At 67.2% G+C, this 198,657-nt stretch carries 187 protein-coding genes, 3 tRNA genes and 1 other RNA gene; 110 read left to right on the top strand and 81 right to left on the bottom strand.

All coding sequences use genetic code 11. The features are described 5' to 3' along the window. The coding region (locus E3O50_RS05280; RefSeq protein WP_174774584.1) for a transposase at nt 1-235 on the top strand (235 nt) is incomplete at its 5' end. Here the strand turns inward: E3O50_RS05280 and E3O50_RS05275 are convergent. From E3O50_RS05275 to E3O50_RS05245, 7 genes are all read right to left on the bottom strand, one after another. After that, nucleotides 232-765 (bottom strand): hypothetical protein, encoded by a 534-nt coding sequence (locus E3O50_RS05275; protein ID WP_134558478.1) that lies wholly within the window; start codon nt 763-765, stop codon nt 232-234. The two genes, E3O50_RS05280 and E3O50_RS05275, sit on opposite strands and share 4 nt — an antisense overlap. Before the next feature lie 974 nt (nt 766-1,739). Then, nucleotides 1,740-3,458 carry a relaxase/mobilization nuclease domain-containing protein gene (locus E3O50_RS05270; protein ID WP_347233258.1) on the bottom strand — a complete coding sequence of 573 codons (1,719 nt, stop codon included), beginning with the start codon at nt 3,456-3,458 and terminating at the stop codon, nt 1,740-1,742. Nucleotides 3,459-3,595: 137 nt separating this feature from the next. Continuing rightward, complete coding sequence (locus tag E3O50_RS05265) at nt 3,596-4,162, bottom strand: plasmid mobilization relaxosome protein MobC (protein ID WP_134558476.1); 567 nt, start codon at nt 4,160-4,162, stop codon at nt 3,596-3,598. A 357-nt stretch (nt 4,163-4,519) separates the two neighbouring features. Further along, the gene (locus tag E3O50_RS05260; protein ID WP_134558475.1) at nt 4,520-4,795 is read right to left on the bottom strand and encodes a hypothetical protein; all 276 of its coding nucleotides are present in this window, start codon (nt 4,793-4,795) and stop codon (nt 4,520-4,522) included. Nucleotides 4,796-4,916: 121 nt separating this feature from the next. After that, on the bottom strand, nt 4,917-6,554 hold the full coding sequence (locus tag E3O50_RS05255; RefSeq protein WP_166790612.1) for a phage/plasmid primase, P4 family: 1,638 nt from the start codon (nt 6,552-6,554) through the stop codon (nt 4,917-4,919). Between the two features lie 175 nt (nt 6,555-6,729). Continuing rightward, nucleotides 6,730-7,029, bottom strand: a complete 300-nt coding sequence (locus E3O50_RS05250) for a helix-turn-helix domain-containing protein (protein WP_134558473.1) — start codon at nt 7,027-7,029, stop codon at nt 6,730-6,732. 836 nt (nt 7,030-7,865) lie between these two features. After that, nucleotides 7,866-9,398 carry a recombinase family protein gene (locus E3O50_RS05245; protein ID WP_166790611.1) on the bottom strand — a complete coding sequence of 511 codons (1,533 nt, stop codon included), beginning with the start codon at nt 9,396-9,398 and terminating at the stop codon, nt 7,866-7,868. On the opposite strand from E3O50_RS05245, the gene E3O50_RS05240 reads away from it, so the two are divergent. The 6 genes from E3O50_RS05240 to E3O50_RS05215 all read left to right on the top strand — a co-directional run bounded on the left by E3O50_RS05240 (nt 9,380) and on the right by E3O50_RS05215 (nt 15,609). After that, a complete protein-coding gene (locus E3O50_RS05240; RefSeq protein ID WP_277870830.1) occupies nt 9,380-11,122 on the top strand; it encodes a ComEC/Rec2 family competence protein in 1,743 nt (580 codons plus the stop codon). The genes E3O50_RS05245 and E3O50_RS05240 overlap by 19 nt on opposite strands. A gap of 93 nt (nt 11,123-11,215) precedes the next feature. Beyond that, nucleotides 11,216-12,253, top strand: coding sequence for a DNA polymerase III subunit delta (holA, locus tag E3O50_RS05235; protein ID WP_134446067.1), 1,038 nt, complete (start codon nt 11,216-11,218; stop codon nt 12,251-12,253). Between the two features lie 82 nt (nt 12,254-12,335). Beyond that, nucleotides 12,336-12,824 carry a toxin-antitoxin system HicB family antitoxin gene (locus E3O50_RS05230; RefSeq protein ID WP_134446066.1) on the top strand — a complete coding sequence of 163 codons (489 nt, stop codon included), beginning with the start codon at nt 12,336-12,338 and terminating at the stop codon, nt 12,822-12,824. A gap of 91 nt (nt 12,825-12,915) precedes the next feature. Then, nucleotides 12,916-13,761, top strand: a complete 846-nt coding sequence (locus E3O50_RS05225) for a DUF4097 family beta strand repeat-containing protein (RefSeq protein ID WP_134446065.1) — start codon at nt 12,916-12,918, stop codon at nt 13,759-13,761. Between the two features lie 52 nt (nt 13,762-13,813). After that, the gene (locus E3O50_RS05220; protein WP_134446064.1) at nt 13,814-14,776 is read left to right on the top strand and encodes an ATP-binding cassette domain-containing protein; all 963 of its coding nucleotides are present in this window, start codon (nt 13,814-13,816) and stop codon (nt 14,774-14,776) included. Next, nucleotides 14,773-15,609 carry an ABC transporter permease gene (locus E3O50_RS05215; protein WP_134446063.1) on the top strand — a complete coding sequence of 279 codons (837 nt, stop codon included), beginning with the start codon at nt 14,773-14,775 and terminating at the stop codon, nt 15,607-15,609. The genes E3O50_RS05220 and E3O50_RS05215 overlap by 4 nt, the downstream gene beginning before the upstream one ends. A gap of 86 nt (nt 15,610-15,695) precedes the next feature. Here E3O50_RS05215 and rpsT read toward each other — a convergent pair whose 3' ends face one another. Next, nucleotides 15,696-15,959, bottom strand: a complete 264-nt coding sequence (gene rpsT, locus E3O50_RS05210) for a 30S ribosomal protein S20 (protein ID WP_134446062.1) — start codon at nt 15,957-15,959, stop codon at nt 15,696-15,698. Nucleotides 15,960-16,200: 241 nt separating this feature from the next. Here rpsT and lepA point away from each other — a divergent pair, with 241 nt between their 5' ends. From lepA to hemW, 3 genes are read left to right on the top strand one after another with little or no spacing between them, the layout of a single operon-like run. Continuing rightward, nucleotides 16,201-18,054, top strand: coding sequence for a translation elongation factor 4 (lepA, locus tag E3O50_RS05205; RefSeq protein WP_134558470.1), 1,854 nt, complete (start codon nt 16,201-16,203; stop codon nt 18,052-18,054). Between the two features lie 4 nt (nt 18,055-18,058). Continuing rightward, on the top strand, nt 18,059-18,706 hold the full coding sequence (locus E3O50_RS05200) for a DUF1990 domain-containing protein (RefSeq protein WP_134446060.1): 648 nt from the start codon (nt 18,059-18,061) through the stop codon (nt 18,704-18,706). Between the two features lie 2 nt (nt 18,707-18,708). Then, nucleotides 18,709-19,935: a radical SAM family heme chaperone HemW gene (gene hemW, locus E3O50_RS05195; protein ID WP_134446059.1), complete on the top strand. Its 1,227-nt coding sequence runs from the start codon at nt 18,709-18,711 to the stop codon at nt 19,933-19,935. Between the two features lie 11 nt (nt 19,936-19,946). Here hemW and E3O50_RS05190 read toward each other — a convergent pair whose 3' ends face one another. After that, nucleotides 19,947-20,315, bottom strand: coding sequence for a DUF4870 domain-containing protein (locus E3O50_RS05190; RefSeq protein ID WP_241975265.1), 369 nt, complete (start codon nt 20,313-20,315; stop codon nt 19,947-19,949). An 81-nt stretch (nt 20,316-20,396) separates the two neighbouring features. Beyond that, on the bottom strand, nt 20,397-20,819 hold the full coding sequence (locus tag E3O50_RS05185) for a DUF4870 domain-containing protein (protein ID WP_134446058.1): 423 nt from the start codon (nt 20,817-20,819) through the stop codon (nt 20,397-20,399). Nucleotides 20,820-20,986: 167 nt separating this feature from the next. On the opposite strand from E3O50_RS05185, the gene hrcA reads away from it, so the two are divergent. The 16 genes from hrcA (at nt 20,987) to E3O50_RS05105 (ending at nt 39,046) form a co-directional block, all read left to right on the top strand. Next, a complete protein-coding gene (hrcA, locus tag E3O50_RS05180) occupies nt 20,987-22,000 on the top strand; it encodes a heat-inducible transcriptional repressor HrcA (RefSeq protein WP_134558469.1) in 1,014 nt (337 codons plus the stop codon). Between the two features lie 62 nt (nt 22,001-22,062). Then, nucleotides 22,063-23,175 carry a molecular chaperone DnaJ gene (dnaJ, locus tag E3O50_RS05175; RefSeq protein ID WP_134558468.1) on the top strand — a complete coding sequence of 371 codons (1,113 nt, stop codon included), beginning with the start codon at nt 22,063-22,065 and terminating at the stop codon, nt 23,173-23,175. A gap of 4 nt (nt 23,176-23,179) precedes the next feature. Further along, nucleotides 23,180-23,953 (top strand): 16S rRNA (uracil(1498)-N(3))-methyltransferase, encoded by a 774-nt coding sequence (locus tag E3O50_RS05170; RefSeq protein ID WP_134558467.1) that lies wholly within the window; start codon nt 23,180-23,182, stop codon nt 23,951-23,953. A 36-nt stretch (nt 23,954-23,989) separates the two neighbouring features. Further along, nucleotides 23,990-24,379: an HIT domain-containing protein gene (locus E3O50_RS05165; protein ID WP_134558466.1), complete on the top strand. Its 390-nt coding sequence runs from the start codon at nt 23,990-23,992 to the stop codon at nt 24,377-24,379. Between the two features lie 100 nt (nt 24,380-24,479). Further along, nucleotides 24,480-25,496 (top strand): PhoH family protein, encoded by a 1,017-nt coding sequence (locus E3O50_RS05160; protein WP_134446126.1) that lies wholly within the window; start codon nt 24,480-24,482, stop codon nt 25,494-25,496. Next, nucleotides 25,493-25,960, top strand: a complete 468-nt coding sequence (ybeY, locus tag E3O50_RS05155) for an rRNA maturation RNase YbeY (RefSeq protein ID WP_134446053.1) — start codon at nt 25,493-25,495, stop codon at nt 25,958-25,960. The genes E3O50_RS05160 and ybeY overlap by 4 nt, the downstream gene beginning before the upstream one ends. Continuing rightward, complete coding sequence (locus tag E3O50_RS05150; RefSeq protein WP_134446052.1) at nt 25,957-27,285, top strand: hemolysin family protein; 1,329 nt, start codon at nt 25,957-25,959, stop codon at nt 27,283-27,285. Before ybeY ends, E3O50_RS05150 begins: the two co-directional genes overlap by 4 nt. After that, nucleotides 27,269-28,171, top strand: a complete 903-nt coding sequence (gene era / locus E3O50_RS05145; protein ID WP_134446051.1) for a GTPase Era — start codon at nt 27,269-27,271, stop codon at nt 28,169-28,171. Before E3O50_RS05150 ends, era begins: the two co-directional genes overlap by 17 nt. Before the next feature lie 134 nt (nt 28,172-28,305). After that, entirely contained in the window at nt 28,306-29,568 is a 1,263-nt protein-coding gene (locus E3O50_RS05140) for an alpha/beta hydrolase-fold protein (RefSeq protein WP_134446050.1), read from the top strand. 5 nt (nt 29,569-29,573) lie between these two features. Beyond that, entirely contained in the window at nt 29,574-32,147 is a 2,574-nt protein-coding gene (locus E3O50_RS05135) for a DUF2156 domain-containing protein (protein WP_134446049.1), read from the top strand. A 105-nt stretch (nt 32,148-32,252) separates the two neighbouring features. Next, on the top strand, nt 32,253-33,548 hold the full coding sequence (locus E3O50_RS05130) for a histidine kinase (RefSeq protein ID WP_134446048.1): 1,296 nt from the start codon (nt 32,253-32,255) through the stop codon (nt 33,546-33,548). Further along, a complete protein-coding gene (locus E3O50_RS05125) occupies nt 33,545-34,237 on the top strand; it encodes a response regulator transcription factor (protein WP_134446047.1) in 693 nt (230 codons plus the stop codon). The genes E3O50_RS05130 and E3O50_RS05125 overlap by 4 nt, the downstream gene beginning before the upstream one ends. Before the next feature lie 100 nt (nt 34,238-34,337). Further along, nucleotides 34,338-35,099 (top strand): ABC transporter ATP-binding protein, encoded by a 762-nt coding sequence (locus E3O50_RS05120; RefSeq protein ID WP_134446046.1) that lies wholly within the window; start codon nt 34,338-34,340, stop codon nt 35,097-35,099. Next, nucleotides 35,096-36,505 carry an ABC transporter permease gene (locus E3O50_RS05115; protein WP_134446045.1) on the top strand — a complete coding sequence of 470 codons (1,410 nt, stop codon included), beginning with the start codon at nt 35,096-35,098 and terminating at the stop codon, nt 36,503-36,505. The genes E3O50_RS05120 and E3O50_RS05115 overlap by 4 nt, the downstream gene beginning before the upstream one ends. A gap of 224 nt (nt 36,506-36,729) precedes the next feature. Further along, a complete protein-coding gene (gene leuA, locus E3O50_RS05110; protein WP_134446044.1) occupies nt 36,730-38,502 on the top strand; it encodes a 2-isopropylmalate synthase in 1,773 nt (590 codons plus the stop codon). A 100-nt stretch (nt 38,503-38,602) separates the two neighbouring features. Then, complete coding sequence (locus tag E3O50_RS05105; protein WP_166790610.1) at nt 38,603-39,046, top strand: DUF2127 domain-containing protein; 444 nt, start codon at nt 38,603-38,605, stop codon at nt 39,044-39,046. A 165-nt stretch (nt 39,047-39,211) separates the two neighbouring features. Here the strand turns inward: E3O50_RS05105 and E3O50_RS05100 are convergent, their stop codons facing one another. After that, the gene (locus E3O50_RS05100; RefSeq protein ID WP_198413475.1) at nt 39,212-39,946 is read right to left on the bottom strand and encodes a hypothetical protein; all 735 of its coding nucleotides are present in this window, start codon (nt 39,944-39,946) and stop codon (nt 39,212-39,214) included. Nucleotides 39,947-40,127: 181 nt separating this feature from the next. Continuing rightward, the gene (locus E3O50_RS05095; RefSeq protein ID WP_134446042.1) at nt 40,128-40,826 is read right to left on the bottom strand and encodes a TRIC cation channel family protein; all 699 of its coding nucleotides are present in this window, start codon (nt 40,824-40,826) and stop codon (nt 40,128-40,130) included. 126 nt (nt 40,827-40,952) lie between these two features. Between E3O50_RS05095 and recO the strand changes: the two genes are divergently transcribed. The 16 genes from recO to E3O50_RS05015 all read left to right on the top strand — a co-directional run bounded on the left by recO (nt 40,953) and on the right by E3O50_RS05015 (nt 57,811). Then, the gene (recO, locus tag E3O50_RS05090; protein ID WP_134446041.1) at nt 40,953-41,675 is read left to right on the top strand and encodes a DNA repair protein RecO; all 723 of its coding nucleotides are present in this window, start codon (nt 40,953-40,955) and stop codon (nt 41,673-41,675) included. Beyond that, nucleotides 41,672-42,505, top strand: a complete 834-nt coding sequence (locus tag E3O50_RS05085; RefSeq protein ID WP_134446040.1) for an isoprenyl transferase — start codon at nt 41,672-41,674, stop codon at nt 42,503-42,505. The genes recO and E3O50_RS05085 overlap by 4 nt, the downstream gene beginning before the upstream one ends. 53 nt (nt 42,506-42,558) lie before the next feature. Next, on the top strand, nt 42,559-43,242 hold the full coding sequence (locus tag E3O50_RS05080; protein WP_134446039.1) for a DsbA family oxidoreductase: 684 nt from the start codon (nt 42,559-42,561) through the stop codon (nt 43,240-43,242). Nucleotides 43,243-43,427: 185 nt separating this feature from the next. Further along, on the top strand, nt 43,428-44,615 hold the full coding sequence (gene dusB / locus E3O50_RS19585; protein WP_134558464.1) for a tRNA dihydrouridine synthase DusB: 1,188 nt from the start codon (nt 43,428-43,430) through the stop codon (nt 44,613-44,615). Further along, a complete protein-coding gene (locus E3O50_RS05070; RefSeq protein WP_241975263.1) occupies nt 44,608-45,855 on the top strand; it encodes a deoxyguanosinetriphosphate triphosphohydrolase in 1,248 nt (415 codons plus the stop codon). Before dusB ends, E3O50_RS05070 begins: the two co-directional genes overlap by 8 nt. Nucleotides 45,856-45,913: 58 nt before the next feature. Continuing rightward, nucleotides 45,914-47,782: a DNA primase gene (gene dnaG / locus E3O50_RS05065; RefSeq protein ID WP_134446036.1), complete on the top strand. Its 1,869-nt coding sequence runs from the start codon at nt 45,914-45,916 to the stop codon at nt 47,780-47,782. Between the two features lie 156 nt (nt 47,783-47,938). Next, nucleotides 47,939-49,567, top strand: coding sequence for an ABC transporter substrate-binding protein (locus tag E3O50_RS05060; protein WP_134558462.1), 1,629 nt, complete (start codon nt 47,939-47,941; stop codon nt 49,565-49,567). Nucleotides 49,568-49,652: 85 nt separating this feature from the next. After that, the gene (locus E3O50_RS05055) at nt 49,653-50,738 is read left to right on the top strand and encodes an ABC transporter permease (RefSeq protein WP_134446034.1); all 1,086 of its coding nucleotides are present in this window, start codon (nt 49,653-49,655) and stop codon (nt 50,736-50,738) included. Nucleotides 50,739-50,740: 2 nt separating this feature from the next. Beyond that, on the top strand, nt 50,741-51,856 hold the full coding sequence (locus tag E3O50_RS05050) for an ABC transporter permease (RefSeq protein WP_134558461.1): 1,116 nt from the start codon (nt 50,741-50,743) through the stop codon (nt 51,854-51,856). Beyond that, nucleotides 51,853-53,601 (top strand): ABC transporter ATP-binding protein, encoded by a 1,749-nt coding sequence (locus E3O50_RS05045; protein ID WP_134558460.1) that lies wholly within the window; start codon nt 51,853-51,855, stop codon nt 53,599-53,601. The genes E3O50_RS05050 and E3O50_RS05045 overlap by 4 nt, the downstream gene beginning before the upstream one ends. A gap of 5 nt (nt 53,602-53,606) precedes the next feature. Continuing rightward, nucleotides 53,607-54,446: a dipeptide/oligopeptide/nickel ABC transporter ATP-binding protein gene (locus E3O50_RS05040; protein WP_134558459.1), complete on the top strand. Its 840-nt coding sequence runs from the start codon at nt 53,607-53,609 to the stop codon at nt 54,444-54,446. Continuing rightward, entirely contained in the window at nt 54,430-55,437 is a 1,008-nt protein-coding gene (locus E3O50_RS05035) for a D-isomer specific 2-hydroxyacid dehydrogenase family protein (protein ID WP_134558458.1), read from the top strand. The genes E3O50_RS05040 and E3O50_RS05035 overlap by 17 nt, the downstream gene beginning before the upstream one ends. A gap of 120 nt (nt 55,438-55,557) precedes the next feature. Beyond that, nucleotides 55,558-55,630: transfer RNA gene (locus E3O50_RS05030), tRNA-Asn, on the top strand. A gap of 96 nt (nt 55,631-55,726) precedes the next feature. After that, entirely contained in the window at nt 55,727-56,602 is an 876-nt protein-coding gene (locus tag E3O50_RS05025; RefSeq protein WP_134558457.1) for an ATP-binding protein, read from the top strand. 4 nt (nt 56,603-56,606) lie between these two features. Further along, nucleotides 56,607-57,509 (top strand): AzlC family ABC transporter permease, encoded by a 903-nt coding sequence (locus E3O50_RS05020; RefSeq protein ID WP_194088557.1) that lies wholly within the window; start codon nt 56,607-56,609, stop codon nt 57,507-57,509. Next, nucleotides 57,506-57,811 carry an AzlD domain-containing protein gene (locus E3O50_RS05015; RefSeq protein WP_134558455.1) on the top strand — a complete coding sequence of 102 codons (306 nt, stop codon included), beginning with the start codon at nt 57,506-57,508 and terminating at the stop codon, nt 57,809-57,811. The genes E3O50_RS05020 and E3O50_RS05015 overlap by 4 nt, the downstream gene beginning before the upstream one ends. Nucleotides 57,812-57,813: 2 nt before the next feature. Here the strand turns inward: E3O50_RS05015 and def are convergent, their stop codons facing one another. Continuing rightward, entirely contained in the window at nt 57,814-58,380 is a 567-nt protein-coding gene (gene def, locus E3O50_RS05010; RefSeq protein ID WP_134446026.1) for a peptide deformylase, read from the bottom strand. A gap of 40 nt (nt 58,381-58,420) precedes the next feature. On the opposite strand from def, the gene E3O50_RS05005 reads away from it, so the two are divergent. From E3O50_RS05005 to E3O50_RS19580, 10 genes are all read left to right on the top strand, one after another. Then, nucleotides 58,421-59,347, top strand: a complete 927-nt coding sequence (locus E3O50_RS05005) for a DMT family transporter (RefSeq protein WP_134446025.1) — start codon at nt 58,421-58,423, stop codon at nt 59,345-59,347. A gap of 181 nt (nt 59,348-59,528) precedes the next feature. Next, on the top strand, nt 59,529-60,746 hold the full coding sequence (locus tag E3O50_RS05000) for a glycosyltransferase (protein WP_241975262.1): 1,218 nt from the start codon (nt 59,529-59,531) through the stop codon (nt 60,744-60,746). Nucleotides 60,747-60,755: 9 nt separating this feature from the next. Beyond that, nucleotides 60,756-60,829, top strand: a tRNA-Ile gene (locus tag E3O50_RS04995). 112 nt (nt 60,830-60,941) lie between these two features. After that, the gene (locus tag E3O50_RS04990; RefSeq protein ID WP_134558453.1) at nt 60,942-61,220 is read left to right on the top strand and encodes a hypothetical protein; all 279 of its coding nucleotides are present in this window, start codon (nt 60,942-60,944) and stop codon (nt 61,218-61,220) included. Nucleotides 61,221-61,301: 81 nt separating this feature from the next. Further along, the gene (locus tag E3O50_RS04985) at nt 61,302-61,505 is read left to right on the top strand and encodes a ribbon-helix-helix protein, CopG family (RefSeq protein WP_174774583.1); all 204 of its coding nucleotides are present in this window, start codon (nt 61,302-61,304) and stop codon (nt 61,503-61,505) included. Further along, nucleotides 61,502-61,879 (top strand): type II toxin-antitoxin system death-on-curing family toxin, encoded by a 378-nt coding sequence (locus E3O50_RS04980; protein ID WP_134558452.1) that lies wholly within the window; start codon nt 61,502-61,504, stop codon nt 61,877-61,879. Before E3O50_RS04985 ends, E3O50_RS04980 begins: the two co-directional genes overlap by 4 nt. A gap of 133 nt (nt 61,880-62,012) precedes the next feature. After that, a complete protein-coding gene (locus E3O50_RS04975; protein ID WP_134558451.1) occupies nt 62,013-62,765 on the top strand; it encodes an HD domain-containing phosphohydrolase in 753 nt (250 codons plus the stop codon). A 119-nt stretch (nt 62,766-62,884) separates the two neighbouring features. Next, nucleotides 62,885-63,319 carry a nuclear transport factor 2 family protein gene (locus E3O50_RS04970; protein WP_134558450.1) on the top strand — a complete coding sequence of 145 codons (435 nt, stop codon included), beginning with the start codon at nt 62,885-62,887 and terminating at the stop codon, nt 63,317-63,319. 209 nt (nt 63,320-63,528) lie between these two features. Continuing rightward, on the top strand, nt 63,529-63,747 hold the full coding sequence (locus E3O50_RS04965; RefSeq protein ID WP_198413600.1) for a hypothetical protein: 219 nt from the start codon (nt 63,529-63,531) through the stop codon (nt 63,745-63,747). A gap of 3 nt (nt 63,748-63,750) precedes the next feature. Next, nucleotides 63,751-64,308: a putative immunity protein gene (locus E3O50_RS19580; RefSeq protein ID WP_134446442.1), complete on the top strand. Its 558-nt coding sequence runs from the start codon at nt 63,751-63,753 to the stop codon at nt 64,306-64,308. 173 nt (nt 64,309-64,481) lie between these two features. Here the strand turns inward: E3O50_RS19580 and E3O50_RS19575 are convergent, their stop codons facing one another. Beyond that, complete coding sequence (locus E3O50_RS19575) at nt 64,482-65,258, bottom strand: GNAT family N-acetyltransferase (RefSeq protein ID WP_241975261.1); 777 nt, start codon at nt 65,256-65,258, stop codon at nt 64,482-64,484. Nucleotides 65,259-65,562: 304 nt separating this feature from the next. Between E3O50_RS19575 and E3O50_RS04950 the strand changes: the two genes are divergently transcribed. Continuing rightward, nucleotides 65,563-65,925, top strand: a complete 363-nt coding sequence (locus E3O50_RS04950; protein ID WP_198413599.1) for a DUF2200 domain-containing protein — start codon at nt 65,563-65,565, stop codon at nt 65,923-65,925. An 8-nt stretch (nt 65,926-65,933) separates the two neighbouring features. Here the strand turns inward: E3O50_RS04950 and E3O50_RS04945 are convergent, their stop codons facing one another. The 3 genes from E3O50_RS04945 to E3O50_RS04935 form a co-directional block, all read right to left on the bottom strand. Next, nucleotides 65,934-66,719 carry an isocitrate lyase/phosphoenolpyruvate mutase family protein gene (locus E3O50_RS04945; protein ID WP_134446444.1) on the bottom strand — a complete coding sequence of 262 codons (786 nt, stop codon included), beginning with the start codon at nt 66,717-66,719 and terminating at the stop codon, nt 65,934-65,936. A gap of 84 nt (nt 66,720-66,803) precedes the next feature. Next, complete coding sequence (locus E3O50_RS04940) at nt 66,804-67,352, bottom strand: NADPH-dependent FMN reductase (protein WP_198413351.1); 549 nt, start codon at nt 67,350-67,352, stop codon at nt 66,804-66,806. An 85-nt stretch (nt 67,353-67,437) separates the two neighbouring features. Further along, on the bottom strand, nt 67,438-68,040 hold the full coding sequence (locus tag E3O50_RS04935; RefSeq protein ID WP_198413598.1) for a CGNR zinc finger domain-containing protein: 603 nt from the start codon (nt 68,038-68,040) through the stop codon (nt 67,438-67,440). A gap of 123 nt (nt 68,041-68,163) precedes the next feature. On the opposite strand from E3O50_RS04935, the gene E3O50_RS04930 reads away from it, so the two are divergent. The 3 genes from E3O50_RS04930 (at nt 68,164) to E3O50_RS04920 (ending at nt 70,241) form a co-directional block, all read left to right on the top strand. Then, a complete protein-coding gene (locus E3O50_RS04930; protein ID WP_134558448.1) occupies nt 68,164-68,712 on the top strand; it encodes a carboxymuconolactone decarboxylase family protein in 549 nt (182 codons plus the stop codon). 23 nt (nt 68,713-68,735) lie between these two features. Beyond that, on the top strand, nt 68,736-69,677 hold the full coding sequence (locus E3O50_RS04925) for a pyridoxamine 5'-phosphate oxidase family protein (RefSeq protein WP_241975260.1): 942 nt from the start codon (nt 68,736-68,738) through the stop codon (nt 69,675-69,677). A 159-nt stretch (nt 69,678-69,836) separates the two neighbouring features. Beyond that, nucleotides 69,837-70,241 carry a hypothetical protein gene (locus E3O50_RS04920; RefSeq protein WP_134558447.1) on the top strand — a complete coding sequence of 135 codons (405 nt, stop codon included), beginning with the start codon at nt 69,837-69,839 and terminating at the stop codon, nt 70,239-70,241. Nucleotides 70,242-70,343: 102 nt separating this feature from the next. On the opposite strand, the gene E3O50_RS04915 is transcribed toward E3O50_RS04920, so the two are convergent. The 3 genes from E3O50_RS04915 to E3O50_RS04905 form a co-directional block, all read right to left on the bottom strand. Next, complete coding sequence (locus E3O50_RS04915; RefSeq protein ID WP_134558446.1) at nt 70,344-71,597, bottom strand: hypothetical protein; 1,254 nt, start codon at nt 71,595-71,597, stop codon at nt 70,344-70,346. A gap of 55 nt (nt 71,598-71,652) precedes the next feature. Continuing rightward, nucleotides 71,653-71,919, bottom strand: a complete 267-nt coding sequence (locus E3O50_RS04910; protein ID WP_134446450.1) for a hypothetical protein — start codon at nt 71,917-71,919, stop codon at nt 71,653-71,655. An 84-nt stretch (nt 71,920-72,003) separates the two neighbouring features. Further along, on the bottom strand, nt 72,004-72,615 hold the full coding sequence (locus tag E3O50_RS04905) for a LysE/ArgO family amino acid transporter (RefSeq protein WP_134558445.1): 612 nt from the start codon (nt 72,613-72,615) through the stop codon (nt 72,004-72,006). A gap of 72 nt (nt 72,616-72,687) precedes the next feature. Between E3O50_RS04905 and E3O50_RS04900 the strand changes: the two genes are divergently transcribed. After that, nucleotides 72,688-73,560, top strand: a complete 873-nt coding sequence (locus E3O50_RS04900; RefSeq protein ID WP_174774582.1) for a LysR family transcriptional regulator ArgP — start codon at nt 72,688-72,690, stop codon at nt 73,558-73,560. 40 nt (nt 73,561-73,600) lie between these two features. Here E3O50_RS04900 and E3O50_RS04895 read toward each other — a convergent pair whose 3' ends face one another. After that, nucleotides 73,601-74,206, bottom strand: a complete 606-nt coding sequence (locus tag E3O50_RS04895; protein WP_134558443.1) for a PadR family transcriptional regulator — start codon at nt 74,204-74,206, stop codon at nt 73,601-73,603. Between the two features lie 154 nt (nt 74,207-74,360). Between E3O50_RS04895 and E3O50_RS04890 the strand changes: the two genes are divergently transcribed. Both E3O50_RS04890 and E3O50_RS04885 read left to right on the top strand, forming a co-directional pair. Then, the gene (locus E3O50_RS04890; protein ID WP_134558484.1) at nt 74,361-75,749 is read left to right on the top strand and encodes a glutamate decarboxylase; all 1,389 of its coding nucleotides are present in this window, start codon (nt 74,361-74,363) and stop codon (nt 75,747-75,749) included. A gap of 95 nt (nt 75,750-75,844) precedes the next feature. After that, nucleotides 75,845-76,141 (top strand): antibiotic biosynthesis monooxygenase, encoded by a 297-nt coding sequence (locus E3O50_RS04885; protein WP_134446454.1) that lies wholly within the window; start codon nt 75,845-75,847, stop codon nt 76,139-76,141. Between the two features lie 15 nt (nt 76,142-76,156). Here the strand turns inward: E3O50_RS04885 and E3O50_RS04880 are convergent, their stop codons facing one another. From E3O50_RS04880 to E3O50_RS04840, 9 genes are read right to left on the bottom strand one after another with little or no spacing between them, the layout of a single operon-like run. Continuing rightward, on the bottom strand, nt 76,157-78,154 hold the full coding sequence (locus tag E3O50_RS04880; RefSeq protein WP_134558442.1) for an APC family permease: 1,998 nt from the start codon (nt 78,152-78,154) through the stop codon (nt 76,157-76,159). A 2-nt stretch (nt 78,155-78,156) separates the two neighbouring features. Further along, nucleotides 78,157-79,332 (bottom strand): XdhC/CoxI family protein, encoded by a 1,176-nt coding sequence (locus E3O50_RS04875; protein ID WP_134558441.1) that lies wholly within the window; start codon nt 79,330-79,332, stop codon nt 78,157-78,159. Between the two features lie 9 nt (nt 79,333-79,341). After that, entirely contained in the window at nt 79,342-80,127 is a 786-nt protein-coding gene (locus tag E3O50_RS04870; RefSeq protein ID WP_134558440.1) for an SRPBCC family protein, read from the bottom strand. After that, nucleotides 80,117-81,439, bottom strand: a complete 1,323-nt coding sequence (locus E3O50_RS04865) for a VWA domain-containing protein (protein WP_241975259.1) — start codon at nt 81,437-81,439, stop codon at nt 80,117-80,119. The genes E3O50_RS04870 and E3O50_RS04865 overlap by 11 nt, the downstream gene beginning before the upstream one ends. 1 nt (nt 81,440) lies before the next feature. Continuing rightward, nucleotides 81,441-82,379, bottom strand: a complete 939-nt coding sequence (locus E3O50_RS04860; RefSeq protein WP_134558439.1) for a MoxR family ATPase — start codon at nt 82,377-82,379, stop codon at nt 81,441-81,443. Nucleotides 82,380-82,381: 2 nt separating this feature from the next. Beyond that, nucleotides 82,382-83,383 carry an XdhC family protein gene (locus E3O50_RS04855; protein WP_134446458.1) on the bottom strand — a complete coding sequence of 334 codons (1,002 nt, stop codon included), beginning with the start codon at nt 83,381-83,383 and terminating at the stop codon, nt 82,382-82,384. Between the two features lie 11 nt (nt 83,384-83,394). After that, the gene (locus E3O50_RS04850; RefSeq protein ID WP_134446459.1) at nt 83,395-85,788 is read right to left on the bottom strand and encodes an aerobic carbon-monoxide dehydrogenase large subunit; all 2,394 of its coding nucleotides are present in this window, start codon (nt 85,786-85,788) and stop codon (nt 83,395-83,397) included. After that, entirely contained in the window at nt 85,785-86,390 is a 606-nt protein-coding gene (locus E3O50_RS04845) for a (2Fe-2S)-binding protein (RefSeq protein WP_134446460.1), read from the bottom strand. The genes E3O50_RS04850 and E3O50_RS04845 overlap by 4 nt, the downstream gene beginning before the upstream one ends. 4 nt (nt 86,391-86,394) lie before the next feature. After that, entirely contained in the window at nt 86,395-87,303 is a 909-nt protein-coding gene (locus E3O50_RS04840) for a xanthine dehydrogenase family protein subunit M (RefSeq protein ID WP_134558438.1), read from the bottom strand. Between the two features lie 340 nt (nt 87,304-87,643). Between E3O50_RS04840 and E3O50_RS04835 the strand changes: the two genes are divergently transcribed. After that, nucleotides 87,644-88,909: a ScyD/ScyE family protein gene (locus tag E3O50_RS04835; RefSeq protein ID WP_166790609.1), complete on the top strand. Its 1,266-nt coding sequence runs from the start codon at nt 87,644-87,646 to the stop codon at nt 88,907-88,909. Nucleotides 88,910-89,008: 99 nt separating this feature from the next. Here E3O50_RS04835 and E3O50_RS04830 read toward each other — a convergent pair whose 3' ends face one another. The 6 genes from E3O50_RS04830 to E3O50_RS04805 form a co-directional block, all read right to left on the bottom strand. After that, the gene (locus E3O50_RS04830; RefSeq protein ID WP_134446463.1) at nt 89,009-89,722 is read right to left on the bottom strand and encodes a response regulator transcription factor; all 714 of its coding nucleotides are present in this window, start codon (nt 89,720-89,722) and stop codon (nt 89,009-89,011) included. Further along, nucleotides 89,723-92,287, bottom strand: a complete 2,565-nt coding sequence (locus E3O50_RS04825; protein WP_134558436.1) for a DUF4118 domain-containing protein — start codon at nt 92,285-92,287, stop codon at nt 89,723-89,725. Nucleotides 92,288-92,297: 10 nt separating this feature from the next. Next, nucleotides 92,298-92,912: a potassium-transporting ATPase subunit KdpC gene (gene kdpC / locus E3O50_RS04820; protein ID WP_134446465.1), complete on the bottom strand. Its 615-nt coding sequence runs from the start codon at nt 92,910-92,912 to the stop codon at nt 92,298-92,300. Between the two features lie 51 nt (nt 92,913-92,963). Then, complete coding sequence (kdpB, locus tag E3O50_RS04815; protein ID WP_134558435.1) at nt 92,964-95,174, bottom strand: potassium-transporting ATPase subunit KdpB; 2,211 nt, start codon at nt 95,172-95,174, stop codon at nt 92,964-92,966. 91 nt (nt 95,175-95,265) lie between these two features. Further along, nucleotides 95,266-96,939: a potassium-transporting ATPase subunit KdpA gene (gene kdpA / locus E3O50_RS04810; protein ID WP_134558434.1), complete on the bottom strand. Its 1,674-nt coding sequence runs from the start codon at nt 96,937-96,939 to the stop codon at nt 95,266-95,268. After that, complete coding sequence (locus E3O50_RS04805; protein ID WP_134446468.1) at nt 96,939-97,028, bottom strand: potassium-transporting ATPase subunit F; 90 nt, start codon at nt 97,026-97,028, stop codon at nt 96,939-96,941. Before E3O50_RS04805 ends, kdpA begins: the two co-directional genes overlap by 1 nt. A gap of 330 nt (nt 97,029-97,358) precedes the next feature. Between E3O50_RS04805 and E3O50_RS04800 the strand changes: the two genes are divergently transcribed. Both E3O50_RS04800 and E3O50_RS04795 read left to right on the top strand, forming a co-directional pair. After that, a complete protein-coding gene (locus E3O50_RS04800; RefSeq protein WP_241975258.1) occupies nt 97,359-99,164 on the top strand; it encodes a bifunctional 3'-5' exonuclease/DNA polymerase in 1,806 nt (601 codons plus the stop codon). A 73-nt stretch (nt 99,165-99,237) separates the two neighbouring features. Beyond that, nucleotides 99,238-100,152, top strand: a complete 915-nt coding sequence (locus E3O50_RS04795) for a DUF1684 domain-containing protein (protein WP_134558433.1) — start codon at nt 99,238-99,240, stop codon at nt 100,150-100,152. A 94-nt stretch (nt 100,153-100,246) separates the two neighbouring features. Here E3O50_RS04795 and E3O50_RS04790 read toward each other — a convergent pair whose 3' ends face one another. Continuing rightward, nucleotides 100,247-100,858: a PadR family transcriptional regulator gene (locus tag E3O50_RS04790; RefSeq protein ID WP_166790608.1), complete on the bottom strand. Its 612-nt coding sequence runs from the start codon at nt 100,856-100,858 to the stop codon at nt 100,247-100,249. Between the two features lie 251 nt (nt 100,859-101,109). On the opposite strand from E3O50_RS04790, the gene E3O50_RS04785 reads away from it, so the two are divergent. Then, nucleotides 101,110-101,631 (top strand): DUF3145 domain-containing protein, encoded by a 522-nt coding sequence (locus E3O50_RS04785; RefSeq protein WP_134446471.1) that lies wholly within the window; start codon nt 101,110-101,112, stop codon nt 101,629-101,631. A 128-nt stretch (nt 101,632-101,759) separates the two neighbouring features. On the opposite strand, the gene E3O50_RS04780 is transcribed toward E3O50_RS04785, so the two are convergent. From E3O50_RS04780 to aceE, 6 genes are all read right to left on the bottom strand, one after another. Next, nucleotides 101,760-102,995, bottom strand: a complete 1,236-nt coding sequence (locus E3O50_RS04780; RefSeq protein WP_134558431.1) for a beta-ketoacyl-[acyl-carrier-protein] synthase family protein — start codon at nt 102,993-102,995, stop codon at nt 101,760-101,762. Between the two features lie 88 nt (nt 102,996-103,083). Continuing rightward, complete coding sequence (locus E3O50_RS04775) at nt 103,084-103,332, bottom strand: acyl carrier protein (RefSeq protein ID WP_134446473.1); 249 nt, start codon at nt 103,330-103,332, stop codon at nt 103,084-103,086. Between the two features lie 60 nt (nt 103,333-103,392). Further along, complete coding sequence (locus E3O50_RS04770; RefSeq protein WP_134446474.1) at nt 103,393-104,397, bottom strand: beta-ketoacyl-ACP synthase III; 1,005 nt, start codon at nt 104,395-104,397, stop codon at nt 103,393-103,395. A gap of 18 nt (nt 104,398-104,415) precedes the next feature. Further along, on the bottom strand, nt 104,416-105,333 hold the full coding sequence (locus E3O50_RS04765; RefSeq protein ID WP_134558430.1) for an ACP S-malonyltransferase: 918 nt from the start codon (nt 105,331-105,333) through the stop codon (nt 104,416-104,418). 103 nt (nt 105,334-105,436) lie between these two features. Beyond that, nucleotides 105,437-106,642 carry a helix-turn-helix domain-containing protein gene (locus E3O50_RS04760; RefSeq protein WP_134446476.1) on the bottom strand — a complete coding sequence of 402 codons (1,206 nt, stop codon included), beginning with the start codon at nt 106,640-106,642 and terminating at the stop codon, nt 105,437-105,439. A gap of 7 nt (nt 106,643-106,649) precedes the next feature. Then, a complete protein-coding gene (gene aceE / locus E3O50_RS04755) occupies nt 106,650-109,376 on the bottom strand; it encodes a pyruvate dehydrogenase (acetyl-transferring), homodimeric type (RefSeq protein WP_134558429.1) in 2,727 nt (908 codons plus the stop codon). 244 nt (nt 109,377-109,620) lie between these two features. Between aceE and E3O50_RS04750 the strand changes: the two genes are divergently transcribed. The 5 genes from E3O50_RS04750 to E3O50_RS04730 all read left to right on the top strand — a co-directional run bounded on the left by E3O50_RS04750 (nt 109,621) and on the right by E3O50_RS04730 (nt 112,356). Continuing rightward, nucleotides 109,621-110,088: a peroxiredoxin gene (locus E3O50_RS04750; RefSeq protein WP_134446478.1), complete on the top strand. Its 468-nt coding sequence runs from the start codon at nt 109,621-109,623 to the stop codon at nt 110,086-110,088. A gap of 63 nt (nt 110,089-110,151) precedes the next feature. Next, nucleotides 110,152-110,227: transfer RNA gene (locus tag E3O50_RS04745), tRNA-Val, on the top strand. A 232-nt stretch (nt 110,228-110,459) separates the two neighbouring features. Then, the gene (locus E3O50_RS04740; protein ID WP_241975257.1) at nt 110,460-111,215 is read left to right on the top strand and encodes a GAF and ANTAR domain-containing protein; all 756 of its coding nucleotides are present in this window, start codon (nt 110,460-110,462) and stop codon (nt 111,213-111,215) included. Nucleotides 111,216-111,224: 9 nt separating this feature from the next. Then, nucleotides 111,225-111,938: a GAF and ANTAR domain-containing protein gene (locus E3O50_RS04735; protein WP_134446480.1), complete on the top strand. Its 714-nt coding sequence runs from the start codon at nt 111,225-111,227 to the stop codon at nt 111,936-111,938. 79 nt (nt 111,939-112,017) lie between these two features. Beyond that, a complete protein-coding gene (locus E3O50_RS04730) occupies nt 112,018-112,356 on the top strand; it encodes a hypothetical protein (protein WP_134446481.1) in 339 nt (112 codons plus the stop codon). Here E3O50_RS04730 and E3O50_RS04725 read toward each other — a convergent pair. Further along, nucleotides 112,350-113,255 (bottom strand): universal stress protein, encoded by a 906-nt coding sequence (locus E3O50_RS04725; RefSeq protein WP_166790607.1) that lies wholly within the window; start codon nt 113,253-113,255, stop codon nt 112,350-112,352. The two genes, E3O50_RS04730 and E3O50_RS04725, sit on opposite strands and share 7 nt — an antisense overlap. A gap of 65 nt (nt 113,256-113,320) precedes the next feature. Between E3O50_RS04725 and E3O50_RS04720 the strand changes: the two genes are divergently transcribed. From E3O50_RS04720 to rnpB, 5 genes are all read left to right on the top strand, one after another. Then, a complete protein-coding gene (locus tag E3O50_RS04720) occupies nt 113,321-113,824 on the top strand; it encodes a DUF427 domain-containing protein (RefSeq protein WP_134446483.1) in 504 nt (167 codons plus the stop codon). Nucleotides 113,825-113,862: 38 nt separating this feature from the next. Beyond that, nucleotides 113,863-115,593, top strand: a complete 1,731-nt coding sequence (locus E3O50_RS04715) for a cytosine permease (RefSeq protein ID WP_134558426.1) — start codon at nt 113,863-113,865, stop codon at nt 115,591-115,593. A gap of 92 nt (nt 115,594-115,685) precedes the next feature. Further along, nucleotides 115,686-116,507 (top strand): Nif3-like dinuclear metal center hexameric protein, encoded by an 822-nt coding sequence (locus tag E3O50_RS04710; protein WP_134558425.1) that lies wholly within the window; start codon nt 115,686-115,688, stop codon nt 116,505-116,507. A 73-nt stretch (nt 116,508-116,580) separates the two neighbouring features. Beyond that, complete coding sequence (locus E3O50_RS04705; protein WP_134446486.1) at nt 116,581-117,318, top strand: C4-type zinc ribbon domain-containing protein; 738 nt, start codon at nt 116,581-116,583, stop codon at nt 117,316-117,318. A 22-nt stretch (nt 117,319-117,340) separates the two neighbouring features. Next, an RNA gene (rnpB, locus tag E3O50_RS04700) (RNase P RNA component class A) lies at nt 117,341-117,711 on the top strand. 71 nt (nt 117,712-117,782) lie between these two features. Here rnpB and ppgK read toward each other — a convergent pair. Both ppgK and map read right to left on the bottom strand, forming a co-directional pair. Then, a complete protein-coding gene (gene ppgK / locus E3O50_RS04695) occupies nt 117,783-118,547 on the bottom strand; it encodes a polyphosphate--glucose phosphotransferase (protein ID WP_134446487.1) in 765 nt (254 codons plus the stop codon). A gap of 17 nt (nt 118,548-118,564) precedes the next feature. Next, complete coding sequence (gene map, locus E3O50_RS04690) at nt 118,565-119,431, bottom strand: type I methionyl aminopeptidase (RefSeq protein WP_134558424.1); 867 nt, start codon at nt 119,429-119,431, stop codon at nt 118,565-118,567. Between the two features lie 12 nt (nt 119,432-119,443). Between map and E3O50_RS04685 the strand changes: the two genes are divergently transcribed. Continuing rightward, nucleotides 119,444-119,632 carry an SPOR domain-containing protein gene (locus E3O50_RS04685; RefSeq protein WP_134558423.1) on the top strand — a complete coding sequence of 63 codons (189 nt, stop codon included), beginning with the start codon at nt 119,444-119,446 and terminating at the stop codon, nt 119,630-119,632. Between the two features lie 3 nt (nt 119,633-119,635). On the opposite strand, the gene panB is transcribed toward E3O50_RS04685, so the two are convergent. Next, the gene (gene panB, locus E3O50_RS04680; protein WP_134446490.1) at nt 119,636-120,508 is read right to left on the bottom strand and encodes a 3-methyl-2-oxobutanoate hydroxymethyltransferase; all 873 of its coding nucleotides are present in this window, start codon (nt 120,506-120,508) and stop codon (nt 119,636-119,638) included. 100 nt (nt 120,509-120,608) lie between these two features. On the opposite strand from panB, the gene glnA (E3O50_RS04675) reads away from it, so the two are divergent. Continuing rightward, nucleotides 120,609-121,946 (top strand): type I glutamate--ammonia ligase, encoded by a 1,338-nt coding sequence (gene glnA, locus E3O50_RS04675; RefSeq protein ID WP_134446491.1) that lies wholly within the window; start codon nt 120,609-120,611, stop codon nt 121,944-121,946. Between the two features lie 6 nt (nt 121,947-121,952). Next, on the top strand, nt 121,953-124,985 hold the full coding sequence (locus E3O50_RS04670) for a bifunctional [glutamine synthetase] adenylyltransferase/[glutamine synthetase]-adenylyl-L-tyrosine phosphorylase (protein ID WP_134558422.1): 3,033 nt from the start codon (nt 121,953-121,955) through the stop codon (nt 124,983-124,985). Nucleotides 124,986-125,050: 65 nt separating this feature from the next. Here E3O50_RS04670 and glnA (E3O50_RS04665) read toward each other — a convergent pair whose 3' ends face one another. Next, nucleotides 125,051-126,475, bottom strand: coding sequence for a type I glutamate--ammonia ligase (gene glnA, locus E3O50_RS04665; RefSeq protein ID WP_134558421.1), 1,425 nt, complete (start codon nt 126,473-126,475; stop codon nt 125,051-125,053). Between the two features lie 144 nt (nt 126,476-126,619). Between glnA (E3O50_RS04665) and E3O50_RS04660 the strand changes: the two genes are divergently transcribed. After that, the gene (locus E3O50_RS04660; protein ID WP_134446505.1) at nt 126,620-127,063 is read left to right on the top strand and encodes an RDD family protein; all 444 of its coding nucleotides are present in this window, start codon (nt 126,620-126,622) and stop codon (nt 127,061-127,063) included. A gap of 84 nt (nt 127,064-127,147) precedes the next feature. Here E3O50_RS04660 and E3O50_RS04655 read toward each other — a convergent pair whose 3' ends face one another. Genes E3O50_RS04655 through lipB form a run of 3 tightly spaced genes read right to left on the bottom strand, consistent with a single transcriptional unit; the run spans nt 127,148 to nt 129,553 of the window. Continuing rightward, nucleotides 127,148-127,858: a DUF4191 domain-containing protein gene (locus E3O50_RS04655; RefSeq protein WP_134446506.1), complete on the bottom strand. Its 711-nt coding sequence runs from the start codon at nt 127,856-127,858 to the stop codon at nt 127,148-127,150. A 10-nt stretch (nt 127,859-127,868) separates the two neighbouring features. Beyond that, nucleotides 127,869-128,921 (bottom strand): lipoyl synthase, encoded by a 1,053-nt coding sequence (gene lipA / locus E3O50_RS04650; RefSeq protein ID WP_174774581.1) that lies wholly within the window; start codon nt 128,919-128,921, stop codon nt 127,869-127,871. After that, nucleotides 128,918-129,553: a lipoyl(octanoyl) transferase LipB gene (gene lipB / locus E3O50_RS04645; RefSeq protein WP_134446507.1), complete on the bottom strand. Its 636-nt coding sequence runs from the start codon at nt 129,551-129,553 to the stop codon at nt 128,918-128,920. The genes lipA and lipB overlap by 4 nt, the downstream gene beginning before the upstream one ends. A 169-nt stretch (nt 129,554-129,722) precedes the next feature. Between lipB and E3O50_RS04640 the strand changes: the two genes are divergently transcribed. Next, nucleotides 129,723-131,333: a hypothetical protein gene (locus E3O50_RS04640; protein WP_134558420.1), complete on the top strand. Its 1,611-nt coding sequence runs from the start codon at nt 129,723-129,725 to the stop codon at nt 131,331-131,333. Between the two features lie 56 nt (nt 131,334-131,389). Here the strand turns inward: E3O50_RS04640 and E3O50_RS04635 are convergent, their stop codons facing one another. The 3 genes from E3O50_RS04635 to E3O50_RS04625 all read right to left on the bottom strand — a co-directional run bounded on the left by E3O50_RS04635 (nt 131,390) and on the right by E3O50_RS04625 (nt 135,874). Then, nucleotides 131,390-132,802: a 2-oxo acid dehydrogenase subunit E2 gene (locus E3O50_RS04635; RefSeq protein WP_134558419.1), complete on the bottom strand. Its 1,413-nt coding sequence runs from the start codon at nt 132,800-132,802 to the stop codon at nt 131,390-131,392. Nucleotides 132,803-132,872: 70 nt separating this feature from the next. After that, on the bottom strand, nt 132,873-134,246 hold the full coding sequence (gene lpdA / locus E3O50_RS04630) for a dihydrolipoyl dehydrogenase (protein WP_134446510.1): 1,374 nt from the start codon (nt 134,244-134,246) through the stop codon (nt 132,873-132,875). A 140-nt stretch (nt 134,247-134,386) separates the two neighbouring features. Beyond that, a complete protein-coding gene (locus E3O50_RS04625; RefSeq protein WP_134558418.1) occupies nt 134,387-135,874 on the bottom strand; it encodes a leucyl aminopeptidase in 1,488 nt (495 codons plus the stop codon). Nucleotides 135,875-136,007: 133 nt separating this feature from the next. Between E3O50_RS04625 and E3O50_RS04620 the strand changes: the two genes are divergently transcribed. From E3O50_RS04620 to E3O50_RS04600, 5 genes are all read left to right on the top strand, one after another. Next, the gene (locus tag E3O50_RS04620; RefSeq protein ID WP_134558417.1) at nt 136,008-136,931 is read left to right on the top strand and encodes a PAC2 family protein; all 924 of its coding nucleotides are present in this window, start codon (nt 136,008-136,010) and stop codon (nt 136,929-136,931) included. A gap of 36 nt (nt 136,932-136,967) precedes the next feature. After that, the gene (locus E3O50_RS04615) at nt 136,968-138,299 is read left to right on the top strand and encodes an MFS transporter (protein WP_134446513.1); all 1,332 of its coding nucleotides are present in this window, start codon (nt 136,968-136,970) and stop codon (nt 138,297-138,299) included. 246 nt (nt 138,300-138,545) lie between these two features. Then, nucleotides 138,546-139,913 carry an RNA polymerase sigma factor gene (locus E3O50_RS04610; RefSeq protein ID WP_134446514.1) on the top strand — a complete coding sequence of 456 codons (1,368 nt, stop codon included), beginning with the start codon at nt 138,546-138,548 and terminating at the stop codon, nt 139,911-139,913. Nucleotides 139,914-139,919: 6 nt separating this feature from the next. Continuing rightward, on the top strand, nt 139,920-141,182 hold the full coding sequence (locus E3O50_RS04605) for a MurT ligase domain-containing protein (protein WP_134446515.1): 1,263 nt from the start codon (nt 139,920-139,922) through the stop codon (nt 141,180-141,182). Nucleotides 141,183-141,185: 3 nt separating this feature from the next. Continuing rightward, the gene (locus tag E3O50_RS04600) at nt 141,186-141,914 is read left to right on the top strand and encodes a cobyric acid synthase (protein WP_134558416.1); all 729 of its coding nucleotides are present in this window, start codon (nt 141,186-141,188) and stop codon (nt 141,912-141,914) included. A 78-nt stretch (nt 141,915-141,992) separates the two neighbouring features. Here the strand turns inward: E3O50_RS04600 and E3O50_RS04595 are convergent, their stop codons facing one another. The 6 genes from E3O50_RS04595 to E3O50_RS04570 form a co-directional block, all read right to left on the bottom strand. Beyond that, entirely contained in the window at nt 141,993-142,226 is a 234-nt protein-coding gene (locus E3O50_RS04595) for a hypothetical protein (RefSeq protein ID WP_134446517.1), read from the bottom strand. 120 nt (nt 142,227-142,346) lie between these two features. Further along, complete coding sequence (gene cls, locus E3O50_RS04590) at nt 142,347-143,801, bottom strand: cardiolipin synthase (protein WP_134446518.1); 1,455 nt, start codon at nt 143,799-143,801, stop codon at nt 142,347-142,349. Between the two features lie 9 nt (nt 143,802-143,810). Continuing rightward, complete coding sequence (locus E3O50_RS04585) at nt 143,811-145,400, bottom strand: leucyl aminopeptidase (protein ID WP_134558415.1); 1,590 nt, start codon at nt 145,398-145,400, stop codon at nt 143,811-143,813. Between the two features lie 7 nt (nt 145,401-145,407). Beyond that, nucleotides 145,408-145,710, bottom strand: coding sequence for an SHOCT domain-containing protein (locus E3O50_RS04580; protein ID WP_134558414.1), 303 nt, complete (start codon nt 145,708-145,710; stop codon nt 145,408-145,410). A gap of 59 nt (nt 145,711-145,769) precedes the next feature. After that, nucleotides 145,770-147,332 (bottom strand): SLC13 family permease, encoded by a 1,563-nt coding sequence (locus E3O50_RS04575; RefSeq protein ID WP_134558413.1) that lies wholly within the window; start codon nt 147,330-147,332, stop codon nt 145,770-145,772. A gap of 46 nt (nt 147,333-147,378) precedes the next feature. Continuing rightward, nucleotides 147,379-149,067, bottom strand: coding sequence for an MFS transporter (locus tag E3O50_RS04570; protein WP_134558412.1), 1,689 nt, complete (start codon nt 149,065-149,067; stop codon nt 147,379-147,381). Between the two features lie 291 nt (nt 149,068-149,358). Here E3O50_RS04570 and E3O50_RS04565 point away from each other — a divergent pair, with 291 nt between their 5' ends. From E3O50_RS04565 to E3O50_RS04555, 3 genes are all read left to right on the top strand, one after another. Continuing rightward, nucleotides 149,359-150,336, top strand: coding sequence for a helix-turn-helix domain-containing protein (locus tag E3O50_RS04565; RefSeq protein WP_166787267.1), 978 nt, complete (start codon nt 149,359-149,361; stop codon nt 150,334-150,336). 31 nt (nt 150,337-150,367) lie between these two features. Beyond that, nucleotides 150,368-152,449, top strand: a complete 2,082-nt coding sequence (locus E3O50_RS04560) for a DNA topoisomerase IV subunit B (protein WP_134446524.1) — start codon at nt 150,368-150,370, stop codon at nt 152,447-152,449. 72 nt (nt 152,450-152,521) lie between these two features. Continuing rightward, nucleotides 152,522-153,298, top strand: a complete 777-nt coding sequence (locus E3O50_RS04555) for an SDR family oxidoreductase (RefSeq protein WP_134446525.1) — start codon at nt 152,522-152,524, stop codon at nt 153,296-153,298. 20 nt (nt 153,299-153,318) lie between these two features. Here the strand turns inward: E3O50_RS04555 and E3O50_RS04550 are convergent, their stop codons facing one another. Together E3O50_RS04550 and E3O50_RS04545 are read right to left on the bottom strand one after the other, a co-directional pair. Then, on the bottom strand, nt 153,319-154,023 hold the full coding sequence (locus E3O50_RS04550; protein ID WP_134446526.1) for an SDR family NAD(P)-dependent oxidoreductase: 705 nt from the start codon (nt 154,021-154,023) through the stop codon (nt 153,319-153,321). Between the two features lie 61 nt (nt 154,024-154,084). Beyond that, nucleotides 154,085-156,634 carry a DNA topoisomerase IV subunit A gene (locus tag E3O50_RS04545; protein WP_134446527.1) on the bottom strand — a complete coding sequence of 850 codons (2,550 nt, stop codon included), beginning with the start codon at nt 156,632-156,634 and terminating at the stop codon, nt 154,085-154,087. 107 nt (nt 156,635-156,741) lie between these two features. Between E3O50_RS04545 and E3O50_RS04540 the strand changes: the two genes are divergently transcribed. Beyond that, nucleotides 156,742-157,905 carry an alkaline phosphatase family protein gene (locus E3O50_RS04540; protein ID WP_134558411.1) on the top strand — a complete coding sequence of 388 codons (1,164 nt, stop codon included), beginning with the start codon at nt 156,742-156,744 and terminating at the stop codon, nt 157,903-157,905. A 72-nt stretch (nt 157,906-157,977) separates the two neighbouring features. Here the strand turns inward: E3O50_RS04540 and E3O50_RS04535 are convergent, their stop codons facing one another. Continuing rightward, nucleotides 157,978-158,586: a DUF3043 domain-containing protein gene (locus tag E3O50_RS04535; protein ID WP_134558410.1), complete on the bottom strand. Its 609-nt coding sequence runs from the start codon at nt 158,584-158,586 to the stop codon at nt 157,978-157,980. Nucleotides 158,587-158,623: 37 nt separating this feature from the next. On the opposite strand from E3O50_RS04535, the gene E3O50_RS04530 reads away from it, so the two are divergent. From E3O50_RS04530 to E3O50_RS04510, 5 genes are all read left to right on the top strand, one after another. Further along, nucleotides 158,624-160,060, top strand: coding sequence for a dipeptidase (locus tag E3O50_RS04530; protein ID WP_134558409.1), 1,437 nt, complete (start codon nt 158,624-158,626; stop codon nt 160,058-160,060). Nucleotides 160,061-160,172: 112 nt separating this feature from the next. Next, the gene (gene erpA, locus E3O50_RS04525; RefSeq protein WP_134446531.1) at nt 160,173-160,529 is read left to right on the top strand and encodes an iron-sulfur cluster insertion protein ErpA; all 357 of its coding nucleotides are present in this window, start codon (nt 160,173-160,175) and stop codon (nt 160,527-160,529) included. A 163-nt stretch (nt 160,530-160,692) separates the two neighbouring features. Then, nucleotides 160,693-161,580: a cytochrome c oxidase subunit II gene (coxB, locus tag E3O50_RS04520; protein WP_166787268.1), complete on the top strand. Its 888-nt coding sequence runs from the start codon at nt 160,693-160,695 to the stop codon at nt 161,578-161,580. A gap of 3 nt (nt 161,581-161,583) precedes the next feature. Then, nucleotides 161,584-163,326 carry a cytochrome c oxidase subunit I gene (ctaD, locus tag E3O50_RS04515; RefSeq protein ID WP_134558408.1) on the top strand — a complete coding sequence of 581 codons (1,743 nt, stop codon included), beginning with the start codon at nt 161,584-161,586 and terminating at the stop codon, nt 163,324-163,326. After that, on the top strand, nt 163,327-163,749 hold the full coding sequence (locus tag E3O50_RS04510) for a cytochrome c oxidase subunit 4 (protein ID WP_134446534.1): 423 nt from the start codon (nt 163,327-163,329) through the stop codon (nt 163,747-163,749). A 66-nt stretch (nt 163,750-163,815) separates the two neighbouring features. Here E3O50_RS04510 and E3O50_RS04505 read toward each other — a convergent pair whose 3' ends face one another. From E3O50_RS04505 to E3O50_RS04485, 5 genes are all read right to left on the bottom strand, one after another. Then, nucleotides 163,816-164,724: a methyltransferase gene (locus tag E3O50_RS04505; RefSeq protein WP_134558407.1), complete on the bottom strand. Its 909-nt coding sequence runs from the start codon at nt 164,722-164,724 to the stop codon at nt 163,816-163,818. Nucleotides 164,725-164,776: 52 nt separating this feature from the next. After that, nucleotides 164,777-166,393, bottom strand: a complete 1,617-nt coding sequence (locus E3O50_RS04500; protein WP_174774585.1) for a ubiquinol-cytochrome c reductase cytochrome b subunit — start codon at nt 166,391-166,393, stop codon at nt 164,777-164,779. A 2-nt stretch (nt 166,394-166,395) separates the two neighbouring features. Then, on the bottom strand, nt 166,396-167,466 hold the full coding sequence (locus tag E3O50_RS04495; RefSeq protein WP_134446536.1) for a Rieske 2Fe-2S domain-containing protein: 1,071 nt from the start codon (nt 167,464-167,466) through the stop codon (nt 166,396-166,398). 93 nt (nt 167,467-167,559) lie between these two features. After that, nucleotides 167,560-168,372, bottom strand: a complete 813-nt coding sequence (locus E3O50_RS04490; protein WP_134446537.1) for a cytochrome c — start codon at nt 168,370-168,372, stop codon at nt 167,560-167,562. A gap of 23 nt (nt 168,373-168,395) precedes the next feature. Further along, nucleotides 168,396-169,085: a heme-copper oxidase subunit III gene (locus E3O50_RS04485; protein ID WP_134446538.1), complete on the bottom strand. Its 690-nt coding sequence runs from the start codon at nt 169,083-169,085 to the stop codon at nt 168,396-168,398. An 85-nt stretch (nt 169,086-169,170) separates the two neighbouring features. Here E3O50_RS04485 and trpD point away from each other — a divergent pair, with 85 nt between their 5' ends. Next, entirely contained in the window at nt 169,171-170,223 is a 1,053-nt protein-coding gene (gene trpD / locus E3O50_RS04480) for an anthranilate phosphoribosyltransferase (RefSeq protein WP_134558406.1), read from the top strand. A gap of 123 nt (nt 170,224-170,346) precedes the next feature. Here the strand turns inward: trpD and glpK are convergent, their stop codons facing one another. Further along, nucleotides 170,347-171,861, bottom strand: a complete 1,515-nt coding sequence (gene glpK / locus E3O50_RS04475) for a glycerol kinase GlpK (RefSeq protein ID WP_134446540.1) — start codon at nt 171,859-171,861, stop codon at nt 170,347-170,349. Between the two features lie 115 nt (nt 171,862-171,976). Beyond that, the gene (locus E3O50_RS04470) at nt 171,977-172,741 is read right to left on the bottom strand and encodes an MIP/aquaporin family protein (RefSeq protein ID WP_134446541.1); all 765 of its coding nucleotides are present in this window, start codon (nt 172,739-172,741) and stop codon (nt 171,977-171,979) included. A gap of 219 nt (nt 172,742-172,960) precedes the next feature. On the opposite strand from E3O50_RS04470, the gene dhaK reads away from it, so the two are divergent. The 8 genes from dhaK to E3O50_RS04435 all read left to right on the top strand — a co-directional run bounded on the left by dhaK (nt 172,961) and on the right by E3O50_RS04435 (nt 180,453). After that, nucleotides 172,961-173,962 carry a dihydroxyacetone kinase subunit DhaK gene (dhaK, locus tag E3O50_RS04465; protein ID WP_134446542.1) on the top strand — a complete coding sequence of 334 codons (1,002 nt, stop codon included), beginning with the start codon at nt 172,961-172,963 and terminating at the stop codon, nt 173,960-173,962. An 11-nt stretch (nt 173,963-173,973) separates the two neighbouring features. Continuing rightward, nucleotides 173,974-174,621, top strand: a complete 648-nt coding sequence (dhaL, locus tag E3O50_RS04460) for a dihydroxyacetone kinase subunit DhaL (protein WP_134558405.1) — start codon at nt 173,974-173,976, stop codon at nt 174,619-174,621. Continuing rightward, nucleotides 174,614-175,354, top strand: coding sequence for a dihydroxyacetone kinase phosphoryl donor subunit DhaM (gene dhaM, locus E3O50_RS04455; RefSeq protein ID WP_166790606.1), 741 nt, complete (start codon nt 174,614-174,616; stop codon nt 175,352-175,354). Before dhaL ends, dhaM begins: the two co-directional genes overlap by 8 nt. An 86-nt stretch (nt 175,355-175,440) precedes the next feature. Beyond that, nucleotides 175,441-175,644 (top strand): hypothetical protein, encoded by a 204-nt coding sequence (locus E3O50_RS19060; protein ID WP_134446545.1) that lies wholly within the window; start codon nt 175,441-175,443, stop codon nt 175,642-175,644. 132 nt (nt 175,645-175,776) lie between these two features. After that, entirely contained in the window at nt 175,777-176,937 is a 1,161-nt protein-coding gene (locus E3O50_RS04450; RefSeq protein WP_134558404.1) for a hypothetical protein, read from the top strand. A gap of 45 nt (nt 176,938-176,982) precedes the next feature. Further along, on the top strand, nt 176,983-178,224 hold the full coding sequence (locus tag E3O50_RS04445) for a toxic anion resistance protein (RefSeq protein ID WP_134558403.1): 1,242 nt from the start codon (nt 176,983-176,985) through the stop codon (nt 178,222-178,224). A gap of 2 nt (nt 178,225-178,226) precedes the next feature. Continuing rightward, nucleotides 178,227-179,828 (top strand): VWA domain-containing protein, encoded by a 1,602-nt coding sequence (locus tag E3O50_RS04440; RefSeq protein WP_134558402.1) that lies wholly within the window; start codon nt 178,227-178,229, stop codon nt 179,826-179,828. After that, nucleotides 179,815-180,453, top strand: coding sequence for a hypothetical protein (locus E3O50_RS04435; protein WP_134558401.1), 639 nt, complete (start codon nt 179,815-179,817; stop codon nt 180,451-180,453). The genes E3O50_RS04440 and E3O50_RS04435 overlap by 14 nt, the downstream gene beginning before the upstream one ends. 1 nt (nt 180,454) lies before the next feature. Here the strand turns inward: E3O50_RS04435 and E3O50_RS04430 are convergent, their stop codons facing one another. Continuing rightward, nucleotides 180,455-181,084: a dihydrofolate reductase family protein gene (locus tag E3O50_RS04430; protein ID WP_134446550.1), complete on the bottom strand. Its 630-nt coding sequence runs from the start codon at nt 181,082-181,084 to the stop codon at nt 180,455-180,457. A gap of 134 nt (nt 181,085-181,218) precedes the next feature. On the opposite strand from E3O50_RS04430, the gene E3O50_RS04425 reads away from it, so the two are divergent. From E3O50_RS04425 to E3O50_RS04410, 4 genes are all read left to right on the top strand, one after another. After that, entirely contained in the window at nt 181,219-181,839 is a 621-nt protein-coding gene (locus tag E3O50_RS04425; RefSeq protein ID WP_134446551.1) for a helix-turn-helix domain-containing protein, read from the top strand. Between the two features lies 1 nt (nt 181,840). Further along, nucleotides 181,841-182,527 (top strand): SRPBCC domain-containing protein, encoded by a 687-nt coding sequence (locus tag E3O50_RS04420; RefSeq protein WP_134446552.1) that lies wholly within the window; start codon nt 181,841-181,843, stop codon nt 182,525-182,527. Between the two features lie 73 nt (nt 182,528-182,600). Next, nucleotides 182,601-182,951 carry a hypothetical protein gene (locus tag E3O50_RS04415; RefSeq protein WP_198413353.1) on the top strand — a complete coding sequence of 117 codons (351 nt, stop codon included), beginning with the start codon at nt 182,601-182,603 and terminating at the stop codon, nt 182,949-182,951. A gap of 11 nt (nt 182,952-182,962) precedes the next feature. Further along, complete coding sequence (locus tag E3O50_RS04410; protein ID WP_134558400.1) at nt 182,963-183,316, top strand: VOC family protein; 354 nt, start codon at nt 182,963-182,965, stop codon at nt 183,314-183,316. Nucleotides 183,317-183,494: 178 nt separating this feature from the next. Here the strand turns inward: E3O50_RS04410 and E3O50_RS04405 are convergent, their stop codons facing one another. After that, on the bottom strand, nt 183,495-185,861 hold the full coding sequence (locus E3O50_RS04405; RefSeq protein WP_134446554.1) for an excinuclease ABC subunit UvrA: 2,367 nt from the start codon (nt 185,859-185,861) through the stop codon (nt 183,495-183,497). Nucleotides 185,862-186,012: 151 nt separating this feature from the next. Here E3O50_RS04405 and E3O50_RS04400 point away from each other — a divergent pair, with 151 nt between their 5' ends. Continuing rightward, nucleotides 186,013-186,606, top strand: a complete 594-nt coding sequence (locus E3O50_RS04400; protein ID WP_166787271.1) for a DUF308 domain-containing protein — start codon at nt 186,013-186,015, stop codon at nt 186,604-186,606. Nucleotides 186,607-186,611: 5 nt separating this feature from the next. Here the strand turns inward: E3O50_RS04400 and E3O50_RS04395 are convergent, their stop codons facing one another. Further along, nucleotides 186,612-187,376 (bottom strand): SDR family oxidoreductase, encoded by a 765-nt coding sequence (locus E3O50_RS04395; RefSeq protein WP_134446556.1) that lies wholly within the window; start codon nt 187,374-187,376, stop codon nt 186,612-186,614. A gap of 116 nt (nt 187,377-187,492) precedes the next feature. Here E3O50_RS04395 and E3O50_RS04390 point away from each other — a divergent pair, with 116 nt between their 5' ends. From E3O50_RS04390 to E3O50_RS04375, 4 genes are all read left to right on the top strand, one after another. Beyond that, nucleotides 187,493-187,963, top strand: a complete 471-nt coding sequence (locus tag E3O50_RS04390; protein WP_134558398.1) for an NfeD family protein — start codon at nt 187,493-187,495, stop codon at nt 187,961-187,963. Next, complete coding sequence (locus E3O50_RS04385) at nt 187,960-188,970, top strand: SPFH domain-containing protein (protein WP_134446558.1); 1,011 nt, start codon at nt 187,960-187,962, stop codon at nt 188,968-188,970. The genes E3O50_RS04390 and E3O50_RS04385 overlap by 4 nt, the downstream gene beginning before the upstream one ends. A gap of 4 nt (nt 188,971-188,974) precedes the next feature. Beyond that, nucleotides 188,975-189,787 carry a glycerophosphodiester phosphodiesterase family protein gene (locus E3O50_RS04380; RefSeq protein ID WP_134558397.1) on the top strand — a complete coding sequence of 271 codons (813 nt, stop codon included), beginning with the start codon at nt 188,975-188,977 and terminating at the stop codon, nt 189,785-189,787. A 109-nt stretch (nt 189,788-189,896) separates the two neighbouring features. Further along, the gene (locus tag E3O50_RS04375) at nt 189,897-190,262 is read left to right on the top strand and encodes an RNA polymerase-binding protein RbpA (protein WP_134446560.1); all 366 of its coding nucleotides are present in this window, start codon (nt 189,897-189,899) and stop codon (nt 190,260-190,262) included. Nucleotides 190,263-190,275: 13 nt separating this feature from the next. Here the strand turns inward: E3O50_RS04375 and lnt are convergent, their stop codons facing one another. From lnt to E3O50_RS04335, 8 genes are all read right to left on the bottom strand, one after another. After that, nucleotides 190,276-191,973 carry an apolipoprotein N-acyltransferase gene (gene lnt / locus E3O50_RS04370; RefSeq protein WP_134446561.1) on the bottom strand — a complete coding sequence of 566 codons (1,698 nt, stop codon included), beginning with the start codon at nt 191,971-191,973 and terminating at the stop codon, nt 190,276-190,278. A gap of 9 nt (nt 191,974-191,982) precedes the next feature. After that, on the bottom strand, nt 191,983-194,442 hold the full coding sequence (locus E3O50_RS04365) for a DEAD/DEAH box helicase (RefSeq protein WP_134446562.1): 2,460 nt from the start codon (nt 194,440-194,442) through the stop codon (nt 191,983-191,985). Between the two features lie 9 nt (nt 194,443-194,451). Next, entirely contained in the window at nt 194,452-195,204 is a 753-nt protein-coding gene (gene tatC, locus E3O50_RS04360; protein WP_134446563.1) for a twin-arginine translocase subunit TatC, read from the bottom strand. A 47-nt stretch (nt 195,205-195,251) separates the two neighbouring features. Continuing rightward, nucleotides 195,252-195,473 (bottom strand): twin-arginine translocase TatA/TatE family subunit, encoded by a 222-nt coding sequence (gene tatA / locus E3O50_RS04355; RefSeq protein WP_134446564.1) that lies wholly within the window; start codon nt 195,471-195,473, stop codon nt 195,252-195,254. After that, the gene (locus E3O50_RS04350) at nt 195,466-195,828 is read right to left on the bottom strand and encodes a hypothetical protein (protein WP_134446565.1); all 363 of its coding nucleotides are present in this window, start codon (nt 195,826-195,828) and stop codon (nt 195,466-195,468) included. The genes tatA and E3O50_RS04350 overlap by 8 nt, the downstream gene beginning before the upstream one ends. A gap of 3 nt (nt 195,829-195,831) precedes the next feature. Beyond that, nucleotides 195,832-196,842 carry a WYL domain-containing protein gene (locus E3O50_RS04345; RefSeq protein WP_134558396.1) on the bottom strand — a complete coding sequence of 337 codons (1,011 nt, stop codon included), beginning with the start codon at nt 196,840-196,842 and terminating at the stop codon, nt 195,832-195,834. Further along, nucleotides 196,839-197,867 carry a WYL domain-containing protein gene (locus E3O50_RS04340; RefSeq protein WP_241975256.1) on the bottom strand — a complete coding sequence of 343 codons (1,029 nt, stop codon included), beginning with the start codon at nt 197,865-197,867 and terminating at the stop codon, nt 196,839-196,841. Before E3O50_RS04340 ends, E3O50_RS04345 begins: the two co-directional genes overlap by 4 nt. A gap of 81 nt (nt 197,868-197,948) precedes the next feature. Further along, the coding region (locus tag E3O50_RS04335; RefSeq protein WP_134558395.1) for an HNH endonuclease signature motif containing protein at nt 197,949-198,657 on the bottom strand (709 nt) is incomplete at its 5' end.

Below are 198,657 nucleotides of genomic sequence, written 5' to 3'. Positions count from 1 at the left end.
GCTGGAGCGGGTGAATAAGGAGATCAAACGCCGCACCGACGTCGTCGGTATCTTCCCCAACGCCGCGGCCCTGCTGCGCTTGGCCGGGTCGGTTCTGATCGAGCAGCATGACGAGTGGGAGGCCGGCGAACGGCGCTACTTCTCCGAAGCATCCATGCGCGAGCTGGCCACCATGAACGACCCCATCGAGGTCATGGACGAGGCGGTGATTCTCCCAGAACTCGCCGCCGCCTAAGCTAGAACAACTGACCCGCACGGTGTTGAGAAACTCCACCACTCAGCGGGACGTGACCCATTGCCGCCCCGTAAGAGCCAATCCACCGGAGTCACGGGCACTCCACGGATACGCGCGCTGCTCTGGGGCGTCGACATGAAGCCCCGAATGCTCGCCGGATGCATGTCTTTCGGGAACGCACTCACTAGAAGATTGAGGCTGGGAAGTACCGGCCGTCTCGGTTCGCCTGTGAACTGCCAATTTGGAAAGCGGTGCTCGCCTTCTGCCGTGAACGCAAACAGGATTCCCTCGGCCTGACGCAGGTGCACCTCGGCAATATCGACGCCAAGCTTTGCAGCTACCTCTTCGGTGCTGAGCGATGCGTTGACCGCCTCTAGCCGGGTCTTCCGCTCGGCTGCTGCCAGGTCGCCGCGCGCAATGCGGGCTTGCGTTTCAGCGAGTTCTTTTGGAGTGAAATCACCCGACTCGATGAGAAAGGCAACTTGTTCCTTAGACAGGGAACTGCTCCAGGACTGCGATTCGTTCGTCATGCCACTCCTACTCATACTTGTGGGCGGTTCCGGGAGCACTTGCCTCGTTCGCCGCGATATGGCTGGGGCGATCCGTCGAATAACCGCAGCCGGTGATCGGACCGACTAGGCCGGAGGGCTGCCACATCACCCTGGGGACTTTGTCGTCGTCGTGCTCGTAATGGAGCAGGAATCTGGTACGTTGCCCGTCATCTCAACACGATAGAGGCAGCGCTCGGACCTTGCAGAAGCGTCGGGAGACCGCCTTCCGGCCGTCCTGGCTTCGCTTCTTTCTCGTATATGAGCGGATGCGGACACTGGAGTAGCCAGAAGCCCTTGACGATATGTCCACATATTCCAAGAAGATAATCAGGTTCAGTTCGTGCTGTTTGGCGGCAAATCACGGCTGAGCCTGAGCAGCGTGCGGCCGAACAGCGTCGGCGCGGAGACGAGCGCACGCTCTTTCAAGTGGCCCTTTTGTGGCCGAATAATGGCCACATAGTGACCACTAAGTGGTCACTAAAAGTGGCGATTTTGCGGTTGAAGGAAGCTATCCGGGAAGTGGCCTTAATCTGACCGATTTTGGGCCATTTCCTGCCCACAGAATCGGGGTCCAGAAGCGGTGGGCGGGTCTGGTCCATAAAGTGGCCCTTTTCTGGCCATATTATGGTCATCTTTCGCCCAAACAATATGCCGCTAGATCAGGGATTAGTCGTGGTCCGTGAATTGGCCGCTATCTGACCAATTTCTGGCCAGATTTTGCCCGCGGAAGTTAGTCTTTCAACGCTAAAATGGGCAACTCCCGCAAGTGGCCCTTTTTTGACCAATTGATGGTCACTTTCTGGCCGCAAAACCAATTGATGGTGCTCTCGTCTTGAGCGTTCATGGAAGTGGCTCTTTCTGAATCGGATTTTGACGGATTCAGGTCCGCAGAAACCGGCGCTCGGGCGCCAGTCCCGAGTTATAACCCAGTTCGTCTGGGTCGCACGTGAGCGCTAATCTCCCAACGCTGCGCTCTCGGTGCTCTTGAAAGCCTCGTCATCTTCGTCGGTGAGCTCCGCACGGATGCGCTGGATCCTCGTTTTCCGCTCCGCAGCCAGGTCAGGACCGACCGTCAGTGCTGACGTTGGGGAGGCCTCGTCAGCCTTTGGGGCAAGGTTGATCATTTCGACTACGGATGTGGCCTCGCGGGGCTCCGCGGTCTCCTGTGCGCGAGCAGTAGCTTCCCCGGCCTCACGGAGCTGCTTCCGGAGGTTCGAAAGTGAAACCCCGAACGGCGGCTTCGTATGCGCACCTTGCGCGGGCACGGCTGGGGAATCCGATTCTGCCTGCACCGTTTGAACGTCGCGATCAGCGACTTTAGCTGCGTCCTTTTCCTGCAGGTATTCCGCGATGATTCGGGTACTTTCAGCCAGTCCTTGTGCGTTCGCCTCGTCAAGCGAGGCCTGGACACGCTCTTTCCAGCCGACGGACGGGATCGTCAAAGGTTCAGGCTGTCTCGGCTGTGCGGTGGTGATCGGCTGCGCGTTTGGATCGCCCGCGGGAGAGGACCTCGCGATCGTTTGCGATTGATAAGTCAGGCGTCGTGCCTCCTTGTCTCGAGTGGTGTCCGCCAGACGCGCGAGCTCGGCCTGGTCGCCGGTGCGCTCGGCCTCGATCGCAGAGTCGAAATCTTCGATCAACGCGGAGAAGAAGTCGCCCGCTGCCCGGTCGTCGGCTTGCGCTAGGCGCTCCTCACGAGCGAGACGCTCGACGACAGCCTGAGCATCATCGAGTTCCTCAGCTGTCGGCGCCTGTAAGGGCTTCGCAGCGCCTGCATGAGGCTGCTCGCGGCGACGATCTCGAGGCAGCCCCCTGGCGTTGGATTCGAGCTGCTTTAGCGCGCTTTCGTAGGCGTAATGGTCGCCCAGAGTCGTGCCGCGGACGGGCGTCTTCATATCATCCAGACGGTAAGAAAGGGCGTGCGTCTCGCCTGGTTTCCCCGCTCGAGCGACGCGGTGATTCACAGTCACGTCGCGCTCCGCGAGCACCTCGATGAAACGCTCAACGTCAACTGAGCGAGCATCGTTCATCGAGTCCTCGAACGCGTCACGGATGATGTCGTGGTTCGAAATCTGACCCTTCGCGGCCATGCGCCGATCCCGAGTGCTGCGCTTCTCCGCCCGTTGCTCTGTCACCTTCGGCAGCTTCTGTTCCACGCCGTATTCGGCGCCGTGCTGGGCAACGAACTCGTCAGCGCGCTCGCGCAGCCGGCTGATGTCGGTGAGCGCGCCAGACATCTTCCGCCCGGCTTCCCAGACGTGGCCGTCGACCTCCATACGCTCTGCGACGACTGCATTTGCTACACAGTGGACATGGAACGCTTTGCCCGCGCCGTCTGCCTGACCGACCAGCTTCATTTGGACGCCGGGATACAACTCTGACATCATTTTTACGACGAACTCAAATGCCTTTCGCACCTGCTCGGGATCGCTCGAGTTCACCTCGTCGAGGCCGAAGCTGACGATCACGTGCACGGCCTGGAGCTCGTCGACATCCCCCTCGCCCTCGCGGCGGACGTGTGTTGCTGGCTCGCCATTTCCTGCAACGGCCCAGTACCTGCGTCCGTTCGGGCGCGATCGTCGAATGTACGAAGCGAGTTCGCCGGGCTCGGGGAGCTCGTACTTCGCAGGCGCCTTCCGCTTAGCGCCCTGTTTGCCGTGCAGGCGGCGCACGGCAGCGAACTCCCGTTCGGCTGTCGGGACCCGGCAGCGGATGCCTTCGGAGTACAAGACTCGGGGCTCAGTGCCTCCCAGTTTCTCCTTCTCGGTGTATCGCAGAAGACGCGCTGCTACTGCTGTCTTGCCGATTATTACGACAGGCACGCCAGCACCGCCAAGGCCTTCGCGTCGCGTTCAGCATCCGCGGTCATCTGCCTACGGATGCCTTCCAAGGCGCGTTCGACGCCGAGGATCGCGTCGGTATCCACGGCGCCCGTGGCGTTGGCTACCTTCGCGATCTGGTTCCAGTTGTGACCTATGAACTGGAGTTCGCGCGTGCGCTTGTTGTAGCTCGTCGTCACCTCTCGGACTGCGTCGCGGACCTCCGTGAGCAGAGCCTCGTCAATATCGACGACGGGACGTTGGGCCTTAGCAGACCGATAGTCCTCGCCTCGCAGCAGGGCCGCGACTAGCTTGATTCCCTCGCGGAGTGCGTCGGGCCCAGAGGTTGCGCCAAACTCCGCCTGAACGAATGCAAGGGCATCTGCGTCCTCAGTCGTCATCCTTACCGTGACGACCACGTCCTTGACCGGGCGTGCCGAGCTGCGCTCGCCAGCCCTCTCGCTGCGGGCTGCGCCGCCGCTCACGGCAGAGGACTCGGCGACCACGTGTTGGGTGTCTGCCTCGGCCATCGTCGGGCGCTCCTTCGCTTCGCTCATCCCCAGCGCCCTTCGTGTGGTCTGACAACAAGCCTGTTTCGCATCCGGTTCTTCGCTTCTTCGAAGCTTGGAACCGTGCTCAACAGCCTAGTTGACAGACCACTGGCAAGCAATCCGACCGAAATCATTCTCGCTGCGCTCGATGATTCGGTCGGACCGGACGATCCCATCTCGCTTCGCTCGACGGTTCCGTCCTTTGCCTGCGGGGGCTCCGCCCCTCAACCCCGATCAAGGCGGGCGCTGCCCCTCGATACTCCACCCGCTCAGAAGGGCGATGCCCTCCCGAGACTCTCCCAGGCACGACAAAGCCCCGCACCGAGACGGTGGTGCGGGGCTTCGTCGTGGCAGACCGATCCGTTACAGTGCGAGCTTGTCGCGCAGCGCTGAGATCCTCTTGCTCTCGCTCATATCGTCTGCGACGGCCTCGATGCTGTACTTCAAGTACAAGTCACTGACGAGCTGCATGCGCTGCCGATCGCGATTCGCGATCACCTTCTTGCGAAGAAGGCCCGTCCGCTTTTCTGCTTCGGCGAGGAGCTGCTCGTCGGTCTTCGGAGCTTTGCGAGAAAGTATCGCGCTTGCGCGTTCCGCGACTGAATTGGAGATCGCCTCGGCATCGTGAATATCGTTCATCGGATCCTCTCGTTGTGTTCGCGTCTGCCGTGAGCGCGTGTCAGGTGGACAGCCCAGGAAGTTTGCGCGGTTTGCAATCCGTAAATGATTGACGTAATGAATTCCTCGGCCGCTGCACCGGTCAGGCGGTGCCGTCCTCGTCGAGGAGAGCAGGCGCAGCGAGGGCGATCGACCGCCGGCGCACCAGGCCCTTGTAGTTCACCTTCAGCGGGCTGACGACCGACCTCTTCAACGGGTCCGAGCCGGTGTAGGAGCTGTTCATCCAGTCCACAAGGCCGTACTCCGAGATCAACGGCTCAGGCGCGCTCATCATTCGCTTCGGTCGTACGGCTACAGAGCCTTTGTGCTCCCACTCAGGCGACCCGGCGAGATGCTCGCGCAGGAACGAGATCAGCGCGTTCACGCTCTCCGGCTGGCCACTCGGGTTTGTCTTACGGCTCCACTCGCTGTAGAGAGCGTGCAAGAACCCGAAGGGAACCAAGTCCCAGGTGAGCTGGGGTTCGAACTCGCGCCAGAAGCTCATCAGCATGTTGTTGCTGCCCCTGTAGTCGTCCAGCGCGTCTTGGCACGCTTTTGGGTTCGACAACTTCGTGTGCTGCATCTCCAGCGCGCGCTTCAGCACGTAGCGGAGCACCTCGGGCCGCTTGAGGTAGTCGAGCTTGATGTACTTGCGCTCGTCGCCGCCGAACCACTTTTTGAACTGCACGATGAGCAGGCGACGGTAGAAGGACTCGCTTCGGTCCTTCGTCCGCGGGGTGTTCGAGTTGAAGCATTGGATGTCGATCCCAAGGAACCGCACGGCCACTGGCGTCTTGTACTTTCGGTTCAGAGTGAATACGTCTCCGGTGATTGCCGCCTTCCAATCAGCGATCCGGGCGAAGAAGTCACCCACGTCGTTCTCATCGACGAGGTTCACCCGGGCGTGGACGAGAGACTCCATCTTGAACTCATGGCCGAAATCAGCGAACTTCACAGCCGAGCACGCCTTCGTCCCCAACACGTTCCTCAGCATCTCCACGAGCGTGCCCTTGCCGTTGTTGCCTCGCTCAGCAGCGAACCAAATGGCCTTGTCCCACGGCGCGTAGGACCGAACGGCGGCGCTGATCACCTCCCACAACAGTTCGGGCACGCCCTCGTCGTCGCTGAGGCTGCTGATCCACGATTCGACGTCCCACTCCACGTCGTCGGGCATGACGATGACTGGGCTCTCGGCATCCGGGTCGAAGCTGGTCGGGAGCTTCGAAAGGAATACCCAGTCAGGGGAGAAAGGACGCAGCACCTGCCGGGCGTGGTCGAACACGCCGTTCGCCACGGGGATAAGGTGCGGTTCGGTCGTGCGTCGGACCACGGGGGCGTGGACCCTCAAGCGCGCGTACACGGAGTCGATCGACGTCGCGGTCATCGACGGCTTCAGGTCGCTCGCTAAGGCTTTGATCTGAGCCTCTGAGGTCGTGTAGACGCCCTCGGCCTCGCCGAACTCTACGTACATCGCCAACAGGGTCATGTCGTCGGCCTGGCCCTCTGACAGGTCGACGGCAACAATGCGGTGTCGGGCCAGCAGCACCCGGACCACTGTCAATTCGTCAAGTACTTGGATCTTGTTGATTGGCCTGAACGTCGAGTGGGAGTCTTTGCGGCCCGTGTTCTCGAGAGTGAACTCTCCGTTAATGCGCCGAAGCAGCGCGTCGCGGATCTCACCGAGAGTGACAGGCGCGTCATCGACGATGTCTGTCAGGTATTTGCTGACTGCGCGCTCCACGAGGGTCTCCTGGGACGTCGTGGTGAAGTGCGGGGCAGGGGATGATGAGGCAGTAGAGTGCACGCCGTTCGCATGCGCCGGGGTTCCTTGGGGATTAGCATTACGAGAAGAGCCGCCAGACTCCTGGGGGACCGTCTCACCTTTGGTGAGGCGGTTTTCTGTTGCGGTCATGGTCTTATGCACCTGCCAAGGCAGAGGTAAATGCGGACACGATGACGTCCCTTTGCTCAGGCCGGAATGCCGGAGCTTTGGCGGCCATGCGCTCAGCCCAGTCCTTAAGCGTGGCGTCAGCGGTGATCATAGGCTCAGGGGCGACGAAGGCGTCGAGGTCCTCAGGCGTGACATAGACCCGGCCTTTGATCTTCACGGCGGGGATGTGCCCGGCCTTGATGTGGCGACGGAGAGTCGAGAAACCGTACCCGCTTTGCTCGACGGCGGCGGGAAGGTCGATGTAGTTGGCTAGTGAGAAAGCCATTGGTGCTCCTATGTGAAGAGGAGCACAACTCAGATCTTTTCCTATGTGGGGCTCCACTTCGCTGGATCGCCCGACAGCCAAACGCTGCGACCCGCACCCCCGAGGGGGTCTTTCTGTCTGTCTTCTATCTGTGGGGCTCTAATTCTTTGGGTCACGCGTCAGCCAAACGCTGCGACCCGCACCCCCGAGGGGGCCTGCACTTGTTCTTCATCACGACGTCTGCCGACGATCGCGATCTAGATGTTCAGTTGTGCACTCGGAGGTATCCAAGTGATGTGAACACTATTAGCAGGGAGTGACAAAATCGGGCCATGCCTGAGTCTTTCGCGCCAGTCAGTCCTGCAGGTGGGGCGTCCTTGCTCCCGAGCAGCACGCGGAAAATTGGCGTCATTCAGTGAGGGCGTAGCGCTAATGGCGAGAATGTAGCGCTGCAACTGGGGCATCCGCTACGCGGGTTCCCTGAAGAATCAGTGCTGTCTGGCGGGCGTAGCGCAGTAGCGATGTAGCGGGATGAAAATCCATGAGAGGAACATGGGAAAAGAAGAAAGTCCCCCTACTTTTTCACGCATAGTTCTGCCTGCTACATCGCTACAGCGCTACGTTTGACAAACTTTCTAGATAAATCGGGGCTCTTAAAAGTAAATGAGTAGCGCAAGGCTGTTTAGCAGCGCTACGTTTGCGCTACGTTCTGTGAGCCGAACCCAAAAGTTTGCCTGACGTGCTCCCCGCCGGAAAGTGCCGCCGCTGAGCGATGACCCACTCGCTCGTGTCTTTCCTTTCGTGAGATTATTCGCGGGTCTCCAAGCCGCAGGCTGTGCGGCAGACCCTTTCCCGCCTCACCGCCACCCGGGTTCGACTCGCTCATAGTTGATACCCTTCTGGCCCTTCCATCCCTTGCCGATGCGGTTGATCCTTGGCGCCATGACCGCACGGATCACACGTCGTTTCTGGGCCAATTCCAGATCGTTCCACCCCAAGCGAATTGCCCCGGCGGACAACATCGTCAACACAAACGGATCGATCTCCGAGAGCTTCTCCAGCTTCGTCTGTGCGGCCTTGATCAGCGGCTCGATCCTGGCTTCTTGATCTAAGAGCAGGTTGAATCGAAGCTTCACGGCTGCATCCGCGCGCACCTCATCGAGGTACGCCTGGTACCCAGCAATTTCGTCGAGCAATGCCTGCCGCTCGACATCGTTGCCTGCGCGCCGCCCGCCGACCGTGGCCAAGAAGTCCGGCCGTTCCATCCGCACGAGAACGAGCTCTGTTACGACCTCGTCGAGGTGTTCCTCGCGCATTGCGACGTGAAAGCCCTTCGTACCTTCGGGTCCAGGCCGCCCCGGCACGCCTGAACACACGTAAGTGCGGTACGTCTTTCTCGGTAGAGGGTTGCCGTCAGAGTCAAGCTTCTTGGTCCCCGCGTTCTGCTTGCCAACATGAGTAGGGGCACCACAGACACCGCAGAGAACGATGCCAGCGAGCAGGTGCTTCGCCGGCCAGTCATTCGTCCGTTTACGCTCTGGAGGCGACATGATGGCTTGCAGCTTTTGCCAAGTCACGAAGTCGATCAAAGCTGGCCAGACGGCGTCGCCGACGATCTCACCTTGATGCTGTCGCTTCCCGGCGTACGCCGGCATGGTCAGCATCTGTTTTACTGCTGGGGGAGTCCAGCCATAGTTCTTGCGGTGATCCTTGCGCGTTGGCCGCCGCGATGGAATCCCTCGCTCATTAAAGTCCCTTGCGACGGCGTAGAACGAGTCGCCTTCCAGAATCCGTTGAGCGGCTTCTTTCACAATCGGCGCCTGCAGCGGGTGTTCCTCGACGCGAAGCAGTTCTCGCGTCTTCACGTCGTACACACGCTGGTAGCCGTATATGTTCTTGCCGTGGGGCCGGCCCTTTTCGGCGGCGGCTCGCACATCCCGGCGAATACGCTCGGAGGTCTTATCGCTCTCGTACTCTGCGTCTACGGCATCTTCGAGAAGGCTGCGTCGATCGCGGGCGTTCGCGGGGTCGTACAGGCGTCCATGTGTCGTCACCCAGATACGCACGCTGCGCTGCTTGCAAAGGTCCACCAGGTCGACCCACTCGCCGACCCGGCGCGACCCCCGGCTGCTCTCCCAAATCGCGAGCACATCGGCATCGAAAGTGTCGCTCTCCAGATCGTCAATCAGGCGTTTGAAGTCCTCGCGGGCCTTGGTGGCGAAGCGACTCGCGCTGCGGTCAGTGTCGCGATATGGCGGATCAGGATGCATCGTCCAGCCTTGATGCACGATAGATTTGACGTTCTCATCATGCTGTTGATCTGGGCTTTTCCCAGTCATCTGGCGGTCCCTTGAGACCCTTAGATACTCGCGTGCGATCAGACCCGACATACGCACCTCCATATACGACTATATCTGGGGCGAATTGCGCGGTCGTGATCGCGATCATCATGCTGATCGGCGCCAGGCTCAGGCTCGGCCGGCTCCGGCTCGGGCGCGGTGCGCGCATCACCCTGTCGCTCGGCGTCCTGCTCGGCTTCGTCGTGCTCGTCACCCCCGAGCCGAGCGTGCTCCGCGCCGCCGTGATGGCGGCGGTGCTCCTCATCGGACTGGGCATCGGCAGGCCCGGTCGCGGTCTGCCCCTGCTCGCGCTGTCCGTCATCGTGCTGCTGGCGACGGACCCCTGGCTGTCCCGCAGCTACGGGTTCGCACTTTCCGTGCTCGCCACCGGCGGCCTTCTCGTGCTTGCCGGGCCGCTGACCCGATCCCTGGCCCGCTGGCTGCCGACCGGGCTCGCCGCCCTGATCGCGATCCCGCTCGCAGCGCAGCTGGCCTGCCAGCCCGTGCTCGTGCTGCTGAGCCCCACCTTTCCGCTCTATGGCGTTCCGGCCAACCTGCTCGCCGAGCCGGCGGCCCCGCTCGCCACGGTCCTCGGCCTTGCGGCGTGCCTGGTGCTGCCCTGGCTCCCCGGCGTGGCAGGCGTCGTTCTCTGGGCGGCGTGGGTCCCGTCCGCGTGGATCGCCGCAGTCGCGCGGACCGCGGCGGAGCTGCCGGGCAGCAGCCTGCCCTGGCTCGGCGGGCCATTGGGGGTGCTCGTGACCCTGGTCCTCACCGCGGCCGTGCTCGTGTTGCTTCTGCGGCAGGGCACACGGACCGGGTCACGAGCCGGAATCGGGGAGCGAATGGGAGGCCGCGACGGCGACGCCGGTTCACGCGGTGCCCGCCGGACCCGCTCGACGCTCGACGGCTGGTCGGCCGTCGCGCTCGTGGTGCTTGTGCTGGTCGTCGGTGGATACGCGGGCACCCTGATCGGAAAGGGCATCGGCCGCGCCCTGACCTTCCCCGCCGACTGGCAGATCGCAGCGTGCGATATCGGCCAGGGTGATGCCGTCGTCGTCGTCAGGGACCACGGGACCGACCGGGACCGCTTCGCCCTCGTCGACGTCGGGCCGGACCCGAAACCGCTCAAGCAGTGCCTGCGCTCGCTCGGGATCGACCGGATCGACCTGCTGGTGCTGACCCATTACGACATGGACCACATCGGCGGAATCGGGGCCGTGATCGGCCGGGTCGGCACCGCACTCGTCGGCATCCCCGAGAACGCGCAGGACGAACGGCTGCACGCCCGGCTCACCGAGGGCGGCGCCGAGGTGCGGCAAGCGGCGAAGGGCGACGCGGGCACGCTCGGCGGCCTGCGCTGGGACATCCTCTGGCCCGTGCCCGGCGGGTCGGAGATGCAGACCGGCAACCCGGGGAGCGTCACGATCGAATTCGACGGGCGCGGCATCCGCTCGGTGTTTCTGGGCGACCTCGGCGAGGACGCCCAGGTCGCGCTCGACCGGGTGTCCGCGCCGGGCAGGGTCGACGTCGTCAAGGTCGCCCACCACGGCAGCCGGGACCAGAGCCCACAGTTCTACGCCGAGTTGCACGCAACCGTAGGACTCATCTCCGTCGGTGCCGACAACGGCTACGGGCACCCGACGGCCTCCCTGCTCGACATGCTCCGCTCGGTCGGCACCCTCGCCGTGCGCACCGACCGGCAGGGGCTCTCGGTCGTTGCACCGGCCGCCGCCGGGGGAGGAGCCCTCACGGTCTGGACGGAGAAGGGCGGCTGAAACCGGTGTCGTGTCGAGGCTCAGTGTCCCCGGTGCCGGTTAGGCTGGAAACCCTGAGCCCGCCCGTGAGCAGGCCCAGGGGAGAGGACTCGCGTGGCCGTCCGCAGCGCAGCACCCGCCAAGACCGCCCGCACCGGCAAGGCCGTCGCGATCCCGCAACTCGCCTGGCACGAGGTCCGTCCCGCCCCGATCGTGCTCGTCTCCGGCACAGAGACCTTCCTCGCCGAACGGGCCATCCGGCAGCTGCGGGACTTCCTCAAGCTCGAGGACCCGAGCCTCGAGATCAGCGACGTGCTCGCCGACAGCTACGCGCCAGGTGAGCTGCTCACGATGGCGAGCCCGTCGCTCTTCGGCGAACCACGCCTGATCCGGGTCACGAACGTCGAGAAGTGCAGCGACACCTTCCTCGCCGAAGCCCTCGACTACCTGGAGAACCCCGCGGACGACACCTATGTCGTGCTCCGCCACGCCGGTGGCGTGCGCGGAAAAAAACTCCTCGACACCATCCGGTCCGGTCTCGGCGGCGGCATCGAGATCGTCTGCGCGGAACTCAAGAAGGACACCGACCGGCACGACTTCGCCGCGGCCGAATTCCGCACGGCAGGCAAACGGGTGAGCGGCAGTGCCCTGCGCGCCCTCGTGGCTGCGTTCTCCGGAGACCTCGCCGAACTCTCCGCGGCGTGCCAGCAGCTCATCGCCGACTCCACGGCCGAGATCACCGAAACCACGGTCGACCGGTACTACGGCGGCCGTGTCGAGGCGAATGCGTTCAAGGTCGCCGACGCCGCGATCGCGGGCAAGTACGGCGACGCCCTTGTCATCCTGCGTCACGCGCTCACCTCCGGTGCAGACCCGGTCCCCGTCGTCGCGGCGTTCGCCATGAAGATCCGCACGATGGCCAAGGTCTACGGCGCCCGTGGCGGATCGGGCCAGCTCGCCGGCCAGCTCGGCCTGGCGCCCTGGCAGGTCGAACGCGCCCAGCGCGACCTGCGCGGCTGGACCGACGAGGGACTCGGACGCTGCATCGTCGCCCTCGCTGAAGCGGATGCCGCGGTCAAGGGCGCCGAACGGGATCCCGTTTTCGCCCTCGAACGCCTCATCGGCGTCATCGCCCGCCGGGGCGAGGACTGACTTCCCGCCCCGTCACGACCCAGCTGACCGCGTGACACCATAATCGCTTGACATGACACCACGATGGTGTCACCATGGTGACATGGAACTCGGACAGTACGTCACCGACCTGCAACTCCAGCTGGCGGAGACCGCGGCGAACGGCGCGGAGGACACCCGAGCCGTCGCCGAACGGCTCGCCGCCGGGCTGGATGCCGCGGCCAGGCTTGTGCTCCTCGACGTCCTGTCGGCGGCGGTCGGGGAGATCACCCGTGAGCTCGCGCCCGGTTCGGTCGACCTGCGACTCCGTGGCCGCGAGATCGAGTTCGTGGTGACCCAGCCGAACCCGGAGTCGGACGCCGACGAGCGGCCGGCCACACCCGTCGACCTCGACGATGCGAGCACCTCGCGCACGACGCTGCGCCTGCCCGATGCCCTCAAAGCGCGGGTGGATGAGGCGGCCGCGGCCGACGGGCTGTCCGTCAACACCTGGCTCGTCCGGGCGATCGCTGCGGAAGTCCAGCCCAGGCAACGACGCTCCGCCCAGCGCACGCTCCGCACCGGCGACAACTTCGCAGGCTGGGCGCGCTGACCGGCCCCGCCCCGGCATCCACCGGCCCGCATGTCGGGGCCGGACACCCGTTCCAAGAACTGCTCCAGCCCACAGAAAGGGAGGCGCCAGCATGCCCAGCTACCCAACACCCACCCCGATCGACCTCGCCATCAACCTGCCGGTCGGCATGATCGACGTCTTCGCCGGCGACCGCACGGAGACCGTCGTAACGGTGTCGGCGACCAACCCGGCAAAGGCCGTCGACCGCCGCGGCGCGGAGGAGACGACGGTCGACTTCGACGGCCGGCGACTGACCGTGACCGGTCCGAAGCCCCGCTTCAGCGTCATCGGCCCGACGGAGTCCGTCGACGTGACGGTCGAGCTCCCCGCGGGGTCGCGGCTGACCGCAGAGATCAGTGTCGGCGGCGTGCGGACCGTCGGGCGCCTGGGCAACACCCGCATCAAGTCCTCAACCGGACCCGTCGACCTCGACGCCACCGGCGACCTGTGGCTGCGCGCGGCGCACGGCAACGCGACCGTTGCGACCGTCGGGGGTGGAATCGAGGTCACGGCCGACCACGGCCAGATCCGGGTCGGCACCATTGCCGGTGACGCGATCCTCAAGGCGTCCCACGGCAGCATCATGGTCGGGGAGGCCTGTGGCGATCTCGACGCGAAACTCTCCTACGGCGACCTCGACGTGACACAGGCGCTCGCCTCCGTCACGGCGAAGACCGCATATGGCAGCATCCACGTGCACGAGGTCTCGAGCGGTTCCATCCAGGTCGAGAGCGGCTACGGCCAGGTCACCATCGGCGTCCGGTCCGGCGTGCCCGCCTGGCTCGACCTCTCCTCGAAAGACGGGAGGGTGCGCAACGAACTGGCGGGCGACCGCGCTCCCGACGCTTCGGAGCCGACCGTCTCGGTCCGTGCCCGCACCCAGCACAGCGACATCAGCATCCGGCGCGCCCGATGACCGTGCCGTCCGAGATCCCCACCACCAGAAGACATCACGAGAAGGGAAGACCATGACCAGCTCAGCGATCGACGTCCACGGACTGTGCAAGTCCTACGGCGGACGGGTCGTACTCGACGACGTCGACCTCTCCGTTGCCGCGGGCACCGTCACAGCGTTGCTCGGCCCGAACGGCGCAGGGAAGACGACAACCGTGCACATCCTGTCCACGCTCGTGCGACCGGACGGCGGCACGGCTTTCGTGAACGGATGCGACGTCCTGCGCGACCACGACGGCGTGCGCGCCGCGATCGGCGTCACCGGCCAGTTCTCGGCGGTCGACGGCCTGCTCACCGGCGAGGAGAACCTCCAGCTGATGGCCAGGCTGCGTCACCTCGGCGCGAAACGATCGAAGGCCAGGGTGACCGAACTGCTCGAGCAGTTCGACCTCGTCGAGGCGGCCCGCAAGCCGCTCGCGACCTATTCCGGCGGGATGCGCCGCCGTCTCGACCTCGCGATGACGCTCGTCCAGGCCCCGAGCGTGATCTTCCTCGACGAGCCCACCTCCGGGCTGGACCCGAGGAGTCGCCACACCGTCTGGGACATCGTGCGCGACCTCGTCGCGCAGGGGACGACGGTGCTGCTCACCACCCAGCAACTGGCGGAAGCGGACGAACTCGCGGACCGCATTGCGGTGCTCGACGGCGGCCGGATCGTCGCGGAGGGAACGCCGGACGAGCTCAAGCGCCTCGTGCCAGGCGGGCACATCCGGCTGCGTCTCCCGGATAGCGCGGCGCTCGACGCTGCCTCGCGCCTGTTCGGTGAGTCCGCTCGCGATGAGGCGGGACTCGCGCTCACGGTGCCGGGCGACGGTACGGTCGGCGCGCTGCGCGGCATCCTGGATCGCCTCGATGCCGCCGGCGTCGAGGTCGACGACCTCAGCATCCACACCCCGGATCTCGACGACGTGTTCTTCGCCCTCACCGGCACGAAGGATCGGCCGGGCCGGGTCGACACGAAGGGAACCGAATCATGACCACCCTCACGGCCCGGCGTCAGGCAACACCACGCGGCCGCCGGCCATCGCATACCGTCGCCGACGCGATCACCATGCTGCGTCGCAACCTGCTGCACATGGTTCGGTATCCCGGCCTGTCGATGTTCACCATCCTCGGGCCCGTGGTGATTCTGCTGCTCCTCGTCTTCGTGTTCGGCGGCACGCTCGGGGCAGGACTGCCCGGCGTCGATCCCGCGAGCGGCCGCGACGCCTACCTCGCATACGTCATGCCGGGCATCCTCGTGATCACCATTGCAGGGACCGCGAGCGGCGCCTCGATCACCGTCGCGATGGACATGACCGAGGGCATCACGGCACGGTTCCGCACAATGTCGATCTCGCGCGCTGCAGTCCTCGCCGGGCACGTCGTCGGCAACACGATCCAGGCGATCATCGCCGTCGCCCTCGTGCTCGGAGTCGGCCTCCTCGTCGGATTCCGGCCGACGGCGGGAGTCGCAGAGTGGTTCGCCGTCGCCGGACTCACCGTGCTCGTCTCGTTCGCGGTCAGCTGGCTCGGAGTCGCCATGGGCATGCAGTCGAAAACCGTCGAGACCGCCAGTAACCTGCCGATGATCCTGACGATCCTTCCGCTCCTGGGCAGCGGCTTCGTGCCGACGGGCTCGATGCCGGAATGGATGCAGTCGTTTGCGCAGTACCAGCCGTTCACGTCGTTCATCGAGACCGTCCGCGGTCTCCTGCTCGGCACCCCGCTCGGCTGGAACCCGATGCTCGCGATCGGATGGTGCGCCCTGCTCTCGGTCGCCGGCTACGTCTGGTCGATGGCCCTCTACGAGCGCACCTCGGTGCGCTGACAGACCCGGGTCCCGTCCCGCGAAGGGGTCGGGACGACAAAAAAGCCCCCCGCCTGAGGCGGAGGGCTTTTTGGGTGGTGCAGAGACTAGACGAGCGCGCCGACGGACTTGGCGAGCGCCGACTTCTTGTTTGCGGCCTGGTTGCGGTGGATGACACCCTTGCTGACGGCCTTGTCGAGCTTCTTCGACGCAATCGCGAGGCTGGCGACAGCCTTGTCCTTGTCGCCGGAGGTGACAGCGAGGCGCGCAGCGCGAACAGCGGTCTTGAACTCGCTCTTGACCGCCTTGTTGCGCTCCTGGGCCTTCTTGTTGGTGCCAATTCGCTTGATCTGCGACTTGATATTTGCCACGTTTATACGCTTTCGTTAGGTTCTTGTTCGGATGGGCCGCGTGGCGGTAGAGGGCGCCGTACGGCAAAATCGTGGTGGGGTGGGACCCAACACGCAAGCCAACAGGCAACGATACCAGTTAATCGGTCCGGCCGATAATCGGGTCGGCTACTCGGTCTCCCCGGCCGAACCGCGTTCGATCTGCCGCAGCGGAGACGGCGAAATCGGCGGCGGGCCTGAGCTATGGGAGAATTACCGGATCATGTCACCCAGACCCCTCACGGCGTTCCTGCCGGCCGCAACACCGCCGGCATTCATCCGTAACTTCTGCATCATCGCGCACATCGACCACGGCAAGTCCACCCTCGCCGACCGGATGCTGCAGATCACCGGCGTCGTCGACGACCGCCTGATGCGGGCCCAGTACCTCGACCGCATGGACATCGAACGCGAACGCGGCATCACGATCAAGAGCCAGGCCGTGCGGATGCCCTGGGAACTCGACGGCCAGGCCTACGCGCTCAACATGATCGACACCCCCGGTCACGTCGACTTCACCTACGAGGTCTCCCGGAGCCTCGCGGCCTGCGAGGGCGCCATCCTGCTCGTCGACGCGGCCCAGGGCATCGAAGCCCAGACCCTCGCGAACCTCTACCTGGCCCTCGAGAACGACCTCACGATCATCCCGGTGCTCAACAAGATCGACCTGCCCGCCGCAGATCCAGACAAGTACGCGAAGGAACTCGCGAGCCTCATCGGCGGCAAGCCGGAGGACGTGCTGCGCGTTTCCGGCAAGACCGGAATCGGCGTCGCCGAACTGCTCGACCGCGCCACCCGGCTCATTCCCGCCCCCGTCGGCGACCCGGACGCCCCCGCCCGCGCGATGATCTTCGACTCGGTCTACGACAGCTACCGCGGCGTCGTCACCTACGTCCGTATGATCGACGGCAAGCTCAGCCCGCGCGAGAAGATCCAGATGATGTCCACCCGGGCGACGCACGAGATCCTCGAGATCGGCGTGACAAGCCCCGAACCGACCCCGAGCAAGGGTCTCGGCGTCGGCGAGGTCGGCTACCTGATCACCGGTGTGAAGGACGTCCGCCAGTCCAAGGTCGGCGACACCGTCACGACCGCGCTGCGCCCGGCAACCGTCGCCCTCCCCGGCTACACGGAGCCCAAGCCGATGGTGTTCTCCGGCCTCTACCCGATCGACGGCAGCGACTACCCCGCTCTCCGTGAAGCACTCGACAAGCTCAAGCTCTCCGACGCGTCCCTCGTCTACGAGCCGGAGACATCCGTCGCCCTCGGCTTCGGGTTCCGCTGCGGGTTCCTCGGGCTGCTGCACCTCGAGATCATCACCGAGCGCCTCGACCGCGAGTTCAACCTCGACCTGATCACGACGGCCCCGAGCGTGATCTACGAGGTCTCGACCGACGACAAGAAGTCCGTCACCGTGACGAACCCGAGCGAGTTCCCTGACGGCAAGATCGCCAAGGTCGAGGAACCGATCGTCAAGGCCGCGATCCTCGCGCCCAAGGATTACGTCGGCGTCATCATGGAACTCTGCCAGGGCCGCCGCGGCACCCTGCTCGGCATGGAATACCTCGGTGAGGACCGGGTCGAGATCCGCTACACGATGCCGCTCGGCGAGATCGTCTTCGACTTCTTCGACCAGCTGAAGAGCAAGACCGCCGGGTACGCCTCGCTCGACTACGAACCGATCGGCTCGCAGGAGGCAGACCTGGTCAAGGTCGACATCCTGCTGCAGGGCGAGCAGGTGGACGCGTTCAGCGCCATCGTGCACCGCGACAAGGCATACGACTACGGCGTGCTGATGACCGGGCGGCTGCGGAAACTCATCCCACGGCAGCAGTTCGACGTTCCGATCCAAGCCGCGATCGGAGCCCGCATCATTGCCCGCGAATCGATCAGCGCCATCCGCAAGGACGTCCTCGCCAAGTGCTACGGCGGCGACATCTCCCGCAAGCGCAAGCTGCTCGAGAAGCAGAAAGAGGGCAAGAAGCGCATGAAGATGGTCGGCCGCGTCGAGGTGCCGCAGGAGGCCTTCATCGCCGCGCTCTCGGGGGACGAGCCGGCCAAGAAAGAGAAGAAGTAGGCGGATGCGGCGTTCCACCTTCACCGACGCGGCCGTGACCTATGCGGCGATCGGCGGCACCCTCGCCCCCGATCTGCTCCGGTACCCGCCGCGCGGTTACCGGCCGCTCGAACGCACCGTTCGCCTCGGCAGCGGTGAAGAGCGGTTCCGGACCGCTGCCGCGCTCCTGATGACCTGGGGCGTGCAGCTCGGCAGTGGCATGACCGTCACCGACCTCCAGCAGAGCACCGGCGTCCAGTACTCCGGGATCGTGTTCAACGCCGACGGCACCCCCTCGGTGAACCAGGAGCACCCGGTCGACGAGGCGACGTTCGCCGACGACGGCACCCCGTACATCGTCAACGGCATGTCCGCGCGCCTCTCGGTGGCAGTGGGCCCGTTCACCGTCGACTCGCCCGTACGTGTCGTCTACGTCATCGACGAGACGGACCGCATCGGTTTCGGCTACGGCACCCTTGACGGCCACCCCGCGAGCGGCGAGGAGGCGTTCATCGTCGACCGACAGGCCGATGACTCCGTCTGGCTGACGATCCGGGCCTTCTCACGTCCGAGCACCTGGTACTACCGGCTCGCCTGGCCGATCGTCCGCATGCAGCAGGCCAAGTACACCGCCCGCTACCTGCGCGCCCTGCACCCGGTCGGCGCGGTCTGACGATGGGCAGCGCCCTTCCCCTCGGCGATCCGGCACCGCGCGACGGCCTGCTCCCGGCATCCGCCGCCGTCGGGGCATCCGAGCGCGACTTCGGCGTGTACCTGCATGTGCCGTTCTGCCGGGTGCGCTGCGGCTACTGCGACTTCAACACCTACACCGCGACCGAGCTGCGCGGAGCGTCCCAGCACGACTACGCGGGCCAGGCCGTCGCCGAGGTCGAGTCCGCAGGGCGCATCCTCCGCGACTCCGGGGTTCCGGACCGGGAAGCCGCGACGGTGTTCTTCGGCGGCGGCACCCCCACACTCCTGCCCGCTGTGGACCTGGTCCGGATGCTCGACTCCGTCCGCGACACCTGGGGCCTCGCGGACGGCGCCGAGGTGACCACGGAAGCCAACCCGGACTCCGTCGACGCCGCCTACCTCGACACTCTCGCCGCCGCAGGCTTCACCAGGGTCTCCTTCGGCATGCAGTCCGCCGTGCCCCGGGTGCTCGCGACCCTCGAGCGCACCCACGACCCGGAGCGCATCCCGCTCGTCACCGGGTGGGCCCGCGATGCCGGGCTCGACGTCAGTCTCGACCTCATCTACGGCACGCCGGGGGAGACCCGTGCCGACTGGCGCGCGAGCCTCGAGCAGGCCATCGGCCTGTCCCCGAACCACATCAGCGCGTATTCGCTCATCGTCGAGGACGGCACGAAGCTCGCAAGGCAGATCCGCCGAGGCGAACTCGCCCCCGTCGACGAGGACACCCAGGCCGAGTTCTACGAACTCGCCGACGAACTCCTCGACGCGGCCGGCTACGGCTGGTACGAGGTCAGCAACTGGGCGACGGATGCCGCGCACCGGTCCAGGCACAACCTCGCATACTGGCGCAGCCAGGACTGGTGGGGGGTCGGACCCGGTGCGCACAGCCACGTCGGCGGCGTGCGGTGGTGGAACGTCAAGCACCCCTCCGCATACGCCGACCGGATCCTCGCCGGGGACTCACCTGCCGCAGGGCGCGAGACCCTCGACGACACGACCCGCGAGGTGGAGCGGGTCCTCCTGCTCACCCGCATCCGGGAGGGCATCCGGATCGACTCGCTCTCGCCGCTCGGTCGCCGCGAGGTCGCCGGTCTCATCGCCGATGAACTCGTCAACGCGAAAGCCGCCCTCTCCGGGACGGTCGAACTGACCAGGAGAGGACGGCTTCTCGCGGACGCCGTCGTACGGCGGCTTCTCGCGGATTAAGGTGCTGCGGTCTAGCTGACGAACTTGATGGTGAGCGGGTAGGTGTAGTACTCGCCCTTGTTGGCCGCGAGGGCCGCGATGATGCTGAAGACGACGCTCAAGACCCAGACGGCGGGCAGCAGCAGGAACCCGACCAGCGCCAGCGTCAGCACTCCGCTGACCACATAGGCGATGGCCAGGGTGATCTGGAAGTTGAGCGCCGTCGCCGCGTGCGCGCGGATGAACGGGCCGCGGTCCTTGAGCACGAGGTAACCGATGAGCGCGGGCACGAACTCGAAGAGGATTCCGCCCACGTGGATCAGGGTGGCCCACAAGCGTTCGTCCGACGGGTTCATCGGCGTAACGGGCTGGTAGGAATTGGCGGGGGGTGGTGTGGACATTCGGGCTCCTTGTACGCGTTATCTGGTTGTGCTGGTCCCGCGAGATACTCCGGGTGGTGTGAGGTTCCGCCGGTCGCCGCGCTACTTGATGAGACGCAGGGCGAAGGGGTAGCGGTAGGCCTGGCCGTCCTTCGCCTTCAGGAACCCGAGGATCGAGAAGATGATCGCCACGACCCAGGCGGCGAAGATGATCAGGGCACCGACGAACGGGAGGATCGAGCCGATCACGTAGAGGATGGCGATCGTGATCTGGAAGTTCAGGGCTTCCTTGCCTTCCTGGGCGGTGAAGCGACCGCGATCCTTGAACACGAGCCAGATGATCAGGGAGGGGAGCGGGCCGATGATGCCGCCGAGGTGCGCGAAGGACGCCCACTGGCGGTCCTCGGTCTCGGTGAGGGGAGCAGCGGCAACGGGTGTGGGTGCTGCCGGCTGGTATGGCTGCTGCGGGGGGCGCTGGCCCAGGTTCGGATCTTCGCCGTTGTTACCGGTTGAATTGCTCATCATCGTGCCTTTCCGTGCGGATGGAGGACCGTTACAAGACTCAAGGTACTGCGCCCAATCATCCGCTAGCAATGGGGGTGTCCCCGTGTGTCGCGATATGATTGGCAGTCAAACGCCGTGAGTGCCAAAGTCGCCGGCACCCAGTCACCCGGAAAGGAGGCGATTCAGTCATGGTTTCGGATCGCAGCCTCGAAGTTCTGCGGGTCATTGTTCAAGACTACGTCGCCTCGCGCGAGCCCGTCGGGTCAAAAACCATCGTTGACCGGCATTCCTTCGGAGTGTCGGCGGCGACCATTCGCAATGACATGGCTCTCCTCGAGGAGGAGGAGCTCATCATCGCCCCGCACACCTCCTCAGGGCGGATCCCGACCGACAAGGGGTACCGGCTCTTCGTCGATCACCTCGCCGATCTGCGCCCGCTCTCCGCGGCGCAGCGCCAGGCCATCGAGACGTTCCTCGGGCAGTCCGCAGACCTCGACGAGGTCCTCGCCCGCAGCGTCCGGTTGCTCTCCCAGCTCACCCATCAGGTCGCGCTCGTGCAGTACCCCTCGCTGTCCCGTGCGAGGGTGCGCCACATCGAGCTCGTGGCGCTTTCGGAGACCCGGCTCCTGTCCGTGCTGATCACGGATGCCGGCCGGGTCGAGCAACGCGTGATCGAGCTGCCCCGGCCGCTTGAGGAGCAGCTGCTGGTCCGCCTCCGCGCCCGTCTCAACGCCGCCGTGGTCGGCCTCAGCATGAGCGCAGCAGCGATCGCGCTCACGGATGCCGCCGACCTGGCCGGCGAGCAACCGGACGTTGTCTCCCTGGTCACCCTCACCCTTCGCGACCAGGTCGGTGCGAACCGGCAGGAGCGGCTGGTGATGGCCGGCGCCGCGAACCTCGTGCGCACGGAGGAAGACTTCACCGGGAGCATCTACCCGGTGCTCGAGGCCATCGAGGAGCAGGTCGTCCTGCTGCGCCTCTTCGGCGAGATGGCGACAGACCAGCATGGGGTGTCGGTGAGTATCGGCAGGGAGAACGCGCCATTCGAACTCTCCGAGACCAGCGTGCTGACCAGCGGCTACAGCTCGCAGGGTGGAGACCTTGCCCGCCTCGGCGTCCTGGGCCCCACCCGGATGGACTACTCGAACAACATGGCGGCCGTCCGTGCCGTCGCCCGCTACCTGTCCCGCCTGCTCGAATAGGCGAGTCCCTCGACCAGCCCCCACGCCGCACACCTACGAAAACAGACCTAGGAGAGCCAGCTTTGGCTGACCATTACGAAGTACTCGGCGTCGCACGCGATGCCTCCACCGACGAAATCAAGAAGGCGTACCGTCGCCTTGCCCGCCAGCTCCACCCCGACGTGAACCCCGGCGCGGATGCGTCTGAGCGGTTCAAGCACGTCACCCACGCCTACGACGTGCTGAGCGACCCGAAGCAGCGCGACAACTACGACCACGGCGGCAACGGCCGTACGGGCGGAAACGCCGGGTTCGAGGGCAACTTCGGCAACTTCGGCGACATCTTCGAGACCTTCTTCGGAGGGGGCGGCGGCAGCCGTGGACCGAGGTCTCGCCGCGAACGCGGCCAGGATGCCCTGATCAGGGTCGAACTCGACCTCGATGAGATCATTTTCGGAACCCACCGCGACCTCGAGGTCGACACGGCCATCGTCTGCGCGACCTGCAGCGGAACCTGCTGCCAGCCGGGAACCGCCCCCGTCACGTGCGACATCTGCCACGGCACCGGCAACATCCAGCGCGCCGTGCGCTCCCTGCTGGGCAATGTGATGACCTCGAGCCCCTGCGGCTCCTGCCGCGGTTTCGGCACGATCATCGCAACCCCGTGCGTGACCTGCCAGGGCCAGGGCCGTGTCCGTGCCCGCCGCACGGTTCCGGTCGACATCCCCGCCGGCGTCGACACGGGCCTGCGCCTGCAGATGCCCGGGAGCGGAGAGGCCGGACCTGCCGGCGGCCCCAACGGCGACCTGTATCTCGAAATGAAGGTCCGCCACCACGACGTGTTCAGCCGCGACGGTGACGACCTGCTCTGCACCCTCGACGTGCCCATGACGGATGCGATCCTCGGCACGACCACAACGGTCAAGGCCCTCGACGGCGACATCACCGTCGAGATCCGTGCCGGAGTGCAGGGCTCCGAAGTCATCACGGTCAAGGACCGCGGAGTCTCGCGCCTCCGCGGCAATGGCCGCGGCGACCTCAAGGTCGGGATCCACGTCGTGACGCCGACCAAGCTCGACCACAAGGAGAGGGAACTGATCGAACAGTTCGCCGCGAAGCACAAGTCCCCGGCTCCCGCGCTCAGTGCGGTGCAGCAGGGACTCTTCGCGAAGCTCCGCGACCGGTTCCGCGTCTAACCGGATGGCGCACTTCTTCATCGACGAGTCCCTCCGCGCGGAGGACTGCCCTGTCGGAGCCGTCGCGACCATCACCGGTGCCGAGGCCAGACACGCGGTCACCGTGAGCCGGGTCCGGCCGGGGGAGCACCTGCTCGCCGGGAACGGGTCCGGCCTGCTCCTGGAGACGACCGTCGAGGAAGCGGAGCCCGGACGGCTGGCCCTGCGGGTCGACAGCGCGCGGAACATCGCGAGGCCGAGCCCGCGCATCCGCCTTGTGCAGGCACTCGCCAAGGGCGACCGTGACGAGATGGCGGTGCAGGCCGCGACCGAACTCGGCGTCGACGGCGTCGTTCCGTGGGCGGCCGCCCGCTCGGTGACACGCTGGGAGGGCCAGAAGGTCGCCAAGGGACGGGAGCGTTGGCGCGCCATCGTACGCGAGGCGTCCAAGCAATCGATCCGGCCCTGGCTTCCCGAGGTCGCAGACCTCACGAGCACCAAACAACTTGCCGTGCTGGCGCGGGGCACGCGGATGCTGCTCCTCGAGCCCACCGCCGACATCCGGCTGACCCGGTTGCCGTCGATTGACGACGCGGCCGACGCGGCCGATTCCCAGGCAACCGCGGCGCGGGACATCGTGCTCGTCGTCGGTCCGGAGGGTGGCATCGCCGCCTCGGAACTCGAGATGCTCGAAGCCGCCGGGGCCGTGCGGGTGCGCCTCGGCGACACCGTGCTGCGCACGTCGACGGCCGGGCCCGCCGCCCTCGCCGTGCTCAACGCCGCCCTCGACCGGTGGTGACCCCCGGCAGGGCGACCTGCCGCTTAAGATAGGACCATGTCAGAAACCGGCGCAGAACCCTCCGTCTTCAGCCGCATCGTCGCGCGCGACATCCCCGCGACCATCGTCGCCGAGACCGAACGCATCATCGCATTCGTCGACATCAACCCGCAGGCCCCCGTGCACATCGTCGTCACGACCAAGACGGAGGCGTACCGCAACGTCGTCGAACTCGCTGCCGGCGACCCCGGACTCCTTGCCGAGCTCGTCGCCGTCGCCGGGCGGGTCGCCACCGAGCTTTCCGACGGCCAGTTCCGCCTCGTCTTCAATACCGGCGCCGCCGCCGGACAAACCGTGTTCCACGTCCACGCCCACGTGCTCGCCCTGAAACCGTCGGAGGACGGGGCGACCGGCTCGCTCGGGGAGGGAACACTTGGTTCCGTCTGAGCCGTCTGAGCCGTCAGAGAAGTCCGTGCCGTCCCTGCCCTCCGGTGCGCTCCCGTCCGAAACGACGGTCGAGACCCGGATCCTCATCGACGGGGTCGCCATGGTGCGCCTCCTCGGCGCGCAGGACCGGCTGCTCGGCGCGATCGAGAAGGAACACCCCGCGGTCAGCGTGCACGTCCGCGGCAACGAGATGACGCTCTCCGGTGAGCCGAGCCAGGTCGCCGCCGCCCGCCGTCTGATCGAAGAATTGCTGGTGATGATCCGCGAGGGCCGTGACCTCGCGCCGGCCGAGGTCGAGTCGAGCGCCCGCATGCTCGGCGAGGACAGCACCTCGAGCCCCTCCGTTCGCCTCGGGCCGCCGATCCTCACCTCACGGGGCAAGAGCATCCGCGCGAAGACGATCGGCCAGAAGGAATACGTCGATGCCATCGACACCGACACGATCGTTTTCGGGATCGGCCCCGCCGGAACCGGCAAGACCTACCTCGCGATGGCGAAGGCTGTCCAGGCCCTGCAGCGCAAGGAGGTCGACCGGATCATCCTCACCCGTCCGGCCGTCGAAGCGGGGGAACGCCTCGGCTTCCTGCCCGGCACCCTGACCGACAAGATCGACCCCTACCTGCGTCCGCTCTACGACGCGCTCGGCGAGATGATGGAGCCGGAACTCCTGCCGAAACTGCTCGCGGCCGGCACGATCGAGGTCGCCCCGCTCGCCTACATGCGCGGCCGCACCCTGAACAACTCCTTCGTCGTCCTCGACGAGGCGCAGAACACCACGCCGGAACAGATGAAGATGTTCCTCACCCGGCTCGGCTTCGGGTCGAAGATGGTCGTCACCGGCGACGTCACCCAGATCGACCTGCCCGCAGGCACGAGCGGGCTGCGCCTGGTGACCCGGGTGCTCGATACGGTCGACGACATCCGCTTCGTGCGCCTGACGAGCGCGGATGTCGTACGCCATTCCCTCGTCGGCAGGATCGTCGACGCGTGGACCGAATACGACGCACTCAGGCAGGCGCAGCGCATCGAAAGCGAACAGGCCCACGAGTTCGTCAAGCGCGGCCCAGAACGACCCGGCGGCATCCGCGACCGCTTTCCGAAACGGAGACCCTCATGAGCATTGAAATCAACAACGAATCCGACATCCCGGTCGACGAGGTCGCGCTCCAGCGCCTCGCGGCCTTCGCCCTCGACACCATGCACGTGCACGCCGACGCCGATCTCGCGATCCTCCTCGTCGACGAGGGCGCGATGGAGCAGCTGCACGTGCAGTGGATGGATGAACCGGGGCCCACCGATGTCCTGAGTTTCCCGATGGACGAACTCAGGCCTGGCACAGAAGACGCCGAAACACCGGCCGGCCTCCTCGGTGACATCGTGCTCTGCCCGCAGGTCGCCCAGGGCCAGGCCGAGACGGCCGGGCACTCGACCCTTGACGAGCTCCTCTTGCTGACCGCGCACGGGATCCTGCACCTTCTCGGCTTCGACCACGCGGAGCCCGACGAGGAGAAGGAAATGTTCGGGATCCAGCGCGACATCCTGATCGGCTTCGCCATGCAGGAACGCCGCCGCGCGCGATGAGCATCGGGTGGTTTCTCGTGGCGGCCATCGTCCTGGTCGCCTTCGGCGGCCTGATGGCCGCCGTCGATTCCGCCATCCTCGCCCTCTCCCGCGTCGACATCGCCGAGCTCGCCGAGACCCACCGGGCGAAACGGTCCCTCCGCGCGATCTCCGCAGACACCGGCGCCCACCTCAATGCGATCAGCTTCATGCGGATCATCGCAGAGACGACCTCCGCGGTGCTCGTGACCCTCGTCTTCGCCACCACGATCGAGCAGCTCTGGCTCGCCCTCGTGCTGTCCGCGGCCCTGATGACGGCCGTGTCGTTCGTTCTCGTGGGCGCGAGTCCGCGCAGCGTCGGCAGGGCGCACCCGGACGGGTTGCTGGCCGGGACCGCGCCGCTCGTGCACTTCCTGCGCGTACTGCTCGGGCCGATCGCGAACGCCCTCGTCGCCCTCGGCAACCGGGTCACCCCGGGGCGCACCCGGCTCGCGACCTTCACCTCGGAAGACCAGCTGCTCAGCATGGTCGACGAGGCCACCGAGCTCGACGTCCTCGAGGAGGACGACCGGGAACTCATCCACTCGATCTTCGAGTTCAACGACACCGTCGTCCGCGAGGTCATGATCCCGCGCACCGACATGGTGACGATGGAGGTCGATGCCTCCCTCGGCGAGGCGATGGGCCTCTTCCTGAGCAAGGGCTTCTCCCGAGTGCCCGTCATCGACGGCGAAGTCGACGATGTCACGGGCATCGTGTACCTCCGCGACGTCGCCCGGCTCGTCTACGAGCGACCGCCGAACATCGAGAGCCTCACCGTCGGCGACCTCGCCCGGCCCGCCGTGTTCGTCCCCGAGTCGAAGAAGGCCGACGAGCTCCTCCGGCAGATGCAGCTCGAGTCGAACCACCTCGCCATGGTCGTCGACGAGTATGGTGGCATAGCGGGCCTGGTCACGCTTGAAGACCTGATCGAAGAACTCGTCGGCGACATTTCCGACGAGTACGACCGCGATGTCGTCGAGGTCGAAGACCTCGGCCACGGCCGGTTCCGGGTCAGCGCCCGGCTCCCGGTCGATGAACTCGGCGAACTGTTCGACCTCGAACTCGACGACGACGAGGTCGATTCGGTCGGCGGACTGCTGGCCAAGGCCCTCGGACGACTGCCCGTTGCCGGGTCGGTCGCACGAACGAGCGGGCTGGTCCTCACCGCGGAACGCACCGAGGGCCGCCGCAAACGGATCAGCACAGTGCTGGTCCAACGAGACGAAGCGCTGATCGAAGCGCAGACCGCATTCCTCGGAGTGACGGACGATGAGGGAGTAAACGGCCATGACCACAGAAAATGAATTCCGGGCGGGGTTCGTGTCGTTCGTCGGCCGACCCAACGTCGGCAAGTCGACCCTCACCAATGCCCTGGTCGGTGAGAAGGTCGCCATCACCTCGTCGAAGCCGCAGACGACCCGGCGGGCCATCCGCGGGATCGTGCACCAGAAGGACGGCCAGCTGATCCTCGTCGACACGCCGGGCATCCACAAGCCGCGGACCCTGCTCGGCGAGCGACTCAACAGCCTCGTCCAGTCCACCCTCGCCGGTGTCGACGTGGTGGGCCTGTGCATCCCCGCCAACGAGCCGATCGGCCCGGGGGACCGCTTCATCAACGAGCAGCTCGACAACTTCCCGCGCGCCCGCAAGGTCGCGATCGTGACCAAGATCGACCTCTCCTCGAAGACGAGCGTCGCGAACCAGCTGCTCGCGGTGTCCGCACTCCGGGACTGGGAAGCGATCGTCCCGATCTCGTCGACGAGCCGCATCCAGCTCGACATCCTCGCCGCCGAGCTCCTGCGCCTCCTGCCGCTCTCCGACGCCCCGCTCTACCCCGCGGATGCCGTCACGGACGAAAGCCTCGAATCGCGCATCTCCGAGTACATCCGTGAGGCGGCGCTCGAGGGCGTCACCGACGAACTGCCGCACTCCATCGCCGTGACGATCGACGACATCATCGAACGCGACGACCAGGAACTCGTCGAGGTCTACGCCAACCTCTTCGTCGAGCGGGACAGCCAGAAAGGCATCATCATCGGCAAGTCAGGCAGCCGGCTCAAGGACGTCGGGGTGCGGGCGCGCAAGCAGATCGAACCCCTCGTCGGCAAGCGGGTCTTCCTGTCCCTCCGGGTCAAGGTCGCCAAGGAATGGCAGCGCGACCCGAAGCAGCTCGGTCGCCTCGGGTTCTAGGGGTTCGCCGCCCTGAACCTTTGCTGGGGACGGGCAGGCCTGCCAGCATCCTTCCCTGAGCTATTGCTCAGAACCCGCGATTTGGCGGGAAGGCCGTCCCTCGGAGTGTGAGGGTAGGGAGGGAGGAAACCGAAATGGCCGCATTGCTTGACACCAGCATCGTTGCTGGGCCCGTCGTCGTGGTCCTCTACGTTCTTGCCGGACTCGCCGTCCTCCTCGTGCTCGTCCGCCGGTACAGCGGAATCGTCTTCTTCCGTGTCGCCGCGAGTCTCTCAGCAGGGGCGCTCTTCGGCTGGGTCCTCGCCTGGCTGACGAGCGATGTCTGGGACCTGTTCGGTGTGTCGCTGTCGATGGTGACCCGCGGCTGGGTCGTGGCCGTCTTCGCCGGGATCGGTCTCGCGATCAACAGCCTGACCGGCCGTGGCTGGCGGCGGGGCGTCGCGATCGCCCTGATTCCGCTCTGCCTCCTCGCCGCCGCGGCCGGCATCAACGCCGACTTCGGGCAGTACACCACGGTGCGCGCGGCACTCGGAGTTCCGCTCTACGGAGCACTCGACGTGGGCGCGACCGCCGCAACGGCGAGCAGCGTGGGGGAGACCGCGGGCAGCATCGGCACCGTCACGATTCCGGCAACCGTATCCGGCTTCGACGCCCGCCCGGCCATCGTGTACCTGCCGGCCGCCGCCCGCACGGCACATCCTCCCGTGCTCCCCGTCGTCGTGATGCTCTCCGGCCAGCCGGGAACACCGGCAGACGTCTTCACCGCAGGGAAACTCGACGCGATCCTCGACACGTACGCCGCCGCCCACGCCGGCCAGACGCCCATCGTCGTCGTCCCTGACCAGTTGGGGGCAGCGGACCGCAACCCCATGTGCGTCGACTCCGTGCTCGGCAACAGTGCCAGTTACCTCACTGTCGACGTGCCCGCCTGGATCCGGTCCACCTTCTCGGTCGCCGCAAGCCCCGCCGGGTGGACCATTGCGGGGTTCTCCCAGGGCGGCACCTGTTCCATCCAGCTCGGCGCCGCGCACCCGGAGCTCTTCGGCACCATTCTCGACATCTCAGGCGAGCTCGTGCCCAGGAACGGGGATGCCGCCCACACGATCCAGACCGCGTTCGCCGGCAGTGCCACCGCTTACGCGGCCGCCGCGCCGGCCGCGATCCTCGCTGCGCACGCCCCCTATTCCAACCTGCACATCATCTTCGCCGTCGGGGCAGGTGACACGCGTTTCCTGGCCTGGGCGAACACCCTCGACGCCGCGGCGACCGCGGCCGGCGCAGGCACGGACCTGATCGTCTCGCCAGGGACCGCGCACGACTGGCACACCGTGCAGTTCGCCTGGACGACCGCTTTGCCGCTGATCGCGGCCCGCACCGGACTCGCGGTGACCCCGTGAACGCCATGTCGACGTCCACCGAAGGCTCCCACGGTGCCGGCGGAACAGCCGAAACCGGGTGGCTCTCCCGGGCCGGAGCCGGTCTCGCCGTGACCATCCGGGTCGTCTGGCGACGGCTCAGGACACAGCCGGTGTCCCTCGGCTACGCGCTCATCCTGCTCGTCCTCGCACTCTCGACGGGCATCGTCCAGGGGCCGTCGCGGTGGATCCGGCTCTGGTTCGGGACCGGATACGAGTCGGTCATCGACGGCGGGCACTGGTGGTCGCCGATCACGAGCGTGTTCCTCGTGGACAATCTCGCGGAACTCCTGCTCGCGATCCTCGCGACCCTCGTGGTCCTCGGCTATGCCGAGCATCTCCTCGGCAGTGGCCGAACGGTCATCGCCTTCCTGTCGACGGCCATCCTCGGCACCGGGATCGGTCTCCTGCTCCAGGACGCGGGTGTCGCGAGCGGAGAGATGTGGTCACGGGGCGTCAGCGAACTCTGGGCGCTCGACCCGTTCACGCCGATCTTCGGCACGATCATGGCGGCGAGCAGCTTCGCAGGGCCGCTCTGGCGGCGACGCATCCGCGTATTCACCCTGATGGTTGCCCTCGTGCTCGTGCTCTACTCCGGCCAGCCCTCAGACGTGTACCGCCTTCTCGGGGCCCTCGCCGGTCTCGCGCTCGGGGCCGTCTTCCGGCCCCGGCGGATCGACCTGACCTGGCGCCGCAGTTCGCACCGCGAGACGCGGACACTCCTCGCGTCCGTGCTCGGCATCCTCGCCGTCGGCCCGGTCATCACGATCTTCTCCGGAACGCGCTTCGGCCTCCTCGCTCCGCTCGGACTCCTGCTCACCCAGGGCGTGCCCTCCGTCACCGATGTCGTGGACCGGTGCCTCCTGGGCGATATCACCCGGCAGTGCGTGCACGAACTAACCCTCGAGAGGGTCGCCGGCGTGGGGCCGGTGCTCGTCTCGCTGCTGCCGCTCCTCACCCTTCTTGTCGCCGCCTTCGGAGTCCTGCGGGGCAGACGATTCGCGGCCTGGCTCGCGATCGTCGTGAACACCGGCATGGCCGTTCTCGGCGCCTGGTACTACGGCCTCCTGCCGATCTCCGGCCAGCCGTACGTCTGGCACTGGCGCTCCTTCCAGTACTGGGAGGTCGCCGTCGTGCTCGTCGTGTCGGTGCTGGTTCCGCTTGCAACTGCCGTGCTGATCATCGTGAACCTGCGTCGCTTCCCCGTGCGCAGCAGGCCGGGCAGGCTCCGCCGCTTCTTCGTGACGACCGTGGTCTCCTTCTTCGGCCTCGCGGCCGTGTACGTCATCGGGGGACTCGCGCTCAGCGACCGGTTCACCCCCGCCGTGAACCTCGTGGACCTCGTCAGCGACGTGCCGGAGCGGTTCATTCCCGTCGGATTCCTCCGACTCGAACGACTCTCCTTCCTGCCGACCGACTGGGCGTCGACCTTGCTCTACCAGTGGGTCGGACCGGTGTTCTGGGCGATCGTCATCATCGGGGCGATCCAGTGCATGCGCAGCACCGTCGCCGGCGGCCGGAGCGACGACGCGGCCCGGCTGCGGGCCATCCTCAGCAGGGGCGGTGGAGGCTCCCTCGCATACATGACCACGTGGGAGGGGAACTCACTGTGGTTCAACGCTTCCGGATCGACCGCGATCGCGTATCGCGTGGAGGCCGGCGTCGCCATCACCACGACGGAGCCGGTCGGACCCGTCGAAGACGCCGCGCGGGCGATCGCCGACTTCGCCATCATGTGCGACGACCACGGCTGGGTCCCGGTCTTCTACAGCCTGCACGGCAGCTGGCAGGCGACCTTCGCCCGGATGGGCTGGCAGACCATGGGGATCGGCGAAGAGACGATCCTGAGGCCCCGGACCTGGGACACAACCGGGAAGAAGTGGCAGGACATCCGCTCGTCGATCAACCGGGCGGAACGTGCCGGAGTGCGCGCGGAATGGACGACGTACCGCGCGCTTCCCGTGCTCGAGAACGTGCAGATCTCCGAGATTTCCGAGCTCTGGGTGCAGGAGAAGGAACTCCCCGAACTGGGCTTCACCCTCGGCGGACTCGACGAGCTCCGTGACCCCGCGGTCCGGCTCATGCTGGCGATCGACGAAGGCCAGGTCGTGCACGCGGTGACGAGCTGGCTCCCGAGCTACCGGGACGGGAAGGTGATCGGCTGGACGCTCGACTTCATGCGGCGGCGCCCGGACAGCATGAACGGCGTGATGGAATTCCTGATCGCGCAGACCGCCCGGCAGATGAGCGAACAGCCGGAAATCGAATTCCTGAGCCTCTCGGCGGCCCCGCTCGCCCAGACCGGCGCGGGCGACGGAGACAACCGGGCGTCGAGCCTCGCCTCCCGGTTCATCGACTTCCTCGGGCGCAGCCTGGAGCCCGTCTACGGGTTCCGTTCGCTCCTCGCCTTCAAACGGAAGTTCCAGCCCGAATTCCACCCGCTCTTCATGGCCTACCCCGACCCGGTCGCCCTTCCTGCGATCGGGCTCGCACTTGCACGCGCGTATCTGCCGGCTCTCTCCGTGCGGGAAGCCCTTGCTTTCGCCAGGAGCCTGACCTGACCTGACCTGCCGGGACTACATCGCTCGGAGGATTTCCGGTTCACTCAGGGATGACGTTCCTGCGGCGCCCCCTGGCGGTCCGGCACGGGGTCGTAGGCTGGGAGGATGGTCGAGCCGGGAGTGTCCACGCGTGTCGCACGGTACCGCTGGATCCGTGTGATTCCCCGTCGTTCGCTCGCCCTCGACATCGTCATCGCCGGCCTCTTCTTCCTGCTCCTTCTCCTGGTCGACTCGGGCAGCCCCGCGACCGTCCTCGTCCTGGTCGGGTTCGCTGCGGCGCTCGCGGTGCGCCGGTTCTCGCCAGCCCTGGCCCTCACCCTCGCCTGGCTGGCCGCGACCGGACAGATGCTCGCGGGCGAGCCGGTGCTCGGCGGTGACGTGGCCGTCCTGGCCGTGCTCTACGTCACGGCGGCCTATGCCGGACCGGCCACGCGCAGGGCCGGCCTGATCTCGGTCGCTGTCGGCGCGCTGGTGGCCGGGGTCTACCTCGCGGTCGCACAACGCGGCGTGGGACACCTCGGCACAGCGCTCGCGCAGGGGGACATCGGCGCCCTGGTCTGGTCGACGGCGATGCTGACCTTTGTCAGCCTGGCCGTTCTCGGCCTCTCCTGGACCCTGGGTCTGCTGAAGCGCTCCCGGCAGGCCGCAAGGGACAGCAGATTCACCCAGTACCGCGCCGAGCAGGAGCAGCGCCAGGCCCAGCGTGCCGTGGTCGTCGAACAGGAGCGCAACCGCATCGCCAGGGACATGCACGACGTCGTCGCACACTCGCTTGCCGTGGTGATCGCCCAGGCCGACGGCGCCCGTTACTCGAGGGCGCAGAACCCGGACGCCGTCGACGAGGCGCTCATCACCATTTCCACAACCGCACGGGAGGCCCTCGGAGATGTCCGGATCCTGCTCGCCCGGCTGCGGCAGGACGTGGTCAGCGGACCGCAACCCGTGCTCGCCGACCTCGACCGCCTCGTCGAGCAGATGCGCGGCACGGGACTCGACATCCACTGGACGACGACCGGCACGCCGGCCACGCTCGGCTCCGGCGCCCAGCTCGCCGTCTACCGGATCGTGCAGGAGGCGCTCACCAACGCACTCCGGCACGGTGACACCAGCCGGACCGTGGCTCTCCGACTCGACTGGACGACCGACTGGGTCGCGGTGACGATCGACAATGCCCTCCGGATCGCGCCGTCCACCGTGGCCCCAGGGGTGGCCGGCGTCGGGGAGACGCACGCGGTGGAGATCGGCCACGGCCTGCCCGGCATGCGGGAACGGGCGCTCCTCGCCGGCGGTTCGCTGACCGCAGAGCCCGACGAAGGGTACTTCCGCGTCGCGGCACACCTGCCGGCCATCATGGCGGGGCCCGTCGTGCGTCCGGTCCAGGCCACGGACGTGCGTGCATGAGCGAGGTCGCGGCGGCGGACGCCCCGCGCATCCGTGTCGCCCTGGTCGACGACCAGGCGCTCTTCCGTGCCGGGATCCGGATGCTGGTATCTTCGCAGGCCGACCTCGAGTTCGTCGGCGAGGCGGGCAGCGGCGCCGCTGGCGTCACCATGGCGGCCGCAGTCAGTCCGGACGTGATCCTGATGGACATCCGGATGCCCGTGATGGACGGGATCGACGCGACCGTCGCCATTCTGGCCGCGGCCGAGGCTGCCGGCGTGATGCCGCCGCGCATCGTCGTCCTCACGACCTTCGAACTCGACGAAAGCGCGAGCAGGGCTATCCGGGGCGGGGCGAGCGGCTTCCTGCTCAAGGATGCGGATCCCGAGTTCCTGCTGGCCGCAATCCGTACCGTGCACGCGGGCAACGCCGTCATCGCAGCATCGGCGACCCGCGAACTCTTCGCCCACTTCGACGCGCCGGCCCCCGCGCAGCCGGTGGAACCCGAGGCCTTCGGCACACTGACCAGCCGCGAACGCGACATCTTCGCCCTTGCTGCCCTGGGCCTCAGCAACGCGGAGATCGCGGCGCGTGAATTCCTCAGCGAGGCCACCGTCAAGACGCACATCAGCCGTATCCTCTCCAAGCTCATCCTCCGCGACCGGGTTCAGCTCGTCGTGTATGCCTTCCAGCACGGCCTCACGGAGTAACGAGCGGATGACCCGGTCCGGCCGGTAGTCATCCCCTCGGCATCCGGGATACCTCTGCTGCCCGATGCGGTGAGGGGGGAGCGATTCCTAGCGTTGAAGCATGGAAATCACATCTGCAGAACTCGGCCTCGCGGCCAGAGTCACCAACCTCTGTAAAACCTATGGATCAGCCACCACCTCGGTAACGGCGCTCGACGACGTGTCCATCGGCATCCGTCGTGGCCAGTTCACGGCGATCATGGGACCGAGCGGCTCGGGCAAGTCCACCCTGATGCACATCATGGCGGGACTGGACGAGGCAGGCTCCGGTCGGGTTTGGCTCGGTGATACCGAGATCACCGGCCTGGGCGACTCGGAACTGACGGTCCTGCGCCGCCGCCGGATCGGCTTCATCTTCCAGTCGTTCAACCTCGTCCCGACGCTGGACGTGCGGGGGAACATCACCCTGCCGTTCGCGCTCGACGGGCGGCGGCCGGATGCGGCGGAGAAGGACTGGATCGATCAGCTCACCGACTCCCTCGGCCTCGGCGACCGGCTCAGGCACCGTCCGCACGAGCTGTCCGGTGGCCAGCAACAGCGAGTGGCCATCGCGCGGGCCCTGGCCACCAGGCCCGAGCTGGTCTTCGCCGACGAGCCGACCGGGAACCTCGACTCCCGGAGCGGGCGCGAAGTGCTCACCCTGCTCAAGGCGGCGAGCACCGGCTACGGCCAGAGCATCGCCATGGTCACCCACGACCCCATCGCGGCCAGCTTCGCCGATCGCATCCTCTTCCTCGCGGACGGCAGGGTCGTCGAAGACCGGGAACGGTCCACCGCCGAAGAGATCTCCGGCATCATGCTCGGCATGGAGCAGTGCGCATGAGCGGCAGCGAAACCGCCAGCGCCACCGGGCACGCCGGCCGTGGTGCGAGCCTGCTCGTGGCGGCGCTCGCATCGGCCTTCGGGGTGCTGCTCCTGGAAACGACGAGCGTGCTCGCCACCGTCGTGAGTGGCAATGACGTGTCCCGCATTGCAGCGGTCCGTGCAGCCCTCTCGATCGTCGCATTCCTGTTCATCACGATTGCGGTGTACGTGAGTGCGATCGTGACCACCAACACGGTGGCCACCGTCATCGCCGGTCGGACCCGCACGATCGCGCTCATGCGCCTGATCGGGTCGAGCGCGGGTGACCAGCGCCGCGCCGTGGCCCTCGACGGGCTGAAGGTGGGGCTCGCCGGAGCCGTGCTGGGCGCCGCCGCCGGCATCCTGCTGAGTTTCGCCGGTGTCCGGCTTGCCTTCGGCGCCGGGCTGATCCCGGATCTCGGCTACCGTCTCCTCGAGCCCTTGCTCGCCTTGCCCGTCGTCATCGTCGTGTTGTCCACCTGGTGCGCAGCGTGGGTCGGGTCTCGCCGGGTCCTCACCGTGAGCCCGATGCAGGCTGTCGGCGCAGCACAGGAGCGCACGCTCGAAGAGTCGGCTCGGCGCCCGGGCCGCAATGCCTTCGCGATCGTGCTGATGGCCACGGGCGTACTGTTTCTCGCCGGGGGAGTCTGGGCCGGGCAGGTCACGGAGTACGGCGTGCTGCTGGGACTTGCCGGCGGCCTGCTCTCGTTCACCGGCCTTGTGCTCGGGTCGCATCTGATCATGCCGCCCATGTTGAGCCTGGTCGGCCGGTTCCTGGGCGGCAGCGCGCCGGCCCGGCTTGCTGTCGCGAACGCCAGTCAACACCCGGAGCGCAGTGCCCGCACCACTATCGGACTGGTCATCGGGGTGACGCTCATCACCATGTTCGCCGTCGCGGGATCGACCTTCGAAACCATGATGCAGCCGCTGATGGACGACCCGGTGACGCGTGCGGCCGTCTCCGAGACGGTGTCGACCAGCCTCGCCGTGATCTCAGTGCTCGTGGGCTTCAGCGCCCTGATCGCCGCAGTCGGCATGATCAACAACCTGGCACTGAGCGTGCTGCAGCGTTCTCGCGAGATCGGCCTGCTCAGGGCCCTCGGTTTCACCGGCAGGCAGGTTCGCGCGATGATCCTCGCCGAAAGCGTGCAGATGACCGTGGCGGCCGTCACCCTCGGCCTGGTGCTCGGGGTCGCATACGGGTGGGCGGCGGCACAATCACTGTTCGGATCCGTCACCCATGCCGGTCTGGTGGCGCCGTCGATTCCGTGGCTCCTCGTCACCCTCTGCGTGGTCGGTACCGCCGTGCTCACCGTCGGGGCGACGATCCTGCCCGCTCGTCGGGCGGTGTCACTGGCGCCGATTGCGGCCCTCGCCGCCGGGTGAGACCGGTGGTCCTGCGACGGATGCCGCGCCCGCGACGGGAGCGCGGCATCCGTCGACCGCCGCTTCAGACTCTTCTCAGGATGCCGGCCGGAAATCGGTGTTAGCATTCCCTTGTGTTGTTCGGTCAGCTCCTCCTTCGCTGCCGCGACGAGTCCTAATCTGAGGCCTCCCTCGTCGCGGCGTTTGTTGTTGGCTATCCCAACCCCAGCGAGGAGATCACGATCATGAGAAACAACCAGTCCGCATCGACGATGCCGATCCACAAGTACCGTCCGTACCACGAGCAGTTCGCGGTCGACCTGCCCGATCGCACCTGGCCCTCGAAGCACATCGAAGTCGCACCGCGCTGGTGCGCCGTCGACCTGCGTGACGGCAACCAGGCGCTGATCGACCCGATGAGCCCTGAGCGCAAGCGCATCATGTTCGACATGCTCGTGCGCATGGGTTACAAGGAGATCGAGGTCGGCTTCCCGTCGGCCAGCCAGACCGACTTCGATTTCGTGCGCAGCCTCATCGACGAGGATGCCATCCCGGACGACGTCACGATCCAGGTGCTCACCCAGGCGAGGGAACACCTGATCCGGCGCACCTACGAATCGATCGCCGGCGCCAAGCAGGCCATCGTGCACCTCTACAACTCCACGAGCGTGCTGCAGCGCGAGGTCGTCTTCCGCGAGGACAAGCAGGGCATCATCGACATCGCCCTCTTCGGCGCACGCACCTGCCGCGCTCTCGAAGCGACCGTCCCCGGCACGACGATCTACTACGAGTACTCCCCGGAGAGCTACACCGGCACCGAACTCGAATTCGCGGTCGATGTCTGCAACCAGGTCATCGCCGTCCTCGAGCCGACCCCGGAGCGGAAGGTCATCATCAACCTGCCTGCGACCGTCGAAATGGCCAGTCCCAACGTCTACGCCGACTCGATCGAGTGGATGTCCCGGCACCTCGACCAGCGTGAGAACGTCCTGATCTCCCTGCACCCGCACAACGACCGCGGCACCGCGATCGCGGCGGCGGAGCTCGGCTACCTCGCCGGCGCAGACCGGATCGAAGGCTGCCTCTTCGGCAACGGCGAACGGACCGGCAACGTCGACCTCGTCGCCCTCGGCATCAACCTGTTCACCCAGGGCATCGACCCGCAGATCGACTTCGGCAACATCGACGAGGTCAAGCGCACCGCCGAATACTGCAACCAGCTGCCCGTTCCCGAACGCAGTCCCTGGGCAGGAGACCTCGTCTTCACCGCCTTCAGCGGGTCGCACCAGGACGCCATCAAGAAGGGCTTTGAAGCCATGGCGGCGGATGCCGCGGCGCAGGGCCGATCCGTCGACGAACTCCAGTGGGCGGTTCCCTACCTGCCGGTGGACCCGAAGGACCTCGGTCGCAGCTACGAAGCCGTGATCCGGGTCAACTCGCAGTCCGGCAAGGGCGGCGTCGCTTACCTGCTCAAGACCGACCACTCCCTCGACCTGCCCCGCAAGCTCCAGATCGAGTTTTCCGGGGTCGTCCAGTCCAAGACGGATGCCGAGGGCGGCGAGGTCACGAGCGAGCAGATCTGGGAGATCTTCAACGACGAGTACCTGCCGAGTTCCAGTGGGCAGCCCGACGACAAGTGGGGCCGGTTCGAACTGTTCTCCACGCGGACCTCGAGCGATCTGGGCGGCCGTGTCGACCTCACGGTCGACCTCCGGGACGACGACGGAGTCGAGCGCGTCGAGGGGGCCGGCAATGGTCCGATCGCCGCGTTCCTGGGAATCATGGCCGAGCGCGGCATCGCGATCACGCTCTACGACTACGTCGAACACGCCATGTCCGCCGGCGGAGACGCCCTGGCTGCGTCCTACGTCGAACTCGACGTCAACGGCCGGCGCTACTGGGGTGTCGGCATCGACGCCGATATCTCGACCGCCTCGCTGAAGGCCGTCGTCTCCGCGGTCAACCGCGGCATCCGTGCGGTGGCAGGCGACCTCGCCCTGGCGGGTGTTCCGGCCTAGGAACCGGCTCGATCAGTGGGAAGGCAGGTATCCGGTGGCCTCGACTCCCACTGAGTCCCGACGTTCTCGGACGGTCACGGATCGCCTCTATTCCGTCGGAGTGGGCATCAAGGGCATCGACGGCGTGATCGAACTCGCCGCCGGACTCGTGGTGTGGGTGTCACCCGCCTTCGTCCACGCCCTGCTCGCGGGAGTAGCGGGCGAGGCGGGGGAGGGCGACTCCTCCGCCATGCGCTTCCTGGCGCAGTACGTAGCCCGGCTGGATTCCGAGCTTGCCGCAACGGGAGCCGGCTTCCTGATCGCCTTCCTCATCACCCACGGAGCCGTGAAGGTGGCTCTCGTCTACTGCCTCCTGCGCAAATGGCACCGGGCCTATCCGTACGCGCTGGGGATCCTGATCGCCTTCCTCGGCTACCAGCTCTACGCCTTCGTCCTCCGCCCCACAGTGGGCATGGCCGTCATCACCGCGCTCGATGCCGCAATCGTCGTTCTCGTCTACCGCGAATACCGTGAACTCAATCCGCGAACCGCCCGGCAGGTCTGATTCTCAGCGCCCCTGGACGATAGCGCCCCTTGACGATACGGATCCATGGGATGTGAGTCGGGGCATGCGAATCGGGGCGATCCGCCCAACGGCGGATCGCCCCGATCGCTGTGGTTTCTTAACTGCGTTCAACTGCACATCCGAAGGGCTGGTTTCCTTCCGGATTCAGCTGTGAACACGCACCCCTGCGGGACGTGTCTCGGCCGGTCGCTCGACTACCGACGTCGCCATCTGCGCCGGCTGCGTCGAAACAAGCACACGCGTCGCATCGTCGATCACCCCGGACAGCAACTCGAACAGGCGGTCGTCGGGATTCGGGGTGCATGCCTCAGCAATACCCTGAACCGAGACCCGGATGATCGTCTCCGCCGTGCGATCGGTGAACTTGGTACGCGACCATGCCCCCATGGAGGAGATGAACTCGCGCGCCCACCGCTCGGTCTCCGGCGCCGCGTCGAACGCGGTGCGGATACGGGCCTCGAGTCCTTCGGGCAACTCGCCATCGAGCCCCTCCAGCTGGCGCTCGCAATTCAGGATCCCGACGGCAAGCGCACGCTGGTGATCCGAGCTGCTCACGGGAAGCGCCGCGGTCGCGGCCCTGACCGCGATCAGTAGCCGCACCCGGGGGTTGTCGCCCTTGAGGCCGATGACCGACGGGATCAGGGGCACCAGGCGGGCCCGGGAACTGTCCGAGGTGCAGTCGTTGACCATGCGGGCGAGGGAGGCGACCAGGGGGTGCGTGCACGCCGGATGGTCACTCCACGCTTCGCCTGCGAGGTAGGACGCGAACTCCATGAAGCAGGCACCGGAGCGCGGCGTGCGGTGTTTGCCGCGGGACAGGACCGGCATCAGGCTGGGCACCGGCATCGGATCGGGCGAGTTGCCCTTCAGCATATTCATGGATCCTCCAGACAAGTGAGTACTCCTCACTAGTGTCTCCCCGCGGGCCCACAAATGCGAGAGGGAATCCCGCCGATTTCTCCGTCCCTCCCACGCCGTCTGGGTGGGCCCAACTCCCGCACATTCCCGCCCTGCAGCTGCGGTGCCGCGGAATTCCGAGCTCCGGACCTGGTCGGGGGATTCAGTCGTGGGTGCGACGGCGGCGGAGCGTTGCGGGGCGCACGCGACGCCGCCAACGCGGCCAGCTGCCGATCGCACGCTGTTCTGGCAGGCTCCAGCCGTACCGGGCCGCGAGGATCCGCATCACCGTGGTCACGATCACGCAGGCGATCGCGGCGATGGTGATGTCCACGTGCAGTTCGAAAAGCACGACGAGGAGCGCGCTACCGAATCCGGCGGCCATGGCGTAGAACGAACCGACGTGCATGACGGCGATCGGAACGTTGAGCATCATGTCCCGGAGCGCCGAGCCGCCGACGGCCGTGATCACGCCCACGAACAGCGACGGAATCTCCGGGAGGCCGTGCGCGAGCGCCTTGCTCGTCCCGAGAGCGGCGAACAGGCCGATCGTCACAGCGTCGAGCGCGATGATGAACGGGCCGAGGCGGTTGAAGAGGCTCTGCAACAGCATGCCCAGGAGAGCGGATCCGCCTGCGATCGGCAGGTACCAGTTGCTCTGCAGGGCAGCGGGCACCCCGCCGAGCAGGATATCGCGCAGGAGTCCGCCGCCGAGGCCGACAGTGACACCGATGATCGCAATGCCGAGCAGGTCGAAGCGGCGATCGGTGAATCGCCCGGCGAACATGGCCCCCTGGATCGCGCCGATGGCGACCGCCGTCAGGTCGATCCAGAGCGGGATCGTGAACAGGATGGGAGGCACCCTCCAATGAAACCATCCGCCGCGGGGTTTCCTGACCGTCGACAGGCGCGTGGAGGCAGGAACCGCTCGACCGGCGCGTCGGCCGGGACCGGACCCACAAAGCCCGCTCGGGTGGGAGAATAGGACGTGCCTGTTTACCGTGATGAAGCCGTCGTGCTGCGCACCCACAAACTGGGTGAAGCCGACCGGATCGTCACCATGCTCACCCGCCAGCACGGCAAGGTCCGTGCCGTCGCCAAAGGCGTCCGCCGCACGGCCTCCAAATTCGGGGCCAGGCTCGAACCGTTCATGGTGGCGGATGTGCAGCTCTACGAGGGCCGCAGTCTCGACATCGTCACCCAGGCCGAGTCGATCGGCTCATACGGCGCCCTGATCTCCGGCGACTACGCCAGTTACACCGCGGCGAGCGCCATGGTCGAGACCGCAGACAAGCTCACGGAGGCCGAGGGGTCCCTGCAGCAGTACCTGCTCCTGGTCGGGGCCCTGCGCTCCCTCTCCCGGATGGAACACGGCGCGAGCCTCACCCTCGACTCCTACCTGCTGCGTGCCCTGTCGATGGCCGGCTGGGCGCCGAGCTTCCAGGGCTGCGCGCGCTGCGGCGCACTCGGCGATCACTCCGCGCTCGTCGTGCAAGTCGGCGGAATCGTCTGCGACGACTGCGCGGCCCCCGGGTCGCCCCGGCTGGACAAGGCGACCATCCTGCTCCTCGGCTCCCTGCTCGCCGGGGACTGGGACCAGGCCGAATCCATGCCAGAGCAGACCAGGAACCAGGCCAACGGAGTCGTCGCCGCATACACGCAGTGGCACCTCGGCCGGGGCCTCCGATCCTTGGAGCACGTCAGTCGATGACCCCGAAGCCCAGCTCGCTGAATCCCTTCGCCCCGAAGCCGTTCACGCACAAGGACGCCATGCCGTTCCGACCGCTCGACTGGACCGGCCAGTACCCGCCGGCGCTGCCGGCGAAGGTCGTTCCCGAGCACGTCGCGATCGTCATGGACGGCAACGGCCGCTGGGCGAACGCGCGCGGACTCCCGCGGGTCGAAGGCCACAAGGCCGGCGAGGCCGCGCTCCTCGACGTCGTCGCCGGCGCCATCCAGATCGGCGTCAAGCACCTGAGTGTCTACGCCTTCTCGACGGAGAACTGGAAACGTTCCCCTGACGAGGTCCGCTTCCTGATGGGCTTCAACAGGGACGTGCTGCACCGGCGCCGGGACCAGCTCAACGACTGGGGCGTGCGCGTGCGCTGGGCTGGCCGCAAGCCGCGCCTGTGGGCATCCGTCATCAACGAACTGCAGTACGCCGAGCGCCTCACGGCGGGCAACACCGGACTCACCCTGACGATGTGCGTCAACTACGGCGGGCGCACCGAGATCACGGATGCCGTCCGCGCGCTGGCCGAGGAGGTCGCCGCCGGCCGGTTGAAGCCTTCCGGAATCACCGAGAAGGCGATCCAGCGCCAGCTCTACACGGCAGACCTCCCGGACGTCGACCTTTTCGTGCGGAGCTCGGGGGAGCAGCGCACGAGCAACTTCCTGCTCTGGCAGAGCGCATACGCCGAGATGGTCTTCCTCGACACCCTCTGGCCTGACTTCGGCAGGGCGGAGCTGTGGCATGCCATCGAGCTCTTCGCCGCCCGCAACCGCCGCTACGGCGGGGCGGTCGACACCCCAAGCGTTTGATCCACTCACGCGGCAGGGGGAATAGATCGGGGGACCGGCGGCTTGGACCGGGTGTGAGCGAAACTATCAAGGTCGACATCTGGTCCGACGTGCAGTGCCCCTGGTGCTACATCGGAAAGCGCAAGTTCGAGGCAGGGGCCGCCCTCTTCGACGGCTCGGTCGAGGTCGAATACCACAGCTTCGAGCTGGCCCCCGATACCCCGGTCGACTTCGCCGGCAGTCCCATCGATTACCTGAGCGAGCGCAAGGGTATCCCCGTCGCCCAGGTCACCGAGATGCTCGCCCGCGTGACTGGAATCGCTGAGAGCGTCGGCCTGCACTACGACTACGACTCGGTGCACCAGACCAACACCGTCATCTCCCACGAGCTGCTGCACTACGCCAAGGCCCACGGTCGCCAGCTCGACATGAAGGAACGCCTGCTCAAGGCCTACTTCGTCGACGGAAGGCACGTCGGTCGCATCGAAGACCTCGCGGACCTCGCCGCCGAAATCGGACTCGACCGAGCGGATGTCGTCCGCGCGTTGACCGCCCACGACTATCTCGCCGACGTGAAGGCGGACGTAGCCCAGGCAAATGCCTACGGAATCCAGGGCGTCCCGTTCTTCGTGATCGACGGGAAGTACGGCATCTCCGGGGCCCAGGACCCCGAGGCCTTCGCCGGCGCACTCCGCCAGGCCCAGGCCGACCAGAACGAGGCCGCAGGAACGACCGCAGCAGCAGGGGAGGACCGTTGATGACCGATGCCAGCGCCGTCCCCGTCGCCGCGGCCCCGGCACCGCGCGTCACCCCGTTCATCCAGCTCCTCGGCCAGTCCGGCGCCGGGAGCTGCGAGGGCGATTCCTGCGGAATCTAGGCCTCGATCGGTGCGGGTCGCTCCTACGGGTCAGCAGGGCCGCCCGCATCTGGGAGAATTGAACCAATGACTCCTGAACTCACCGCTTCGCGCACGGACCCGTCGCCGGTCCCCGCGCTGCGGATCGGCCCGCTCACGCTCGACGTGCCCGTCGTCCTCGCACCGATGGCCGGCATCACCAACACCGCGTTCCGCCGGCTCTGCCGGGAATTCGGCGCCGGGCTCTATGTGAGTGAAATGATCACCTCGCGCGCGCTCGTCGAGCGCACCCCGGGCTCGATGCGCCTCATCGACCACCACGAGAGTGAGACCACCCGCTCCATCCAGCTTTACGGGGTCGACCCGAAGACCATCGGCGAAGCTGTCACGATGCTCGTCTCCGAGGACCGCGCAGACCACATCGACCTCAACTTCGGCTGCCCGGTCCCCAAGGTGACGCGCAAGGGCGGCGGAGCCGCCCTGCCCTGGAAGCTCGGCCTCTTTCGGAGCATCGTCGAGGCCGCGGTGAACGCGGCAGGCGCCGTTCCGGTCACGATCAAGATGCGCAAGGGCATCGACTCCGACCACCTCACCTACCTCGAGGCAGCGAGGGCAGCAGAAGGCGCCGGCGTTTCCGCCATAGCACTGCACGCGCGCACGGCGTCCGACTACTATTCCGGGCAGGCGGACTGGACGGCGATCGCGACCCTCAAGCAGGCCATCACGAGTGTCCCCGTGCTCGGCAACGGCGACATCTGGTCGGCCCAGGACGCGGTTCGCATGGTCGCGGAAACCGGCTGCGACGGCGTCGTCGTCGGCCGAGGCTGCCTCGGCCGGCCCTGGCTGTTCGGCGATCTCGCGGCGGCCTTCGGTCCGGCAGAGGGTGCCGGGGCCGCACTCATCCAGCCGAACCTCGGCGTCGTGGCAGACACCTTCCGTCGGCATGCCGAACTGCTCACCGAATTCTTCGACAGCGAGGAACGTGCCTGCCGCGACGTGCGCAAGCACGTGGCCTGGTACTTCAAGGGCTACTCGGTCGGCGGCGAACTGCGGGCCAGCCTTGCCTCCGTGGTCTCCCTCGCCCAGCTCGACGACCTTCTCGGCACCCTCGACCCGACCCAGGAGTACCCGGGCATCGGCGCGGAGGGTCCCCGCGGCCGGGCAGGCAGCCCCAAGAAGACCAGCCTGCCCGAGCACTGGCTCGACTCGCAGGAACTCGTCGGCTCCGAACGCGCCCGGCTCACCGAGGGCGAAGGGGACACCAGCGGTGGCTAACCGATCGGGGTACACGAGCTTCGACGAGGAACGCTACTTCCCGGAGGAACACAGCTCACGCCGCAGCGACTTCGCGCGCGACCGCGCCCGGCTGCTGCACTCGAGCGCCCTCCGCCGCCTCGCCGCAAAGACCCAGGTGCTGAGCCCGACCGCCGGACTCGATTTCGCCAGGAACCGGCTCACCCACTCCCTCGAGGTCGCGCAGATCGGACGCGAGCTCGCCCAACGCCTCGGCCTCGACCCCGACGTCGTCGACACTGCCTGCCTCGCGCACGACATCGGGCATCCTCCGTTCGGCCACAACGGCGAGAAGGCGCTCAACGCCTGGTCCCTCGACATCGGCGGGTTCGAGGGCAACGCCCAGACGCTGCGCCTGCTCACCCGGCTCGAACCGAAGGTCTTCGGCCCCGACGGCCGCAGCTACGGGCTCAACCTCACCCGCGCGAGCCTCGACGCGAGCTGCAAGTACCCGTGGCCCGCCGGCGAATCCGTGTCCGACCCGAGCGGCCGCGCCAAATTCGGGTACTACCCCGACGACCTGCCCGCTTTCGCGTGGATGCGCACCGACGCCCCCGACCGGATGCTGTGCATCGAAGCCGAGGTCATGGACCTCTCCGACGACATCGCGTACTCCGTGCACGACTTCGAGGATGCCGTCGTCAACGGCTACCTCGACCTCGCCGCCCTGAACGGCCGCGCGAGCACCGAGCTCGTCTCCTCGATGCACGCCTGGATCGGCGGCGCCGTCTCCCACGCCGACCTCGCGGCGGCATACGACCGCCTCGGCGCCCTCGACTCCTGGCTGCGCGGCTGGACGGCAGGGCGGCGTGACCAGGGTCGGCTCAAGAACCTGACGAGCCAGCTCATCGGTCGTTTCTCCGGAGCAGCCGTCTATGCCACCCGCCAGGCCTACCCGGCCGAGCGCATCGCGCGCTTCGGCGCCCACGTCGTGGTGCCGCCGAATATCGCAGCCGAGATCGCCGTGCTCAAGGGCGTCGTCGCTGCATTCGTGATGTCGAAGAACACCCGGCAGCCGATCTACCAGCAGCAGCGCCAGGTCCTGACGCTGCTCGCCGACCGGTTGCTCGCCACCGGCGACGAACACCTCGACGCCGGCTCGAAGGAAGACTTCCACGCCGCCGCGGACGATGCCGCCCGCAAGCGCGTCGTCGTCGACCAGGTCGCGAGCCTCACCGACCAGTCCGCGCTCGCGTGGTACGAACGCCTGATCCAGAACTGAGCCTGTGCAGAACCCGGCCCGTGCCGAAGTCGGGCGTGCGGCGGGATAACATTCAGCTATGGCAGGCCTGATTCGACAAAGCGACATTGAAGAGGTCAAGGCCCGAACCAATATCGCCGACATCGTCGGCGACTACGTCAGCCTCAAGTCGGCCGGCGTCGGCTCCCTGAAGGGGTTGTGCCCCTTCCACGACGAACGCAGCCCGAGCTTCCACGTCCGCCCGCAGGTCGGTTTCTACCACTGCTTCGGTTGCGGCGAGAGCGGCGACGTCTACTCCTTCCTGCAGAAGATGGACCACGTCACCTTCAGCGAGGCCGTGGAACGACTCGCTGGCCGGGTCGGCCTCGAACTGCACTACGAGGGCGGCGGGGCGGATGCGCCGGACCACACCAACCGCGCGCGGCTCTACGCGGCCAACCAGGCCGCCGCCGACTTCTTCGTCGAGCAGCTCGGCAGCGCAGGGGCCGCCGTCGGCCGAACATTCCTCGGCGAACGCGGCTTCGACGCCCACGCGGCGACCCGGTTCGGGATCGGCTTCGCCCCGAAGAGCTGGGACGAACTGACCAAACACCTCCGTGGTCGCGGCTACTCCGATGAGGAGCTGACCCTCGCCGGACTGGTGTCGAGCCGGGAGGGATCGAGCGGCGTCTACGACCGCTTCCGCGGCCGGCTGGTCTGGCCCATCCGCGACATCACCGGCCAGACGATCGGCTTCGGGGCGCGCAAGCTCCTCGACGACGACAAGGGCCCGAAATACCTGAACACCCCGGAGACCCCGATCTACCACAAGGCGCAGGTGCTCTACGGGCTCGACCTCGCGAAGCGGGACATCTCCCGCAGCCACCAGGTCGTCGTCGTCGAGGGGTACACCGACGTGATGGCGTGCCACCTGGCCGGGGTGACGACCGCCGTCGCGACCTGCGGAACCTCCTTCGGAGTCGACCACATCAAGGTCCTCCGCCGGGTCCTCGGCGACGACAGCGGTGTCGGCGAGGTCGTTTTCACCTTCGACCCGGATGCCGCAGGCCAGAAGGCCGCCGTCCGCGCGTTCAGCGAGGAGCAGCGTTTCTCCGCGCAGACCTTCGTCGCCGTCGCCCCGGAGGGCCTCGACCCGTGCGACCTGCGGCTGCACAAGGGCGATGGGGCCGTGCAACGGCTGATCGAGTCCAAGAAGCCGATGTTCGAGTTCATGATCCGGCAGTTGCTCGCCCAGTACAACCTCGAGACTGTCGAAGGGCGGGTCTCCGCACTCCGGGCGGCGGCCCCGCTCGTGAGCGATATTCGCGACCCCGCCCTCCGGCCGGGCTATACGCACGAGCTCGCCCGGATGCTCGGCATGGAGCTCGGCGAGGTCGGCCGGGCCGTCTCGGCCGCGCTCAGCCGCTCACGCACCGCGCCGGGGACATCCGCCGCCGCCCGAGGCGGTGAGACCGGCGAGCCCGCGCGCGAACGCCCGTTCTCGATGGTCGAACTGCCGACGGACCCGGTCACCCGACTGGAACGCGACGGGCTGATGGCCATGCTCCAGCGTCCTGCCCTCGTCGGTGTCGAACTGCTGCAGCGGGCGGTGCAGACGGGATTCTCCCACCAGTCCCTCGCTGTCGTGCGTGACGCGATCGCGGCGAACCTGGATACCCTCTCGGCGCCGGACTGGATCGAGCGCGTTGTCGCGGACGTACCGGTTTCCCTGCAGAACCTGGTCACCGACCTGGCGATGGCGCCGCTTCCCGAACGCACCGAACGCGAAGTCGAACGCTACGTGCGCGACGTGACCGTCGCGCTCATCGACCGGGACTTCCTCCGCCAGAAAGCCGAGCTGCTCGGCCGGCTGCAGCGTGCTGACCCCACCGACCGTGTGCCGTACACGGCGCTGCAGCGTGAACTCATGCGGGTCGAACTCGAGCGGCGCAACCTGAGGGATGAGTAACTGAGCACACCTCGCGTGTTGCAGCTAGGTAAATATTCTGGCGAGAATTCGGGCAAACTGCGTTTTTCGTGATATTCCTTTCGGTACAGCAATGCAGAGGTGCGGCTCCCTCGCATGCCGCCTCTGCCGCATTTCGAGAGAAAGAGGCTCACGCACATGGCATTTTCACCCACCAGGCGCACCAGGCTGATCGGGGGACTGGCGCTCGTCGCCGCTTCCGCGCTCGTCCTCGCCGGCTGCTCGGCAGGCGGCACCACCGCAAGCGCCGGAGGCACCCTCCTGATCGGCACGACCGACAAGGTCACGACGCTCGACCCGGCCGGCTCGTACGACAACGGCTCGTTCGCCGTGATGAACCAGGTCTTCCCGTTCCTGATGAACAGCGCATACGGCACCGCCGATGTGACGCCGGACATCGCGACCAAGGCCGAGTTCACGACCCCCACCGAGTACACGGTCACGCTCAAGCCCGACCTCGTCTTCGCGAACGGTCACAAGCTCACGTCTTCAGACGTGAAGTTCAGCTTCGACCGCCAGCTGTCGATCGCGGACGCCAACGGCCCGTCGACCCTGCTGTACAACCTCGCGAGCGTCGCGGCTCCGGACGACACCACCGTCGTCTTCACCCTGAAGGCCGCGAACGACCAGGTCTTCCCGCAGATCCTGTCGAGCCCTGCCGGCGTGATCGTCGACGAGGAGACCTTCTCGGCGACCGCGATCACGCCCGATGCCGACATCGTGAAGGCGAACGCCTTCGCAGGCCAGTACGTCATCACGAGCTACGACTTCAACAACCTCATCGGGTACAAGGCCAACAAGGATTACAAGGGCAACCTCGGCGCGGCGAAGTCGGATGTCGTCAACGTGAAGTACTACGCCGACGCGTCGAACCTCAAGCTCGATGTGCAGGAAGGCAATATCGACGTCGCCTTCCGCAGCCTGTCGTCGACGGACATCGATGACCTGCGCGGCAACGACAAGGTCAAGGTCGTCGACGGACCCGGCGGAGAGATCCGCTACATCGTCTTCAACTTCGACACCCAGCCGTTCGGCGCCAAGACGCCCGAGGCCGACCCGGCCAAGTCGCTCGCCGTGCGCCAGGCCGTCGCCGACCTCGTCGACCGTGCCGAAATCGCCAAGCAGGTCTACAAGGGCACGTACACGCCGCTCTACTCCTACGTTCCGGCCGGCATGACCGGTGCCACCGAGTCCCTCAAGGGCCTCTACGGCGACGGCAACGGAGGACCCGACAAGGCGAAGGCCAAGGCAACGCTCGAAGCCGCCGGCATCACGAGCCCTGTCGCCCTCAACCTGCAGTACAACACCGACCACTACGGCCCCGGCTCGAGCGATGAATACGCGCTCGTCAAGGACCAGCTCGACGCCTCCGGCCTCTTCACGGTCAACCTGGCTTCGACCGAGTACGTCACGTACTCCAAGGAGCGCGTGAAGGACGCATACCCCGCTTACCAGCTCGGCTGGTTCCCGGACTACTCGGACGCGGACAACTACCTGACGCCGTTCTTCGCCGATGGTAACTTCGTCGGAAACCACTACAGCGACTCTGTCGTCAACGACCTGATCAAGCAGCAGGCCGTCACGACCGACAAGGACGCCCGTACCAAGCTCATCGAGGAGATCCAGGACAAGGTCGCAGCCCAGCTGTCGACCCTGCCCCTCCTCCAGGGTGCCCAGGTCGCCGTCACCGGGACCACGGTCACCGGAACCACCGACACGCTCGACGCATCCTTCAAGTTCCGCTACGCGGCGCTGAAGAAGGGCTAAGTCCGGCCTGTTTCACCAGTTGTAACCGGGGGCATTCAGCCAGAGCGCTGGGTGCCCCCTTTCAATTCTCGATCGATAGGCAGTGATGACAACAGTGGCAGCGCGCCCGACCGCCCCCCAGGGAATCCGGCGCAAACGAACCTCCCCCGGCGGGGGCATCGGTCGTTACATCGCGGTCCGCTTCCTGCTCATCTTCCCGACGATCTTCATCCTCGTCTCCATGGTCTTCTGGCTGATGCGCGCGACCGGCGACCCGATCACGGCTGCCCTCGGTGGCCGCCTCACCGCCGACCAGCTCGCCGAACGCATCCACGCCGCCGGCTACGACCGGCCGATCCTGGTCCAGTACTTCGAGTACCTCGGCCAGATCTTCACCGGCAACTTCGGCACGACGATCAGCACGAACAAGCCCGTCGTCGACGTCCTCCTCACCTATGGCGTCGCCACGGCTGAGCTCGCGTTCTACGCGCTCCTCGTCGCATTCATCGTCGGCATCCCGCTCGGCATGGTGGCCGCGTACTTCCGCGACAAGGGCCAGGACGCCTCCCTCCGGATCTTCGCGATCCTCTGCTACGCCACCCCGGTCTTCTTCTCCGGCCTGCTTCTCAAGCTGATCTTCTCGGTCTGGCTCAAGGTCCTGCCCGTCGCGGGACGGGCGACGACCGGCTCGGAGCTGCAGATGCAGTTCCTGCCCAGCAAGACCGGGATCTACACGATCGACGCGATCATGACCGGCAACCCCGCGGTGCTCATGGATGTGCTCGCGCACGCCGTGCTCCCGGCGATCGCCCTGGGCCTCCTCACCGCCGGTGTCTTCCTCCGTCTCGTACGCACCAACGTCATCGGCACCCTCGGCACCGATTACGTGGATGCCGCCCGGTCGCGGGGGGTGAGCGAGTTCCGGCTGGTCTCCAAGCACGCGTACCGGCCGGCCCTGATCCCGATCATCACCGTGATCGGCCTGCAGATCGCCCTGCTCCTCGGCGGTGCCGTGCTGACCGAGACGACCTTCGAATGGAAGGGCCTCGGCTTCATGCTCTCCGAATTCCTCAAGGCACGTGACTTCGTCGCCGTGCAGGGCATCGTCGCCCTGCTCGCCGTGATCGTGGCGCTGTCCAACTTCATCGTGGACATCATCGCCGCGATCATCGACCCGAGGGTGAGGTACTGACCATGAGCCACACGCCAGACACCACCAGTGCCCCCGTCCGCCGCGGCGGCCTCGCCGCACTCTGGAACCGGCTCCCCGTCGTGCACCAGGTGAAGCAGAGCATGGGCCTGCAGCGGGGAATGCTCGTCACCGGCCTCGTCATCACCGGCCTGTTCGTGCTCACCGCCATCTTCGCCCCCGTGATTTCGCCGTACGGCTACAGCCAGTTGCGTGACGCGAACGGCCCCTTCGGCGCCCAGGTGGCCCCGGGCGGCGCTCACATCCTCGGGACCACCGTCGGCGGCTACGACGTGCTGTCCCGCGTCCTCTGGGGTGCCCAGACCGCCCTGTTCGTGATCGTCGTCGCGGTACTGCTCTCCATCTTCGCCGGCGTGTTCCTCGGCCTCGTCTCCGGCTACTTCGGCGGTTGGCTCGACCGCATCCTCGTCGTCGTCTGCGACGCGGTCTACGCGTTCCCATCCCTGCTGCTCGCGATCGTGATGTCGATCGTGATCTCCGGCGGCAAGTCCGACCTTGTCGGCGGAGTGGTCGCGGCGGCCATCTCCATCACCGTCGTGTTCATCCCGCAGTACTTCCGGGTGATCCGCGCGGAGACCGTCCGGATCAAGGCGGAGGCCTACGTGGAGTCCGCCAGGGTCCTCGGCGCGAGCAACGGCCGGATCATGTTCCGGCACGTGCTGCGCAACGCCACTCGCACCCTGCCGCTCATCTTCACGCTCAACTCCTCCGAGGCGATCCTCACCCTCGCCGGGCTCGGCTTCCTCGGCTTCGGCATCGAGCCGAGCGCCGCAGCAGAGTGGGGCTACGACCTGAACAAGGCCCTCTCCGACGTCACGAGCGGCATCTGGTGGACCTCGCTGTTCCCCGGTCTCGCGATCGTGCTCGTCGTGCTCGGCATCACCCTCGTCGGCGAGAGCCTCAACGACCTCGCCGACCCGCGCCTCCGCGGTCGCCGCTCGGTCGGCAAGGTTGTTTCCGTCGTCGCGGCGACGTCCGTCGTCCCCGGCGGTACGCTCACGGGCGGCCCTGGCGGCCTCGACGGCCTCGAGGGCGGCGCCGACGGCATCGACGCCGACATAGACAGCTTCACCGACGAAGGATTCGAGGACCGGTCATGACCGCGGCATCCGCCACCACCCCCGAGTCCGCCGGAGCCGTGTCCAGCACCGCGCGAAGCTCCGACGTGCTCAGCATCACCGACCTCACTGTGACCTTCGCGACCGACGCCGGCGCCGTGCACGCCGTCGCCGGCGTCAGCCTCCGGGTCGCGCCCGGCGAGGTGCTCGCGATCGTCGGCGAAAGCGGAAGCGGCAAGACCGTGACGGCCAAGACGATCCTCGGCCTGCTTCCGGAGACCGCGACGTCATCGGGAGCCGTGTTCCTCAGCAGCAAGGACGGCTCGAGCACGAACAACGTGATCTCCGTCGGCAAGCAGAAACTCCGCCAGCTCCGCGGCACCGACGTCTCGATGGTGTTCCAGGAACCGTCCACCGCGCTCAACCCCGTCTACACCGTCGGCTGGCAGATCATGGAGGGCATCCGCGCCCACGGCCAGTTCAGCCGCGCCGAGGCGAAGAAGAAGGCCGTCGAGATCCTCGGCAGGGTCGGCATCCCCGACCCTGAGATCCGGGTCAACTACTTCCCGCACCAGTTCTCCGGCGGACAGAAGCAGCGCGTCGTCATCGCGATGGCCCTCGTGCTCGACCCCGGACTCATCGTCGCGGACGAGCCGACCACGGCGCTCGACGTCACCGTGCAGGCCGAGATCCTCGACCTGCTGCGTCGTTGCCGCGACGACTTCGGCACAGCGATCGTCCTCATCACCCACAACATGGGCGTCGTCGCCGACCTCGCGGACCGGGTCGCGGTGATGTACCAGGGCAAGGTGGTCGAAGAAGCGGATGCGCGCACCCTGTTCGCCTCCCCGCAGAACGACTACACGAAGAAGCTGCTCGCCGCCGTTCCGCACCTCGGCCAGGGCGTCGTGCACGCCGCCGACCGCGCGGCGGCACGGGCGCCCGGCTGGACCGCCGAGACGCCCGTCGTCGTCGCGAAGGACCTGCGCATCGAGTATCCGGGAAGGATGGGCCGCGGCGGCTTCACCGCCGTCGACGGCGTGAGCTTCAGCATCCGCCCTGGCGAGGTCCTCGGCCTCGTCGGCGAGAGCGGAAGCGGCAAGACCACCATCGGCCGCGCCATCGCCGGCCTCACCCGGGTGACGGACGGTTCCCTGACCGTGCACGGCCACCAGATGAACGGGTTCAAGGAACGCGCCTTCAAGAAGTTCCGCAGCGACATCGGCTTCGTCTTCCAGGACCCGGCATCGAGCTTCAACCCGCTGCTGACCATCGCCGACTGCGTCGCGGAGCCGCTCATCGTGCACGGCAGGGCGAAGAACCCTGCTGAGGCACGGGCCAGGGTCGACGAACTGCTCGAGGCCGTCCAGCTCCCGCGCAGTTACGGTGACCGGTACCCGCACGAGCTGAGCGGCGGCCAGCGCCAGCGCGCGAGCCTCGCGAGGGCGCTCGCGCTCGAGCCCAGCCTGCTGATCGCCGACGAGCCCACCTCGGCGCTCGACGTCTCGGTGCAGGCCCGGGTCCTCGAGCTCTTCGCAGAGCTCCAGCGGGAATTCGGTTTCGCGGCACTCTTCATCAGCCATGACCTCGCCGTCGTGGATATCCTCGCCGACCGCATTGCGGTGCTCTACCACGGCAAGCTCGTCGAGGAGGGCACAAGCGCAGAGGTGCTCGGCGCCCCGAAAGATCCGTACACGCAGCGCCTGCTCGCCTCGCTGCCCGTTCCGGACCCGGTGGAACAGGCCGGACGCCGTGAGAAGCTGCGGGAGCTGCGTACGGCAGGATAGGAACCATGACTCGCGGCGCGGCATGGACCTTTCCCATCGCGATGGACGACCTCTCCGTCTCGTATCCGGCCCACGGTGCGAGCGACTCCTTCGCCGCCCTGCGCGGGATCACCCTCCGGGTCAATCCCGGTGAGGTGCTCGGTGTGCTCGGCGAAAGCGGCTCAGGCAAGAGCACCCTCGCCAGGGTGCTCTCCGGGAGCGGGGGATCGGCCGGCACGGACGTACGACCGCTGATCACCGGCGGCGAGGCGACCGTGCTCGGCCTGCGGTTGCGGGGCATCAGCCGCCGCAAGCTCGCCCGGTTGACCCTCGAGGTCGGGATGCTCGCCCAGGACGCCGGCCAGACGCTTCCGGCAACACTCACCGTCAGCGAGCTCGTTGCGGAGCCCGTGCTCGAGCGCGACGCCCGGTACCAGGCCGGTGCCCTCAGGGCGCTCGTGGCGACCATGGTGGATGCCGTGCGCCTGCCGCTCACCGTGCTCACGAAATACCCGTACGAGCTCAGCAGCGGCCAGCGGCAACGCGTCGCGCTTGCCCGCTCGCTCGTGCTCGGCCCCACCCTCCTGATCGCGGACGAACCGCTCGCGGGCGTCGACGTCACCGTCCGTGACGCCGTCGTCGACCTGATCGGCGAACTGCAGCGCGAACGCGCGTTCACGGCCGTCGTGATCAGCTCAGACCTCGCCGTTCTCCGGCGCGTGACCGACCGGATCGCCGTGCTGCACCAGGGCGTGCTTGTGGGCCTCGGCACGATCGACGAGGTCTTCGCCGACCCGTGGCATCCCTACGTCGCCGAGCTTGCTTCGGCACTCACCCAGGACGGACAGCATGACAGCGATACCTGAGCACGCCCAGCATGAGGCCGTCCTGGCCGGCACGGTCACGGCCGTTCCACTCGGGCAGCGGCCGCCGAGCGGGCCGATCGCGATCCTCCCGCACCCCGCAGACACCGCCACGTGGGCGGTGCAGGCGGCCGGGGGAGTCCTCGGACCGCTCTCGGATGCCACCCGAGGATTGATCTGGCTCTCCTACGGGCGTGCGGACGAGCTCCGCGCCGCTCTCGACGACAACCCGGGCATCGGCTGGGTCCAGCTGCCCTGGGCGGGAGTCGACGCGTTCAGCGACCTCCTGGCCGAGCAGGACCGGCCCGGACTGCTCTGGACGAGCGCCAAGGGCGCATACGCCCAGCCCGTCGCCGAGCACGCCTTCACGCTCACCCTCGCGCTCCTGCGCGTGCTGCCCAAGCGTGCCAGGGCCCTGAGCTGGAGCACCCTGCCGGAGGGGCGCTCCCTCTACGGTCGCCATGTCGTGATCATCGGCGCAGGCGGCATCGCCCTCGAACTCATCCGGCTGCTCGAACCGTTCGGGACGACGGTGACCGTTGTGCGCCGGTCCGCACAGCCCGTGGCCGGCGCGGCGCGCACGATGCAGACGAGCGCCCTGCACGAGGTCCTCCGTGACGCCGACGTCGTCGTCGTCGCGGCAGCGCTCACCAAGGACACCCGGCATCTGATCGGCGCCCCCGAGCTCGCGCTGATGAACCGCAACGCCAACCTCGTCAACGTGGGCCGCGGTCCGCTCATCGACACCGATGCCCTCGTCGCGGCCCTCGCCGCAGGGAGCATCGCCGGCGCAGCACTCGACGTCACGGAACCGGAACCGTTACCCGACGGGCATCCGCTCTGGACGGAGCCGCGCTGCCTGATCACGCCGCACTCGGCGGACACGCCCGAGATGACCGCTCCGCTGCTCGCCGAACGGATCCGGCTCAACGTGCTGGCCTTCCTCGGCGATGGCCGTTTCGTCGGCGTCGTCGACCCGCAGCGCGGGTACTGAGCCCGTGCCGGGCCGGTGCCGAAGCGCTGGGAGGAGACCGCTTCCCGGCCCCGATTTGGCGAACGGCCGATTCTTGGTAAAGTAATAACGCTGTTCAAGCGGAAACGCTGTTCCAGCTTTTCCTCGATAGCTCAATTGGCAGAGCATCGCACTGTTAATGCGACGGTTCTTGGTTCGAGTCCAAGTCGGGGAGCGAAAGGCCACTCAGGGCTCCACCCCGGGTGGCCTTTTCTATTTCTATTTCATTCTGTTTTCTCTTTTCGTCCGGAAGTTCTGGAAAGGCGACACCGTGGAGTTCTGGCCTCTCGCCGCCGGCGTGCTCGCCGCAGTCGCCGTCGTCCTGCTGCTGTTGTGGCTCCTCACGGCTCTGCGCCTTCGCCGCATCATCTTCGACCGCACGGCGGCCGAACGGATGCGTATCGACCTCGAACTGTCCCTCGCCGAACAGAACGGCCGCCTCGGCATCATCCGGGAGCTTCAGGACGGTGCGGTGCTGAACGTCGCCCGGCTGATCACGCAGGCAGAGGGTGCGCGGTACACGGCGGAGAACGACCCGGCGAGCGCGGTCCGGGTCGCGACGGCCCTCGTCGAGGACGGCAGGGTCGCCCTCGCGGACATGCGCAGGGTGCTCACCATCGTGCGCGAGGGCGAAACCGTCGACACGCCCCAGCCGGGCCTGCAGTCCGCGCGGAACCTGTTCCGCGTGATGCGCGACGCCGGCCTCGAGGTGAGCTTCGCCGAGTCCGGCGACCGTTTCCCGCTCAAGCCGGGCGCCGAACTCGCGATCTTCCGGATCCTGCAGGGCGCACTCGCCAACGCCCTCACGCACGGCGGCCGCGGCACGGCGGCGAACGTCTCTTTCACCTGGACCAGGGACGGCCTGCAGCTCCTCGTCGACGACGACGGCATCCGCGCGGCCGCCCGCAGGGTGAGCTCCGACCCCGACGAGGTCGCCGCGCGCACCCGGTACACGATCGACGACGACCTGCACGCGCTCAGCGAGAGCGTGTCCGGTGCGGGCATCACCCAGATGCGTGAGCGCGCAGAGCTTTTCGGCGGCACCTTCACGGCGGGCACCGTCCCGGGTGTCGGCTTCTCCGTGTCCGTAGTCTTCCCGTTCCTGCGCTACCACAACGGTGTGCACGGCGTGAACCTCTCCCGGTAGCGGGATGCCCGCGCAGCTCCCTCCCGACGACGACGCTGTCGACGACGACGCTGTCGACGACGACGCTGTCGACGACGACGCTGTCGACGACGACGCTGTCGACGACGACGCTGTCGACGACGACGCTGCCGTGGACGACACCTCGAAGGACGACACTGCCGAGGACGCCGCCTCCCAGGAGATCGCCGCCCGGGCTCTCGACCGGGTCGCGACGCGCGAGGGCATAGCCGTCGGCGTCGCGACGGCCGCATACGGGGTCTCCTTCGGGGCGCTCTCCGTCGCGTCCGGCCTCACGCTCTGGCAGACGGCGTTCCTCAGCCTGGTGATGTTCTCCGGGGGATCCCAGTTCGCCCTGATCGGAGTACTCGCGGCCGGCGGGGTCGCGGCGGGGCCATCGGCGATCGCCGGTGCCGCGCTGCTCGGCACCCGGAACGGCCTCTACGGCATTCGCACCGCGCCCATCGTCGGCCGCGGCTGGCTGCGCCGGTTCGCGGCGGCGTGGATCACGATCGACGAGTCGACGGCCGTCGCGCTCGCCCAGCCGACCCCGCGGTCGAGCCGGCGCGGGTTCTGGGTGACCGGCCTCATCGTGTTCGCCGGCTGGAACCTGACGACCTTCGTGGGCGCCCTGATCGGCAACACCCTCGGCGACACCCGCTCGTACGGCCTCGACGCCGCGGCCGCTGCCGCTTTCGTCGGCCTGCTCTGGCCGCGGCTGAAGCGGCGGCAGGCCCTCGTCGTCGCGGTGGCCGCCTTCGTCGTGGCCACAGCCCTGACGCCCGTTCTCGCGCCCGGGCTGCCCGTGCTTGCGGCTGCGCTCGTCGCCATCGTCGTCGGCTGGTCCAACTGGGCCGGCGCGCGCTCCGGCACCCCCTCTGGTACTCCAACGCGGGGGAGCGGCAGGTGACCCTCTGGCAGATCGTGATCGCGGCATCCATCGCCTGTGTCGTGCTGAAGCTCGCCGGCTATCTGGTGCCGGCCTCCGTGCTGAAGAAGCCGACCCTGGCGACAATCAGCGAACTCGTGACCGTTGCCCTGCTCGCGGCCCTCATTGCGGTGCAGACGCTCGGCGCGGGGACGGGCGTTGCCCTGGACGCCCGGGTGCCCGCGGTCCTCGTCGCGGTCGTCCTGTTCGCCCTGCGGGTGCCCTTCATCGTCGTCGTGATCGTGGCCGCGCTTGTGGCGGCAGGCCTTCGAGCCCTCTTCTGAGCCTATTCGTCGAGGTTGTCTACGCCCGGCAGCCAGGCGAGGCCGGGACCGCCCCAGCCGCGCTTGCGCGTGACCTTCGTTGCGATCTTCGCGTAGAAGTGCTCGAGGCGATCCACATACACCGTGCCGTCGAGGTGGTCGAATTCGTGCTGGAAGATCCGGGCGAGCCAGCCGTCCGCGTGGATTTCGAACGGCTTCTGGTCGAGGTCCACAGCGCGGAGGATCGCCCGGGGGGAGCGGAGCAGCGGGAATCGCTCGCCTGGGTACGACAGGCACCCCTCGACGTCCTCGTCTTCGTCGGCCTCTCCGGCGGGGACCGGAGTGATCCAGAGCTCGGGGTTGATCGCGACGCCGCGCCACTGTCGGTTGTCGTCGTCGAGGTAGGCGTAGGTGAACAGACGCAGCGGGATGCCGACCTGCGGGCCGGCGAGACCGACTCCAGGAGCGGCGTCCATCGTCTCGAACATGTCCTGGACGAGATCGCGGAGCTCCTGGTCGAAGGTCTCGACGGGCTTGGCGGGGGTGTGGAGGACGGGGTCCCCGAAAATAACAATTGAGCGAACGGCCATTCAGCAAGGATATCGGGCCGTTCCGTCGTAGGGTCGTTGAGTGCACCTCGACCTGATTGACTTCACCGTCGACCTCCCCGTCGACCCTCGCCAGGCGATCGGCATACCGCTCGCCCTGATCGGCGGCGTGTTCCTGTCGCTCGGAGCCCAGTTCCAGCACCGGGGCGTCAACAAGGTCGAAGCCAACACCGTTGCGGTCACGGGAGGCCTCGACCCGCACCAGCTGCTGCTCCTGCTGCGCCGGCCCTCCTGGGTGATCGGCACCCTCATGCTCGGCCTCGCCATCGTCTTCCAGCTCTCGAGCCTCGCCTTCGCCCCGATCATCGTCGTGCAGCCCCTCGGCGCCGTCGCCCTCGTGATCACGTCGATCGTCAACGCCCGGGTGACCAGGACCCCGGTCAACCGGGCCTCCAAGATCGCCATCGCGCTCTGCGTCGGCGGCATCGGGCTCTTCGTCACCGTCGCGGCCTTCTTCGCCGTGGACAAGCCGGTGACCGACAAGAACCTCATCACCATCCTGATCGTGCTCGCCGCGGTGCTCGTCTCCTTCGTCGTCGCGTTCGCGCTGCTGCACACCCAGTTCAAGGCGATCTTCTACATCACCGGCGCCGGTGTGCTCTACGGCTTCGTCGCGACCCTGGCGAAGGTGATCATCAACCGCACTCAGAACGGCAATTTCGAGTGGCTGACGCTCACCTGCGTCGCCGGCCTGCTCCTCGCGGCAGCTCTCGGCGCTTACTTCGTCCAGAACGCGTATTCGTCGGGACCGCCCGATCTCGTGATCGCCGGCCTGACCGTGATCGATCCGCTGGTGGCGGTCGGAATCGGCATCGTCGTCCTCGGCGAGATCGCACAGGCTCCAGCGTGGGCGGGAGTAGCGTTCGCATTCGCAGGCGCCATCGCGATCTGGGGTGTCATCCTGCTGTCGCGGCACCACCCGCAGGCATCCGTTACCGTATCGGAATAGGGCGCGCCGTCGCCGAGGATGGGCGAGAACACGCGGATTTAGAATAGGGTGCTAAGAGATGTCGGCCGCGTTCGCGCCGTCCAAGACCTGAAATACCGCCGGATGACGACCTCCGGCCCACACACGTTGGGACACCCTCACTTTGTCAGACTCGACCGCTTCGCCACTAGGTTCGACCCCTGTGGCTCCGGGTTCGAAAAAGCCGATCAAGGTCCTCATTGCCTGCGACACGTTCGCCCCTGACGTCAACGGCGCGGCGAAGTTCGCCGAGCGTCTCGCCGCCGGCCTGACCTCCCGCGGCCACGAGGTGCAGGTCTTCGCGCCGGCTGCCTCGGCCAAGCACGGCACCTGGACCGAAGAGCACGAGGGACAGACGTTCCTCGTGCACCGGATCAAGAGCTGGCGCTGGTACCCGCACGACTGGCTCCGCTACGCGCTGCCGTGGCTGATCCATGCGGAGAGCCGCCGAATTCTCGACACCTTCAAACCGGATGTCGTGCACTTCCAGTCCCACATCAACATCGGGCGCGGCGTCACGATCGAGGCCGCGAAGCGCGGCATCCGCATCATCGGGACGAACCACTTCATGCCCGAGAACATGCTCGAATTCACGCTCATTCCGAAGAGCATGCACGAGCGTCTGATCAAGATGGCCTGGAAGGCGGCTCGCCGCACCTTCGGCCGGGCGGAAGCCGTCACGACCCCGACCGTGCGCGCCGCCGAGTTCCTGGAGAAGTACACCGGACTCGAGGGCGTGCTCGCCATCTCGTGCGGCATCGACGCCCATAACTATTCACCGTCCTTCGAGCCGCGCACGGAGAACCGGATCCTCTTCGTCGGCCGAGTGACGAGCGAGAAGCAGATCGATGTGCTCCTGCACGCCGTGACGCTGCTCGCGCCTGAACTGGACACCCAGGTCGAGATCGTGGGCGGTGGCGACCAGAAGCGCAACCTCGAGCACCTCGCCCAGAGCCTGGGCATCAGCAACCGCGTCGTCTTCCGCGGCTACGTGACGGATGAGGAACTGCGCGCGGCATACACCCGCGCCACCTTGTTTGCGATGCCGTCGATCGCTGAGCTGCAGAGTATCGCGACCATGGAGGCAATGGCCTCGGGCCTGCCGATCGTCGCCGCGAACGCCATGGCGCTGCCGCACCTCGTCCACGACGGACAGAACGGCTTCCTCTTCGAGCCAGGAAGCGCCCAGGACCTTGCGGACAAGCTGACCCGTGTACTCACTGCGGGCCCCGAAGTGCTCGACGCCCTCAAGCACGAGTCGCTCCGGCTGATCGGTGCCCACGACATCAATCGCACCCTCGACACTTTTGAGAGCCTGTATCGTGGGGAACCGGTGGTCGACACGATCACCTCAGATGCCGCCGCCCGCTCCACGGAGTGACTGCGGTTGGGGGCGGTAGCTCAGCTGGTTAGAGCAGCGGACTCATAATCCGTCGGTCCCGGGTTCAAGTCCCGGCCGCCCTACTCCAAAGTATGGTTTGATCAGGTTTTCTTGTCCTCACAGAAGGGGCAAGACTTGATGCATGCAGTCTCTATCCATTGTTTATTCCGAAGTGCCCGCCTACTGACGGCGCTCATGGAGAAGGTGCGCGACCGAGTTCGCTCGGTCTGGAGTGACCTCGAACACCTACGGGTGGACATCATCGAGGTGATGCTCGGCACAGCGACACGCGCGCCGCTCAGCAACACGACGTTCTCTCCACGAGGCCTACAGTTCTCGCCACGGAGTCAGATCGGGATCGCGCTGTTCATTGTCGGGCTGGCAGTGCTCGCATTCGGTGCCGGCTGGATGCTCGGGCAACGTCAAGCGGCGAGCCAGCGACGATTGTCCGATCCGTGCAGGTCAGGCAACTGAAAGGTTCCGCTGCGTGGCCCGCGAGCCCAACCCCTATCGGGACGCTATCGAGAACGGTGTCACGGGTGATACCGTGTGTCCATGCCAATGACCCTTCGCTTGACCGATGACGAGGCGGACGCTCTGCGTCGCCGTGCCGAGTACGAGAGGCGGTCCATGCAGGACATCGCCAAGCAGGCGGTGCGTGAATACGTCGAGAACCACAGCCGACAGGACCTTCTGGGTAGTGTCCTTGACGAGGAGCTCCCGCGCTACGCCGAAGCGCTTGAACGCCTGGGAAAGTGATCTATCTCACCTACGCTGATCTCCTCTTCGTCGGGCAGCGGGCCCTCGGAGGAGACATGCCGGTCCGTGACCAGGGGCTGCTTGAGTCGGCGCTGGCCCGTCCGCGCGCGAGCGCATTCGGAAGGGATGCCTACGGAAGCCTCAACGAGAAGGCCGCGGCGCTGACGCACTCCTTGGCCCGCAACCACGGCTTGATTGACGGCAATAAACGCCTGAGTCTCGCTGCTCTGCTCGCTTTCCTCGGTATTAATGGAAGACGGCTGACCTGGTCGAATGATGAGGCCTATGAATTCATCATGGACGTTTCTTCCGGGCGGCTTGACGACGTTTCCGAGATTGCGGAACGCATTGATCTGGGAAGCGAGGAGCGCTGAGACACAGGCGCCGTGGTCGACTCGAGAGTCGTGAAGGCTTCATTCCTCTCGCCGAGGTGTGGGTGACTGTCACTGGAAGTTGAGCCTCTGTCCCAGGGGACCTGCAAAGGCGTATCTGGTCGACTGGTCAGGCATGCCCTACATGCGATTCCTGCTAGGCAACATCGCAAAGGGAGAATCCCTCCCGCAACGGCTCAAGGTGATGGGCACTCTGCTCCGGGATACCCGTGGCCAACTCGCGAGCCTGATCCACTCGCACTGCACCTCGGCAGCTGCCCTGGGCCGGCAGATTGGGCTTTCCGCGGATGTCGAGAACACGCTCGCGTACACCTTCGAGCGATTCGACGGCGAGGGCCTGCCGGCGGCAGTTTCCTGCGACAAGATCCCGATCGAAATGAGAGTCGCCCAGTTCGCGGATGTCGCCGAAGTTCACTACCGGATATACGGGCTCGACGCCGTGATCGCGATGGCCAGAAGCAGGCGGGGCGGACACCTCGATCCCGACGTCGTCGATGCTGCGCTTGTCTCGCCCGACGAGATCTTTGCGCCCGTGCCCGCCGGTGACTCCTGGAGTGATGCTCTTGGCTATGCACCCGATCGGGAGGTCCGACTCACCGACGAGAGTCTCGACCGGTTGGTGTGCGCGATAGGCGACTTCGTTGACCTCAAGTGCCCCTTCGCCTTCGGCCACTCCCGGCGCGTGGCCACGCTGTCGGCGAAGGCAGGTGAATTGTTGGGACTCGACGCCGGTAACCTCCGAACGCTTCGGCGAGTGGGATACGTGCACGACCTCGGCTGTCTGGGCGTCTCCAACCAGGTGAGGTTCAAACCGGGCGAGCTGACTCCGTCAGAGTGGGAGCGCGTTCGCAGCCGGGGCCACCAATGAACGTCTTGGGATGCGCCTGCCGGAGCACACCGACGCCGTTAGGCACGACGAGCGTGCCGCTTCCTCGGCAGAGGAGCAGAATGCTCGTAGTCGAGTTTCAACGTTGACCGGGAGGAGGAATGAGCGACCTCGATGTGCGCGAATCTTTTCTGCGGGCAATCACAGACAACGATCCGGAGGCCATGCGCGAGGGCCTCGAGCGTTTGTTCGGCCTCACCAAGGAGGGGCTCTCACCTGACGCTGAGTTTCGGCTTCGTGATGAGACCTACGTGATGGAGATGCCGCAGTCGGGGGAGCGCATCCGCGGACGTGAGGCCATGCGGGCAATGCAGGAGGCTTTTCCTGTTCCCCCCTCGATCACCCTGCGCCGAGTCGTGGGGTCGGGGCAAATCTGGGTCGTCGAGGGGACGAATGACTATGCCGGGGATGTGTGGCACGTGGTGGTCATCCTGGAGTTCGGAGCGGACGGGTCGATCATCCGGGATACCCGCTATTACACGCGAAAGTCGGAGGCACCCGGATGGCGGTCTGAATGGGTGGAGCCCCTCGACTAGATGACTCTGCTCAGGGGTTGTGTCAGTTGTAAGTTCTCACAGAACAGGACACTCCTGGAGCTGCATGAGACCACCTGTTCACTGGAACCCGTGAACCCTAACTGCGGAGTTTCTGTCATTCGCTCCGAGACCTGATCTCGATGGATTCCCCGTTTCCTGGGGAACCTCAACCGGGCGACGTGCGTGTCAGCCGGGGTACGTTGGGAGACGTGACTAGCCGTAGCGGACGCATCGTCCTCATCGCCGTCGGCGTGATCGCTCTGATCCTTGGTGGCGTCTGGACCGGGCAGGGCATGAATCTGATCCCGGGAAGTTTCATGACAGGTAGCCGGATGTGGCTTTCCATCGGGCTCATCCTCGCAATCGTTGGCATCATCCTGATTTGGCTCGGCCTGCGACGGCCGGGGCACGGCCGCACGAGCAGGTGAGACGTGCCTTCCCCGCAGTCACTCAGCGAAGCTGACCGACGCCTCGTCGCAACCTGGGCTGCTGACTGTGCTGAGAGAGTCTTGGTCCATTTCGAAACGGAGGCGCCAACGGACGGCCGGCCACGTGATGCCATCGCTCGTACTCGGGCATTTGCTCAGGGTGATCTTGATACCGCCGGTGAAATTCGCAGGCGCTTCGTTGCTGGTCGGGCCGCGCAGGCAGTGAACTCTCCCTCGGCAGTGGCAGCTGCTCGGGCTGCCGGACAAGCTTCCGGCGTCGCGCACATGGGCGCGCACGCACTCGGCGCAGCCGCATACGCAGCGAAAGCCGCCGGGCTAGCCGCCGCTGATCAGGCGACGGCAGTCTCCGATGAGGTCTCCTGGCAGCTCGAGCACATGAATGCCCAAGTCAGGGCGGCGCTTCGGCAGTTGCCGCCCCTTGGTGAGGATTCCGCGGGCCCACTCGGTTCAGGTCTTCTCGCGTCGGGCATCCTCGGGTCGATCATTCGGAGGATTCAGGCCGCCTTGGGCAGTAGCTCGACAGAGCAGGGTCTCCGGTAGCCGGACGGCCACGGTGACATTTCAGCGCGGAAGTGCGATCGACCAGGACCGATGGATTGGCTGGAAGTTGACGATCGATTCTCTGCCCTGAGTGACATGCACCAAGCGTGAATTGCGGAGGCTCGAGGTTGCCCACATGTGGTGCCGTGGGAGCTGTTGCGACGGGCGAGCGGCTAGAGTCCGATCACGGAGTAGCGGCGTTCGATTCCCGCGGTGGCGTGACCCCACTCGCTGCTGGCGACACGTTCCTGGTGGGCTTCAAAGGCGGATGCGTGCTCAAAGCGCTCTTCGACCTGCCACACCAGGGGATTGCTCGTCCGGGTGACGTTGAACGACAGGCATCCCGGTTCGGCGCGGGTGAGGGCAAGGTGCAGTTGCAGGTATTCCCGGACAGTTTCCGCTTGGTCCTGGGTGCGACAAACAAGCTGCCCGCTGAGGGACACCTCGCCGCCGACTAGCTTCTTCTTCATCTTGAAATTGGTCAGCTGCACGCCGGCCGTCACCGGATGTTGTTCTGCCTCGACGGTGAATCCGGAGCGCTCAAAGAAGGGGCGGGCTGTAATGCTGACGTCAGCTGTCAGCTCTGTCAGCTGCTTCTGGCGCGCGCGGGCCTCCACGTGGCCGATCAGTTGCTGTGCCACCCCGCGTCCCAGGTAGCGAGGGGCGACGAACATCATGTCGATATGTCCCTCAGAGTCCACGTCGGAGAAACCCGCCGGCGCACCATCCACGGTTGCCACACAACTGTTCCGCGCCTGCATCGCCGTATGCCAAGCGGACAGCTCGCGCGCTTCTGGCCGCGACCACGCCTGAATCTGCTCCCGCGAGTAGTCGGCGGCAGCGGTCTCTGTCACTGCGGCAAGGAAGATCGCTAACGTGTCTGCGGCATCCGCTTGACAATATGGCCGGATGATAACGGCCGGCGTGTCGGCACCTGTGTTCAGATCCACAGGATCAGCATCCCACGTGGACTGTGCATGACCGTGCGGCACTCACTGTGAATCCACGGGGGGCAGTCCGCCGTCGTCGATCTGGTCGGTCGGCCGCAGGGTTGAACGATCCGACAAGGCGACCGAGCAGACCTGCTTACCGTCGTCGATCCGCCCGGTCCTGCGGTCGGCGATCGTGCTCCCAAGAATGCCGGCCTGGATCTTTCGTCACCTGATCGGCGGGCACGGATTGCGCGCAGAGCTCGGCGTCGTTCTGGTTTCGGAGACGATTGACCCTGAGACACCCCTCGCCTACGCTGGCATCGTGTCCAGGATCTTCGGTACCCAGTTCTCCGCGGTGTATCCGCTCTACGTGGCGAAGGTGGAGCGCAAGGGCAGGACGAAGATGGAGCTCGATCAGGTGATCATGTGGCTGACCGGATTCGACGACACGGCGCTTCGCCGTCACGCCCAGGGTGGAACAACGTTCGAGGAGTTCTTCGCAGAGGCGCCGATGAATCCCAGCGCGTCGCTGATCACCGGTGTGGTGTGCGGCATCCGCGTGGAGACCATCGAGGACCCGCTCATGCAGAAGATTCGCTATCTCGACAAGCTCGTCGACGAGATTGCGAAGGGTAAATCGTTGGAAAAGGTGCTCCGTGCACCCGCCACGACCAGGACGGCCTGAATTTCTGATCAGTTCCCGCTGGCTCGACTGAAAGCCACGAGGCGAGCCTGCATTTCCCAGTAGGACGTCGCGGTCGGTGCCTGACGGTTATCGCGCAGGGCCGTGACAGTGTCCACGGCCCTGTCTATGGCTGCACGGTACGGCAGCGACCCCGAGCTCACACGCTTCACCCCCAGATCGCCGAGCTCGGCCACAGTCAGGGAGGGGTGCGCGAGCACGTTGACCGGCAGCGCCACAACCGCGGTGATCCTCCGGATGTCCTCAGGATTCACGAGGCCGGGCACAAAGATTCCGTCGGCCCCGGCGTCGGCATAGGTGCGTGCTCGAAGCAGGACGGCCTCGACAGTCGCGTGCTCGCCGAACCAGAGATTGTCCACCCGCGCATTGACGAAGATGTCGGGGCTGAGGTCTTTGACGGCGCTGATTTTGGCGGCAGCCGTCGATGCATCCACGAGATGCCCATCCCGGCTGTCCTCAAGATTGACGCCGGCCACGCCCAGGACCTCTAGCTCGGCCACAAACTCCGCAACCTCCGCTGGGTCGTCGGAGTAGCCGTCTTCGACGTCCGCTGTGATGTGGACCGACATGCGGCCCAGTCGCGCCGCAAGTGCGACGGTTGCCGCCTTGCTGGACCCGCCACCATCCGGCAGGCCGGCGCTGGCCGCGATGCCAAAGCTCGTCGTGCCGACGGCCGGAAATCCGGCGTCCGCGAATGCCAGGGCCGAGCCGACGTCCCAGGCATTGGGTAGCACGAGTGGTGAGTCACGGTAGTGGAGTTGCCGAAAAGTTGACATCGTTGTTCCCGTCCTGCGCCAGCCGAATCGATGAATTCTCGTCAGCGTACTAGTGGGTGGCGAGCGCGCAAGCCGGTCCGAACGCTAACGCTTCTCGTCGAGTTCTTCCGCGGGCCAATGCTCCTGCATTGTCGCCCACCAGCGGGCCAGTGCTTCGCGTTCCGGCTGCGCCGTGACAGCACCGGCCGCAACCAGGTCCCGCCCGATCGGGAGGTCGATGCACGCTCCATCGAGTACCTGTGCGTCGACATAGCCGAGTACCGATCTCAATGTGGCGAGTGCTCCGTGGCCGCGTCCCGGTGAGGCCACGTTGATCCACGCGACCGGCTTCCTGGTCAGAACGCTGCTGCCGACAGTCCAATCCAGAAGATTCTTGAAGCTGCCCGGGAGTGTCCCGGCATACTCTGGCGTGCTGAACACCACCACGTCGGCGTTGTTGATCTGTTGTCGCAACTCCGCGACCGGACCTGGAACCGGGTCGTGGTCATCGTCCGGGTTGAAGGCGGGTAGTGCAGACAAGCCTTGGTACACCAGTGCGATCGAGCCTGCTGGCGCCAGGTCGCGCACCGTGGTCAGCGCCGCGTTGTTGGTTGAAGACTGCCGAGTGCTGCCCGAAACAAGGAGGAGTCTCATATTCGTACTTCCCATACAGGCCACAGGCGGAGGAAAGCAGCCGGAAGGATCATCTCGTCGGCGCATCGTCTCCGGCCCGGGCGCATCAGCGAGCCGTGAGTTCGTGTGCCGTACGCGCGGAGCGTACCGATTGGTAATGCCGCGCAGCGCGAGCGCGGTTGCCGCAAGCGACCGAGCACCATTCCCGTCTGGGGTGTGTCTTCACGAAGTAGAGCACGCATCCGGGCGCGTGGCATGCCCGCAGATTCGAACCGTTTTCGCCCAGCAGGTGCTGGGCGTGGTAGGCGACGTTTGCGAGGCCGGCAACCACCGGAGAAACCGCGGATTCGGGGGAGAGCGCGAGAGCCGCTCCGCTCAGCCGCAGCTGCGGGATCGGACGCTGGTTGGCGGCGGCGTTGATAGTGAGCAGCGCGTCCTCCACGCTCGCCATGGGCGATTCGGCAGTCCGACGATCATCGTCCGTCACGTGGGCTGCCAATCGGCGCACCGCGTCTCGCAGATTCCGTGCCGTCAGGAACTCGTCCCGAGTCGTTGCCGCGCCTGCCCGATCGATGCGGACGGCATCCAGCCAGGCGTCTACGCCTGTCGGTGTCGCGAAGTCGTCGTGAAGGCCCTCCGTGTCTGCCCAGATAGTCGCCATCAGGCGGACCGGCATCGGCTCGTCGGCGAGCGCCCAGCTGCGGTCCAAGCTCCTGTTTCCCATGCGGACAAACTATCACGGAAGAAATCACTTGCATACGTTAGAAAGATCGTGATAGTAATTGTCACGGATGAACATGAGTTCATGCATTAGAAAACGAGGAGAAGAACCATGACTGCCACCATCACTGCTATCGTCCCGATCCAGCCCGAAACCGCGACGGGCGTCACCAGGGACCTGCTTGACCAGGTCCAGAAGGGACTGGGTCTCGTGCCGAACATGGCCAAGGTCATGGCCAACAGCCCCACCCTGCTGAAGGGATACCTCGCTCTCTCCACCGCAGTCGGATCCGGCAGCCTTTCTGCTGCGGTGCGCGAGCGCCTCGCTATCTCGACCGCTCAGCTGAACGGTTGCGAGTACTGCTTCTCCGCCCATACCTTCATCGGAGGCAACATCGCCAAGGTCGATGCTGCCGAGCTCGACTCCGCGCGCCGAGCGCAGTCACGTGACCCGCATGTGGCCGCACTGCTGACCCTCTCCAACACGATCGCGGAGAATGCCGGTGACGTCGGCGATGACGCGCTTGGTGCAGCCCGTGCCGCTGGTGTGACCGACGCGGAGATCGGCGAGGTCGTCGCGAACCTCGCGCTGAACATTCTGACCAACTACTTCAACGTGCTCGCTCACGTGGAAAACGACTGGCCTGTCGTCGGGCTGTAATCCTCGACTCGATTCTCCAGGAGATGATGACGATGATCGGGACGCCCCAACTCGCCGACGTCGGCTTTCACGCCGGCGAACTGGCCGTGCAGCGCCAGGCCGGTGTCACAATCGACGCGGCCCGCCTGTCAGGGATGCTCGGGCCTGTCACTCTGACCGCCGGGATGACCGGGTTTCTCAGCGATCGAACGTTTCTCGTCATCTCCGGGAGGGATCGCTCCGGACGCCTCTGGACGTCCCCGCTGGTCGGCCGTCCCGGTTTCTTGGAGGTGCTGTCCGACACCTCCGTTGCCGTTCATGCCGTGATCCCGCCGGGCGACCCACTCCGCGGGCTGCAGGCCGGTCAGAAGATCGGGATGGTCACGGTTGAATTCGCCACCCGGCGCCGGGTGCGTATCAACGGCGCACTCATGGTGAGCGGCGGCGATCTCCTTGTCGTGGACGTCGAACAGGCCTTCGGCAATTGCCCGCAATATATCCAGCAACGTGTTCTCGTGCCCGATGAGATCGATGGGGCGGGCAGCGAGCACGTCAGACACGGCAGCACGCTCTCGATGGAAGACCGTGAGCTGATCAGTGCCGCCGACACGTTCTTCCTCGGCACAGTGAATCCCGAGCGGGGGTCCGACGCGTCCCATCGTGGCGGTCCGTCCGGGTTCGTCCGCATAGACGGGCACGGGCTGTGGTGGCCCGACTACCAGGGCAACAACCTCTTCAACAGTTTCGGCAACATCACCGTCAACCCCGAAGCCGCCCTGTTGGTCATTGATTTCGCGACCGGCAAGTCGTTGCAGCTATCCGGCACGACCCAGATCGAATGGGGTGAACCCGGTCGGCCCGGAGATGACGGACATACAGGCCGCATTGCTCGCTTCACCCTGCAACGCCTCGTGGCCGGCCAGGTTCTTCCGGTCCGGGAGATCACTCACACCCCTTATCCGCGCAACCTCGCGTTGACCGATTGACAAGGACCGTTCCGTTGACACTGGCGGCCACTCCGCACGTAGGCTGCAGCGCTGCTCTGGCGTTCCCTCAACGCCCCGGACGAGTTTTAATCGGACAACCGGAATGTGGCGCGGTAAGAGGCGCCGACTGAACTGAACCACGGAAGGAACGTGATCTGCATGAATGCGAATCAGGAGTCCAATGGCGAGACCCGCCTGGCCTACATTCTCGGCGTACCCCTGGCCGAGAATGTTGTGCGCCAATGGCCGCAAATGGGTGAAATCGTGCGCACCAGCACACTCATCGGCAGCGTCGAGGGCAACTTCGCGGAACTGACACTGGAAGTCGGCAGACGCCTGCGCCTCGGGGATGTCCTGGTGGTCGAGTGGACCTGCAACTACGGCGACGGACGCCTCTACCGCAACGTGACCATCGGCGAACTCGAGAACGGGGAAGCCGTGCGCGTCACGGACTACTGGGGCGAACCCACCGACACGCCTCTCTGGCGAGTGCCGCTGACCGACCGCCTCGACATGACCGGCGACGGCATCTGGAAGGACAACGACCACCTGAGCCACCACTGACGCGAAAGCGACCTGACAACCGGTCCGCGGATTCCGAGCACAGGACGGTCGGGGTGCCGCCGTGCTTGCGGCGCCGCTCTCGGCACCGATGGCTGCACTGCCTCAGCGGCGGCCCAGCCGACCGATGGCGAACCCGACGACGCCGATGAGCCCGCCGAGGGCGACCCAGCCCGCGGCGCGGCCCCCTCTTGCCGCGTCCGGTACCGGATGCGGCGACGCGACCTCCGTCGCCCCCGCCCCGACAATGGCCACGGAAGCCGCCTGTGCCAGCGGCACCGCGGCATCCGCTGCCGGGGCGACGACGGACGCGTTGCGCACGAACAGCACGAACCACGCGAACACGATCAGCACGGCGACGAGTTCGAGGGCGGTGAGGTTGTAGTACCCGATCGGGTACCAGAGCAGCACCGCACCGCCGATCGCGAGTACGAAGACCGTCGTCGTGACGACGAAGCTCCGGGGGAGGTCCTTCAGGACGAGCGGGACCAGCACGATGAGCGCGACGAAGCCGACGACGGCAGAGGTCGCGAAGGTGTTGTGCACGACGAAACTGACGTCGACGGGCACGAGGCCGACTCCGATGAGCGCAACGCCGACGATGATGATGATGATCCGCACGAGCGGGACGCCGCGGAGGTCGCTGCCTGCGGCGCTCCGCCGCGAACGCAGGTCGAGGGTCAGGTAGTCCGCGAGGGTCGTCATCACGAGTCCGGCGAGGAGGATCGTCAGGTTGAACGCGTATGCGGAGGTTGCGTCCCCCATTCCGAGTGCGCTGAAGTTCGCCTGCCACCAGCGCGGGTCGGCCGCCGTGAGCATGCTCGAGAATACCCCGGCGGCGAGGAAGAGGCCCAGGAGTGAGGCGAGGCGGGTCGTCGTGATCTCCGCGGCGAGGAGGAACAGCGCGAAGGTGCTCGCTGCGACCGTCAGCGTGACGAACAGGGTCGCCGCGAACGGGTCGAGCAGCAGTTCGCGGAAGGCCAGCTGGAATACCGCGTAGACCGAGCTGATCAGGAGGCCGGCCATTGCGGCACCGGTCACCGACAGCCCGATGGTGTCGAGGATGCGTCGGATGCGGGCACGACTGCGCCATCGCGGAGAGTGCCGGGTGAAACGGACATAGGACCATCCGAAGACCAGTAGTCCGATCAGTCCGGCGATCTGGGCCGAGAGCCCGCCGACGGAATTTTCGCCGGCGAGGCCGACGGCACGGCCACCGAACACGATCACGGCAGCGAGGAGCCCCGCGAGCGCGCCGACCGCAGCGGCGATCAGGGCACCGGATTCCACCTCGGATCGGCCGTTACCGGTGCGTTCGTCCTCCACCGGCGGTTCCGGGTCCGCGCGGGAAGGAGTCATCTCCCTATCCTGTCGCGCTTTCGAGGCTGCTGTGGCCGCTGAGCGAGGTGTCGGCCTATGCGGGCGGGGCCTCACTCACGAAGCAGGAGATTGCACTCGCGAGGTCCGGCCGGACCATCCGGGCGACCGGGGTGCCGAATTCGATGACCTCGTAGCCGTCGCGGTTCCTGGCGATGAAGCCGATCACGCTCAGCGCGTTGTCCTTCGCGATCCGGGAGTCGCTGACCCGCCACTCCCGTCTCGAGAGCGCGCGCACCTGGACGTCGCTGGGCGAACGGGACTGAAGTGCGGCGGCGATCATGGTGGGTCCTTTCCTCGACATGAACCGACCGTAGGTTCGGTTCCTATCGGTTGCCTTGGGGCCCGATGTGAAGCCGATGAGGCCCGGTACACTCCGATCCGGGACTCAGGTTCCGATCCCGAGCAGCAGGCTCACCGCGATCACGGTCATGATCACCGCGATTCCGATGTCGAGAATCCGCCACGACACCGGCCGGCCGAAGACCGGGCGCAGCAGCCGGGCGCCGAAACCGAGCGCTGTGAACCAGATGACACTGCCGAGCACCGCCCCGAGACCGAAGTACCAGCGTTCGTCGCCGTGGGCGGCGGCGACGGAGCCAAGGAAGACAACGGTGTCGAGGTAGACGTGCGGGTTGAGCCAGGTGAGCGCCGCGGTCGTCGCGAGGACCTGGGTGAGGCTCGCGGCAGTGCCGACGACCGAGGTGTCGAGCGGCCGAGGGAGAACGGCCCGACGTGCGGCGAGCGCCGCGTAGCCGAGCAGGAATGCGGCACCGACGATGCGGACCACGACGAGCAACCACGGCACCGTGCGGATCAGCGCCCCGAATCCGGCGACACCGACCAGGATCAGGACCGCGTCGGAGGCTGCGCAGACGATCACCACGGCGAGCACATGTTCCCGGCGCAGTCCCTGCCGCAGCACGTAGGCGTTCTGGGCGCCGATCGCAACGATGAGGGACAGGCCGAAGCCGAGGCCGGCGAGGGTGGTGAGGATCATTCTCCGACCGTACCTCGGCGGCGAAGGATGAGTACAACGAAACTTTCTTAGCAGGCATTAGTCTGGCTAATCATGACGATTGACAATGCGCAGCTCAGGGCCCTCGCGGCGACGATCGATTGTGGCTCCTTCGACCTCGCCGCCGCGACCCTGCACATCACGCCGTCCGCGGTCAGCCAGCGGATCAAGGCCCTCGAGACCTCCGCGGGCCGGGTGCTGGTGCGGCGGACGAAACCGACAGAGATCACGGATGCCGGCCTGCCGTACCTGAGGCTGGCCCGGCAGATCGACGCTCTCGTCCAGGACGTCGTCTCCGGGTCGGAGTCGGAAGCGCGCGCGGGCGTTCCGCTCGCCGTCAACAGCGACTCGCTCGCGACCTGGGTGCTTCCGGCACTCGCCGGCCTGCCCGACTCGATCACCTTCGACGTACGCCGTGAGGACGAGGATCACTCGGCCGAACTGCTGCGCGCGGGAACGGTGATGGCCGCGATCACGACCGACGCGCGTCCGGTGCACGGTTGCTCCGTCACCCGGCTCGGCAGCATGCGTTACCGGCCGATGGCGCACCCGCGCTTCGCCGCTCGATGGTTCGCCGCGGGGCCCACAGCGGATGCGCTGTCCCGCGCGCCCATGGTCGTGTTCGACGCCAAGGACGACCTGCAGGACCGCTTCCTCCGGGGGCGGAGCCGTCGGCCGCTCACGCCTCCCCGGCACTCGATCCCGGGGTCCGCGGACTTCGCGGAGGCCGTCCGCCTCGGGCTGGGCTGGGGCATGGTGCCCAACCAGCAGATCCTCAGCGGCGAGGCCGACGGTGTGCTCGTCGATCTCGCGCCGGGCCGGCACATCGATGTGGTGCTCTACTGGCAGCAGTGGACGCTGCACACGCCCGTCCTCGCGACGATTTACGAGGCGATCCGGGCCGCGGCCGCGGAGCACCTCGACTGAACCCTGTCGCCACCAACCACTGCCGGCAGGGACCTTGCCGTCAGTCGGCGAGGATTCCGTAGAGGGAACGTCGGAGGTCGTCGATCTGGGTGACGGCCTTCGCGCGCTGCTCCGGGGTCGCGGCGAAGCGGAGTTGGTGGATGACGCCCATGAGCTTGGCGACGCTCTCGTGGAGATTCGCTTCGGCTTCGACGCGTGCCGTCGAACTGTCCCAGACGCGGGCAAGGGCGTCCGCGTTCTCGGTGACGTAGGCGCGGCCGGGCTCGCTGAGCTGGAATTCGGTGCCGGTGCCGTCACCGGTCGGGGCGATGAGGCCCTCGTCGACGAGCTGCTGCAGCGTCGGGTACACCGATCCGGGGCTCGGGCGCCATGTGCCTCCCGAGCGCTCGGTGATCTCCTTGATCAGTCCGTAGCCGTTGAAGGGCGCTTCGGAGAGCAGCGAGAGGATGGCGAGGCGGACATCCCCCTTGAGCTTGCGCTGGGCACCCGGCGGCATGAAGCCGCGCGGGCCGAAGCCGCCGAAGCCCGGGCCGAAACCCGGGCCGAAACCGGCTCCGAAACCGGGCCCGGCGCCCCGGCCGAAGCCGCGGCGCTCGTGCCGGTCGCCGGAGTCGTGGGTATGGGGTTCGCGAAAATCGTTGTGCATGGTGGTGTCCAATCGGGAAGCGGGTGGTCGACGGTCGAGAGGATCGGCGATGGCTTAAAGATATATCGGTGAATAGTCCTGAGCAATGACTCTCAGTGAATACGCAGCCGGGAGGTCGAGCGTGATGCGCGGTGAGTGCGGCAGCATGGACCACATGCAGGCCGACCCAGAGTTCAATCCGGAGTTCTTCGAGATCAACCCACTCTTCTCTCGCCCGGGGGAGGACAGCGTTGCGCCGCGGTACGTCCTCGGCGCGGGCCCGATGGAACCGGAGACGGCATACCAGATCATCCACGACGAGATCATGCTCGATGGAAACGCCCGGCTGAACCTCGCCACGTTCGTCGGAACCTGGATGGACGAGCACGCCGGGCGGCTCTACGCGGAGTCCTTCGACAAGAACATCGTCGACAAGGACGAATATCCGCAGACCGCCGCGATCGAGGAGTATTGCTGGCGGATGATCGCCGGCCTCTGGCACGCGCCCGAGCCGATGGAGACCATCGGCACGTCGACGATCGGCTCCTCGGAGGCCTGCATGCTCGGCGGACTCGCCCTGAAACGCCGCTGGCAGCAGGCCAGGCGAGCGGCCGGGAAGCCGACCGCGCAGCCGAACCTCGTGATGAGTTCCGCGGTACAGGTGTGCTGGGAGAAATTCTGCAACTACTGGGACGTCGAGCCTCGATTCGTGCCCATCAGCGAAGAGCATCCGAGCCTGGACGGGCACGACCTGGCGAGCTACGTCGACGAAAATACCATCGGCGTCGTGGCGATCATGGGTGTGACGTACACCGGGGTCTATGAGCCGGTCGCGGCGATCAGCGCCGCCCTCGACGAGATCGAGGCGCGAACCGGAGTGTCCGTTCCCATCCATGTTGACGCGGCCTCCGGCGGGATGATCGCACCCTTCCTGCAGCCGGAGCTCGAGTGGGACTTCCGATTGGTACGGGTGCACTCGATCAACACCTCCGCGCACAAGTACGGCCTTGTCTACCCGGGACTGGGCTGGATCGTCTGGCGGTCGAAGGATTCACTGCCAGAGGACCTGGTCTTCCATGTCAGCTACCTCGGCGGGAGCATGCCCACGTTCGCGCTCAACTTCTCGCGTCCCGGCGCGCAGGTGCTCCTGCAGTACTACCTCTTCCTTCGGCTCGGATTCGACGGCTACCGTGCCGTGCAGCAGTCCGCCCAGGACGTTGCGCGGTACCTCGCGCGCGGCATCGAGAAGATCGGTGCCTTCACACTGTGGAATGACGGGTCGGACATCCCGGTCTTCGCCTGGCGCCTCACCCCCGGCCACACCCGGAACTGGAACCTCTTCCACCTGTCGGACCGGCTGCGCTCCCACGGCTGGCTCGTTCCCGCGTACTGGATGCCCGACAACCTGTCCGAGATGACCGTCCAGCGGATCGTCGTACGGAATGGGCTCAGCATGGACCTCGCTGCGCGCCTGCTCACAGTGATCGAGGAGGAGACGGCGTATCTCGACCGGCTCGAAGGTCCGATGCCCGTCGAGGGGCAGCATCCGGGCTTCACACACTGACTCCTGACGGGTGCCCCCTTGCCGGTTCGGGCGTCTCTTCCTATGCTCACGACGGGACCGCCGCCCAGGCGGGCCGACGTACAGAGGAGAATGCGATGACGCTCAAATACGGTGTGCTGGCTGTCGTTGAGGCCCGGGCCGGGCAGGAACAGGCCGTCGCGGATTTCCTCGCCGGTGCACAGGCACTGGCGGCCGCCGAGCCGGGCACCCGGACCTGGTACGCCTTCCGGGTCAATGACGATACGTTCGGCATCTTCGATACCTTCGACACCGAGGAGGATCGCCAGGCACACCTCACGGGGGCCATCCCGGCAGCGCTCGCCGAACATGGTCCGACCCTGCTCGTGAGGGACCCCGACATCAGCCTGATCGACATCCTCGCCGCCACCTAGTCGACGGCGAACCCCTCAGCCGCCGCCGACGTGGGTGCCCGGACGGCGGAGCGGGTCGGGTTCGACCTCGCGCATGATCTCCCGCACGACGGGGGCGGTGTCGCCCTGGCCGAGCAGGAGGTAGCGCATCAGATGGAAGAGCGGGTTCCCCTCCGACCATTCGAAGTAGACGTGCGGGCGTACCCCGGAGGCATCCCGCAGGGCGAGCAGGATCGCAGCGATGGCGTTCGGCGCCGCCGGGCTCTGCGCGCGCAGCACCCGGTAGCCTTCGATCTCAACTCCCCGGACGTGCACGATCTTGCTGAAGCCGGAGGGGTCGATGACCTCGATCTCGAGGAAGAGCACGTCCGCGGTTCCGGGAACCGGATTCATCCCACGCTGGTCGGCCTCCTTCGCCGCGTACTCGGCGCGGTCGCCGCTCTGGGGCTTGTTCGCGATGATGTTCAGGGCGCCGTCATAGACGAGGGAATCGGCGACGAACTGCCGGGCCATCCCGTCGAATTCGACGCTGTCCACCCGGAGCTCGGTCGTCCGTGTCACGCGTGAGATCAGGGACACGGCGATGATCGCCGCGATGAAGAACACTGAAATCGTGATCCCGTCCGGTTTCTCGACGATGTTCGCGCCGAGGGCGTAGAGGAGCGCGAGCGACAGGACACTGAAGCCGATGCTCGCGCGGCGTTGCCTGCGGCGGACGGCAGAGATGGTCACGGCGACGGCGCCGGACACCATCATGGCGAGGATCCCGGTCGCGTACGCGCCGGCCTGCGCGTTCACATCCGCCCGGAAACCGATCGTGATCAACACACTCACCCCGGTGTACACGAGTACGACCGGGCGGATGGCGCGGCTCCAGTCCGGCGCCATTCCGTACGACGGCAGATACCGCGGCACGATATTGATCAGTCCGGCCATCGCGGACGCACCCGCGAACCAGAGGATCAGGATGCTGCTCACGTCATAGACGGTCCCGAAGACCTCGCCGACGCGCTCGTGGGCGAGGAAGGCGAGCGCGCGCCCGCTCGCCGCGCCGCCCGCCTCGAACTCGGCCGGTGGGATGAGCACGGTCGTCACGAAGCTGCTCGAGAGCAGGTAGATGCTCATGATGAGGGCCGCGGTCGTGAGGAGCCTGCGGGTGTTGCGGATCCGCGAGGCGAGTCGTTCCTCGGGGCTCCTGCCGTCCGCGGCGACGAGCGGCATCATGCTGACCCCGGTCTCGAAACCCGAGAGACCGAGGACGAGGAGCGGGAACGCGATCACGGCGGGCCCGAGGATATCGCCGAAACCGCTTCCCCGTGCGGTGAGTGCGTCCGTCCAGTTCGCGATCACCCCGGGTTCGGTGAAGGCGTCGTGGAGTCCGACGCCGATCACGACTCCATTGAGCAGCAGATACACCGCGACGAGGGGAATGGCGACGGAGACGGCCTCGCTGAAACCGAGCAGGAAGACTCCGCCGAGGATGAGCAGCAGCACGACCGTGATCGGCACGGCCTGGCCCGCGAGGAAGCTCGGCGCAAACGGGTTCTCAAGGATGTGCACCGTCGCATCCGCCGAGGACAGCGTGATCGTGATGATCCAGCTGGTCGCGACGAAGCCGAGCAGGATGAGCACGAATATCTTGCCGCGCCAGAACGGCAGCAGCCGCTCGAGCATCGCGACGGACCCTTGCCCGTGCGGGCTCTCCTTCGCGACGCGGCGATACATCGGCAGCATGCCGAGGAGGGTGAGCGCGACGATGAGCAGGGTCGCAACGGGTGAGAGCGCGCCGGCGGCGAGCGCTGCGATACCGGGCAGGTAGGAGAGGGTCGAGAAGTAGTCGACGCCGGTGAGGCACATCACCTGCCACCAGGGGTGGGTGGATGCCGTCCCCTCTGCGCTCTCGAGACCCACCGGTTGCACCCGGTTGGCCAGGAGCCACCGGCCCAGGGGCCCATATGCTGCCTTCGTGCGGATCGGACTCGGAACGCTCGCGGGGATCTCGGGACGAACTGCACGGCCCGGAGTCTGGTCCATGGTCACACGAGCTTTCGGGCGTCATCCTCGTCGCGCACGTCGACGATGTCGTGGGCGGCCAGGTCGTGGTGGATCGGTGTCCGGCGGTCGCCGAGCGGTTCACCGGTGCCACCCCACATTCCGGAGATGACCTCGGCCATGATCGAGACCGCGGTCTCCTCCGGCGTGCGGGCGCCGAGATCGAGGCCGATCGGGCTGTGCAGCCGCGCCAGTGCGACCTCGGGCACGGCTGCCGCGCGCAGCCGGTCCAGGCGGTCGTCGTGGGTGCGCAGGGAACCCATGGCGCCGACATAGGCGAGGTTGTCGTCGGAGAGGGCCAGCTCGAGGAGAGGGACGTCGAACTTCGGATCGTGGGTGAGCACGCAGACGACGGTGCGCGCGTCGAGGAGGCCGGCGGCATTCTGCTCGGCGAAGTAGCGGTGCGGCCAGGCCACGACGACCTCGTCGGCTCCGGGGAACCGTGCAGGAGTCGCGAACACGGCGCGGGCATCGCACACGGTGACCCGGTACCCGAGGAAGTCGGCCAGCCGGGTCAGGGCCGCGGCGAAGTCGACAGCGCCGAACACGAGCATCCGTGGCCGCGGGGCGAAGCTCGTGACGAAGACGCGTAGTTCAGCGCCGTCGCGTTCTCCGTCCGGCCCGTAGCCGATCGTCGAGGTGCGTCCCGCCGCCAGGAGGCCGCGGGCATCGTCGCCCACGACGTGGGTGAGCCGTTCGGAACCGAGGTCTCCGGTCACCCCGTCGCCGCGCACGATGAGGTGACGGCCGAGGATGCGGGGGTCGGGGTGCTCGATGACGGTCACGATACCGACCGGAACGGACGTCGCGAGGTCGCGCAGGACTGTGTCGAGCTCCGCGAAGGTCTCGCGGGAGACCGGTTCGACGAAGACGTCGAGGATGCCGCCGCAGGTCAGGCCGACCGCGAAGGCGTCGTCGTCGCTGATGCCGTAGCGCACGAGGGCCGGCCGTCCGGTGCAGATCACCTCCTGCGCGAGTTCGTAGACGGCGCCCTCGACGCAGCCTCCCGATACCGAGCCGACGACGGCGCCGTCGCTCGTGACGAGCATCGATGCTCCTGCGGGCCGGGGCGCGGAGTGGAACGTGCGTACGACCGTGGCGAGCGCCGCCGTCCGCCCGCGTTCCCAGGCGGGAACCAGTTCTTCGATGACGTCACGCATTGCGGAGTCTCACGGTCGGCGCCCCTGGCGGATGTCTGCGGCCGAGCGGGCTGCACCGTGCCGGCCGAGCCGGTAGCCGACGAAGCCGACGACGGCGAGCAGGCCGAGGAGCGTGGCCGGGTTGCTGAGGCGCTCCATGATCATCGCCCTGGCGAAGCTGAAGGCGTCGAGGCTCGATCCGGCGGCCGGAGGCGGCGGAGTCCTGGGAACCGGCCGGGCGGGAACATCCGCCGGGTGCACGATGCCGATCGGTGCCGTCGCGCCCGGCTCGGCGTTCACGGGCACGGTGTTCGCAGGCACAGTGTTTGCCGGCACTGCGTTCGCAGGCACGGTGTCCGCCGCCGCGGGGACCTCGCTCAGCATCGCCTGGAGGTTCTCGGCGAAAAGCGCCATCATCTGGTCGGTGACACTGCCGATGATGCTCTTGCCCATCACGGCGACCTTCCCGGAGAGATCGACGTCGGCGTTCACGGTGCCGTGGGTCGTCCCGTCCGCCTCGGTGAGCACGAGCGTCGCCGTGCCCTGCGCGGTGCCCTGGCCGCGCGCCTCCTGGGCGCGCCCCTCGAAGACCGCCCGGTGGGCGTCTGCATCCCGCTCGATCACGTTCATCATTCCTTTGTACTGCATTGCCACCGGTCCGAGCTTCACCTTCATGCCGACCTGATAGGCGTCGTCGGAGAGACGGTTCAGGATCTGCGCTCCCGGTACGCAACCGGCGACACGTTCGAAGTCCATCAGGGTCGCCCAGACCTCCTCGATCGGCGCGGTGACGGAAAAGGTGCTGTCAAGCTGCATGGTCATGTCCTCTGGTCGTCGGGTGGGGTCGGGTACGGGGATCGGCGCTGGATGCGGTGCCGGGACGAGTGCGGGGGTCGAGCCGTTCTGCGCGGATAAGGTCGGCGAGTTCGCCGAGCGCCGCGTAACTGTGGCCGCTCACGATGGCGTCGATGTAGGGCAGGGCGGCGTTCATCCCTCCGACGAGCGGCTGGAATCCGGGAGCGACCGTACGCGGGTTGACCCAGACGATCCGGTACGCGAGGCGGCGCAGACGGGCCATCTGGTCGGCAACGAAAGCGGGGTCGTCGAGGGCCCAACCGTCGGAGAGCACCACGATCACAGCGCCCCTGGCCAGTCCGCGCCGACCGTGGTCGTCGATGAACCGGCGGATGCTGTCGCCGAGCCGGGTGCCGCCGGCCCAGTCCGAGGAGCTCGCCGCGGCGTTCGCGAGCGCGGCGTCCGCATCCCGGACGGCGAGTTGGCGGGTCAGCCGGGTCAGCCCGGTCGAGAAGACGAAGGCCTCCGCGTGCGCGCCCGCAACGGCGCCCTGGAGCAGGGTGAGGAACACCCGGGTGTACGGTTCCATCGACGCCGACACATCGCAGAGCAGGACGAGCCTGCGCGGTTGTTCCCTGCGGCGGGAGGAGACCAGAAGGATCGGCTCCTCGCCGGTGCGGTGTGCGGCCCGGACGGTGCGCCTCAGGTCGAGCCGGGCACCCTCCGCTCGGGTCGGCCGAACCCGCCTGCTGCGCCGAAGCGGGGTCGAGAGCGAGATCCGGCGCACGAGGTTCCGAACCTGCTCTGTCTCCTCAGCGCTCAGGAGCGAAAACGAGGTGTCGTGCAGGCGGCGTTCGAGCGAGGCGAGCATCAGGATCGTCTCGCGTTCGACGGCGCCCGGATCTGAGGGCCCTGCTGCGGGAGCAGGCGTCGGAGCCCGGGTCTCTGGTCCTTCGCGCGGTTCCTGCCGCCTTGCGGCGAGGTCGTCGTGTGGCGCCGGGCGGGTCCTGGCCTCCGAGCCGATGGCCGGCGGCGCGTTCGGGTCACCGCGCTGGTCCGCCGGGTCGAGCAGGCCGTCGAAGACGGCAGAGAAGACCGCGTCGAACACCGGCAGCTGGTCTCTCGACGAGAGGAGCACGATGCGGCACGTCCAATAGAGTGCCGAGCGACGGGTCGGCGGCACCACCTGGACCGCGTCCGCGAGCCGGGCAGCCCCGTCGACCGAAACGGGCAGGCCCGCGCGGCGGAGCGCGGTGACGAACCCCGCGGCGAATGCGGCCGGTTCAACCCGCGGGGCGGCATCCGCCGGTGCGCGCTCGGTCATCTCTGCCATGTCAGCTCCCGGCCATCCAGTCGGCCCCGCGCGCGAGCGCGAGATCGAGGTCGTCCCTGTTCTTGATCAGGGACCCCCAGGTCTGGGCGACGTACTGCGGATCAAGACGGTCGGCGCCGAGAACGGCGAGCGCAGCCGCCCAGTCGATGGCCTCGGCGATGCCGGGTGGTTTGACGAGGTCGAGGGAGCGCAACCGGGTGATCGCGGTCGCGGCGTCGAGGGCGAGGCGTTCGGTACTGCCGGGCACCCGGCGGCGCACGATCTCGGCGATCCGTTCCGGGCTCGGGTAGTCGATCCAGTGGTACAGACACCGCCGGGTGAGGGCGTCGTGCAGGTCGCGGGTGCGGTTCGAAGTCAGGATCACGATCGGCGGCACCGCGGCCCTGATCGTGCCGAGCTCGGGGATCGTCACGGCGGCCTCGGCGAGGAGTTCGAGGGTGAAGGCTTCGAACTCGGCGTCCGCACGGTCGATCTCGTCGAGCAGTAGCACGGCGGGCCGGGGACCGGGGTGTTCGATGGTCTGCAGGAGGGGGCGTCGCAGCAGGTACTCCGGCCCGAAGAGCGCATCCTCGTCGATCCCTGATCCGCTGGCCTCCGCGAGCCGGATCGCGAGGAGCTGGCGCGGGTAGTTCCACTCGTAGAGGGCCTCGCCCGCGTCGATGCCCTCGTAACACTGGAGCCGGAACAGGGGCGTGTCGAGAGCCCTCGCGAGCGCCTTGGCCGCCTCGGTCTTGCCGACACCCGGTTCGCCCTCGAGCAGGATCGGCTGCGGCAGGCGTACCGCGAGGAAGAGGGCCGTAGCGAGGCCTTCGTCTGCGAGGTAGTCCTCCGCGGCGAGCGCAGCCTGCAGTGCAGGCACGTCAGGGACCAGTGCCCGGACAGCGGACGTCGCCCCGCCCCTGGCCGGGCTCGAGGGGATTCCCTCAACGCTCGGTGCCATGGTCAGTGCTCCACGGTCGAGGTGTGGACGTGGGTCTTCGTGAGGGCGAAGCGCTCTGGATCTGCGACGAAGGCCGCGCGACAGCCGGGGGAGCAGAAGTAGTGTGTTGTCCCCGCGTGCTCGTAGTGCAGGCTCGTGGGCAGGGCGGCAACCGTCATCCCGCAGACCGGATCGATGGCGCTCGGAGGCTCCAACATCGCGTCGGCCTCCCCGGGGGACACCGCGAGCGGCAGGGCCCCGGCAGCCCCGGCGAGCCCTGCCGACCGGAGCCTGAAACGTTCGGCGACGAGTTGCGCGAAGACCGACACCGCGATCTCGCCGGGGGTCCGGCCGCCGAGGTCGAGTCCCGCAGGGTTGAACACCCTGGCGCGTTGCTCGGCGTCGACGTTGAGGGAGGCGAGCACTGCGGCGCCCCGGGTGGGGCTCGCGACGAGCGCGACATAGGGCACCCCCACGCGGAGGGCTGCCTCGAGGGCGGGTTCCTCTTCCCGGCCGTGGGACGCGACGATGAGTGCGGCGTCGTCCCGGCGCGGTGACGTGGCCGTGCCGGGGGCGCCGATCGTCTCGGTGAGCTCGACGTCGAAGCCGAGGTCGACCCCGATCGTGGCGAGGGCCCGCGCGACCGGTGTCGCGCCGACGACGATGACCCGCGGTGCCGGATGCCACGGCTCGAGGAAGATCTCGACAGCGCCCCCGCTGAGGCACGGGTTCCGCACCTCGACAGCGCCGTCCTCCGCCACGCCGGACGGGTCCCCTGGCACGACCCGGAGCAGGACGGGCTCGCGTGCGGCGAGTTGCCTGAGCCCGTAGTACCGAACGGATGCCTCGACGCAGGCACCGCCGACGAACCCGTCGATCCGTCCGGCGGCATCCACAACGGCGGTGTCGCCGGCGTGCGCGCTCGTCGGACGCTGGGCGCGTACGACGGTGGCGCGGACGAACGGCTCGCGGCGTTCGGTGAGTTCGTGCGCCCTGCGGGCGAGGGCGTCCGGAATCGGTGGCATCGGCACGGCAATCAGATCGGCGGGCGGGGACGACCCTGGATGGCCGCCCACACCCGTGCCGGCGTGCACGGCATGTCCATGTGCGTGATCCCGAACGGGGCGAGGGCGTCGACGACCGCGTTGACGATCGCGGGGGGTGAACCGACCGTCGCGGACTCTCCGATGCCCTTCGCTCCGATCGGGTGGTGCGGCGAGGGGGTCACGGTGTACCCGGTCTCCCAGTCCGGCACCTCCATCGCCGTCGGGATGAGGTAGTCCATGAAGGAGCCGCCGAGGTTGTTGCCTGACTCGTCGAATTCGATGAACTGCATGAGCGCCATGCCGACGCCGTCGGTCAGGCCCCCGTGCACCTGCCCCTCGATGATCATCGGGTTGATCCGGGTACCGCAGTCGTCGACGGCGACGAACCGGCGCACCGTGACGTGCCCGGTGCCGGGGTCGACGTCGACGACGCAGATGTAGGCGCCGAAGGGGAAGGTCAGGTTCGGCGGGTCGTAGGTCACTTCGGCGTCGAGGTTGCCGTCGATCCCCTCCGGCAGGGCTACGGTGCCGTATGCGCCCATCGCGATCTCGGCGATGGTCTTGCCGACACTCGGGTCGCCCTTGACGAACCAGCGGCCCTTCTCCCATTCGAGGTCTTCCGGGCGGGTCTCGAGCATGGCGGCGGCGATGAACCGGGCCTTCTCGCGCACCTTGCGGGCGACGAGGGCCACGGCGGCGCCACTGACCGGGGTCGACCGGCTGCCGTAGGTGCCGAGGCCGAACGGCGTCTGGTCGGTGTCGCCGTGCACGACGTCGATGTCCTCCGGCGGGATGCCGATCTCCTCGGCGACGATCTGGGCGAAGGTCGTCTCGTGGCCCTGGCCCTGGCTCTGCACCGAGATGCGTACCACCGCCTTGCCGGTCGGGTGCACGCGCAGTTCCGCGCCGTCGTTCATGCCGAGGCCGACGATGTCCATGTGCTTGCGCGGGCCGGCACCGACCGTTTCGGTGAAGAACGAGATACCGATGCCCATCAGTTCGCCGCGGTCGCGTTTGGCTTGCTGCTCCCGGCGCAGGTCGTCGTACCCGGCCATCTTCATCGAGAGCCGCAGTGCACGCTCGTAGTCGCCGGAGTCGTACTCCCAGCCGGTCTTGTTCGGATAGGGGAACTGCTCCGGCTTGATCAGGTTCTTCAGGCGCAGTTCCGCCGGGTCCATCTCGAGCTTCGCGGCGAGGATGTCGACGAGCCGCTCCACGAGGTAGACGGCCTCTGTGACCCGGAAGGAGCACGCATATGCGACACCGCCGGGCGCCTTGTTCGTGTAGACGCCGGTTACCGAGCAGTGCGCGGCCTGGAGGTCGTAGCTTCCGGTGAAGATGTGGAAGAAGCCGGCGGGGTATTTCGTGGGCTGCGCCGTGGCGTTGAAGGCACCGTGGTCTGCGAGGACGTTGGTGCGCACGGCGAGGATCCTGCCGTCTTTCGTCGCGGCGATCTCGCCCTGCATGATGTAGTCGCGGGCGAAGGAGGTCGACATCAGGTTCTCCGAGCGGTCCTCCATCCATTTCACCGGTTTGCCGGTCACGATCGAGCCGACGACGGCGAGGATGTAGCCCGGGTAGATTCCGACCTTGTTGCCGAAGCCGCCGCCGATGTCGGGGGAGACGATCCGGATCTTGTGCTCCGGGATGCCCGCGACCATGGCGAACAGGGTCCGGTGGGCGTGCGGGGCCTGGCTCGTCTCGTAGAGTGTGAGCTTGCCGGTCACCGCGTCGAAGTCTGCGACGGCGCCGCAGGTCTCCATGGGAGCCGGGTGCGATCGCGGGTAGACGATCTCCTGGCTGACGACGACGTCTGCTGCGGCGAAGACGGCATCCGTCTCGGCCTTGTTGCCTGCCTCCCAGTCGAAGATGTGGTTGTCGGTGCGCCCTTCCATCTCGTCGCGCACGACCGGTGCGTCTGCGTCGAGCGCTTTCCTGGCGTCGACGACAGGCGGGAGCACGTCGTAGTCGACCTCGATGAGTTCGAGTGCGTCCCGGGCGGCGTAGCGGTCCTCCGCGACGACGAAGGCGACCTCCTGGCCCTGGAAGCGCACCTTGTCGGTCACGAGCACCGCCTGCACGTCGGCGGAGAGGGTCGGCGCCCACGCGAGGCCGAGGCCGAGCAGGTCGGCCCCCGTGATGACGGCGACGACGCCCGGGTGGGCGAGGGCTGCGGTCGTGTCGATCGAGACGAGCCGGGCGTGCGCGACCGGTGAGCGCAGGATCGCGCCGTGGAGCATTCCGGGCAGCGTGATGTCGTCGACGTAGTGGCCGCGGCCGCGCACGAAACGGGGGTCTTCCTTGCGTTGCAGCCGGCCGTAGCCGATCGGGCGGCCCTCGTCGTCCGCCGCCGGGTTGGGTGCGTGTTCCTGCAGGATGGTCATGCGGTCACCTCTTCCGGTTCCGTCTGCGAGGCCGGGATCGCCCTGGCCGCTTCCGCGGCGGCGGCGCCCGGTTCCGTGGTCGTGCCCGCCGAGTCGTCGAGCGCTGCGGGGTCGCCACCTGCGGCATCCGCTTCGGTCATGCCCGCCGGGTGGTCTGCTGCCCAGTGCACCGAACGGACGATCGTCGCGTAGCCGGTGCAGCGGCAGATCTGCCCCGAGATCGCCCGGCGGATCTCGGTGTCGTCTGGGTGCGGGTTCACGTCGAGGAGAGCGCGGGCGGTGAGCATCATGCCGGGGGTGCAGAACCCGCACTGCAGCCCGTGTTCCTCCATGAAGCCCTGCTGCACGGGGTCGAGGGTGCCACCGGTGGCGAGGCCTTCGACCGTCGTGATCGCATGACCATCGGCCATCGCCGCGAGCACGGTGCACGACTTCACCGGCTGCCCGTCCATGAGCACGACGCAGGTACCGCAGTTGGAGGTGTCGCAGCCCCAGTGGGTTCCGGTGAGCCTCAACACGTCGCGGATGTAGTGCACGAGCAGGACGCGCGGTTCGACCTCGTTGGTCACGTCGGTCCCGTTCACCGTCATGGTGATCTGCATGGATTCAGCCTTCCTGCGGTGTGGTGGGGTGCCCGGTCGCGCCGGCGAACTCCGCGACACGATCTGTCGCGCGGCGCAGGACGCGGCGGGTGAGCTCGTCGGCGAGGTGCCGCTTGTAGTCGACCGGTCCGCGCTGGTCGGCGACCGGGTCGGCCGCGAGTGCTGCGAGGCGGCCGGCCTCGATGAAGAGCTGCTCGCCGGGGCGTTCACCGCGGAGCAGCTCCGTGACCGCGCCGACGGTGCCGTCGAGCGCCACGGCGGTCAGGCCGACGGATGCCTCCGCGATCGTGCCGTCCTCCGCGAACGAGAGCGCGGCTCCTGCCGCGGCGACGGCCCAGTCGCCGACCCTGCGCTCGACCTTTTCGTATGCGCTTCCTGAGCGCAGCCGGATCGGGATGCGCACTTCGCAGAGCAGCTCATCCGCGGCGACCGCCGTCTCGTAGGCTCCGCGATGGAACTCGGTCATGGTCAGCATCCGCTCGCCGAGGGGACCGCGAACGATCGCCTCGGCACCGAGCACATCGCAGACGGTCGCGAGGTCCTCCGCAGGATCGGCCTGGCAGAGCGAACCTCCGATCGTGCCGCGATTGCGGACGATCGGGTCTGCGATCACTCGCTCGGCGTCGCCGACGATCGGGAAGAGCGCGGCGATCTCAGCGGACTTGAGGAGGGTCGTGTGCCGGGTGAGGGCGCCGATCCGCAACCGGTCTCCGTCCCGCAGCACGAAGTCGAGTTCGAACAGGTCGTTGATGTCGATGAGCCATTCCGGCCTGGCCAGCCGGAGCTTCATCATCGGCAACAGGCTGTGACCGCCCGCGATGATGCGGGCCTCGGGGCCGTGCCGGGACAGCAGTGCGATGGCGTCGTCGACCGTGTCGGCGCGGGCGTATTCGAATGGTGCCGGAATTTGCACGGACCCTCCCCATTGAGGCATGCCCTGCGGAATGGGGGGCACTGGATGCCACACATAGTGGCCCCGGGCCCCAGCGAAGTCAATGACCCGCCGATCGGGCATTTCCTTTCGGTTCATGGCAAAGACCTAGACAATGCACAGGCTTCGGATTAATCTGCCAGCGTCGGCACCCGTGTGTGTGCCGGCCTCCCCGGGAGACGCTGTGCATCACACGTTCTCTCCGCGGTGCTTGACAACATGCAACCGTCATCTGCTCTCGGCGTACCTGCGCAGCGCTTGTCTTCCGGTGCTTCTGTCCCAGCGGTCGTGGCGAGAGCCGATCGTGAAGAGAACAGAGATCATGACCAGGACACTGCACGGAACAGGACTGCACGGAACGGCACGGCACGGAACAGCACGGCACGGAACAGGACTACGCAGGCGGCTCCTCGCGGGGGTGGCGTGCGCCTCCCTCGCGGTGGCGTTCTTCGGCGCCACCCCGGCATCGGCCGGACAGGGATCCGGACACGGCGACGGCGACGGGGAAGGAACAGGCGCGCCGGTGACGCTCGCGGAGGGCCTGCTCGGCCCGCTCAGCCTCGAGGTCGGCCGGCACAACACCGTCTACGTCAGCCAGAACTTCGCCGGCGAACTCACGAGGGTGGCCCGCGACGGAACGACAGCGACCATCGCGAGCGCCCCGGGCGACGAGATCTCCGCGGTCACCGCGCGGAAGGGCACCGTCTACTACGCCCGGGTGGCGCAGGACCACAGCGCGGCCACGCTCAGGTCCATCGCGCCGGACGGCACGGACGCACAGCTCGCCGACATCTGGGCCTACGAGAATTCGGCGAACCCGGACCAGGACAACAGCTACGGGTTCGTCGACCTCGACCCGGCGTGTGCCGCCCAGTTCGATCCGGCCCAGCCGCCGTTCATTCCGGCGGCGTACACGGGGGTCGTCGACACGCACCCGTACGCGTCGCTCGCCCTCTGGAACGGGGTGTACGTCGCGGATGCCGGCGGGAACGCGATCCTGCACGTCGACTGGGACGGCACGGTGTCCACCACCGCGGTTCTTCCGCCGAGCGACCCGATCACGATCGATGCGGCGATGATCGCGGATATCGGTTTCCCCGCCTGTGCAGCCGGGCACGACTACCGCTTCGAACCGGTTCCGACGGATGTCGAGCTCGGCCCGGACGGTTGGCTCTACGTCACGTCGCTCCCAGGCGGGCCCGAGGACGCGAGCCTCGGCGCGCGCGGCTCGGTGTACCGGGTCGATCCGGACTCCGGTGACGTCGAACTCGTCGCGACCGGGTTCGTCGGTGCGACGGGCCTCGCGGTCTCGCAGGACGACGGCACGATCTACGTCGCCGAGCTGTTCGGGGGTCCGGACGGCACCGGCCAGGTGTCGGTGCTCGATTCCGGTTCGGACACGCCGAGTGCGCTCGTGGCGGTGTCGCAGCCGGCCGCGATCGAGTTGCGCCACGGTGCGCTCTACCTCACGACGGATGCGATCAGTCCGGACGCGAACGGAGCGCCGACCCCGGTCGGCAAACTCGTGCGCATCCCGCTGACGGGTGGCCGCGCCGCGAGCGACTCCCTCGACGACACGACAGACTGACCCTCGCCGCCCACCCGGCCCTCCCGGTCCGGGTGGGCCGGGTGCGGGGATCAGGCAGGGGCCGGGCAGCAGGCAGGGCCGGCAGCAGACCGGCAGGGGCTACGGATCGGGGGTGAAGCGGTAGCCCATTCCGGCCTCCGTGAGCAGATAGCGCGGATGCGCCGGGTCGGGTTCGAGCTTCTTGCGCAGCTGGGCGAGGTAGAGGCGCAGGTAGCCGGAGTCCGTCGTGTGGTGCGGACCCCAGATGTCCGTCAGCAGCGACTGCCGGGAGACGAGCTTCCCCGGGTTGCGCAGCAGGAACTCGAGGATGCGCCACTCGGTCGGGGTGAGCCGGATGGCCTCGGGTTTTCCGGGAGCGCCCCCGGAACCCGTGCCCGTGCGCACGACGCTCCGTGCCGAGAGGTCGACGGCGATCGTGCCGAGCATGATCACCGGTTCGGCACCGGAGTCGACCGGGCCGAGCCTCCGGGTGAGCGCGCGGATCCTGGCGAGCAGTTCGTCGATGGAGAACGGCTTCGTGACGTAGTCGTCCGCTCCCGCGTCGAGAGCGTCGACCTTGTCGGCGGCGCCGCTGCGCCCTGAGACGACGAGGATCGGCACCTGGGTCCAGCCGCGCAGGCCGGCGATGACCTCGATCCCGTCGAGGTGCGGCATCCCGAGGTCGAGCATCACGAGGTCGGGATGCTCATGCGCTGCCGCGGCGAGGGCCTCAGCGCCGTCCCTGGCGGTCACGACGTCGTAGCCGCGCGCGCCGAGGGTGACCCGCAGCGCACGCAGGATCTGCGGGTCGTCGTCTGCGATCAGGATCTTCACTCAGGTCTCCTCATCGGTGCCAGTGCCAGTGCCAGTGCCCGTGGCTGCGGCCGTGCCGGCTGTCTGGCCCGCCGGCGCTGCGGGGTCGAATGCGGGCAGGGCGATGACCATCGTCAGCCCGCCGCCCGGGGTGTCCTCCGCCTCGAGCCGACCGCCCATGCCCTCGGTGAATCCCTTCGCGAGTGCGAGGCCGAGGCCGAGGCCGGTCAGGTTGTCGGTGTCGCCGAGGCGCTGGAACGGAAGGAAGACCTCATCGCGCCGGTCGGCGGGAATGCCGGGCCCGCGGTCCATGATCCGCAGTTCGACGACGCCGCCGAATTCGCTCGCCGCGACGAGTACGCGCCCGCCCGTCGGTGAGAAACGGATGCCGTTGGCCAGCACGTTCACGACGACCCGCTGCAGGAGTCCGGCATCGGCGAGCATCGGCGGCAGCCCGGGAGGGAGCTCGAGTTCAACCGTGTCCGGCCCGACGCCGAGCTCATCGAGTGCGGGGAGCACGACGTCCGCAGCGTCGACGGGGCCCAGGGAGACCGCGAGGGCACCGGCCTGCACCCGGCTGACGTCGAGGAGGTTCGTGACGAGGCCGGCCAGCGACTCGAGACTCTCTTCGGCCGTCTCGAAGAGCTCCTCCCTGTCGGCGGGCGACAGCGTGAGTTCGGCCGAGCGCAACCCGCTGATAGCGGCTGTCGCAGCGGAGAGCGGCCGCCGCAGGTCGTGACCGACGGCGGCGAGAAGGGCGCTGCGCATCCGGTCGGCCTCGGCGAGCGGTCCGATCGCACTGGCCGTCTCTGCGAGGTCGCTGTGTTCGAGCGCGGCGTCGAGCTGGGTCGCGATCACGCCGAGCAGTCGTCGCTCGGACGCTGCGAGGTCGCGTCCGGAGAGCTCGAGGGTGCCCCGGGTCCCGACGGGGACCGTTGCGAGGGGGGTGTCCGGGCCGGCCTGAGCGGGCGAGCCGTCGGAGTACAGCAACGTCCCGCCCGCGAACAGGCGCACCCCGGTGAGGTTGAAGGCCTCGCGGGTCCTGGCGACGAGCGCGGGAACGGCGTCCTCGCCGCGGAGCACGCTGCCGGCAACGGTGGCGAGGAGTTCTGACTCACCCGCGGCGCGCTGGGCGCTGCGGCTTCGTCGGGCGGCGAGGTCGACGACGTAGCTGACGACGCCCGCGTTGGCCAGGTACAGGACGAGCGCAAGGGCGTGTGCGGGTTCGGCGATCGTGACGGTGTAGAGCGGGTTCACGAAGAAGTAGTCGAGGGTGAGCCCGGAGAGCAGCGCGGCGAACAGGGCAGGCCAGAGTCCGCCGACGAGGGCGACGACGATGACGAGGAGTTGATAGCTGAGCACCTCGCTCGTGATCGATTCCTCGCTGTGGGTCGCCACGAGGAGCGCGGTGAGCAGCGGACCGCCGACGACGGCGAGGCCGAGGCCGGCCAGCCGTCTGCGGAGGCTCAGTGCACCGCCGATCCGGGGGAGGCGCATCCGCTCGCCCGCGGCGGAGTGCGTGACGACGTGCACGTCGATGTCTCCGGACTCCCTGACGACCGTCGTGCCGATTCCCGGCCCGCTGAAGGCCGCCTTGAGCCGGGTACGCCTGCTCACACCGATCACGAGCTGGGTCGCATTCGAGGCCCTGGCGAATTCGACGAGGGCGCTCGGGACGTCGTCGCCGACGAGCTGGTGGTAACTGCCGCCGAGTTTCTCAACGAGGGCCCGCTGGGCCGCGAGCGCGCCGGGGTGTGCGGAGCGGAGTCCGTCCTGGCTGATCACGTGCACGGCGAGGAGCTCGCCCCCGGCTGCGCGCCCGGCGATCCGTGCCCCGCGGCGCAGCAGCGTCTCGCCCTCCGGCCCGCCGGTGAGCGCGACGACGACACGTTCGCGGGCTTCCCACTTGCTGTCGATGCCGTGTTCGGCCCGGTAGTTCTTGAGTGCCGTGTCGACCTCGTCGGCGAGCCAGAGTAAAGCGAGCTCGCGCAGGGCGGTGAGGTTGCCGAGTCGGAAGTAATTCGACAGGGCGGCGTCGATCCGGGCCGCGGGATAGACGTGGCCCTCGGCGAGCCGGTCGCGCAGGGACTGCGGGGCGAGATCGATCACCTCGACCTGATCCGCGGCACGCAGCACGCTGTCCGGGAGGGTTTCGCGCTGGGGGACACCCGTGATCTGCTGCACGACGTCGTTGAGCGACTCGATGTGCTGGATGTTGACCGTCGAGATGACGTCGATGCCCGCGTCGAGGATGGACTGGACGTCCTGCCACCGTTTGTCGTGGGCGAGTCCGGGGGCGTTGGTGTGGGCGAGCTCGTCGACGAGTGCGATCGCGGGTGCGCGATCGAGGACAGCATCCAGGTCGAGGTCGGTGAGTTCGATCCCGCGGTGCCGCCTGACGAGGCGCGGCACAACCTCGAGTCCTTCGAGCATCGCGGCCGTCGCAGGGCGGTCGTGGGTTTCCACGACCGCGACGACGACGTCCTTGCCCTCTGCGTGCAGCCGCCTGCCCTCTTCGAGCATGGCGTAGGTCTTGCCGACGCCCGGTGCGGCACCGAGCAGCACCCGCAGTCGACCGCGTTTCATGTCACGCCTTTCAGCCCTGGCCGGGCAGCGCCGCGAGGGCGAGGTTCAGTTGGAGCACGTTGACGGTGGGTTCGCCGAGGAAACCAAGGTCCCGTCCCTGAATCCTAGACTCGACCAGGGCGCTGACCGTCGCGACCGGAAGGCCGCGGGCCGCCGAGACCCTGTTCACCTGGATCCGGGCGTACTCCGCGCTGATCTGGGGATCAAGACCCGACGCGGATGCCGTGAGCGCGTCAGCGGGGATCTGGGCGGCGGTCACGCCGTCGGATCCCTCGATTGCGGACGTCCGGTCGGCGATCGCGGCGATCAGGTCCGCGTTCTCCGGACCGAGGTTACTGCCGCCGGAGGCCGCCGCATCGTAGCCGTCGCCCGCTGCGGATGGCCGGGACTGGAACCACTCCGGAAGGGCCGCTCCCTGGGCATCCGTGAATGACTGGCCGATCAGCGAGGAGCCGACCGCTCCAGAACCCCCCTGGATGAGGGAACCGTTGGCCTGGTTCGGCAGGGCGACCTGCCCGAAGGCCATGATCGCGAGGGGATAGGCGACACCGAGGATGACGGTGAAGACGAGCATGGCGCGAAGGGCGACGCCGTACTGGCGGGCCGAGCTGCGAGGGGAACTCATGGTGACGTTGTCCGTTTCCGTGGAAGTGAGGTTGGGGAGAGGTCCGGCGGGTCAGAAACCGGGGAGCAATGCGACGAAGAGGTCGACGAGCTTGATCCCGAGGAACGGTGCGATCACACCACCCAGGCCGTAGATCAGCAGGTTGCGGCTGAGCACGCTCGCGGCGGCGGCCGGACGGTAGGTGACTCCGCGAAGCGCGAGCGGGATCAGTACAACGATGATGATCGCGTTGAAGATGATGGCGGACAGGATCGCCGAGGCTGGCGAGTGCAGCTGCATCACGTTCAGCACGGCGAGGCCGGGGAAGACTCCTGCGAACATGGCCGGGATGATCGCGAAGTACTTGGCGATGTCGTTGGCGATCGAGAAGGTGGTGAGGGCGCCGCGGGTGATCAGAAGCTGTTTGCCGATTCGGACGATATCGATGAGCTTCGTCGGGTCAGAGTCGAGGTCGACCATATTGCCGGCCTCCTTCGCGGCGCTGGTGCCGGTGTTCATCGCGACCCCGACGTCGGCCTGGGCGAGTGCCGGTGCGTCGTTCGTTCCGTCGCCCGTCATGGCGACGAGATTGCCGCCCTCCTGCTCACGCCGGATGAGGGCGAGCTTGTCCTCTGGGGTGGCCTCGGCGAGGAAGTCGTCGACGCCGGCTTCCGCTGCGATCGTCTTGGCGGTCAGCGGGTTGTCGCCGGTCACCATGATCGTGCGGATGCCCATGCTGCGCAGTTCGGCGAATCGTTCGGCGATTCCCTCCTTGACGATGTCCTTGAGGTACACCACTCCCAGGATCCGCCGCGCCCCGGATCCAGGGACCGCCGAGTTGTCCGCCGTGTTGCCCGCAGCGCTGCCCTCGGCCACGACGAGGGGGGTGCCGCCCAGTTCTGAGATCCGTTCGACGGTCGCGTTCAGGTCGTCGAGGATCGTCGACTCGACGTTCGTGGTTTCGCTCACCCAGGCGAGCACGGCGGAGCCGGCGCCCTTGCGCACGAAGGAGCCGTCGGGCAGGTCGATCCCGCTCATCCGGGTCTGCGCCGTGAAGGGCACCACGACGGCGTCGAGGATTCCCGGATTCCCGAACCCGGTTTCGATGGCGAGGTCGACGATCGATTTGCCCTCTGGGGTCGGGTCGCTCAGGGAGGACAGTGCTGCTGCGTTGATGAGTTCGCCTCTGTCGACCCCGGCGAGCGGGGTGAACTCCCGTGCCTGCCGGTTGCCGTAGGTGATCGTGCCGGTCTTGTCGAGGAGCAGGATCGTGACGTCGCCTGCCGCCTCGACTGCGCGTCCCGACATGGCCAGCACGTTGCGCTGCACGAGCCGGTCCATTCCTGCGATGCCGATCGCGGAGAGCAGGGCGCCGATCGTGGTCGGGATCAGGCAGACGAGCAGGGCGACGAGGACGGGCAGGCTCACGGCGGCGGCGGAGTATCCCGCGATGGGGTTGAGGGTGAGGGTGACGACGAGGAACACGATCGACAGGCTCGCGAGCAGGATGTTGAGCGCGAGCTCGTTCGGGGTCTTCTGCCGGGAGGCGCCCTCGACAAGGGCGATCATGCGGTCGACGAAGGTCTCGCCCGGCTTGCTCGTGATGCGGACGACGATCCGGTCGGAGAGCACCCGGGTGCCGCCGGTGACGGCGCTCCGGTCGCCGCCGGACTCACGAACGACGGGTGCGGATTCACCGGTGATCGCGGACTCGTCGATCGACGCGATGCCCCAGACGATGTCGCCGTCTCCGGGGACGAGCTCCCCGGCGGTCACGATCACGGTATCGCCCAGTGTCAGGTCGGCGGAGGAGACGGCGGAGACGGTGGCCCGTTCGGCCGCGGCATCCGCTGCCTCGTCGTAGCCGGCCACGAGGTTGGCGATCGTGCTGGTTCGGGTCTGGCGGAGGCTGTCGGCCTGCGCCTTGCCGCGGCCCTCGGCGACGGCTTCCGCGAGGTTCGCGAAGATCACGGTGAGCCAGAGCCAGAATGCGATGCCGACGGTGAAACTCGCCGGTACGTCGCCGCCGCCCGAACGGGCCGGTCCGCCGAGGAAGGGTTCGACGATCGCGAGCAGCGTGGTGAGCGCGGCACCGACCTCGACGATGAACATGACGGGGTTCCGCCACATCAGCCGGGGGTCGAGCTTGCGCGCCGCCATCGGGAGTGCAGCGACGAGCTGGGCAAGGTTGATCGCGCTCGATGCGCGTTTCCGCGGATGTTCTCCAGCGGGCGCTCGGCCCTCGCCCCGTGGAGAGGTGGATGCTTCGGTGACTGTCGACATGATTACTGCTGCCCTTCTGTCGGGGAGTCCGGCGTGAGTGGTGACAAGGAGAGGAACGGGGGAGCCTGGGTGCCGGAGGCGGTGGTCATGGCTACTGCAGCCCTTCCGCGAGCGGACCCAGCGCGAGCACCGGGAAGTACGTGAGCGCCGTGATGATGACCGTCACGCCGACGAGCAGCCCGACGAACTGCATGCGGTGGGTCGGCAGGGTGCCGCGCGTCGCAGGAACGGTGTCCTGGGCGGAGAGGGCTCCGGCGAGGGCGAGCACGAGGACGATCGGCAGGAAACGGCCGAGGAGCATGGCAACGCCCAGCGCCGTGTTGAACCACGGCGTGTTGGCCGTCAGTCCCGCAAAGGCGGAACCATTGTTGTTGGCCGCGGAGGTGAAGGCGTAGAGCACTTCGGAGAGACCGTGCAGCCCGGGGTTCCAGATGGAGGTGCCCTCGACATCCGCTCGCACGGCGGGGATCGCGAAACTCAGGGCCGTTCCGGCGAGGACGAGGGTCGGGGTCACCAGGATGTAGAGGCTGGCGATCTTGATCTCGCGCGGGCCGATCTTCTTGCCGAGGTATTCGGGAGTGCGGCCGACGAGCAGGCCGGCGATGAAGACCGTGATCACGGCGAGGATGAGCATTCCGTAGAGCCCGGACCCCGTGCCGCCGGGGGCGACCTCGCCGAGCATCATGTTGAGCATCGGCATCAGGCCCCCGAGGGCCGTGAAGGAGTCGTGCATCGAGTTCACGGCACCGGTCGAGGTGAGGGTCGACGCCGTCCCGAAGAGGGCGGACCCGATAATGCCGAAGCGCTGTTCCTTGCCCTCCATGGCGCCACCCGCTGCGAGTGGGGCCGTTCCGGCACCGCCGAGCTCGAAGAGGGTGAGCGCGGTGAGGGAGACCACGAAGATGGCGGCCATCGCTCCGAGAATGGCATAGCCCTGTCGTTTGTCGCCGACGATCGTGCCGAAGGTGCGGGGCAGGCTGAACGGGATCGCGAGCATGAGAACGATCTGGAACATGCTCGTCCACGCGGTCGGGTTTTCGAACGGATGCGCCGAGTTCGCGTTGAAGAATCCGCCGCCGTTCGTGCCGAACATCTTGATCGCCTCCTGCGAGGCCACCGGCCCGCCCGGTATGGACTGGGTGGCGCCCGTGATCGTGGTGACGTCCGTGAAGCCGGTGAGGTTCTGGATGACGCCGCCGGCGAGGAGGACGAGCGCGGCGAGAATCGCCACAGGGAGCAGCAGGCGCAGTACCCCGCGGGTCAGGTCGACCCAGAAATTGCCGATCGTGCCGGTCCGGCGCTGAGCGAAACCGCGCACCAGGGCGATCGCAACGGCGATGCCGACCGCGGCGGATACGAAGTTCTGCACGGCGAGGCCGAGCATCTGCACCGAATAGCCCATGGTCACGTCGGGTGAATAGGACTGCCAGTTCGTGTTGGTCACGAATGAGACGGCCGTGTTGAACGACAGGCCCGACGGGATGGCCGGAAAGCCCAGGGAATAGGGCAGTACCGCCTGGGCTCGCTGAATGACGTAGACGAAAAGCACGCCGATGAGGGAAAAGGCGAGCACGCTGCGCAGGTAGGACTGCCAGGTCTGCTGCGACCGGGGATTGACCCCGACCAGGCGATAGAAGCCGCGCTCGACCCGGTTGTCACGCGACGACTGGTAGAACGCCGCCATGTAGTCGCCCAGGGGGCGATAGATGAGGGCGAGGACAAGCGCAAGGGTGAGCGCCTGGAGAACGGCGAACCAGAGGTCCATCAGAACCTTTCCGGCTTCACGAGCGCGAGCACGAGGTAGGCCAGGGCCGCGACGGCGAGGAGGGCGCCGAGCAGGTCGAAGACGATCACAGTTTCTCGACTCCCTTGGCCACGAGGCCGATCAGGGCGAATACGGCGATCACGCCGAGAACGTAGACGATGTCAAGCACGAGGTCGGGCACAGGAGAACTCCATCCACACGGTGACCGCGCCGGTGCAGGCGCGGGTATCCCGGGGTCGGAACCGGGGTACTCCACAGGATTACGCCGGATTCGGGGCGGAGAATGGGGTCCTCACGGTATCCATACGGCGCACCGGCGGAACCTAACGGTTTCTCTGCGCTGGTGCGCGCTCCCGTGCAATGTGCGCGGTCGCTCGTCGCAGCGAGGGTCGTCGGTGCGCGCTGGCAGAATGGAAGGCGTGTACATACTGGTCGGTCGAAGGGGGAACGGGGAGTTCCTCGTCGAGGTGCTGAACGCCGGGGGTGTGACTCTCGGTGCCGCCCGCCCGGTGTCGGCGGACGACTTCCCCGGGTATGTGCTCCAGGAGGAACCCGGGTCGCCGCGCTGGCTCTGGGAGGACACCGCGAGCATCTACCCGGTCCTGCTCGAGGCCGGCGTCCGCGTCGAACGTGCCCACGACCTGCGGCTCTGCCACGCGATCCTGCGCCACTCCGTCCTCACCGCCGCGAGCGACCTCGCAACGGCGGCACCGAGCCGGTGGGATGCCGCCCTCGCCATCGTCGCGGAGACCCGCGATCCCGGAGCCACGCTTTTCGAACTGCTCGGAGAGGACATCGATCCCGCCGGAGAAGCGGACGCGGGCTTCACGGACGCCGGTGCCGAGTTCCGGCGCCAGCTCACGGCCGTCGCCGAGAGCGAGGAGCCGGGGCGGCTGCGCCTGCTGCTCGCCGCGGAGTCCGCCGGCGCGCTCATCGCCGCCGAGATGCGCTTCGCCGGACTGCCCTGGCGCACCGACGTGCACGACGAGCTGCTGACCAGGGTCCTCGGTCCGAGGGTCGGCCCCGGGATCCGGCCGGCGCTCCTCGAAAAACTGGTCGGACGCATCCGCCTGGCACTCGGAGACCCCCTCGTCAACCCGGACTCCCCGCCCGAGCTCACCCGCGCCCTGCGCCGGGCCGGACTCGCCGTGACCTCGACCCGGGCCTGGGAACTCAAGGAGCTCGACCATCCCGTGATCGAGCCCCTGCTCGAGTACAAGAAGCTCGCCCGGCTGCTGAGCGCCAACGGCTGGTACTGGATGGACACCTGGATCGTCGACGGTCGCTTCCACCCGGAGTACCTGCCGGGCGGCGTCGTGACCGGCCGGTGGGCGACCCGGGGCGGGGGAGCCCTGCAACTGCCCAAGCAGGTGCGCGGTGCTGTTGTCGCGGACTCGGGCTGGAAGCTCGTCGTCGCGGATGCCGCCCAGCTGGAACCGCGCATCCTCGCGGCGCTCTCGAGCGACACGGCCATGGCGGATGCCGGCCGTGGCACGGACCTCTACGCCGGCATCGTCGCGAGCGGCGTCGTCGAGACCCGCGCCCACGCCAAGGTGGCCATGCTCGGCGCGATGTACGGTGCGACGACGGGGGAGAGCGGGCGGTTGCTGCCCCGGCTCGCGCGGGCGTATCCGCGGGCACTCGCGTTGACCGAGACAGCCGCGCGCGCAGGCGAGCGCGGCGACCAGGTCACGACCAGGCTGGGCCGGTCCTCGCCGCCTCCCGGAGAAGAGTGGTATGCCGCGCAGTCTCTGGCTTCGTCGGAGGGAGCCGGCGATGCCGATGAGCGGAGGGCGCGCACCCAGGCCAGGGACTGGGGTCGTTTCACGCGCAACTTCGTGGTGCAGGGGAGTGCGGCCGAGTGGGCGTTGTGCTGGATGGCGGAAATCCGGCGGGAACTCCGGAAACTGGCGTCGGACGTCGGCGCAGATGCCGGATCCGGGTTGGAGCCCCGGTCTCCTTCCCGGTCTCCTTCCCGGGCTCCTTCCGGGTCTTCTTCCGGGTCCCGTTCCGGTCGGGGCGGTGTCGTGTTCGCCGATATCCCGCACCTGGTGTTCTTCCTCCACGACGAGGTCATCGTGCATACCCCGGAGCATCTGGCGGCCAGGGTCGCGACCATTGTCGAAGATGCCGCGGCCACGGCGGGGAGGCACCTGTTCGGCACCTTCCCTGTCGACTTCTTGCTGACCGTCGCCACCGTCGACAACTACGGCGACGCGAAATAGCGCCCGCCGCGGCAATAAACCCGGGCCCGTGACCGTTGCACTGAAGACACTCACACGACGGGATGGCGCAGGCATGACACAGCAGGTAGAGCAGGGCAGCGCAGACCAGGGCGGCGCATTCCAAGGCAACGACGCCCAGGGCAGCACAGACCAGGACCGGACGGACGCCGCACTCGCACGGCTCGCCGAATTCCGGGACGCACGCTCCCGCGCGGTCGTCGGCCCGCGCGGCAACCTCGCCCTCGTGAACACCCAGTGGATCACCGGTGACCCCGCGGTCGGCCAGCCGGTCTGGGGCGTCCCCGGGCTCTGGGCGCCGCTCCCCGCTGGGGTGTCCGGGCTCGCGCTGACAGCGGCAGCGAGCGAGGGGATCACCGTCGACGGTGACGTGGTCGACGGATCGGTGCTCGTGGCCGGACTCGACGCGATGCAGCCCTCGAGCATCCGTTTCAGCGACACGCTCACGGGAACGGTGATCGCCGGCGAAGACGGCGGGTATGCCCTCCGGGTCTGGGACGCCGCCTCCGAGGGAATCCGCGATTTCGGCCGGATCGATGCATTCCCCTACGATCCGGGCTGGGTGGTCGAGGCGACGTTCACGCCGATCCCCGGGCGGGGTGAGGTCAGCATCGCACACCTGCAGGATGAGGGACGGACCCGCCAGCGCGCCCTGCCCGGCGAGATCACCTTCACCAGGGATGGCATCGACTACAACCTCGTTGCCTTCGAGGACGGGCCGAGCCTGCTCCTCGTGTTCGCCGACGCGACCAACGGGGTCAGCACCTACAGCGTCGGCCGATTCCTGCGCGTCTCACCGGAGGGCGACGGAACGATTCGCCTCGACTTCAACCGGGCCTACCTGCCGCCGTGCGCCTTCAGCTACAACTTCAACTGCCCGATCGCACCTGCCCAGAACCGACTCACCATCCCGATCGAGGCCGGCGAGCGCATGGTCCTGGCCGCGGACGGCACGCCGCTGCACGACTGAACCGATCGTCTCGACTTTCGGCGAAGTCGTCCACGGGCTGCATCGTCCACGGGCTGCGTCTCATACTTCTTCCGGACTGGACGCCGTGATCGAGCTATGCCGCCACCGCCGGCCGCCGGCCGCGCCGTGGCTTCTGAAGATTGAGACCGTGCCCGAACTCGCCTGGGGCGGCGGCCAGCGTGCGCTCCGTGCTCTCGAGCCAGGCCAGTGCCGCGGTCGCGAGGGCATGCCGCGCCCCCGCGCCGAGCAGGTCCTGCCCGGCGCCCGGCCGGAGCTCCCCGCCGTGCGCCCCGGCGACGGTGTTGTCGCTTCCTGCGCCGGGACCGGAGTCCGCAAGGTCGGACTCCCAGTGCGTGCGATAGCGGGCGATGATGCCGAGAACGTCCGTATCACGGAGTGACGACGCGAGCAGCACCCGGTCGACGAGGTCGTTCCACTCCTCGCCGACGGCGCTCTCCGTCGCGGTCAGCCAGGCAGATGCTTCGCTCAATCCGGACGAGGTCGCCCGGTACAGGGGGAGTCCGTCGTCAGTGGTCCCTGCCGATTCCACGACTCCCTGTTTCACGAGTCGCTCGAGAGTGCCGTAGACCTGGCCGGCGTTCACGTTCCGGCGACCGGCCGTACGGGAACTGAGTTCAGCGTGAAGCTGGAATCCGTATGCCGGACCGATCGACAGGATCACAAGCAGACAACTGCGTACCGACACCGGGCCTCCGAAGCGAGAGATAGCTATACCGAGTATAGCGAACCGGTCCACGGGAAAACGCGCGGGAACCGGTTGAACTGGTGGGATCAAATAACCCGATCTTCCTTGAATACCCACAGGCGGCTGAGGCATAATCCAAGGAGACGGCAGCAATTCCGTCGTAGCGACAAGTTCACACTCGCTTGCATCGTATTGAATCCGCAGTTCTGAGGTCGTTGGGGAAGACGCATCTCACAGAACGGAGAAAATCGATGACAGCAATACCTGCGCGCCGGCCACCAACTGCGCGAGGGGTGCTTTTGGTGCATTCGTCGCCACGGGCACTCAGCCCGCATGTGGAGTGGGCGGTCGGTCGCGCCCTCGGCGAGGCCGTCAACTTCGACTGGTCCGATCAGCCGGTGCTCACGGGTTCCCAGCGCGCCGAATACCACTGGGAGGGCGCACCAGGGACCGGCGCGTGCCTCGCATCCGCGCTGCTCGGATGGGACCACTTGCGCTTCGAAGTGACCGAGGACGCCGGGTTCGGCGTCGATGGCGGGCGGTGGCTGCACACGCCGGAGCTCGGCATTTTCTTCGCCCAGACCGACACCGTCGGGAACATCGTGATCCCGGAAGACCGGATTCGCTACGCCATGGAATCCGCCGGCGCGAACGCCGTCGAACTGCATCGCGAACTGCGCCTCGCCCTCGGGCAGGCCTGGGACGACGAACTCGAACCCTTCAGGCACGCGAGCGACTTCAATTCCGTGGTCTGGCTGCACAAGGTCGGCTGACAGTCCTCATTCGCACAAGGCCAAGGAGACACCTGGCGGAAACGAGAAAAGGCGGAAACGAGAACAGGCCCGACCCCGGGGGGTCGAGCCTGTTACTGATAGACGTCCGAAGGGACCGAGCTTGTCGACTAGACCGAGCGGAAGGCCACGACGGCGTTGTGGCCGCCGAATCCGAACGAGTTGCTGATCGCGAGCAGGTTGCCGCCGGGCAGGGTGCGCGGTGAGGTCACGACGTCGAGCGGAATGGCCGGGTCCTGCTCGACGAGGTTGATCGTCGGCGGGGCGGTCCGCGTCGAGAGCGCCATCACGGTGAAGAACGCCTCGATCGCACCTGCACCACCGAGCAGGTGCCCGGTGGATGCCTTCGTCGCGGAAACGGGGATGCCCTCGAGCAGGTCGCCGAACACGCGACGGAGTGCGTTGTACTCAGCGATGTCCCCGACTGGCGTGCTTGTCGCATGCGCATTGATGTGGGCGACATCACTGAGATCGGCACCCGCGTTGCGGATGGCGGTGACCATGGCCCGGGCGGCCGCCGATCCCTCGGGATCGGGAGCCGTGATGTGGTACGCGTCACTCGTGACGGCACCGCCGAGCAGTTCGGCGTAGATGTGCGCACCGCGGGCCTTGGCGTGTTCTTCGGTTTCGACGACGAGTGCTGCTGCACCCTCGCCGAGCACGAAGCCGTCGCGTGACACGTCGTACGGGCGTGAGGCATGGGCCGGGTCGTCGTTCCGCTTGGACAACGCCTGCATCGCCGCGAACGACGCGATCGGCAGTGGGTGGATCGCGGCTTCCGAGCCACCGGCGATGACGACGTCCGCGCGGCCGGCCTGCAGCCGGTCATAGGCGTTGACGAGGGACTCGGTGCTCGACGCGCAGGCGGAGACGACGGTCGTGATACCGGCGCGGGCGTGCAGGTCCATGCCGATTGCCGCGGCGGGACCGTTCGGCATCAGCATCGGGACGGTCATCGGCAGCACGCGGCGTGGGCCGCGTTCGCGCAGGGTGTCCCAGGCGTCGAGGAGGGTCCACACGCCGCCGATGCCGGTGGCCCAGTCGACGGCGAGCCGGTCGGCTTCGACCTCGGGAGATCCGGCATCCGCCCAGGCCTCGCGGCCGGCGATCAGCGCGAACTGGCTCGAGGGGTCGAGACGCTTGATCTCGTGCCTGGCGAGGACCTCGCTGGCGGGGACCCGCGCCTGCGCGGCGAAGGTGATCGGCAGCTGGGTGCGTGCGACCCATTCCTGCTCGAGGGTTGTGGCGCCGGACTCGCCGTTCAACAGCGCAGCCCAGGTCTCGGCGGCAGTGCCTCCGAGAGGGGAGGTCGCACCGATTCCGGTGATAACGATCTTCTTGGTCATATGCAACTCTCCGTGGTACATCAAAACGGCGGGCGGAGCCCACAGACCAGGCCGGTCGGCGATGCCGGCCGGCCTGGGCTCGTTAGTTTTAGTCCTGGGCCTTGACGATGAAGTCGACGGCGTCGCCGACGGTCTTAAGGTTCTTGACCTCTTCGTCGGGGATCTTCACGTCGAACTTCTCTTCTGCGTTGACGACAATGGTCATCATCGAGATGGAATCGATGTCGAGGTCGTCGGTGAACGACTTACCCATCTCAACCGTGTCAGCCGCAATGCCGGTCTCATCATTGATGAGCTCAGCGAGGCCGGACAGTACTTCTTCGGTGGACAATGCCATTTTTTTCTCCTTGGGGTGTCTCGTATGACCGAGATTCAGTTTAGAGGCGGTACGGGAAAACTACGGGAGCACGACAACCTGCGCGCCGAACACCAGTCCGGCTCCGAAGCCGATCTGCAGGGCGAGACCGCCACTGAGCTCAGGGTGTTCGGCAAGCAGGGTGTGCGTGGCGATCGGGATCGACGCCGACGAGGTGTTCCCCGTTGTGGCGATATCGCGCGCGATGACGACGGACTCCGGGAGCTTGAGCAGCTTCGCGAACTCGTCGATGATGCGCATGTTGGCCTGGTGCGGGATGAAGGCCGCGAGGTCGGCACTGGTCACGCCGGCGGCCTCGAGGGCCTGCTTGGCGACCTTGGCCATGTCCCAGACCGCCCAGCGGAAGACTGTCTGGCCCTCCTGGCGGAGCGTGGGCCACTCGGATTCACCGCGGTGGTATTCCTGCAGGGTGTGATTCATCTGGATCGCGCCGGCCTTGGAACCGTCGGACCCCCAGACGGTGCTCGAGATACCGGGGTAGTCGCTCGGACCGATCACGACGGCGCCTGCGCCGTCGCCGAGGAGGAACGAGATGCTGCGGTCGGTCGGGTCAACGAGGTCGGAGAGCTTTTCGGCCCCGACGACGAGCGCGTAGTGAGCGACACCGGTGCGGATGAGGGCGTCGGCCTGGGCCACGGCATATGCGTAACCGGCACAGGCGGCGTTGATGTCGTAGGCAGCGGCCGGGTTGGCGCCGACCTTGTCGGCGAGGACGGCGGCCATCGACGGGGTCTGGCGGCCGTTGCTGATGGTGGCGACGATGACGGCGTCGATCAGGGTCGGGTCGATGCCGGACTTCTCGATGGCCTCGGTGGCGGCAACGACGGCGAGGTCGACGGCCTGGACGTCCTTGCTGGCCCTGACGCGGCTGATGATGCCGGTACGCTGCTGGATCCACTCGTCGGACGAGTCGATCGGACCGACCAGGTCGTCGTTGGGAACGGTCAGGTCACCGCGGGCGGCACCGACCGACAGGATGCGCGTGAACGCGGGGCCGTGCGACTGCTGGAGTGTGGGCTTGGTCATGGTCTCTTTCCGTCGGGCTTACTGCTGGTCGATCAGTGCAAACGCGGCGGGCAAATCGTCCGGGGTCTTGATCGCGACGCTGGGTACGCCTTTGAGTGCACGCTTCGCAAGGCCGACGAGGGCGCCGGCTGGCGCGATCTCGATGATTCCGGTGACGCCGGCGGCCTCGAAAGACTGCATGCACATGTCCCACCGTACCGGCGAGGAGACCTGGTCGACGAGATATCCGACGAACCGCGCGCCGTCGGCGACCTGGCTGCCGTCCCGGTTCGTCCAGATCGGCAGGGTCGGGTTCGAGGGGATGAGACGCGCGGCGACCGCGGCGAGCGAGGCGACGGCAGGCTGCATATACCGGGTGTGGAATGCACCGGCGACCTGAAGGGGGATGACACGCGAACGGGCAGGCGGAGCGGCGGCGAGACGGGCGAGTGCGTCGATCGCGCCGGCGACGACGACCTGGCCGCCACCGTTGAAGTTGGCCGGTTCGAGGCCGAGTTCGGTGAGGAGGGCGAGAAGCTCGGCTTCGTCGCCGCCGAGCACGGCGCTCATCCCGGACGGTTCGAGGGCTGCGGCCTCTGCCATCGCCGCGCCGCGTTCCCGCACGAACCCGAGGGCGTCGGCATCGTTCAGGATGCCCGCCCCGGCTGCTGCGGTGATCTCGCCGACCGAGTGCCCCGCGATTCCCGCGATGCGGTCGCCGCGTCCGGCGGCGAAGAGCGTACGCATGGTGAGGATGCCGGCGGCGACGATCAGGGGTTGGGCGACGGCCGTGTCTCGGATTGTGTCGGCGTCGCTGACCGTCCCGTGGGCGACGAGGTCGAGTCCGCTCGCGGCGGACATCGCGTCGAGTCCGGCCGCAAAAGCGGGGTCTTCAAGCCAGGGGACGAGGAAACCGGGGGTTTGCGAGCCCTGTCCGGGACAGACGACAACAATCATTCCCCTAGTCTCCCAAGGTCAATTCGCCGCGGAGTGTCGATGATCGACCAAGTATCCGAAAAACGTTTGTGGGTTCCCGCAGAAACCGGGCAAACGAGGGGTGTCAGCGTCGGCGGGTGGAGCCGTCGTGGTCGCTGATCGATCCGAGGATGAGCGCGGACTGCAGGATGAGTGCCTCACGGGCGCCCGTCGCGTCGTAGCCGATGACCTCGGAGACACGCTTCAGGCGGTAGCGCACGGTGTTGGGGTGCACGAAGAGCTCCCGGGCGGTCGCTTCGAGCGAGCGGCCGTTGTCGAGGTAGCACCACAGGGTGGTGAGCAGTTCGGTCGAGTGCGCCTGCAGCGGCCGGTAGATGCGGTGGATGAGCGTGGCGCGGGCGAGCGGGTCGCCCGCGAGGGCGCGCTCCGGGAGCAGGTCGTCCGCCTGGACGGGGCGCGGCGCGTTCCGCCAGGACCGGGCGACCGCGAAGCCGGCCAGGGCCGCCTTCGCACTCTTGGAGGCGTCGACGAGGTTCGGTACTTCGTGTCCGAGCACGAGGTGCCCCGCACCGAAGCTCGGCTCCAGTTGCACCGCGATCTCCATGAAGGTGAGGGCGGATGCCGTCCCGACGGTGTCCTCGGAGTCCGCTGAGGCGGGGTGCGCGCGACCGATCACGAGAACAAGCCGGTTTCCCTGCACCCCGATCAGCACGTCGGCGGCCATGTGCCGCGCGGAGCGGCGCAGCTGGTCGACATCGAGCATCTTCGGGGTGGTGCCGACGAGCACGCAGACCTCGCCGTGGCCGTGCCAGCCGAGTGCGGCGATCCGGCTCGGCAGTTCGTCGTCGTACTCGCCGCTGAGGATCGAGTCGACCACGAGGGCCTCGAGCCGCACGTCCCAGAGCCCGCGTGCCTCGGCGGCGCGCGCGTAGACATCCGCAGCTCCGAAGGCGATCTCGCGGGAGTAGAGCAGGATCGCCTCGCGGAGGATCTCGCCGCCGTCCTTGACGCGTTCCTCGACGACCTCGACGGAGACCCGGATGAGCTGGAGGGTCTGCTGCAGGCTCACCGAGCGCAACAGCTCCCGCGGGGCGGCACCGAAGACGTCGGCCGCGATCCACGGAGTGGATTTCGGGTCGTCGAACCACGCGATGAAGGACGTGATGCCCGCCTGGGCCACCAGCCCGACCGAGGACCGCCGTCCTGGCGGCATATCGCCGTACCAGGGCAGCGTGTCCTCGAGTCGTTTCAGGGTCGCCGTGGACAGCTCCCCTGAGATGGTGCGCAACCAGGCGAGCGTCTGCTCCTTCGTCTTCGGTGCCGGGGCCACGGTCGGGTTAGCTCTCGCCCCCGGCGGAGCCCGTTGTGCCCGCGGTCACGTCGTGCAGCTGGTACTTCTCGATGGCCTGGCCGACGACCGCCCTGTCGATCTCGCCGCGACGGGCGAGCATCTCGAGGGTGCGGACGACCATGGACGGTCCGTCGATCTTGAAGAACCGACGGGCGGCAGGGCGGGTGTCCGAGAAGCCGAAGCCGTCCGCGCCGAGGGTGGCGAAATCACCGGGGATGAACTGGCGGATCTGGTCGGGCACGGCGTGCATGAAGTCGCTGACCGCGATGAACGGGCCGGCAGCTCCGGCGAGCTTCTTCGTGACGTACGGCACCTGCGGGCCCTGGTCGGGGTTGAGGAAGTTGTGCTCCTCCGCCCGCATGCCGTCGCGGCGCAGTTCGGCCCAGGACGTGACGGACCAGACATCGGCCGAGACTCCCCAGTCGGAGGCGAGCAGGGCCTGCGCCTCGAGCGCCCACGGCACGGCGACACCGGAGGCCAGGAGCTGCGCCTTCGGTCCGGTGACCTGCGAGTGGTTGATCCGGTGGATGCCGTGCACGATGCCGTCGACGTCGACCTCGTCGGGCTCGGCCGGCTGCACGGCCGGCTCGTTGTACACGGTGATGTAGTACATGACGTTCGGGTCGTCGTGCAGGCCGCCGTACATCCGCTCGAGACCGGAACGCACGATGTGCGCGATCTCGTACCCGTACGCCGGGTCGTAGGACACGACGGCAGGGTTGGTGGATGCGAGGAGCGGCGAGTGGCCGTCGGCGTGCTGCAGTCCCTCACCGGTCAGGGTCGTGCGACCCGCGGTGGCTCCGATCATGAAGCCGCGGGCCATCTGGTCGCCGGCGGCCCACATGGCGTCGCCGGTGCGCTGGAATCCGAACATCGAGTAGAACACGTAGATCGGGATGAGCGGCTCGCCCTGGGTGGCGTAGGTGGTCCCGACGTTCGTGAACGCGGCCATCGCGCCGGCCTCGTTGATGCCGACGTGCAGGATCTGGCCCTGCGGGCTCTCCTTGTACGCGAGCAGCTGGGCGTGGTCGACGGACGTGTACTGCTGGCCGTTCGGGTTGTAGATCTTGGCGTTCGGGAAGAACGCGTCGATTCCGAAGGTGCGGGCCTCGTCGGGGATGATCGGGACGATGCGGTTTCCGAAGTCCTTGGCGCGCAGGAGCTCCTTGAGCAGACGGACGAACGCCATCGTCGTGGCGATCTCCTGCGTGCCGGAGCCTTTCAGGGTCGGCGCGTACGTCGAGTCCTGCGGGAGGTTGACCTGGGTGTACTTGCTCCGGCGTTCCGGCACGTAGCCGCCGAGGGCGCGGCGGCGTTCGTGCAGGTACTGGATCGCCTCGTCGTTCTCGTCCGGACGGTAGTACGGCGGGAGGTAGGGGTTCTCCTCGAGCTGGGCATCCGTGATCGGCATGTGCGTGCTGTCACGGAAGGTCTTCAGGTTCTCGAGGGTGAACTTCTTCATCTGGTGGGTCGCGTTGCGACCCTCGAAGCTCGGGCCGAGGGCGTAGCCCTTGACGGTCTTCGCGAGGATGACGGTCGGCTGGCCCTTGTGCTCCGACGCGGCCTTGAACGCTGCGTAGACCTTGCGGTAGTCGTGGCCGCCACGCTTGAGGTTCCAGATCTCGTCGTCGGTGTAGCCCTCGACGAGCTTCAGGGCGCGCGGGTCGCGGCCGAAGAAGTTCTCGCGAACGTATGCGCCGCTCTCGGCCTTGTACGTCTGGTAGTCGCCGTCGGGGGTGACGTTCATCAGGTTGAGCAGGGCGCCGTCGACGTCGCGGGACAGGAGGTCGTCCCACTCGCGGCCCCAGACGACCTTGATGACGTTCCAGCCGGCACCGCGGAAGAAGCTCTCGAGCTCCTGGATGATCTTTCCGTTTCCGCGGACGGGTCCATCGAGGCGCTGCAGGTTGCAGTTGATGATGAAGTTGAGGTTGTCGAGACCCTCGTTCGCGGCGACCTGGAGCTGGCCGCGGCTTTCGACCTCGTCCATCTCACCGTCGCCGAGGAACGCCCAGACCTGCTGGTCGCTGGCGTCCTTGATTCCGCGGTTGGTGAGGTACCGGTTGGTCTGCGCCTGGTAGATGGCGTTGATCGGACCGAGGCCCATCGACACCGTCGGGAACTGCCAGAACTCCGGCATCAGGCGCGGGTGCGGGTAGGACGACAGTCCCTGCGGCGCGTGCGACTTCTCCTGGCGGAAGCCGTCGAGCTGGTTCGCGCTCAGGCGGCCCTCGAGGAATGCCCGGGCGTAGGTGCCGGGGGAGGCGTGGCCCTGGATGAAGATCTGGTCTCCGCCACCCGGGTGGTCCTGGCCGCGGAAGAAGTGGTTGAAGCCGACCTCATAGAGGGCGGCGGATGAGGCGTATGTCGAGATGTGTCCGCCGACGGAGATCCCGGGTCGCTGTGCGCGGTGCACGAGCACGGCTGCGTTCCAGCGGATCCAGGCGCGGTAGCGGCGCTCGATGTCTTCGTCGCCGGGGAAGTCCGGCTCGTTGCCGGCCGCGATCGTGTTGATGTAGTCGGTGGTGGGCACCATGGGGACGCCCAGGTGCAGCTCCTTGGATCGTTTGAGCAGGCTCAGCATGATCTCGCGGCCGCGCTCGTGTCCCTGGGCGGCCACGAGTGCGTCCAGAGATTCGGACCACTCTTTCGTCTCTTCCGGATCCGCATCCGTGCTGTTCACCGAGTATGGGTCCTGGTCGTTGACAGTCACAGTCGACCTCTCTCTATCGGGCAGGTCGTGTGATACGCGACCGTGCCTGGTTAGGCGTGCCGCAAAGCGGTCCCTGTGGACCGCTGGCACCACGCCAGCCTACAGATTCCAGCTGTGTGCCGCGCACGCGCGGCCGGTACGCGACGAACGCTGTCAGCGAAAGAATTGTCTAGGTTTCCCCCATCCCCGGGGCTAGGCTGTTCCGGCGCTTGCCACTGGTGGCTGACGCAGGAAAGGACGCACTATGGCTCTGGAGAATGACACCCAGGCACCCGACTTCGAATTGGTCAACCAGTACGGCGAGCACATCCAGCTCAGCCAGTATCGCGGTGACAAGTCGGTGGCATTGGTCTTCTTCCCTCTCGCGTTCTCGGGAATCTGCAGTGGCGAGTTGTGCACCCTGCGCGACAACCTGAGCCTGTTCGAGAACAGTGGTGTTGAACTCCTGGGTATTTCCGTGGATTCCCGGCACGCGCTGCGCGCCTGGGGAGAGCAGGAGAACTACGGATTCAACCTCCTCGCCGACTTCTGGCCGCATGGAGCCGTCGCCAAGGAATACGGCGTCTTCCTCGAGGAGAAGGGTTTCTCGAACCGCGCAACCTTCCTGATCGACCCGGACGGCATCATCCGTGCGAGCTTCATCACGGCTCCCGGCGAGGCGCGTTCGCTCGACGCATACCGTGCCGCGATCGGCGAACTCCAGCCCGCGTGACCCGATCGCCGCTCCCACCGGTATAGTGGTGTCGGTTCAACCCCGGCGGAAGTCGATACGCAGGGGCCTTTAGCTCAGTTGGTAGAGCGCCACGTTTACACCGTGGATGTCATCGGTTCGAGCCCGGTAGGGCCCACCAGTAGGTCAGCACCTCGGGGTGTCCGAGAGTGATTCCCTGGTTGACCGGGATCTGGTCTCACGGGTTAGGCTTGGGGTAATTCGGTGAGTCCTGCCGGGACTCCCGTGTGAACCGGTCGCTCCTCCGGGAGCCGAAAGGTCGTGTGTGCCAGTGGCTCTCCTGTGGAGTGATCTGCGAGTGGATGTCCCGGTCGGCCGCAACAGGCATGCCCCCGGGGCACAGGACCCGGCCCGTGTCCCCCGTTAGCCGTGCGGCATTCGATACTGCCGCCCGGGAACTCGAAGCCTGGGACGACTCCGGCACGGAGCTCTGCGCCCCGTTCCTGAGAGTGCTCCCCATCGATGGAGCAGCGATCTCCACCCTCGGCGCGCCCTTCGGGACCGAGACGATCAGCGCGAGCGACGCGTTCGCCGCCCGGATCGACGAACTGCAATTCGATCTCGGCGAGGGACCGTGCTGGCGGGCGCTCGCGACCCGGCGCCCGGTCCTCTCGCCGGACATCCGCCTCGAGCAGAATCCGGCCTGGCCGATGTTTCGCGCGGCACTCGACGACGCGGACGTCGGGGGACTGTTCGCCTTCCCTCTCGTCATCGGAACGCTCGAGATCGGCGCCGTCGACCTCTACTCGTCCGTTGCCGGCCCGTTGCCGCCGGAGGCCGTCGCCGACGCAACGGAACTCGCGGATATCGTCGCCCGGGTCGTGTTGCGCCGGGCGCTTCGAGACCACGTCTCCGTGGAACAGGATCCGGAGCGACTGGATGCCGGCGGACCGAACCCTGCCGCCCCGACGCAACCGGAAGCCGAGGGATTCTCGCGCCGCGTGATCCACCAGGCCACGGGGATGATCCTTGCCCAGCTGAATCTCTCCGCCACGGATGCATTGGTGCTCCTCCGTGGTTACGCTTTCTCAAACGGACGATCGGTGCGGTCCGTCGCACACGATGTGGTCGCCCGGAAAATTGATTTCTCCACGGTTATCGCACCTTAGGATTACAACATGGTCACACAATCCCGGGAGGGTCAGCTCGTCGAGACGTTCGTCACGCTGGCCGACACGCTCGTCGTCGGCTACGACGTCGTCGACCTCCTGCAGACTCTCGTCGAGCGGTGCGCGCTCCTCTTCGGAGCGTCCGCGGTGGGTATCATCCTCTCGGCCGGTCACGGAGACTTCGAGGTCGTGGCCTCCACCAACGAGCGCACCCGGCTGGTCGAAATCCTCCAGCTGCGAGCGGGCGCCGGTCCCTGCGTCGAGTGCGTGACGACCGGTGCCGCTGTCGCCATTCCCGACCTCGACGTCGTCGCCCCGAAATGGCCCCTCTTCCGTGCGGGTGCACTCGAACAGGGATTCCTCTCGATGCACGCCGTTCCCCTGCACCTGCGGGCGACGACCATCGGCTCACTCAATCTTTTCTGGGACCGTCTCGGCGGCCTTGGCGCGGAGGACCTGCGCACCGTTCAGGCCCTCGCGGACACGGCGACGATCGGAATCCTGCAGGAACGCGCGATCCGCGAGAGCGACATCGCTCGCGCACAGCTCCAGCACGCGCTCAACAGCCGCGTCGTGATCGAACAGGCCAAGGGCGTCATCGCGTTCATGCACGACGTCGACATGAGCGAGGCGTTCACGATGCTCCGTGACTACGCCAGGAGCCACAACAGGCCGCTCGCCGAAGTATCCGCGGCCGTCGTCGATCGCACCCTTCGCCTCTGAACCGGTTCTGCATATACTGGGGTTGCGCCCCGGACCCTGGCTGCACATGGACAGTTCACTGAGCCAGTGAGGGAAGACGATGAAGCGCATATTCCACGCAGGGGGATCCGTCGTAACCGGGAGTGACCTTGCCGATGCTGTCATGCAGTATGCCGAGAGACTGAGTACCCGAGGCCAGGTCGAAGTTGTCGACATTCCCGTCATCGGCGACAGCGGTCAGGTCGGGAGGGCCCAGTTCCTGATCGGCGCGGCGAGCCAGTTGACGAGCGTCACGTCCCCGACAGGTTTCCGCGAACTCGTCGATACCGACATCACCGCGGGCCTGCGCAGGAAGGCGCTCGCTCCGATGGCGGTGCCCCAGGGTGCTTGGACCGGCGACGGTCTCGATGCTCCCCAGTTCGACGAATTCGACTACTGAGGACGTCCCGTCTGACCGCTTGACGACGTCCCGTCGATTCGGCGCGGAATGACCACGATCGGGCAGGGCAGGTTGAGCAGCACGTCGTGGCTCACCGAGCCCAGGATGAGGCTCCCGACCGAGCCGCGTCCGTGCGTGCCGACCACGAGCAGTTCAGCCTCGGCGGACGCATCGACGAGTGCAGGGGCGGCCGGCCCGGTGTCGAGGATCTCGACGACGTCGAGTCCTGGACGGGCGTCCCGCACCCGTTGGGCCGTGATCGCGAGCGCTTCGGCATTGGCTTCGCGGAGCGCTTCGAACGGCACCGTCGCGCCGAGGTCGATCGCAACCGTCATCGGAATCGACCAGGAGTGCACGATCCGGAGTCCGCGCCCGAGCCTGACCGCTTCGTCGGCAGCCCAGTCGAGGGCTTCCGTGCCGGCGGGGTCGTCGTCGAACCCGACGACGACAGGGCCGATCCGCGGTCGCCACGTCGCCGGAACGACGACGACCGGGCAGTGCGCGTGCGCCGCGAGGCGGAGGGGGAGCGTCCCGTAGACGGCGCCGGTCAGGAGCCCGGTCTTGTTCGAGCCGATCACCATCAGGTCCGCAGAAGCGGATGCCCTGACGAGCTCGTCGACGGGGACACCGTGTCGGATGTAGCTCGTCCTGCGGCACCCCGGAGCCCGGCGTTCCACTTCATGGGTCGCCGCGGCCAGCGCGCGTTCGTAGGCAGGCTGGAAGCTGAGGGCGACGTCGTGCGGCGACCAACCCAGCTCGACGACGGTCGTGAGTTCGAGCTCGATCGGTTGTGCGTCCGATTCGGCGGACGAGCGGTCGACCGCTCGGGTGATCGCCCAATCCAGGGCTGCAGCACTGGCCGGCCCGCCGTCAATCGCAACGATCACGTTCTCCGTCATGCCCGCAGTGTACGCCCGGGGTGCACTGCCAGCCCGCCGCCGGACCGCCGGGCTACTATGGCCCGATGACATCCGCACACAGGGACAGGGTCGTCCCCGGTCCCGGCCAGGAATCGGTGTGGGACTACCCGCGCCCGCCCAGGGTCGAGCCCGTCTCCGAGGAAGTGGTGATCCGCTTCGGTGGGCTCGAGATCGCGCGCACCGAAAACGCGGTCCGCGTGCTCGAGACGAGCCACCCTCCGGCGTATTACCTTCCCCGCGATGCCTTCCGCCCCGGTTCTCTCGTGCCGGCGGACGGCCGATCGGTGTGCGAATACAAGGGAACCGCGTCATACCTGACCGTCGTGTCCGGCACTGCTCGTGCCGTCGGCGCTGCCTGGACCTACCCTGAGCCCGAGCCTGGGTTCGAATCGCTCGCGGGCCGGATCGCACTGTATCCGGGGCGGATGGATCTTTGCACTGTCGACGGTGAAGTCGTCCACGCGCAGGCCGGATCCTTCTATGGCGGTTGGATCACCTCGCGGGTCGTCGGGCCGTTCAAGGGGGAGCCGGGCACCCTCGGCTGGTAGACCTGCCGCGATTTCGGGCATCTGGCTACACTCGGGGCATGTCCGACAGGTACCCGAGGGGGCAGGACGGCCCCGTTCCGCCCGAACCCGCCTCCCCGGCTGACGACGACGCGCTCACGGTGGAGTCACCGGCCGTGATCGAACTGGGAATCACGCCACTGGACGGGAGCGCGCCGAGGACGGCCGCGACCGAGATCGTCGGCTTCGGAGTCGACGACGACCTGCCCGACGACGCCGACGACGTACCGACGGGGGTGGCCGCGCCCGTGGCGAGTCCACGGGTCAGCGACGACGAAATCGTCCTCGTCGATGCCGCTCTCGCCGAGGAGCCGCGGCTCGTGATCGAGCGTTACGCACAGGCTCCGACCCCGGTGGTGAACCGGGTCGGACGCGGAAGCCGGGTCTTCCGTCTCTGGTTCGCGGTCATGGCATCCGTCGTCAGCGTCGCGGTCGGTGCGCGCCTCGCCTACCTCGGACTCAGCATCCGCCAGGTCGTACTCGTCACCGTGCTCGGCATCGTGCTCTCCCTGATCCCGCTCGGCCTGGGAACCCTGGCCGGTCGGCGCAACGGGCAGTCGATGGTCATGCTGTCGCGGGCAACGTTCGGCGTGATCGGAAACGTCGTTCCCACCGTGTTCGCCCTGCTTGTCCGGATGGCCTGGGGCGCACTGCTCCTCGCCATCCTGGGCCGGGCCGTGACCGCAGCAACGAGGCCGCCGACGCTGGCAGGTGGAACCAGGGACGGGTCCGTTCCGCTCCCCGCGCTGGCGGTCCTGATCGTGGCGACCGTGGTCGCGCTCTTCGGCTATGCGCTCATCCGCTCCGTCCAGGCCGTGCTCGCCGTCGCAGGTGCCGCCCTGGTGATCGCGGTGATGGTGCTCTCGGCCGGACTCGTCGACGTGGGCTCGGCGCTCACTGTTCCGGATGGAAGCGGTTTCACGGTGTTCGGCGGGGTCACCCTCGTGTTCGCCTACCTGGGACTCGCCTGGGCGTCGAGCGGCGCAGACCTTGCACGCTATCAGGGCAGGTCCGGTTCCGGATCGAATGCGGTTCTCTGGCTCCTCGCGGGGGTCGGGGTACCTGCCCTCGTCCTCGCCTCCTGGGGGGCACTGCTCGTCTCGTCCCAGGGCCAGCGGGGAGCAGACCTCGCCGTCGACCCGGTCGGAACGCTCGCCGCGCTCCTGCCCGCCGGTCTCGAATGGCCGTTGCTTCTGCTCGGAACGGTCACCGTGCTCTCCGCACTGATCCTGACGTTGTACTCGGGCGGCCTGGCGGCCGCGGCGCTGTCCTCCGGGCTCCCTCGGGCCGCGGGAGTCGCTCTCACGGCGATGGGCGCGGCACTGCTCCTCCTGCCGTCCGGTGGGTTGGGTGTCCGGGCGGCGTTCCTCACCGTGCCACTGACCCTCGCGATCCCGGTCGCGGCCTGGTCGGGGCTGTTCTCCGCCGAGACGTTCGTGCGCGCCAATCGGTACGACACCCGCAGCCTCCTGAAGCGCGGTGGAGCGTATGCGGACGTGCGCTGGGTCAATCTGGCCGCCTTCGTCGTCTTCAGCGTGGTCGGCTGGGGGCTTCTCGTCCCGGGGGAGGGCTGGTCGGCCTGGCAGGGATACCTCTTTGAACCACTCGGCATCGACCCCGGCGGGGAATTCGCGGCGACGAACCCCGGCGTCCTGATCGTCTTCGCCCTGGGCCTCGCGACACCCCTCCTCGCGGGCATTCCGGCGATCCGCAGGCAGGAGAACGCCAGGACCCCGGCGTCCGCGGGGTGAGTCCACGGGTCGCCGGGTGGGTGTCGTGAGACCGGCGCCTGCGAGTCGGCGCCCTGAGAATGGCCGGCGTAGCGCACGGGTAGGCTGACGGGGTGTCCTATTCGCTCGCAGAGATCACCCGGACCGTCCACGAGCTCTGGCCGTTGTCGGGTGCGGAGACGTGGGATGCACCCGGACTCGTGAGCGGCGACCCGTCGAACCGGGTCGATTCCGTCCTCCTCGCGGTCGACGCCGTCTCCGCGACCGTCGATGAGGCGATCGAGGTCGGTGCCGACCTCCTTCTCGTCCACCATCCGCTCCTTCTTCGCGGAGTCACGTCCATCGCAGAGGACCGGTACAAGGGTGCCCTCCTGGCCAGGTTGATCCGGTCGGACTGCGCACTCCTCGCCGCGCACACGAACGCGGATGTCGTCGTCGACGGTGTCTCCGACGTCCTCGCGTCGCGACTCGGACTCGTGGACGCCCAGCCGATCACCGCGGGAACCGTGCCAGGGACCGGTATCGGGCGGGTCGGGCTGCTCGGGACTCCGACCACACTCGGCCAGCTCGCCCGGCGCCTCGCGACGATCCTGCCCGCGACAGCCTCCGGGATCCGCGTCTCGGGGGAGTACACCGCACCGGTTCGCTCTGTCGCGCTCTGCGGTGGAGCGGGGGACTCCCTGCTCAGCGTTCCGTCCGTGCTGGCCGCGGATGTCTACATCACCGCCGACCTCCGTCATCACCCGGCCTCCGAGGCGAGGGAACAGGCGCTGCTCGACGGAAACACACCGGCGCTGATCGACGTGTCACACTGGGCGAGCGAGTGGTTGTGGCTCGACACCGCCGCCGACGCGTTGCGGAACGCTTTTCCGGGACTACGGGTGGACGTGAGCGATCTGCGCACGGACCCGTGGGACTTCGTCATCGTGCAGTAACCTGCACAACCCCACCGACAGTATCCGGCCACCGGGCCGGTCGAACTCAATACCCGTGAAGGTCAGGACTCAAGTGAAGGCATCCCCCATCGAGCAGAAGGAACTGCTCCGGCTCCAGGCTCTCGACATCAGGCTCCAGCAGGTCGACCACCAGACCAGGGCGCTCGCCCAGCACGCCGAACTCACCGCACTCGCCGGAACCGCGGACAAGACCCGGATGAACCTCACGACTCTCCACGGAGAAGTCGAGGACGTTCGTCTCGAACTGAACCGGATCGAGTCCGACGTCGAGGTCGTCGAGAAGCGCATCAAGCGCGACGACGAACGCCTGCAGACGACGAGTTCGGTCAAGGACGTCCAGGCGCTCGACACCGAACTCGCCGCACTCCGCAAACGGCTGCTCGCCCTCGAAGAGATCGAGATCGCCGTGATGGAGCGCCTCGAGGAACGTGAATCCGCTGTTGCGGTCGTCGAAGCGGAACGGGACGCGCTGGCCGCCCGAGTCGAGGAGACCGAGACCTCACGCGACGCCGACCTCGCCACCCTGCACCGCCAGCTCGAGGAACTCCGCCGCGACCGGGCCGTGATCGCAGGGACGATCGCGCCGGATCTCGCGAGCCTCTACGAGAAGCTCTTCGTGAGCGGCCACGGGAACGCTGCCGCGCTGTTGCGCCAGCGCACCTGCAGCGGATGCACCATCACCCTCACCGGAAGCGACCTCGAGTCCGTGCGGTCGTCTGCGGCCGACGAGGTGCTGTTCTGCCCGGATTGTGGTGCGATCCTTGTGCGCACGGAGGAGTCCGGAATCTGATCCTGTAGTCTGGGAGGAAGAATGGGTCGGCAAGACGGCCGCGTCAGCCGGTTCCCTTCGGGGGAGCGGCTGCCGAGGAACGTCCGGGCTCCACAGAGCAGGGCGGTGGGTAACACCCACCCGGGGTAACCCGCGAGACAGTGCCACAGAAAGTAGACCGCCACCGTTTTTCGGTGGTAAGGGTGAAACGGTGGTGTAAGAGACCACCAGAGGCCAGGGTGACCTGGTCGGCTCGGTAAACCTCGTCCGGAGCAAGGTCACACAGGAAACGTTAAGGCGGCTCGCCGAGTTTCCGGGTAGACCGCTAGAGGGCTGCGGCAACGTAGTCCCGAGATAGATGGCCGTCCCCGGTGAAAACCGGGACAGAACCCGGCGTACCAGCCGGCCCATTCCCCTTTTCCCCGTTGGGGCCGCTTCCCCCACGGGGTGCCGTCACCCGGCCACGGGACGAGACCGGTCCTGGTCTAGTCCAGGTCTTTCACGGCGAGGGCCGCAGCCCCGAGAATGCCGGCGTTGTTCTTGTGCACGGCCGGGACGATCGGCGTGTGCAGCGCGAGCAGGGGCAGGAAATCGTCGTGGTGCTTGGAGACGCCGCCGCCGACGACGAACAGGTCGGGGGAGAAGAGCGCCTCGAGCGTGGAGTAGTACTTCTGCAGGCGTGCCGCCCAGGCCGACCAGGAGAGATTCTCCCGTTCCCGCGCGGAGTACGAGGCGCGGGTCTCGTAGTCGACTCCGTCGATCTGCAGGTGACCGAGTTCGGTGTTGGGCACGAGCACCCCGTCGTTCAGGAGCGCCGTGCCGATGCCGGTGCCGAGGGTGGTCAGGATCACCACGCCCTCCACCCCCTGCGCGGCACCGAACTGGGATTCGGCGTACCCCGCGGCATCCGCGTCGTTCACGAACGTGATGGGTGCGCCGAGGCTCCTTGCGAACAGGGCCGCGGCCTCGAGGCCGATCCATTTCTTGGACACGTTGGCGGCCGACATCGTCCGTCCGTGCCTGACGATCGCGGGGAAGCAGATGCCGACGGGGACATCCGTCACGCCAGCAATGGCACTGACCCTTTCGAGGATGACGCGGGTCGTCTCGACGATGTCGGCAGGGCGCCCGCCCTTGGGCGTGGGGAGCTTGACGCGGTCGGTCAGCAGCGCGCCCGTCGCAAGATCGACGAGTGCCCCCTTGATGCCGGTCCCGCCGATGTCGATGCCGATGGCCGTCTGAGAACTCATAGTAGAAAACCTACCGTCTAGGGGAGGGTCAAGACCTCTGCGCCGCGTTCGGTCACGACAAGGGTGTGCTCGAACTGGGCGGTGATGCTCTTGTCCCTGGTCGTCACGGTCCAGTCATCCGCCCACATGTCCCAGTCCGTGCCGCCGAGTGTGAGCATCGGCTCGATCGTGAAGACCATGCCGACCTCCATCACGGTGTCGTACTGCGGGGCAGAGTCGTAGTGGGGGACGATCAGGCCGGAGTGGAAGGCCTCGCCGACCCCGTGGCCGGTGAAGTCCCGAACGACGCCGTAGCCGAACCGCTTGGCGTATGACTCGATGGTCCGGCCGATCACGTTGACCTGACGCCCGGGGGCGACGGCCTTGATACCGCGGGCGAGGGCCTCCTTCGTGCGTTCGACGAGGAGCGTCACCGCTTCGCTCGCCTCCCCGACGATGAACGTGACGTTGGTGTCCCCGTGGACGCCGTTCTTGAAGGCGGTGATGTCGATGTTGACGATGTCTCCGTCTTCGAGGATCGTCGTGTCGGGGATGCCGTGGCAGATGACCTCGTTGACCGAGCTGCACAGCGACTTGGGATAGCCCCGGTAGCCGAGCGTGGAGGGGTACGCGTCATGCTCGATCAGGAATTGGTGTCCGATCCGGTCGAGTTCTTCCGTGGTCACGCCCGGGCGGATGCCCCGGCCGACGGCTTCGATCGCCTCCGCGGCGATCCGGCCGGCCTCACGGATCAGTTCGATCTTCGCGGCGGGGTAGACGTCGGAACCGGTGAATCGCGCCGGTGCGGCGTGGCCGACGTATTCCGGACGGGGGATCCTGGCGGGGACGGGACGGATGGGGGATACCGGGCCTGGCAAGAGGTGACCGGCGGAATCCTTAGGCATAGGATCTAGCTTATGGCCGAAGATACTGAGCACCAGTTCTGGTACAACCTGCGCACGGGCGCCGTCGAGGAGGGAATGGTCTCTCTCGCCGTCGATCGGGTCGGGCCGTTCCCCACCCGCGACGAGGCAGCCCACGCACTGGAGAAGCTCCGCGCGAACAGCGCGAAATGGTCGGCGGAGGACGCTGCGGAGGACCGCTGACAGCTATTCGTAGCTGTGTTCCGGCCCGGGGTACACGCCGCTCTCGACGTCTGACTTGAACTGGTGCACGGCATCCGTGAGGACGCTGCGCACGTTGGCGTACTGCCGCACGAAACGCGGCACGCGGCCCTCGGTCATGCCGGCGAAGTCTGTCCAGACCAGCAGCTGGCCGTCGACGTCTGGTCCTGCCCCCACACCGATCGTCGGGATCTCGAGCTTGCTGGTGACCTCCGCGGCCACGGTCGCCGGAACCATCTCGAGGACGACGGCGAACGCGCCGGCGTCCTGCACGGCGAGGGCGTCTTCGAGGAGCTTCTCCGCGGCGTCGCCGCGGCCCTGGATGATGTGGCCGCCGAGACCGTGTTCGCTCTGCGGTGTGAAACCGATGTGGGCCATCACGGGGATACCGCTCGTCACGATTCTCTTGATCTGCTTGTGGCTGCGCACCCCGCCCTCGAGCTTGACCGCGTGGGCCTGTGCTTCCTTCATGAACCGCACCGCGGTATGGAGGGCCTCCGTCTGGCCGGTCTCGTAGGAGCCGAAGGGCATGTCAGCGACGACAAGGGCGCGGGTGACGGCGCGGGCGACTGCACGGGTGAGCGGGATCAGCTCGTCGACGGTGACGGGAAGAGTGGTCTCGTAGCCGAAGACATTGTTCCCCGCCGAGTCTCCGACCAGGAGGAAATCGATCCCGGCCTGGTCGAAAATCTGCGCCGTGAGCATGTCGTAGCTGGTCAGGCCGGTAATCGGGATTCCATGCTGTTTCGCGTTCGAGAAATGGCGGGTCCGCACCCGCTTGGGTCCTGCGGGGGCGGGAACGAAGGGATTCAGGTCATTGACGGAACGGGGAGCATCTGACGCGGTCGACTCTGGCATGCCTCCAGTGTAGCCAGCGGCCGATTCCGCCCGCCGGGGCCGTTTTCGCACGCGAGGTCACGACAGCCAGTAACCTAGTGATCAACAAGAAAGGGCGTGGATGGACAAGCAGCGCGACTTCGTTCTTCGTACCATCGAGGAACGGGGCATCAAGTTCATTCGTCTCTGGTTCACGGACGTCGTCGGCACCCTGAAATCGGTGGCGATCGCACCGGCCGAGGTCGAGGGCGCATTCGCAGAGGGTCTCGGTTTTGACGGCTCGGCCATCGAGGGCCTGACCCGGTCCTTCGAAGCGGATGTCCTCGCACATCCGGATCCCACAACGTTCCAGATTCTGCCGTGGCGGGGCGAAGTCGACCCGACCGCACGCATGTTCTGCGATATCACGACCCCCGACGGTCAGCCCGCGGTTGCCGACCCGCGCAACGTGCTCAAGCGCACGCTTGCGAAAGCGGCGGATCGCGGCTTCACGTTCTACACGCATCCTGAAATCGAGTTCTACCTCCTGAAGTCGTCGAAGTTCGGCAAGGACGGGCCGGTGCCCGTCGACTCCGCCGGATACTTCGACAACGTCCCCGGCGGAACCGCCCACGACTTCCGGCGCCGTTCCGTGCGGATGCTCGAGGAGCTCGGCATTTCGGTGGAGTTCAGCCACCACGAGGCCGGCCCCGGCCAGAACGAGATCGACCTCCGGTATGCGGACGCCCTCTCGACGGCCGACAACATCATGACTTTCCGCACCGTCATCAAGGAGGTCGCTATCGAGCAGGGCGTCTACGCGACGTTCATGCCGAAGCCGATGTCCGACCAGCCTGGCTCGGGCATGCACACCCACCTGTCCCTCTTCGAGGGCGAGACGAACGCCTTCTACGAGGCGGGCGCGCAGTACCAGCTGTCCCGCACCGGGCGTCAGTTCATCGCGGGCCTGCTCAAGCACGCACCGGAGATCACCGCAGTCACGAACCAGTTCGTGAACTCGTACAAGCGGCTCTGGGGCGGGGATGAGGCGCCGAGCTTCGTCTGCTGGGGCCACAACAACCGGTCCGCGCTGATCCGCGTGCCGCTGTACAAGCCGAACAAGGGCAACAGCTCCCGCATCGAATACCGGGCGATCGACTCCGCAGCGAACCCGTACCTCGCATACTCGCTCATGCTCGCTGCCGGCCTCAAGGGCATCGAAGAGGGCTACGAGCTGCCTCCGGAAGCCGAGGACAACGTCTGGGGGCTCAGCGACACCGAGCGCCGCGCACTCGGTTACCGCCAGCTGCCTGCGAGCCTCGACCACGCCATCCAGTTCATGGAGGAATCCGAACTCGTCGCCGAGACCCTGGGCGAGCACGTGTTCAACTACGTGCTGCTCAACAAACGGCAGGAGTGGAAGGAGTACCGCTCTCAGGTCACTCCATTCGAGCTGCAAAAGAACCTCGAGATGTTGTAGCGCACGATGGCGCGAGAGGCGCTGACCCTCACCGAACTTGCGAGGGTCGGCTTCGCTGAACTCGGTGAGGTCCGGGCGTGCCTCGACGAGGTCGTCACCAGGGGCGGGCCCGATTCGGCAGAACTCTTGCCGTTGCTCGCCCGCACGGCGAGCCCGGACGCAGCACTCTCCGGCCTGATCGCCCTGCTGCGGCAGGCACCGGCGGAGCTCCTGGCCCTCCTGGCCTGCCCGGGCGCTCCGCTGCGCCTCCTGCTCGTGCTCGGCGCGTCCCGCGGCCTGACCGATTTCTTCCTGCGGCACCCGGAGGAGCTCGGCGTCCTGGCCACCCGCTCACGGTCCCTTCCCGGCCCCGAGGAACTCACCAGGGATCTGCTCGCCTCGGTCGGGGCCGTCGACGGCTTCGCTGCCCTCGTCGACGACGCCGGCTGGGTTGCGCTCCGGGTGCGGTACCGGCGGAGGCTCGCGGAGGTCGCCGCTTTCGATCTCGAACAGGCTGACCCCGTCGCCGGCCTTGACGGTGTCGCCAGGGCGCTGTCCGATCTCGCCGCCGCCGCGCTGGAGGGGTCCCTCGCCGTCGCGCGAACGATGGTGGCTGCCCCCGTTGCCGCCCCTGGCGTCTTCCCCGTCGACCAGGTGCGCTCCACCCGGCTCGCCGTGATCGGCATGGGCAAGGCCGGGGCGAGGGAGCTCAACTACGTCAGCGACGTCGACGTCATCTTCGTCGCGGAAGCAGACCCCGAAACCGGGCTCGAGTCCGGTCGTGCGGTCGACATCGCAACCAGGCTTGCGATCCTGCTGATGCGCGGCCTCAACCAGCCGACGCTCGAACCCGAACTCTGGGAGGTCGACCCGAACCTGCGTCCAGAGGGAAAGTCGGGGGCGCTCGTGCGTTCCCTCGACTCACACATCGCGTATTACGAGCGGTGGGCGAAGAGCTGGGAATTCCAGGCCCTGCTCAAGGCGAGGCCGCTCGCCGGCCATGCCGGGCTCGGTGAACGGTACCTCGCCGCGGTCGGTCCGAAGGTGTGGACGAGCGCCAGCCGGGAGAACTTCGTCGAGTCTGTGCAGCGGATGCGGGAACGGGTGACCGACAACATCCCCGACGACGAGGTCGATGTCCAGCTCAAGCTCGGCCCCGGCGGGCTGCGCGACATCGAGTTCACCGTGCAGCTCCTCCAGCTCGTTCACGGCCAGGCCGACGAAGACGTGCGACAGGCCGGCACCCTCCCCGCACTCGCGGCCCTCGCCGAGTCCGGCTACGTCGGTCGCGCGGAAGCGGCGGAATTCTCGCAGGACTACCGGATCCTCCGGTTGATGGAACACCGCCTGCAGCTCTACCGCCTGCGACGTACCCACCTCGTGCCGCGCGACGAGGCGAGCCTGCGCATCCTCGCCCGGGCGACCGGACTCGCCTCGGGAGCCGCCCAGCTCAGCACGCGCTGGGCGGACACCAAACACCGGGTGCGTGGACTGCACGAGCGCCTCTTCTACCGGCCTTTGCTCTCCGCCGTTGCCGCGCTGCCAGATGGTGAGCTCGTTCTCACGAGCGCGCAGGCCGAGGCCAGGCTCGCGGCGATCGGTTTCCGCGACACCAAGGGCGCCTTCGCCCACATCGCCGCGCTCACCGGGGGCGTTTCCCGTCGGGCGACGATCCAGCGCCACCTCCTTCCCGTCCTCCTGCAGTGGTTCTCCGAGGGTGCCGACCCCGACTACGGCCTGTTGGCCTTTCGGCGCCTCAGCGACAGCCTCGGGTCGACCTACTGGTTCCTGCGGATGCTTCGTGACTCCTCCGGCGCCGCCGAACGGCTGACCCGGGTGCTGTCCTCGTCCCGGTTCGTCGGCGAACTCCTCGAAACCATTCCGGAGTCGGTCGCATGGCTCGAGAACGAGAACGACCTGCGTCCGCGGCCCCTCGCCGTGCTGCGCGCAGAGTCCCGCGCGGTCCTGGCACGCCACCAGACGCCGGAAGCAGCGGCATCCGTCCTCCGTACGGCGCGGCGCCGCGAGATCCTGCGCCTGGCCTTCTCGTCCATCCTCGGCAGGATCAGCATCGACCAGCTCGCGACGGGCCTGACCGACGTCACCGCGACCGTGATCGAGGGCGTCACCGCGGCGATCCGCGGCACCGGCCTCCGGGGCGAGCCCGACGGCGACGCGGACGGCATCGAGTTCGCCGTGATCGGCATGGGCCGGTTCGGGGGAGCCGAGCTGGGCTTCGGGTCCGACGCCGACGTGATGTACGTGTTCCGGGCCGGAAAACTTACCGGCGAGGCCGCGCATGCCCGGGCGATGTTCATCGCGAGGGAACTCAAACGCCTCACCGAGGACAGCCGCCTGCCGCTCGACCTCGACCTCGGGCTGCGCCCGGAGGGCAAGAACGGGCCCGTCGCCCGATCCCTCGACTCGTACGAGGCGTACTACCGGCGCTGGTCGCTGACCTGGGAGGCGCAGGCGCTGCTGCGGGGCAGGGGCGTCGCCGGCGATGCCCGGCTGCTTGCCGACTTCGAGACCCTCGCGGACTCGGTTCGTTTCCCGCTCGCGATCGACGACCAGGCTGTCCGGGAGATCAAACGGATGAAGGCCCGCGTCGAGAAGGAACGGTTACCGCAGGGCGCAGACCCGAACCGGCACCTCAAGCTCGGCCGCGGATCGCTCAGCGACGTCGAGTGGTTCGTCCAGCTGTTGCAGTTGCAGCACGCCGCGGCGATCCCCGAGCTGCGCACGCACTCGACCCTCGGTGCACTGCACGCCGCCGCCAGGGCCGGGCTCGTGAGCGACTCGGATGCCGAGACCCTCCGGGCGGCGTGGATCTTCGCCTCCCGCTGCCGGTCCGCGATGACCCTGTGGATGAACCGGACTGCGGACACCCTCCCGACCGACCGCATCCAGCTCGAGGGCATCGCCCGCATCCTCGAATACCCGCCGGGCTCCGCCAACCGGCTCGAAGACGACTACCTCGCCGTCACCCGGCGCGCCCGCGCCGTGTTCGAGCGTCGCTTCTACGGCCCCGTCGAACACGCGGGCCCGTTCGCCGGCTGACCGGGGAACGACGAACGGGCCGTACCCCGAGAGGTACGACCCGTTATGGTCAGGCTCGGTGCGGTTTAGACCCCGTAGTACAGTTCGTACTCGAACGGGTGCGGACGCTGCGCGAGCGGCTTGATTTCCTGCTCGCGCTTGAAGCTGACCCAGGTCTCGATCAGTTCGGGCGTGAACACGTTGCCGGCGAGGAGGAAGTCGTGGTCGGCTTCGAGGGCCAGCAGCGCCTCCTCGAGGGAAGCGGGAACCTGCGGGATGTTCTTGGCTTCTTCGGGCGGGAGCTCGTAGAGGTCCTTGTCGACCGGCTCGTGCGGCTCGATCCGGTTCTTGATCCCGTCGAGGCCGGCCATCAGCTGGGCGGCGAAGGCGAGGTACGGGTTGCCGGAGGCGTCGGGCGCGCGGAACTCGATGCGCTTGGCCTTCGGGTTGGTGCCCGTGATCGGGATGCGGATCGAGGCCGAGCGGTTACCGGCAGAGTAGACCAGGTTGACCGGGGCTTCGAAGCCGGGGACGAGGCGGTGGTACGAGTTCACCGAGGGGTTGGTGAACGCGAGGACGGCCGGGGCGTGCTTGAGCAGGCCGCCGATGTACCAGCGGGCGATGTCGGAGAGTCCGCCGTAGCCGGCCTCGTCGTAGAACAACGGCTTGCCGCCGGACCAGAGGGACTGGTGGGTGTGCATACCGGAACCGTTGTCGCCGAAGAGCGGCTTGGGCATGAACGTCGCCGTCTTGCCCCACTCGTGCGCCGTGTTCTTCACGATGTACTTGAACTTGAGCAGGTCGTCCGCCGCGTGGACCATGGTGTCGAAGCGGTAGTTGATCTCGCCCTGTCCGCCGGTGCCGACCTCGTGGTGGCTGCGCTCGAGGATCAGGCCTGCGTCGATGAGCTTGAGGCAGATGTCGTCACGCATGTCGACGTGCTGGTCGACGGGGCTGACGGGGAAGTATCCGCCCTTGTACGGGGTCTTGTTGGCGAGGTTGCCGCCCTCTTCCTTCTTGCCGGAGTTCCAGGCGCCTTCGCTGGAGTCCACGGCGTAGAAGCTCGAGTACTGGTTCACTTCATAACGCACGTCGTCGAAGATGTAGAACTCGGCTTCGGGGGCGAAGAACGCGGTGTCGGCGATGCCGGTCGACTCGAGGTACTTCTCGGCCTTCTTCGCGACCTGGCGGGGATCCTTGGAGTAGATCTCACCGTTACGCGGGTTGTAGATGTCGAAAAGCATAATGAGCGTGCGTTCGGCGCGGAAGGCATCGACGTATGCCGTCGTCACGTCCGGGATGAGCTGCATGTCCGACTCGTGGATGGACGCGAAGCCGCGGATCGACGAACCGTCGAACATCTGCCCGACCGTGAAGAATTCCTCATCGACGGTCGACGCGGGGATGTTGAAGTGCTGCTGCACACCAGGAAGATCGGTGAAGCGAATGTCAAGAAACTTGACGTCAGTGTCCTTGATGAACTTGAGTACTTCTGACGAATCGCGGAACATGCGGTTTTACTCCAAACGACGAGGGCGTTAATGACAGAAAGTCGCGCACGGCGGCTACCCAGAGAGTATTACGGCAGCATTACTCAACTGTGACGACTTTGTTTCTCACATGTTACAGGCGGGGCCCTTGGCTAGGATCATCCCGTGCCTCCCTCTGCCTCGCAACCGACCACCTTCGGACAGCTCCCGCCGAGCAGATGGCCGGGGGAGCGACTCGGGCTTCCCGACGCCGGCCCACTGTCCATCGGCCGCGCCGGGCGACGGATGCTGGGACTCCTGATCGACTATGCCCTCGCGATGGCGCTGGCATTCACGGTGTTCCGCTATACGTTCCTCGACTACAACGGTTTTGTCGTGACCGGGACCTATGTCCTGCTCCAGGTCGTGTTCATCCCGACGATCGGCGGCAGCATCGGCCACCGCCTCGTCGGACTCCGGGTGATCCCCCTCGCGGGCGGCTGGGTCGGTCCGTGGCGGCCGATTGTGCGTTCCGTGCTTCTCGGCCTGGCATTCCCCGCACTGGTCTGGGACTCCGACCAGCGCGGCTTCCACGACAAGGTCGCCGGAACCGTCCTCGTCCGCGGCTGAGCCGCGCGCCGACAGGCAGACGCAAGAACCCCTCGTCGTGACGACGAGGGGTTCTTGACGTGCGGAATGGATGGGTGGACGCGCCTAGTTGCCGCGCTGGGGGCGGGCCTTGGTGGGATCGACACCCTTCGGGATCGGAAGCTTCTTCGTGATCGAGCTCAGCCGGTTGTTGACGGCGAGCACCTCTGCCTTGGTCAGGCTCGGCTTGATCTTGCGCAGACGGCTCGCGAGCTTGTGCAACGGCACGGCGTCGGAGTCCGGACCGACGGAGAGGACTGTGACGGGCACGTGACCGCCGAGACGGGTGACCGTGCGGCGTTCCTCCTCGAGCATGCGCGCGGTCCGGGTGCGCGGGCCCTCGCTGATCAGGACGACGCCGCCGCGACCGACCGCACGGTAGACCGCGTCCTGGGTCTTGCCGTTGACGGCGATGGGCATCTCGCTGCCGACCCAGCCGCCCTTGAGGGAGCTGCGCAGCACGGCGCCGACGGCGCCGGGCTGGCCTTCGATCTGGGAATAGGCGGCCTTCTCGGCACGACGGCCGAGGATGATCAGCACCGCGAGCACCCCGGCGAGGAGTCCGGCGATGATCCAGAGGACCAGCGTGAGAACGTTTCCGTCCGTCGCAACGATCGCGACGATGATCGACGCCACGAGCGGCACGAAGAAGCCCACGAGGAGGAGCGGAACGATTTTGGAATCGTACCGCCGGGTCATCTGGAACACCTGCCACATCTGCTTGATGCGGCCGGGTTCCTTGTGGGGTTTGGGAGTCTTGTCCTTGCTGCGTGCCATGATGTCGAGTTTACCGAGTCGCCAGAATCTCCGATGACCGATTTTCGGTCGAGTCAGCGACGATGCGGCCTGGGCGGGCGACGGCCTGGGCGAAGCCGAGGGAGGCATCCGCCAGGTGGCGGAGCTCGGCGGGCACCTCGCGGTTCGTCGCGAGCATCGACTGCGCCCAGAGGCGTCCTGCCCGGTAGGAGGAGCGCACGAGCGGACCGGAGAGCACCCCGAGGAATCCGATGGCCTCCGCTTCGGCATTCAGCTCGACGAACTCCTCCGGCCGCACCCACCGGGCGACGGGGAGGTGCCGGGCGCTCGGCCGCAGGTACTGGGTGATGGTGATGATGTCGGTTCCGGCGTCGTGGAGGTCCTGGAGCGCCTGGCTGACCTCGGCTCGCTCCTCGCCCATGCCGAGGATCAGGTTCGACTTGGTGATGAGGCCGGCGTCGCGGCCCTGGGTGATCACGTCGAGGGAACGGTCGTAACGGAAGGCCGGGCGGATGCGTTTGAAGATGCGCGGGACCGTCTCGACGTTGTGCGCGAAGACCTCCGGCTTTGCCGAGAACACCTCGCCGAGCAGGTCGGGGTTGCCGGAGAAGTCCGGGACGAGGATCTCCACTCCCGTACCGGGGCTCTGCGCGTGGATCTGCCGGATCGTCTCGGCGTACAGCCAGGCACCCTCGTCGGGAAGGTCGTCACGGGCGACGCCGGTCACCGTGGCGTACCGAAGGTTCATCGCGACGACGGATTCCGCGACCCGTCTCGGTTCGTCGGTGTCGTACTCCGCAGGCTTGCCCGTGTCGATCTGGCAGAAGTCGCAGCGCCGGGTGCACTGCGAGCCACCGATGAGGAAGGTCGCCTCGCGGTCCTCCCAGCATTCGAAGATGTTCGGGCAACCGGCTTCCTGGCACACGGTGTGCAGGTTCTCGCCCTTGACGAGGTCCTGGAGCTTCCGGTATTCCGGTCCCATCTTGGCGACCGTCTTGATCCAGGCGGGTTTGCGTTCGATGGGCGATTCCATGTTGCGGATCTCGAGCCGCAGCATCTTGCGGCCCTCTGGCACGGCGCTCACGCGGCAGCCACCAGTTCCGCGGCGAAACGGGCCCGGATCGGTTCCACCAGTTGCTCCGGTGTCACCTCCCGGCCGAGGACGCGGGAGATCGTGGTGACGCCGGCGTCGCGGATGCCACAGGCGATGATGTGGTCGTAGGGTTCGAGGGAGTTGTTGCAATTGAGCGCGAAGCCGTGCATGGTCACGCCTTCGGCGACCCGGATTCCAATGGCGGCGATCTTGTCCTCGAAGCCGGGACGGCCGACCCAGACCCCGGACCGTCCGGTGACGCGACAAGCGTCGACTCCGAACCCGGCGAGGACATCGATGAGGATGCCTTCGAGGCGTCGGACGTACCCGACGACGTCGATGGGTTCGGCGAGGCGGAGGATGGGGTAGCCGACGAGCTGGCCGGGACCGTGCCAGGTGATCTTGCCGCCCCGGTCGGTGTCGATGACGGGAGTTCCGTCCGTCGGCCGCTCGTCGTCGGACGTGCGTCTACCCGCGGTGTACACGGCGGGGTGTTCGAGGAAGATGACGGTGTCCGGGCGTTCCCCGGAAACAACGGCACGATGGACGGTGCGCTGGAGCTCAAGGCCCACGAGATACGGCACGGAGTTGGCGCTTAGCCCCGCGACGAGAAAGTCGAGCATTGGGCCAGTCTAGGTCAGCCCGTCCTCACCAGCTACCGGATCGGCCGGAGTGTGCACAGCCTGTCCTGAGTGGGCTTGCCGCCGGCTCTCAGCGGGCGAAGATCGCCGCGTGACGAGACGTGCGGGAAGTCGGCGGAGTAGGACGCCTGCTGCGGAGTCCCCTGCCGTGGTGGGGGACTCCGCAGCGAAGCCAGCGGATGCCGTCGGAAACGTCGCCGGATACCGGGTGCTGAGGCGCATCGGCTCTGGTGACCTGTCCGACGTCTACCTCGGTGCCTCTGCCGAAGGCGGGATCGACGGCCAGAGGGAGGTCGTCGTTCTCAAGGTGTTCCGTGAGGTGCACGCGGTGGGCGCAGGCACCGGCGGCGCGGCGATCGACAGGGAGGTGCGCGCCCTCGAGAGCATCCCGGACGGCGGGGTGGGCCGGTTGCTGGACGTTGCGACGTTGCCGGACGGCCGGGTCTGCCTCGTCCTGGCCGAGGACCGCGGCGGGGCGCTCGGGGCGGTCCTGGCCGGCGAGCGATTGCTGGACCCGGGGGAGGCGGTCACGATCCTGGCGCCGGTGCTCGCGGCCGTTGCGCGGCTCTACGACGGGGGCTGGCTGCATCCGGGGATCAGCCCGGGTGTGATCCGGTTCGACGGTGCGGGCCGACCGGTCGTCGGGGGCCTGGGCGGTTTGCGGGACCTGCCGCCGCCGGGGCAGGACCGCGACGAACTGCAGGGCGAGGCCAGGTGCGCCTGCGGTGATGTTGTGCAGGCCGTTCTCGACCGGGTCGCGAAGCGCGGGCAGCCGCCGGCAGACGCCCTGTTCGCGGCCTGGCGCTCTGGCACGTACCGGGAGGCGCTTGCCGGACTCGAGCGGGCGCTGTTCGAATGGTCTCCCGCGGCACCGGTACGGTTCGGCGGGCACGACGTCGCCCCGGGACACGGGACGTCGACGGACATCCGGGGGCGTTCCCCCGGCCAGGGTCCGCTGACGAGCCTCGAGGCCGCGCTGGACGCGCACGTCTGGCCGCTTCTGCGGGCCTGGGCGGTTCAGGTCGCCGGGACCATCGGAGGACGGCTGACGGGAATCCGGCGCGTGGTGCCTGCGCCGCGGGCGCACCGCGGCCGGGCGGCGCACTCCTTCGGACCTGGAACGAGACCGGGTCCTGAGCGAAGTCCCCGGCCGTCGACGCGCCGGGGCACGTGGACGGCCGCGGACGACCCCGCCCGCTGGCGGCGCCGAGGCCTGATCCTGGCCGGAGCGTCCGTCGCCGTCATCCTCGTCGTCGGCGCCTGGACAGCGCTCGCCCCACCGTCACTCAGCTCGGGTGCGCACCCGTCTTCGGTCGGCGCTGTTCCTCCGCGGTCTGCACTCGGGAGCGGGGAAGGGCCCGCCACGGGTCCGACCACTGCTGACCAGGTCGTCCTGCGGGGCGAGGACCCCGCCGCTGCCACCGCGGCGCTGCTCCGCATACGGGCCCTGTGCCTCGTCACGGCGGATCGGGAGTGCCTTGCGGAAGTGTCCCAACCGGACTCTCCGGCACTGGCAGGGGCCAGCGCCCTGATCGGGCACGCGCCGGACGGTGCGACGGGCAGCGCGACGGGATATCCACACGACAGCAGCGCCCCGACCGTCGACGGTTCCCTACCGACGGTCGTCAACCGGATCGGGAATCTCGCGCTCGTGGCCCTGTCCGTCGGCGGAGCGGCACCCGGAAACGACAAACCGGCCTCCATCCTTGTGGTCAAGGGCGAGGCCGGTTGGCGATTACGCGAGTTCTTCGGTGCCGGCTAGCAGAACGTGCCGGCTAGCAGAACGTGCCGGCTAGCCGGACATGCCGACTGGCCGACTCAGATGCCGAGGTTGGCTTCGAAGTCGCCCGCCTCGAGACGCTGCTTCATCGTGACGAGGAAGCGTGAGGCATCCGCGCCATCGATGATGCGGTGGTCGTAGGACAACGCCAGGTAGACCGAGGAGCGGATCGCGATGGCGTCGAGGCCACCGCTCGTCACGACGAGCGGCTTCTTGTAGACGACGCCCGTTCCGAGGATCGCGCTCTGCGGCAGGAACACGACGGGGGTGTCGAACAGTGCCCCGCGCGAACCGGTGTTGGTCAGCGTGAAGGTTCCACCGGACAGCTCGTCGGGCTTGAGCTTGTTGTCCCTCGTGCGCTGGGCGAGGTCGGCGATCTGGGCCGCGAATCCGGCCAGGTCGAGTTCGCCGGCGTTGCGCACGACCGGGGTGAGCAGACCGCGCTCGGTGTCGACGGCGATGCTGATGTTCTCCTGAGCCGGGTACACGATCGTGTCGCCGTCGATCGTGGCGTTGATGATCGGGTTCGCCTGGAGTGCTTCTGCGGCGGCGAGGGCGAAGAACGGCAGGAAGGACAGCTTGTTGCCGGTCTTCTCGAAGAAGGATGCCTTGACCTTGTCGCGGAAGATCGCGACGCGCGTGACGTCGACCTCGACGACGGTCGTCAGCTGGGCCGACGACTGCATCGAGATGACGGCGCGCTCGGCGACGACCTTTCGGAGCCGGGACATCGGCTTGGAGGTGCCGCGCAGCGGCGAGACCTCGAATGCCGGGGCGGATGCCGCGGCGCCGGCGACCGGGATGGCTGCCGTGATGTCCTGCTTGCGGATACGTCCGCCGACACCGGTTCCGGTGACGCTGGACAGGTCGACGCCGGCCTCGTTCGCGAGCTTGCGGACGATCGGGGTCACGTAGCCGGAGGTGCCTGCGTGGGAGCCACGGGAGACGGCGGGCTCTGCCACGACGGGTGCCGCGACGGGCGCAGGCGCTGCGACCGCTGCCGGAGCCGCAACGGGAACCGGCGCAAAGACCGGTGCCGGTGCTGCGACGGGGACCGGGGCGTAGACCGGCTGGGCGACGGGTGCTGCGACCGGGGCGGGTGCGTAGACCGGGGCTGCGACGGGAGCGGGGGCGGCAGGCGCCTCGACCACGGGAGCCGCGGCCGGGGCCTCGACCACGGGAGCTGCGACCGGTGCGGGAGCGGCGGCGGCCGAACCGTCACCGATCAGGACCAGGGCGGTACCCACCTCGACGGTTTCGTCCTCCTGAACCAGGATCGCTTCGATGATGCCGGCAACGGGGGACGGGATCTCCGTGTCCACCTTGTCGGTCGATACTTCCAACAGGGGCTCGTCGACCTCGACGCGGTCGCCCACGTTCTTCAGCCAGCGGGTAACCGTACCCTCTGTGACACTCTCACCGAGTGCCGGAAGGCTAACGGATTCGCTCATGCGTTTGTCTCCTTCAAAACCATTATGTGATCTGTACTTAGCTTATAGACGGTCGGTAGCCGGGAAACGGCTACATCGCGTGGAGGGGCTTCCCGGCCAGGGCCAGGAATGCCTCGCCGAGCGCTTCGTTCTGGGTCGGGTGCGCGTGCAGGAACGGGGCGATGTCCTCCGGGTACGCCTCCCAGTTCACGACGAGCTGGCCTTCGCCGATGAGCTCGCCGACGCGCGCGCCGATCATGTGGATGCCGACGATCGGGCCGTCGTTGACCCGGACGACCTTGATCGAACCGCTCGTGCCGAGGATCGAGCTCTTGCCGTTGCCGCCGAGGTTGTACTCGTAGGACGAAACCTGGTCTGCGCCGAACTTCTCGGAGGCCTTCGCCTCGGAGTAGCCGACGGACGCGATCTCGGGGTCGCAGTATGTGACCTTCGGGATGTTCAGGTCTTCGACGATGATCGGGTTGAGGCCGGCGATCTCCTCGGCGACGAAGATGCCCTGCTGGAAGCCGCGGTGCGCGAGCTGCAGGCCGGGAACGATGTCGCCGACGGCGTAGACGCCGGGGATGTTCGTCGCGAGGCGTTCGTCCGTGAGGACGAAGCCGCGATCCATCGCCACGCCGACCTCGTCGAAGCCGAGTCCGGCCGTGACCGGTCCGCGTCCGACGGCGACGAGCAGGATCTCGGCCTCGACGGTCGAGCCGTTCTCGAGGGTGACGACAACGCCGTTCTCGTGCTGGGTCACGCTCTGGAAACGGATGCCGAGCGAGTACTCGATCCCGCGCTTGCGGAAGGCGCGCTCAAGCTGCTTGGAGACCGATTCCTCTTCGTTCGGGACGAGGTGCGGCAGCGCCTCGATGATGGTGACGTCTGCACCGAAGGACTTCCAGACGCTCGCGAATTCGACTCCGATGACGCCGCCGCCGAGCACGGCGACCTTGTTCGGGACGAAGTTCAACTCGAGGGCCTGCTCACTCGTGATGACGCGGCCGCCGATCTCGAGGCCCGGGAGGGATCGCGAGTACGAGCCGGTGGCGAGGACGACGTTCTTGCCGACGATGCGGTCGTCGCCGACCTGGACGGTGTTCGGCGCCACGAGGCGGCCTTCGCCCTGGATGACGGTGATGCCGCGTGCCTTGATCAGGCCCTGGAGGCCCTTGTACTTGGATGCGACGATTCCCTCACGGAAGGCCGTGACGGTCGCCATGTCGATGCCCTCGAACTGGGTCTTCACGCCGTACTTCGCGGCTTCCCTGCTGACATCGGCCACCTCGGCCGAGTGCAGCAGGGCCTTCGTCGGGATACACCCGACGTGCAGGCAGGTGCCGCCGAGTTTTCCCTTCTCGATCAGGCCGACGGTCAGGCCGAGCTGGACGGCGCGCAACGCTGCTGCGTAGCCACCGCTTCCTCCACCGAGAACGACAAGGTCAAAATTCTGTTCCGACACTCAGGGACTCCCTTTTATTCACATACGGGCGCTGGACACAAGCGCGTACTCACAAGCGGAAAAGCACAAAAAGTCTGCGGGACGGGAATCGATGACACCCGTGAGCCGGGCGCTTTCTTCCCCATGCCACCTCGACTGTACTACGGGCGCGAAAAGTCCTCGGCCAGACGCAGCAAAGCGCGCACCGAAACGCCGGTGGGACCCGCGTTCGTGAAGCCCCAGCCGCCTCCGGTGTTGTGCGCAGGTCCGGCGATGTCGAGGTGCGCCCAGGGGATGGTCACGGCATCGTCCCCGGTCCCGCGGGTCCCGATGAACTCGCGCAGGAAGACGGCGGCGAGGAGCATTCCGCCGGCACTCGAGCCCATCTTGGCGTTCGCTATGTCGGCGACGTCGGAGTTCAGCGTGGCGCGGAGCTCGTCGGGGAGCGGCATCGCCCACAGCTGTTCACCGACACCGGCACCGGCGGCGAGCACGCGGGCGACGAGGGCGTCTTCACCCATGACGCCGTAGTAGCGGTTGCCGAGGGCGACGATGGCGGCTCCCGTCAGGGTGGCGACATCGATGATCGCGTCGGGTTCTTCCTCACCCGCTGCGACAAGCCCGTCGGCGAGGACGAGACGACCCTCGGCATCCGTGTTGAGCACCTCGACCGTGCGGCCTCCGCGGATGCTAAGAACGTCGTTCGGGCGGATCGCGTTGCCGGACGGCATGTTCTCCGCGATGCAGAGCCACGCAGTGATGCGCACGTCGAGGGAGAGGCGGGCCGCGGCGAGCACGACAGCGAGCACCGTTGCAGCGCCGGTCATGTCGTATTTCATGCCGACCATGGAGCCGGCCGGCTTGAGGGAGAGTCCGCCGGTGTCAAAGGTGATGCCCTTGCCGACGAGGGCGATGTGACGGCTCGCGGTTTCGGGCGCGTAGCTGACCTTGACCAGGCGCGGCGGACGGGTGGAACCCTGGCCGACGCCGGCGATGCCGCCGAAACCGTCGGCGGCGAGTTCGGCCTCGTCCCAGACCCTGACCGTGACGGGCAGGTCTGCGGCGGCGGCGACTGCGCGGTCGGCGAGCGCCTCGGGGTACAGATCGGACGCCGGCATGTTCACGAGGTCCTTGACGAGGGCGACGGCCTCCGACACGACGAGGGCGTGGGCGACGGCGTCCGTTCCGTCGAGCGCACTGTGCACGGTGACGCGGCCGGCGGGAAGCCGGGTGCCCGCGAGGGACGCCTGGCGGTACTCCGTGTACGAATAGGCTCCGAGCGCGGCGCCCTCGACGACGGCGGTGAGCTCGGCGGTGCTCGCGAGCGGGAACGCGAAGGCGACGCTCTCGACGCCGGTCAGCTGGCGGACGGCGGAACCGGCGGCCGCGCGCAGGGCGTCGACACCGGCGTCCTTGCCGAGTCCGACGATTGCGATCGTGCGCGCGCCGCCGACGGATGCCGGAATGCGGACCACCTGGTCCCGTGCGCCCGTGACGCCGAGGTCGGCGAGGACGGTGGACAGGGCCGTGAACGCCGGGTCGGCGAAGAGCACCGCGGAGTCTGCGGACTGGAGCGCGCCCACGATGAGGACGTCGGCGGTTGATTCGATGGCGGGTTGTGCGGACACGGAGAGAACGGGAGCGGTCATCCTTCGATGCTACTGGCCGCCCCTGTGCGGCCCGTTCGGCCGGTGATGCCTGCGTGGCCTGTTCGCTTACGGCACTATGCGGGGACCCGCGGATTCCCACCCGGCCGCGAGGACGCGGCCTAGTGTTAACGGCATGCGCGATCCTGGTGACATCTACGAGCTGACGGCTGAATCGGCATCCGTGCCCGAGGGCCTGAACCTCGTCGCGGGCCTGACCGGGTTCGCAGACGCCGGGGGAGCGGTGGCGCAGTTCACCGAATACCTTCTCGGAAACCTCACCCACACGCTGATCGCGTCCTTCGACGCGGATGTCCTCCTCGACTACCGGGCCAGGCGGCCGATCATCTACTTCGATCGCGACCACCTCACCGGCTACCAGCCGCCGGTGCTTCGGCTCTACCTCGCGCACGACGAGATCGGCCAGCCGTTCCTGCTGCTGTCCGGTTTCGAACCGGACTTCCGCTGGGAGCAGTTCACCGCCGCCGTCCTCGAGATCGGCAAGCGTTTCCGCGTCGCATCGACGACGTGGGTGCACGCGATCCCGATGCCGGTTCCGCATACCCGCCCGATCGGCGTCACCGTGAGCGGCACCCGCTCAGACCTGATCGAGGGCATGTCCGTCTGGCGTCCGCACACCCAGGTTCCGTCCAATGTCCTGCACCTCGTGGAGTTGCGCCTGCACGAGAGCGGCGCCGCGGTCGTCGGGTTCGTGCTGCTCGTCCCGCACTACCTCGCAGACACCGAATTCCCGGCCGCAGCGCTGTCCGCCCTCGAGAGCACGAGCGCGGCAACCGGCCTGATCTTCCCGACGGACCAGCTCCGCGAGCAGAATCGCGATTTCATCAATCGGATCGACGAACAGGTGCGCGAGAACCCGGAGCTCGCGAAGCTCGTTGGCACCCTCGAGGAACGCTACGACACCTACATGGAGGGCAGCAGCGTGCGGTCGCCCCTGACCGATGAAGATGGCGAGCTTCCCAGCGCCGACGAGATCGCAGCAGAACTCGAGAACTTCCTCGCGACCCGCCGCAGCCGCGACGACGGCACGGGCGCCTGAGCCGAGGAACGGCCCGGACCGGATAGATTGGGAGCAATGAACTCCCGTCGCTCCTGGCTCATCTTCTCCATCGGGTCGTTCGCGTACCTATCGGCAGTCCTGCAGCGCACGTCGCTCGGCGTCGCCGGAGTCGCGGCGTCTGAGCGCTTCGGCGGCACCGCCGCGCTGCTCTCCAGCCTCGCCGTCGTGCAGCTCGTGGTCTACGCAGCGGCGCAGGTGCCTGTCGGGGTGCTCATCGACCGGTTCGGACCCCGGATCCTCGTGATCGTCGGGACAACGCTGATGATCGGCGGACAGGTCACCCTCGCGTTTTCCACCGACATCACCGCCGCCGTCGCCGGTCGGATGCTCGTCGGTGCGGGAGACGCCGCCATCTTCATCTCCATGATCCGCCTGATCGGATCCTGGTTCGACGGCCCCCTTGTGCCCCAGCTTTCGCAGTGGCTCGGCAACATCGGCCAGCTCGGCCAGGTCCTCTCCGCCGTTCCGCTCGCCTGGGTGCTGCACACCTTCGGCTGGACGCCCGCGTTCCTGTCCGCGGCATCCGTCGCCGTCGTCGCGCTCGTCGTCGTGATCGTCGTGATCGAGGACCGGCCGGTGGGATCGACGGACGAGGCTCGGCCGACGAGCCTGCGGGAGGCGCTCGTGCTGCTCAAGAAGAGCTTCCGCAGGCCGGGAACGCAGCTCGGATTCTGGTCGCACTACGTGACACAGTCGCCAGGAACCGTTTTCAGCATGCTCTGGGGTTTCCCCTTCATGGTCTACGGCCTCGGCTACGACCCCGCTCTTGCCGCCTCGATGCTGATGGTGCTCGTCGCGGCCGGCATGGTTTTCGGCCCCATCCTGGGCATCCTCACCGCACGCTACCCCCAGCGCCGCAGCAACATCGTGCTCGCCGTTGTCATCCTGATGGCGGCGGCCTGGACCGTCGTCCTCGCCTGGCCGGGAACGCCACCGTTCTGGCTCATCGTCCTACTCCTCGTCACCCTCGGAATCGGCGGCCCCGGCTCCCTGATCGGGTTCGACTTCGCTCGCAGCTTCAATCCGAAACGCAGCCACGGCTCGGCCAACGGCGTCGTGAACGTCGGCGGCTTCACGGCGAGTTTCGTGATGGTGTACCTGATCGGGGTCCTGCTCGACCTGCAGAATGGCTGGCGAGTCGCCGGGGGAGCGCCGAGCAACCTGTACTCCCTGGAATCCTTCCGGGTCGCCTTCCTCGTGCAGTTCCTGGTCGTCGGGATCGGCGTCGTGTTCCTGCTCCGCGCCCGGCGCCGCACCCGATTCCTGTTGTCCCGCGACGAGGGCGTCGAGGTGGCGCCCCTCTGGATCGCCGTGGCGCGGGCCTGGCGGCGTCCGCGTTCGCGCTGAGCGTGTTCGAGAGGCCCTGAACTGGCTCGTTATATACACAAAGCATGCAATAATTGTCAATAGGGCCCGTTCTGGTCCTGGGTGCACCGTTACCAGTTGATGGTGCGCAGCCCGGGACTTGACATGGGTCCTAGTACTGCCCAAAATCCATATCTGCCCGGCTTGGCGCACGGACCGTTTCCCCCGGTTCACCGCACCTGCGGGCAGCGCCGCCGGTGCACACCCGACGGCATGAGAGGTGTTCGAATGGCAACCCGCACAAAGACCGAGCCAACCGAAGAGACCACCGTTGCCGAGACGGATGCCGCGAAGAAGGCCCCCGCCAAGGCCCCGGCCCGCAAGGCAGCGGCGAAGGCCCCCGCCATCAAGCGCGCCCCCACCAAGGCCGCCGTCGCGAAGGCAGCCGCAGCGGCAGCTGCATCCGATGCCGCCGCCGTCGCTGCTGCCGGTTCAGGCAACGACGACGATGACGACGATGAAGACGAGCACCGCACGCCGCGCAAGCGGGCCGGCGCGAAGTCCAAGGCCGGCGCGGACGACCACGACGACCTGAACGGTCACGATGAGGTCGAAGACGACCACAACGACGACGACCACGGCAAGAAGACGCCGACGGAGCCCCTCCCGAGCGGCGCGCTCGTCCTGTCCCTCGTCGACGACGAGGACGAGGTCCCCGTCTACTCGAGCGCCATCACCGGCGCAACAGCAGACCCCGTCAAGGACTACCTGAAGCAGATCGGCAAGGTCGCCCTGTTGAACGCGGCCGAAGAGGTCGAGCTCGCCATGCGCATCGAGGCCGGGCTGTTCGCAGAGGACAAGATGTCCCAGATGACCGACGCGGAAAAGAAGAGTGCGCTCGGGCGCGAACTCCTCTGGGTCGCCAAGGACGGCGCGCGCGCCAAGAGCCACCTTCTGGGTGCGAACCTGCGCCTCGTCGTCTCGCTCGCCAAGCGCTACACGGGCCGTGGAATGCAGTTCCTCGACCTGATCCAGGAAGGCAACCTTGGACTGATCCGCGCCGTCGAGAAGTTCGACTACACCAAGGGCTTCAAGTTCTCCACATACGCCACGTGGTGGATCCGCCAGGCGATCACACGCGCCATGGCCGACCAGGCCCGTACCATCCGCATTCCCGTGCACATGGTCGAGGTCATCAACAAGCTCGCCCGCGTGCAGCGCCAGATGCTCCAGGACCTCGGTCGCGAACCCACGCCGGAAGAACTGAGCCGCGAACTCGACATGACCCCGGAAAAGGTCGTCGAGGTGCAGAAGTACGGCCGCGAACCGATCTCCCTGCACACCCCGCTCGGCGAAGACGGCGACAGCGAATTCGGTGACCTCATCGAGGACACCGAGGCCGTCGTCCCCGCGGACGCCGTCGGATTCACCATGCTGCAGAAGCAGCTCGAGAGCCTGCTCGACTCGCTCTCCGAGCGCGAAGCCGGCGTGATCCGGATGCGCTTCGGCCTCGGCGACGGCATGCCCAAGACGCTCGACCAGATCGGTGACACCTTCGGAGTGACCCGCGAGCGCATCCGCCAGATCGAATCCAAGACGATGGCCAAGCTGCGTCACCCGTCGCGGTCGCAGTCACTACGCGACTACCTCGAATAGAATCCCGTGCGCTATGCACCGGCAATCCTGGTCGGCCGAACTGTGCGGGTCCTCGCGCGCTGGCGAAAGCCGGGCGGGGGATCCGCGGTTCCCGGCCTCGTCGTCAACAAGATCGCTCCGGGGTTCCTCGCGAGCGTTCTGAACGGCTTTCCAGACGGTCTCGTGATCGTGTCCGGCTCGAGCGGCAAGTCCACGACCACCAAGATGCTCGTCGCGGCCCTCCGTGCGCACGGCGTCACGGTGTTCACGAACCAGTCGACCGCCAACATCAGCCAGGGACTCACCTCCGCCCTGCTCGAGGAGGTCAGCCTCACCGGTCGGATCCACGGTGACATGGCCGTGCTCGAAATGGATGAGGGGCACGGCGCCCTCATCTCGGCGACGCTCAACCCCCGGGTCGTGGCACTGACGAACGTCATGGTCGACCAGATCGACCGTTTCCACGACTCCGACATGGTCGTGGCCATGCTGGCCAGGATCGCGAACCGTGCGAGCGGGACCGTCGTCATCAACGCAGACGACGCGTCCCTCCTCGGCCTCGTCGACCACCTCGACGGCCCGGCCGCCGTGGCCCGCTACGGTGTGACGGCGGAGATCCTCGCGGAGAACCCGCGCGGTCTCGGCTACAGCGTGACCGCGTCCGAGCGGATGCCGCCGGTCGGCGGCATCCTGCTCACGCGCGTCTCCGGTCGCTCGGCTTCGGTCCTGCTCGACGGCCGGTCCTTCGACCTCGGCTTGCCTGCGCGCGGCGTGCACTACGCCGTGGACGCACTCACCGCGATCGCGGCCGCCCGGGCCGCTCTCGGGGACCGCTTCGACGCGGCAACGGCCTGCGCCGCCGTATCCGCGATCCCGCCCGTCTTCGGCAGGGGCGAGATCGTCACCGTCCGCGGCCGCCGCGTCGAGTTCGTGCTCGTGCAGAACCCGGCGAGCTTCCAGCTCAACGTCGACAGCCTCGAACCCGGCCTCGACCAGGTCCTGGTCGCTATCGGGTCCGATGTCCGCGATCCGTCATACTTCTGGCCGGTCGACACCTCCGGCCTCGGCCGGGTGCTGATCGCGTCTGGATCGAAGGCCCACGACATTGCACTGCAGCTCGCATACGACGGGGTTGTCGTCGACCGGATCGAGCCAGACCTCGGCCGGGCACTCGACGACTTCCTGGCCCTGCCGGATCCGGAGCACGGCATCAAGACCATCATCTTCTCGGCGGATTCGATGCGGCGCACCCGCGCACACCTCGGCCTCGCCTCGAACCGGGAGGGTTGAGCCATGCGCGCACTCACGATACTTTCCGTGCTTCCCGAACTCCTCGACACCAACGGGGACGCCGCCAACGCACGCGTGCTCGCACAGCGCGCCCGCTGGGCCGGCTTCGACGCGACCATCGTGCCGGTCAGGTCGCTCGAGGAACTCCCGAGCAAGGTCGACGCGATCGTGATCGGTTCCGGAAACGACTCCGACCTCCTGGCGACGCGCGATCTCCTGGCCCCCCTGGTCAATGCTCTGCGCGCGTGGACAACGGCGGGCGTTCCCGTGCTCGCGGTCGGAACCGGCTGGGAACTCCTGAGCTGGGGAGTCGAACTCGCGGACGGCAGCGTCGTCGAAGGTCTCGGTCTCGTCGCGGGGCGTGCTGTCCCGCTCGCGGAGCGTGCGACGGGCGACCTTGTCGTCGAATCAGCGTTCGGCCGGCTCGTGGGCTTCGAGAACCACGCCCGCAGCTACGTCGGAGCGGAGGCATCCGTTCTCGGCCGGGTGCTCAGCGGCGTGGGCAACGGGGCGAAGACGGAGGGTCTCCGAATGGGGAGCTTCCTCGGCACGCACCTGCACGGTCCGGTCCTCGCCCGCAATCCGGGTCTGGCGGACCATATCCTCTCCGCAGCCGTCACGCGGGCAGGCGGCGTCTATGTGCGTTCGGAGCGCGCAGCTGCCGCCGATGCGATCGCGGAGGCCGCGACGGCCGTCGTGGTCTCCACCCTCAGCCTCGACGCGGACTCCTAGAGGCACAGCGGACAAGAAAACGGCGCCGCCGCGACCTCAGTCGCGTCGACGCCGTTTCCGGTCGTACTGCCTGTCGCGTTACGAACGCTGGTCTTCGAGGAGCCTGCTGGACTCGTCGTGCCAGCTGTCCGCGATGGCGGAGAGTTTTTCCTGGTGCTTGCGACCGTGGTGGGCGCAGAACATCAGTTCGCTGTTGTTGACGCTGACGCGAATGTACGCCTGCGCGCCACACGCGTCACACCTGTCGGCGGCCGTGAGCTGGTGCGTGGCGCTCTGGTTTTCGATGGCACCATGTGCTGCGATCTGGGACATTTTTTTCCTCCTCCAGACTGATACCAAGCGATACCAATTGAACTTGGTCCTATACAAACACGGCCGAGCCTCGATAAGGAGTCGATTCGGTTACATTTCGCTTACCGCGTAGCGGATTGCTCACTGCAGTGAGGAGGTGAGTCGCGCCAGGCTGTCACCGATTTTCTGGGTGACCGGCCGTGCGAGCCAGTCGGCTAGTTCGAGCCTGACGCTGTTGGCCCGGTAGCCGTCTTCGACGAGCCGCATGCCGGTTGTGAAGTCCCGTCCGTGGACGAGCACCGAAATCTCCATGTTGAGACGGAATGAGCGGATGTCCATGTTGCTCGATCCGATCACGGCGATGTCATCATCGATCGTGAAGTGCTTGGCATGCAGCACCGTCGGGGCTCGGTACAGGTAGATGGAGACGCCTGCGCGCAGCAATGCCTCGTAGTACGACCGCTGGGCGTGGTAGACGAGGGCCTGGTCTCCGACAGCGGAGACGAACAGCTCGACGTCGAGTCCGCGCGACGCCGCGGTGATGATCGCGAGGAGCGTGGACTCCTCCGGCACGAAATACGGGCTCGTGATACTCACCCGGCGTTCGGCCTTGTGGATCAGCAGGGCGTAGAGCTTCAGGTTGTTGTCGTTCTCGAAACTCGGCCCGCTCGGGACGACTTGCGCGTCCAGGTGCTCCACCCGGGGCTCGAGCAGCAGCGGGGTCGTGTCGAGCGGGAGCAGGGCATCCGTCTCGCTGTACCAGTCGGTGACGAAGACGGCGTCGAGCTCCCGGACGACCGGCCCGTCGAGCCGCACCATGAGCTCGTGCCAGCGCAGGCCTCTCGCGAGATTCTTCTTCTTCAGGTAGGTCGGGTCGATCAGGTTCTGCGAACCGGTGAACCCGATCCGACCGTCGACGACGACGAGTTTGCGGTGGTTGCGCAGGTCGGGTCGTTGCCAGTGCCCGCGCAACGGCCGGAGCGGGAGCATGGCGTGCCATTCGGCGCCCATGTCCGACAGGGCGGCGAGTGTCTCGGCCCGCCGGGGCAGGAGGAACCCGGAGAGATGGTCTGAGAGCACCCGGACGGTGACACCCCGCGCGATTGCCCGGCGCAGCGCGTCGAAGAACGGCTCCGTGACGCTGTCGAGCACGAGGATGTAGAACTGGACGTGCACGTACTCCGTCGCGGTGTCGACGGCCGCCGTCATGGCAGCAAGGGATCCTTCGTAGTCCGGAAGCAAGGCGGCTCGGTTGCCGCCGACCATGGGCAGCGCACCGAGGTTGACATTGAGCTGGACCGCGGACGGCAGCCACTGCGGCCACTGTTCGCGGTGGCTGACCTGGTGGAACCCTTCCGTCCGGGACAGGATGAGTTCGTTGACCTCGCGTTGCTTGTCCCGCCGAGGGGCGGGGAGCCGTCCGAACCCCACGAGCAGGAACGCGACGGCTCCGAGGTAGGGGATGAAGACGATCGTGAGTACCCAGGCGATCGCGCTCGCGGGCGACCGGTTCGCCGACACGAGCACGGTGGCCGTGAAGCCGACGATCACGTGCACCATGATCAGGACGAGAGCGACGGTTTCGAGATCCTGCATCCGGGTGCCTCAGCGGGTGTTCCGGGTCGGCGCGATGCTGTCCGCCGCGAAGTTCAGTGCGAGGTCGATCAGCAGCCGGGTGCCGAACCCCGTCGCCCCCTTGGTATTCCACAGCTCGTCTGTTTCCGACTGCATGGTACCCGCGATGTCGAGGTGAGCCCAGGGCACGTCCTTGACGAACTCGGCGAGGAACAGGGCGGCGGCCGTCGCCCCGGCGTACTTGCCGCCCATGTTCGACAGGTCGGCGACGTCGGACTTCAACTGGGGTCGGTAGCGGTGTTCGAGCGGCAGTTGCCAGATCGACTCCGCCGTAGTGCGAGACGCGGCGATGGCGCGGTCGACGAGGGCCTGGTTGTTTCCGAAGACGGCGGCCGTGTGCGTGCCCAGGGCCATCAGCGCGGCCCCGGTGAGCGTAGCGACGTCGATGATCGCGTCCGGATTCTCCTCGCCGGCCAGGACCAGGGCATCGGACATGACGAGGCGGCCTTCCGCGTCGGTGTTCTTGATCTCGACGGTGGTTCCGCCTCGGATGGTGAGGACGTCGCCGAGCTTCATGGCGGAGCCGCCCGGCATGTTGTCCGTGCACATCAGGAAGGCGGTCACCGCGGACGCGCAGTCCAGGGCGCGGAGTGCCGTCATCATGGCCAGGACGGCGGCGGCGCCGGCCATGTCCATCTTCATCAGCAGGTGCATCGGGTCGGAGGGCTTCAGCGAGATCCCGCCGGAGTCGTACATGATGCCCTTGCCGACCAGCGCGAGGTGGGCGGGAGGCGCCTCACCGTCCGTTGGCGCCGCACCGACCGTTGGCGGGGGAGAGTACGTCACCTTGATGATCCGTGGCTCTTCGACGCTTCCGGCATTCACGCCGAGGAGACCGCCACAGCCCAGCTCGATGATCTGCTGCTTGTCGAAGACATCGACGGCCAGCCCGTGTTCGAGGCCGAGGCCGATCGCGATGGTGCCGAGATCGGTGGCGGTGAGGTGACTCGGCGGAGTGTTGGCCAGGTCCCGGGCGAGATTTGTGGCGCGTGCGGTGATCTCGCCGACACGGACCCCCACGCGAGCCTGATCCGCGACCCCGGAGCCGGTACTCGGGGTGTCGAGGACGATGTCGAGGGTGACGAGCGCGCAATGGTCGGAGGAAGGCTGCAGCTCGACGTATCGGTAGCGGGCGAGCAGGACCCCTTCGACGACCGCCTGGCCGACGGTCGCAGCGTCGAGGGGGAAGGTGTCGCCGATCGCGAGTGCGATCCGGGGATAGCGCTGGGCCGCCCGCGCGAAGGTGGCCGCGACGTCGCGCAGGAGATCCGCATCCTGGGCATCCGCGGGTCCGGCACCGACGACGATGAAGATCGGACCGTTCGGTTGGGGGAGAAGCAGGGTCTGCCCGATGCTGCCGGTGAAGCCGGCAGAGACGAGGGTGGCCCGTTCGGCACCCAGCGTCAGGGGAAGGGGGCCATCCGGGCCGATGAGGAATCCGACGGCGTCAAGACCGACCGGCACCTCGGAGACGACGAGGATTCCGACAGCGGAGGCCGGAGTCTGGGATGGCGTCCGGGTGAACGATTCCGGGATGAGTTTGTATGTGCCGAGGGACATGCGCGGTCTACGCGATCGCCTGGGCCTTGAGCAGGGCGAATTCCGCATCGGTGAGGGCGCCGGCAGTGTGCAGCGCAGCGAGGCGCTCGATCTTGCTGATGATGTCCTCCTGGGGTGCCGCTGGCGGGACGGCGACAGGCGCCGTCGCAGCGATGGGCGCAGCGACGGCCGGGGCGGCTGCCGCAGCGGCCGCCTGCTTGCGTGCGGCGGAGCCGTGAACGGCATTGCTCGTCGCGGTTGCTGTTCCGACGATGACGGCAGTGCGTGCCGCACTTGCCGCGAGTCCGCGTGAACGTCGTCCGAATGCCATGGTGTTCCTCTCGAGTGGTTTAGCCGGGGTGGTGTTCGTGGTGTTGTGGTCGGGTCAGGTCAGGGGTGGAAAGGCCAGAAGACTGGAACCAGGAAGGTGGCAACGGCGACGAAGAGCAGCAGGAGGGGCAGCCCGAGCTTCCAGTAGTCGCCGAAGCGGTACGCTCCAGGCCCCATCACCATGGTGTTCGCCGGGGTCGCGACCGGGGTGAGGAACGATGCTGCCGCTGCGACCGTGACGCCCATCAGCAGGGGGAGCGGTGAGATCCCCGTTTCGGTTGCGATCGCGATGGCGATCGGACCAAGGATGAGTGCTGTGGCCATGTTGCTGATCAGCTGCCCGAGCACGCTCGTGACGACGGCGATACCGAAGAGCAGCAGATAGGGGCTCGAGGTGCCCACTGCGGCGACGAGCCCGTTCGCGATGACGTCGGCAGCGCCGGAGACCTGGATGGCGGTCGACAGCGGAATCATCCCGCCGACGAGGATGAGGGTCGTCCAGGAGATCGAGCGGTGCGCCTGGGAGACCGTGAGCACGCGCAGGAGGACCATCGCCGCCGCAGCGGTCAGGGCTGCAACCGCCGCAGGCACGATCCCGGTGGCAAGCAGGACGACCATGCCGGCGAGGATCACGAGGGCGGTCGTTGCGCGCGGGCCCATCGGCACGGCCTGGCGACGAATCAGCTGGGGTGCGTCGACGACGACGACGTTGGGGTCTGCGGTGTTCCGGTCGAGCGCCTGCCACGGGCCGCGCAGCAGCAGCACGTCTCCAGCGGCGAGGACGGCATCCGTCAGGTCCTCCCCGCTCCGCTGGATCGCGATGACGACGAGTTCCCCACTGTCCGTCACCATTCCCGTGAAGACGCTTTCACCCACGAAGGACGAGCGTGGTGCGATGACGACCTCTGTGACACCGTTCTTCCGGCCCAGCAGGCTTCCCGCGTCCGCGAGAGAGTACTGAGCTGCGAGGGTACGCGCGTGGTCGCTGAGATCCTTGGGCGCGACCTGGGCGGTTCGGTTGGGCAGGAGCCTCGGGCCGAGGAATACGGTGATCAGGATGGTCCCGACGACGAGCGGGAGGCCGACGAGGCCGAATTCGAAGAATCCGAACGGTGCATGGCCCGTGCTGACCGCGAGCTCGGAGACGAGCACATTGACCGGGGTTCCGGTCAGGACGAGAAGCGACCCGGCATGTGCGCCGAAGGCGAGTGGCATCAGCATCTGGGAAGGAGGCTGCCGAATCCGGATCGCGAGCACGACGACCATCGGGAGCAGGGACGCGACGGCGCCGTTGACGCTGATCAGGGCGGTGACGACCGCAACGAGCAGCATCACGAACGTCACGATGATGCGCCGGTTCGTTCCGGTGCGTTTGGTGAGCTGCTGGCCGGCCCAGGTGGTCACCCCGGTCGCGTCGAGTGCTTCGCTGACGACGAACAGGGCGGCGATGAAGACGATGACCGGGTCGCCGAACCCCGCCAGGGTCTGCTCGAAAGAAATCACCCCGGTCAGGAAAAGCGACAGCGCGACGCCGATGGCGACGATCTCCACGGGAACCGCGTTCCAGACGAAGAGCACGATCGCGGCGAGAAGCACGAGCAGGGTGATCGAGATGTCGTTCACGGCTGCGCCCCAGGATGCCGGTGAACGGCGTCGCCGCGTGGCCTGCTCATGACCGGGAGGCCGGCCGTTCCAGGCCGTCCTCGTCGTCGTCCGGTTCCTTGCCGCTCGAGAGCGCCGCGGGGATGTCCCCGGGAATGTAGTCCGGCATCCGCCCGGCCGGGATGATCGCGAGGAGTGCGATGCCGGCGAGGCCGAGCAGCGAGATCTGCAGGGCACGGAGCCGCGCGTCCTCGTTGATGGCAACGGCCTCTGCAACCTGCTCCGGGGTGGCGGATGTCTGGCTCAGGACCGACTCGAGGTGGTCGTTGGTGACGAAGTTCACACTGTCGAGGGGCACTTGCGCGACCAGTTCCGGCGGCATGGCCTGGCTGCTCGCGACACTCGACGCCACGATCGCGCTGAGGATTCCGACGGCGAAGACGCTCGCGACGGCGATGCCGACGCTCCCCGAGATGTTGTGGACGAGGCCGCGCCAGGCGCCTACGTCTCCGGCGAGGCGTTTCGGGGCCGCGGAGAGCAGGGTGTTGAACACGAGCGCCACAATCGCCCCCTGGCCGAGGCCGAGGATGATGAGGCCGATGACGACGGCGAACTGTTCCCATTCGTTCCGGATCGTGAAGGCGAGGATCACCAGCCCGAGGGCGACGACGACGAACCCCACCCGGGCGATCTGGTGCGGCGGGTACCGCTTGTACAGGGTGGCCACGACGGAGCTGGCGATGAAGATCGAGAGGGTGTACGGGATGATCGAGATCGAGGTCTGGAAGCTCGACCGGCCCTGCACGATCTGGATGTAGAGCGGGATCAGGAAGTTCGCCGCGGTTCCCACGAACAGCATCGCCGCCATCGCGAAGGTCGTCGCCTTCTCGGATCCGGACTTCAGCACCTCGAGGTCGAAGATCTGCGGCAGGTGCGCGGCCTTCCTCCGGCGCAACCACACGAAGAACGCCTGCCCGCCGATCGCCCCGAGGAGGATCAGGACCGGCGCAGGGGAGACCCCCAGGACCGTGAAAGGCGCGCTGGGCGTGGCCAGGACCACGCCCCAGGAATTCAGGCCGCTGAACCCGAAGCTCAGCAGGATGATGGACCCCGCAGCGAGGACGGCGCCGACCCAGTCGATCACGACGGCGGGCTGGGGCGGCACGACCTTCAACCGGAAACTCAGCAGCAGGTTCACTGCCGCGAGCGCCACGATCAGGGCGAAGGAATACCGCCAGCCGATCGTGGACGCGAAGGTACCCGCGATGAGGAGCGCGAGCACCCCGGCCGCGGGGATGGCCGCCGCGAGGAACCCGATCGAGCGGGCCTGCTGCTCACCGGAATAGTTCGCCGCGATGAACACCACGAGCGCCGGCGCGATCAACGCGATCACCGCACCGGACGCGGCCTGCGCGATGAACAGCATCGTCGGACTCACACTCACGGCAACGGCCGCCATCGCGAGTCCATGGATGACGACTGCGATCTGGAACACCCGGCGGGACCCGAACTTCGCACCCAGCTTGGCACCGAGCAGGATGAACGCCGCCATCGCGAACGTGCCCGCGGTGATCGCCGTCCCCACACTCGTCGCTGGAGTGTTCAGATCCGTCGTGATGCCCTGCATCGACACCGTCAACGCATTCACCGCGAACGACGCCTGAATCTGCGTGAGCACGACCACGACCAACGGCAACCACGACGCTGCAACGGCAGGGCGGGTGGCACCCCCGGGTACGACGGTCTCTGAGGACATCCTTCACGCTCCCAACTGGGTTTCCGACTGGTTCTGTCTGGGTCTGTCCGGCGAATTCTTGTCAGACTAGGGCCACTGATCCGGCGTCCAGCAGAGTTGGCGCAGGACTGCGCTTGTGCTGGCGCAAGAACGCCGTGCCGGGTCCGGAGCTGTCAGGCGACAACCCGGAGTTCTTCCGCGTTGCATTGTGTTCCCGTTTGGGGGGCGATAGCCTGCGGTTCTGGAATGGATCGCAGGTCTGCGTCGCAGCGGGCCGCGCGGAGATCGCGCAGCAGAAGTGAGGGGTTTCAGATGTGGGTGCCGGTGTCCAGCGACGCGGTGCGGCATCTCACCGTTCAGTCCGGCATCCCGGTTCCGCTTCCCGACGACGCTGTCGGCTTCCTCGCGCAGCGCCTCGAGGTTCCGGCCTCTGACGTGTTTCATTTTTCGGCGATCAGGAAAGCGATCGGCAGCACGACGGTGACGCTCGCCACCCAGTCGGCCTTCCGCTACACAGGGGGCACCGATTCCACCGCGGGGGTCCTGCACGTCGGTTTCATGCTCAATGGCAGCATGACGATCGGACTCGGTCAGCACCCGCCCCAACGGTTCAGCCCGATCAGCGCATACGTGATGCCGGCGGGGGTCGCGTCGTCCGTCCAGACGACGGAGGTCACGCGCGGACTCGGCATCCAGCTTCCCCAGGCCCGCCTGATAGCGAGGGGGATCCAGCTCGAGGGTGAACGCCTGCGCCTCGAACGCTCGGCGTCTCTCGCCGCGCCCCTGCGGGTCCTGGCGCTCGCGGTGGTCGAAGCGGCCTGGACGCCGACGGCCATCGGAGTGTCTGTCACAGAGAGGACGATCGAGGACCTCGTGGTCGGCATGTTTCTGGAGGGCGAGGGTTATGCCATGGACAGCGCTGACCTCCGGGCGGGCCTGCGCATGCGCGCCGTCGCCCACATCGAGGCCAGGCACCGGAACCGCGATCTCAGTCCTGCTGTCGTTGCCGCCCAGCTGGGGATCTCCCTGCGGCACCTGCAGCGCGCGTTCGAGGGCGGGGGCAGTACTGTCGCCGCGGAGATCAGCCGGTGTCGCGCGGAGTCTGCCGCCCAGCTGCTGCTCGCACCGCGCACGGCGGGGCTCACAATCGCCGACATCGCAACGCGTTCCGGATACACGTCCGCTTTCGAGCTCCGCGCCGGGTTCCGCGCACGGTATGGCGTCCTGCCCTCCCAGTACCGCATCGGCGGCATCGCCCTGCCGGAGACACGAGCGTCCGGACGTGCGTAATCCCCGGTCCCCGGCCAGTATTCTTGGGACGGTGAGTTCTTCTGACTATTCCGCCCGCCACCTCTCGGTCCTCGAAGGCCTCGAGGCCGTGCGCAAGCGCCCCGGCATGTACATCGGCTCGACCGACTCCCGGGGGTTGATGCACTGCCTCTGGGAGATCATCGACAACTCCGTCGACGAGGCGCTCGGCGGATTCGGTGCCGGAATCGACATCGTGCTGCACCCGGACGCGAGCGTCGAGGTCAGCGACACCGCCCGCGGTATCCCCGTTGACATCGAACCGAAGACCGGACTGACCGGCGTCGAGGTCGTCTTCACCAAATTGCACGCCGGCGGCAAGTTCGGCGGCGGTTCGTATGCGGCGTCGGGTGGACTGCACGGAGTCGGCGCATCCGTCGTGAATGCCCTGTCGGAGCGCCTCGACGTCGAGGTCGACAGGGACGGCAAGACCTGGGCGATGTCCTTCCACCGCGGTGAACCCGGACTGTTCGCCGACACCGGGGAGAAGAGTCCGGACGCCCCCTTCACCCCCTTCGAACACCAGAGCGAACTCCGTGTGGTCGGCAAGGTCCGTCGAGGCGTCACGGGAACCCGTATCCGCTATTGGGCGGATCGGCAGATCTTCACCAAGGGCGCGACGTTCCAGACCGAGGAACTGCTCGAACGGGCCAGGCAGACGGCGTTCCTCGTTCCCGGGCTCGCCTTGTCGATCGACGACCGCCGTGGCGATGAGCCCGTTGTCGAGGTATTCCGGTTCGAGGGTGGCATCTCCGAGTTCGTCGAGCACCTCTCGACGGATGCCGCGATCACGGACACCTGGCGCCTCACCGGCCACGGCACGTTCACCGAAACCGTTCCTGTGCTGATGCCGACGGGTGCCATGGTCCCGACCGAGCTCGTGAGGGACTGCGCCGTCGATATCGCGCTGCGCTGGGGGACCGGCTACGACACGATCGTCCGCAGTTTCGTGAATATCATCGCGACGCCCAAGGGCGGCACCCACCAGGCCGGATTCGACGCCGGGCTGATCAAGTTCCTCAGGGCCCAGGTCGAACTCAACGCGCGCAGGCTCAAGATGGGTTCTGACAAGCTCGAGAAGGACGACGTGATGGCGGGGCTCACCGCCGTGCTCACCGTGCGTCTGCCCGAGCCGCAGTTCGAGGGACAGACCAAGGAGGTCCTCGGAACGCCCGCCGTGCGCGCGATCGTCGCGAACGTCGTCGCCCAGGCGATGAACGAACGCTTCGTGTCCACCCGGCGCGACGACAAGACGCAGGCGGCCGTGCTGCTCGACAAGATCGTCGCGGAGATGAAGTCGCGCATTTCCGCCCGTGCCCACAAGGAGACGCAGCGGCGCAAGAACGCCCTCGAAAGCTCCTCCCTGCCCGCGAAGCTCGTCGACTGCCGCAGCAACGACGTGCTGAACAGCGAACTGTTCATCGTCGAAGGCGACTCGGCGCTCGGCACCGCCAAGCTCGCGCGCGACAGCGAGCACCAGGCCCTGCTGCCCATCCGCGGCAAGATCCTGAACGTGCAGAAGGCATCCGTCGCCGACATGCTCTCCAACCTCGAGTGCGCCTCGATCATCCAGGTCATCGGCGCCGGCTCCGGCCGCAGCTTCGATCTCTCGGCGGCGCGCTACGGCAAGGTCATCATCATGAGCGATGCGGATGTCGACGGGGCGCACATCCGCACCCTGCTGCTGACCCTGTTCTTCCGGTACATGCGCCCGATGATCACAGAGGGGCGGGTGTTCGCCGCGGTGCCGCCCCTGCACAGAGTGGTCGTGATGAACCCGGGCTCGAAGCCCAATGAGACCATCTACACCTACTCGGAACCCGAGCTGCACAGCGTGCTTGCGGCCCTGAAGAAAAGCGGAAAGCGGTACCAGGACCCGATCCAGCGGTACAAGGGGCTCGGCGAGATGGACGCGGACCAGCTGGCGACGACGACGATGGAGCGCTCGCACCGGATGCTCCGCCGCGTGCGGGTCGCCGATGCCGAGCAGGCCGGCAAGGTCTTCGAACTCCTGATGGGCAACGACGTCGCCCCGCGCAAGGAGTTCATCATCGAAAGCTCGGACAAGCTCAGCAGGGACCGCATCGACGTGTAATGCCTGTTCACGGTGATATGGTCGCCGCACACTGCCGGCACTGGCGCCGGCACAAGGCGGAGGGCATTCCAGATGAGCACCCAGGCGGACCAGGCAGGATTCCAGCAGGCACGGTTCACGGGCCGGACCGTCATCGTGACCGGGGCGGGCAGCGGCATCGGGAGGGCGACGGCGCTCCGGCTCCTCAGCGAGGGCGCCCGCGTCATCGCCGCCGATATCTCGGCGGAGCGTCTCGCGGCTCTGGAGCAGAGCAGCGGCAGCGGGGAGCTCGTCGGCGTGGCCGGCGACGTGAGCCTGCAAGCGGATGTCGACGCGCTCGTGCTGGCCGCGGGACCCACGGTCGACGGGCTGGTCAACAATGCCGGGATCATGGACTCGTTCCTCCCGACGGCGGAGATCACCGACGAGGTGTGGGAGCGGGTCTTCCGGGTGAACGTGACCTCGCAGATGCGGCTGATGCGTGCCGTGCTGCCCGGCATGGTCTCGGCCGGTTTCGGGCGGATCGTGAACATCGCAAGCGAGGCAGGCATCCGCGCGGGAGCATCGGGCACCACGTACAGCGCGTCCAAGCACGCCGTGATCGGACTGACCAAGAGTACGGCGTTGTTCTACGGGCCGAAGGGGGTGCGCTGCAATGCGGTGGCGCCCGGCGCGGTGAAGACGAACATCGAGGCTCCGTTCCTGTCCGCGTGGGCCGCCGAGCGTCTCGGACCGATCATGCAGACGACCATTCCGGCCCCTGCGGAGCCGGAGGAGCTGGCCGCGTCCATTTGCTGGTTGCTGAGCGAGGACTCGCCCAACGTCAATGGAGCCGTCCTGATGTCCGACGGCGGCTGGTCGACAATCTAGCGAACGCCGGTCTGCGGAGGTCAGGCGGGCGGGGCGAACGCGGAACTGGGCAGGTCGCGCTCCCCGGCGGCGATGGCGCCGACGATCCGCGCGGCCACGGCCTCCGGCTGCAGACCGGCAGGGAAGTTCGGCGCGACGCCTGAGATCGGGTGGTCGGCGAGGCCGGTTTCGGTGTGTCCGGGGCGGGCGTCGATCATGCGGATGCCGCTGCGGCGAAGCTCCCGCCCCGCGGCCTGTCCGAATGCTGCGAGGGCGGCCTTGGACGCCGAGTACGCCGCGAGGCCCGCGGTCGGGCTCTCGCTCACGACACCGCTGAGGGTCACGAAGAACGGTTCCCTGCCGGCGGCGGCGGATGCCGTGAGGCTGTCCGCTGCGGCGCGGAGCAGGCGGATGGGCGCGAGCGTGTTCACGGCGAAGAGTTCCTCCATGGCCGCGTCTCCGAGCTCACGTGCCGGCCCGAAGGCCACGACACCGGCCGCGTTGACGACCCCGTCGAGTCCTCCGGTGGCCTGGACCGCACGGGCGACCAGGGCGTCGACTGCCGAAACGTCGGTGAGGTCACCCGTGACGAGCGTGCCGGGGATCCCGAGGGCTGCGAGCCTGGCCGTGTCACGCCCGGCCAGGACAAGGGTCGCTCCGGCGGCCGAGAGCTGCCGGGCGATTTCACGGCCGAGGCCGCCGGTCGCGCCGACGACGAGGACGACCGAGCCGGGAAGTGTAGTCATTCGGACACTGTAGCCGTCTGAGCCGGCCGCATGAGCCGGACGCATGAGCCGGCCGGCCGGTTCAGGCGATCCGGGCGCCGATCGTGCCGACCAGAGCTTCGAGCATCGTCCCAGAGGCATCCCGCCTGGCCCCGGTTTCCGGAAGGGTGCGCGGGGCTCCGTCCGGACCGACCGCGCGGGCGGGCATCGGACCGACCCACGCGACGGCGATGGCGTCTTCCCCCTTGAGGAAGCGGTGGGCGCGGACTCCGGACGTCGCCCGGCCCTTCGCGGGGAATTCGGTGAACTCGGAGACCTTGGCACTGCCGGGGTCCGTTCCGGCGAGGGTGTGGCTGGACGCTGCGACGGTGGCGACGACGGCCGTCTCCGCGTCGTCGGCCGCGAGACTCGTGAAGAACACGGCCCGGGCATCCGCTGCGAGTTTGATCCCGGCCATTCCGCCGGCAAGGCGGCCCTGGGGCCGCACCGATGCGGCCGGGAACCTCAAGAGCTGGGCGTCGGACGTGACGAAGACGAGCTCGTCGTCCTCCGTGCCCTGCTCGGCCCCGATGACGGAGTCCTTCGGCTTGAGCTGGATGATCTCGAAGTCAGGCCGGTTCGCCCAGTCGCCCGCGACGACGCGCTTGACGGTGCCGAAGGCGGTTCCGAGCGCGATGGAGCGGTCGGACTCGAGGGAAACGAGCGCGAGCACGGTCTCGGACCTGTCGGTCAGGCCCAGGTAGTCGGCCACGCGCACGCCGGCGCCGAGCTGGATGGATGTGGGCGGCATCACGGGCAGGTCGACCGGGGTGAACCGGATCAGCCTGCCGCGGCTCGTGACGGCGCCGACCTCTGCACGGCTCGTCGTGTCCAGGGTGGAGAGCACGGCGTCGTGCTTGCTGCGCCGCTGGGTGGGCACGGTCCTGGTCCGGGGCGCGGATGCCGCGTCACCGGTCTCCGTCGCGGCGTCTCCAGCCGGGAGGGCATCGGGATCGAAGGGGTCGTCAGCAGTGGGCTCGATGGCGGCGAGGTCGACCCTGGCGATGCGACCGGTGGCACTCAGGTAGACCCTGGTCGGCGTGTCGGTGAGTTCGAGCACCGGGGCGTTGCGTTTGGCGACGGCGCCGGCGATGCTCGGCTTGGCCTCGGTGAGGAGGGTGCGGCGCGGGGTGCCGAACTTCTCCGCCACGGCGGCGAGCTCGTCGGAGACGAGGGTGCGGATGGCCTGCTTGCTCCCGAGCAGTTCTTCGAGGAGGGCGATCTCGGCGAGGAGCTGGTCGCGTTCGGCCTCGAGTTCGATCTGGGAGAAGCGGGTGAGGCGGCGCAGACGGAGTTCGAGGATGTACTCGGCCTGGATGTGGCTCAGCTCGAAGACGTCGATCAGGCGCGTGCGGGCCTGCTCGGTGTCGTCGCTCGTGCGGATCACCTGGATGACCTCGTCGATGTCGACGATGGCGATGAGGAGGCCCTCGACGAGGTGCAGGCGTTCCGTGCGCCTGGCCAGGCGGTAGGCGCTGCGCCGGGTGACGACCTCGATCCGGTGGCCGACGTAGACGGACAGGAGCTCGCGCAGGCCGAGGGTCTGCGGTCCGCCGTCCACGAGGGCGACCGCGTTGATGTTGAAGGAATCCTCGAGGGGGGTGTAACGGTAGAGCTGTTCGAGAACGGCGAGGGGGCTGAAGCCGGTCTTGATGCCGATCACGAGCCGCAAGCCGTGGGTGCGGTCGGTGAGGTCTGTGACGTCGGAGATGCCGCTGAGCTTCTTGGAGGTGACGCCGTCCTTGATTTTCTCGATGACCCGCTCCGGGCCGACGAGATAGGGGAGCTCCGTCACGACGAGGCCCGATTTCCGGGCCGTGATGGCCTCGACGGAGACCTTGGCGCGGGTCTTGAAACTGCCGCGGCCCGTGAGGTAGGCATCCTTGATCCCCGAGAGACCGACGATCGTCCCCCCGGTCGGCAGGTCGGGTCCCGGCACGTATTCCATCAGCTCGTCGAGCGTCGCGTCGGGGTGCGCGAGCAGGTGCCGCGCCGCGCCGACGACCTCGATGAGGTTGTGCGGCGCCATGTTCGTCGCCATGCCGACGGCGATGCCCGCGGCCCCGTTGACGAGCAGGTTCGGGTACGCGGCAGGGAGCACATCCGGCTGGGTCAGCTGGTTGTCGTAGTTCGGGACGAAGTCAACGACGTCCTCGTCGAGGTTTTCCGTCATGGCGAGGGCGGGGGCTGCGAGGCGCGCCTCGGTGTACCGCGGCGCGGCGGGGCCGTCGTCGAGGGACCCGAAGTTGCCGTGGCCGTCGATGAGGGGAACGCGGAGGGTGAAGGCCTGGGCCATCCGCACGAGCGCGTCGTAGATCGCGGTGTCACCGTGCGGGTGCAGCTTCCCCATGACTTCGCCGACGACGCGCGCCGACTTCACGTGGCCCTTGTCCGGACGCAGGCCCATCTCGGCCATCTGGTAGAGGATCCGGCGCTGCACGGGCTTGAGCCCGTCCCTCGCGTCGGGGAGGGCGCGGGAATAGATCACCGAGTACGCGTACTCCAGGAACGATCCCTGCATCTCCGTCGAGACATCGACGTCCTCGATGCGTTCGGTGAATGCTGCGGGCGGGGTAGCGGGTGTGCGACTCATTCGTGAATTCTGCTTGGGGTGCTCCGGTGGCAGGACCAGCGGCACGATCGGGTGGGCGCGCAGGCTGCGCGCCAGTGCAGGGCCGTGTCCATGACAGACTTGACCCAATGCCCCCCATGCTACCGGCCCGCCAATTCAGTGCGCTGCGCCTTGCCGACGTCCTGTCAAGTTGCCACGCTGCGGTCCTCGGCCGGGAGAATGCGCTTGCCCTCGCCGCTGTCGACAAGGCCGTCGTCGTGCTCGTCGACGGCCTCGGCGTCAGCTCGCTGCGGGCACGGGCAGGCCACGCCCGGTACCTCATGTCGAAACTGACCAGGGCCGGGGTCGTCGATACGGTCTTCCCCGCCACGACCGCCGCAGCGATCACGAGCCTGACCACCGGGGTCGAACCCGGTCGGCACGGGATCGTCGGCTACCGGGCCCTCGACGCCGCCAACGACAGGGTCGTCAACCAGCTGAGTGGCTGGGACGAACGGATGCCGCCGGAAACGTGGCAGCGGACCCGTACCGTCTTCGAACGCGCCGCCGATGACGGTGTGCCGAGTTTCACCATCGGCCCGAAGCGCTACGCCCACTCCGGATTCACCCTCGCGTCCCTCCGTGGTGCGCACTACGTGCCGGCGGAGAGCATCTCCGATCGGTTCGCGGCGGCCCGTGCCCTGCTGGACACCGAGTCGCGCGCCCTCGTCTACCTGTACGTGCCCGAACTCGACGTCGCCGCACACGCGCACGGCTGGGAGTCCGCGAAATGGCTCGCGGCCCTCGAGGCCCTCGACTCCGCCGCCGGGCGCTTCGCTGCCGGTATGCATCGGGACGAGGGGCTCATCGTCACCGCAGACCACGGCGTCCTCGACGTCCCCGCCACGAAACACGTGCTCTTCGACAGCGTTCCCGAACTCGTCGCGCCGGTGCGGCACATCGGGGGAGACCCGCGCTGCCTCTACCTGTACCTCGACGAGTCCCGCGGCGACGCCGGAACGTCCGCATCAGAGGCGGCGACCACGCTGGCCGAAACCTGGCGCGAGGTCGAGGGCGACCGGGCGTGGATCTTCACGCGTGCGGAGGCGGTCACGGCCGGACTCTTCGGCAGGGTCGATGACGAAGTGCTGCCCAGGATCGGCGATGTGATCGTGGCCGCGCGGAAGGCCGTCGCATACTACGACTCCCGCGAGCCGAACCAGTCCGCCCGGTCGATGATCGGCCAGCACGGGTCGCTCACGGACGAGGAACTGCGCGTCCCCGTGATCCGCGACGGTGCCTTCGGCGCGTAGCCGCGGCTTCCGCCCGGGGGAACACCTCAGGCCCGCCCCCGGGGGGGACGGGCCTGAGGGAGAGCCTGATGCTCAGGAGGGGTACTGGCCGCGCTTGACCTGGGGCTTCGGAAGCCGCATTGCTCGCAGCTGGAGCGCGCGCATCGCCGCATACCAGCGCACGCGCTCCGCCTTCGCGTCGCCGAACTTCGCTTTGACCTTCCGGGTGAGGGTGAAGCCGAGCACGGTGCAGTCCACGACGGCGATCAGGAAGAAGGCCCAGAGCGCGAGGATCCCGTAGGTCTGCACGTTACGGTCGGGGAAGAACGTGAGGAGGATGACGAGGAACATCACCGGGATCATGAACTCGCCGATGTTCACCCGGGCGTCCACGTAGTCGCGCACGAAGCGCTTCTGCGGGCCGCGCTCGCGGACGGGGAGGAACTTGTCCTCACCGGCGGCCATGCCGATCCTGGCCCTGTCGCGGGTCTCCGCGGACTTGGCACGTGCCTGGCGTGCCGCGAGCTTGCGGTCGTCCGGCACGAGGGGGCGCCGGTTGGCGGCCTCCTGCTCCTTACGGCTCGGCGTCGGCTGGCCCTTCCCTTCCGGGTGGCCGGCGGGGTGGGCGGCGGCGAGGCGCGCCCTCGTCTCGTCGATCGATTCAATCGGCGATTGTGCGTCTGGGTTCACTGGCTTGGCCACATCAGTTCCTTGCAATTAGTTGGATTAAGATTACCTGATGACCGTTACTCCAGATACTGCACCCGAAGCCGGGATCGCGGACGCGCCCATGCGCGCCGCGGTCGAGGCCGCCCTCCCCGCCACGATTGCCGACCTGTGCGCCCTCGTGCGCATCCCGTCCGTGTCCTGGGACGCGTTCGATCCGGCCAGGGTGGCGGAAAGCGCGGAGGCCGTCGCCGCCCTGGTGCGGGGGCTCAACGTCTTCGACGAGGTTGTCGTGACCCGGTCGGGAATTCCCGGCACCGCGGAACTGGGCCAGCCTGCCGTGCTCGCCCACCGGCCGGCCCGCAACGGCCGACCCACCGTCCTGCTCTATGCCCACCACGATGTGCAGCCCCCCGGCCACGACATCGACTGGGAATCCACCCCGTTCGAGCCGACCGTTCGCGGGGATCGGCTCTACGGAAGAGGCGCAGCGGACGACAAGGCAGGGGTGATGGCGCACGTAGCGTCGATCCGGGCACTCGCCGAGACGGCCGGCCCCGACTTCGACCTCGGAATCGCCGTGTTCATCGAGGGTGAGGAGGAGTTCGGCAGTCGCTCGTTCGCGGCATTCCTCGAGGACAACCGGGAGTCGCTCCGCGCCGACGTCATCGTCGTCGCCGACTCCAACAATTGGGACGTGGACACCCCCGCCCTCACGGTCGCCCTGCGGGGCAACGTCACCTTCCGACTGACCGTGCGCACTCTCGACCACGCCTCCCACTCCGGAATGTACGGGGGAGCGGTGCCCGACGCCATGATGGCGACTGTGCGCCTTCTCGCGAGCCTCTACGCGGAAGACGGCTCCGTGGCCGTCGACGGGCTCACGAGTCGGGACGTCCCCGCACCCGAATACACCGAGGAACAGCTGCGCCTGGAAACCGGCCTCCTCGATGGTGCGACGCCCATCGGCCACGGCCCGCTGCTCAGCAGGCTCTGGTCCCAGCCCGCCATCACGATCACAGGCATCGACGCCCCGAGCGTCGCGAACGCGTCGAACACCCTGTCCCCGGTCGTGAGCGTGCGTCTCAGCACCCGGATCGCACCAGGACAGCCCGCTGCTGAGGCTTACCAGGCCCTCGAGGCGCACCTGCGCGCCCACGTCCCGTACGGGGCGAGCATCACCATCGACGACGTCGACACCGGCGAGGCGTTCCTCGTCGACGACAGCGGCTGGGCCGTGCCGCTCGCGCTCGGTGCGATGACGGATGCCTGGGGCAAGCCCCCGGTCAACGTCGGCATCGGCGGCTCCATTCCGTTCATCTCGGACCTCGTGCGGGTGTTCCCGGAGGCCCAGATCCTCGTCACGGGTGTCGAAGACCCCGATTCCCGGGCGCACAGCCCCAACGAGTCCCTCCACCTGGGCGTGTTCAAACGGGCAGTCCTCGCCGAGGCGTTCCTGCTCGACCGGCTCAACCGCCGCACCGGGACTCTGGAGGCCCCCACCCGATGAACCCATCAGCCCCGGTCAGAGACGAGAGACCGGCAGGCGGGAATTACTGCGGCGGACTCACCGTTGCTGCAGGTAGAATCTGTCAGAATTCGAGCACAGCGCAAGGAGCGTCATGACCGACACCATCACAACCAGCACCGCCGCCCACGGAGTGGGCCTGAGCGAGGCCGCAGCGCTGAAGGTACGAAGCCTGCTCGCCCAGGAGGGCCGTGAGGACCTGCGCCTCCGCGTCGCCGTCCAGCCCGGCGGCTGCTCCGGCCTCATCTACCAGCTCTACTTCGACGAGCGTGTGCTCGACGGTGACGCGCTCGTCGACTTCGACGGTGTCGAGGTCGTCGTCGACAAAATGAGCGTTCCGTACCTGGACGGGGCCTCGATCGACTTCGAGGACACCATCCAGAAGCAGGGCTTCACCATCGACAACCCCAATGCCGGCGGCAGCTGCGCCTGCGGGGACTCGTTCAGCTAGGGAACCACAGACGATGCCGGGCGGGCCGCCCGGCATCTTGGCGTGGATTCGTTACCGGATCAGCGCCTGCGCTGCACCCCGAAGCGCATCCCGCGCAGTAGGCTGTCATTCACACAGAGGCACTTCCGATGAAGTGATGTCGAGACTCCCCGAAAGGTTACTGGTGCGCAAAAACCACCGTCTCCGATGGGCTGCAATTCCGATCGCAGCGTCGTTGGTCATTGTTCTAGCGGGGTGCACCCAAGCCCAGCTCCACGGCTTCCTGCCCGGCTTCGTCGAGGGCGAACCGGCGGTGACGAACCAGACCGACCGCGTCGCCGGACTCTGGACGACATCCTGGATCGTGCTCCTGATCGTCGGCCTGATCACCTGGGGCCTGACAATCTGGGCCGTGATCGTCTACCGGCGCCGCAAGGGCCAGACCGGACTTCCGGTCCAGCTGCGGTACAACATGCCGATCGAGATCTTCTACACGATCGTTCCTCTCATCCTCGTCATCGGTTTCTTCGCATTCACCGCGAGGGACCAGGCCGCCATCGAGGCCCGCTTCGACTCACCGGACGTGAAGATCGAGGTCATCGGCAAGCAGTGGGCCTGGGACTTCAACTACGTCAACGAGAACGTCTACTCCGCCGGCATCCAGGGCCAGCCGAACCTCGACGGGCCCAAGGGCTCGCTCGTCGAAGCCGAGTTGCCGACGCTCGTCCTCCCGGTGGGCAAGAAGGTCGAACTCGCGCTCGAATCCCGCGACGTCATCCACTCCTTCTGGGTCATCGACTTCCTCTACAAGAAGGACATGATCCCGGGGAAGACCAACTACATGTCGGTCATCCCTGAACGGATCGGCACCTATTCCGGCAAGTGCGCCGAGCTGTGCGGTGAGTACCACTCGCTCATGCTCTTCAACGTCAAGGTCGTGTCAGAGGCCGACTACGAGGCGTACACGGCCTCGCTCAAGGCCGCGGGCAACTCCGGGCAACTCGACAACGGGTACAACCGCAACCAGAATCTTCCGGGCACGTCCGCCCCGGCGGTAGAGGAAGGCAAGTAGGCCATGACCACAACCGCACCCGCAGCACCCGCGACGCCGGCCGCCCCGGCCGCTACCCGTCGTCCCACGGGCGTCGAGCGCAAGGGCAACGTCCTCGTCCGCTGGATCACCTCCACCGACCACAAGGTGATCGGGTACATGTACCTCATCACCTCCTTCGTCTACTTCTGCCTCGCCGGCGTGATGGCGCTCGTCATCCGCGCGCAGCTCTTCGAGCCCGGCCTCGAGGTCGTGCAGACCAAGGAGCAGTACAACCAGCTCTTCACGATGCATGGAACGATCATGCTGCTGATGTTCGCGACGCCGTTGTTCTTCGGCTTCGCGAACTCGCTGATGCCCCTGCAGATCGGCGCTCCTGACGTCGCCTTCCCGCGCCTCAACGCCTTCTCGTTCTGGGCATTCTTCTTCGGCAGCCTCATCGCCGTCGGCGGGTTCCTGACGCCGCAGGGAGCAGCATCCTTCGGCTGGTTCGCCTACCAACCGCTCGCGAGCACGACCTTCTCGCCCGGCGTCGGCGGAAACCTGTGGATGGTGGGCCTGGGACTGTCCGGTTTCGGCACCATTCTCGGCGCGGTGAACTTCATCACGACCATCATCACGATGCGCGCCCCCGGCATGACCATGTTCCGGATGCCGATCTTCACCTGGAACACGCTCGTCACCTCGCTGCTGGTCCTGATGGCGTTCCCGGTGCTCGCCGCGGCCCTCCTTGCAGCGGCCTCTGACCGCATCTTCCTCTCGCACATCTACGACCCGGGCAACGGCGGTGCCATCCTCTGGCAGCACCTGTTCTGGTTCTTCGGCCACCCCGAGGTGTACATCATCGCGCTGCCGTTCTTCGGCATCGTCTCCGAGGTGTTCCCGGTCTTCAGCCGCAAGCCGATCTTCGGGTACAAGACGCTCATCTACGCGACCATTTCGATCGCCGCCCTGTCGGTGGCGGTCTGGGCCCACCACATGTACGTGACCGGTTCGGTGCTGCTGCCGTTCTTCTCGCTCATGACGATGCTCATCGCGGTTCCGACCGGTGTGAAGATCTTCAACTGGATCGGCACGATGTGGCGGGGGTCCCTGACCTTCGAGACGCCGATGCTGTGGGCGCTCGGCTTCCTCGTCACCTTCACGTTCGGCGGGCTCACCGGTGTCATCCTCGCCTCGCCGCCGCTCGACTTCCACGTCTCCGACACGTACTTCGTCGTGGCGCACTTCCACTACGTCATCTTCGGAACCGTCGTGTTCGCCATGTTCAGCGGCTTCTACTTCTGGTGGCCGAAGTGGACGGGCAAGATGCTCAACGAGAGCCTCGGCAAGTGGCACTTCTGGTTCCTGTTCATCGGATTCCACACCACCTTCCTCGTGCAGCACTGGCTCGGAGTGGTCGGCATGCCGCGCCGCTACGCCTCGTACTCTCCGGAGGACGGCTTCACCTGGATGAACCAGCTGTCCACCATCGGGTCGATGATCCTCGCCGTCTCGATGATCCCGTTCTTCCTGAACGTGTACATCACTGCCCGCAAGGCGCCGAAGGTCACGGTCAACGACCCGTGGGGCTTCGGAGCCTCCCTCGAGTGGGCCACGTCGTGCCCGCCGCCGCGGCACAACTTCACGTCGATTCCGCGCATCCGCTCGGAGCGGCCGGCCTTCGACCTCAACCACCCCGAGGTCGCCATGCCGGTCGGGATCGGGCCGGGCAAGGACGCGCCCGATGCCCCCGTCTACGACGCCGCAACGAACGAGGTCAAATAAATGAGGGCAAACACCAACCTGCTCTGGCTGCTCGCGGGCTTCTTCGCCCTCGTCACGGTCGCGTACATCGTCTGGGGTCTCGTCGACCCGCACCAGCACAGCATCGAATGGGCGGGGACCTTCGCCCTGGCACTGAGCTCCGTGTTCGTGAGCTTCGTCGCCTTCTACCTGTCCCGGGTGCACGGCGCTCAGGGTGGAGAGCTTCCAGAGGACCGCCTCGACGCCAACGTCGACGACGGCGATCCCGAAGTCGGCTTCTTCAGCCCGTGGAGCTGGTGGCCCATCCTCCTCGCCGCGAGTGCTGCGTTGCTTTTCCTCGGCCTCGCAATCGGGTTCTGGATCTCGATCATCGCGGTCGGCATCGGCGTGATCTGCCTCATCGGCTGGGTCTACGAGTACTACCGCGGTAACTTCGCGCGCTAGCCGGTCCGCGAAAGCGGGTGAGCAGTTGGTCTCGATTCCTGAGACGGCGGCTCACCCGCTTTCGCGTTAATGGGTGAGAGCGTGCAGGGCGCGGCGCCGGAAGCCGAGCACGTCGAAGGAGAACGTCACGGGACTGCGGGAAGGCCAGCGGCCTGCGATGGCCTCCGTCCCGGTGTGATGTGCCGACGGGCCCATGCCGATCAGGACGGCAACGGCGTCCGCGCCGAGGTCGTGACGACTGGTGACCCTGATCCGGGTCTCCAGGGCGAACCAGGGCTGCAGGGAGTCCCTGAGTTCCTCGGCTTTGTTCGGCGGGATATCGAGGGCCAGTCCGGCATCCCTGAGCTCGCGAAGATGGTCGTCGTGGGGAACGACGACGGCGAGGAGACCCCTGTCGCGCAGCACGCGATGGAATTCGGCCGGGTTCCGCGGTGCGAAGACGTTCAGGAGGGCATCGGCGACTCCGGTCCGCACCGGAAGGTCGGCCCAGACGTCGGCGACGAGCCCGTCCACGTGCGGCGGTTCAGGGAGCCTGCCGCCTGAGGCTGCAGCATGTTCGTGCCCAGGCGCGGCGACGGTGCGGGCAGCGGCCACAGTTCGGGCCACGGCGACGGGGGAGAGGTCCATTCCGAGGTATCCGGCGGTCGGACAGGCTTCGGTCACTCCGCGGAGGTAGTACCCGGTGCCACAGCCGATGTCGAGCACCCGAGCGGGCTGTTCCGCTGCGATGAGCGTCGTGACGGCCGTGCGCAGGTCTTCGTACCAGCCGGCTTCGAGGAAGGCCTCACGCGCGTCGAGCATCGCGGCGCTGTCACCGACCACGTGGCTGCGCCCGCCCAGGAGCGACAGATAGCCGCGCCGGTTGGCGTCGAAGGAATGCCCGGAAGCACACCGCAGCACGAGGCCGCCGTTCGCCGCGAGGGGCGACAAACAGTTCGGGCACCGAAGCCACTCCGACAGGGTCTGGAGGGACATCGATGCCCGATCTGTTCATGTTGTGTTGTGTTGAATGTGGAACTACCGCTGCTTAGTGGTGGTCTCCGTGGCTCTGCTCGAGCTCCGTCGTGGTGACCGGAACAATCCGGTCCTCGAAGAACCAGCGAGAGAGTCCGCCGCGCAGGCGCTGGCCGGTCGTGATCTTGCCCTGGTCGTTCGGGCGGATCATCAGCGGCTTGTAGTCCGAGTAGCTCACGAGCTTCCAGCGCTCGTACTCGTCGACGGGCTGGTGCACCTCGATGTACTCGCCACCGGGCAGGCGGACGATCCGGCCGGATTCGTAACCGTGCAGGACGATCTCGCGATCCTTCTTCTGCAGCGCGAGGCAGACTCGCTTGGCGACGAAGAACGCGATGAACGGTCCGACGATCGTGGCGAACTGACAGGCGTGGATGACGCCCTCCATCGTCACGTGGAAGTGCGTGGCGATGATGTCCGAGGATGCGGTCGACCAGAGCGCGGCGTAGAACGTCACGCCGGCCGCGCCGATCGCCGTGCGGGTCGGGGCGTTGCGCGGGCGATCGAGGATGTGGTGCTCGCGCTTGTCCCCGGTGACCCAGGCCTCGATGAAGGGGTAGATCAACACGACCAGGATGAAGAGTCCGAGGCTGATCAGAGGGATCAGGATGTTGAACGACCAGGTGCGATCGAGCCAGACGAACTCGAGTCCCGGCGGAATCAGGCGCAGGGCCCCGTCGGCAAAGCCGATGTACCAGTCCGGCTGGGTACCCGCCGAGACGGGGGAGGGGTCATAGGGTCCGTAGTTCCAGATCGGGTTGATCGTGAACAGTGAGGCGATCAGCATCACGACACCGAAGACGATGAAGAAGAACCCGCCGGCCTTGGCGGCATAGACCGGGAGGACCGGGTAGCCGACGACGTTCTGGTTCGTGCGTCCGGCACCGGGGTACTGGGTGTGCTTGTGCACGACGACGAAGAGCAGGTGCATCGCGATGAGGGCGATGATGATCGCGGGCAGCAGCAGGATGTGGAGCGAGTAGAGCCGACCCACGATCGCCTCGCCCGGGAACTCGCCGCCGAAGAGCAGGAAGGAGATCCAGGTTCCGATCAGCGGGATGCCCTTGACCATTCCGTCGATGATCCGCAGGCCGTTGCCGGAGAGCAGATCGTCGGGGAGGGAATATCCGGTGAAGCCCTCTGCCATCGCGAGGATGAACAGGATGAAGCCGATGACCCAGTTGAGTTCGCGGGGCTTGCGGAACGCACCCGTGAAGTAGATCCGGAGCATGTGCAGGCCGATGGACGCCACGAACAGCAGCGCAGCCCAGTGGTGCACCTGGCGCATCAGGAGGCCGCCGCGGATGTCGAAGGAGATATTGAGCGACGAGGACATCGCCGCCGACATTTCGACGCCCTTGAGCGGAACGTACGAGCCTTCGTAGTGGACGGGTGCCATCGAGGCGCTGAAGAAGAACGTCAGGAACGTCCCGGACAGCAGGATGATGACGAAGCTGTAGAGGGCAACCTCACCGAGGAGGAAGGACCAGTGGTCTGGAAAGATCTTCCTGCCGAGTTCCTTCACCGCGGTGGAGATGCTCGTGCGCTCGTCGATGTAGTTCGCCGCCGCGCCCGTGAAGCCGCCGTTGGTTTTCGTCGTCTCGACCACGCCTGTGGTCGTTTTCGTGATACTCAATGCCGCTCCCAGAAACTCGGTCCGACGGGTTCAGTGAAATCGCTCTGCGCAATGAGGTAGCCCTCAGAGTCTACGGCGATGGGCAGCTGGGGGAGCGGCCGCTTGGCCGGCCCGAAGATGACCTCGCAGTGGTTCGACACGTCGAACTGTGACTGGTGGCACGGGCAGAGCAGGTGGTGGGTCTGCTGTTCGTAAAGGGCGACGGGGCAGCCGACATGGGTGCAGATCTTGGAATACGCGACGATGCCGTCGTACGACCAGCCTGCACGCTCGGGGAGTTCGTTGAGGTCCTCGGGCTTGAGGCGCATCAGCAGCACGGCCGCCTTGGCCTTCTCTTCCAGACGACCGCTCGGCAGGTCCTGCAGACCCTCCGGAATGACGTGGAAGGCGGAGCCGAGGGTGACGTCCGAGGCCTTGATCGGTGTGCCGGTCGGGTCGATCGCCAGCCGGGTCCCCTTCGTCCACATCGTGTGGGTGAGCAGCTCGGAAGGGTTCTCGTTCATCGGGCCGAGGCCGCGGAAGAGCACGACCGCGGGAAGGGGGAAGGCGATGAGCGCGCCGATCAGGCTGTTCCGGATGAGGCTGCGTCGTCCGATCCCGGATTCCTCGTTGGCTTCGGCGAAGATTTCGACCGCCCTGGCCCTCGTCTCGTCTGAGCCGCGGACGGGGTGCCGGACATCGATGCCTTCGTGGTCGCTCATCAGCGCCTTGCCCCAGTGGACGGCGCCGATGCCGATCGCCAGGAGCGCGAGGGCCAGACCGAGGCCGATGAAGAGATTGTTCAGCCGCACGGAACCCGGGTCGGTTTCCACGATCGGGAACGCCATGTACGCGGCGATAGCAAAAACGCTGCCGACGATCGAGAGGTAGAAGAGCGTGTACACCGTGCGCTCGGCACGGCGCTCGGCGCTCGGGTTCAGGTCGGTGACGCGGGGGCGGTGCGGCGGGAATCCGGGGTTGTCCACGGCGTCGCGCACGACAACGGCCGTGCCGGCGTTCGCGGGGTCGTGCCCGGCGCCGGAGTCAGCAGCGGTGAGGTCCTTCCCGCTGTTATCGTCCGTGGCCATTGTGCTCCTTTGTCTGCTGTGTGTCGTGCAGTTGTGTGCTGAGCAGGTGTGTCTGCTGCATGATTCTGATTCCGCGCCCTGTTCGGATGCGGGTCAGTTCGATTTTGCGGTGATCCACACCGTCAACCCGACGATCGCGCCGAGTCCGAAGATCCAGAGGAACAGTCCTTCGGAAACCGGACCGAGCGAGCCGAGGGCGTATCCGCCCGGGGACGGGTTGTTCTCGAGGTACTTGAGGTACGTGATGATGTCGCGTTTGCTCTCCGGTGAGATGTTCATGTCGTTGAAGACCGGCATGCTCTGCGGTCCCGTGATCATGGCCTCATAGATGTGCTGGGCGGAGACGCCGTCGAGTGCGGGTGCGAACTTGCCCTCCGTGAGGGCGCCTCCGGCGCCTGCGACGTTGTGGCACATCGCGCAGTTGATGCGGAAGAGCTCGGCGCCCTTGGCGGAATCGCCCTGCGCGTCGAGGTACCGCGCATCCGGGATGGCCGGCCCGGGGGCGAGGGAGGCGACGTATGCGGCGAGGGCTGCGATCTGTTCGTCCGTGAACACGACGGCCTTCTTCTCAGCCTGAGGCCCGTCCATCTGCATGGGCATCCGGCCGGTGCCGACCTGGAAATCGACGGATGCCGCACCGACACCGATGAGGCTCGGGCCGGATCCGGTTCCCGCGGCGCCGAGGCCGTGGCAGGTGGCGCAGTTGCTCGCGAAAAGCTTCTGGCCCTCTCCGATGGTCTGCTGAGACGAGGCATCCGTCTGGGCACTCGCGGTGCTCGTGCTGAACAGCGCATAGGCGCCGCCCGTGAAGAGGAGGCCGATGGCGATCAGGGCGACACTGGCAAGTGGGCTGCGGCGGCCGGACTTGCGCACGCGGGCCGGCTTGGGGGTGTTGGTCTTGGTCATTCTGAGGTGTCCGCTCCGGATCTCTATTTGAGGACGTAAATGACGAGGAAGAGGCCGATCCAGACGACATCGACGAAGTGCCAGTAGTACGAGACGACGATGGCGCTCGTCGCCTCCTTGTGACCGAAGTTCTTGACCGCGAACCCGCGGCCGATGACGAGGAGGAAGGCGATCAGGCCGGCCGTGACGTGGATGCCGTGGAAGCCGGTGGTGAGGTAGAACGCCGATCCGTATGCGTTGCTCTGCAGCGAAACGCCCTCGGAGACCAGGGTGGCGTACTCCCAGATCTGCCCGGAAACGAAGACGGCGCCGAGGGCGTACGTCAGGAAGAACCACTCGACCATGCCCCACTGGCTGGGCTTCCAGCCCGTTGAGCGGGCCTGGAGACGCTCCGCGGCGAACACGCCGAACTGGCAGGTGATCGACGAGGAGACGAGGATCAGGGTGTTCACGAGTGCGTAGGGAAAATTGTGCTTCTCGGCTTCGAATTGCCAGAGTTCCGGCGATGTCGACCGGAGCGTGAAGTAGATGGCGAACAGGCCCGCGAAGAACATGACTTCGCTGCCCAGCCACACAATGGTGCCGACAGCAACGCTGTTGGGCCGATTAACCACGGGCGCTGTGGCTGAATAAGTTATCGAAGGGCTCGTCACTCGTCCATTATGGCCGATTTCGCAGCCGGGGTGCGCACCATGCGGACGCGGGTGCGTCATTTACCCAAAAGGTGACCAGATTGGAACGAAAGCGCCGCTGGAGCAGATTCGGAACGCGGGAGCCGATGCGCTTAAGATCGGTTTCATGCTCGAAATCCAGTCCTGGCCCAATGTCCTCAGCGCCCTGCTCAGTGGAGAGGACCTGAGTGTCTCCGATGCGGCGTGGAGCATGGAGCAGGTGATGCAGGGGCACGCGACCCAGGCCCAGATCGCCGGGTTCCTCGTCGCCTTGCGCGCCAAGGGGGAGACCGTCGACGAGATCGTCGGTTTTCGTGACGCCATCCTCGAGCATGCCGTCGCCCTCCCGGTCAACCCGATGGCGCTCGATATCGTCGGCACCGGCGGTGACCGTTTCGGCACCGTCAACATTTCGACGATGGCTTCGATCGTCTGTGCCGGCGCGGGCGTTCCGGTGATCAAGCACGGGAACAGGGCCGCGAGTTCGGCATCGGGCGCCTCGGACGTGCTCTCGGCGCTGGGCATCGACCTGACCCTCTCCGCCGAGAAGGTCGCCGAGATCCTCGAGGCGACCGGGATCACCTTCGCCTATGCGGCGGCATTCCACCCAGGATTCCGTCACGCCGGACCGGTCAGGGCCGAGCTGGGCATCCCGACGGTGTTCAACTACCTCGGCCCGCTCTGCAACCCGGCGCGTCCGGAAGCCTCCGCTGTCGGTGTCGCCGGACTCGACCGGGTACCGCTCATCGTCGGTGTCTTCCAGACCCGCGGAGCTGCCGCGCTCGTCTTCCGCGGGGACGACGGTCTCGATGAACTCACGACGACCGGTCACAGTCACGTCTGGGAGGTCTCCCGGGGACTCGTGACCGAGCATGACATCGACCCGCGCGAGCTCGGCATCCGCCGCGCCTCGATGAGCGAACTCCTCGGCGGCGATCCGGCGCACAACGCGGAGGTCGTGCACCAGACGCTCGCCGGACAGGCGGGCGCCGTGCGCGACATCGTGCTCCTCAACGCAGCGGCCGGTCTTGTCGCCTTCGATCTTGCGAAGAATCCGGTGCCCGCGCAGTCGAGCATCCTCGACCGATTCCGCGACAAGCTGGCCGTGGCAGCGGAATCCATCGATTCAGGGGCCGCTACGGCCAAACTCGCCGAATGGGTCGCGGCCAGCCGCGCCTAGCCAGCCTGCCGGCACCGATTCGACGGAGATTCTGGTGGGAAAGCGCCTGAGACGCGCTCCCGCGTGTGTGGAACCCGGAATCTCCGTCGAATCGGTTGGTTGTGCGGCAGCGAGTTGTGCGGCTTAGAGCACGTCCTCGTCGACCCAGCCGAAGGTCTTCGTGACGGCCTTCTTCCAGTTGCGCAGCTGCCGGTCGCGCTCGGCGACCGTCATCTGCGGCGTCCAGCGGCTGTCCTCCTGCCAGTTGGCGCGGAGCTCGTCGAGGTCGCTCCAGAAGCCGACCGCGAGGCCGGCCGCGTATGCGGCACCGAGCGCCGTGGTCTCCGCGACGACGGGCCGGACGACGGGCACGCCGAGGATGTCGGCCTGGAACTGCATGAGCGTGTTGTTGGCGATCATGCCGCCGTCGACCTTGATCTCGGTGAGCGGGACCCCGGAGTCGGCGTTGACGGCGTCGATCACCTCCCGGGTCTGGAACGCGGTCGCCTCGAGGGCCGCCCTGGCGATGTGACCCTTGTTCACGAACCGGGTCAGCCCGACGAGGGCGCCCCGGGCGTCCGAACGCCAGTACGGCGCGAACAGCCCGGAGAACGCCGGCACGAAGTAGGCGCCGCCGTTGTCGTCGACGGACTTCGCGAGCGTCTCGACCTCTTCGGAGGAACTGATCATGCCGAGGTTGTCGCGCAGCCACTGCACGAGCGCGCCGGTGACGGCGATCGAGCCCTCGAGCGCGTAGTGCGGTTCGGCGTCGCCGAGCTTGTAGCCCAGGGTCGTGAGCAGCCCGTTCTTCGAGTGCACGATCTCGGTGCCGGTGTTGAAGATCAGGAAGTTACCGGTGCCGTAGGTGTTCTTGGCCTCGCCCTGGTCGAACGCGGCCTGGCCGAACGTCGCGGCCTGCTGGTCGCCGAGGATGCCCGCGATCGGCACCTCGCGAAGCAGGCTGTGTTCGTTGACCGTTCCGTAGACTTCGGAGGAGGACCGGATCTCGGGCAGCATCGACCGGGGCACGTCGAAGGCGGCGAGGATGTCGTCGTCCCACTGCAGGGTCTCGAGGTCCATGAACAGCGTGCGGCTCGCGTTGGTGACGTCGGTCGCGTGCACGCCGCCCTCGAGGCCGCCGGTGAGGTTCCAGAGCACCCACGAGTCCGTCGTGCCGAACATCAGCTCGCCGGCATCCGCCTTGGCCCTGGCGCCTTCGACGTTCTCGAGGATCCAGACGATCTTCGTGCCCGAGAAGTACGTGGCGAGCGGCAGGCCGACCTGCTTCTTGAAGCGCTCCACGCCCCCGTCGGCGGCGAGGCGGTCGACGATGGGCTGGGTACGGGTGTCCTGCCAGACGATCGCGTTGTAGACGGGGAGCCCGGTGGTGCGGTCCCAGACCACGGCGGTCTCGCGCTGGTTGGTGATGCCGACGGCGGCGATGTCGTGCCGGGTCAGGTTCGCCTTGGACAGGGCCTGCCCGATGACCTCACGGGTGTTGTTCCAGATCTCCATCGGGTCGTGCTCGACCCAGCCGGCCTGGGGGAAGATCTGCTCGTGCTCGAGTTGTCCGGTCGAGACGATCGAACCGGCCTTGTCGAAGATGATCGCCCGCGAACTCGTGGTGCCCTGGTCGATGGCGATGACGTATTGGGCCATGGAATACCTCCTTGTATTGTTCTGACACGTTGTGCTGAGACGTACTGACTACTGATGGACATGCAGAAGCCGACCGGTCGGTCCTGGTTGGGGAACCGGCCGGTCGGCAGGCGCACTAGGTGAGAATGGGCAGGAGAGCGTACGAAGCCCATCCGGCGAGGACGCCGCCGATGACGGGGCCGACGACCGGCACCCAGGAGTACGCCCAGTCGGACGAGCCCTTGCCCTTGATCGGCAGGATGAAGTGCGCGATGCGCGGTCCGAGGTCACGGGCCGGGTTGATCGCATACCCGGTCGGGCCACCGAGCGAGGTGCCGATCACGATGACGAGCAGGGCCACCGGCAGGGCGCCCAGGGCCGCGAGGCCGCCGGACGTGCCCTGGCGACCGCCGCCGAAGGCGATCACGACGAAGACCAGAACGAAGGTGCCGATGATCTCGGTGACGAGGTTCCAGCCGTAGGAGCGGATGGCCGGACCGGTCGAGAAGACGCCGAGCTTGTTCGCCGGGTTCGGTTCCTGGTCGAAGTGCTGCTTGTAGGCGAGCCAGCAGAACACGGCCCCGATGATGGCGCCGAGGAACTGAGCCGCGATGTAGACGAGCACCGACAGGAAGTTCACCGGGACCCCGGAGCCGAACTCGGTCGCGCCCGATGCGACGAGGCCGAGGGTGACGGCGGGGTTCAGGTGCGCACCTGAGTTGTACGCCACGATGACGCCGGAGAAGACGGCGAAACCCCACCCGATGGTGACCATCAGGAAGCCGCCGCCGAGACCTTTGTTCTTGGCCAGGGCGACGTTGGCTACGACACCGGTACCGAGGAGGACGAGCATCGCGGTGCCCACGACCTCCGACAAAAATACGACTCCAATATTGTCCACGTTGACCTTCCTAGGTAGGGCTCGAGCGCTGAACAGTCTGGCCGCGGTGAGCGACTGGCAACACCATAGCGCGCTGGTATCCCGAGCGAAATGGGCAGGTCGAGGCGTGGTTCGTCCCTTACTTCCCCGGCTACCTGCGCGTAGGTTAAGGACAGCTCCGTATCGAATCGCACGATGCGACGCCGACCGATCGTCACCATCCGACCCGAAGGAAGAGTCATGAAAAAGCTCGTCAATGATCCCAAGAACGTTGTCGATGAGGCCGTGGCCGGCTTTGCAGCCGCGCACGGCGACATCGTGCGCGTATCCAGCGACCCTACTTTCATCGTCCGCGCCGATGCCCCGGTGTCGGGCAAGGTCGGCCTGGTCAGCGGAGGCGGAAGCGGCCATGAGCCGTTGCACGGCGGATTCGTCGGCGTCGGCATGCTCGACGCCGCCGTGCCAGGCGCGGTCTTCACCTCGCCGACCCCCGATCCCATCCTCGCGGCGACGCAGGCGGTCAACGGCGGCGCAGGGGTGCTGCACATCGTGAAGAACTACACCGGCGACGTCCTCAATTTCGAGACGGCTGCCGACCTGGCCCTCGCGGATGGGATCGAGGTCCGCACGGTCATCGTCAATGACGACGTCGCCGTGAAGGATTCGCTGTACACCGCCGGACGTCGCGGAGTCGCAGGGACGGTCCTCGTCGAGAAGATCGCCGGAGCTGCGGCCGAACGCGGCGACGACCTCGCCTCCGTTGCCGCCGTCGCGGAGAAGGTGATCGGGCAGGTGCGCACGATGGGTGTGGCGCTGACGCCGTGTGTCGTCCCGCACGCGGGAGAACCGAGCTTCACCCTCGCAGAGGACGAGATCGAAATCGGCATCGGCATCCACGGCGAGCCGGGCCGGGAGCGGATCAAGCTCGAACCCGCAGACGCCATCGTCGACCGTCTCCTCGGACCGATTCTGGAGGACATCCCGTTCGTGAGCGGGGATTCGGTGCTCCTCCTCGTCAACGGCATGGGCGGCACTCCCCAGATCGAGCTCTATATCGTCTTCCGGAGGGCCGCCGAGGTCCTTGCTGCCAAGGGGATCACTGTCACGCGGACGTTGGTCGGGAATTTCACCACCTCCCTCGAAATGCAGGGCATGTCCATCACGGTTCTCAAGCTCGATGACGAGCTCACCGCGCTCTGGGATGCGCCGGTGCAGACTGCGGCGCTACGGTGGGGACGGTAGAAGGAGATTCCATGAATCTGAGTGTCACCTGGGCTGAAGCCTGGATCCGGCAGTGTGTGGACGTTATCGCTGAGCATCGTGTGGAGCTGATCACCCTCGACAGGGACATCGGCGACGGCGACCACGGCGAGAACATGGACCGTGGTTTCCAGGCGGTGCTGGGGAAACTCGACACCCTCCCGGCAGACGCCGTTCCCGGCGACGTCCTCAAACTCGTCGCGACGACACTCATTTCCACGGTGGGCGGTGCCGCGGGGCCGCTCTACGGAACGGCTTTCCTGAAGGCGGCCGTCGCCGTGGCGGGGAAGCCGGACCTGGACGGTGCCGCGGTCGTCGCACTGCTGACGGCGGCACGCGACGGAATCGTGCTCAGGGGCAAGGCGGAGAGCGGCGACAAGACCATGGTCGACGCCTGGACGCCCGCTGTGAACGCTGCAGCGGCCGCGGAACGCGCCGGAGCGACGCCCGTCGCCATCCTCGTCGAGGCCGCGGATGCTGCGGAGGCCGGCGCGGTTGCGACGGAGCCGCTCATCGCGCACAAGGGACGCGCGAGTTACCTCGGCGAACGCGCCATCGGGCATCGCGATCCGGGTGCCCAGTCCAGTGCCCTGCTTCTGCGTGCTGCCGCCGACACCGCCGAGCAGGTTGCGGATGAGTGATTCAGAACCCGCCGTCCCCGCCGTGCTCGTCGGCCTTGTCTTCGTGTCGCACAGCTCGCTGATCGCGAGGGGAGTCGTCGATCTCGCCCGCCAGATGGCTCCGACCGTACGGATGCTGCCGGCGGGCGGCACCGACGACGACCGGATCGGAACGAGCTTCGCCAAGGTGGCGGCGGGCATCGAGGCCGCAGAAGCAGGCAGGGGAGTCGTCGTGCTTTGCGACCTCGGCTCCGCAATCCTGACGGCGGAATCAGCGCTCGATTTCCTCGATGACGACACTCGATCCCGGGTCGTCATCGTCGACGCACCCCTTGTCGAGGGCGCCGTCGCCGCCGCCGTCGCCGCACAGATCGGTGGCGACCTGCCTGCCGTGGAGTCTGCGGCCCGGTCGGCTGGGGCAGCGTACTCGGGTGCGCCCTCGGCCCAGGCGCCGGTCCCGGCCGCAGATGCCGGGTCCGGTCAGTCGGGGGCCGACACGACGGTGATGAGGACGGTGACCCTGATCAACGCTGACGGCCTGCACGCCCGGCCCGCCGCGGAGTTCGTGACCCTCGCCGCGACGCTCGGCGTTCCGGTCACGGTCAATGGCCGCGATGCCGCGAGCCTGCTGGCCATCATGGGCCTCGGGTTGACCCGGGGCGCACGGGTTGAACTCTCGGCAAGCGGTGCCGGCGCGGCCGCGGCGGTCGACGCCCTTGCCACACTCCTCGAATCGGGGTTCGGCGAGGCCTGAGAGTCCCGGGGGAGCCAGCGGCACGGCGGAAGATCGCGCCGGGAAATTTCGGCTCATACCGACCCGATTGGTTCTATGCTGGCCGCATGATCCAGGACACCACAGTGCCGTGCCCCGTGTGCGGCCATGCCATGAGTGAACACACGATCGTGCACGGCGTGCACGACACGATCCTGAACTGTCCGGTGCCCCATCCGGGCGCCTGGGACAGGGACGCATTCGAACCGGTGAACGAGTTCGGCATGGTCACCCACCAGCACCCTGCGGAGGACCCTCCCGTTCACGGCTGAATTCTCCTGCTCCGCACCTGCAACGGCTGGTCAGCGTACGAGTTCACCAAGAATTTCCCCGGATGCCCTATTGTCTGCAGTGCAGATCTCCTGCACAACGTCGTCCCACCTAATCCAGACGGTATCCATCGAATGAGCGCCACAGCCAAGCGTGTGATCGGGCTCGTCCTCGCGGGCGTGCTCGTCGTCGGCGTGGTCATCGTCGTGGTCGGCGGTCGCCTGTTCGGAGCACCGACAGGGACGGCTCCGGTGACCACGGACCTCGCTGTCGTCCACGGGGTCATCGGCTCGGAGAAGAAGCCGTTCTTCGACGACCCGGCCGTCCGGGCGGTCTTCGCCGAGAAGGGCCTCGACGTCGAGGTCGTGACGGCGGGATCACGCCAGATCGCCACATCCGTCGACCTCACCGGAGTCGATTTCGTGTTCCCGTCCTCCGCGCCCGCCGCCGAGAAGATCCGGCGCGAAGCCGGGGCGCGCAGCGTGTTCTCACCGTTCTACTCGCCGCTCGCCATCGCGACCTTCACGCCGATCGTGACCCTCCTGCAGTCCGCGGGGATCGCGAACCAGGACGCCGCGGGCACCTGGCACCTGAACGTCGCGGAATACCTCAAGGCCGTCGCCGCGGGAACCCGCTGGAATCAGCTCCCCGGTGCGGCGGCGAGCTACAACAGCTCCCGTTCGATCCTGATCTCCAGCACGGACATCCGCCAGTCGAACTCAGCGGCCATGTACCTTGCGATCGCGTCCTACGTCGCCAACGGGAACAGCGTCATCAGCTCCGCCGACGCGGAGGCCGCCGTCATCGACCCGATGGCCGCACTCTTCCTCGAGCAGGGCTTTTCGGCCTCCTCCTCCGAGGCACCATTCGAGGACTACCTCTCCCAGGGAATCGGCTCGAAACCGCTCGTGATGGTCTACGAGGCACAGTTCCTCGGCCGGCAGATGAGCGTCACCGGCCGCAGTGCCATCACCCCTGACATGGTCCTGATGTATCCGGACCCGACCGTGCTCTCCAAACACACGGTGGTCCCGCTGACCGAGCAGGGAACCCAGGTCGGCGAACTCCTCCAATCCGACCCCCGCCTCGCCCGGCTCGCGGCGCAGTACGGGTTCCGGCCTGCCGACCCGGCCGTGTTCACGGCAGCCCTCGCCGGCAACGGCCTCGAGGCGCCCGCAAGCCCCGTCAACGTCATCGACCCGCCGAGCTACGAGACGCTCGAGGCGATGATCACGACCATCAGCGGGCGGTACGACACCCCTCTTGCCTCACCAGACGCCAACGTCGACAAATGACCCGACGAACACCCGCCGAACGATCCCCGGAGACCAAGGAGCACCATGGCAGACTCATCCCTCGATCTGAGCACTCCCACACCGGGCGAGAGGCCGGCCGCCGCTGCAACGACAGCACCGCGCGTCGACACCGGACTTGTGCTCGTGCCGCCGAACGCTGTCCCGGACATCGGTGGCACCCAGGCCAGCGCGATGATGCCGATCGACGACGCCCGCACTGAGGAACTCGCCGGACGAGCCAGGGCCTTCGTCGCCGACCTCATCGACCGCGATCCCTCGGCCCCGGAATTCCAGAAGAAGATCTCGGACGTGGCCCAGATGGGCCGGGACGAGATCCGGGCCGCGTCCGAGGTCAGCAACCGGATGCTCCAGCGCCCGGTCGCAGCGCTTGCCGCCGCGCGCGGAAAAGGCGACGAGGCCGACGCGCAACGGCGCGTCGCCAGCACACTCGTCGAACTGCGCGGAACGATCGAAGACCTTGACCCGTCCAGGGCCGACGGCGGGGTCGCCCAGTTCCTCCTGAACCTGATCCCGTTCCGGGACAAGCTCCGCAGCTATTTCGCCCGGTACGCCTCCGCACAGAGCCAGCTCAACAAGATCATCCACTCGCTTCAGAACGGCCAGGACGCCCTTCTCAAGGACAATGCGGCGGTCGAGGGGGAAAAGGTGCGGCTCTGGGAGACGATGAATCGCCTGCAGGAGTACGCCCTCCTCACGAGCGCCCTCGACACCCAACTGGTGGAACAGATCGACACGGTCAGGACGACCGACCCGGCCAGGGCCGACGCGCTCACGAGCGATCTCCTCTTCACGATCCGACAGAAGCACCAGGACCTGCTCACCCAGCTCGCCGTGAGCGCCCAGGGCTACCTCGCCCTCGACGTCGTGCGGAAGAACAACGTCGAACTCATCAAGGGCGTCGAACGGGCAACGACGACGACCATATCCGCCCTGCGCACGGCCGTGATCGTGGCACAGGCACTGGCCAACCAGAAGCTCGTCCTCGACCAGATCACCGCCCTCAACACGACGACCTCGAACCTGATCGTCTCGACCTCGCAGATGCTCAAGACCCAGTCTGTCGCCATCAGCGAGCAGTCGGCATCCGCCACCATCAGCCTCGAATCGTTGGAAACGGCCTTCCAGAACATCTACGAGACCATGGACGCCCTGGACAGCTACAAGCTCAAGGCGGTCGCGACGATGGCCCAGACGGTCGACACCCTTCAGACCCGCCTGGCCGAGGCAACCGCATACCTCGAGCGAGCCCGGCCGGAAGCTCGCTGAGCATGCTTCGCCTCCTGAGGAGCTTCGGCGTGGTCGCGGTCGCGGCGCTGCTGCTGGCGGGCTGCACCGTTGCGCAGCCGAACGAGCAGGACGGCCTGCCCAACGACGCCACGACTCTTCGGGTCCTTGCGGGCAGCGAGGTCAAGGACATGGCTCCGATCCTGGAGTCCGCGGCCGCGGACAAGGGAATCCGGGTGGTCTTCGACTACACCGGCACCCTCGCCGGCACGGAACTCGTCGCATCCGGTCGTGCCGTCGGTCGCTACGACGCGACGTGGTTCCCGAACAACCGCTACCTGTCGCTGCTTCCCGGGGCGGCCAAGGCCGTCTCCTCGAGCGTCAAGATCATGAGCTCCCCGGTCGTCCTCGGGCTTCGGCCCGCAGTGGCGGCGCGGCTCGGCTGGGACTCCGCCCCGCCGACCTGGGCGGACCTCGCCACCGCCGCTGCCGACGGTGAATTCACCTACGGCATGACCAATCCCGCGGCCTCGAACTCCGGGTTCAGCGCCCTCGTGGCGGTCGCGACGGCACTGTCCGGAACGGGAACCGCGCTCACCGATGCGGACGTCACTGCGGTCGGTCCTGAGCTGACCCGGTTCTTCTCCGGGCAGAAACTGACCGCCGGGTCCTCCGGCTTCCTTGCTGACAAATTCGTCGCAGACCCCACCCTCGTCGACGGCGTCATCAACTACGAGTCCGTACTCCTCGGTCTCGCCGGCAAGGGTGCACCGCTCACGATCGTCCGGCCGACCGACGGAGTCGTCACGAGCGACTATCCGCTCACCCTGCTGGCCTCGGCCGACACGGGCAAGCGTCCACTCTTCGACACCCTGACGGCCTGGCTCACCACTGACGCCGTACAGAAGCGAATCGTGTCGGAGACCCACCGTCGGCCAGGCGTTCCCGGGATCGACACCGGGTCGGCCTTCCCGGCCGGCATCCTCTTCGAGACGCCGTTCCCGAACACGCTGGACGTCGCCAACACCCTGATCGCGACCTACCTCGACACGGTGCGGGCTCCCGCGCAGACGCTCTTCGTGCTCGATACCTCCGGGTCGATGGCGGGGGAGCGGCTCACCGCGCTCCAACAGGCGCTCAAGAACCTCGCCGGGGCAGATTCCTCGACGACGGGCGGTTTTGCCGCGTTCCGCAACCGTGAGCGCGTGACCCTGATCCCGTTCAGCACCGCCCCGGATACCCCGACGATCGTCGACGTGCCTGCGGCGGACAAGACCGAGGCCCTGCAACGGATTCGCGATGTCGCGGATGGACTCTCCGCAGACGGCGGCACGGCGATCTATGCCTCGCTGGAGCGGGCGTATGCCCTCGCGCGGCAGCAGAAGGCCGAGCGGCCGGATACCTTCGTCTCGATCGTGCTCATGACCGATGGTGAGAACACCGACGGTGCAACGGCGAAGGACTTCGCGGACTACTACGCGGCCCAGGGTGCGGATACCCGGTCCATCGCGACCTACGTCGTTCTCTTCGGCAATGGCAACGTCGATGAGCTCACGAGCGTGGCGAAGCTCACGGGCGGGCAGGCCTTCGACGCCCTGAACGGCGACCTGTCGAGCGCGTTCCAGGACATTCGTGGGTACCAGTAGCGTGTCGCGGTGGCTCGCCTCCGCGAAGAACATCGTGGGTTCGGTACTCGGCATCGCGACCCTCGGCGCGCACGTCGCCGTCGGCCTCGGTCCGCTGTGGCCCGTTGTCGTCGTCGCGATGTACGCGGTCGGCGCGCTCGTCGCACCGCGCGACAGGGTGGACCTGCGGCCGGGACCACTGCATGGAGACGGGGGAGTGGCGTCAGCCGCGGACCTTGCTGCCCAGCTGGCCGTGCTGAGGAGATCGATGACGGCGGAGAACCGCCGCCTGCCGGACGAAGCGACCTCGAGGCTCGCCCGAATCCTGGATGCCCTCGATCAGGTCATCGCCCGCTGGACGGACCTGACCGAAGCGGCCGATCAGGCTCACACGGTAGAGCAGATGATCCTCGACTACCTGCCCACGTCGATCCAGCGGTTCCTGAACCTGCCGCGGAGCTTTGCGATCGCAAGCCGGGTCGAAGGGAAGAAGACGGCTGAGGACGAACTGATCGAGCAGTTGGACATCCTCGAGACGGAGAGCGATCGCATCCGCACCGCACTCTACGCGAAAGACCTCGCGGCGCTCGAAGACCAGAGTCGTTTCCTGCGTGAGAAATTCGGCCGATCCAAACTGGACCTCTGATTCAGGCGAGCCCGGGCAGGGGGACCGGCGGCGCCGGTGCGACGGGGGCCGCTGGGCGATAGGTCGCGATGATGACACCCGTGCTCGTCGTCGTGCTGTCGACGAGGTCGAGGGATGCCGAGGGGCCACCGTCCGGGAAGAGGCGTCGACCGGTGCCGAGCACCAGGGGGTGGATCAGGAGCGTGTACTGGTCGATCAGGCCCCAGCGCATCAGTGCACGCACGAGCTCGCCGCTGCCGAGGATCACGATGTCCTTGCCGGGCTGCTGGCGCAGTTCCGCGACGGTCGTCGTCGCCTCACCGCTCAGGAGGATCGAGTTGTTCCAGGCCAGGGGGCCGGGAAGGGTCATCGACGTCACGTACTTCGGGATGTTGTTGATCACCTCGGTATACGGGTTCTCCAGGGTCATCGCCGGCCAGATCGAAGCGAAATCCGCGTACGTCTTGCGTCCGAAGAGCAGGGCGCCGGCATCGCCGATTCCCGCGGCCATGACGCTGCCCATCACCGAGTCGGCATAGGGCTGGGCCCAGCCGCCGAGGTCGAAGCCGTCCCGGCGATCCTCGTTCGCCCGGCCGGGCGCCTGCATCACGCCATCGAGGGTCACGCTGTTGGTGACCACGATTCTGCTCATCGAAATCCTTTCCTCCGTCTGCAAACTTACTGCCCGATGCCGAATCTCCTAATTCGGGGGACAACAGATGACGCCTGCTCCAGACAGCCTTTCACCTTCTTGACAAAAAATATTGTCGGTGGAAGGCTGGTTGCATGCTCGAAGTCGCCGTCATCGACACCGCCGGAGCGGCGGCAGCGTCGCTCGAGCCCACACGGAGCCGGCTGCTCGCCGAGCTCGGCGAACCGGGTTCGGCCACGACCCTGGCGGCCAGGCTCGGCCTGCCGCGCCAGAAGGTCAACTATCACTTGCGCGAACTGGAACGCCACGGTCTCATCGAACTCGTCGCCGAGCGTCGCAAGGGGAACATGACCGAGCGGGTGATGCGGGCGACGGCACAGTCATTCGTGATCTCGCCAACGGCGCTCGGGGGAGTGGCTCCCGATCCGCGGCGTGGCGTGAATGAATTCTCGGCGCGCTGGATGCTCGCGGTTGCCGCCCGGCTCGTCCAGGAGGTCGGAATCCTGCTCGACCGCGCGGGGCGCGCACACCGCCCGCTTGCCACATTCACAATCGACAGCGAGCTGCGCTTCGCTTCGGCGGCCGATCGTGCCGATTTCAGCGCGGAACTCGCTCTCACGGTCGCCACCCTCGTCACGCGCTACGACGCGCCGCAGTCCCCGGGCGGTCGCGCCCACCGGCTCGTCCTCGCGCTGCACCCGAGCATCACCCGACCTCCGGAAGAACCCGGTAACCCAGCAGGCAAGGAGAACTGACATGAGCAAGGACTTCGAGATCGTCGTCGAGGGGGAGTTCCCCGGCGATCCTGAGCAGATGTGGGACGCCATCACCCAGAACACGGCGGCGTGGCTGTTCCCGACGGACGACATGCCCGGGGTTGACCTGGTCTCGGAGCGCCCGACCCATCACGTGAATCGGATGGAGGGACCCGACGGCTGGTTCAACCAGCTCGAACAGGTCATCGAACCGCGTCCGGGTGGGCATTCGTTCCTCCGCTGGGTGCACAGCGGCGTCATCCAGGACGACTGGGACAACCAGTACGACAGCGCGAGCAAGCACACCCTGTTCTACCTGCACACCCTGTCCGAGTACCTCGAGCACTTCGCCGGCCGCAGTGCCGTCTACGCCGATGTCCAGGGACCGGAGGCCTCTGGCGGTCCCGAGGGATTCGAGACGCTCCGGAGCGCACTGGGTTTGACTCCCACGTCGGCCGTGGGGGAGACCGTCACCGTCGCCCTGCCCGGAGTCCCGGCGGGAACGGCAAGCGTCGACTGGAACGCAGAGCACTTCATCGGCCTCCGCACGGCCGACGGTCTCTACCGATTCTTCGGTCGGAACGCCTTCGGTGCTGTCGTCGGGCTGACCGTGCACCGGTTCGGCGACATCGGGAGCGCGGGACTTCCCGAGGACTGGAAGACCTGGCTCGACGCCCTGTATGGCTGACGCCGGTCGGGAAGCAACGTCCGGGGACGTCGGACCTCTGGAAACCGTGTGCCTCGCGCGCTACCGTGGCAGCATGAGCGCAATGGATCTGGCCACCCTCCGCCGCCTGGCCGCGGAGGGCAACGAAGAGGCCGCGAACCGGCTCGCCGAACTCGCGGCGACTCGCGGCGACCTGGCCGAACTGCGCGAGCTAGTGGATTCCGGCAACGAACTCGCCGGCGAGAAGCTCGCGCAGCTCGCGGGGGAGCGCGGCGACATCGACGAGTTGCGCCGTCTGGTCGGCGCGGGAAACGAACTGGCGGCAGACAAGCTGGCCCAGTTCGCCGCGGCGCGGGAGGACATCGACGAACTCAGCCGTCTCGCCGACGAGGGCAACGAGGTTGCTGCGACACTCCTGACCCAGCTCATCCGTGGAACCGGGTAGGGGAGCCAACCATGGCAGTGACGGGTATCGGCGGGCTCTTCTTCCGCAGCAATGATCCGGACACCCGGGCGGCCTGGTACCGGGAGCACCTCGGTATCGAAGCGGGCCAGGCCGGCGTCTGGCAGCAGCAGGCAGGCCCGACCGTGTTCGCGCCGTTCCCCTCCGAAAGCGACTATTTCTCAGAGAAGCACTCGTTCATGCTCAACCTCCGTGTGACGGACCTCGACGCGCTCACCGCACGGCTCACGGCGGCGGGAGTCCACGTCGAGCGTCGCCCAGAGTGGGATACGACCGACTACGGCCGCTTCGCCCGCATCCACGATCCCGAGGGGCTTCCGATCGAGCTCTGGGAGCCTCCGGCCTGAACGGGCCGGATCGCATCAGCCTACCCATTCGCCCTGCCAACTGACATAATGTGCATTATCGGTCATTACCGGATGCCTGTTATCTGAGCCGTGTCGTCGTTGTTTCGTCGTCGTCGTTGTTATGTCGGCGTAATCGCGTCGGATTCTGTCTGACGGCCACCGGAGCCGGGCGGCCCGGTCAGGCGCCGACGTACGCAGCGAGGAACTGGCCGGTGAGGGTGGACCGGGCGGCGACGAGATCGGCGGGCGTTCCTTCGAAGACGATCCGTCCGCCGTCGTGGCCCGCACCGGGGCCGAGGTCGATGATCCAGTCGGCGTGTGCCATGACCGCCTGGTGGTGTTCGACGACGATCACGGACTTGCCGGAGTCGACCAGCCTGTCGAGCAGGCCGAGAAGCTGCTCGACGTCGGCGAGGTGGAGGCCGGTGGTCGGTTCGTCCAGGACGTAGATGTCGCCTTTCTCTGCCATCTGGCTCGCGAGCTTGAGCCGCTGTCGTTCGCCCCCGGACAGGGTCGTCAGCGGCTGTCCCAGGCCGAGATAGCCGAGTCCGACATCGGCCAGCCGGACGAGGATCGCGTGAGCGGCGGGCGTGCGCGCCTCCCCCGAACCGAAGAAACTTTCGGCCTCGGTGACCGACATGGCAAGGACCTCGCTGATGTCGCGCCCGCCGAGGTGGTAGTCGAGCACGGATGCCTCGAACCGCTTGCCCTCGCAGACCTCGCAGGTCGTCGCGACGGTGGCCATCACGCCGAGGTCGGTGTAGATGACGCCTGCCCCGTTGCAATTGGCGCAGGCGCCCTCGGAGTTGGAACTGAACAGCGCAGGCTTGACCCCGTTGGCTTTGGCGAAGGCCTTGCGGATCGGCTCGAGCATTCCGGTGTACGTCGCCGGGTTGCTGCGTCGGGAACCCCGGATGCCACCCTGGTCGATCGACACCACATCCGCGCCTGCCGGGATGGAACCGTGCACGAGCGAACTCTTTCCCGACCCGGCCACCCCGGTCAGCACGACGAGCACGCCGAGCGGGATGTCGACGTCGACGCCCTGCAGGTTGTTCCTCGTTGCGCCGCGGATCTCGAGCGCCCCCCTGGGCGTGCGCACGGTGTCCTTGAGGGCGGAGCGGTCGTCGAAATGACGACCGGTCAGGGTGCCGCTGGATCGGAGTTCCTCGACGGTGCCCTCGAAGCAGACCGTGCCGCCGGCCGTTCCCGCGCCAGGGCCGAGGTCGACGACGTGGTCGGCGATCACGATCGTCTCCGGCTTGTGCTCGACGACGAGCACCGTGTTTCCCTTGTCCCGCAGCTGCAGCAGCAACGTGTTCATCCGTTCGATGTCATGGGGGTGCAGCCCGATGGTGGGTTCGTCGAAGACGTAGGTCACGTCGGTCAGCGAGGATCCCAGGTGCCGGATCATCTTGGTGCGCTGGGCTTCACCGCCGGAGAGGGTGCCGGCCGGCCGGTCAAGGGAGAGATAGCCCAGTCCGATCTCGACGAAGGAATCGAGGAGCTGGCGCAGCGCGGTCAGGAGCGGCAACACGGAGGGTTCGTCGAGAGCGCGAACCCACCCGGCCAGGTCGCTGATCTGCAGGGAGCAGGCATCCGCGATACTGATGCCTGCGACCTTCGAGGACCGCGCGGCCGCACTGAGGCGGGTCCCCCGGCACTCCGGGCAGGTCGTGAACGTGACCGCGCGGTCCACGAACACGCGGATGTGCGGCTGCATCGCCTCGCGGTCCTTGGAGAGGAAGGCCTTCTGGACCTTGGGGACCAGACCCTCGTAGGTCATGTTGATGTCCCCCACCTTCACCTTGGTCGGTTCCCGGTACAGGAAGTCCTCGAGCTCCTGCGCGCTGTAGTCGCGGATCGGCTTGTCCGCGTCGAGGAAGCCCGACCCCGTGAAGATCCGCACGCCCCAGCCGTCCGGGGTGTAGCCGGGAATCGTGAGCGCACCCTCGTTGAGCGATTTGGCGGAATCATAGAGCTGGGTGAGGTCGATGTCGTTGACCGTGCCCATGCCCTCGCACCGGGGGCACATGCCGCCGGTGATCGTGAAACTGCGTCGTTCCTTCACGGTCTTGCCCGCCCGTTCGAGCGTGACCGCTCCCGCTCCGCTGATCGAGGCGACGTTGAAGGAGTACGCCTGCGGCGAGCCGATATGCGGCTGCCCCAGCCGGCTGAAGAGGATGCGCAGCAGCGCGTTCGCGTCGGTCGCGGTTCCGACCGTTGACCGGGAATTGGCGCCCATGCGCTCCTGGTCGACGATGATCGCGGTCGTGAGCCCCTCGAGCACGTCCACATCCGGCCGCGCGAGGGTCGGCATGAAGCCCTGCAGGAAGGCGCTGTACGTCTCGTTGATCATCCGCTGGGACTCTGCGGCGATCGTACTGAACACGAGGGAACTCTTTCCCGAACCGGAGACGCCGGTGAACACCGTCAGGCGACGTTTCGGGATGTCGATGGTGACGTTCTTGAGGTTGTTCTCCCTCGCGCCCTGAACCCGAATCAGATCGTGGATGTCGGCGGCGTGCGGAGGAAGACTCATCATGGCTCCATTCAACCAGCATCGCGCAATGCGCGAGCGGGGTGAACTCCCCCGGCGACCATTGCGCGCCAGGGGCCCTCCTCGCTACAGTCTGGGTGACCGAACCAGACGCCCAGGCGTCCCCAGTGGTATTTCGAGTCCGAGGAGCGCAGTCATGTCTCATCCCGTCACCGAATTCGATCTCACGGTGGACACGAGCCGCCTGAGCAAGCCCGAACTGACCACGATGCGAACCGCCATGGCCGTCGGCGGGGTCGTCGCCATCGTGCTCGGCGTGATGATCCTGGTCTGGCCGGGAGCCACGCTCACCATCGTGGCCGTCCTCTTCGGCCTCTACTTCCTGATCGGCGGAATCGTCCGGATCGTGCGCGGCATCGTCATGGCCGGCGGCGGCGCAGGCGTCCGGGTGCTGAACATCCTGCTCGGTGTGCTGCTGCTCGTCGCCGGTGTCATCGCGATCCGCAATCCGATCGGGACGATCGCCGTGCTCGGCATGGTCATCGGGATCTCGTGGCTGATCGAGGGTGTTGCGGCGCTCGTCGAAACGGCCTCGGACTCGAGCAGGTGGTTCGGCATCCTCTTCGCTGTGATCAGCATCGTGGCCGGAATCGTGGTGCTGCTCTCCCCCGTGAACTCGCTCGGCGTGCTCGTCATCGTCGGCGGGGTGTTCCTGATCGTGTCCGGCCTGGTCCAGCTGGTTGTGTCGTTCACGCTCGGACGCGGCGCGCGCACCAGCGTCACAGACTGACCTCGCTAGTCGGTGACCATGTCGGTGGTGTCGCCGACGTACCGGGTGTTGCCCGCGGGAACCGGCTCGACGGCGGCCAGGGCCACCTCTGCGGCGAATTCGCTCACGTTGTACAGGCGACCTGCGGCGACCTTGCGGGCGCTCATCGTTCCGGGGCTCGAACGCTCGAGGAGCGTCGCGGTGACGGTGCCCTCGATAATGTCTCCGGAGACCACGACGAAACCGATGCCTTCGGAGTCGAGTTCGGGGATGAGCGCGCGCAGCGCGTCCTCACCCGCACGCTTGCTCCGCGCGACCGGTACGTACTCCGGCATGGTCGGGGCTGTCTCGAAGAAGTGCGCCTGGTGGCTCGTGACGAACACGACCCTGGCGCCGGCGCCCAGCAGGGGGCGAGCGGCCGCGAGCAGGTTGAGCTGGGCATCCCGGTTGAGCTTCATCGCGTAGTCGGGGGCCATCCCGGTTTCCATGCCGCCTGAGGCATTCATCACGAGGATGTCGAGTCCGCCGTATTCCGCGCGGATCGTTTCGATCATGGCTGCGACCGAGGCCTCATCGGTGAGGTCGGCGCCCGCGGTGATGGCCGTTCCGCCGGCCGCGCGGATGGCGTCGGCGACTTTGATCGCCCGCGCCTCCTTGTTGCGGAAGTTGATGACGACGCTCGCTCCGGCCTCCGCGAAGATTCCGACGGTCGCGGCTCCCACGCCCCGGGAAGAGCCGGTGACGAGGACACGCTGTCCGTTCAGTGAACCTGCGGCAAGTGGGTTGGTCACACGAACTCCTCAAATAACGAACTGGGTCTAGCTGAAGACCTTACCAAGAACCCCGACCCCGACCTTGTCGGCACACCTGCTAGTTTGAGAAGGGGAACACAATGGGGAGGGTCACTATGGACGTATTCGCTGCGAATTACGCGTGGGTTGTCTGGCTGGTGCTCATATTGATCTTCATCACGATCGAGATGGTCACTCTTGACCTCACGTTCCTGATGATTTCCCTTGGCAGTCTCGGCGGCCTGATTTCCGGCCTGTTCGGTGTGCCGTGGTGGGGCCAGCTCGTGATCGCGGCGCTCCTGTCCATGGTGCTGCTGCTCGGCATCCGCCCGCCCCTGCTCCGGGTGCTCAAACGAGGTGGCGACCCGACCCTCAGCAACGTCGACGCCCTCCTCGGCCAGGACGGTCACATCGTGAGCTCGACCGGCGCCCTCGCCCAGGTGCGCCTCGCGAACGGTGAGACCTGGACCGCGCGCTTCTCCCCCCTCGTCGAGCCGGCCGTTTTTACGCCGGGCGAACGCGTCATCGTCATCGCCATCGACGGGGCGACCGCAGTGGTCATCCCCGCAGAAAGGAACATTTCATGAATGATCCGACCCAGGTCGTCGTGCAGGTGATCGTTGTGGCCTTCGTCGCGGCGCTGGTCATCTTCGTGATCGTCACCCTCGCGAAATCCATCCGCATCATTCCCCAGGCCAGGGCCGGGGTCGTGGAAAGGCTGGGCAGGTACCACAAGACGCTCATGCCCGGCCTCAACATCCTGATCCCGTTCGTCGACAGGCTGCGTCCCCTCATCGACCTGCGCGAGCAGGTCGTGTCCTTCCCGCCCCAGCCGGTGATCACCGAGGACAACCTCGTCGTGTCGATCGACACGGTCGTGTACTTCCAGGTGACGGATGCCCGGGCAGCGACCTATGAGATCGCCAACTACCTGGGCGCGGTCGAACTGCTCACGACGACGACCCTCCGTAACGTCGTCGGCGGGCTGAACCTCGAGGAAGCGCTTACGAGCCGTGACAACATCAACGGCCAGCTCCGCATCGTTCTCGACGAAGCAACGGGCAAGTGGGGCATCCGGGTCGGCAGAGTCGAGCTCAAGGCCATCGATCCGCCGCACTCCATCCAGGACTCGATGGAGAAGCAGATGCGCGCCGAGCGTGACCGTCGCGCGCTGATCCTGACCGCAGAGGGCACCAAGCAGTCCGCCATCCTCACGGCGGAGGGCGCCCGACAGGCGGCCATCCTCTCCGCGGAGGGCGACGCGAAGGCGGCTGTGCTGCGGGCCCAGGGTGAGGCCGAGGCCATCACGACCGTGTTCCGGGCGATCCACGAAGGCGACCCCGACCCGAAACTCCTCGCCTACCAGTACCTGATGACCCTGCCGAAGCTCGCAGAGGGCAGTGCGAACAAGCTGTGGATCGTGCCGAGCGAACTCACCGAGGCGATGAAGGGCATCGGCCGCGCTTTCGGAGAGCGGCCCGTCGCCGGTTCCTCCACCTCCCCGGCCGCCGCTCCCCCGGCTGCCGCGTCCGCCGGGCCGTCCGTGGAGATTCCCGCCGACGCGCCGGCCGGCTCACACGCCGCAGAGGGGTAGCCCCGTGGTTTCGGGCGGCCCCCCTGCATTCCTGGCCGGGTCGCCCCCGCGCATTTTCGCGCACCGCGGCCTCGCACTGAACGCCCCCGAGAACACGGTCCTCGCCTTCCGGCACGCGCTCGAGCACGGCGCGACCCACCTGGAGACCGACGTGCACGCCTCCCGTGACGGGGTCGCCGTGCTCAGTCATGACGCGAGTCTGGCACTGCCCGAGTTGGACATCCCGCTCGAGGAGCTGCGTATCGCCGAACTGCAGCGGATCGACCTCGGCTACGGCCAGTCCTTCTCCTCACTGACGGAAGCCCTCGAGGCCTTCCCGGAGGCGCTGTTCAACCTCGACGTGAAATCCGAGGGCGCCATTGCCGCGACGGCGGCCGCCGTTCTTGCGGCGGGAGCGACCGGGCGGGTCCTGGTGACCTCGTTCTCCGAGGAACGACGCAGGAAGACGCTCCGGCTCCTTCCCGGAGTCGCGTCGAGCGCGTCCGCGCCGGTTGTGGCTCAGTCCGTTGTCGCCGCGCGGCTCGGGAACAGGGCGCTGCTGCGACGCGTTCTCAACGGATGCGTTGCGGTCCAGGTTCCGGAGACGGCATCAGTGCTGCGAGTGGTGACACCCCACTTCGTAAGGGCCATCCACTCGGCGGGCGTCGAGGTTCACGTCTGGACGGTCAACGACCCCGCCGCCATGGAACGACTGCTGGACACCGGTGTCGACGGCCTTGTCACCGACCGACCAGACCTCGCCGCCGCGCTCGTGGACCGCAGATCCGACCGTGGAACCGACCGCGGAACAGCCCGCGACACGCCCGGCAAGCCATAAATCCCACTTCCGAAACTGAGAGTTATCACCGAGTAGGGGCATAACGGAAAGATAACGCCCAGCTTGACGGTTTATAACTGAGAGTTGCATCGCGAGAGGAGACCACACAATGGCGGATCGCAGTTTGCGTGGCATGAGGTTGGGCGCACAAAGCCTTCAAAGCGAAGAGGGCGTAACCTTTTCACCACGAGTTAGTCACACATACCTGTGTGCAACGTGCTCACGAGAGACGGTGATGATCTTTTCGGCGGAGGCGGAAGCCCCCGACGAGTGGGAATGCCGGTTCTGTTCCCAGACGGCCACCCGGCTCGTCGATTCCAAGCCCGTCATCGTCGATCACTCGGCCGAGAAGGTACCGCGCACACACTGGGACATGCTCCTGGAACGTCGCACCCGTCCCGAGCTCGAGGAACTGTTGCAGGAGCGCCTCGCGTTCCTCCGCGCACGTCGCGGCCAGCAGAAGATCGGCGCCTGACACCGAGCAGACACTACGCACGCACCCGATTCCGTCGGGTGCGTTCTGCGTTAACCGGCCGGATCGATGCCACCTCTGCACGCCGGCGCGCATCGCTCCGGGCGGACGGCGCGAAGAACAGGCAGAAGACGAGCCCCGCGAGTCCGAGCCCGGAGACAAGCCACTCGATGCCCCGACCGGCAACCATCGCGGGGGTCAGCGTCGTGCTGAGCGGAACGGTCTGCACCATGGCCCCTGGCACCCACGTCGGCAGGCTGTCCATCGTGTGGCCGTCGGGCGCGATGATGGCGCTCGACCCGACCGTCGAAATATTGACGACGGTCCGCCCGGCCTCGATTGCGCGCAGACGGGCGATCGCGAGCTGCTGGACGCTCTCGTCCGTGTGCCCGAAGTCGGCGTTGTTGGTCTGCGCCAGGATGACCGTGGCCCCGGAGTCGATCATCTGGTGAACCAACTGGTCGTCTGCGATGTCGAAGCAGATCGCGATGCCGGCCAGGATCCCGTTGACGTCGAAGACGTTCGGCTGGGTGCCGAGCTGGTAGTCCCGCGAGATCAGGTCGATCAACTCCGGGGCAAAGGGGCGCCAAAATGCCCGATCAGGCATGTATTCTGCGAACGGTACCGGGTGGACCTTGTCGTAGAGCGCTGTGACGCCCTCCCCCGCCTTCCAGAGCAGGCTCGTGTTGTAGTACTTGCCGTCCCGGTACGTGATCGTTCCCGTGATGAGCGGGGCCACCATCGCGCGGCTGACGTAGTCGAGGACGTCGGCGGCGTCCTGCGACCGGGTCGGGTCGATGTCACTGCCGTTCTCCGGCCACACGACGAAGTCGACCGGCTGCCCGACGAGCGGGAGGGTGGCTGAGGTGTGGTCGGCGAGGATCTGCCCCGGCGAATACCGCGCAAAGAGCCCGGCATCGGAAGCGCCCTGGACGGCGGCGATCCTGGCCTCCCCCGACTGGGCGATGGACACCGCCGGCACGAGGAGGAGCAGGGCGACGGATGCCGTGAGCACGGTCCACCTGGCCAGCACGCCCCAGCCCACCTCACGCAGCAGCTGCAGCGCGAGGGCACTCAGCCAGACGATCAGGAAGGTGAGCCCGGACATCCCGACCCAGGCGACGAGGCCGGCAAACGGACTCTCCGACTGCGAGATCGCCACGCGGCCCCAGGCGAAGCCGCCGTACGGCCAGACCGCGGAAATCGCCTCACGCGCCGTCCAGAGGCCGGCCACGACCAGCGGAACCATGCCCAGGCGTCCCCATCGGGTCGGCCAGGCCAGCGGTCCGCGGTTGAGGACCACGGCGATGAGCCACAGCCCGACGCCGAAGAAGATCGCCTCGAGTCCGCCGAGGGCGAGCCAGGGCACCGGGCCGAGGTAGAGGGTGATCCAGCTGATGTGGATCAGCCAGAAGGACAGTCCGGCGACCATGCCGACCAGAAGCGCCGGTCCCGGCCGGCGGCCGAGCAGGGCGAGGAACATCAGCAGTACGCCGACCGGAGCGAGGATCCACCAGGAGCGGTCGGGGAACCCGCCGTCGAGGATGGCGCCCGCGCCCGCTGCCAGCACCAGGGCGGCCGGGAGCGGCAGGCGGAAGTCCCCGCGGTCCGCGGACCTCCCGACGCGGTTCACCTGTACGTCGACACGGTTCACCGGGGCGACACTCACCGGCACGACACTCACCGGCACGACACCCGCCTGCACGACACTCATCTCCACGGCCTAGGCGAACGACGAGTATGCGACGATGCCGCGTCGAATGGCATCGAGCGCGATCCGGGCTGTCGCGCCGACCGGGGCATCGGCGACGACGGACAGCTGATCAAGGAGGTCGATGGTCTGCTTGGTCCAGCGTACGAAGTCCCCCGCGGCCATTTCGGCCTCGTCGAGGACGTCGATGAGCGAGCCGTCACGGGCCCATTTCCACATGGCAAGGCTGAGTCCGACCGCGAGCGGGTTACTGCCAGGCAGCTGGTGGTCCCGTTCGAGGTCGTCGAGGCGGCTCCAGAGCTCCTGGGTGTCGTGCAGGGCTGCGCGGAACGGGCCCCGCGGCAGGTAGCGCTCGTCGATCAGTCCCTCTTCGCGTCTTGGTTCGAAGACGAGGGCGCAGGCCATCGCCGCGAGTCCGGCCGGGTCGAGGTCGTTCCACAAGCCGCGGCGCAGGGACTCGGCGACGAGCAGGTCCCTGTCGGCATAGATCCGCCGGAGGATGAGGCCGCTCTCGCTCAGGGTCACCGCACCGTCCCGGTCTTCGAGCAGGTAGCCGTAACCGAGGAGGACCTCGGTGACGCGGTCGAAGACGCGGGCGACGGCTCCCGTGCGGGTCGTGATCTGCTTGGTGAGGGCATCCGTTTCCCGACGCAGTTTCCACCACCGCTGCGCCCAGCGGGCGTGCGACTCGCGCTCGGGGCAGTTGTGGCACGGATGCGCGCGCAGCCGCTTCCGGAGGCTCGCGAGCTCGCGCTGGCGGCGTTCCTTCGCCGCGCGGGCGCCGGTCTCCCCCGTGAGCGTCTCGCGTTCGACCTCGGTGAGCCGGCGGCGGATCGCCGAGTACTCGGTGAAGTCTCCGAGGTGGCAGACCATCGAGGCGGCGAAGCCCGTGAGGGATTCCTCCTGCTGGCGGACGGCCCTGGCCATGTCGACGACAGCCCTGTCGGCCTGGAACTGGGCGAATGAGGATTCCAGGACCGTGCGGGTGCGGTCACGGCCGAACTGGTCGATCAGGTTCACGGCCATGTTGTAGGTCGGCTTGAAGCTCGAATTGAGCGGGTACGTGCGCCGGGAGGCGAGCGATGCGACGGTCTGCGGGTCGAGCCCTGAGGCCCACTGGATGACCGAGTGGCCTTCGACGTCGATGCCGCGGCGGCCGGCGCGGCCGGTGAGCTGGGTGTACTCCCCCGGCGTGATCGGGACCCGGGCCTCGCCGTTGAACTTCTCGAGCTTGTCGAGGACGACGGTTCGCGCGGGCATGTTGATCCCGAGGGCGAGGGTCTCCGTCGCGAAGACCGCTTTGACGAGCTTCTTCTGGAAGAGTTCCTCGACGACCTCCTTGAAGGCGGGGAGCATGCCGGCATGGTGGGCGGCGACGCCGCGTTCGAGACCGTCGAGCCATTCGAAGTAGCCGAGCACGCCGAGGTCCTCGTCAAGCAGGGTGCGGCAGCGTTCGTCGACGATCGCACGGATCTCGGCCCGTTCCGCGGCATCGGTCAGGCGGACGCCTGCCCGCAGGACCTGGTTGACCGCCTGGTCGCAGCCGACCCTGCTGAAGATGAAGAAGATGGCGGGGAGCAGATGCTTGCCGCCGAGGAGCCGGACGATCTCGGCTCTGTCCATCCTGCCCGGTTCGAAGGTCGAACGCGGGGGCTGCGCGCGGCCGCGGTTGCCCCCGTGCCTGCCGTCCTGGCGGACGGAGACCCCGCGGCCGGCGCCCTGGGCGAGGCGGACCAGTTCCGGGTTCACCCGGTGGGTTCCCGCGGCACCCGCAGCGTCGAACAGGTCGAGCATCTTGCTCTTGACGAGCACGTGCTGCTCGAGCGGCACGGGCCGTTCCTCGGAGACGATGACGTCGGTCTCGCCGCGGACGGCCTGCAGCCAGTCGCCGAACTCCTCCGCGTTGGACACGGTCGCACTCAGCGACACCATCCGCACGTTCTGGGGCAGGTGGATGATGACCTCTTCCCAGACGGCGCCGCGGAACCGGTCGGCGAGGAAGTGCACTTCGTCGAGCACCACGAAGGCGAGGTTGGTGAGCAGGTCGGAGTCCGCGTAGAGCATGTTGCGCAGCACCTCGGTCGTCATGACGACGATCCGGGCCTGCGGGTTCACGTTGGTGTCGCCGGTGAGGAGGCCGACTTCGTCCGCCCCGTACTCGGCGACGAGCTCCTGGAACTTCTGGTTGCTGAGCGCCTTCATCGGGGCGGTGTAGAAGACCTTTTTGGTCGACTGCTTCATCGCCAGGTAGATCGCGAACTCCGCGATCAGGGTCTTGCCCGCTCCGGTCGGTGCCGCCACGAGGACGCTGTTGCCGTCCTCGAGGGAGGCGCAGGCGGCGATCTGGAACGGGTCGAGGTCGAACCGGAGGCCGGCTCGGAAAGCTGAGAGCCTGGGGCGGCTCGCCCGGTCGCGGGCCGCTGCGAAGCGCTCGGCCGGCGTCGGCTCGGCCGGGGTCTGGAGAGAGGTCATGGTCGACGCCTAGAGCGCCAGCTCCTGTTCGAATGCGAGGGCGCGCCGGGCGGCACGCCGGTCGTGCAGCACGGCCACCCCGTACGCGGCGAAGTACAGCACCACCATGGGGATGGCGAGGAGGAACATCGACACGACGTCAGCGGCGGGGGTCGCGATCGCGGTGAAAAGGATGATCACGAGGATGGCGACCCGCCAGGACTTGATGATCGACTGCGCACTGATCACCCCGGCGAAGTTCAGCAGCACGATGAAGACGGGCAGCACAAATGCGATCCCGATCGCGACGACGAGTTTCAGCACGAAATCGAAATAGCTCTGAGCGGTGATGAGCGCGGCGTCCTGTGACGGTGCGAAGCCCGTCATGAGTTCAACGACGTGCGGCAGGACGTAGAAGCCGGCGGCACAGCCCGCCAGGAACAGCGGCACCGCGGTGAAGAAGAAGCCGAAGGTGTAACGCTTCTCGGTTCGGGTCAGTCCGGGCATCAGGAACGCGAAGACCTGGTACAGCCACATCGGGCTCGAGATGACGATTCCGACGTAGACGGAGATCTTGAGCTTGAGGTCGAAGGCGCTCGTGATGTCCGGGTAGTTCAGCTGCGCGCTGCGCCCCTGTGCCGACGCGATCGTGTAAATCGGCTCCCTGAGGGCGTTCCACACGAAATCGGACAGGAAATAGCCGATCACGGCGCCGACGAGTATTCCGGCTGCCGCGAGGAAGAGGCGTTTCCGCAGCTCGAGCAGATGCTGTCCGAGGGACATCTTCCCGTCGGAGTTCGTGCGCCGAGGAGTGCGCCCAGGCACGGAGGTTACGGCTTTGTCGTCGGATCGGGCGCGTCGGCTCCCGGGGCGGAGTCCGTCCCCGGTGCGCTCTTCGTCTCAGCGGGCTCATCGCTGCGGATCTCACTCTTGAAGATCTTCATCGACTGGCCGAGGCTGCGCGCGAGTGCGGGAAGCTTGGGCGCACCGAAGAGCAGCAGAACGATGACAAGGATGATCAGGAAGTGCCATCCGGTCAGGTTGTTAAGCATGAGGGCGTGTCCTCTTCATCGGTGGGTCTGGTCTAACGATCGGGCCGTGTTGCAACAGCTTACCTCTGGCGATCCGACGATCGCGCCGTTCCTGCCTGGAGCGTTCACGCGCGGTTCGGTGCAGGTCGACGGTCAGGGCGAGTTCGTTCACGTCCGCGAAGATCGCAGGACGCCGCGGCGGCCGTGTCTCCTCGGCCGGGTCCGTGTCGAGTTCCCCGACGAGGTCACCGAGCGCGCCGACTGCATCCGCGAGCGCCATCAGCTTCCGGAAGAGCATGACGGCGAACCAGGCCAGCATGCCGAGGAGGACGAGCACCAGGCCGGTCCAGATCAGGAGCCAACTCCACCACGGCATCGGCTACTCCCCCGGCCCTGCCGGTGTACTGGATGCCGCAGGCTCCGAATACCGTGCCGCGCCGGCATCCGCCCACGCGCGCACGATCTCGCGAGCGGCGGCGGGCTCGACGACGGTCACGACCCCGGAGAGACCCGCGACGAGGCGTTTGAGTGCGTGGTAGTGCGAGACACGCAGGGTCGCCCTGACCCGGTCACCCGCGAGGTGCTGGACCGGGCGGCCGGAGAGGTAGTCGCCCAGGAGCGGCAGCGCACCGGCAGCGAGCTCCACGACGACGTCCAGGTCGGATTCGGAGCCCTGGAACAGGGTCTCCGGCAGCACGAGTTCCTCTGTGCGGCTCGTCACGGGGCGATCGGTGACGGTGAGGGCGCTCATCCGGTCGAGCCGGAACGTCCGGACGGCTCCGCGCAGGTGGCACCAGCCGCGCAGGTACCAGTCCCGGTCGACGGATTCGACGCGGAGCGGGTCGACGTAGCGTTCTTCCTGCCCGCCGCGGGCGTTCAGGTAGTCGAACCTGACCTGGACGCCGGAGCGCAGTGCGGACTGGATGAGGGAGATGGCGTCTCCCGAGGTACGAGCGGATACAGCGAGCTGGCTCGGCGCGGCGGTGGCGCTCCGGCTGAGCTTGGCCATCAAGGATGCGATCGCATCCCGGTCGGCGTTCTCGGGAAGCGAGGAGAGGTATTGCAGTCCTGCGATGAGCGCGGCGGCCTCGCGGGCGGAGAACCGTGGCGAGTCCTCGATCGCCACGAGGTGGGTCAGCACGATCGTGTCGTCGGCCTCGAACTGGCCCCACTCGATGTCGAAGAGATCCCCTGGCAGGTACTGGCTCGTGTCTCCGGGCACCCCGGAAACGGCGATGAGGGTGACCGCGTCGCGCACCCGCTCTGGCGCGACGCCGAAGTGAGCGGCGACGTCCGTGACGCTGATGCCGTCGTGGTCGATGAGATAGGGAACGAGCGAGAGCAGGAATGTGAGTTTGTCGGGGGCGCCGAGGGGCACGCGGGGGGTCATGAACGCACCTCGAGCGGCTCATGGGCGTCGCGGACGCGGAGCAGCCGGTCGAGCACGGCGTCCCGGAGGGCCGGCGGGGAGAGCACGAGGACCTCGGGCCCGAACCCGGAAAGCTCGTCCGCGAGGATGTTGAGGTCCGTGTAGTGCAGGACGAGTGCCGCGATCGGCTGGGCGCCGCCGGAGGCATCCGCCGCCCGTTTGCCGAGACGCACCGCGGCATCGCTGCCCGGGAGGACCTCGATCTCAGCGACGTTGGCCGCGGAGAGCGCATCGAGTTCGGCGAGGGCGGTCTGGCCGGCGTCCGGCCCGGATTCGGGTGCGACCAGGTCGGGGACGACCACGACCGGTCCGACGATGCGGGACAGCAGGAACGTGCGGGTCGCCCCGGCGTCGAGGTCGGTACCGAACAGGTGCCAACGGCTTTCGTGCTGGACGACGGCGCGCGGCGCCACCTGACGGCGCCGGGGCGCCGCCTCGCCGGGCTTGAGGTAGAGGAAGGAGACCACGTGCGCGCGGTCCATGGCCTTGCTGAGCGGTTCGAAGGACGCGTCGCGGACCCGGAGGGTCGGGGCGTACCCGAGCACGGGGTCGCCGTCCGCTCCGCCGAGCGCGTTGAGCTTGGTCAGGGCGCGCCGGGACTCCGCCGAGAGCGATCCCTCGCGCCACACGGTCGCGGCGAGCTTGAGCAGCATCAGTTCGTCACCGGAGAAGGACACGTCGGTCGGAAGTCCGTAGAGCCCCTTGGGGATCCGGTAGCGCAGGTACCGGTTATTGCCGGGATCGTCGGGCTGTTCGACGGTCTCGAGCGGGATTCCGAGTTCGCGGATGTCGTCCTTGTCCCGCTCGAACTGCCGTTCCAGGCTCGCATTGTCGCCGCTGTGCACGTAGCGCTGCCGGTAGCCCTGAACGGTCGAGAGGATGTCGGCCTTCGTGAGGCCGATTTCGGTCGCTATCAGGGCCAGCACGAGGCTGAACAGGCGTTCTTCAACCGTGACGCGGTTGATCGGTTCGGGGGTCGTCGACACCCCGTGAGTCTAACCGAGCGCCGGCACACCGCCCGTGTCGCGGAACGAGAAGCGGAGGCGACTCGTTGCCCGGGTCACTGGTCATGGGCGGTTGGGCGGTCCGGTGAGGACCTGGTGGGCGCGGTGCCGGTTCGGTGGCCGCCAGAGTCGTTGCGGGTCGATGAGTCCGGGGGCCCGGACTTGTGGTGAGCCTTTCACCATCCGGATCTCCCACCCGGAGGTATCGATGCTGTGGTGGTGGAACCAGCAGAGTAAGACACCGTTGTCGACGGTCGTCGGGCCGTCCTGGGCCCAGGGCTTCACGTGGTGTACTTCGGCCCAGTGCGCCGGGGCTTTGCACCCGGGAATGATGCAGCCGCCGTCCCGGGCGGTAATCGCCCGGCGCTGGGCCCGGTTGAAATAGCGCCGTTCCGGCCCGAGCTTGAGCACTTCGTTGTTCGCCCCGAACAACACGCCCTGGAAGCCGCCGTCGCAGATGCGCTGATGCACCGTCTTCAAAGACACGGGGGCCTCGACGCCGTCGATCCACCCCACCCCGACCCCCGAGGCGAGGTCCGCAGCGTTCACGTGCACCATCACCGTCGGCGCCGACCCGCCCATCGACGGGGTGTCCTCGTCCCGGGCGGCGTGTTCGAACAACGCCCGGAGGATGTCCGCGCGTTTCTCCCCGCCCGTGCGGGTGTCCGCGCGCCGCTCCCGGAGCTCTGCTTCGATCACGTCCAGATCCGGGCCCGTGTCGGCGTCGCCGTCCGCTGATTCGGCGCCGGGGATCATCTGCCCCGAATCCATC

This window comes from Cryobacterium sp. MDB1-18-1 (assembly GCF_004402735.1).
In the GTDB taxonomy this organism is placed as follows: domain Bacteria; phylum Actinomycetota; class Actinomycetes; order Actinomycetales; family Microbacteriaceae; genus Cryobacterium; species Cryobacterium glucosi.
Note: the sequence above shows the minus strand (reverse complement) of the source record. Positions and strands in the feature narration are given on the sequence as shown.

What these genes read in the sequence shown, in the direction of transcription:
- E3O50_RS05275 (WP_134558478.1), bottom strand. Translation starts at nt 765, where the DNA reads ATGACGAACGAATCGCAGTCCTGGAGCAGTTCCCTGTCTAAGGAACAA.
- E3O50_RS05265 (WP_134558476.1), bottom strand. Translation starts at nt 4,162, where the DNA reads ATGAGCGAAGCGAAGGAGCGCCCGACGATGGCCGAGGCAGACACCCAA.
- E3O50_RS05260 (WP_134558475.1), bottom strand. Translation starts at nt 4,795, where the DNA reads ATGAACGATATTCACGATGCCGAGGCGATCTCCAATTCAGTCGCGGAA.
- E3O50_RS05250 (WP_134558473.1), bottom strand. Translation starts at nt 7,029, where the DNA reads ATGGCTTTCTCACTAGCCAACTACATCGACCTTCCCGCCGCCGTCGAG.
- E3O50_RS05245 (WP_166790611.1), bottom strand. Translation starts at nt 9,398, where the DNA reads ATGTCGGGTCTGATCGCACGCGAGTATCTAAGGGTCTCAAGGGACCGC.
- E3O50_RS05230 (WP_134446066.1), top strand. Translation starts at nt 12,336, where the DNA reads ATGGAACTCGGACAGTACGTCACCGACCTGCAACTCCAGCTGGCGGAG.
- E3O50_RS05225 (WP_134446065.1), top strand. Translation starts at nt 12,916, where the DNA reads ATGCCCAGCTACCCAACACCCACCCCGATCGACCTCGCCATCAACCTG.
- E3O50_RS05220 (WP_134446064.1), top strand. Translation starts at nt 13,814, where the DNA reads ATGACCAGCTCAGCGATCGACGTCCACGGACTGTGCAAGTCCTACGGC.
- E3O50_RS05215 (WP_134446063.1), top strand. Translation starts at nt 14,773, where the DNA reads ATGACCACCCTCACGGCCCGGCGTCAGGCAACACCACGCGGCCGCCGG.
- lepA (WP_134558470.1), top strand. Translation starts at nt 16,201, where the DNA reads ATGTCACCCAGACCCCTCACGGCGTTCCTGCCGGCCGCAACACCGCCG.
- E3O50_RS05200 (WP_134446060.1), top strand. Translation starts at nt 18,059, where the DNA reads ATGCGGCGTTCCACCTTCACCGACGCGGCCGTGACCTATGCGGCGATC.
- hemW (WP_134446059.1), top strand. Translation starts at nt 18,709, where the DNA reads ATGGGCAGCGCCCTTCCCCTCGGCGATCCGGCACCGCGCGACGGCCTG.
- E3O50_RS05190 (WP_241975265.1), bottom strand. Translation starts at nt 20,315, where the DNA reads ATGTCCACACCACCCCCCGCCAATTCCTACCAGCCCGTTACGCCGATG.
- E3O50_RS05185 (WP_134446058.1), bottom strand. Translation starts at nt 20,819, where the DNA reads ATGATGAGCAATTCAACCGGTAACAACGGCGAAGATCCGAACCTGGGC.
- hrcA (WP_134558469.1), top strand. Translation starts at nt 20,987, where the DNA reads ATGGTTTCGGATCGCAGCCTCGAAGTTCTGCGGGTCATTGTTCAAGAC.
- E3O50_RS05170 (WP_134558467.1), top strand. Translation starts at nt 23,180, where the DNA reads ATGGCGCACTTCTTCATCGACGAGTCCCTCCGCGCGGAGGACTGCCCT.
- E3O50_RS05165 (WP_134558466.1), top strand. Translation starts at nt 23,990, where the DNA reads ATGTCAGAAACCGGCGCAGAACCCTCCGTCTTCAGCCGCATCGTCGCG.
- E3O50_RS05160 (WP_134446126.1), top strand. Translation starts at nt 24,480, where the DNA reads ATGGTGCGCCTCCTCGGCGCGCAGGACCGGCTGCTCGGCGCGATCGAG.
- ybeY (WP_134446053.1), top strand. Translation starts at nt 25,493, where the DNA reads ATGAGCATTGAAATCAACAACGAATCCGACATCCCGGTCGACGAGGTC.
- E3O50_RS05150 (WP_134446052.1), top strand. Translation starts at nt 25,957, where the DNA reads ATGAGCATCGGGTGGTTTCTCGTGGCGGCCATCGTCCTGGTCGCCTTC.
- era (WP_134446051.1), top strand. Translation starts at nt 27,269, where the DNA reads ATGACCACAGAAAATGAATTCCGGGCGGGGTTCGTGTCGTTCGTCGGC.
- E3O50_RS05140 (WP_134446050.1), top strand. Translation starts at nt 28,306, where the DNA reads ATGGCCGCATTGCTTGACACCAGCATCGTTGCTGGGCCCGTCGTCGTG.
- E3O50_RS05135 (WP_134446049.1), top strand. Translation starts at nt 29,574, where the DNA reads ATGTCGACGTCCACCGAAGGCTCCCACGGTGCCGGCGGAACAGCCGAA.
- E3O50_RS05130 (WP_134446048.1), top strand. Translation starts at nt 32,253, where the DNA reads ATGGTCGAGCCGGGAGTGTCCACGCGTGTCGCACGGTACCGCTGGATC.
- E3O50_RS05125 (WP_134446047.1), top strand. Translation starts at nt 33,545, where the DNA reads ATGAGCGAGGTCGCGGCGGCGGACGCCCCGCGCATCCGTGTCGCCCTG.
- E3O50_RS05120 (WP_134446046.1), top strand. Translation starts at nt 34,338, where the DNA reads ATGGAAATCACATCTGCAGAACTCGGCCTCGCGGCCAGAGTCACCAAC.
- E3O50_RS05115 (WP_134446045.1), top strand. Translation starts at nt 35,096, where the DNA reads ATGAGCGGCAGCGAAACCGCCAGCGCCACCGGGCACGCCGGCCGTGGT.
- leuA (WP_134446044.1), top strand. Translation starts at nt 36,730, where the DNA reads ATGAGAAACAACCAGTCCGCATCGACGATGCCGATCCACAAGTACCGT.
- E3O50_RS05100 (WP_198413475.1), bottom strand. Translation starts at nt 39,946, where the DNA reads ATGAATATGCTGAAGGGCAACTCGCCCGATCCGATGCCGGTGCCCAGC.
- E3O50_RS05085 (WP_134446040.1), top strand. Translation starts at nt 41,672, where the DNA reads ATGACCCCGAAGCCCAGCTCGCTGAATCCCTTCGCCCCGAAGCCGTTC.
- dusB (WP_134558464.1), top strand. Translation starts at nt 43,428, where the DNA reads ATGACTCCTGAACTCACCGCTTCGCGCACGGACCCGTCGCCGGTCCCC.
- dnaG (WP_134446036.1), top strand. Translation starts at nt 45,914, where the DNA reads ATGGCAGGCCTGATTCGACAAAGCGACATTGAAGAGGTCAAGGCCCGA.
- E3O50_RS05060 (WP_134558462.1), top strand. Translation starts at nt 47,939, where the DNA reads ATGGCATTTTCACCCACCAGGCGCACCAGGCTGATCGGGGGACTGGCG.
- E3O50_RS05055 (WP_134446034.1), top strand. Translation starts at nt 49,653, where the DNA reads ATGACAACAGTGGCAGCGCGCCCGACCGCCCCCCAGGGAATCCGGCGC.
- E3O50_RS05050 (WP_134558461.1), top strand. Translation starts at nt 50,741, where the DNA reads ATGAGCCACACGCCAGACACCACCAGTGCCCCCGTCCGCCGCGGCGGC.
- E3O50_RS05045 (WP_134558460.1), top strand. Translation starts at nt 51,853, where the DNA reads ATGACCGCGGCATCCGCCACCACCCCCGAGTCCGCCGGAGCCGTGTCC.
- E3O50_RS05040 (WP_134558459.1), top strand. Translation starts at nt 53,607, where the DNA reads ATGACTCGCGGCGCGGCATGGACCTTTCCCATCGCGATGGACGACCTC.
- E3O50_RS05035 (WP_134558458.1), top strand. Translation starts at nt 54,430, where the DNA reads ATGACAGCGATACCTGAGCACGCCCAGCATGAGGCCGTCCTGGCCGGC.
- E3O50_RS05020 (WP_194088557.1), top strand. Translation starts at nt 56,607, where the DNA reads ATGCCCGCGCAGCTCCCTCCCGACGACGACGCTGTCGACGACGACGCT.
- def (WP_134446026.1), bottom strand. Translation starts at nt 58,380, where the DNA reads ATGGCCGTTCGCTCAATTGTTATTTTCGGGGACCCCGTCCTCCACACC.
- E3O50_RS04990 (WP_134558453.1), top strand. Translation starts at nt 60,942, where the DNA reads ATGGAGAAGGTGCGCGACCGAGTTCGCTCGGTCTGGAGTGACCTCGAA.
- E3O50_RS04985 (WP_174774583.1), top strand. Translation starts at nt 61,302, where the DNA reads ATGCCAATGACCCTTCGCTTGACCGATGACGAGGCGGACGCTCTGCGT.
- E3O50_RS04975 (WP_134558451.1), top strand. Translation starts at nt 62,013, where the DNA reads ATGCCCTACATGCGATTCCTGCTAGGCAACATCGCAAAGGGAGAATCC.
- E3O50_RS04970 (WP_134558450.1), top strand. Translation starts at nt 62,885, where the DNA reads ATGAGCGACCTCGATGTGCGCGAATCTTTTCTGCGGGCAATCACAGAC.
- E3O50_RS04945 (WP_134446444.1), bottom strand. Translation starts at nt 66,719, where the DNA reads ATGTCAACTTTTCGGCAACTCCACTACCGTGACTCACCACTCGTGCTA.
- E3O50_RS04940 (WP_198413351.1), bottom strand. Translation starts at nt 67,352, where the DNA reads ATGAGACTCCTCCTTGTTTCGGGCAGCACTCGGCAGTCTTCAACCAAC.
- E3O50_RS04930 (WP_134558448.1), top strand. Translation starts at nt 68,164, where the DNA reads ATGACTGCCACCATCACTGCTATCGTCCCGATCCAGCCCGAAACCGCG.
- E3O50_RS04925 (WP_241975260.1), top strand. Translation starts at nt 68,736, where the DNA reads ATGATGACGATGATCGGGACGCCCCAACTCGCCGACGTCGGCTTTCAC.
- E3O50_RS04920 (WP_134558447.1), top strand. Translation starts at nt 69,837, where the DNA reads ATGAATGCGAATCAGGAGTCCAATGGCGAGACCCGCCTGGCCTACATT.
- E3O50_RS04915 (WP_134558446.1), bottom strand. Translation starts at nt 71,597, where the DNA reads ATGACTCCTTCCCGCGCGGACCCGGAACCGCCGGTGGAGGACGAACGC.
- E3O50_RS04910 (WP_134446450.1), bottom strand. Translation starts at nt 71,919, where the DNA reads ATGTCGAGGAAAGGACCCACCATGATCGCCGCCGCACTTCAGTCCCGT.
- E3O50_RS04905 (WP_134558445.1), bottom strand. Translation starts at nt 72,615, where the DNA reads ATGATCCTCACCACCCTCGCCGGCCTCGGCTTCGGCCTGTCCCTCATC.
- E3O50_RS04900 (WP_174774582.1), top strand. Translation starts at nt 72,688, where the DNA reads ATGACGATTGACAATGCGCAGCTCAGGGCCCTCGCGGCGACGATCGAT.
- E3O50_RS04895 (WP_134558443.1), bottom strand. Translation starts at nt 74,206, where the DNA reads ATGCACAACGATTTTCGCGAACCCCATACCCACGACTCCGGCGACCGG.
- E3O50_RS04890 (WP_134558484.1), top strand. Translation starts at nt 74,361, where the DNA reads ATGCAGGCCGACCCAGAGTTCAATCCGGAGTTCTTCGAGATCAACCCA.
- E3O50_RS04885 (WP_134446454.1), top strand. Translation starts at nt 75,845, where the DNA reads ATGACGCTCAAATACGGTGTGCTGGCTGTCGTTGAGGCCCGGGCCGGG.
- E3O50_RS04880 (WP_134558442.1), bottom strand. Translation starts at nt 78,154, where the DNA reads ATGGACCAGACTCCGGGCCGTGCAGTTCGTCCCGAGATCCCCGCGAGC.
- E3O50_RS04875 (WP_134558441.1), bottom strand. Translation starts at nt 79,332, where the DNA reads ATGCGTGACGTCATCGAAGAACTGGTTCCCGCCTGGGAACGCGGGCGG.
- E3O50_RS04870 (WP_134558440.1), bottom strand. Translation starts at nt 80,127, where the DNA reads ATGCAGCTTGACAGCACCTTTTCCGTCACCGCGCCGATCGAGGAGGTC.
- E3O50_RS04865 (WP_241975259.1), bottom strand. Translation starts at nt 81,439, where the DNA reads ATGGCAGAGATGACCGAGCGCGCACCGGCGGATGCCGCCCCGCGGGTT.
- E3O50_RS04860 (WP_134558439.1), bottom strand. Translation starts at nt 82,379, where the DNA reads ATGGCACCGAGCGTTGAGGGAATCCCCTCGAGCCCGGCCAGGGGCGGG.
- E3O50_RS04855 (WP_134446458.1), bottom strand. Translation starts at nt 83,383, where the DNA reads ATGCCACCGATTCCGGACGCCCTCGCCCGCAGGGCGCACGAACTCACC.
- E3O50_RS04850 (WP_134446459.1), bottom strand. Translation starts at nt 85,788, where the DNA reads ATGACCATCCTGCAGGAACACGCACCCAACCCGGCGGCGGACGACGAG.
- E3O50_RS04845 (WP_134446460.1), bottom strand. Translation starts at nt 86,390, where the DNA reads ATGCAGATCACCATGACGGTGAACGGGACCGACGTGACCAACGAGGTC.
- E3O50_RS04835 (WP_166790609.1), top strand. Translation starts at nt 87,644, where the DNA reads ATGACCAGGACACTGCACGGAACAGGACTGCACGGAACGGCACGGCAC.
- E3O50_RS04825 (WP_134558436.1), bottom strand. Translation starts at nt 92,287, where the DNA reads ATGAAACGCGGTCGACTGCGGGTGCTGCTCGGTGCCGCACCGGGCGTC.
- kdpC (WP_134446465.1), bottom strand. Translation starts at nt 92,912, where the DNA reads ATGAGTTCCCCTCGCAGCTCGGCCCGCCAGTACGGCGTCGCCCTTCGC.
- kdpB (WP_134558435.1), bottom strand. Translation starts at nt 95,174, where the DNA reads ATGTCGACAGTCACCGAAGCATCCACCTCTCCACGGGGCGAGGGCCGA.
- kdpA (WP_134558434.1), bottom strand. Translation starts at nt 96,939, where the DNA reads ATGGACCTCTGGTTCGCCGTTCTCCAGGCGCTCACCCTTGCGCTTGTC.
- E3O50_RS04795 (WP_134558433.1), top strand. Translation starts at nt 99,238, where the DNA reads ATGACACAGCAGGTAGAGCAGGGCAGCGCAGACCAGGGCGGCGCATTC.
- E3O50_RS04785 (WP_134446471.1), top strand. Translation starts at nt 101,110, where the DNA reads ATGACAGCAATACCTGCGCGCCGGCCACCAACTGCGCGAGGGGTGCTT.
- E3O50_RS04780 (WP_134558431.1), bottom strand. Translation starts at nt 102,995, where the DNA reads ATGACCAAGAAGATCGTTATCACCGGAATCGGTGCGACCTCCCCTCTC.
- E3O50_RS04775 (WP_134446473.1), bottom strand. Translation starts at nt 103,332, where the DNA reads ATGGCATTGTCCACCGAAGAAGTACTGTCCGGCCTCGCTGAGCTCATC.
- E3O50_RS04770 (WP_134446474.1), bottom strand. Translation starts at nt 104,397, where the DNA reads ATGACCAAGCCCACACTCCAGCAGTCGCACGGCCCCGCGTTCACGCGC.
- E3O50_RS04765 (WP_134558430.1), bottom strand. Translation starts at nt 105,333, where the DNA reads ATGATTGTTGTCGTCTGTCCCGGACAGGGCTCGCAAACCCCCGGTTTC.
- E3O50_RS04750 (WP_134446478.1), top strand. Translation starts at nt 109,621, where the DNA reads ATGGCTCTGGAGAATGACACCCAGGCACCCGACTTCGAATTGGTCAAC.
- E3O50_RS04735 (WP_134446480.1), top strand. Translation starts at nt 111,225, where the DNA reads ATGGTCACACAATCCCGGGAGGGTCAGCTCGTCGAGACGTTCGTCACG.
- E3O50_RS04730 (WP_134446481.1), top strand. Translation starts at nt 112,018, where the DNA reads ATGAAGCGCATATTCCACGCAGGGGGATCCGTCGTAACCGGGAGTGAC.
- E3O50_RS04725 (WP_166790607.1), bottom strand. Translation starts at nt 113,255, where the DNA reads ATGACGGAGAACGTGATCGTTGCGATTGACGGCGGGCCGGCCAGTGCT.
- E3O50_RS04720 (WP_134446483.1), top strand. Translation starts at nt 113,321, where the DNA reads ATGACATCCGCACACAGGGACAGGGTCGTCCCCGGTCCCGGCCAGGAA.
- E3O50_RS04715 (WP_134558426.1), top strand. Translation starts at nt 113,863, where the DNA reads ATGTCCGACAGGTACCCGAGGGGGCAGGACGGCCCCGTTCCGCCCGAA.
- ppgK (WP_134446487.1), bottom strand. Translation starts at nt 118,547, where the DNA reads ATGAGTTCTCAGACGGCCATCGGCATCGACATCGGCGGGACCGGCATC.
- map (WP_134558424.1), bottom strand. Translation starts at nt 119,431, where the DNA reads ATGCCTAAGGATTCCGCCGGTCACCTCTTGCCAGGCCCGGTATCCCCC.
- E3O50_RS04685 (WP_134558423.1), top strand. Translation starts at nt 119,444, where the DNA reads ATGGCCGAAGATACTGAGCACCAGTTCTGGTACAACCTGCGCACGGGC.
- panB (WP_134446490.1), bottom strand. Translation starts at nt 120,508, where the DNA reads ATGCCAGAGTCGACCGCGTCAGATGCTCCCCGTTCCGTCAATGACCTG.
- glnA (WP_134446491.1), top strand. Translation starts at nt 120,609, where the DNA reads ATGGACAAGCAGCGCGACTTCGTTCTTCGTACCATCGAGGAACGGGGC.
- E3O50_RS04670 (WP_134558422.1), top strand. Translation starts at nt 121,953, where the DNA reads ATGGCGCGAGAGGCGCTGACCCTCACCGAACTTGCGAGGGTCGGCTTC.
- glnA (WP_134558421.1), bottom strand. Translation starts at nt 126,475, where the DNA reads ATGTTCCGCGATTCGTCAGAAGTACTCAAGTTCATCAAGGACACTGAC.
- E3O50_RS04655 (WP_134446506.1), bottom strand. Translation starts at nt 127,858, where the DNA reads ATGGCACGCAGCAAGGACAAGACTCCCAAACCCCACAAGGAACCCGGC.
- lipB (WP_134446507.1), bottom strand. Translation starts at nt 129,553, where the DNA reads ATGCTCGACTTTCTCGTCGCGGGGCTAAGCGCCAACTCCGTGCCGTAT.
- E3O50_RS04635 (WP_134558419.1), bottom strand. Translation starts at nt 132,802, where the DNA reads ATGAGCGAATCCGTTAGCCTTCCGGCACTCGGTGAGAGTGTCACAGAG.
- E3O50_RS04625 (WP_134558418.1), bottom strand. Translation starts at nt 135,874, where the DNA reads ATGACCGCTCCCGTTCTCTCCGTGTCCGCACAACCCGCCATCGAATCA.
- E3O50_RS04620 (WP_134558417.1), top strand. Translation starts at nt 136,008, where the DNA reads ATGCGCGATCCTGGTGACATCTACGAGCTGACGGCTGAATCGGCATCC.
- E3O50_RS04615 (WP_134446513.1), top strand. Translation starts at nt 136,968, where the DNA reads ATGAACTCCCGTCGCTCCTGGCTCATCTTCTCCATCGGGTCGTTCGCG.
- E3O50_RS04610 (WP_134446514.1), top strand. Translation starts at nt 138,546, where the DNA reads ATGGCAACCCGCACAAAGACCGAGCCAACCGAAGAGACCACCGTTGCC.
- E3O50_RS04600 (WP_134558416.1), top strand. Translation starts at nt 141,186, where the DNA reads ATGCGCGCACTCACGATACTTTCCGTGCTTCCCGAACTCCTCGACACC.
- E3O50_RS04595 (WP_134446517.1), bottom strand. Translation starts at nt 142,226, where the DNA reads ATGTCCCAGATCGCAGCACATGGTGCCATCGAAAACCAGAGCGCCACG.
- cls (WP_134446518.1), bottom strand. Translation starts at nt 143,801, where the DNA reads ATGCAGGATCTCGAAACCGTCGCTCTCGTCCTGATCATGGTGCACGTG.
- E3O50_RS04585 (WP_134558415.1), bottom strand. Translation starts at nt 145,400, where the DNA reads ATGTCCCTCGGCACATACAAACTCATCCCGGAATCGTTCACCCGGACG.
- E3O50_RS04580 (WP_134558414.1), bottom strand. Translation starts at nt 145,710, where the DNA reads ATGGCATTCGGACGACGTTCACGCGGACTCGCGGCAAGTGCGGCACGC.
- E3O50_RS04570 (WP_134558412.1), bottom strand. Translation starts at nt 149,067, where the DNA reads ATGTCCTCAGAGACCGTCGTACCCGGGGGTGCCACCCGCCCTGCCGTT.
- E3O50_RS04565 (WP_166787267.1), top strand. Translation starts at nt 149,359, where the DNA reads ATGTGGGTGCCGGTGTCCAGCGACGCGGTGCGGCATCTCACCGTTCAG.
- E3O50_RS04555 (WP_134446525.1), top strand. Translation starts at nt 152,522, where the DNA reads ATGAGCACCCAGGCGGACCAGGCAGGATTCCAGCAGGCACGGTTCACG.
- E3O50_RS04550 (WP_134446526.1), bottom strand. Translation starts at nt 154,023, where the DNA reads ATGACTACACTTCCCGGCTCGGTCGTCCTCGTCGTCGGCGCGACCGGC.
- E3O50_RS04545 (WP_134446527.1), bottom strand. Translation starts at nt 156,634, where the DNA reads ATGAGTCGCACACCCGCTACCCCGCCCGCAGCATTCACCGAACGCATC.
- E3O50_RS04540 (WP_134558411.1), top strand. Translation starts at nt 156,742, where the DNA reads ATGCCCCCCATGCTACCGGCCCGCCAATTCAGTGCGCTGCGCCTTGCC.
- E3O50_RS04530 (WP_134558409.1), top strand. Translation starts at nt 158,624, where the DNA reads ATGACCGTTACTCCAGATACTGCACCCGAAGCCGGGATCGCGGACGCG.
- erpA (WP_134446531.1), top strand. Translation starts at nt 160,173, where the DNA reads ATGACCGACACCATCACAACCAGCACCGCCGCCCACGGAGTGGGCCTG.
- ctaD (WP_134558408.1), top strand. Translation starts at nt 161,584, where the DNA reads ATGACCACAACCGCACCCGCAGCACCCGCGACGCCGGCCGCCCCGGCC.
- E3O50_RS04510 (WP_134446534.1), top strand. Translation starts at nt 163,327, where the DNA reads ATGAGGGCAAACACCAACCTGCTCTGGCTGCTCGCGGGCTTCTTCGCC.
- E3O50_RS04505 (WP_134558407.1), bottom strand. Translation starts at nt 164,724, where the DNA reads ATGTCCCTCCAGACCCTGTCGGAGTGGCTTCGGTGCCCGAACTGTTTG.
- E3O50_RS04495 (WP_134446536.1), bottom strand. Translation starts at nt 167,466, where the DNA reads ATGGCCACGGACGATAACAGCGGGAAGGACCTCACCGCTGCTGACTCC.
- E3O50_RS04490 (WP_134446537.1), bottom strand. Translation starts at nt 168,372, where the DNA reads ATGACCAAGACCAACACCCCCAAGCCGGCCCGCGTGCGCAAGTCCGGC.
- E3O50_RS04485 (WP_134446538.1), bottom strand. Translation starts at nt 169,085, where the DNA reads ATGACGCACCCGCGTCCGCATGGTGCGCACCCCGGCTGCGAAATCGGC.
- trpD (WP_134558406.1), top strand. Translation starts at nt 169,171, where the DNA reads ATGCTCGAAATCCAGTCCTGGCCCAATGTCCTCAGCGCCCTGCTCAGT.
- glpK (WP_134446540.1), bottom strand. Translation starts at nt 171,861, where the DNA reads ATGGCCCAATACGTCATCGCCATCGACCAGGGCACCACGAGTTCGCGG.
- dhaK (WP_134446542.1), top strand. Translation starts at nt 172,961, where the DNA reads ATGAAAAAGCTCGTCAATGATCCCAAGAACGTTGTCGATGAGGCCGTG.
- dhaL (WP_134558405.1), top strand. Translation starts at nt 173,974, where the DNA reads ATGAATCTGAGTGTCACCTGGGCTGAAGCCTGGATCCGGCAGTGTGTG.
- dhaM (WP_166790606.1), top strand. Translation starts at nt 174,614, where the DNA reads ATGAGTGATTCAGAACCCGCCGTCCCCGCCGTGCTCGTCGGCCTTGTC.
- E3O50_RS19060 (WP_134446545.1), top strand. Translation starts at nt 175,441, where the DNA reads ATGATCCAGGACACCACAGTGCCGTGCCCCGTGTGCGGCCATGCCATG.
- E3O50_RS04450 (WP_134558404.1), top strand. Translation starts at nt 175,777, where the DNA reads ATGAGCGCCACAGCCAAGCGTGTGATCGGGCTCGTCCTCGCGGGCGTG.
- E3O50_RS04445 (WP_134558403.1), top strand. Translation starts at nt 176,983, where the DNA reads ATGGCAGACTCATCCCTCGATCTGAGCACTCCCACACCGGGCGAGAGG.
- E3O50_RS04440 (WP_134558402.1), top strand. Translation starts at nt 178,227, where the DNA reads ATGCTTCGCCTCCTGAGGAGCTTCGGCGTGGTCGCGGTCGCGGCGCTG.
- E3O50_RS04430 (WP_134446550.1), bottom strand. Translation starts at nt 181,084, where the DNA reads ATGAGCAGAATCGTGGTCACCAACAGCGTGACCCTCGATGGCGTGATG.
- E3O50_RS04425 (WP_134446551.1), top strand. Translation starts at nt 181,219, where the DNA reads ATGCTCGAAGTCGCCGTCATCGACACCGCCGGAGCGGCGGCAGCGTCG.
- E3O50_RS04420 (WP_134446552.1), top strand. Translation starts at nt 181,841, where the DNA reads ATGAGCAAGGACTTCGAGATCGTCGTCGAGGGGGAGTTCCCCGGCGAT.
- E3O50_RS04415 (WP_198413353.1), top strand. Translation starts at nt 182,601, where the DNA reads ATGAGCGCAATGGATCTGGCCACCCTCCGCCGCCTGGCCGCGGAGGGC.
- E3O50_RS04410 (WP_134558400.1), top strand. Translation starts at nt 182,963, where the DNA reads ATGGCAGTGACGGGTATCGGCGGGCTCTTCTTCCGCAGCAATGATCCG.
- E3O50_RS04405 (WP_134446554.1), bottom strand. Translation starts at nt 185,861, where the DNA reads ATGATGAGTCTTCCTCCGCACGCCGCCGACATCCACGATCTGATTCGG.
- E3O50_RS04400 (WP_166787271.1), top strand. Translation starts at nt 186,013, where the DNA reads ATGTCTCATCCCGTCACCGAATTCGATCTCACGGTGGACACGAGCCGC.
- E3O50_RS04390 (WP_134558398.1), top strand. Translation starts at nt 187,493, where the DNA reads ATGGACGTATTCGCTGCGAATTACGCGTGGGTTGTCTGGCTGGTGCTC.
- E3O50_RS04385 (WP_134446558.1), top strand. Translation starts at nt 187,960, where the DNA reads ATGAATGATCCGACCCAGGTCGTCGTGCAGGTGATCGTTGTGGCCTTC.
- E3O50_RS04375 (WP_134446560.1), top strand. Translation starts at nt 189,897, where the DNA reads ATGGCGGATCGCAGTTTGCGTGGCATGAGGTTGGGCGCACAAAGCCTT.
- lnt (WP_134446561.1), bottom strand. Translation starts at nt 191,973, where the DNA reads ATGAGTGTCGTGCAGGCGGGTGTCGTGCCGGTGAGTGTCGTGCCGGTG.
- E3O50_RS04365 (WP_134446562.1), bottom strand. Translation starts at nt 194,442, where the DNA reads ATGACCTCTCTCCAGACCCCGGCCGAGCCGACGCCGGCCGAGCGCTTC.
- tatC (WP_134446563.1), bottom strand. Translation starts at nt 195,204, where the DNA reads ATGTCCCTCGGACAGCATCTGCTCGAGCTGCGGAAACGCCTCTTCCTC.
- tatA (WP_134446564.1), bottom strand. Translation starts at nt 195,473, where the DNA reads ATGCTTAACAACCTGACCGGATGGCACTTCCTGATCATCCTTGTCATC.
- E3O50_RS04350 (WP_134446565.1), bottom strand. Translation starts at nt 195,828, where the DNA reads ATGCCGTGGTGGAGTTGGCTCCTGATCTGGACCGGCCTGGTGCTCGTC.
- E3O50_RS04345 (WP_134558396.1), bottom strand. Translation starts at nt 196,842, where the DNA reads ATGACCCCCCGCGTGCCCCTCGGCGCCCCCGACAAACTCACATTCCTG.